This is a genomic window from Acidithiobacillus thiooxidans ATCC 19377, from assembly GCF_009662475.1.
GTDB classification, from domain to species: domain Bacteria; phylum Pseudomonadota; class Gammaproteobacteria; order Acidithiobacillales; family Acidithiobacillaceae; genus Acidithiobacillus; species Acidithiobacillus thiooxidans.
This window is the reverse complement of the sequence record NZ_CP045571.1, coordinates 2,254,895-2,485,580: the sequence shown is the minus strand read 5'-3', so window position 1 is coordinate 2,485,580 and position 230,686 is coordinate 2,254,895. Positions and strand designations below refer to the sequence as shown.

The window sequence follows — 230,686 nt, the reverse complement described above, 5'->3', positions numbered from 1 at the left end:
CGACGGTAGGTCGCAAGCCGATACTGATGGCGGCTATCCAGCTTCCTTGAGGGCTGTGCAGACGCCCGGCAAAAATGCCTTTGACCGGAACGGGGCGTCGATTCAGGGGAATGTTGGCGGTGGGGAAGCCCAGTTCCCGACCCAGATGATCACCGTGAACGATTTTACCACAGAGGGTATAGGGTCTGCCCAACCAGTGCCTGGCCTGGTCCAGGTTACCTGCCAGCAATGCCGCACGAATTCCGGTGCTGCTGACGCGTTGGCCGTCGAGGCTGAAGGCTGGCTGTTCCATGACGGCAAAACCATATTGGCGACCGAAGTGCTGCAGCATCTCCAGATCACCCCGCCGCGCTGCCCCGAAACGAAAGTCATGGCCAACCACCAGAAAGCGACATTGTAATCGCTGCACCAAAATGCGCGTAATGAAATCTTCAGCGGAAAGCCGGGCCAGAGCTTGATCAAAAGGCAGGCAGTAAATTTGATCTACGTCGTAGTGACGCAGCGCGTCGATTTTCTCACGGAGACTGCTCAGCCGGGGTGCGGCCAGGGATGTCTGAAAAAACTCCCGGGGGAGGGGTTCAAAGGTCAAAACCGCCGTCGCTAAATTACTTTGGCGCAGGGACTGCAGCAAGGCCTGATGTCCTCTATGAACACCGTCAAAATTGCCGATACTGACCGCCAGCGCTGAGCTGGCAGGACAATGGCTGCGTCTATGGAAAAAGCCTGGGAAATTCATGCGGGATTATTTGCGATCCGTTTCACGGTAAAATGGCGACATATTAGCCTAAATTCATGGAGAACCCTAGATCATGGGTGTGCAGTCTGCCCACTCGGGTTGCTGTTCCCGGATGACCTCCTGCAAAGGGCGGCGCTGACCGAAGCCCTGCTCATGACCATGGTAGTAATCCAGCACGGGTTCTGGATGGCGCCAGCACAAATAACCATCGCCTGTATCAAAATCCACCAGCCATAATCCCGAAACGACCACCCCCAGACGCTCCATTTTATTGATCCAGCGCTGCACAATTTCTTCGTAGTGGATTTCCTGTTGCTGCAAAAGAAGATGGTTTTCCATATTGGCCCTCATCGACTCCAAAACCGGAGAGAGTTCATCAACAGCCTGGGCGGTAATGTTGCGGACTAAAGGAAAAATTTGCCGGGCTTCCAGCAGTGTGAACACGCGAATCTGACCCGGTCGCTGAATGGCAAATACCGAATCTCCATGTCCATGTAATCCGTCCGTTTCAGGCACGGTCAGTTCTCCTTCGGATAATATCGCGCAACTCGTGGATGCCCAAAGCCCAGGTGCCACCCAGATACAGAACGGCCGCTAAAAGCACCAGACCGAGGATCCGCAGGAGTCTTTCCCACAAGGGTAGGGCCAGCCACAGTGCAGTATCGCCGCGCAAGCTCAATAACACCAAGCCCATGATAATCGCCATGGCAGCGGATTTCAGCAAGAAGGGCGGCCAGCCCGCCTGCATTTGATAAACACCATCTCGATGCAGGCGGCGCCAGAGCAGAATGGCATTCACCAGTGCTGCTGTGCTGGTGGCAATGGCCAAACCCAATTGTTGCAGGGGCCAGGCGAGAATCAGGCTGATGACCATGTTGACTGCCACGCTGATCATGCCGAAACGGACGGGCGTTCGAGTATTTTGATGCGCATAAAAAGCCGGGGCAAGGACGCGTGCAGCAATGATGGGTAATATGCCAATACCATAACCCATCAGACTCAGACTGCTCTGCCAGGCATCTTCAGCGCTATAGGCACCGTAGCGAAACAGGCTGATCAGAAGTGGCTGCGCCAGAACCAGCAGACCGACCGTCGCCGGAAGGCCGATCAGCCAGGTCAGACGCAGCGCCCAGTCCAGGGTTTCTGGAAATTGCGCAGAACCCTCAGCCGCCTGCCGGGATAGCAGAGGTAATACCACGGTTCCCAAGGCGACCCCGAAAACGCCCAGAGGAAATTCCACCAACCGGTCAGAGTAATAAAGATAGGAAACCACATTCGCCCCGACCAGAGAGGCCAGGATGGTATTCAGGAATAAATTGATCTGAGCGACCGATGCGCCGAAAGCTGCTGGTCCCATCAGGCGCAAGACCTTGGCGACGCCCGGATCACGGCGGCGCAGGCGCGGCCAGCGCAAATATCCCAGTTTTTTCAGGGATGGAAACTGAAACAGAAGCTGTACCACGCCACCAATCAACACACCCCAGGCTACGGCGATAACCGGTTGGGCAAGATGCGGTGCCCAGAATAATGCGGTGGCAATAATGCTGAGATTCAGGAAAACCGGCGTAAAAGCAGGCACCGTAAAGTGGCCATGGGTATTGAGCACACCACCAGCCAGCGCCACCAGTGAGATCAGAAATAGATAGGGAAAAGTAATCCGCAGTAATTCCACGGTCAGCTGGAATTTGCCGGGGTTAGCAGCAAACCCCGGAGCTATGGCGTAAACTACCGCGCTGGCAGCGAGAATGCCGATCAGTGTGACCACGGCCAGGGTCAGGGCCAGCCAGCCACTGATATCGGCGACAAACGCCTGAGCTTCCTCCGTCGTACGCTGGGTCCGGTATTCTCCCAGAACCGGAACGAATGATTGCGAGAAGGCGCCTTCCCCAAACAGTCGGCGAAACAGGTTGGGAATCCGGAAGGCCACAAAAAAAGCATCAGCCATTTCCCCGGCCCCGAACAAATGCGCAAGTATAATGTCGCGGGCGAAACCAAGCAGTCGGGAAAGCATGGTATTGCTTCCGACTTTCAATACACTGCGCAGTGGGTGTTTACTCATAAACGCACAAAAGAGGACGGAAGCATCCCAGAATAATGGCACGGCCGTTTGAAACAGCCAAGATCAATAATTACCTTCAAGCAAAAAGTCCATGAACTTTTGCGCTACGGCGGTTAAGCGTTTGTTCTTGCGATACACGGCGTGCCATTGTCTGAGAATGGGGAAACCCACGACATCAAGAATGGCAATATTTCCGGCATTGGCTTCGGCAGCAATGGTGTTGCGGGACAGGACACTCAGCCCCAGTCCCCCGGCGACCAGCTGCTTGACCGCTTCATTACTGCTCATGGTCATTCTGACTTTGAGCTGGACTCCCTGTTCCTGGAAAAAATTCTGGGCTGTCAGCCGGGTTCCGGAACCTTCTTCCCGAAGAATAAAGGCTTCATCTTTTAATCGCTCTGGAGCAATGCGGGATTGTTCAGCTAACGGGTGATCGCCGGGGGCGAGCACAACCAGCGGATTATCCATAAAGGGGCGGGCAACACCGTCAATATCATCAGGAACCTGGCCCATGATGTAAATGTCGTCGAGATTTTGCTTGAGTCGTTCAAGGATGCTGTCGCGATTGGCAATTTCAAGATGGACTTCAATACCTGCGTGTTCCTTGCAGAAGGTACCAATGAGGCGCGGCGCGAAGTACTCTGCCGTCGAAATGATGGACAGGTTAAGCGTCCCTGATTCGAGGTTGCGCTGGGCGTTGAGCTCCTGATTCAGTGCATCCAGACGACGCAGAATGTCGTTTCCGGCCCTGGCAACGGCTTCTCCGGCAGCCGTGAGGTAAAGTTTTTTGCCCATTTGTTCATACAGGGGCTCGCCAGCGGTCTCGGAAAGTTGCTTGATCTGTATGGACAGTGCTGAAGGCGTCTGGTGTAATTCCGTTGCAGCGCGGGTCATGTTAAGGTGTCTCGCAAGCACCGTAAAAATACGTAATTGGTGCAGGGTAGGATGGCGGATTATCAAGGTTTTACTTTTCCAAAAGGTAATATTAATTTCTTTTTACTTTACCTTATGGAAGGCACTTTGTACATTCGTCAAGGGTTACAGCTTTGCAGGTCAAGTTAGACTGATACTTTAGGAGGAATCTTATGGCTGGTAAATATGAAGCCGGCGTCAAGGAGTACCGCCACACATATTGGGCTCCGGACTACGTGCCGCTCGAGTCGGATCTTTTGGCGTGTTTCAAGATTATCCCGCAGCCTGGTGTGGATCGGGAAGAAGCAGCGGCGGCGGTAGCCGCAGAATCATCTACCGGCACCTGGACTACGGTCTGGACTGACCTGCTTACCGACATGGACTACTACAAGGGTCGTGCGTACCGCATTGAAGACGTCCCCGGTGACGACGCGGCTTTTTATGCGTTCATCGCGTATCCGATCGACCTGTTCGAAGAAGGTTCGGTGGTTAATGTATTCACCTCGCTGGTGGGTAACGTATTCGGATTTAAGGCGGTTCGTGCCCTGCGTCTGGAAGACGTGCGCTTCCCGCTGCATTACGTCATGACCTGTAACGGTCCGTCCCATGGTATTCAGGTAGAGCGTGACTTGCTTGACAAGTATGGCCGGCCGATGCTGGGTTGTACCATCAAGCCCAAGCTGGGTCTTTCTGCCAAGAACTACGGTCGTGCCGTATATGAAGCCCTGCGTGGTGGTCTGGATTTCACCAAGGATGACGAAAACGTCAATTCCCAGCCTTTCATGCGCTGGCGTGACCGCTTCCTCTTCGTGGCTGATGCCATCCACAATGCCGAAGCCCAGACGGGTGAGCGCAAGGGTCACTATCTGAACGTGACCGCGCCTTCTCCAGAAGAAATGTACGAGCGCGCCGAGTTTGCCAAAGAACTGGGTATGCCCATAATTATGCATGATTTCCTCACGGGCGGTTTCTGTGCCAATACTGGTCTGGCCCGCTGGTGCCGCAAAAATGGCGTTCTGCTCCATATTCACCGTGCCATGCATGCGGTGATCGACCGAAATCCCAACCATGGTATTCACTTCCGGGTGTTGACCAAGGCCCTGCGTCTGTCCGGTGGTGATCATCTCCATACCGGTACCGTGGTCGGCAAGCTGGAAGGCGATCGCGCTTCTACCCTGGGTTGGATTGACCTGCTTCGCGAATCCTACATTCCTGAAGATCGCAGTCGCGGTATTTTCTTTGATCAGGATTGGGGTTCCATGCCCGGCGCCTTTGCCGTGGCTTCCGGTGGTATTCACGTGTGGCACATGCCGGCACTGGTGAGCATTTTCGGTGATGACTCCGTGCTGCAGTTTGGTGGCGGTACTCTGGGTCACCCATGGGGTAATGCGGCAGGTGCGGCGGCTAACCGCGTGGCTCTGGAAGCATGCGTCGAAGCCCGTAACCGTGGCGTCGAGATCGAGAAGGAAGGCAAGGAAGTGTTGATGAATGCAGCTCGCCATTCGCCAGAACTCAAGATCGCTCTGGAAACCTGGAAAGAAATCAAGTTTGAGTTCGATACGGTCGACAAGCTCGACGTACAGAACCGCTAATTTCTGGTAATTCATCAGCTTATTCAGGAAGGAGGTCATCATGGCCGATGTGCAAGATTATAAGCAAGTCCGCCGGTATGAGACGTTTTCATACCTGCCACCCATGTCTGCTGAACAGATTCGGGCTCAGATTCAGTACATTGTCGCTCAGGGTTGGAACCCTGCAGTAGAGCATGTCGAGCCCAGTCGCTCGTTCACGCATTACTGGTACATGTGGAAGCTTCCGATGTTTGGCGAAAGAAGTGTTGACGCCATTCTGGCCGAGTTGGAAGCCTGCCACCGCGAATACCCGGGTCATCTGGTGAAGTTGATCGGTTACGACAACTACACCCAGAGTCAAGGTCTGGCGTTTGTGGTTTACCGGGGCTCCTGAACAGGGGCAGCAGTGACGAAGCCGCCGTGTTTTTTACGGCGGCTACATCAAGGGAGGCAATATGTCTGAATTATCCGCTTCCGGTCACTTGCGTGGTCGGGCTTTGGCGCAGAAGATGCGGCGCCAGCAGGCCGTGCGCAAGCAAACCGAAAGAACACGGTCAGTGCCAGCAGCTGCTGAGCCAAAGTCTGTACCGAATTCGATGAAGACAGAATCCACAGCAGCAGTGGTTATGTCGCCATCCGTACACATTGATAACATGTCTCAGAAAAACTCCGGAAGAGAAGCCGCATTAGCGCATCGCGCCCAAAGATGTACGGGTGCGCAGTGCTGGTCTGATCCGGAGCAGCGGCGTTTGCGCAGCCGTCGTCGGGTTGCCCCGGCAGAAAGCAGCCAGGCAGTAATGGTTGCTGAAAAGGTTGAGCAGCCGCTGATTCCCGGTGTGGAAGAATCATTTCTGGATTCCGTATGTGAAATGGTTGAATCAAGCCCTTCCGATTTTGCCTGGCGCGAAAATTCAGTGCGCCAGCTCTGCAAGGCACGGCGGCAGACGCTCTCCCAAAAGGGCAAGGTGGCGCTTACGGTGATGCGTGGTCTGAGTTCTGCCGCCGCGCGCTTGCGTTATCTGCAAAATGGTAATGGCCGCGAATTCGCCCGTTTGCATCGTCAGGAACAGGCCGAACATGGTCGGGGTCGCACGCAACCTGCCCGGGCTGCCGGTCAGTTACGTTCCAGAAAGTATCGGGCCCCACAGAAAGTTGAAGTGGATACCACTTTGGCAGGTTCGGAAGTGACCGGAACGCAAGTGACTCGTCAGGCTGCGGTTACCGGTAATGAGGCCGGATCCTGTCGGGGAATTACCGGTACAGAATATGTTGGCACTGATCAGTTCACCAGTTTTTGCAACAGTCGTCCGGCGCCAAATCCTGCCAAGGTAGGGCAGTCCAGTACCACTGCGCGGCAGTCTGTATCTGGTACGCAACTGGGCCGGTCTGCTGATGTGACAGGCGATGAAGCCGGTACGTGTACGGCAGTCACCGGTACCGAATACCTGAGCATGGAAAACTTTGGTGCATTTTGCCAGTCAGATCTGCCAGCCCGACCTCAGAAAGTGGCGATGGGTATTTCGGCGAAACAACGCCTGCCGATCAGTGGCTCAGATGAGGCAAGAGCCGTCGCTGTGACGGGTTCCGAGACGGGCGTTCAGCAGCGGATTACGGGTTCCCAGTATTCTGATGCTGGAGTGGCCCGGATGACCATTAACGGCGCACCACCCAAGGTTTCGCAAACGCACACCCTGGCAGGTGAACAGATTTCCGGAACAGCGGTAGACAGTTCCAGCAAAATTACGGGACTGGACTCGGGTGAATGTCGGCCAGTTACCGGAACGGAGTATCTGAGTCAGGAAACCTTTCAGTCTTTATGCCGTACGGCGGCACCGGAGCCGGTACCAGCCAAGGTCGGAATCAGTAATACCGATAAAGGGCTGCGGATTACCGGCAATCTGGTAGATCGTTCTGAAAAAGTCACCGGAAATGAGCCTGGTAGTTGTCAACGGGTAACCGGTACAGGCTACGCTGTGGCGAACTTGTGTGGCGGTGGTATCGATAAGGTGGGGATGATGTCCAGTCTGTCGGGTACCGCCCTGACAGGGACAGGAGTGAGTTCACACCCAAAAATGTCTGGTGACGAGCGTGGAGAGTGCTTGCCCGTCACCGGTACGGAATATTATGGGGCAGAGCATTATGCTGCATGCGCGAGCACTCCGCATGCTGAAGCTCCCAAAGTGGGTGTAACTCGGACCGCTACTGGACAGTTGGTCAGTGGACCGTTGCTAACACCTTCAGAAAATGTAACAGGTAATGAGGCTGGGGCGTTTTCAGCCGTTTCTGGAACGCCTTACGCGGGCGATGCCCTCAGCAACCTGCCTGAATCAGCTCCTCAGGAGGCCGTGATGCAGTCAGCCATAGCTTCAAGTGCGCCTCAAGAGGAACCGGCATGTTGCAGTAACTGTGCGCTCAAAAAACAGGCAATGGCACAGATGGTGCCGGCCAGCACCCGTTTTGTGGACGCGCCGGTTGCACCGCAATCTCCACAGGCCGTAGTGAGTGCGCCGCAGGACTTCAGTATTGTTCCTCCGTCCCGGCAGATGCCCGGTCGCATTACCGGCAATAGTGCGGATCAGAATGATCGTGTCACTGGCCCGGTCAATCTGGCAAGAGGGCTGGTGACCGGTACGCCGGAGTTCCGGACTCGGGAAATGCCGCAAGGTATTCCGCTTTCCGTGCAGCCAGGCATGTCTGCCAGCCCGGAAGCTGCTTCTTCGGTAATGGCTGTGCCCGAACGTGGTGCCTGGCAGATTACTGGTGACGACTGGAGTCGGAGTAAGCGCGTCACCGGCACAGAAGGACACTGGGCCCAAAAGCGTAATCCTACGCAACGCGGTGATGCGAAAATTTGTGTTATGTCTGCGGGCGTAAACAAAGGGCAGGCTTTGTCGGCAGCGTTGAGTGAATCCAAGTTGACCGGCAGCAGCGGGAGTTCTTCCCGGGGGTCATTGGTTACTTATTCCGGAGGCGCGCGAGGATGATGGATTTTCGGCATCTGTACCGGGATGACTCAGCTTTGCAGGTTGAGGGCTGAAGCTTGGATACACGTAAAATCAGACGCATGCGTGGTATAGGTATGCCAGATTCCATGCCCATGCCTATGGCCAGGCAGTTCTCTCAGGCTGTGCACGTTCAGGTTCCCCAGCAGGCTGACGGTAAGCCAGCTGTGCATCCAGCCTGCGCCAGCCTGCCCGCCCACCAATGCCACCATGCTTTGGTGAATAAAACGGAAAATGATCGTCTTGCCCGTTTCGAATCAAGTATCAAGCGGCGCTTTGATGAAATTGTGCCGGTTCTGAAAGAAGTGGCTGCTTTGGGCGCATCGCGTGACTTTACCGAGCAGGCTAACCGTCTGGCAGAACAGCATTTAGGTCATCCCTTTCCTGAAGGTGTTTTGGAGAGGTCGTGGATTCATGGTGTGGATGTACCGACCTTGTATAGTTCCAGCATCTTTTCAGCATTGGCGGCAGGCGTTGAGCAATTCTCGCAGCGCATCCATCAGGAAGTAGCCGATGCTCAAAGTCTGGATGCCTTGCTGGTCGACTGCGGGTTTCACGCAATTAATGTTTCAGCCTGTGCTGATGGTCGTTTGAAAGGCCTGTTTACCTATATTTTAAGACTGCCTGCTTCGGATTTATTACGATACTCTACTTTTGCTGGAACTTTGTTTGATGTAGAAGACGATATTCTTGACTGGCAGGCTGCGGAATTGCGTCGCTTCCGTGAGGGGTATCCCAGTACTTCTGATAGTGGTACCCGATATCTAAAGGTGGCCGTATATCACCGCAGTTCACTGGATCCTATGCATCAGGGTTGTGCAGCGCATCAGAGCAATGAAAAATTAGCTATGGAAGCTGCTCTGGAACGCTTGCAACAGTTTCGCCATGGTATTGAAAATGCTTTTTGTTGTGGTGCCAGTACCGATATTTTGCTGATTGGCCTCGATACGGATACTGATGCGATTCGCATTCATGTGCCGGACAGTCATGGAGATTTGAGTCTATTCCGCTCTGTGGACAATGCCGAACTCTATAAAAAGACTCTGGGTATGAATGCCGATCAGGCACGCCTTGCAATTTATGAAGCCATCGCCAATGTCAGTGATGTCGGCGGATGGGGGCAGGGTGACGGCAAACCCCATGACGGGATGCGGCGCCTGATTGCCAACCTGCTTATCAATAATCTGAGCCAGATAGAATATGTCATTGAAAACTTCGGGGGCTGGTATCCCGACAGAGGCCATGGCGAACGCTTTATGAGTATTGGTGACGGTTTTCAGGAGTTGCAGGTGCGTAATCTGTCTTATTACGCGCACCTGGATACTGTGGAGGAGGGAGCTGCGGATCTGGATGTGGGGGTCAAGATTTTTCGACATCTGAATGTCGAACAGGGTTTACCCATACCCATGGCGATTAATTACAGATATGACGCCAATGTCCCTGGCCACAGAGAACGCATCATTATCAAATTACAGCGCGTGGCAGCAGCTATTCAAGCACGGTACAGTGATTTACTGTCCGAAGGTATGCTTTATTTACATGGCAGCGTCCAGAATCAGAAACTGGGCAGTCCATTGGAGGAGGTGCCACTCACATGAAGATCATGCGTGTGGAAAAAACTCTGGTATCGACCAACCGTATTGCAGAAATGGGTCATCGTCCTCTACTGGTGGTTCAGGAAAAGGAAGGTGGACCGCGCTCACTGGCGGTGGACGCTGTGGGTTGTATTCCCGGTGATTGGGTGATTTGTGTGGGATCTTCGGCAGCGCGCGAAGCTGCTGGCAGTAAGGATTATCCATCAGATCTGACGATTATTGGCATCATTGATAATTGGGACCCTCTGTAGTCGTGGAGATTATGCAGGTGGTTTCCGAGCTGGTGGTCACCCGTCGGGTTCCTGGACTGAAGCAAAGTTCGCTACGGGTGTTGTCTGATGCAACAGGGAAACTGAATGTAGCGATGGATCCCGTAGGGGTTCCGCCGGGTAAATGGGTGTTTACGGTAGCAGGTTCGGCGGCGCGTTATGCGGCGGGCGATTTTGAGATTCATACTGATTTGACCATTGGTGGAATCATTGACTTTTGGGAACCTTGAAACGTTCTCGATATTGGGTTTTGTTCTCGTAAGGAGGGGTGCAAATGGCAGATGTATCAGGTGTTGCGTTGGGTATGATTGAAACCCGTGGTTTGGTGCCGGCTATTGAAGCGGCTGATGCGATGACCAAGGCCGCTGAAGTGCGTTTGATTGGTCGCCAGTTTGTCGGTGGTGGTTATGTCACCGTGTTGGTGCGTGGCGAAACAGGTGCAGTGAATGCTGCAGTTCGTGCTGGTGCTGATGCCTGCGAACGGGTGGGTGACGGCCTGGTGGCTGCACACATCATTGCGCGTGTGCACTCTGAGGTCGAGCACATCCTGCCGAAGGCTGCCACTGCTTAATCAGCGGCAGCCAGCGGTTCTGATTTTTAGATTGTCTATTGAGGAGTTGATGAAATGGCAGAAGTGACAGGTATTGCGTTGGGTATGATTGAAACCCGTGGTTTGGTGCCAGCTATTGAAGCAGCTGATGCGATGACCAAGGCTGCTGAAGTGCGTTTGATTGGTCGCCAGTTTGTCGGTGGTGGTTATGTCACCGTATTGGTGCGTGGCGAAACAGGTGCGGTGAATGCGGCTGTCCGTGCGGGTGCTGATGCTTGCGAACGGGTCGGTGATGGTCTGGTAGCCGCCCACATTATTGCCCGTGTCCATTCTGAGGTAGAACACATTCTGCCGAAAGCACCATCAGCCTGAACCGGTTTGATTGTCGCTTGAATGAACGCGAGTGAGCGGGCGTAGTTCCTACGCCCTTCCTGGCAGAGGTAATCAATATAAAGGAGACACAGATGGCAGCACTTACGGGTATTGCTCTGGGTATGATTGAAACACGCGGTCTGGTGCCAGCTATTGAAGCAGCGGATGCGATGACCAAAGCGGCAGAAGTCCGTTTGGTTGGCCGTCAGTTTGTGGGTGGCGGTTATGTCACTGTGTTGGTGCGTGGCGAAACGGGTGCGGTGAATGCGGCTGTCCGTGCGGGTGCTGATGCCTGCGAACGGGTCGGTGATGGTCTGGTAGCCGCCCACATTATTGCCCGGGTACACACCGAGGTGGAACATATTTTACCTCAGTCTCCAAGTGCCGATGGTAGTGGCCGGGATGGTGATGTTACCGGCAATCTGAGCTGAAACCCATGAATGGGGTGCGTATTCATCATCCCCGCATCATTGGTTTTTTCACGCGTGCGCTGACTCATGAGTACACGGCGGTGCAGCAGTACCGTACCCAGTCAAGTCTTTGTACGCTCTGGGGCATGGCAGATTGGGCTGAATATTTTCGTCATGAATCGCGGGAAGAACTGGATCATGCCGGTATTCTCAGTCAGCAGCTTTTGCTGATGGGAATAGCCCCGACGGGTGCGCAATTACGGCCACCGCGCCCGGGTAGGGATTTGCGCGAAATGTTGACGCACGATCAGGACCTGGAGTTTTCGGCAGTGCAATTGTATAGCGAAGCCCAGAATTTTTCCGAGCGTATGCGGGATATTCCTTCTGCCGAGGTGTTTGCCCGTCTGCGCGCCGATGAAGAAGGCCATATGCGGTCGCTTGCCGAAATGTTGGAGCGTTTTCACTAAGTTTGGAGGATGTTTGTGAACCAGGATCTCCAGGATATGCAGGCTCCCGAGGGATGGGAAATTCAGCGTCGTCCTTTGGGGTGGAGCAAACGATTTGAGTTTTCCGACTATGCACGAACTCGTCATTTTCTGGATTTGCTGACGGGACTTTCTGAGAAACTCGGCTATTATCCAAACCTGAATTTTGCGAAAACCTACGTGGTCGTCGCAATTCAATTTGAAGAAGATGCCGTGGAGCCTGAGCGGGCAGAATTTGCTGCAGCGGCTGAGCACTGCGCAGTGCAGGCACGGGAGTAACATTGATCATGACCACCGCCAAGCGGATTGCCCTTTTTAATGCCAAAGGTGGTTGTGGTAAAACCACTCTGGCCTGGAACCTGGCGATGGGCTTGTCCAAACGCGGTGCCACCTTACTGCTGGATGCCGACCCTCAGGGAAGCCTGGGCTATTGGGCGGATTGGGCTGCTGAAGCTGATGGTCATGCTTTGTCTGTACAAAGCTGGTCAGAACAAAGCGCGGGGCAATCCGCTGATTTTGCCTACTGGGTGATTGATTGTCCGCCTTCTCTGGAGAGTGCTGAAACCCGGGAGGTACTGGCGATGGCGGACTGGATATTATTACCAGTGCTGCCCTCGCCACTGGATTTATGGGCGAGCCAACGCAGTATAGAAGTGATTTCGGCCCTGCATGCGGGAAAAGCAGCCCGAAATGCAGCATTTGTGCTGAATCAGGTGGAAAGCCACAGTGCTTTGTCTCGTGCTGCAGAATCTGCAGTTCAGGCAATGGGCCTGAAAGTGTTACCTGTGCAGGTCGCCCGCCGGGCCATATACCGGAATGCAGCCATTGAAGGGAAAAGTGTGTATCAGATGGGTAAGCGAGCCACGGCTGCCGTACAGGAATTCGAAGGAATTATTGAGGAGATCTTGAAATGAGCAATTTGGAGAACAAACTCAACGCGAGTATCCAGAGTCCCAGACGGCGTACTCCGGCTGCAGCTACAGCCAGCACACCTGCGGCAGGCACTGAAAAAACAACTACGGGCAATAAACTGGCGACGAGCAGTAAACCTGTTCAGAAAAGCACGCCCAAAGCAACGCCCGCCGTGAGCGATCTGAATGCAGGTGGTGGGCGCGAAATCAATCCCCAGCGTATTTGGCCAGACTAGCACCGTATTCTTCCTGATGAATTTTGACCGGCCTGTGTGTAGTACATGGGTAGAGGGTGCTTTGCGATAAAAATGGGGTGAGCTAGGTATGTCCATTCAGTTGGCGGATTATCCGGAAATATTGGAAGATCTGGGGCCACACGCCGCCGAAGTCCTGGAGGCCAATTGGTATGAAGCCGCCCGGGTTTTTGGTCGACGTGGTCTCGAATCCTATCTGCAGGGTGCCAGCAGCCTTAAGGCGCTGGGACGTGGGACTGATCTGGTTCTTGCTTTTATAGAAAGTGCCCCACAGGTTGCCCGTGAAATTGGCGAGCAGGCTGTTTTCGAAATGCTTTCCATGGCCATTCGTATGTTTTCCAAAACCAGCGCCGAAGTGCTGGCTTTATTTTTCACCAGTGCTCCGATTGTTGCCCGTCGTTTGGGTGAACTGGAATTATTTCGCGGCTATCTGCTGCTACTAGATCAGTTACTCGCCCAGGCACCGCGTGGTGTTCGTCCGATGTTGGGCAAAATTGAAGTGCTCCTCGAAAAAATGACCCTGGGTGGTTTGCGGCGTTGGGCCAGCTGGGGTATTTCCGCCTATCGCAGTGATTTTGCCGCACAGGTAGAGTTTTTCGGTCTGAATACGCCACAATCGCTGGCCGTACTCCAGCAGGAACGACGCGGTGTTCTTTTCATTGACGTACAACGCCGTTTGATCATGTACCTGCGCGCTTTGTGGGGTCGTGATTTTTTTCTGCGTCCCACTTCCGGAGATTATGAAACCAGAGAAGGTTACCAGCCCTACATAGAAAATTACTTCATTCATGTTCCCGACGCCTACGACGATGTGGAAAACGCCCAAGGGGGAAAAACAGCCGCCTTGGAGTTGTATCGTGCTGCAGCGGCACACGCCGCAGCGCATGTGGTTTTTTCCAGATACGATCCCCGTTTTGAGCTTGCCAAACCTTTGCAACGGCTGTGGATTGGAATTCTGGAAGACGCCCGTGTAGAGCATCTGGCCATCCAGAAATTCCCGGGTCTTTTCCCTCTATGGCAACATTTAGGCCGTTTGCCGGCCTGTGTGGAACAGGCAGCAGAACCTGAAACCGTAGCCATCATGGATCGTATCAGCCTCGCACTGCTCGATGCTGACTATGCTGATCCACATCCCTTTGTGGCCAACGCCCGAGAAGCGTTTATCCGGGTGTTGGCAGCCGAAGAAGACGTTTATGATGTGCTGATGGCGGCTGCTGAAAAACTGGCGGAAGAATGTGAAAAATCTTCCTGGAATTACTCTGTGCAGAAAGATCAGTCTGAAAGCCCCTATCGCGATGATAATCGCTATCTATGGACGGCGCCTGCCACAGACTGGAGTGGCGATCCTCTCTCCGGCGGTCAGGCTCAGGTACGCAAATATGTAAGCATCATGGAAATGATCAACGCCGTCGATGTGGAAACAGCGGGAGATGATGCCCAGGAAGTCTGGGTGCTCGCCACAGAGTTCTATGACGACGATGGCCTGACGTTTAACGAAAAAGAGGGCAAGACGCCGGTGTCGCAACCGGTAAATTATTCCGAGTGGGATTATCAGACCCAGCTGGAACGTCCCTTGTGGGTGACCGTGTATGAAAAACATCCCAAAATGGGAGATCCCTCAGAAATTAATACCATGCTCGAACAACAAAAGCCTTTGGTGCAAAGGCTGCGAAAGCTGATTGAAGCGGTGCAGCCCCAGGGCGTGGTGCGGACGCGCAAAGTCGAAGATGGGGATGAAATTGATATTAATGCGGCCATTCTGGCGATGACGGATATCCGCATGGGGCAACAGCCGGATCCGCGTATAGGTATTCGCACCCGTCTGAATATTCGAGATCTTTCCGTCATGTTGCTGGTTGATCTTTCCGAATCGACCAATGACCTGCTGCGTACGCGTTCGGAAGGAGATGTCAGTGTGCTGCATTTGGCCAGGGAAGCCACGGCTTTGCTGGCTGAGGCCCTGGAGCGCATTGGCGACCCCTATATGCTCTGTGGTTTTGATTCCAATGGGCGCCACGACGTAGAGTTTTACAAGTTCAAGGACTTTGATGCGCCGTATGATGACAAAGTGAAAGGTCGTCTGGCAGGAATGACCGGACAGCTTTCGACCCGCATGGGTGCGGCACTGCGCCATGCCGGACATCTGCTGGATCAGCGTGCCAGCCAGAAAAAATTGATTCTGCTCCTCACCGATGGTGAACCCGCAGATAATGATGTGCGCGATCCACAATATTTGCGTTTTGATACCAAAAAAGCCGTAGAAGAACTGAACCGCAAGGGTATCCGGACATTTTGCCTGTCTCTGGACCCTTATGCCGATGAATATGTTTCCAGAATTTTCGGGCAACGTAATTATCTGGTGCTGGATCATGTGGACAAGCTTCCAGAAAAATTACCGCAGCTTTATATATCCATGACCAAATGATTTTAAATTGGAACATAATACAGGGAGTGTCGAATGGGTAATTGGGCAATTGCAATTCCATTCCTGCCAATTTTATCGGCAGTCATTATTTTTGTCTTTGCGCATTCTGCCCGCAAGGTGGCGGCGCGAATCAGCGTAATCATTACCTTGCTGACTTTTATATTGGCGCTCATTGAGCTGACCAGTTATGCCCTGGGCGGCTTTTCGCGCGTGGAGGTTATCGGCACCCTCTGGGGGAGTGTATGGCTTGATCCTCTAACCCTCATCATGTGGAGTTTTGTGAGTGGAATCAGCCTGCTGGTCCATATGTATTCTGTGCGCTACATGGTGGAAGAGGCTAATTACACCCGCTTTTTTGCGCTTCTTGACTTGATGACAGCGACTATTTTATTCATGGTTTCTGCGGCTGATCTGATTACCTTGCTGGTCGCCTGGTTTCTGGTGGGGGTGGTACTTTATTTTTTGTTGGGCCACGATACCAACCGTCCTGCAGCAGGACGTTATGCGTTCTGGACGCAAATTACTTACCGGGCCGGAGATGTGCCACTCTGGTTGGCCGCTTTTGTACTGATCAGAAGTTACCACTCTATTTCCCTTCCAGTGATTTTTTCCCGGCTGCAAATGTATCCGCATCTGGACGCTTTCTGGGGTTTATCGGTTCCGGAGCTGGTAGGTTTTCTCCTGGCTTTTGCCGCTTTTGCGCGCTCTGCCCAGTTTTTGCTTCATGGCTGGTTACCCTACACCATGGATGGTCCGACCCCGGTGTCTGCACTTATGCATGCAGGCATAGTCAACGCGGGCGGATTTTTGTTTAACCGGTTTTTTCCGGTATTCGAACACGCCAGTATTGTTTTGCATTTTGTTTTTATCGTAGGCCTGATTACCGCTGTAGTGGGATCAGCCATGATGTTGATTCAAAATGATGTGAAACGCTCACTGGGCTATTCGACCATGGGGCAGATGGGTTTTATGGTCATGGAATGCGGGGTCGGGGCTTTTGCTCTGGCCATTTTCCATCTGATCGCCCACGGATTTTTCAAGGCATCCCTGTTTTTGGGAGCAGGAAATATCATTGGCGAGGCCCGGGAACATGATGGCGTTCCTGCGGACCCGGTGTACACCTCGATTGTCGAGCGGCGTCCGGCCAAGCCTTCACGGCTGCCCTGGCTGGCGGCGGCAGCCTTGACCATTATCGTACCAGTAGTCGTGCTCAGTGTGTCCCACTTATTTGTTTCATCGCGACTTCTGCACGAACAAGGGGTCATTATCCTGCTCTTTTTCGGCTGGGTGACCGGAGCCCAGGCCTTGTTTGCCACCCATAAAATGACCCATACCAACCCCTGGCGTTTGATGGGTGGTATTCTCGGATCATTTGTTCTGGTGGTCATTGGTTATACCCTGATCAGCCATTACTTCGGACACTTTTTATATCCGCACGACGAGGAATATCAGATATATGGTGCCGCCAGTATCAACAGCGTCTACTTTGACGTGTTGGTGATCATCCTTGCGCTGCTCTTTGTCGGTGCCTGGGCTTTGACTTTTTTTGCGGATTCCAGCGGTTGGTGGGATCGCGCAGACCAGGGCCGCTGGCGTGGTGTTTATCTGGCCCTGTATGCCTTGTTGTCCAGAGAGCTGTATGTCAATGACCTGTATGCCCGCATGACTCAGATTTTGTTGAGTGGGGCGCGGCGTCTCAACGTTATGTTACGGTGGTGCTGAGATGGATATCATCATCTGGATTATCGCAGGTGCTTTGCTTCCCTGGTTCCCGTTCAGCTGGATTTTTAACCGTTTACTGGTCAGTGCACCGGGTGCCTGGGCGCGCGCTCTGACGGTTATTGTCCTGCCACAACTGGGTCTGCTGTTGCTTCTGAAATCAGGGGCCTGGTATGTGCTCGGCCAGGAAATGCCCACAGCCTTGCGGGCGTTGGCATTATTTACGGCGATTTTTTACGCCTATCGCGCTGCAGGAACCCGTGATGTGCAGATTTGGGCGCGTTTTATGGCCACTTCCGGCTTGACCCTGACCTGGCTCCTGGTCGGATTGCTGCCGCAACACTGGGATATGCAACTTTTTGTGCTCGCCTGGTCTATCCCTGCTGCCCTGATGCTGATATGGGCGGGCGTTTTGACGAAAAAAACCGGAGCTTCTTATCTGGGCCTGAGCGGCGGTTTTGCCCGGGTTTTGCCCCGTCTTTCCGTGCTGATCTCTCTGACCGCACTTGCCGCTACCGCCACACCCATCTTTCCCAATTTTTTCGCCTTATTACAGGCTATGGAAAGTTTGCCAATCATCTGGATGCCTTTGTTATTGCTGGTCCTGCTCCTTTGGGGGTGGACCGTAGGGCGGCTTTTGCAGGATTTACTTTTCGGTATATACCATGGCGATGCGGTGCATGACTTGAGTGTGGCTGGCACCTGGTTGGGTGGGCTGACTTTGGGGGTATTTGCTTTGGTCGGAATTTTCTGGGGGGGCATATGGATCATCAACTGACTTTAGGTGATCGTCTGAAAGTACGGACGATGATTTATGTGGCCAGCGAGCCCATTCCACGGTTTTGGCCAATGCGCACCTTCATTCACCATAACCCGCTGTTTGGGCTGGAACACCTTCCTTTTGAAGAGGCGGTGGAAGAAGCGGGCCGATTATTTCACGGACGCGGATATCTTTCCCGCAGTGAATATCAGGAATATTGGCAGGCCGGGAAAGTCGATGAAAATGCACTGCGCAAATATCTCCATGTTTTTCTCGAAAAACACGCCGAGACTCTGCCCGGAATTTCCATGGAGCATTGGCTCTGGTCCTTGCTGACGCGTTGCCAGAACGAGCAGATGGTCCCGAGGACGGATTGGCTCGATGGACGAATTCTGCATGCAGTTCTCCATGGACAAGCGCCAGATCAAGACGACGAAACCCAAAAATACCGCCTGCAAGACATCCTCAGCCATAAAATAGCCCTGGACGGGCCAGTTTATGCCAATGTCGATCGTCTGTTCGGGACAGACATTGGCAGTACCCTGGATGATCTGCTGGTAAAAAGCTGCCTGGACTTTTTTGATGAAGGTCAGTCAGCCTGGCAGTCGCCGGGACGCAAGCAGGGATTTTTTGCTGCATGGAAAGAAGTGGCTCAGCATAATGTGCGCTTTTTCCTGCGTGGATTGCATTTGCGCAATCTTCTGGACTCAGAAGCGACGCCTGAAGGCGTAGTGGCGCATATTCTCCGGGATCTGAAAGTTCCCGAAGCATCCTGGCAAAAATATATTACCCGGCAATTGACGCGTTTGCATGGTTGGGCGGGTTTCATCCGCTACCGGAGTACAGCCAAACACTATTACTGGGCAGAGCAGTATCCGGCGGATCTGACGGACTTTCTGGCCGTACGCATGGTTCTGGGTATGGCGTTGCTTCAGGAGGCGGTCAGGCACCATGCTTGTCCGGCCAATGCCGAAGAAATTCAGGATTTTGTCCATGCGGATCCTTTTTCTGCCTATTTGCGTCTGGAGTTGTACACGGGGTCCATTTTACCCGCCTGGGCACAACAGGTAGAAGATGTATTGGCACGGCGCAAACGCTCTGGTTTTGACAAGATGGCGCAGCAGTACATTACTGCCAAGTCCCGTTGGGAAGCGGAACGTCAGGTTAAAAATCTGCAGCGACTGGCTAAAGCCATGGGTGCAGCAGCGGAAGCGGAGCTGTTGGCGATGACGCCTGATCAGCTCGACAGGTTTTTGGAGATTATGCGGGCCTGGGAAAAGCAGGAAGGCTTTACCTGGTTGCGGTCCATGGAGTCTCACTATATCAAGGATCTGGTCAACCGGATCCATATTCCGCAGGCGCCTGCAGCAGCCGAGGAGAAACGGCCTTTTGCCCAGGCATTGCTTTGTATTGATGTGCGTTCGGAACCCATGCGCCGGCATCTGGAAGCGATTGGTGATTATCAGACTTTTGGAATTGGTGGGTTTTTTGGGGTGCCGATCAGCTTCCTGGAGTATGGTCGCGGCACTGAAGTGCACCTTTGTCCGGCGATTCAGACCCCCAAAAATCTGGTGCTGGAAATCCCCGCCGAACTGGAACTGGAAGAAGAACCGCTTTATGGTGCTCTGGAGCATGTGCTTCATGAACTGAAGAGTTCGGTGTTGTCCCCATTTGTGGCAGTAGAAGCCGTGGGTCTCATTTTCAGTCTGGGCTTGATTGGCAAGACCGTCGCGCCGCTGACTTATCATCATCTCCATCACAAGCTGCATGCTGAAAAGCCGGTAACGCGACTGCTCCTGGACAAGCTCAGTCCGGATCAGGCGGATTCCATTTTGCGGGCTGTGCAGCGGGCGATGATTGTCCGGGCGTTGATCAAGGAATGGAATGTTCCGCGCGATCAGGTGACGGACGACGATGTCAAAGAGTTGCGCGAAATTGCTTTGGAACATATCTCTGGACCCAGTGCACTGGCCCAACGCCGCAATTTGTCTGCTCAGCAGGAGTCTGAATTCATTCAGAAATTGCGTGACATATATCGGGTCGAACGGCATGAAACCAGTTTGCAGATGGAGCGACTGGGCCGCATTGGTTTCAGTCTGGATGAGCAGGTCCGCTACATTTCTCAGGCTCTGCTGCTGATTGGTATGAATCGTAATTTTTCGCGCTTTGTGCTGTTGGTTGGGCATCAAAGCGAAACCGAAAACAATCCCTATGAATCGGCTCTGGATTGTGGGGCCTGTGGAGGTGGCAAGGGGCTACCCAATGCCCGGGTATTTGCGGCTATGGCCAACAAACCCGAGGTACGTCGGCGTTTGCGCGACAAGGGAATCATCATCCCTGACGATACCTGGTTTATGCCGGCCGTGCATAACACCACTTCAGACGTGGTGGAACTGCATGATGTGGACTTGTTGCCAGCAAGACATCTGCTCTATCTGGAGCGTTTGCAGAATGGCTTGTCAGCAGCTACCCGTCGTTCTGCTGCCGAACGCATGCCACTGCTCGGAGGAAATGCCAGGTTGGCCCAGGACCCCTACGCAGCGGCGGCCATGGCTCAGCGCCAAACCCACGACTGGTCGCAGGTCCGTCCGGAGTGGGGCTTGACCCGCAATGCCTATGCTATTGTCGGTCGGCGGGAATTAACCGAGGGCCTGAATCTGGAAAGCCGGGCTTTTCTCCATTCCTACGATTACCGCCTGGATCCCAAGGGCCGTCTTCTGGAAACCATTCTTTCCAGTCCCATGGTGGTGGGTGAATGGATTAATCTGGAACATTATTTTTCCGTTGTGGACACGGAGCACTATGGTAGTGGCAGTAAGGTATATCACAACGTGGCGGGGCGCTTTGCAGTGATGACCGGCAACCAGAGTGATTTGCGTACAGGGCTGCCTACCCAGACCGTCCTCAAGGATGGTAAGCCTTACCATGAGCCGGTGCGCTTGATTGTGCTGGTTGAAGCGCCGGTCGCTTTTGCCCAGAGATCCGTGGGTAACCTGGTTAAGATCAAGGCGCTGCTGGGTGGGGGTTGGGTCCGGGTCATCATCATGGATCCGGAAGATGATTATCGCGCCTATGTCCTCGAAGATGGTGCCTTTCACTTGCAAGAACGAACTGAAACCCCTGACAGACAGACCCTCCTGGAGGAAATCGCATGAACACACTGAATTTGAGCCCTTTGAAAAAGCTGGAAATCATCATGGAGGGCGCGCACAAGGATTTTGCCACGGATCTTCTCGACAGGGCCGGGGTGAAAGGTTATACCATTGTCGGTAATTTGTCTGGGAAAGGCAGTCACGGCATTTATGAAGGACACGTCATGTTCAATGAAGATGACGTGCTGATCATGATTATAGTGGCTGTTCCCGAAGAGTTGGTGTCTCCTATTCTGGAAGGCTTCGCGCCATTTTTTGAGAAACATACCGGGGTTGTGTTTGTTACGGATATCCAGGTCAGTCGGCTGGTGAAATTCAAGAATTAATATCAAGAGGTGATACGGTGAACAGTGATTCAAAAGAACAGTACCTGATTGAGAAAGAGCCGTATTACAAGGAAGTCCACGATGAAATTTCCTTGTATGAAGCGGCTTACGCAGCCCGTCTGCCGATGATGGTCAAGGGCCCGACCGGCTGCGGAAAGTCCCGTTTTGTTGAATATATGGCGTGGCGTCTGAAGCGGCCTCTGATTACTGTGGCTTGCAACGAGGACATGACGGCTTCAGACCTGGTAGGGCGGTTTCTGCTGGACAAGGATGGTACCAAATGGCAGGACGGTCCTCTGACCACCGCTGCGCGTATAGGGGCCATCTGTTATCTGGATGAAATTGTCGAGGCTCGTCAGGATACGACGGTGGTGATTCATCCTCTTACGGATCATCGGCGCACACTTCCCCTGGATAAGAAGGGTGAGCTGATTCAGGCCCATCCTGATTTTCAGCTGGTGATTTCCTTTAACCCCGGCTACCAGTCTTCCATGAAAGATCTGAAACAATCCACCAAGCAGCGTTTTGGGGCTTTGGATTTTTCCTATCCGGAACGGACGATTGAAGTGGAAATTGTGGCTCATGAGTCGGGTGTTTCGGAAGATATGGCGGAAAAGCTGGTTTCCATTGCCGAGCGTTCGCGCAACCTCAAGGGTCACGGTCTGGATGAAGGCTTGTCCACACGTATGCTCATTTATGCCGGTGCGTTGATACAGAAAGGTGTGGCACCCATTGCGGCCTGCAGCATGGCCCTGGTACGCCCGATTACGGATGATCCGGATATGCGTGACGCCCTGGATGCGGCCGTCGGTACTTTTTTCTAACCTGAAACGGCGCGGGCCAGAGTTGCTGCAAAGCCTCCAGGCCCGCGACCATTTTGAGGACTGAAAGCTTCATAAAAAGCTGTGGTGAATTGGGCTTCTCCCATTCGCCACGGCTTTTTAGCTTTGAACCCGGCCGAATCTAGCCCTGGTTTCTGTCCTGACGCAACCACTCCGTACTTTTGATCAGCATTCGATGGATGGAAAGTCCCTTATTGTAGGCGTGTACCTCATGCAGGGGTATCCAACGCAAGGCATGGGACTCACTGTTTCCATCCAGGGGGATACGATCATCTATTTCTACCAGAAATCGAATATCCAGATGCTGATGGGCTGGCTCGCTGCCATGCCGGCGAGTCCGGTGAATATCCACATCAAAGATGCTTGATTGCAGCAAGCGGATATCTGTCTCTGCAACCCCGGTTTCTTCGCTGCACTCCTTGAGCGCCACGGCGAGGACATTTTCATCACCATCCGCATGTCCTCCCGGCTGAAACCATTGCTCCAGTTTCCGGTGGAGCATAAACAGCGTGGCGGTACGGGCAGGGTTGAGAATCCAGGTGGAAGCGGTAATGTGCAGGCCGCTGCCTTCCCGAAAAAAGCAATCCGGATCGCTTTGCAAAAGAACGCAACCCCGACGGGCATAAGCCAGCTCTTCCATATAGTGACTACGATACTGGCAGAGCTGGGTTTGCAGGGTTTGCCGATTCATCTGCATCAAGTCCAGGAAGGGTTTTCCACAGCGTGGATGGCGGCGGCTGCGGCTTCATCCACGTCCGCTTCCTTTCCGGCAATGGTCAGGCGTCCGTAGGCACCCACGGCACGCACATCGACCAGCGTGATATTGGCAGCTTTTTCCGCCTGATTGGCGGCATATATGACGTAACCGGCCGGATCAGTTTCCAGAATGAACATGCTTTGCTCCGGAAGAATCATGGAGCCGCGCCGCCCCTGGCGGTTTATGAGTACGGTGTGATCCGGCATCATTCCACGGATGATTTCTTTCCAGGTGATTTTGCAGGCGGTACGATCCTGCTGACTGGCACCCATGCGCTGCAAAACCACTCGACCAGCCTCCCGTACATCACTCTGGTCACGATGATGAACGACCATCGCTCCAAATTCGCGTTCAATGACCTGCTGGGAAAGATGCACGCGAGTAGCTTTCAGGGCAATGTCCGTGAGACGGTGAATCGCCATGGCAGGGGAAACTTCAATCCACAAGGCCGCATCGCCGGGCACAGGAAGAAAGCCCTGGGAGACCGAGGCCATATATGCAGCGAGTTGCGGTTGTAGGGAGTCTATGTAGACGTAAGTGCGAAGTTGAATCATGAGCCATGGTTCGAATATAGTCGGACGATTATAGCGGGATTTACCGCTACGCTCCAGTCCATTTCATGTTGATCAGATGAGGTTGATAGTATTGGGAAAGCATCGTCTGCGGCGCTGGGCTCTGGATATTGTGCTGATGGTGTTGGTCGTGGCCGGAGTATATGTATGGACACAATGGCGCGGTGCAAGTGATGTTGCTACCCCTGCCACATTACCGGTTTTGACCCTGCAAAAGCTGGATGGGCAGTGGGTACAGTATCATCCCGGAGCAAATCAGGTGACCCTGATCAATTTCTGGTCTACGGGTTGCCCTCCCTGCATTGCCGAAATCCCCGCTCTCAACTGGCTCCAGCAATGGTTTGGGGGTGCTGGATTCACGGTGCTGGGTGTGGCTGTTGCCGGAAACACGCCACAGGCCATCGCAGCGGCACGCGCCAGCTTTGCTATGGATTATCCTCTCTATGCGGATAAAAATGGAGTGGCCGCACAAATTCTGGGTGGCGTCACTCTGACCCCTACCTCCTTGCTGATCAACCCCAAGGGGCAGATCGTAGGCCGTTATGTAGGGGCTATTTCCCTGCCCGTTGTCGTCTGGCGATTACTTTGGATGTCCCATCATTAGCGATGTATGGCTCTTTCCCTGTGGGCGCGTTGCCGGATAGAGAGGTGCCAGAGCTTTCGCCTCTGCTGCTAATGGCTGCTCCAGCGGGCAAGCCGGCCGCCGGTGATATTGGGCATACAAACGCTCCCAATCCCGACGTGTTTCAGCAGGTTTGGCGCAGGCCAGCGCCAGCATCCCAAAACCATCATCATCCCAGCCACAATCACCCAGCACGGCTTCCGGCCAGCGTTGCATGTAGGCGTCGCGCATCAGATTTTTACCTAATTCTGCCAAATCCTCAGCAACGCCCCGGGCCAGCGCCCGCTCTTTCCATTCGTCCCATTCAAATAACATTTCCTGTGTGGCAACCATAGAACACTCTCCCGTTGTGCAATTTCATGAATGCACCCTTATTGGATGGGGTGCTTTTGGGCTACGACCCTTTGGGTATAGTTCAGCTTGGGAGTGCTGTCAATAATTATATTCATATGCTTATATGCTGAAGTTACGCTTCTCGCTGCTTTTCTGTCCTTGTGCTAGGTTAAGCGGGTATTATCCTGAAGATGGCAGCGGGCCTGCAGGCTTTTTGCTCCAACGTCCCTTGTCTGTTGTTCTAAGGCTCATCCTGCTGTCAGGAGAGAACTCGCCCTTTGGGCTCAAACAGCTCTCCTGACGGGCGCAGGATTTCGCCAAGAACAACAACGGCGCGGGCCAAAGTCGCTGCAAAGCCTGCAGGCCCGCTGCCGTCTTTGGGGTTACAGTGGCATCTGGCAACGGAGTGGTACACATGATTCGTAGTATGACGGGGTTTGCCCGCAGTGAAAGGCATGGAGACTGGGGCACGCTGGTCTGGGAGTTGCGTACGGTTAACCACCGTTACCTGGATATCAGTTTACGGTTGCCGGAAGGTTTTTCCGTGTATGAAACGGCGATCCGGGCACGCTTGCAAAAATCCCTGCAGCGCGGAAGAGTTGATGTCTGGCTGCGCTTTCAGGCTGTTGAGGGTGGGGGATTGCGCCTCAATCGTGATCTGGCGGAAGAATTACAGACCATTTACAGTGAATTGCTGCAGTGCTGGAATCTGCGCGAGATGGCTTTGAATCCGCTGGACGCCTTGCGTTGGCCTGGGCTGGTGCAAAGCACCGGCACGGACAGCGCTGTTCTGGAAGAAGAAGTGTTGTCATTGCTGGACAGTACCATTGCAGAATTGCAGGCCACCCGGGAGCGTGAGGGAGCAGCTCTGGCGCAGATGCTATTGAGTCGGGTGGACGCTATTGGCGAACAGACCCGCGCTTTGCGGGCGCATCTTCCGGAACTGGAAGAGGCGGTGCGTAATCGCTTGCAGGCCCGCCTTGCTGACCTGGCCATTCAGGTGGATCCGCAGCGTTGGGAGCAGGAGATTCTGTTTTATCTTCAGCGTCAGGATACGGCAGAAGAGCTGGATCGGCTGGATACGCATCTGCAGGAATTAAGACGGATACTGACCCGCCGCGAAGCGGTTGGACGGCGTCTGGATTTTTTAATGCAGGAGTTGAACCGGGAAGCCAACACCCTGGCCTCCAAGGCCGCAGACAGTCAGGTGACTTTTGCTTCTGTGGAACTGAAGGTGTTGATCGAACAGATGCGCGAGCAGGTGCAGAATGTGGAGTAGAAAATCATGACGAGCAGCGCAGAACGCGGTATCCTGTGGATTATTTCGGCACCGAGCGGGGCGGGGAAAACCAGCTTGTCGCGAGCGCTGGTAGAGGCTGTTCCGCAGTTACGCACTTCGGTTTCCTACACCACAAGGCCGGCGCGGCCCGGAGAGGTGGATGGAACAGACTATCATTTCGTGGAAATGGCGCAATTCAGCGAAATGGCGGAGCGGGGCGAGTTTCTGGAATATGCCCGGGTGCATGGTAATGGTTATGGCACCGGTGAGCCCTGGGTCAAAAGTCAGCTGTTTGCAGGTATGGATGTGTTGCTGGAGATAGACTGGCAGGGCGCGCGTCAGGTCCGTGAACGTTTACCCGGACAGGCGGTCAGTATTTTTATTCTGCCGCCTTCACTGGATACCCTGGAAACCCGTTTGCGGGCGCGCGCCCAGGATTCCGATGAAGTCATTGCGCGGCGCGTGGCGGCAGCCCGTGAAGAGTTGCTGCATTATGACGAATTTGATTATCTGGTCGTGAATGACCAGTTTGAAACAGCACTGGCCGATTTGCGCAGCATTGTCCATGCGGAACATCTGCGTTTGGGCAGCCAACAGCATGCCCAGCATCAGCGTCTAAAAGATCTTTTGGGTATGATTTATTAACTATTGAATAAGGTAAGTAAAAATGGCGAGAGTAACTGTTGAGGATTGTCTGGAAAATGTCACCAATCGTTTTGAACTGACCCTGGTGGCGGCGCGTCGTGCCCGCCAGCTGGCTTCTGGAGCTATAGCCGGAGTGGAAGTAGGACGGGACAAAAACACCGTGGTGGCCCTTCGCGAAGTGGCGGCAGGCCTGGTAACCCGGTCCATTCTGGACGAGCAGATGCCACCCCCAATGCCCAATTTTCCGGGCGCAGCGGGTCGCGATTTAGCGGGAGCAGAGGATGCCTCCGGCGTCTGAATCGGTAGAGGCGGTTTCCGTCCCCGTATTGCCTTTGGCATCCGGGGTTGGTGAAGTATTGCGGTTACCACCGGTAAAGCCGGCACTGGACGATCCCTGTGCGCCTTTGCGGGCGTTATTACAGCAGTACATGACTCCAGAAGAAGTGGCTCGGGTCCGGGAAGCCTATGAACTGGCACTGGCAGCGCATGGCGAGCAAACCCGTCGCAGTGGCGAGCCCTATATTCATCATCCGGTAGCGGTGGCCTGTATTCTGGCAGAACTACAACTGGATATATTTACCGTGCAGGCGGCTTTGCTGCATGATGTCATTGAAGATTGTGGCATTAGCAAGGAAGCACTCGGCGAGCGTTTTGGCCCGGAAGTCGCGGAAATGGTCGATGGGGTCAGCAAGCTCGGTCAGGTCCGTTTCGAAACCCGGGAAGAAGCCCAGGCCGAAAATTTCCGCAAAATGTTTCTGGCCATGTCCCGGGATATTCGGGTAGTGCTGATCAAGCTGGCCGATCGTCTGCACAACATGCGGACGATGGGGGTCATGACTCCGGAAAAAAGACGGCGCATTTCCCGTGAAACCCTCGATATTTATGCGCCTATTGCCCAGCGTCTGGGGATTCATGCCATTCGTATCGAGCTCGAAGAGCTGGCTTTTTCCCATCTTTACCCCAAGCGCTGGCATACCCTCAACGAAGCCGTCAAGGCGGCTCGCGGTCATCGCAAAGAGGCCGTCCAGAAAATCGAGCAAGCTTTGCTGGACCGTCTGCATCAAGAGGGTTTTGAAGCACAGGTCAGCGGCCGCGAGAAGCATGTTTACAGCATTTATAGCAAGATGCAAAAAAAAGGGATGGCCTTCAGTTCCATTCTGGATTTGCACGCCTTTCGGGTGATCGTGGCGGATGTGGATACCTGCTATCGTGTATTGGGCATCATTCACAGCTTATATCGGCCGATTCCCGGGCGTTTCAAAGACTATATTGCGATTCCCAAGTCCAACGGCTATCAGTCTCTGCACACGGTGTTGCTGGGACCTTTTGGGCACCCTGTAGAAGTCCAGATTCGTACGGAAGATATGCACCGGGTGGCGGAAGCCGGTGTGGCTGCCCACTGGCTTTACAAAACCGGGATGAATCATGCCCATGCCGAAACCCAGGCCCGGGCCTGGCTGCAGCGTTTGCTGGAGTTGCAGACCCAGGGCGGCGATTCGCAGGAATTCCTCGAAAGTGTCAAGCTCGATCTTTTCCCTGATGAAGTATATGTGTTTACGCCCAAAGGAAAAATTCTCAGCCTGCCGCGTGGTGCCACGGCCGTTGATTTTGCCTATGCCGTTCATACGGATATCGGGAATCAGGCGGTGGCCGCCCGCGTCAATGATATGTATGTGCCCCTGCGCAGTCCTCTGAATAATGGTGACAAGGTGGATATTGTCACTGCCACTTCGGCGCATCCGCAGCCTGGCTGGCTGGACGTGGTCGTTACTGCCAAGGCCCGCAGCAGTGTCAGGGCCTATCTCAAAACCATTCAACGCGAAGACGCAGAAACCCTCGGTCGTAATCTGCTGGAGAAGGCACTGCAGAGTCTGGGTGGAAATTATCAGCAGTTGGCTGCGGCGGATTGGCAGCGCGTTCTGGGCACTTTCAATGTTCAGGAGGAAGGCCAGTTGCTGGCGGCTGTCGGAATGGGTGAATTATTTCCGCTGGTCGTAGCCCATAAATTGTTGCCGGAAGAAGATGACCGGGGACGTTTGGCGCAAACCGCGCGGCGTCTGGGGCAGGCGGTAAGCCAACTGCTGCCCAGCCGTCTGAATCGCGAGGTGGCGGTGAAAAAACCGTTGCTGATTCGCGGCACTGAAGGTTTGCCGGTGACCCTGGCGCGTTGCTGTCGGCCAATCCCGGGCGATCCCATTTTGGGCTTTATCAGCGCAGGCAAAGGGGTGGTTGTGCATACCCACGATTGTCATAACATTCGCGAATGGCGCAAGCGTCGTGATCGTTGGGTGGATGTGCAGTGGGACCCCGATGCTCATGGCGATTTCCCGGTGACTATCCGGGTGGTGGCAGAAAGTGCCCGGGGCGTTCTGGCCCGTATTGCCACCCTCATCTCCGATGAAGATTCCAACATCGACCATGTGGATATTGAGCCTCAGGATGGACTCTATACCGGAATCACCTTTACCATATTGGCCCATGACCGGGATCATCTGGCGAAAATCATGCGCAGTTTGCGGAGTTTGCCCATGGTTTCACGGGTACAGCGGGTCAAGAACTAATCCAAGGAGAAAACATGCCGACACCAGTACACAGTGATGCAGCACCCCAGGCTATTGGCGCCTACAGTCAGGCGATGACCCATAACGGTCTGCTCTACCTGTCGGGACAAATACCCCTGGATCCCGGCACCGGACAGATGGTGGAAGGGGATTTTTCATTGCAGATACGGCGGGTGCTGGACAACCTCAAGGCGGTTTGTGCGGCTGCTGGCACAGATTTGCAACAGGCCATCAAATTGCAGGTTTTTCTTACGGATCTCAGCAATTTTGCAGCAGTGAACCAGGCTTTGGAGGCGGAGTTTGCGCTGCCCTACCCAGCCCGGGCGGTGGTGCAGGTTACGGCACTGCCCCGGGGTGCCCAGGTGGAAATTGACGGTATTGTCGCCTTGGGGAAATCGGACTGATATGGAGCGCGCCGAACTTCTGGCCCAGCCGATGCGGGTTTTGCTGCAGGAACATCCGGTGCTGGTATCATTGCTGGAAGAGCGGGGAATTCATTGCGGTGAATGCTTTATTGCTGATCGCGAAACTCTGGCCGGGGTGGCGCGGATGCATGGGGTAGATCTTAACGAAATCCTGAACGAGTGGGCCCATCGCGAGGCTCTGCCGCACAGCGACTGAGCAGGTGCCTGCCTCCTCCGCTCCTCTCTACCTGCAAAGTTCGGTTTCGGCGCTGCGGGGCGTTGGTCCGGCCCTGGTTCAGCGCCTGCAGCGCATGGATATCTGGCGGGTCCAGGATGTGCTTTTCCATCTGCCCAGCCGCTACCAGGACCGGCGCCATCTTTTGCCCATCGGGACACTGCTGCCTGAACAGGAAGCTGCGGTGCTTGGCGAGATTACCCAGGTGGAACACTTGCGTGGGCGTCGCGATCAGTGGCTGGTCACCCTCAGTGACGGTACCGGACAACTGTATATCCGCCTTTTTCACATGCTCGCGCCGATGCGTGCCCAATGGCAGGAAGGCAGGCGCTTATGGTGTTTCGGGGAAACCCGTGCGGGTTACCAGGGTCTGGAAATGGTGCATCCTGAGTGGCAGATGGCCGACCAGCCGCAATTTGAGGCGCCGACCCACCTGACCCCTTTTTATCCCAGTACCCAGGGCATTACCCAGGCACAATGGCGGCGCTGGGTTGCCCAGGCACTGACCCTGGTGGATCAGCTCCCCGATTATCTGGCGAAATATTTAGGTCCGGCGTGGCCACCCCTGGGTGAGGGCCTGCGGCTTTTGCACGAAAGTGCAGAAGAAGTGCCGACGCCTGCGCATCCCGCCTGGCAGCGTCTGGCCTTGGAAGAACTGCTCGCCAATCATCTGGCTATTCGCTCTGCCCGTACGGCCGGTGATGAAACGGGTGCTCCGGTAATTAAAGCCAGTGGGAGTCTCTGGACGGCGTTTCTGAAACAACTGCCTTTTGCACTGACTGCCGCACAGCAGCGGGTCATTGCGGAAATTAACCAGAATATGGCTCAGGCCCGGCCCATGCGGCGTTTGCTGCAAGGCGATGTGGGCTCCGGCAAAACGCTGGTAGCCGCAGCGGCAGCATTGACGGCCGTGGAGCAAAATTATCAGGTAGCGCTGATGGCACCGACGGAAATCCTTGCCGAACAATTGTATGACCGTTTTGTGGAATGGTTGACACCCCTTGGTATTCAGGTGGGTTTTCTGGTGGGCGGGCTTGGTCAGAAAGCCCGCCGCGAAGTCCTGGAAAATTTACACAATCAACGCATCCAGATTGTCGTGGGAACCCAGGCACTTTTTCAGGATGAAGTAAAATTTGCCGGACTGGGTCTGGTGATTATTGATGAACAACATCGCTTTGGCGTGGATCAGCGCCGGCAGTTGCTGGAAAAGGGAACCATTCCTCATCTTCTGGTGATGACGGCGACGCCTATCCCCCGGACTCTGGCGATGACGGTCCATGCGGACCTGGATTTGTCGATTATTGACGCACTGCCGCCGGGACGCAGTCCCGTAGAAACCCTGGTTGTTGCCGATACCCGGCGGGCAGAGTTGATGACCCGCATGCAGCACCGATTGGCTGAAGGAGATCAGATTTACTGGGTTTGTCCACTGATTGAAGAATCCGAGATCCTGGCGCTGCAGGCAGCAGAAACCAGTTATGCCGATTTGCAGGCAGCCTTGCCGGAAGTTCCAATCGCGCTGGTACATGGGCGTCTGCCTGCCGCCGAAAAAGCGCGGGTCATGGCAGACTTCAAGGCGGGGAAAACCCGGATTCTGGTGGCGACCACGGTCATTGAGGTCGGTGTGGACGTGCCCAATGCCAGTCTGATGGTGATTGAGCATGCGGAACGGATGGGCCTCGCGCAACTCCATCAGTTGCGCGGCAGGGTAGGGCGTGGTCAACGGCAAAGTAGTTGCATACTCCTTTATCATCCGCCTTTGGGGGGAAAAGCCCGGGCGCGCCTGCAGGTCATGCGTGACAGTCGCGATGGCTTTGTGATTGCCCGCAAGGATCTGGAATTGCGCGGCCCTGGCGAGTATCTGGGCACGCGGCAAACCGGATTGCTGCAGATGCGGGTGGCAGACATGATGCGTGATGAAGCGCTGCTGGCCGAGTTGCCACGTCTCGCCACACAATTGCTGCACGAAAATCCAGAAGCCGTGCAGGCGCTGATTCAGCGCTGGTTGGGTAATCGTCTGGATTACAGCCAGGTGGGTTGAGTAAAACATGCCGATTATCATGGACTTTGATGATCTATCTCGGGTATATTATGAAAGCATTAAAATGAAAAAACCAAGGAAGCAGGTGCATGGGTAATTTAAGAAAATGGTGGTGGCTGCTGGGGTTAATGGTTCTGTGGGGTCTGGATGGGTGTGCCCCCCATATTTCTGCGCCGCCCGTGCATTCTGTGGCCTATTATGCGGCGCAAATCAAGGCGCCAGTCATTACTCCAGTGGCTCCGGTGGTATCGCCGACAGTTTCTGCGTTTGCGCAGCAGCAACCCGTGCGGATAGTCGTCTCAACCACTGCGCATCTGCTGCGGATTTATCGGGGAGATACGCTCCTGGCTACTTACCCTGTGGCCATTGGCTTTAACGGTTCGGCACCGTGTCGTACCCGTGGTGATGATGTCACGCCGGTTGGTCATTATCATATTGGCTGGATTCTCCATGGCACCCAGTATGGCCCTTTCATGGGACTCACCTATCCCAACAAAGAAAATGCCGAGTGGGGATTGCAGGAGGGTATTATTACCCATAGCCAGTATCGCGCGATTGTGGACGCCATTGATGCCGGTCAGACTCCACCTCAAAATACTCCGTTGGGCGGCGAAATAGGCATTCATGGGATGGGTCCGCAGTTTTCTGATGATCCGGAAAGCAAGGTGTTTCCAGGTCGCTGGACGGCGGGCTGCGTAGCCTTGTCCAACTGGAATGCGCAACAAATTGCGGCGCTGGTACAGGTCGGCACCCCGGTGGAAATTGTGGGTGAGGTGAAGGGTTATCGACGTAATTATGACCCGAAAGCAGAATTGGCATGGTCACAGTATCAGCACCGCAAGATGGGCAGTGTTGATAAATCCCACAGCACGGCCAAGCACTTAAGCTCCGTCAAATACGCCCGGAATCCGGGTGCAAAAAAGTCTTCCGCTTCTTCCCCTGAAACAGATATGGACGTGCTTCTGGCCAGGCTGGGAAAAAATCAGTAACGCACGGTAGCCTAAGGAACTCTAGTGTGCGAGCTTCTGGCTGAGTTGTTGGGCGGCTTCCATACAATCACCCAGGGCGACACCGTCACTCCAGTTGGCGCGGAAATACAATCCAGGAATCTGCCGGGTTATTTTGGCGATGCGTTCCAGGCGAGCCAGGTGGCCCAGTTCATATTGGGGGATGGCTTCCGGCCAGTTTTGACAGCGACTGAAGCTGGGTTCTCCTGCTATGCCCAAAATGGGTCGGATTTCGTGTAAAACGGTCTGGAGAAGGTCGCTGTCACTGCGACCCCGCAAAGGATTCTGGCTGCCGCCAATGAATGCCGTCATCAGAACCTGCTCTGGAGCTGCGCGATCTGGAAACAGCGTGGAGGAGAACAGGACGCCCAGGGTTTCCAGACCCATTGTACGGGGAATCAGCATGCCGAAACCATCCAGGGGATGCGCAACGCTGCTGCGCGGGAATCCCAGAGAAAGCGTAGTGACTGCTGGATAGCTGATGGCTTTCAGTTCTGCCGCCAGGGTTGGCTGCAGCGTTGCCAGCAGGGCCGCTGCTTTATGGGCAGGCAGGGACAGAATGATTTTTTCACTCCGCCAGCTTTGCTGTTGACTGAATACTTCCCAGGTTCCGTCCTCGTGTTGTTGCAGTAGATCTACCGGCGTGTTGCACTGCAGGAGTCCCTCCAGCCGTTCCGCCATGCGCAGGGGCAAGGCCTGCAGGCCATTGTGGAAAGAAACCAGACGTGGCTTGGTGGGGTTCTTACGGCCAGCAAGTGCGGCCCTGAATAGCGAACCATGTTCCTGTTCCATTTTGACCAGGCGCGGAAAAGTGGCGGCAACTGCCAGTCGTTCCGGATCCCCGGCAAATACTCCCGAAACAAAAGGATCAACCAGCCAGGTAAGTACTTCAGGACCCAGGCGGCGGCGTACAAATCCGGCGATGCTTTCTTCCGCTGAGGACTTGCCGCGCCCGCGAAAAGCTTCGCTGAGGAGGCGCAGGCGACCCTGCAGAGAGAGTAACTTTCCGCTGGATAGTACTCCCGGTCCGAGTGGGACCAGTTGGCGTTTGCGATTGAGTATGTAGCGCCTTTTGGCCAGAGGGTTGGCTTCGACGATTTCCTGTTGCAGTTGGAGTGAATCCATCAGTGCCGGAACCACCTGACCTTTGAGCATCAGCGAATTGGGTCCGGCATCCCGCAGAAAACCATTTTCTTTGATGCTCAGAAGATTCCCCCCGACTTGGGGGGCTGCTTCCAGCAGGCGGGACTGCACGCCCTGTTGCTGCAAAAAATAGGCACTGGCGAGACCGGAAAGGCCGCCACCAATAATGATGATTTTATCCAAGAGATTTATTCCTTGCCCAGATAGTAAGGGCTTTGCAAATACCAGCTTTGAAAATGCCGTAATAATGCCACTAATACGGCAGTGACGGGGAGGGCGAGCAAGAGGCCGATAAAACCGAACAACTCTCCCCCGGCCATCACGGCAAATATCACGGCCACAGGATGCAGGCCGATGCGGTCTCCTACCAGATATGGGGTAAATACCATGCTTTCCAGAATCTGTCCGATGAAAAATACCAATAATACCCAGGCAACCGAAAGCAGCGAACCGGTTTGCACATACATGGCGAGACTGGCCATGAGGACGCCGCTGATGACACCCAGATAAGGGACAAAACTCAGGATGCCGGCTATCAGACCAATGAGAATGGCGGTTTTAAGGCCGATGATGCTGAGACCAATGGCGTAGCTGCAACCCAGGGCGAGCATGACCAGCAGTTGGCCACGCAGAAAGGCCATCAGCATGGTGTCGGCATCCCGGCTCAAAAGACGTATTAAGGGTGCATGCTTTTGCGGAATCCACTGATCAATCCGGACCAGCAAACGCGGCCAGTCCCGTAATAAATAAAAACCCAGAACCGGCACCAGAATGATGCTTAATGCGCTGGTCAATAGCCCTGACCCGGAGCTCAACGCAACTTGTACGCCATGTCCCAGCCATGTGGCCAGTTTCTGGGCATTACTGGTGGCATAGTGGGAAACAGCGCCGCTATCCAGTTGAATACCCGTTGCTGCGGCAATTTGCGGGATCAAACGGCTTTGCAGTAATCCTCCATATTTTTGCAGATACTCCACAAAAAGCAGGGATTGATGCTTGATGACCGGTAACAGGGCCATGATGCTACCCGCAAAAATCAGCAGGACAATCACAAACACCAACGTGGTGCCCCAACTGCGGCCAATGCGATGACGCTGGAGATAAGTCACCAGAGGGTTACCCAGATAGGCCAAAATGGCTGCCAGTAAAAAGGGGGTAAGAACGGGAGACAGACGAATCGTCAACCACCCCAGCAAAATCAAAATGGCCAGGAAAAAAAAGCGTTGCATGAATTGACGTATGCTCCGTGTGGATCAAGCCGCGAATAAGCAGAGTATATCAGTCGTGTAGGGTTCGGCTATGGGCGTTCTTGTCGATGCCGAGAATATCCATGAAGGTGGAAAGTACGCGGGATCTTTGCAGACTTTTGGGGACGGCAATATAGCTTCTCCAGACCGGGCTGGGGGCGGCTATGCGGATACCATGAAGTCCCCAATCCAGGCGTTTTTCAAAAACCGTTCGGGTGATGAAGCCTACTCCGAGTCCGGCTTGAACCATGGCGCCCACCGATTCCACATCAGCTACTTCCACGAAGCGTTGTGGCTGAATATCTCTGGCGTTAAAAACGCCTTCCATGATTTTGCGCACACCCGAGGAAGGTTCCCGCCAGATGATCGGATAAACCTGAAAATCCTGAATGGGAACTTCCGCGTGAATGGCGAGGGGATGGTCATGGGGCACGATGGCGATGATTTCATCCGCACACCAGGGCAGTTTTTCGTAGTAGGCGGGGAGGTTGGGAATATCCATATCCCCCTCAAAAAAAAGAATGTCAATTTCGGAAAGCTGAATATCCTGCCAGTAGGTCACGCCACTTTTGATATGCAGATTGATATCTGGATGATTGCTCTGAAATTTTTGCAGGTAGGCCGGGAGGATGTGGTTGGCGATCAGGCTGGTCGAGGCAATGCGCAAATCGCCACTTTGCAGGGATTGGCGGCGGATGACCTGACGTTCTATGTCGCTGATTTTGTCACGGAGCTGGCGGATGTCGGGCAACAGAGCTTGACCTGCATCTGTCAGGCGAATGCTGCCTCCCTCCCGGATATAGAGGGGCTCGCCGACTTCTTCCGAGATTTTATGCAGGCGTTCAGAGATCGCGGGTTGTCCGCGATGCAGGCGGGAGGCGACTTCACTGACGCTGCCGGTTTCGGCGAGCAGTAAGAGGGTCAGCCATTGTTCTGCGCTAATATTCATCAATTAATCCGAATCAATATTCAACTAAATCGATTTGTTTGAATTTCAAGGATAGCGTACCGTCAAAATAAAATCATTTCCAAGAGTTGGTAATGCCGGAAAATATCCCAATTGCACCTGAAGTATTGACCCATGTAATCGAAAGAGAAGTAGGCGGATGGCAGGGCAAGCTGCGCCATAACCCTTTATTTCACCTGTTGTTGGCCTTTTTTGTTGGCATCATCGCCGGGTTGGGAGCGGTGGCGTTTCGGCGTCTCATCGGCCTGATGCATAACCTGTTTTTCTTTGGTCAGTGGTCCTTTTCTTTTAATGCGCTGAAACATTCGGATGCCAGTATCTGGGGTGCCGGAATCATTTTGGCCCCCGTTATCGGTGGTCTGATTGTGGTCTGGCTGGTGCGCAACTTTGCGCCCGAGGCCAAAGGTCATGGCGTGCCCGAGGTGATGGATGCCATTTACTACAAGCGCGGGGTGATTCGCCCTGCCGTGGTATTGATCAAGGCGCTGGCTTCGGCCATTACCATTGGGAGTGGTGGCTCAGTGGGCCGGGAAGGGCCCATTATCCAGATGGGCGCAGCCTTTGGGTCCAGTCTGTCGCAATGGTTGCGCTTGCATGAGTGGCAGCGTCTGGGCTTGATTGCTGCCGGTGCCGGTGCCGGAATTGCGGCCACTTTCAATACGCCGGTTGGCGGCATTCTGTTTGCGGTGGAATTGATGCTGGTGGAAGTCAGTGCCCGCACTCTGGTGCCGGTCATGATTGCCACTGGAACGGCCACCTTTGTGTCCCGCCTGTTTCTGGGAAATCATCCTTCTTTTGTGATTCCTGCCAGCATTATTGCCAGTACAGCCCATGAAACGGTTGCCGATTATGTAGCGTATGTGGTTTTTGGATTGCTGGTAGGGGGCGTAGGTTTGCTGTTCACCAATACCCTTTACTGGACTGAAGACTTTCTGGAAAAATGGTTAAAAAATGCCTATCTGCGCACAATTTTGGGAATGGCTGCGGTGGGTCTGACCATGTATTTGGTCCAACGCTGCACCGGACATTATTATGTGGAGGGCGTGGGTTATGCCACGGTCCAGAATGTTCTGGAAAGTACCCTGCTGAATCCCGGCTTTCTGCTGCTGTTGTTGGTATTGAAGGTGTTTTCCTTTGCGGTCACCTTGGGTTCGGGAGGATCCGGCGGGGTTTTTTCTCCTTCCCTGTTCTTGGGAGCCGTGCTGGGGGGCGCTTTCGCTGCCCTGGTAAGTCACTGGATTCCGGACTATCAGATGGGTATGGCGGTGGGAGCAGCACTGGGTATGGCAGGGATGGTCGGGGCATCTACCGGGGCCGCCGTCACTGGCGCCGTCATGATTTTTGAGATGACCAATGACTACCACATCATTATCCCGTTGATCGTGGTATCGGGCTTGGCTTTTGGTGTGCGCAGACTGTTTACCCGCGAGAGCATCTACACGCGCAAGCTGATCCGGCGGGGACATTTTATTCCTGAAGCCCGGCACAGCAATCTTTACCTGATGCGTCCTGCGGCGCAACTCATCGAAACGCCCATGGTGCGCCTGCGCGGAGACCGGACATTGGAGGATTTGCAAAAAATACTCCTGCATCGTCGTGAGCTACCTCATGTGCTGATTATTGAAGGGACCATGCCTTTGGCGGTCATTCCTGCGCATCGGGTGGCAGAAATTCTGCGTCGGGAAATCCGCCATGTGCCCTTGAGTGATCTGGCCAGTACCGACTGGGTAGCGGTGCGTGATGACAGTCAGCTTTATGATCTGGTTGCCCGTCTGCGCGCCTGTGCCTGCGAGACGGCGCTGCTCTGCAAAAAGGATCCCCCCGAACATCATGAGGATGTGGTGGCTGTGGTGACCGTGGAAGATATTCTCAGTTATGCCTCTCTGCCTCAGGTCCTGCTGCGACCGGAGCGCGGTCCGCAATGAGTCGGGATACCGTACGATGAAACAGGCATGGACAAGCCTGTGCCGCACTCTCCATGATCGGCTTTCCCCGGTGGGTGAAGGGCCCGGCTTGATCCTTCTTGGTGCCCTTGTGGGCTTGTTAGCCGGTGGTGGTGCTTTGCTTTTCCATTATCTGGTAGCGCTGCTCCACAACCTGTTTTTTCAGGGAAGCTGGAGTTTTTATTACAACGAGCATTTGCCATCCACACCAGCACGTTGGGGACCGTGGGTGATTCTGGTGCCGGTATTGGGTGCCTTTCTGGTCACCATTCTGGTGCAACGGGTCACCACGGAAGTTGAAGGTGCAGGCGTCAGTCAGGTGATGGAGTCGGTGCACACGGATGGCGGACGCATACGCCCCATTATTGCCGTTTTACGGCCACTGGCGACGGCGCTGACTCTGGGTTCGGGAGGTTCTGCGGGGCGCGAGGGACCCGCCATGCAGTTTGGTGCGGCAATGGGCGCATTAATGGGCCATGTGCTGCCCATGTCCGACAGTCGCCGTATTCATCTGGTGGGTTGCGGAGTCGGTGCGGGCATCGCAGCGGTTTTTAATGCCCCTCTGGGTGGCTGGTTTTTTGCCATGGAAGTCATTGTGCCCGACTGGCGCCCCTGGACGGTGTTATCCACGCTGGTAGCAACGGTTTCCGCGACCTGGATCACGGAAACCGGTCTGGGCAATTTTCATATTCTCGCCTATGTGCCCACACCGACACTTTCCGGGAGCCTGATGCTTCCGGCTTTTGCGCTGCTGGGCATTGTGGCAGGTTTGATGAGCTTTTTGTTCATACAGTTGCTGACCTGGACAGGGCAGACCAGCAAACACTACTTGCCCAATCCTTATTTGCGACACATGAGCGCCATGTTACTGGTGGGGTTGCTCCTGTATGGAATGTTCTGGTTTACCGGCCATTATTACCTGATTGGTGGCAGTTATTTTGCTATTTCGGAAATTTTGACCGGTCACTTACACCTGCTCGGCTTTCTGATTTTACTGTTGATTCTGAAGGGCGTTGCCACCAGCCTGACCATTGGTACGGGCGGTTCTGGCGGGATTTTTTCGCCTTCCCTGTTTATGGGGGCGGCCATGGGTGCAGGCGTTGGTTATCTGGCAGAGGGCTTGCTGGGTTGGCATGGCAGTATTCCACTATTTGCCATGTGCGGAATGGCGGGGATGGTTGGGGCAAGTACCGGAGCCCTGATCAGTGCGCCGGTCATGGTGGTGGAATTGACGAATAATTATCATATTCTGCTCCCGGCCATGGTCACCTCACTGACGGCTTTTGCATTGCGCCGGGTGTTTCTGGAGCAAAGTATTTATACCTACCCGCTCTTCAAAAAGGGTCTGGATATTCTGGAAAATCATTATGTTGTCCAGGAAAAAATCCACCCGGATAAATCGTCCGATAAATAGCCAGCAAGGAGCCGTACATGAAAAACCCTGAAGCCGCACTCAATCAAAAGGAACGCCGCGCCGTATTTTCCCTGGCCGGAATATTTGGCCTGCGATTGTTGGGACTCTTTCTGGTTCTCCCGGTGTTTTCTGTTTATGCCCATGGTTTACGAGGTGCCATGAACCATCCGGTGTTAATAGGTATTGCTCTGGGAGCCTATGGACTGACCCAGGCCTTTTTTCAGATTCCCTTCGGCAAACTTTCTGACAAATGGGGACGCAAGCCGGTCATTGCCATAGGGCTGCTGATTTTTGCCATTGGCAGCGCCATCGCTGCTACGGCGACCAGTATTGAATGGTTGTTGATTGGCCGTATTGTGCAAGGGGCTGGCGCAGTGGCGGCTGCCATTATTGCCCTGACCGCCGACCTGGTCCGGGAAGAACGCTGGACCAAGGCTATGGCGATTATCGGCATTACCATTGGCATCAGTTTCAGTATTTCCCTGATTCTTTCTGCACCGCTTGCAGGCTGGATTGGGGTGAGTGGCATATTCTGGTTCACTGCGGTCTTGTCCCTTGCCGCCATTGGCGTTCTTTACCTGGTGATTCCGGCGGTTCCCACCCGCTTTCATCGCGATGCGGAAATGAGCCCGGCCATGTTGGGCGAGGTGTTGCGCGATCCCAGTTTGTTGCGTCTGGATTTTGGCATTTTTTCCCTGCATACCGGACTCACGGCCATATTCGTGGTGCTGCCGCTGGTGCTGATTGATCCCCGGCATCCCCTGCTCAGCCTGAATGATCAATGGATGCTATATTTGCCGGTCATGCTGCTCTCTTTTGTAGCCATGCTGCCGATGATTATCGTGGGTGAAGCCAAGCGGAAGCTCAAGGAAGTATTCATCATCGCCATTGCGATCTTACTGGTTTCGGTCATTTTGATGGCGCTGTCAGCTCATAATATCTGGCTGATTGCCGTAGCGCTTTTCCTGTTTTTCATGGGCTTCAATGTGCTTGAAGCCAGCCTGCCTTCGTTGGTCGCCAAATTCTGTCATCCCGGTGCCAAAGGTACGGCAACCGGTGTCTACACCACGTCCGAATTTCTGGGTGCTTTTTGTGGAGGCTTGCTGGGTGGTTTGCTGTATATTCCGGGGGCGCGTAATTACAGCCATATTTTCTGGGCGGTAGCCATTATTTATGCCATCTGGCTGGTGGTTGCCCTGACCATGCAAAGGCCCCGTTACCTGGCGACGCGGGTGTTTACCTTGACGGAATCTGCCGAGCGTCAGAGTAATCTGGAGACCCGTTTGCTGGCGCTTCCGGGTATTGCTGAGGTAGCGGTATTCAAGGATGAAGGCGCGGTCTACTGCAAGGTGGACAGCAAAGTGTATGACGAGCAGGCAGTGATGGGCGTGCTGGCGGATACCTGAGCCGGATCCGACAGTTTTTTATAGTCAGAAACGGCCCTTGGCGGGGAGGTTTTTGCTCTAACATTCCTTTTGGGCTTATGAAATTGTTTTAGCTGTTTTCAGGACGAGGCACTTTTTATCAACAGCGCATTGATAGCCTGCAGGTCCGCCATATTGATTTGTCCGGAGGCGGCCTTGAGCTGCACCCGGGCAATTACCTGATTGTAGAAAGCGACGTTGTAGTCCTGCTCGGCCCGCACGTAGTCGGTGGCGGTGTGCAGCAGGTCGATGATGGAGCGGGTGCCCACTTCATAGCCCTTGCGCGTTCCTTCCAGGGATAGTTTGGCAGAGTCCACGGTTTCTTTGGCGGCCTTGAGCTGCGCCACACTGTTTTTCAGATTGAGAAAAGCAGTTTGGGTGTTCAGGGTGACGTCATCGCGCACATTGGCAACATGATCCACACTGGCTACGGTTTGCGCCTGGGCTTTTTGCACGGAGGCGGAAATGTTACCGCCTTCATACAGGGGGACCGACAAGTTCAGGCTGACGCCGGCCTGATTCATGACCAGCCCCGGAAAGGGATTCCCGAGGGCATGCTGGGCTACACCCTGCAGGTTGACCACCGGCCAGCGCGCGCGCTGATGGTATTGGACTTCCTGCTGGGCGGTGTGGAGCTGGGCCTGGGCCTGGTGCATCAGCGGCTGATCCTGAACAGCACTGTGCACCCAGCTCTGCATATCATCAGGCTGCGGACCCAGGGCCCGATAATGGCCTAAAGGTTCCAGCACGCCGATGGGATGATGGGTCAGGCGCTGTAACTGTTTCTCGGCGATCGCCACCCCGTTGCTGGCTTTGATGAGATCGGCTTCGGCGGCATCAACCCGGGCTTGGGCTTCACGCACGGCGATAATGTCTCCCGTGCCTATTTTCAGGGTGGCTTCGGTTTGCTGATAAATGCTTTCCAGCAGCGATTTCTGCTTTTGCGCCACCCGTTCCTGGGCCTGGGCTTCCAGCACCCCGAAATAGGCCTTGGCGACCTGCAGGGCGAGCTGCTGTTCGGTGTAGGTCAGGCCGGCAGCACTGGCCTGTATGCGCGAGTCTGCCTGTTTCAGCGCCGTCCAGGCCTGGCCGTTGAATACGGATTGGGTGATATTGACGCTGTAGCTGTCGGACAAATAGGCGCGATTAATATCGATATTGCCAAAGCCGGTAATGTCGGCGGTATTGAAGCCCACCGCTGCACCAACCCCCACATGGGGCAGCAAGGCTGAACGCGCCAGGGGCTTGTCCTGCATTTGCGCGGCCAGTTCGGCGCGGGCCTGGGCCAGTACCGGATCGGTATGGTAGGCCTGCTGATAGGCGTCAATCAGGTTTTCTGCCCAGGCAGAACTGCTGCTCAACAGCAACGCAGCGGCAAGCAACGACAAAGCAGAACGATGGGCGTGCATGGGCATTTCCTGAGCCTGAAGGAGATTCCAGACAATACCGACCGATCGGTCGGTAGTCAAGAGCTCGTGGGCAAAGGGCTTTTCATCGCTTATGCTACGAAGCTCTATTTGGCGATATTTTTGGCAGGATCATGACGTTGTCTCCCTTGGTTTGCTGTGCTTTGGCCTATCCCGATCGTCTTGAGAAGGTATTTGCAAGTCTTGCCGAAACAGATTGGTCGCAGTGGCTGGATAGTAGTGCCCGGACGCCAGGGCAGGGGAGATACAGCATTATGGTGACGCAACCGCGTCGCCGTATCTGGCAGCATCAAGGACAATTGTGGGTGGCCGATGGCAATCAGCCCGCACAGCTTTCGACATCTTCATTGTGGCAGGTCTTGCGGGAAAGTCTTGCCAATCTGCCTGCAACGCAGTTGCCTCAGGGCGAAGATCTGCCCTTTACCGGCGGGGTTCTGGGTTACCTGGCTTATGATTTTGCTTTGGCGGAGCAGGGGCTTGCAATGTCCGCGACTGCGACCTGGCCCGAAGCAGCCTTTGGCGTTTACGATACGGCCTTCATGGTTGACCATCTGGAGTCTTGTTCCTGGCTGCTTGCCCCGGAAGATCAGATGGCCAGTGTACGTTTACAATGGGAAGCCCGATTGGCAGCTGTCCGGGAGCCTGCCCTATGGCCGGTGTTCCAGACGCACGGAGCGGTGCAAGCACAATGGTCTCCCGCCCAATATCACCAGGCTTTTCGTCAGGTGGAGGCTTATATTCACGCCGGTGATTGTTATCAGATCAATTTGGCACAAAAGTTTTCTGCCGCCTTTAGTGGCTCACCCTGGTATTTATATCAGCAGATGCGATCAATGAATCCGGCAGCTTTTTCGGCTTATCTGTGCTTTCCCTGGGGGAGTGCATTGAGCTTTTCCCCAGAGAGATTGCTGCAGGTCCGCCAGGGACAAATGCAGGTTCGGCCCATCAAAGGGACACGGCCCCGCTCTGCAGATGCTGTGCAGGATATCCGCCTGGCCGAAGACCTGCTGCATAGCCCCAAGGATCGTGCGGAAAATGTGATGATTGTGGATTTGCTGCGCAATGATCTGGGTAAGGTAGCGAAAACAGGTTCCATGCAGGTGACCCAGCTTTGTGGTCTGGAATCCAACGCCCAGGTCCATCATCTGGTCAGTGTGGTGGAAGCCCAATTACAGGATGGATTAGACCCCCTTCACGCATTGGCTGCCTGCTTTCCGGGAGGGTCCATCACGGGTGCGCCCAAGCGTCGTGCCATGGAAATCATCCATGAACTCGAAGCCGCATCGCGCGGCCTTTATTGTGGCAGCATCGGTTATATCGACCGCAGTGGAAGAATGGATATGAATATTGCTATCCGTACCATCACGGCCAGCCAGGGAGAACTGCAGTTCTGGGGAGGTGGAGGCATTGTCTCGGACTCTGTGGCTACTGCGGAGTATCAGGAAAGCCTGGACAAGGTGGCTTTGTTCCATCGGGAACTTGCAGCACTGCGCGGTCTCGCATAGAGTCCGACCCTTGATTCACTTTTGAAAGTCAGGCATGTCCCGAAAAAAACTCCACACCCGATGGCAACTGCTGTTACAAATTGTTTTTACCATTGGCGTTCTGTTCTGGCTTTTGCATAACACCAACTGGCCGTCGCTCAGTCAACGTTTTGCAGAAATGCGGCCCTGGTGGTTTGTCGCGGCCATGGCCTCCTATGCTCTGAATTTATCGGTATCGGTTATTCGCTGGCGCATTATTCTCTTGGCTATGGAGCGCACGGCTCCCATCCTCTGGTTGTTGCGGCTGAATTGGGTTGGGGCCTATTTTAATCAGGTATTGCCCGGGGCGGTTTCCGGTGATGTGATTCGTGCCTGGTACACCCGTCAGCAAACCGGTTCCATGCCGCTGGCGCTTGCAGCGGTTTTTGGTGACCGCTTTATGGGGATGGGCGCTTTGATTGTCATTGCAGCGGTCGCCTTTGCTCTGGGTGGAGCAAGGGTGGGGCTGCTCCCGCAAATGGGCTGGACCATCGGGATTCTGCTATATGCCTATGCACTGATTGTTCTTCTCATTTTAAGCCCGCTACTGAATTTTCTCGAAAAAATTTCCGGAAAACTCGGCGACAAGCTTCATGATATTCGGTTGGGGATGAGCGCACTGCTGCGCCATCGTCTGGCATTGAGCGCGACCATTGTTCTGTCTTTTACGATTCAGTGCATATCAGTTCTGACCTTCTGGCTACTCGCCCATGCTCTTGGCGAGGCCCCGGACGCCGTAGCACTCTGGGTAGTGTGGCCGGTAATCAGTCTGTTTCTGGCCCTGCCCATATCCTTTGCCGGTTGGGGGCTGCGAGAAGGCCTGATGGTTTTCTATCTGGGCTATTTGCACATGGGGCATGATCAGGCTTTGGCGCTTTCCCTGTTGCTCGGCTTCACCATGGTCCTGACCAGTCTGCCGGGTGCCTTGTTGTGGATAGGATTACACCGTCATCATGAAGCACCGCCTGATCTGCAGCATTAGGCCGGTGTCCACTGATAAACAATATTTTTACCGCGAGCATCTTCTTCGACCATGATCAGGTACTGCCCGTTTTTCCGGCGCAGGGCATGAACAGCGTGAATCATGTCCACCCAACCGCTTTGATTGCCCACCGCCGCTCCCGGTGAAATGTTCCCTACCTTTGCCCCATTGTCGAGGCGGAAAATAGTTACTACCGCATCCTTGCCTGCGGTGGGAAATACGGCGATGGTAAACAGATAATCACCGGCAATATCAAATGCTTTTGGTGGTAAGCCATGTCCGTCTTCGGGCATATTGGCCGCCCAGCGAAATTGCGCTTTTCCGCTTTTCCAGTGATCATAGCGCGCGACGACTGCGCCTATCAGCCCCCAGCTTTTTTTGCCTTTATTGGCGGTGTAGCCACCGATATAGAGACTATCGCTGCTGCTGTCATAATGTGCACGAGTCACCCGGGTAAATAATTCGGGCACCGGATATTTTACCGGAGATTTAAAACGGGGAATGCCCGCATCAGACCAAGCAGCAAAGGCATAATGCCAGATGTTTTGATCGGGTGTTTGCCCACGCCAGATACCCCCTTCCGCGTCCACGTTCCAGGCAAATCCATCGCCCTTGAGGCTGGCCACATGATGGGCAATTTGGCTTGGGGCCGGTTCAAAGGCGTATAAGTCGTATCCGCCTCCGGTTTGTCCCATGGTGTACAGCAGTCTTTTCCCCTGCAGATGGCGTAGTTCGGTGGAGCAGGCATCTTTGCCCATAATGCGTGGATCATCAGGGTAGCGCACAGCGTCCAGAGTAATGGCCTCTGCCTGCCAGCCTTTGCCGGGCTCCTGGTCAGGCTCATAGGAAAAAATGGATTCAGGACCATAAACCACTGTGCCATCACTGCGGGGGTCAAAACAGAAAGCGGTCACCCAGGCATATTTTGATAACTCCCAACGCAATTGCTGCTGGGGGTTTAAAGAACGAATAAGCACCGGAGAATTGGAATTGGGTCCAAAACACATGCCGACATAAAGATTACCAGCAGCATCCAGGCCGGCCCCGCGCAGGGCAAAAAACTTGTTGGCAGCCATTTTTCCCGGTGTGCCCGCCCGCAGCCCACCCTGAACCCCATAACGCTGATTGAGTTGTGGTTTAGAAGAGAGGGTATAACTCAGTACCTGTTGATCCGGACCATTATCGCAAATCAGCAGAACATCATTTTTATCGATGGAAATAGCCGTAGCTTTGGCCACATTGCCAATCCGACTGGGCAATATCTGACCATCCAAACCATAATGCAGGATTTGCCCTTTTTGTATCACCCACAAGGAGTTTTTCGAGTCGATGGCGAGGCCGGTGATATCCGATAATGGAAGGGTGTTGCGGACGCTCATATCCTGCGGATTGCGGATCTGAATGCCGCCTCCTTTGAGGGCCAAGGCCAGGGTTTCTGCGCGTCCTGCCATGGCGAGTGCCAATCCGGATTTGCTGTGCGCCTGGTATTTAATGGCCGATTGAATATTGTGTGGATCGCTCCAATAAAATTGTAATAAGTCCCCTGCAGTATTGGTGATAAAAAGCAGATGGCCGATTACGGCTACACTGGTTCCTGCGGTGCCCCAACCCCAGGCCCTTGAACGGACTTCCCCATCGGCCATGAGACATTGGACATTGGTATCATTGTCCCGATATAGGCCGGTACAACGCCCAGCCTCATCCCACAAGGATGCGGTCAGCACGGTACCATCATCCGTGACAGTCATGGCCACAATTTCATCCTGAACCCAGCGACCGGAACCGTTTTGACCCTTTCCGGCAAAGCTGTTGCCAATCCACGAGGTGGAATATTGTCCATGCAGCAGTGACAGCTCTGAACCTGCAAAAGCCCGAGAGATCAGGTTGTGAGAGTAAAAAGCAATACCCGCAACCGGCAGCGCCACTCCACTCAGTCCGGCAAATTTCAGGAAGGTACGACGATTATGCATGTAGAACCGCCTCACTATGATTAAATGCGTCAAATGGCCCGAGAAAGCATGGTCTGGCTTCGAGTGTAACGGATTACTGTGCTCATGGCGGTATGATGCGTTGCCACAGGGCGTGGCATCAAGATATAATTCAGTATCCGAGATGCTGGCGTAGCTCAGTCGGTAGAGCTACTGATTTGTAATCAGTGGGTCAGGGGTTCGATTCCTCTCGCCAGCACCAAATTAAAACAATGACTTATGCTTATGGATAAGTCCTTTTTCTTTGCCAAATTGAATTTTCGCTCAATAAATGCTCAAATGCATCACAAGTATGATTGAGCAGGAGAACGAAAAATGGCATCCATTGGCCCTCGTTATGACCGGGACAAGAACCTAATTGGCTGGCAAGCGCGGGTAATCCGAAAGGGATACCCCACAAGTTCCAAAACCTTCCGACAGAAAAAAGATGCAGAGCAATGGGCACGGTCCATTGAAAACGAAATGGACAAGGGCATCTGGCGGGACCGGAGTGAAGCAGAACATACCACGCTCAAGGATGCGCTTAATCGTTACGCTCAAGAAATCATCCCAACTAAGAAAAGCGGAGATCGAGAAATAGGCTATCTGAGGCAATGGCAAAAACGCCCCATTGCAAAGCGCTTTATGGCATCCATTGAGGGGCAGGATGTGGCAATGTCAATAAAAGAGATGGAAGCCGAAGGGAAGGGGCCAAACACGATCAGGCTTCATCTTGCCCTGCTTTCCAATTTATACAATGTCGCAAAGAAAGAGTGGCGGATGTCCTCTTTAGACAACCCAGTTGAATTGGTCCGCAAACCCAAGTTGCCCCAAGGCAGAGATAGGCGATTAATTGATGACGAAGAAACACGTCTGCTGGCTGCGTGCGACGAAGGGTTGACCGCATGGTTGCGTCCCGCAATTCTATTTGCGATTGAAACCGCCATGCGGGCCGGTGAAATACTGGAAACATGGAGGTATCTGAAAGATGCCGAAGGGAACAAGGTTAAAACGAAAGTCAGCGATGGCTTGCAATGGTCAGACATTGATTTAAAAAAACGCACGGCACACCTGACCAAGACGAAAAATGGCGACGCACGAACAGTTCCTTTATCCAGTCGGGCCATTCAGTTGCTGCAGGAATTGCCCCGGTCACATGACGATGGCCGCGTATTTGGAACAACATACGAGGCGATAAAACAAGCCTTTGCCCGTAACTGCGCCCGTGCTGGCATCGAGGACTTGCATTTTCACGACCTGCGACACGAAGCCACTAGCCGTTTTTTTGAAAAAGGCTTCAACCCAATGGAAGCGTCTGCAATTACCGGCCACAAGACCTTGCAGATGTTGAAGCGGTACACTCACTTAAAAGCTGAAGATCTGGCCAAAAGATTGGACTGAAACCCCATATGACCCAAAAAAGTCCCTTCCGTTGCATTTTTTTGACTATCAAACATATAGTCAAAAAATAAATACAATAAAATTGTTATAAAAGCCTATAAAGTATCTCATTGGGATGCCTCATAGACCGGATAGAAGTCATTCCAGCAATAATGCCAAGTCTAAATTGGACGCCATCCAAGGTGATATATCGTGATTATGATCGGGGTGTAGCAAACCCCCGCAAAAAAGGCCACCGTCAGTTTGAGTTTGTGGGCGGAGAGATATGAATGCAATACATTTTCCCATTATGGATGGCATATTGCCCAATCAAATCATATTGCCGGGCATGTTAAACACGGCGTACCATTGCCCTGAATCCGGGATACTGTTTTCAGGATTTTTTTCGACCTGGGGAGGCATATAAAAGCTCTTTGGCTGGCCAGTGCGAACCGCTATGGCAAAGCCGGGGCCATCCGGAGCCGTATTACCGAAAAATGTAAATACTGCCAGATAACAATGTGTTACATCTCCGCCGGCCGCCCAGTTCTGCAGCAATGAATCCCGCAAGGCGCTGCTGGATTGGACCAGATCAAAGTCCCGCACACCGGAAAACTGCAATTTGTTACCCCATACTTATCGCCAAGCTACCCATCAACACTCTTCCCTGTTGATACCTAGCCAACTACATTGATTATAATAAACATTATGCTACCAGCACGCACCCAAACCGTGCTCTTATTTTAAGTTTATTATTTGCTAATCAATGATATGCCGAGTAGGCGGCTTTGTCACTTGCCATCCGTCCGTCTGTTTTAAATTTTTTATAGAGCATTAAAAATTTTCATGGAAATCTATTCAAAAGCCACCTCAGTATCACAACTGTAATCATAAAATCTCAATAAAAATGCGTTTCTATAAGTTACTTTTAACGAAAAACAGGAAATTCCCTGGCTCTGCCGGGGTGACAGTAGATGTTTGACATATAGTGGCGTCCATCGGAGAACCGACGCTGTGAGCCGCCAAGCACACGACGAAGTAGAAACCGATCGACGAGATATTGGGCCTAAGGCACAGCAGGTGGGAGTGTAAATATCACATAGTATTTATTCCGAAGTGCCGACGTAGGGTGTTGTATGGTCAGTTACGGAATGATCTTGGAGAGGTATTTCGGGCTTTGTCCCGGCATAAGGAAAGCCGGATAGAAGAAGGACATCTGATGGTTGACCATGGGCCTATGCTGATTTCGATACCGCCGAAGTACGCAGTATCCAGTGTGGTGGGTTACATCAAGGGCAAGAGCGCGATCCATTTAGCACGGACTTACGGTGAACGGAAGCGTAAGTCCGTGGGTCAGCATTTTTGGGCGCGCGGATATTTTGTATCGACGGTGGGCAGAGATGAAGCGATGATTCGGTATTATATTCGCTATCAGGAGAAAGAGGATGAACGAGTAGATCAGTTGAACATATGGAGCTGATCCGTGCCACCCAGTGGTGGCGCCAAAACTGAGTGGCCGCGTTAGCGTCCCCGTTTTAAGCCGCTTTGAGCGGCTCATGAACTAAAGCTCCCGGCTTTGCAGGGAGATATTTACTATTCTCTGTAACTCCTAATATCAGAAAGTTATGCGAGTGGAGTAATTTGTTGTTGATTCGTGAGTAAAAAGCCAGCACGGCGTATTCGTAGGCCTCTTCCATGCGATCATAGTCCTTCCAAAAGTTTTCATCTTACTTCTTGGTGGATATATGATCGTATTTTTTAAATCTCGATAATTGATAGACCTTTTTTCCATTTTGTCTCGTTATAATCCATGAATTTATAGCCTATCTTTTGTTTCCGCATCGTCCCATATTGTTGTAATCATTCGAGCGCAATCTCGAAGAAAATCACTCTTATGGTAAATATAATCCGCAAGATCCATCCAACACATGTGGTGGTTCGTGCATATCCAATGAATGTCACCAATTTGGTGTTTAAAAATAGACAAAATGGTGACATTCATTGGCATGACGACAAATGGCACTAATATGGTGACAATATGGTGACAAATAGCAACAAGCACAAACCTGACTGCTATGCCGCACTGCTTAGCAAAAAAAATTGCGCAGGAATCAAAAGCGAGAGGTCCAACAATCCATACCAATAGGTACCTTTTGATGCAGCACAAGACTGAAGCACAACGAGGATGTTCATTGAAATTATGGAAGATAGCCATTTGGCCATGCATTCTGTAGAAACTGATATTTGAAGGATCTCTTAGATATTTTTCCAATGAGCCTAAATGCAGATTACTGTGGCGATTGTGTAAGATGGAAATAGGGATGTTTATCTCCAATAATTGGCATAGCCGAACGCTCTCCAACACGCCCGGAGGAAAAGTCATCAGCAACACGAAAACATCGTTAACCGACTATCTTTTAACAGAGTTTTTTTGTGGTTTTTTCTGTGCTAATAAAATTGCATTCGATAAACCTAGAGGGGGGAGTATTTTAAGAAAAGCAAAATAAGATGTTTATGTATGATATATTTACGCCATTATTTTCGGAACGCAAAAAACAGCTCCTCGACGTGAGCGGTCTACTCTATGAGCCGTTTTTCGCCATTCATGGGTGCTAAAGCTATTATTTTTCACGTGGAGAAAAATACGGGCCCCTGACTGGGTTAATTCAGCATGATGGTTCGGTCGCAGCTATTCCGACACCCACAGGTAAACCCAACCATTGCCGGATATGCTATACACTGAGAGCAGGTCTGGTTCCCGCGCCATTCTCAACCACCATTGGCCTTTGTACTCTGGTTTTCCAGTCTATTTAGACTCCAAAGCCAGAGTCCTTTCGGAACATGTTCAACTTCCAGAGTATGCCCGAAACAAGACCAGCGGTTCACTGCCGCCAATTCTGAAGGCTGGATGGATACTATTGAACCATACAGGTTGTAGCGCGATGCCAGGCCGCCACCACTGGCCCAATACAATGGCCATTGGACTCGAGCTGCACAGCGATTTCCAGATGTTGATCACGCCATATCAGGTAACGATCTGATGATGGGGATGAAACCCAGGCTGGCGGCAATCCACAGCGTGTCGTTGCAGACAATGCCACGATTACGCTCTCCACACCGTTTTCCCTGACGTAGCAGCGCAACCGTCCTTTTTTCCCAAGCTCCAGCAGAGTATCCCCCAGCCAGTTCCGATCCATCCGCACCATGCCGCTAGGGTATTGGCCGAATTGCTCCATAGGGAATATCGGGATATCGACTATATCCGGATGTGCGGCACCGGCGACGTCCAGACGGTGTGCCAAGAGGTTCCAGGCCTGAGCACAAGGAGTCGCAGGGTCCAGTCTGTCTTCGGAGGATTCTGTCACGGGTGGATAAATCTGGTCACTGATATCACTAGTGTCGATGGCCAACTTCTGCCGTGCCCAAGCCATCCATACCGACAAATCCGCTGCATGAGTGTCCCGCATGGGCGCATCTACCAAAGTCAGGGTTTGCGGCTGCTTTGCCCACGCAACCGCCAAACCCGGATTACTGGTATCGGCAAGGATTTGTTTCAGCGGCTTTTGTAAATACATCAGCGCTACTGGGCGACCTATGCCCGGAAGTCGGTCCCGTAGCAAAACAAAAAAGACCGGTCGGAGGGACAGCAAAACCCAACATTGCTCGCCGATATCGGCCTTGAGGTGTATCCAGTCCCGATCCAGTGGCGGAAACTCCAGGACCAGACTCCAGCGTAAGGATTCCGGCAATATCCCTGTGGGGAGGTGCAGAAATGCTTCCATTTGCGTTTCGGAAGCAATTTTCCAGAAATGGATGCCAGAAGTCAGGTGCAGGGTATCCGCCCCTACCAGCCCCACCCATTTCACGAACTGCAGGAGTCTGTCATCGCTGAGCGTGCGATTGCCTCCGAGCAGGCCCATCAGATTGCTGCGGCTGATCCCGAATCTGCGCGCTATTTCGACCAGGCTGAGCGGGGAAAGCGTCAGCACGTTACGGAAATCATCCATGGGGATGGGGTAGGGGCGGATAGGCATGCATTCCTCTAGGACAGGGCTTTTGAACGAACTGCATTATAGGTTATGCAGCCATCGTTCTGCAAAACGGTGACAGACAGCGTTAAAAAAGACATTATGCAAAAAAGGCTAAACGGAATCGTTCACAATAGGTGTCGTTCTGTGCAGTAACGGATCGCATCATGGTTTATGACGGGTAATCACATTTGTTACCTAGTGGCGAAACATTCCTGACTTGCGAAGGCGAATGACGAGATTGCAGCGGAAGCGGTCGTTCAGCGGACAGTCCATCATGCTTTTCGCAACTCGTCACTATGGCCGTAATCCGTGGCAGTCTTTTAAGAACAGTTTTCGAGAATCACAACCATTCGATTTACTGTATCATCGAATCGGTGATGGGATCCGGCAGATCTCCTTGCGCGGGCTGCGACAGGCTCAAGAGAAGTGACATCTAATATCCATGTCTTGGAACATGAAACGCATGGTCATTTTGCGTCTGTATGGCAGAAAGATGCAGATAAACCACAAAAAACGGGGGAATTGGGGGGTAGTCCGAAGTTAAAGCCGAGGGGCTGCTAGTGTAGTGTTGCATTCTGTTTGCTGCTTAAGTGGCTGTTGGCGCGAATGACCTTTTGCAGGATGTCGCGGGCGGTTTTGGTCAAGATGAAGGATTTGGGATGGGTGTTGTGGTGGTCGATGTACCCCTCAATGGCCTGGATGAGTTCAGGCACACTGGTGAACACCCCACGACGTAATCGCTGGGTCGTGATATCCCGAAAGAAACGCTCGACCATGTTGAGCCAGGATGCTGAAGTGGGCGTAAAGTGCATGTGAATACGCGGGTGCTTGTCGAGCCACGCCTGTACTACCGGGTGTTTATGGGTCGCATAGTTGTCGGCGATCAGATGCAGAGCCTTGTCCTTGGGCGTCTGCCGATCAATTTTCTTCAGGAACTTCAGCCATTCCACATGGGTATGTCGCTGTTGACACTGCCCGATGACCTGGCCATCCAGCACGTTGAGTGCGGCAAACAAGGTCGTAGTGCCATTACGTTTGTAGTCGTGGGTCATCGTTTCTGCGCGGCCCTTTTTGAGGGGAAGTCCCGGTTGGGTCCGGTCCAGGGCCTGTACCTGACTTTTTTCATCTCCGGCTTACTCTGCGTGGTCAATTCTACCAGACGGGCCACATCCACATGGAGCTGTTTTATCATCATAAACCTTAAGTTTCACCAAGAGTGCAACACCACACTAGTGTGGCCTGGGCCACGGTTTACTCACAGTAACCCGAAAATCCGGCGAGCGCTGATGATAACGTGCTCATTTATTTACTGGATGCCCAATACACAACAAAACCACCTTATGTGAGTCGCCAGATAACCTTTGGAAATTGTTTGCAAAAATGGGACCAGTGATCAATCTGACTGATTCAATGTTGAGATTTTAGAGCTCTTGACCACTTGCTCAGAACGGCCTAAACTGAAGCTACATTTTTTTTGATAATCTTCAATTTTTGTCGTTGCTTTCAGCAGGTTTAATTATGTTATTTATCATTCGACCTATTCACCGATGGGCAAAGAAGTACGATATAAAGCATCACCATATCTTGCTGGCATGGGCTCTGTTATGTCTACTGATTCCAGCTCTTACCCTATTCATTACATTGGGAGTAAGATTTACCACTGTGGCGCAAGTACTGTCTATTTTTATAATGGGATTATCTATCGGTGTGTATTTCTATATTCTATTGCTTGCGGAAGAGGCTAGAATTTCTGGTGAATTATAGGTTTACTATATTTTATGGTCTTGCCAACCAATAAATTGCAAATAAATCTTAGAGATATAGTTGTCGCCTGGATGTAACGCTCATTATAGCTTCGCGCTGTGGTTCAGTGTGTAGTTGAAAACAAAATCTAATGTAAATTAAGCATTATTTATTTATAAAGAAGATCAACACAGAACCAAAAAAATCAATTGGCAGTCAGCACAAATCCAACTACCCATATAAACATCCTCTAATATTACCTGGTAAATTACTAACCGATACCTTCCTTTTTTTGTTCAATGAGGTGGCTCAATAGAGCGACTTCATGAGCTAAACGGTACTGCTGTTCTGTGACTTCCCATTCTCGGGCTTGTTCAGCATTATAGAACTCTTTGTCGCAAAGCTCTGAAAGCTGTTGACAGTTTATGCTATCGTTCAGAAAACCAATGAGTTCAATAAGCTGTTCATTACCCAGGATAGGTAATGCGGTGTCCAAGGTTAGTCCGTCTTTGCCGCTCAACTGCTCGGCCGCTGCGATTGTAGCAGCGTCCAGAGGATCTATATTTTCTAGTGTCATGGCACGTGATAGTGCAGCCTGCAGGTCAAACGTAGTCATAATACCTCCTGATTGATTGTGTCTAGACAAGCCATCCTTAGCCCCGACAGAGTTTCGAGGCTAACACTCCCAGCTTCTTTTTTGAACATTGTCATACAGTAACAAAAAACCGCGCGTTATACTCTCTTCCTTGATGCGTTGCTCGGAATCCCAGAAGGATACTTCGCATACCAATCGCGCCATATGATCTTGTAAACTGGAATAACGTAAGGAATCCGATTAAGCCCAGGAATCACCGGCGCCAGTACCGCAATCAATAACATTACGAGGAAAATCAAAAAGGCAATAAGATCACCATTTGGTGAATTTCCGATCGCTGGTATCTGATACAAGAATGTATAGGGCCACAACCACCACGCTCCAGGATAAGGCCCGGCTATATGGGACATACCCCACTCTCCACCCTTTTCATCAAAATGACCTGCTACTGTATTCATTATGGGGCCGCCCAAATACAAAAGTGGGCGTGTATAATTGGTCTCATAGGGTGCCATGTTGGGGTTAGTATTGAAAGTAAGCGCGGCTTCCAACAAGCCCGTACGAGCAAATGTAAGCATACCGTTCATCAAAACGGGGACTGGCCCATAATCGCCCGCCGGTAACACTACACGTCCATGCGTAACCTGGGCTTTATTAAGTGCCGAAGTATATGCGTTATTCCATTCTGTCTGTTGCTTAGCGCTTGCATTTTGGTATGTGTTTAGAGCGGTTGCCACATTCGGATCAAGAGCCGCAATTTGCTGCAAAGGCTGCATCACGAAATCAACTTTGGCATTCAGTGGATATATAACCCCTACCCAACAATTCGGACAGAATGGCCCAATGTGTTGGGCATGGTTGTCATTATGGGTGTAAGGAGGTCCATAGGTCTGTAGGCGACTGGTTCCAGAAAAGTAGGAAACAGTGCGCTTCAGGAATGCGACTGGAGCCTTGGTAGCCACTTCCTTAATTGTCAGTGGACCGTAATTCTTTCCCGGAAACCCCCAAACGGCAGCCAATACCAAAATAATGGTCAGCATAACACCAAACACTATCAGCCCTTCGCGCACCATATCGTAGGGCTTCATTGGATAACCCCGAAGATTTTTATCTGAAAGAACGCTCATTTCTCATCTCCTTCACCAAGGGCTCTTGCATTCCCATCGTCGATTTCACCTTTACCACCATTGACTATAGGATGCACCGGACTCTCGCTGCGCACAAAAGCAAGGTGAGTCACCACGAAGAAGAGAATCAGACCGGCGAAAAAGACTACATGCAAGGTCAGTACGGTCGTGTAATTCATCCAGTTCATCCACGAAAGGCCTAACGCATTGAAGGCAGCCTTTCCTTGCTGACTATTCCACTGTGCATCCCAGTTGGCCTGCAGGAGAGTACCACTAATACCAGAAAAGATGGTGATGATGAAAATAATCCATCCATTCACCCATGTACGAAAGCGGTTCCCACGCCAAGCCGCCTTAAAAAACTTAAACGTGAGGTGCATAATGACGGCCAGATAGAAAACCTCAACACTCCAAAAATGCATAGCGTTGAAAAATTGTCCAACGCTATTGAAATGCCACCAATCCGGCCCAAAAAAAGCCAATACCGTACCACTCATGAATACTACTGCCAGTGATGCGAGCGTCATCGTACCAAAGAAGTAACCAAACGAGTTGACGTAGGCGGGCATCTCTGTAGGTAGATCATCTTTCAGTGGCAGGAAAGATTTTAGACCTTTCTGAAGCACCTTATCGATATTCATTCCCCAGCCTCCTCGTCATCCTCTCCATTGCCATATAAAAATGGACCTTGCTGTTGATAGCGACGCCTGGTTTCAGCGTCCATTTCCATGAATTCAGGCATGCGTGCATAGATGCCAACAGCAAAAATGATCAGGCCCACTCCCCAAAAAGCAATATTGGGCCATGCCAAGTTAAATATACCAAATACGACATGCGCTACCGCTGGTTGGTGCATGATAGGCAAAGAACTCATACTCATTATCTAACTCCTTTTTATTGCACTTCAGCCCTTCTTGAATCAAATATAATAACATGCAACTATATGATTCAAAATGAAAAAACGCACCCGTCCTTCAGGTAGATATTTTAATAAGAGAAACTCGACGGAATTATCTTGAACACATTCCTAACTGCCTCAACTTGCCACTCATAGCAGGCCTCCTTCAAGGATCCCGTGGTTGACCATGTTGTGAACTCAATCCTTGTCGTTTTGTCAAAGGGCGGAAGTCACCCAAGTTTAATTCCTGCTATACCTGATCCCCCTGTCCTCATTCAGATAATATCAAATCCAATTAGTCTTGATTGGTAAAACCATTAACCACCTGCAAAAACTTTACGCTCTATTATAGTACATGCTGCTCGTGTTCGTGATTGAGCTCAAGGAATCTTTGCGTAATTACCTCCGAGAGACAGGGAGAGCGAAATTTGGTGCATGAGTACCGGAGTTAACACCCCCGCTGCTGTCGCCAGATTGGCAAACTGGATTAAGGCGGATGCATTGACATCATTCAAATCGTTACGCACCTTAAGTGCGTTTTGTCGATCAATGATCGCATTGTTCTCCGTCACCAGCCCCACTCGCACTCCATCTTCGGCCGCTCTGCTCGCACGTTTCGCCAAGGCTAATGAATAACGATAGATTTTTGCTTGCTGCAACGATCCACTGAGCCCCGAAGAACTGGTGCGAAGAATTTGCTCGATGCTGCGTTCAGTGGTCAACAAGGTAGAGAAACTCTCCCCCTCCTGATACTGGGCCTCCGCTAAGGTTGCTTGTTGGGATCCGCCTGAGAAGATTGCCCAATTCATTTGTATCGTAGCAGAAGTCCCAATGTAATGATGTGGATCAGGAATGCCGCTACCTGAAGTCCCTGCCCCCTCCTGAGCCCCCTGAAAATATAAGGTACCATTTTCGGACATCCATTGATGCGCCAGGACAAGAGTCAAAGTAGGTAAGAATCCCCCTTGGGCCGCTGCAACGCCTTTGCGCGATGCATCCAACTGATATCTAGCTGATGCAAGGGCTGGATTATGAATTAGCGCCAAAGCTTGCCACTGTTTTTCCAAGTGAATCGGCAGATGGATAATTTGAGGCAGCTTAGGGGCCTCCGGGGGCGATTTTTTTCCGGTAAACTGCTCCAGTACAGCACCCGCCCCATGCCACTTGGCGAGAGCTTGTGCAAGCTGTGCCCGAATTCTGGCTAAAGCGACTTTGGCTTCATCTGCACCCAGAATGCCGGTGGTACCGGAACGGTAGCGGGCTTCAGCTGCATAAGCTTGCCGTGCGACCCCCTTCTCAGAGGCTTTTAAGTTTTGCAGGTTCGCATAGGCTAGAAGCCAATTTCCATAGGCAACAATGGCACTACGCTCAAGTTTTTGTACCGATTCTTGATACTGCGCCGCTGCTGCAGCGACTTGATCACCACTGGCCCGATAATTTTGCAGTGCGGACCAATTGAAGAGCGTCTGGCTTATCTGCGCAGACCATCTCTGGATGATATTATGACGGCCCCTCGAAAAAAGCACACTGTTCGGGTCATACTTGTCATAGGGTTTCTGGATACGATGGTTGTCCCATTGTGCACTGGCATGGACACTGATCTGAGGCAGCAGCTTGGCTAAAGCCAAGGGTTGTGACTGAGAAGCGACTTCTAATTGCTGACGGTATAGTTGAACTTGTGGATCATGATCAAGCGTTTCCTGCCAAAAATGCTCCAGAGTTAAAGCCGGTGCATTTAAACTCGCAAGCATCAGAATCACGCCTGCTACCAAGGCCAATTGCATCTGTTTCATGGGCGAATTTTCATGGTTTCATCCCAGTGGGGTGTTCCTGACAAGACAATACGTTCTCCCGCTTTAAGTCCTGAGAGAATTTGGATGCCTGCGGAGGATGCCAACCCGAAATGCACCAACCGACGTGTGGCTTTATGCCCCCCTTGAGATAATACATAGACCTTACCTTCTCTATCTTCCCGAGCACCTTCAGGTGTTGCCACGTAAAGAGCGTGTGCCAATTGACCTGCTCGGATGACTACGGTTACTGGCAGTTGCGGCCTGGCGATTTGGGGAAGTTTTCCGTGAAGCCGGATGGTAACAGGCACTTCACCATGAACCACTTTGGGGGATACTCTTTGAACGGCGCCGTGGAGTATCGGCACTTCGGGAATCGATAGTCGTACTTCTGCTTCCTGACCGCGTGCAATTTCTCCAGCATCTTCAGGCGATACCGAAAGAATCACATTCAACGTGTGGATATTAGCGATGCGGGCGATGGCGCCTCCGGATTTAAGCCTTGCACCTGCTTGTACGGATACTGTTTGTACTTCGCCGCTCATTCCCGCCTTAGGCTGCAAGGCCGCCACATCGGCTCGAGCCGCCAAAAGAGCGGTACGAGCTGACGCAATCATCGATTGCTCACCTTGAAGTTGAGCCCTATAGCTTCTGCGAAAAGCCAATATTCGCCGCTTCATGGAGGCCACAAGTTCTGCACTGTTACGGGCTGTGAGTTGATCCGTTTCATATTGTAGTCGGGAGATCACAGACTCACGAAGCAGGCTCAAGTCCGCTTTCAGTCGCATCTCGGCGCTGTCTGCTTGAGTTTTATAAGTGGCCAACTGTCCCTCCAACGCATATAACTGATCATCCATCGTCGCTTTTTGTACTTTTTGCTGAGCTATTGTTCGAGTAAGGACATATTGTGCCTTTCGGGCTTGTACAAGGACCTTAGGGTTGCTGAGCGACAATAATGGACTATTTACGTTTACTCTGCTGCCTGGATGGACAAACAAACGCTGCACTGTTCCACCAACATTGCTGGTAACCCATCGTTCAATCCGGGGTTCAAGTGTGCCGGGGGACCGGATCAATATAGGAAAGGTCCCCTGCCTGACTGTTCCTAGTGTAGTGTTGCATTCTTGGTGAACCTTAAGGTTAATGATGATAAAATAGCTCCATGTTGAGGGTATGAATGGAGTCGAGCCTTGCGAGTTGCGCCCACAGTCACTTTAACCAGCGAAGAGCGGTCCGAGTTGTCCCGTATAGTCGCCTCCCGATTAAGCAGTGTCCGCTTGTCATTACGGGCACGGATGATATTGCTGGCGGCAGAGGGCTTGCAGAACAAAGAAATTGCGGAGCGCCTGGGGGTGGATCGCCTGCAAGTCGCACGTTGGCGCAAGCGTTATCTGGAACACCGCTTGTCGGGCATTGAACGCGATTTACCGCGCGGCGCCCCTCCGGTGAAAGTGGATGTGGCCCGTCTGGTAGAATTGACCACGCAGAGTAAGCCGGAAGCGATGACGCATTGGAGTACGCGTAGGATGGCGGCAGAACTGGGTGTCAGTGCCGCCAGTGTGTCACGGCATTGGCGCAAGCATGGCCTCAAGCCTCATCTGCTGCGTGGTTTCAAGGTGTCACGTGACCCGCATTTTGTGGAAAAGCTGGAAGATATTGTGGGGTTGTATATGTCTCCCCCGGAGCATGCCTTGGTGCTCTGCGCGGATGAAAAAAGTCAGGTGCAGGCCCTGGACCGGACCCAACCGGGACTTCCCCTCAAAAAGGGCCGCGCAGAAACGATGACCCACGACTACAAACGTAATGGTACCACGACCTTGTTTGCCGCCCTCAACGTGCTGGATGGTCAGGTCATCGGACAGTGTCAACAGCGCCATACCCATGTGGAATGGCTGAAGTTCCTGAAGAAAATTGATCGGCAGACGCCCAAGGACAAGGCTCTGCATTTGATCGCCGACAACTATGCGACCCATAAACACCCGGTAGTACAGGCGTGGCTCGACAAGCACCCGCGTATTCACATGCACTTTACGCCCACTTCGGCATCCTGGCTCAACATGGTCGAGCGTTTCTTTCGGGATATCACGACCCAGCGGTTACGTCGTGGGGTGTTCACCAGTGTGCCTGAACTCATCCAGGCCATTGAGGGGTACATCGACCACCACAACACCCATCCCAAACCTTTCATCTGGACCAAAACCGCCCGCGACATCCTGCAAAAAGTCATTCGCGCCAACAGCCATTTAAGCAGCAAACAGAATGCAACACTACACTAGCTGGAGATTCTTGGCCGAAACTGACCGTCCACTGGTGATATCCCACAGCGTTATCGAATAAGCTGCCAACAGTACGAACTCAATAACCAACACAACAATCAGCCAAGTCCTCATGCGACGTTGCCTGATGGTCTCAAGAGGAAGGGGTACATCTTCAGGTTGGGACATTAGAATATTCTCATCGTATTATTAGACCTATGTAATATATTCAAAGCAACTGCCAAGCAGTTTTCTACCCACGACATACGGGCTTCAATAGTGCTTGAAGAAAGATGACTCTCACGTAATTGCTGAGCTTTTACTACTTAGGCTTAGGGCTTCTCTCGCGCGCTAAAACTCCAAGCATAGACTTTTCTCTTTGAAACAACCTGAAAATCTCTTCTCTCGATGGTACAAACTAAATCATCATAGATCAAATCATCGCCAAGTTGGGGGATGGTAGCATCATTGGGCATTTCAATGATTGTTTGATGCGTCTTACCTTCTTTATCGTAAACGGTGAAACCAACTTCCATACCGCCTCCCTTTTGCCGCCAGCGTTCAGTGACCTAGTAACTAAAGATAAAAAGCTTTTAATCAGTAGAATACACACCATACTTATTTTGATTATTCTTTATCTATCATCTATCGAACTCATTATAGTCGCTTTCGGTTTTCAGGCACGTCCATCAAGAATGATATACTTCTAAAACCTTGCTCAACCCAATCGAGGTGTTGGAAAAATCTTGCATGAGACCACGAACGCCGCACTGAATCTGTTATTAGAGTTTACCGGTATGCTTCATAAATTAAACCGGCTCCACGACATGTCGAGTGGATTCAGCGTTAGAATCAGGCGGATGTGACCCTGAATATAAGGAAGAAGGAGATGGATCAAAATCAGTTATACACCTTGGTCTTGGGTCTGGTACCGCCGTGGATGGTTGATAACGTGGTCTTCAAAGTCGAAGAGAAGCGATTGGATCTGCAGGTCACTTTTCCCAAGGGAAGCCGCTTCTCCTGCCTCGTCTGCGGCGCGGAATGTCCAGAGCATGGGGTGCATCTGGTGCCTGTTTCCTGGGAAAGGGAGGGTTCCAATTTCACCCAGCTGTTTGAGGCATTGATCATGACCCTGGTACGGGCGATGCCCGTGTTGACGGCGGCGCGCCTGGTACGGGAAACCGACAAGCGTCTGTGGCGGATCATTGACCATTATGTCGAAACCGCGCGGACCCGCGTAGATATGACCGGCGTTCATACGGTCGGTGTGGATGAGACCAGTGGCCGACGCGGCCACGACTACATCACGCTCTTCGTCGATCTGGAAGCGCGACAGTTATTGTTTGCCACGCCCGGCAAAGACGCCTCCAGCTTTGCGCGATTCGAGCTATGCTCGAAAGTGGTGTACGGGCGCGTTACAACTGGCTTGAATGAGGTGGCGTACTGTTGCTACAAAGGGTTTCCGACTCAAAGAGCAACATAAGGAGTACGCCGTGGAAAAGAATACCGTAATAGCAGGTGGGATGGGAGAGTTGGGTCTGGGCATTGAAGGGATACTTCGACGCGCGGCACGCTCTCTGATTGAGCAGGCCATAGAGGCAGAGGTGGCGGTATTGCTGGAAGAATTTGCGACGGTGCGGATGGTTGATGGGCGTCAGGCGGTCGTGCGTAATGGGCATCTGCCGGAGCGCGAGATCATGACCGCTCTGGGTCCGGTACCCGTCAAAGTACCCAAGGTGCGGGACCGCTCAGGATCGGGGATCAAATTCAATTCGGTACTGGCGCCTCCGTATGTACGCAAATCACGAACAGTAGCCGCTACAGTACCTTGGCTCTATCTGCATGGGGTGTCTTCCGGCCACATGCAGGAAGCCCTTTCCATTTTGCTGGGTGATGAGGCCAAGGGACTTTCACCTGCGGTGTTGGGACGTCTCAAGGCGGAGTGGGCGCAAGAGTATGCCCATTGGCAACACCGCTCCCTACAGGGAAAGCGCTATGCTTACTGGTGGGTAGACGGTATTTATACGAACCTCCGTGCGGAGGAGGATCCGCGTATCTGCCTGCTGGTGATTATCGGCGTGACGGCAGAGGGCAAGAAAGAGCTGGTCAGTGTCAGTGACGGCCTGCGCGAATCCAAAGCTTCCTGGCTGGAGATTCTGCGTGACCTGCAGGCGCGCGGTCTGGAGGCGGCCCCTTTGCTCGCCATTGGGGATGGTGCCATGGGGTTTTGGGCCGCACTGGATGAAGCCTATCCCGAAACTGGTCAGCAACGCTGCTGGGTGCATAAGACCGCCAACATTCTCAACGAACTTCCCAAAGCCCAACAGAGCAAAGCCAAGGCAGCGTTGCAGGAAATCTGGATGGCCGCCAATCGCCAGGCTGCGGAAAAAGCACTGGACGTGTTTGTGCGCAATTACCAGGCAAAGTATCCCAAGGCCGTGGCTAAACTGGAAAAAGATCGGGCTGAATTGCTCGCTTTCTATGATTTTCCGGCCGAACACTGGCGGCATATCCGGACCACCAATGCCATTGAGTCCACCTTCGCTACGGTACGCCACCGGACTACCCGGACGAAGAACTGTGTATCACGCAGCAGCTTTCTGGGATTGGGTTTCAAGATGCTGCAGCAGGCTGAAAAACGCTGGATTGGGATTTATGCTCCAGAGAAAGTCCTGCAGCTTTTTGCAGGGGTGAAATTTATCGATGGCTTACCGGCTAACCTCACCCTGCCGGATGATCAACAGACCGCCGCCTGATCTATGTCAGAAAATGCTCATACACCAGATTTGACTATAGCTCGCGCGATTCGCCACAGACCTCGGAGCCCACGGGGGTAGTGCGGAAGCGATCACGGACGTCAGCATGGATTTGTCTCCGGCCTTCCAGAAAGGGGCTGATGCGTATCTCCCCAAAGCCCAGGTGACCTTCGATCGATTTCACCTCATGAAACGCGTTAATGAAGCCGTGGACCATGTCCACCGCTCAGAAGCGCTCACCCGGCCAGATCTCAAAAAGACGCGCTGGGTATGGCTCAAGAATGACCGCAACCTGAAAGCGAAACTGCAGGAATCACTCCAGAACCTCAAGACTGAGCAGGCCTACCAGTATCGCCTGGCCTTCCAGGACATCTATACGATCAAGAATCGCCACCAGAGTGCCCCACTTTTGAAAGCCTGGTTGGAAAGCGCCAAGTCCAGCGGCTTGACGCCTATCGTCAAGGTCGCCTACACCATCATGAACCATTGGGATAGCGCACTCCGCTGGTCTGAGAGCCAGATCAATAACGGAATTTTTGAAGGTTTCAACAGTCTCATCCAATCCGCCAAGGCGAAAGCGCGGGGTTACCGTACCCACAAGAACTTTATCAGCATGGCTTATCGATCCTGGGTAAACTGGATCCTAGGCTACCCACTTAAAATGTCGATAAACCAGCTTTCTCCATCCATTAAGGAGTGATTTTGGACACACAGAAACCTGATTTAGTAACCGCCCGTACCAGTACTCCCGCTATTCCCGTCAAAGGGCGTTCCATTGGAGTGGTTATGCTTACGATGATGACGGCCGCATTGTTTTTTACGTTACGGAACATGCCAATGATGGCCGGCACTGGTCTGCAAATGATTTTTTTCAATATCGTGACCGTGTTTGCCTTTCTGATTCCCATTGCCCTGGTCGCAGCTGAACTGGCTACTGCCTGGCCCAAAAATGGCGTATTCCACTGGATTGAAGAGGCCTATGGCACTTCCTGGGGATTTACAGCGATCTGGTTGCAATGGACCCAAAGCATATTCGGCATTGCCTCCATTCTGGCCTACGTTGCTGTCAACTTATGCTATGCATTCGATCCGCAGCTGGCCACCAATCGCTGGTTTATTTTTGGGATCATTCTTGTGGTTTACTGGGGAGCTACGGCCGCTAACATGCGTGGGACGCGAACATCCGGAATGATTTCCACAGTCTGCCTCAGCAGTGGCGTCCTCTTACCCAGTGCAGTACTGATCATCATGGCTGTATTCTATATCATTCAAGGAAACCCCATTTATCTTAAGCTTGCACTCGCTGCAGATAACTGGTTGCCATTGGTGAATCCTGAACATCATCTGCTGCTTTTTCTCAGTTTTATTTTCGGAGTAGCCGGTATTGAGGTATCTGCCGGGCATGCCCGGGAAGTCAGAAATGTACGGCGCAACTATCCCATTGCGGTCTTTTCCGCCGCAATTCTGGGCTTTGTCGTAACATTGTTGGGAGGCCTGGCTATCGCAGTAGTCGTACCAATAGCTCATTTAAACATGGTCTCTGGAACTATCCAGGCTTTACAGGCATTGTTTAGCACCTGGCATTTGAGTTTTTTGCTGCCCCTGGCCGCCTTTCTTGTAGCTTTTGGCGCTGCGGGCCAAGTCAGTACCTGGATTTTAGGACCGATTAAAGGGATGTGGGCCGCCTCACAAAGCGGCATTCTGCCTGCCTCTTTCCAGGAAGCCAACCGGCATGGAGTACCGCGTAATCTCCTTTTGTTGCAAGCCATTTTCATGAGCGTGGTAGCCCTGCTCATTCTGGTCATGCCGGTCAATACAGCCTTTCTGCTACTGACCTCTCTGGCCGTTGTACTCTATTGCTTCATGTATTTGTTACTTTTTACGGCTGCTATCCGATTGCGTTACACGCATCCAGATGTGCCGCGACCCTATCGCGTTCCGGGTGGCCGCAACTGGGGGCTCTGGCTGGTTGCCGGAATTGGCTTTATGACTTCACTCGCCTGTCTGTTTATCGGCCTGATCCCTCCGGGACATATGGCAGAGAACATTTATGCTCCCTCCATGATAGGTGCTTTAATTCTCATGATTCTTATCCCGTTGGGTTGGTATCGCTATCGAAGGCAAATTGTGCCAGCTTAATGGGTTGTAGATCGATATTTAACTCTCTATAAGGAGATTATCCCATGCCATCCTCTCTTTCTTCACAAACCATTTCTTTCTGCACGACCGATAGCGTAAAACTGGAGGCAGATATTTATCCTGCGCAGAATCCCTGGTGTGTGCTGGCCCATGGTAAAGCCTACGATAAAAATGCCTGGAAACCCTTGGCTATGGATATGCAACAGTGGGGATGGACCGTGCTGGCCCCGAATTTCAGAGGATATGGTCTGTCGGAACGGGGAGATAATGCCAGTTATGATCAGGATATCTTGGCCAGCATAACCTATGCACGCAGAGAACGCGCCAATCCAATCGTTCTTTTGGGCGCTTCCATGGGCGGGATCGCCGTTATCGCCGCGCTTGCAGAAACGGAGAAACCCGTGGATGCCGTCATATGGCTATCCCCTGCGGGAGGGGAGGAATATTTGCCACTTCTGGCCAACAAGGCGGCTCATGGCCTGTTGCTTTTCAGTGAAAATGAGGCTTATGCGGCCCCTGCCCGAGAAATCGCGAGTCACCCCCCTTTTCCTATTTCTACGCGTAGCTGGCCCGGCAGCCTGCATGCACACCAACTGTTGAATGATCCCGATTCCGGGCCTGAAGTAAGGACAGTCATTCAGGACTTTTTGGCCAGCCTCTACAATCCAATGCGTCACGCTTAGCGCAACGACTGCTTAATCGACATATTATGGCTGAGACCGCAGGGGCATCGCCGAGATGCGTAAATAAGCTATGAATGGCATGGATACACCAAAGTCGGAAAGCCGTTACTCCAACGAAACGGGGAGCCCACATCTTCTTGCCATTACCATCGCCGTAATGGCTTGCATTATCATGAATGTCCTGGACATCACGATTGTCAACGTGGCATTGCCGCATATGGAGGGATCGCTTCACGCCAACAGCAATCAGATTACCTGGGCACTGACTACCTACATGTTGGCCATGGTTATCGTGACCCCGCTGACCGGATTGCTGGTCGAACGTTTCGGACAACGGCAGCTCATCCTGTGGAGCGTGGCTGGCTTCCTGGTCTGCTCGGTCATGAGCGGACAATCCCACAGCCTCACGGAAATTGTCTTTTGGCGCTTCATGCAAGGGGCTCTGGGGGCATCGCTCGTACCGGTCGGACAGGCGATTTTGGTAGAAGCCTATCCCCGGGAAAAACGAGGAGTAGCCATGGCAACTTTGGGCATGGGGACCATGCTCGGTCCGATTGTTGGCCCCGTGCTCGGTGGTTATCTCACCCAGGACCTTTCCTGGCGCTGGTGTTTTTACGTCAATATTCCTATTGGCCTCATCGCGTTCACCATGCTGTTGCTATACATTCCCAGTTTCGGCAAAAGCGAGCATCCCCGGCCGATTGATTGGCTGGGTTTCATGTGGATGGCTATCGGTCTGGGGGCCTTGCAGATGATGCTCAGCCTCGGAGATCAGGACGGCTGGCTCAGTTCTCGTTTCATCATCATTTTGATGTTACTGGCGGGCATGGGGATTTTGCTGTTTGTACTGCGCTCGCTCAATGTTTCCCATCCACTGGTGAATTTGCGTCTCCTTAAAGATCGCTCCCTGACTCTGGGCAGTGCAGGAATCGGTTTATTCGGTTTGGTGCTTTATCCTAAAAACAGCAGTTACCCCTACTGAAATAAGATTATCCATTTGATAAGATGAGGCTTTTCCTGCACATGGAGGCCACCCTATGGGTGAAGAAGAAAAACACCCGCAAAAGGCCATTCCGGAGGCGGTACAGACCATAATCGTCGACGCGTGACGCCCGGAAGGGATGTATTGACGATCATGCTTTGTTTCTCATGAGTAACACAATCAATATGATCGCTATGAAACTCCAGAAGAGGAACGTGAATGCATCCAGTATCCCTCGCATTGCTGCGTGTTGCGCCAGAGTTTGTCCCAGTACCTGCCAAGCCAGCGTTCCCTGATGTAATCCCGCATCACGCATATAGCGGGGTAGTGCCGCGCTGAACGGATTGATATGTCCACCCATCTGATTCCAGGCCTCCTGGGCTTCTTCCGTCATGATGGTGGAGATGATAGCAATACCCATAGAGCCCCCCAGATTACGCATCAGATTGAATATCCCCGATCCTTCGGGTGTCTGTTCTTTGCTCAGGGTTGCAAAAGCCAGTGTGAATAGAGGAATGGATACCAGGCCCAGGCCGAGACCACGGATAACCCCAGGCCAGATTATCCAGAAAGGGCTCACCTGCAGGTTGTAGGAGAGACTCAACCAAGTGCCCGTGGCCCCCAGACCGATTCCCGCCAGAATCATCCAGCGCGGGTTGGCCCCGCGATTAAGCAGTCTGCCTGCCATCCACATGGAAACCCAGGAGCCTATCCCTTGCGGGGCCATGACCAGCCCTGCGGTCTGCGCTTCATGGCCCATATAATCTTGCAGGTAGATGGGCATATCACCATGGTTCCATAAACCTAGAAAAAGCAGTTACGGTCCGACAAGGGCTGGGAAAGCCCCGGGTGGCACCCATGGTTTTTGGGTAATTTGGGCGACGATGTAGCTGACAAGAAGGTCCCAAGGATTTGCTCCCAGCAACCGTTCCGCAGTCTGCTGGATGGTCTTTAACCCATTGCAAATATTTTCGATTCCGCGTTCGATCTTTTTTTGTGCGGCGTGCATCGGGATCAAATACAGATGGGTCTGTCCCACGTGTTTGGTGCTCCGGCCGATGGCGGACAACAGTATTGGGCGACTGGTGATAGCCTCCTCCCGCATTTCCGGGAAGGCCAGCCGGGTATACCCGCTCCACCAGTTGTAGATCAGCCCCACGGCGCGCGCAGAAAGTCGGCAACGCGCCAGATCCCGGGTGGTGTAGCCACACCCCATCCCCATTGATTCTTGAGTTCGTCAAAGCCGTTCTCAGCATCTGCCCGGTCACGATACAGCTGTGCGACACTCAAAACGCCTTCGGAGAGATCGGTCACCAAGACGGCATATTCATAGACCTTGGTCTGGCGTCGGTCCACAAAGGCAAAGGCCAGTTGACCGCGCTGTTCCCGGGTGGCGATCAGGTTTTCCTTCAGCAAGCGCAGCAGGATGACGACCCGACGACTTTGCGCCCAACCCGCCAATTGGATCGTATCCTCACGGCCTTCCCAGCCTTGTCCCGCATCTATCCAGTCCCGGCGGGTAAAAACGCGCTGTAGCAGGCGCTTCACACGCGAGGACTGGCGCAATTTGAACAGGTACGGTTGCTGCCGGGACTCCATTTCCCGAATCACGGCATCATTGCCAAAGCCGCAGTCGCCACGGACCAGATAGGGACGCTGTTCAGCGCGCAGGGCATCCAGGACGCGATTCAAGCCGGGCTGGGCATGATTGGACGCGGTGGTATTCCCCGCCGTCACTTCTACATCCAGCAGCAAACGCAGGTTGCCTATCCAGTAGGCGTGATAGGCATGGGAGGGACGTCCGGGCTTGTGCGGATTGTAGCCCACTTCCGCGCCTTCCTGATGCCCGAACAGGGGCTTGACGGTCGTATCGATATCCAGAATCCAGGGGGTCTGGCAGGCGGCCACCACGCTTTTGAACAGATGCTTGCGCATCCATTCCGTCCCTTCGGCTTCGGGGATTTTGCCTAACGCCCGGCGTAGGGCATCTTCACTGACGATCTTGTCCATCCCCAGAATATTGGGACTCACGCCATCACTGCGTAATCCCGTAACATGGGCATAGCGGCGGTGACCCGCCAGAATAGAGAGGAACAAGGCCCCCAGCACGTCCTGTTTCTGTGGGGCATTGGGGCTGGTGTAGTGCAAGGGACTCTCTTCCACCCGAGTGTCAAACAGACCCGTGGTCTCCAGATAGGCGGCAAAAAACACCATCTAGCCCATGAGCGTTGCCGCAGATTCCTGGTCCCAGGATACCTGAATACGACCGCCCAGGGTGTCTACTATCATGGTCTGCACCGCCGCCGGAATAGCCTTCTGCGGGTGTTTTTCTGCTTCACCCATCGGGTGAACCTCCATCATCAGGGAAAACCTCATCCTATCAGATGGATAAGGTCATTTCAGCAGGGGAAACTGCTGTTTTTAGGTTGATTTGTTTAACAGAGTCATGCCCCAAGCGTGCAAACAATCTGATCTGCCTCACTCCGGGGATCAGCCGGAGGGTACCAGTACATACTGACTGACTCCAAGACATAAGAATGCAACATTACACTTGATAATCAGTTAGTTACAATTAGAGAAAATTTACCGTGGCTAATGCCTCAGGTTTGGGCAGTATGATGAGAAACATCATAGGGGGCTATTCCTGGAAAGTGCCGGCGTCATGAAGTTAGACGGAGAGGGCAAACTGACAGTCCTCTTTGCCTATAGAAACCGCTACCGCTACCTCATGGAGGCACTCTGATGGCATGAGCAGCAACTTGATCACCAAGTATAGCGACACTGAAATACGCGGGCTCCTTTACCATGCGCGCAAAGGCGATGCGACGGCCTTAGCCACCCTTGAGCGACGGGCGTGCGCTGGGCATGTCAATGCCCAGCGTTACCTGGGGGTCTACTGGTTTCGCACGAAAGAGCCGGAACGGGCAGTTGCCTGCTGGTGTGCCGCCTTTCCTCATGGATGTCGCTGGTCACGCTACTACTATGGCAAGGCCCTGTACCTGGGTCGCGGAATCGCCCAAAACCGCTTTTGGGCGTTGCGTCAGTGGCGGCTTTTGAGTGGTCATCCCAGTTCGGTAGGCCGCCTGGCGCGCCATGCCCTTTACCTATATGCCACGGAAATAACGGACTAAGCGCTAAGCGCCGGTATGGATTTATTGTTACCGCAACGAGTGGAGCACCGCGTCCCCCCTGGTTTTGCAAAAGCCTGTATGACAATTACTGCAGAAACGCAGGATAAGGTGCGGCGGGTTTCGTGGTAAATTCCCCAACCTGTACTATTTATGAAACATTACTCGTGCATGTGAAAGGATGCCGTAGAAAGTGCTTACTCATGATGTCCGCTTCTCCAAGGTGGATTGATACCGATGCTACCCTGGTTATTGCGTGCCTGGCTTTTGTTTGTGGTCATTGTGGTGCTGGCTGGAGAAGGCCTGGCTTATGAAACATGGCAGGATGTTTGTCAGGAATACAGCACCAACTTGCGGGTGCTGGCAGCCGCTGTGGCGGATGGCACGCATTTATTTCTCAAGGGGACCCAGTCTTCATTGGCCATGCTGGGTCAGGACACGGGCACAGGAGCCGATGGCACGCCTCTGGCGATTCACGAAAAATTGCAGGACTACCTGGTCCTCAATCCCGATTTCAACAGTGTCGGTGTGCGTACGGCAGGTGACGGAGTGGTGGCTGCCGGGATGGACAAGGGACTGCTGCGGACCTTGCTTTCACTTCCGGCATCGCCGGATGCCCGATCCCGGATTACGGACCAGCAGCGGCAACTGATCCAGCGTTGTAGACAGGCTTCCGACCTTTGCGTCGGTCCTCCTTTGGCGGTGCGTAATCCGGAACACCCCCAACATCCACACTGGGTGGTACCGCTTTTCCTGGGGGCACAAGGGATCCCCTACCGACATTCCGTAGTGACCAACATGGTGGCCCTGCTGCCCTTGCAGCACGGCCAATTCCCTTTTTGGCACAATCTGCAGCTTCCTGCCTTGAGTTCGGTCTTTCTGCTGCGCCGGGATGGCTTTCTGGAAAGCCTCTATCCGCTGCCCACACAAAGCCCCTTTGGTACACGCCAAAACGGCATTGCCGTCCAGTCCATCCGGGCGCACCCCCAGGCCCGCTCTGCCAGCTTTTATGGCCTGGCTACGGCGTTCAATCAATGGCGTCTCGGGGCCTGGAACCAGGTGCGAGGCTATCCGCTGGTAGCCGGTGTGGGGCTGCCACGTTCCTTTCTGCTGGCCGCCTGGTGGAATCGGATGACCGGACCTTTGGCGGCCATGCTGGCTCTGCTGCTGCTTTCTACCTTCGGCTATTGGACCTTTCGCCGCATCGGCGAAGACCGGCAGCGTGAAAGATCGGCCCATGATCTGAGGTTGTGGGAGGCCAAGGAGCGGGCGGAAGTCACCCTCCATTCCATTGGTGACGGGGTGATAACGACCGACACCCAAGGTCGGGTCACAGATATCAATCCCGTAGCTGAATCCATGCTGGGTTCTGCACGCTCAGACCTTCTGGGGAAACCGCTCGAAACGGTTTTCCACATTGCCCATGAGGGGGATCACCTTCCGGTAGAAAACCCCATCCGCAGAGTCTTGCAGGAAGGCCGGATCGTGGGGCTGGCCAACCATACGGTTCTCCTGCGCGCGGATGGTCAGGAGATCGCCATTGAAGATTCTGCAGCACCGATTCACGGACGGGATGGTCAGGTGTTGGGCGCCGTACTGGTCTTTCATGATGTCACGGAACGGCGTCGTTTGACCGAGCACCTGGCTTATCAGGCGCATCACGATGATTTGACCGGCTTGCCCAACCGCAAGTGGTTTCTGGAGCAGCTCCGCCAGGCCACAGAGACGCAGCCCCTGCCGGGAGACCTCCTCCTGGTTGGCATTCTCGATCTGGATGGATTCAAACAGGTCAATGATCGCTGGGGACACGACCAAGGGGATCAACTGCTTTGTACGGTAGCACAACGGGTCCGTGAAACGCTGCGGCCTGAAGATAGCGTCAGCCGCCTGGGCGGGGATGAGTTCGGGCTGCTGCTGCCCCATATGCACGATCTGGAAGACGCCCAGCATCTCGCCCACCGGCTGATCCAGGCGTTGAACCAGCCTATTGAGATGGACACGCAGGTGGCGAACGTCTCAGCCAGTATCGGATGGACGATTCTCCCCGGGGATACGGGTGATGCCCCGCAGATATTGCGGCATGCGGATCTCGCGCTTTACGCGGCCAAAGCCCGGGGTCGCAATCAGTATTGTTTTTATGAAAAAACCCTGGATGTTGAACAAGAACAGCTGATGGAGATGTTGGCGATGACCCAGGAAGCGCTTGAAGCCCAGAACTTGGTCATGTACTACCAGCCGGTAGTGACCCGGCCTGCCCCTTCTGCGTCACCGGAGCAGGGCGTGATTGGTTTTGAGGCCCTGATCCGCTTGCAGCATCCCCAACGGGGGCTGCTCACGCCCGCTGTGTTCGCCGAAGCGCTGGACCATCCCCGCCTGGCCCGTCGGATTGGCTGCTTTGTATTGGATGCGGTCCTGTCCCAGGGAGAACAGTGGCACCAGGCCGGGCTTCCCTTACGCCTGTCGCTGAATATCAGCGCCCGGCATCTGCTGGATCCCGAGTTTCTGAATGACTTGCAGTGCGCTCTGGCTGCACATCCCGGGATAGCCCCGGCGTATTGCGAAATTGAAGTCACCGAAAGTGCCCCCATGCTGGATTTTCAGAAGGCTCAGGAAACACTCCAGCACTGTAATGCCCTGGGTCTACGCATCGCCCTGGATGATTTCGGAACGGGGAATGCCTCCTTGAGCTATCTGCAGAAACTGCCTGCCCAGACCATCAAGATTGACCAGAGTTTTGTCCTGGACATGCTCAATGATCCTCGTGACTTTGCCATTGTTGCTGGCGTCGTAAAGACCGCCCGCATGCTGGGTCTGGAGGTCATTGCCGAAGGCGTGGAAACCGTCGGGCATTTACAGTTGCTGGAGGCTCTGGACTGCCCGGCCCTGCAGGGCTATCTGTTTGCCAAACCGATGCCCGCAGAGGCCGTGCCAGCCTGGGTAAAGGCGTTTAACATAATAAATTACATCGGTAATTCTGCTGCACCACGCAATCACCTCATGGGTATCACGGATACAGGGCTGTTGGGCGCGCACCAGATACGCGTACAAGAATCCATTCAGTACCTCCAGGGGAAGGGCTGTCTGCCGGAGCGGATCTTGGGTCGTGATGATGCAGAACATTGTCATCTGGCCCTGTGGTTGAACCAGCTGCCCGACCGCGCCGCTTTGCCGGTCGACGTGGATCAGCTCCATCACCGCCTGCACCAACTGCTAAGAGATCATGTCGGTCCACCGGGCAGTCCGCAAGCGCGGCAATTAGCTCAGGAGCTGCTGGAAACCAATGCCCAGCTGATAGATGTGTTACACCGCTTTCTGGGGCATCCCCATGTTCGGTAGGTGGGTGCTCTTTACCGGGCCTCAAAGGAAACGGTCTGCGTGGGACGATCATGGGGGGTATGCCAGATGAAGATTGCTAGAAAAATCCATTCCCTGTCCGGAGAAAGCATCACGCCTTTTCAGAAAAGGGTACTCACCCTATTGATCGGGGATTCTGGCCTGTCGGCGGAACGGATGCTGGATATCCTCCTCATGGAGGCCCTCCTGGGCTATTGCGTTGATCGCAGCACGGGGGTCTCTGGTGCTCCGGATATGTCGGCAGCGAGAACCCATGACATTACCCGTCCACAGGGTCCTGAGATCAGTGACCGTGCTTAATGCAGTGGATAAAAAATAGCGAGGAGAGATAACTGTGGCAGAAGAAAGTCAGGCAGTACGGGCATTACTGGAATATCTGGAGGCCCAATTGGAAGGTGATGGGCCGCGTATTGAGCAGATCCTTGTTGAGCACCCCGACTTTGAAGCCCTCGCGCAACCCATGATTTCCCGAGTATTGGGTTTACAGGAAAAAACCCATCAACTGGTGGAGCACTTGCGGGCGGTTACCGTCAATGTGGATGGGGCGGCGGCGGATATTGAAACAGCCATGCAGGAAGTGCAACAAAGTTCTGGTCAGGTTAAATCGGCCATTACGGATAATGTGTCTTCGGTGCAGTTGCTGCTCAAAAAGATTCAGGAAATTAGTCGGGTCGTGGGTACTATCAAGGATATTTCCTATAAAACCAATCTGCTCGCCTTGAATGCGGCCATTGAGGCAGCGCGGGCAGGAGAACATGGGCGGGGGTTTGCAGTGGTGGCTGATGAAGTACGCAGCTTGGCAGCCCATGTTCAGGAAGCAACCGTCGAAATCCGGGAGAGCATGGAACAGATTGCAGATTCCGGAAAAGCCATGCAACAGAAAAACAGCGCAGTTCAGGAGCAGACGGCTGGCGTCGATTCTGTCGTGCAGCGCTTATTGGACAAGTCGCATCATTTGCGGAAGATGACCACGCGATTACAGTTTGAAGCGACACAGGAGACGCACCAGCATTTCGTCGAGGTGGCCTTGCGCGAATCCGAAAAGGGCACCCAGGCACTGTCTCCAGATCACCTGCCGCTGCCCATGGATTCTCATGCCTGCCGTCTGGGGAAATGGTACGATGGTACCGGCCGGATGCAGTTTGCTTCCCTTCGTGGTTTTCAGGACTTGGCCGTCCCGCATCAGCAGATTCATCAGTTAGCTGTTCAGCTCCTGCAGGCGACGCAAGAAGATTCACCAGATTTGCCGGCCTTGCGCGAAGCACTGCAAAAGCAGCACGAAGCATTCCGAAAGGCGTTATCGACGATGCATTCGGATTTGTCCGCTTGAGGCTCTGCAACTCATTATTTATAAGTGGGTTTATCAAACAGATACTCCGGGGTATGCTGCACGCCCAGGGCATTTAGAATCTCTGCCGTTTGATGGTCCTCAACGCTCTCCGCGACCTCTTGAATCGACGAGGTCATGGGCCATGACCACCATGGTGCGTGCGTGTGTTGGGTCATTTAATATCACGGATCGGCAAGCGTAAGATCCGAACAATCAAAATGCAGCGGCAGGATAAAAAGGTCACTTAAGAAATGGGTGACACGACAACTACCTTGACAGACCCCGGTTTTTTCGTTCCATGCTATGGCAAACTGATCATAGCCAAATATATAGGAGAGAGTATCTCCAGGGATGGAGCTGGTTTTTGTCATCCTCGTTTGACGCTAATCACGACTGAAAACTGATCAATGACAGGCGCGATTTGGCACGATTGAATTTTTTTCGTTGAATTTGGAGATTAAGAAATGTCCGTCGCAAACCTTTTTAAGTTGTTAGCATTTACCAACGACACCATAGTCGTTAAACGGATACACCGGACGGTAGCGGGTAATCCGTCTACATTGATGTGGTGGGCCTTGACGTTCATTGCCCTGAATATGGTTTTGCCGCTACCGTTTGACTACCTAGTTCATCTCGGTGTTAAAGCACCTGCTGTTTCATCGGAGATAATGCTTCACCTCCTTCTGGCGATGACTATCATTGGCATCCTGATAATGGATGTTTTGGTAATACGGAGTATTCGCCGCCGGCAGCGAAAATCATCGGGCGTTCCATTAACGGAGTAGCCGCGTATCCTGCAATTTCGCTCAATGAGCTTGGTGGGCGTGGTCACCTCTTGCGCAATGGCTATTGGCATAGTTCTACCTGGTGAATAGCAATTAAATCTCTTACATACAATGCGTTGCAAAAAAAGCGACGTGCTCAGTGACGACATGGGTCCCGACAAAATGTTTAAAAAACCTGTAGCCAGACTACTAAGGTGGTCTGTTTCTAATCGACTTCGAGTCCTATTGTCTAGTGTATCTGAACTGTTTCAGTCCCAATCGGACCGGCGGATCCTGTGGTGGAGTAACATCTTTTTTGTAGCACTGGGCGTAGCGTTTCTCGCCCTTGCCTTTTGGCAAGCAACCGTGCTGGAGCAAGCTATACAGACAGACTTTTCCAACTCTCCCCATATCGTCCTGCTCACTAATCCGCAAGGCCAGGTAATTTCCTCTTGGAAGAGTGGTTATTGGGCACCGCCGGAGCCCCATTCACACCTCCCCGTCGGCACGGTGGCCATATCTGTACCAGGACACCCAGGGACGTTACATATGCAATGGGCCCCAATGTTGGTCCGTCAGGTATACTGGCGGGCCGAACGGGAACGATTGCCTATTTTATTAGCTGGTCTATTGTTGATTGCCGGCGTCGGCTGGTTTACCAACAACCTGCTCCGCCAATTGATACGTCTGCGTCAATATCAGGTCGTCACCTTGATGGTTCAGCAGGATCTCCTGAGTCAGGACGCCCCCCAGGCCATGTACCAACGGCTGGTGGATAAGGTAGTAGACCAGACAGAAGCAATCGGGGCTTATGTCATTTCCAGAGAGCCGGAAGGCTCGTTTTTGACCATACAGGCGATGGCCGATACGGACGATGATTCAATTTCCGCTAGATCTGCACCCTCACGATATCCCGTGCAAGGAATATGTCCCACCATCGTGGCGGGTGAGGTGGTCCGTACAGGACTTCAACAAGGCCCGCTGAATCCAAATTCATTGGCACTGACGCAAGATGCCAAGGATGACCGGGGTGTATTTGACCGTGTCCGCAGTGTCATGGCCATCCCGGTATTTGTGGGTGGAGGGGAAACCCCTTTCGTTGTGTTGGTGATCGAGAGCGAAGAAATCCGGCATTTCACACGATCATTGCAGGAAACATTGAAACAGTTAGCTACCAGCTTGGGGTTGGGTCTGAGTCGATATTTTGAACAGCGCGAGTTGGAACAGGCAAAAGCAGAAATTGAAACTCTGGCGCGCCATGACATGCTGACACATTTACCAAACCGCCGGTTTCTGGAAGAACAACTGAATCAAGCCTTACCACGTGCAGAGCGGTATGGGAAACTGCTGGCAGTGTGTATGCTGGATCTGGACGGCTTTAAACCCGTTAACGACGCCTATGGCCACGAAGCCGGCGACGAGGTGCTCGTGACCCTGGGGAAACGATTGCCGGAGGCATTGCGCAAATCGGACTTTGTGGCTCGCCTGGGAGGTGATGAGTTCGTGCTCCTGGTGGAAGATCTCTCTGGACCGAATGATCTCACCCCGATCCTTGCCAAGGTAGAAGAAGCCATGAATACCCCTATCCCACTGAGCCATGGCGAGATCGTCCAGATCAGTGGAAGTATGGGGATCGCTCTATATCCCTTCGGAAAAGAAGAAACGGGCGACCAACTGCTGCGCAGCGCCGACCACGCCCTCTATGAGAGCAAGTCCAAAAAGTTGCATAGGGAGCACTTTTGGGTGCTCGATGAAAAAAATGCAGCACGGGAACGGCAGCGTACGCCAGTTCAACGGCTCTTGAGCGAAGGCGCTATGGAGGTCTGGTATCAACCGGTTCTGAGTGGCGATAGCCGCAAAGTGGTGGGTGTGGAAGCGCTGGCACGGTTGCGGGATGAAGATGGCAGAATCCTGTATCCGGCAGAGTTTTTGCGTCAGTTATCGGTCGATGATCTGACCAATCTCAGCAGCATGGTCCTCACTCAGGCGCTGGAAGACCTGAAAAAGCTGGATAATCTGGGGTGGTCATTGTGGGTATCTTTCAACGTCGTCCCGGAGTCATTCTGCGGGAGCTGTGTGCCCTGCCTGCAAGGAGTAATTAGCGCTAGTGGGGTGGCTCCTCAACGGATTACTCTAGAGATTCTGGAGGGCAGCGATTTTCTGGAGCGCAACGTAGCCCTGTCCGTCTTGCAGGGCATCAAAGAAATGGGCATTCGCCTGGCGCTTGATGACGTAGGCAGCGCCTACGCCTCCCTCTTACGTCTAAAAGAACTCCCTATTGACGAGATCAAACTAGATCAAGGCTTTGTTCGGTCTCTTGGGGCAAGACCACAAGACCTGCATTTCGTCCGCACTATTCAGGACCTAGCCTCAGAGCTGCAACTGGACCTGGTAGTGGAAGGTGTGGAAACCGCAGACATCCTTGATGCCATGCTCACGACCGGTGTGCCCCATCTACAGGGATATGCGATATCCAAGCCCTTGCCGCTGACCGATCTGCAGCAGTTTCTCTCTGGTTATGTCATGGATACCGACATACGCCCGGTCAGTCTACTCGGTTTTTATGCTGGCACATTGAAATCGCACACCGCCATAAAAAATATGCTACTAATCAATCCGATACAACTTGACCTGGCATCTCTTGCGGATGGTCACCAGTGTCGCGGTCATAGCGTATTACATCGTTTTGGGTATGGAGACGATAGCCATCTGGTACAATTACACGATGCCTACCACCTTGCCCTTGGTGCCGTTGCAAGAAATATCAGTGACCATGGTTCATGGAGGGTTATGGAGTTTGCCCTGAACGAATTTTTGCAGGCTATTCTGGATGTCCGGGAGTAGATAATGACGGGCTTATACCGGACATTTTTGTGCGCTACTGGGTATGAGTAATATCCACTAGCTCCATTTAAGGGATATACAAATTATTCACGGACTAACCACCTGCTTACTTGTGCGCGTGGAGCTGATAAATATATTTTCTTTATTTTTCAACGTTGTGGACATCTGTATCGCGATTCGGGCATAGCGCAACCGCGTTGGTCACGGTGTCGGAGCCATTATCGGCAAGCTGGCGAACGCGATACAGTTCGAGGAATGCTAGCCCGCGGCGTTAATCCGTGGCTACCCGGGCAGGCTCGTAAAGTGGTCATCCCCGCCCAGTATGTTTTACCACCCAAACCTTGGGTAGGTATTGTTGTAGATATCCCTGCGCGGCGGATTTATTACTTTCCAGCCCATGATCATGTCGTATTTACTTACCCTGTTGGGGTGTTTCTACCCGGCTGGAAAGAAAGCTTGACGACTACTGAAATCATTGCCAAGTACCGGATGCCTGCATGGAATGTTCCGAAGAACATCCATGCCTGGTTCAAGAAGAAATTTCACATGAATATACCATGGTACTGGCCGCCTGGCCCCGAAAATCCTATGGGCGAATTGGCGATGGAAACGGGACTCTCTAGTATTTTCATTCATGGAACATACCATCCATGGGGCGTAGGCATGCGGTCCAGTCAGGGCTGTTTTCAGATGTATCCTGAAAATATCGCGCAATTGTTCCCCATGGTTCCGGTCGGGACCCCGGTTCGCATTATCGACCGGCCCAATTTGGTCGGCATTGATAATGGCCAGCTTTATCTTCAGTCCTATAAGCCCTTGGACGCTTATCATAAAGAGGGATTTTCAGACCTCCAGCGCGCCGTTATGCGCATCAAGCTATTCATGACGAAACATGGAGTTCATGAAAAAATTAACTGGGGCAGGGTGCGTCGCATCGTTGAAGAGCACAATACAGTCGCTTTACCCATAGGCGTTCATTCACCTAGTTATCAAACACTATCTGCAGCACTTCCAGCCAAGCCATATGCTTACGCCCCGTATGGTCCTGCAGCCAATAGTGCGGCCGTCCCTCCGCCCTTGGCTTTAGCGAAACCCAAAAACCAGGAACACCTACATGTACAGGTTATCCTTAAGGGTCAGAAGGATTGACTCTTTGAGAGTATCCTAGTTCAGTTCGTGTAATCTTCAATATCCTTCTCCCCGCCATTCGTATTTCGGAAAAATTTTACGACAAAGCGGCTATACTCGGAGAGATAGGCAATAATTCAAGCCTGTAGGACATTTTTAACCTCCTGATGTGGCTAATGTGATACTGGATTCGCCGTTTCCAGGCGCTGATGTATGCTTCAGACCATCCTGCCTGCATGGTGCCTTAAAACTGCATACCCAAGCCCACATCGCCGCGAAGAATATTGGGCGCGCCTCGCTGTGTAAAATCATCATCATGTAATCCGACGTACAGGGAGACATTGGCCATTAGGGGATAATAGGCGTTCACCCCCATTTGTAGAAGGTCTGAAGTGCGATTGAAAGTGGTTGGTGCGAATCCAGAGAGATGCTGGGTTTCCGAAATACCGCCAAGGTATCCGACATATCCGGTGAAATTGACGCCTGGCAGAGATGCTGCCGCATAAAGACCACCACCCAGACCGTTGGTGCTCAGCGAAGAGTGAGAGTCATAATAGGCATTGGACTGTGCAAAGCGGTTATACTCATAGCCGACATAAGGCCCGACAGCCAGGATATTGCTGGCGTTGAAAAGATAGCCGAGCTTGAGCCCAATGGTGTTGGTATTGCCACCGGTGTAACCCTGGTAAGTAGCCCCGAACTCATGGCGGTATTTCGCCGTGCCGAACAATCCACCATTGTAAAGGCTGGCCCGTAGACCGAGTCCACCGTTGGTGTTCCCATACCGATTGGTGGCCCCTTGTACATTGCCGGAAACACCAACCTGATTCATGACGCCATATACGGACGCTTCTGCGCCCAGGGGTAATGCCAGTGCGAGGGTCAATGCGGTAAGCCATATTTTTTTCTGAATCATCGGAACACTCCTGTTGGTTGAGTCAAAAAACAGCCGGAAAGTGATGGCAGGACTTTCGAAGTCACACCGTTACGATCAAGCCACTCGGGATAGACAAGAAGTAGGCAATCTCCCTGTCGAGTCCAGAGACTAAGACAGCAGAATTTATGCCAAAGGTTCCCGTGGGATAGATTTTTCATGTAATCAGTGGCCTGCGCCGTCTGCTCACGAAATGGTGCGACTAGATGGCCCTTTCTTCAGCAGGTCTGTTGTACTTTAGCGACAATATGACTCTATAGCGTCCCTGTTGTATGCCCTTACCATAAAAACGGATCTCTTCTCTTCTGGAATCGGGCACGGCTCAGTATGTCGCTTCTGTCGCAAGATCCTTCCGCTGTGCTGGAACGCTTATTGCTTTCTCAATATTGGAAAGCGCTACACAAGTCCGAAAAGCGTGACCGCAAAGCGGAAAGGAGGTATGCACATTTTTATACCGTAACCCCTGAGCCATTTGTTCGGGGAAAGATAAAAAACCGATCTTCCTACAGGAGAACCGTATGTTCCATGAAATGGAGTCACTGAAGCGCCGTAAAGTCTGGCAGCCAGCTTTACGTGTAGCGACCTTGTTCGGCACCTTGATGGCGTTGGCGGGATGTTATGCCTATCCCCCTGGACCGCCTCCGGGCCCTGGCGGATATTATGCGCATCCTGCACCGCCCCCACCCCCACCGCCGCCCGGAGGGCCAGCGGGTCCCGGGGCGTATTACCAGCAACCGGGGCCGCCGCCCCCGCCACCCCCTCCGTGAAGGATTTTATGGGCGCGTATGTCTTGTAAAAGTCAGACAATTTTTCTGTAAACAGGTCTAAAAAAAGCCCCATTTTTCTGAAATGGGGCTTTTCCTCCGGTCATGAATCAGGATTTCAGTGCATCAAAGCGCCGGTTGCTGCTCCTGCTGCACCGCCCACTGCGGCCCCTACGGCCGGATTGCCACCCACAACAGCACCCAGCACTGCACCGCCCGCAGCACCGATAGCCCCACCACTCAGTGCGCGTTGTCCTGTGGGGCTCATATTGGCGCAGCCAGTCATGGCGATCAGACAAAAACCCAACGCCAGAACTTTTAACCCGTACCGGTGATGACCGAATTTTAATCGAAGGGGATATTGCATGGGGATTAGGCTCCTTATGGTGTAGTAGTGGAAGGGGATCCGGATAGTTGTTCCACATCCCGGGTTGCCTGAAGAATTTCTTGTCGGGCAATCCGATAGGACGTTCCAGAAAGCGGTTTGGTGCATAACGGCTGTACGACCGCCTGAATTTGGTCAAGGTCGTCGCTTTGACCTTCTGCGTGCGGCCGTTTTGTCAGCTTTTGTTGCAATAGACGCACCTGCGCCTGGTATTGCTGGCAATCGCGCTGTAGTCCTGATGTTCTCTGGATTGGATGCGTGGGCGCCAAGATGGTTGAGGCGGGTGGATAAGGTAAGATCTGTTCAGGCCGATAGTGCGTCGACGCAGGTGTTGGGGGTGGGGCAGCTATCGTTGAGGCGCAGCCGCTCAACAATAAAGTGCCCGCAATCAGCCAATAATACGGCCTTTCTCTTATCCTGTTTTGCAAATACAAGCAACATTCCTACCAGGGAGTAGATACATAACCCACTACAGGCGTGGGAGCCGCGTAATAGCCGGATGGAGGCCCGGGTGGGGGCGGTGGTGGCGGCCCTCCCCAAGGCCCGGGTCCCGGTGGAGGCGGGCCTGGTGGAGGCGGTCCCGGTGGCGGTGGAGGTGGCGGGGGTGGCGGAGCCGCATAATAATACACGGGTTGTGGGGGTGGCACATAAACTACTGGTGGGGATACGGGATAATAGGCCGGTGCTCCGCCTACTGAAACACTCAGCCCCGGAACGGCCAGGCCTAATGAAAGATTATCGGCGAGTGCTGGAGTGATCCCAACGGCCGATGAAAGGACGAGGGTGGTAGCCACCACCCATAGCACCGATTTTCGTCGAGCTGTTGAGGGGGAGGGAATGGATTTCATAATGATGCTCCCATAAAAAAGACCAAAGGCGTACCAGCAAAAAGCATTCCTACAAGATTTCAGCCGGTTTTCATTCGGTCGAGCCCTACTGTACTGTAGTCAGTCCACTACAGTGGAACGCTGACTTATTCCATCTGGTTAATTTTTAAGCATTTGTGTTGTCGCTCTTCAGTCAGGTTGAGAATCTACCCGGAATAATAGCCACTGTCAGGCGATCATTGGCCGCATGTGCCGCACAGCAGGGCAACTGGGAATGGGCGTCAGACAATACGCTCAATCAGCATTTTTATTGGAATGCGGCATGTTATAGTAAACGACACTACCTGCAGCGCTTGCCGCCATTAACGGCAAGCAGCCACTGATCATCATGGCGGTGCCGCAAGCGATTATTATACGCAGGATAAAACCCAGCAGGCTTTGCAGTTTCTCTAACGTCCAGTGACCGTCTGGCCGTGTTTTTTGCGTCATGATTCGATCCTTCGTGGAGGTAGGTTTGGCTGTAAATCTTGGGCACGCATTCTGCATTAGATATTCCACATGGTGGTTGAAAAATCAAACCACAGTACTGGCATCATCAGTTCCAAAGAAAGAACAGTGGAGAACAATACCCGTTCAGGACATTGAAAAATTGGAACAAAAAATGAAATATCAACATATAGCAGTGACCACAGCAGATCGTAATTGACGCCTTATGGCCTGCCAGTCCGCATCCTCTTTGGTCCTTACAGTCAGGATCTACGAGAATCATGGCCAGATGAAAGCCTCAGATGTTGGCTATAATGCAGTATGAGCAAATTTCTACGGACTATTGTCTGATAGAGAAATCCTTGAACAGGAGGTTACGATGTCTGGAACGGATATAAAAACTGCAAATCCTGCCGCTTCGTGGGTCCGGGCAGTCTTACTTTTGACAGCAGTGATGGCATTAGCCGGTTGTGCCAACATGAGCCCAACGGGCCAGCGTGCCCTGAGTGGCGGTGCTATTGGTGCTGCTGGCGGTGCGGTTTTGGGAACAGTCGCTGCGGGCAATCCTGCCGTCGGTGCTGCGGTAGGTGGTGCGGTGGGTGCGGGGGTAGGTGCTGCTCTCCCCCAAATAGAAAACAGCCTGAACGGTAATTAACCCGTTACTGCACTGAGTGTTAGGGCACCCGACTTATTTCCAGGGAGCTTGCATGCGGGTTATCAGTAACAATGTACGCACGGAAGCACATTACCCATCCGGCCCATTAAGATTTTTCGAGAGATATTTATGAATAATCCACAATCCCGCACGATAAAACGCACGACAATTTTTGCTGGCGTCCTTGCAGCAGCGATGTTGAGTTTAACCAGTTCATCGGCCATGGCAGCCGTTTCTTTAGGATTGGCGGTTCCCGGACTGAGCGTACAATTGGGTACGCCTCCCGTCTACTACGCGCCACCGCCGGTGTATTATGCGCCGCCCCCCGTCGCTTATTACACGCCGCCACCAGTGGTCAGATATTATCCCGTGCCACCCCCTGTCGTTGCCTATGGACCCAGACCTTGGCTTCGGCGGGGGCCGCCACCATGGGCAGGGCATGGAAGGCCAGGACCCTGGCAACATGGCAATTGGCACCACGGACCCTGGCACCATGGAAATTGGCATCACTGATAGATCAAGAATATGAGATGCGATTCGCCATAAAACAAAACAAAATTCTGCAAGTGGTCATGGATAATGAATGACCGCTATCAGTCTGGCGCCGCCCTTTGAGTTTGCAAAAAATGGTCTTCTTCTCACAACCATGGAGACCGTGTCATGCAAACAAAACCCAACGGCACCCAGCACCTCAACACCCCTTGGAACAAAGACAAAATCATAGGTCAGAAACGGCCCTTGAAACTACAGGAGGTATGGGCCATTAGAATTCGCCTGCAACTGGCCCAACAGATCCGTGAATTAGCCTTCTTCAACATCGCCATCGATAGCAAATTGGGGGGCTGTGACCTCGTGGGACTGCATGTTTCCGATATCGCCCATGGTCACGCCGTTATGAACCGCGCCATTGTGCTCCAACAAAAAACTCAGAGGCCCGTCCAATTTGAGATCACCGAACACACCCGAGAGGCCCTGACTGCTTGGATCACCCATGCCAAACTCAAGGATGACCAGTTTCTTTTCCCCAGCAGGAAACACGCCTCACCTCATCTTTCCATCCGTCAGTATGCGCGTGTTGTAGAACGTTGGGTTATTTCTATAGGATTGGATCCGTCCGCCTATGGCACGCATACCATGCGCCGAACCAAGGCCACATTGATTTACAAGCGCACCAAGAATCTGCGCGCCGTGCAACTTCTGCTGGGACACACCAAGCTGGAGAGCACCGTCCGTTATCTCGGCATTAAGGTTGACGATGCCCTGGAAATGGCCGAGCAAACCGAAGTGTAACGAAATTGATGTCAACCTTGATAGGGTGCAATGATTTCCCTACTATGAAGCCATGACCAACTACTCCGTAGGGGATGACTGGCATATACGCATCAATGGCCGGGAGCAGCATCCGCTTCCGCACGTCCATGTGCAGTTTCGTGACGGATCCCGTGTGTCGCTGGCCATTGAAACAGGCGCGCTTCTAGTCGGCTATGTCTCGCCCCGAAAGCGATTGGAACCGGTGCGGACCTGGATTCAGGCGCATCGGGATGCCCTATTGACGGAATAACGGAGGTTGAATCCATGAATCAAGCACCCAAAATTGAAACGGCGACGATTACTGGCCTGTTCCAGGTAGAAATCCATTGGTCCACCGGAGAAGTGTTTACCACGGATCTTAAGGATCTTATTGGCCCTTCACGGGCGGAAGATCCCTTTTGTGCACTCCATGATCCGGCTTTCTTCGCTCAGGGGCATACAGATGACTGGGGCGATGGTCTGAGTTGGCCCGGCGGACTGGATCTGGGCGCAGACAGTCTCTATGCCTTGGGGAGGAAACAGGCCGGATTACCAACACGTGAGGATTTCATCCTGTGGATGGAGCGGAACAAGCTCAGCTTAAGCCGTGCGGCGGAAGCCATCGGTATGACTCGGCGCATGATGGCCTACTACAAAAATGGCTCCCGCCCGATACCAAAGACCGTTTGGCTGGCCTGCATCGGTTATGAGGTGATTGAACGCCACGCAGCTTGAATAAGGTGAATAATGGGCGATTTTGCAGCGGAAGCGGTCATTCGGCAGACTGACTGTCATGTTCTCGAGACCGGCCATTGGACTAACGCACACTAATCGGCCTTTGCGGTTAGTCAGCGCCAGACCGATTCGACCCCCGAAATGCAAATGCATCGGTATGCAGTGTGCCTTTAACTCAGTAGGCCTTCCAGTGGTAGCAGTTGAGCTTAATCAATAGGATATTTGCGCGGGTGACTTTGGTTCAGACTCCTGATCGACTGTATAATATCGAACAAATCGATTGTTGCTATATTGAGATTGGCTTTCAGCCTTAAGGCATCCTCGGGTTTGGGCTCCCAGTATAGAGTGCTACATGTTCAGCCAGATCCGCGTTCCTAAAAAGCCCTTCCATGGTCACCACTTTGCGCGGGATAGCTGCCGTTGTCCCAAGTTACTCTAAGAGTATGTGTCCCCGAAATAACCGTGGGACGACCCAGCCATTTTAACCCCAAATAGCTCAGGACTAGGAACCCGATCAGATATCGTTCGGTCAGGACTACAGGCTGTTCTCCGCCATGGGCTTGGTGTAGCTGGCGTGACCGGAGGCAGCATAGGCAGCACCCTCCACTCCGCCCAGCGCCTCCAGCGTTTTACCGCTCAACTTATGAGATGATCTCCATGATTTTATGCAACCCATGGCTCCCCAAACCATGTTGTAGTTCCCACTGCCCATGTTTGTTCCGGTAGAGTAACGTGGGCGTTGCTTCCTCACCCGTACGGATAAGCAGCCGGGTATTATTGCGCACGGCGCGACGTATCAAGGGCGGAGGATTGGGGGCTGGACGGATCCCGCCTTCTTCTGTTTGGGTATTGAAATGCGATTCATCATAGGCCAATGCCTTGGCTGGATTATTCGCCATCAGGATGGATGCGGCCTTGGCAGGACTGGAGGGCTTCAGAAATCCCACCAGAACTACCCGCAACCGCAATTTTTCAGCCCCGATGATGGGCAGAGCTTTCTCATACAATCTATGGCACCAGATACAGTTAGGGTCCATAAATGCCGTTAACTCAGGCCCCTGATGCCCGACCAGAAAAGTGTGTGCGTGGGTTATCGCTGCAGCAATAGCACTTGGAGGAAGCGCCTTGGGATTGGCGTGTTGGGGCTTTGTCATTTCCTGAAAAAGCATGTTCTCCTGGGCAGGTGCAGCCGTGGCCGCCAACGGAAGTGTGATCAGCCATCCAGTCAGCAGCCATCCTGACAACCTTCTTTTCTTCATAGCGCACTCCTCAATAACCCGTAGGTAATGGTCTCTTGGGCGAACAATCTCCGGTGACGCTTCCTGGAAGGGAATGACCCAATAGCCATCAACGTTCCTATAATACTCACCGCAAATGCGGCAGCAGCCCGGAAAGCTGTTTTTCAGAAATCATGCCGGGGATGCGGCCAATATGACCATTTTTGAGACGATACAACATGGCGGGCGTGCCATTGAAACCCAATGCACCCATCATTTCCAGATTATGCTTAAGATCCTGGGTTGTTTTTGCTGTGGGTGTGGCTTTGGGAAGGCTGCGATAGTCACCGCTCTGTAACGCCGGACCAACAATGGATTCAAAATGTTTCAATGTTGTCAGAGGATGGGAAGATTGCAGCCAAGCGGCGGCTTCTGCCGGACTTTGTGGCGTCAGGAAGGCCACGGGGACATAACGGACCGTCAATTTTCCGCCCTTAATCAAGGCGGCCTCATGGTTGTACATCACATGGCAGTAAGGACAATTGGGATCCTGAAAATCATAAATGATGGGACCGTGGTGGCCTTCCTGAATATAAGTGAGGTGATGCGCCAGAATATGCTTCCAAAGAACATTCGCCGTCAGTTTTTTTGGCGGTACCGCTGTAGCCGTTCCCGTTGCTGTCTGAGCTTCAGCGAAAGTCGTGCCAAAAAGTAATAGACTACTGCCAAATAGCCCGATTCCCAGCCATTTCAGCCAGCGGGTTCTCATCCTGTTTTCCATGTCGCGCTATTCTCCTGGTACGCAGATTATTTCAGATTCGGAATGATGGTCAGCAGTTCCCCGCGAGATACCATGCCGGGCATTAATCCTGTTGTGCCATTTTTGCGTTCATACAAAATGGCGGGTACGCCCATCGAGTGGGCACTTTGCAGTACAGTCATGTTCACTTTTAAAGCGTGAAGCGTCTGTGGAAGTGCTTTGGCTTGCGGCAGACCAACAGGCCCCTGGGGTCCCATAGGTGCCGCGAAACTCTTGGCAGCCAATCCCTCAAAATGTTGCAGCGCCTGGACCCGATGCGGGGATTGCAGAATAGCGGCAGCTTCAGGGGTGCTACTGGGCATGAGATAAGCGACCGGCACATAACGTACGGAGAGTTTCCCGGCTTTGATTAGCGGCTGCTCCTCATCGTACATACCGTGGCAATAAGGACAATTCGGATCAAAAAAATCATAAATGACCGGTCCTTTATGCCCTTCCTGGATATAGGTCAGTCGCTGGCCGATGTCCTTCCAATAATTGTTCTGAGCCATTTTGGGTAAAGGCGGAAGTTCTGTGGCTGCCAGGGCAGATCCTATGCCCAAGATGCCGATCAGCATGCCGGTTAAAACGGTCAGTCTTGTGTTGCAGTTCATAGCGATCTCCTCAATATAATTTTTATAACATCAATGATCAGTCATCGTATGGCCCAGCTTCTGCTGCAGGTGCTGCAGGAGCGTTTCGGGTCCTTCATAGCCTTCATATTGGGCAACCAGATGCCCTTGCGCATTGACCAGCAATACTGCCGGTGGCCCAAATAACTGGAAATGATGAAGCAGGTGGCGCGATGCGGCATCACTTGCTGTCACATTCACCCGAATTAGCGTGAGTGGTTGCAAGGCCTTTTCTACATGGGGATTGTCATAGGTTTCGACATCCATACGCTGGCACTCTACACACCAGGTTGCCCAGAAATCCACCAATACCGGGTGCCCTTTTGCTGCGGCCAAAGCCGATTGCAGCTGGGGAAGGCTGCGAACCACGGTAAACTGGAGGGGATGATGCTTTTGAAGTGCATGGTTCTGTAGAGGGGCGACTGAAACCTCTTTTGCCACGAAAGGTGCCAAAGGTTCAAGCACCAGGGAAGCACCCGCCGAGGCACCGACTCCGAGAACCACACCATAGACAACAGCCAGTATGCCGAGTCCCTGGAAGAATCGGGGCCATCCCCCGGAATTGGCTGCAAACGCCCCCAGAAAAATACCTGAGAGGATGGCGAGCGCTGACCATAAGGCCAGCGTAACCGGTCCCGGCACAATTCGTGACAGGAACCAGATGGCCACTCCCAGCAGAACCACGCCAAAGACGGCCTTTACGCCATTCATCCATGCGCCGGATTTGGGCAGAAAATGTCCGGCAGAAGTCCCGATGATCAGCAGGGGGACCCCCATGCCCAACCCCAGAAGGAACAGGGCCACCCCCCCCAGAACTACGTTGCCGGTGTGGGCAATGAACAGCAGAGCCCCCGCTAATGGGGCCGCGACACACGGTCCGACGATCAGGGCGGACAGCACACCCATCACGAAGGCGCTGAGAAAGTGTCCGCCCTTCCCGTAACGGGACAGGCGCGATTGTATGGCATTGGGCATCTGCAATTCGTAGAAACCGAACATGGAGAGCGCCAGTACGACAAACAATGCACTGAATCCACTGAGCACCCAGGGATTTTGAAAAAAGGCCTGCAGATAGGATCCAGTGATCGCTGCAAGAACCCCGGCAACCGTATAGGCCAATGACATACCCAGCACGTAGGCCAGAGAAATCCAGAATGCATGCCTTCTGGACTGTTTCACGGTCAACTGAGTGTTCCCCTGACCGACCACCAGGGAGGACAGAATGGGAATCATGGGGAAAATGCAGGGTGTGAAGGCTAGTCCAAGGCCCGCCAGAAAGAAAAGCAGTAGCGTTAAGAGGACTTGCCCGCCGGCTAATCCCGCTGCGAACTGCCCATATTGACCGGCCACCACAGAAGGTTGAACCGGCTTCTGCAGAGCAGGATGCGTGTCGGCCAAAGCCGGAGCATGCCGTACGGTGCTGGCAATAATTCCCGTCGGGCTTAGCGTATAGCTTTTCGTGATGACTGGGTAGCAGACACCGGCATTGGCACATCCCTGAAAACTGCTGGTGACTCGAAGTTGCTTGGGGGGCGTGCCCGTGAAATGTACGGGCACCCGAATCGTGGTGGTATCGCCCTCATAAACAGCCAGGGTTCCGACCCCCGGTATATCCATCGGTTTGCCCGGTGGCAGGGTATAAGGCGCCAAATGGGCAGAACGAGGGCTTACCTGTAAAGTGATCCGATTGCGGTAGAGGTGATAATGAGGCGCGGCGATCCACTGGAGGACCAGGGTATCGTTTGGTGCCATGCGCGCCTTAAAGAGGAAGGCTTTGGCCGGTGCCAGAAACGGTGAGTGATGCACGCTATTGGTGGACGACATCAATGACGAAGCATTGAGACTCGTTATTGAAACCAATGAACTGGCAAGGGCGGATGGAGAGAGCATCAGCAACAATACGATGAGCGGTGCCCACAGCCCAAAAAAGGCATTTCCCGCTAGTCTGATGAGATGATCTCCTCGTTCCTGAGAGGTGCTGCTCATAACTGGATACTTCATTCGTGTTCGCTACCTCAGTGTTGTTGTTGTAAAACCCCATCACCGACTGCTGTTTCCCCGTACAACATGGGGTCACAGTCCGGTTCAACTGTTCGGGCGGCAGCAGTGGCCTGATCGGGGGTATGTCCTTCCAGTAAGGCCCGATACCAAGCCGCCTCGCCCGGGGACAAGCTGCGCATCAGTACGTCTTCCTGTGGGCGCACAACCAGGACGCTATCACCACCAAGTGCATCCAAATCCAGCGTGCCTTCCTCATTGGGGTGCTGGCACAGTTGCCAGAGCGCCATCAGCGGATAGCTCGACTCCACCAGATGCAGGGAAGCATGCAATCCATTAACGATGAAGTTTTCTGCTGCAGAGTAAGCTTCATGACTGGCCCATTCCAGCCGTGCCATATCGGGTAAATAGGCGAGTTTCCGGGTGAGAGGATGGTGGGCAAGAAAGGCAGGCATGTGCTCGCCATAGGCGTTGCGGTCGCCAGATAATGAGGGAATGGAGCGAGCATAGGAATAAGCGATTTCACGAAAACAATCCTCTCCAATCAGCACGAAGATCGCACCGTAAACATTTTTGAGGCTTTCGCTGAAGCCTTCCAGAATATTGTTGCGATAAATGGCAGTTGCAACAGCCGCAGAAATTGATCCGCTCAGTCCGGGAATAACGCGGCCCTCTTCCGGTGACAGGACGGCAGCTACAAAGGATTTTTGGTAGTCCAGCGCATCATGCATGGATCCCCTCCAAAATATGCTGTGCTTTTTGAGCTTCCTCCAGCAGAATAGCAAGTGGCGGAATGTTCGTATCCCATTCAATAAGTGTGGGGATTGGGCGGCCGATAATCTGCAGGGCCCGTCGATAAAGCGTCCAGACTTCGGGCCAGACTGCCTGGCTGTGCGTATCGATGAACACTTCCTGACCTAAAGCAGTTTCTATCGAAAATCCTGCCAAATGAATCTCATGGATGGCATTGGCTTGGAGATTTACCAAATACTCATCACTATTTATTCCGAGATTCCGGCTGTTGACGTACAGATTGTTGATATCCAGCAATAACCCGCACCCCGTACGTCCTACCAGGGCATTCAAAAAAGCCCATTCTGCCATCTGATTGTCGGCAAAATGCAGATAGGCCGAAACATTCTCGATCAGGATTTGGCGCTGCAGAACATTCTGCACCTGGTCAATCCGATCACTGACATGCTGCAGCATGCCTTCGGTATACGGTATGGGTAATAAATCGTGCAGATAGCGTCCTTCCGATGACACCCAGCAGAGATGTTCGGAAATCAGTCCCGGTTCATAACGGCTGATCACTTGCTGCAGTTGTTGGAGGTGTTCCTTATTCAACGGGTCCGCACTTCCCAGAGACAGACCGACGCCATGCAGACTCACGGGATAATGACTGCGCACCTGGTGCATCACTCTATGAGGCAAGCCACCCGCAGCAAACAGGTTTTCACTATGCGCCTCGACCCAGGCCGTTGGCGGTTTGCCGTTTTGGAAATCGCGATAATGGCAGGCACGTAGGCCAATCCCTGCAGCTACTGGGATCTCCCTGGATAAGGCACCAGTGTGAATTGCTGTAGTGTCCTGGATCATCAGCGTGTTCTCCTGGCTACCAGAATGCTCAAAAAAGGTTTTTTCAGCATTCTAAAAAATATGCCGAGGCCAGTGAGACCTCGGCCCCCCTATTTATTTCTTAGCAGGGGTTTTAGTGGGGGTCTTTCCGGGGGTCAGGCTGCCACCCACGATTTTCAGGCAAACCCCTTTCGGTACGGCCAGCCAGGCATCGGGATTGCCATTGGTTTTTGCGGATCCGGGAGTAATACCGCCTATGGACATACACTGGTTTTGATGCGCACGGGCAATGCCATAACACTTGACATAGCCCGGTGGCATCCCGCCTGCCATCGCTGTGCCAGCAAAACCCACTCCAGCCATAGTGACAGCCCCAGCAAGCAGTGCACGCTGGAAAGTATGTTTACGATTTGTCATTTCCTTACTCATGATTAACTCCTTTTTCATAACGACCACGTGGTTTTCCCCGAAGGGAACGGTGCCTGACACTCAGGACCCCGTCAAACTCCCTGATATCCCCAATTTCGTAGTTGAAGGGTGGGAAGTTCCGGCGTGGCAAAGGCTGCGATTGAGGTAGTCTTGTGGATGACAGCTAGCATTTCCGAGCGCATGCCCATGCACATCCCCATCATCTATTGCATGAAGTGGCCGGTTTCACCCCCCGGCTAGTTTCCCATCTGAGCCATCCTCTTTTTCATCATGCCCATACCCATCACCATCGGATTGGAAGCGCCGCCTGGTTCGTGCTGCGATTCGTCGCTTGTTTTGGTGTTTTGATCTTTGGGTTCCATGTCCAACCTCCTAGTGAATGATTGGGTTGATCCTTCTCGTTCTATGGGTTTTCAGCCCGAACTTTCTTGGCCAGCAGCCTCGCGTTGCTCGCGCCCACGGTCATGGCAACGCTAATCGCCTCATCGATCTCCGCATCACTCGCCTGGAGTTCCCGTAGCACGCCAAGGGCATATTTCGTGCAGAATTCACAGTTTGCCCCCAGCGCTGCCCCGAGACAGATGAGATGACGCGTCTTGCGGTCCAGTGCGCCCACCGGGCCATAGACGGCCGCATGAAAGCGGTTGTAGTGTTCGATGACTTCATCATGATTGTCGGCCATAGTTTTCTCCTGTTCTGAATCAGTTTGCACGGACGAAGACTGCCCCATAATGATAAGGAGGCAACTCGACCAGGGTTTCCAGCGTAAAGCCGGCCGGTTCGACCACCGAGCAGGTTTGTTCCGGGGACATGCGCATTTGGGTACTCGGCCCTCGCGGTTGGTCTAATACAGTCGTCTCTTCGCGCGGCAGGGGATACCAATTGACGATGGCCAAACGACCGTTGGGCTTCAAAGCCGCAGCAACTTCCCGAGCTAACGCCGTCTTGTCCGGGGCGCCGTGGAAGGTGTTCGCAATCAGGACATAGTCGGCTGTTGCGCCCGCCAGGCGGCTCAGTTCCATAGCGTCTCCGAGCAACCATTCACAATTTGTCATTCCCTCGCAAGCCAATTGCGCCTGATCCAGCATCTCCGGGTCAAGGTCGAAACCTATGACATGTCCCGCCCCAACCTGCCGGGCCATGGCGGCAGTGAAATAACCATATCCGCAACCCAGGTCGACTACTGTCATTCCGGGCTTGATACCCAGTGCTTTGATTACACCGTCGGGGTCAGGCCATAAGGCTTGCCACCAGTTTCTGTCGGGCATCCCTGTGGCCGGAAACAAGCGCTCCTGAATCATAATTCAAGTTCCTTTTTCATTCGCTGATATTCCTCTTGGCTAATCTCCCCACGAGCGTAACGCCGGTCGAGAATCGCTTTCGCGCTTTCCTCTCTGTCACGCATCTCTCGCCTTCCGCAGATCGGCCAATCCCTACATCGGAAGAGGAAAATCAACAACACGACCAAGAAGATCAGTGGAAAGATCCACATCAACGGAAACCATTCCCACGACCTATATGACCACATGGACTATCCTCTCTTGGTTCTTGCACCTGCCGAAGGGTGCCTGGTCGGTCGGCTGAGCTGATGGTCCATGCCAGCGACCCGTGCCTGGCGCGTGTCCAACCATTGTTTGAGGTCGTGCAGGATGTGCAGCAATTCGGGGTCTGCGAGGCAGTAATAGATGAACGGTCCGCGCCGCTCGGCGCGAACGAATCCCGCCTCACGCAACACGCGCAAGTGGAAGGAGACGTTACTTTGTCCCATGCCCGTTGCCGTGATGACGTCTGTCACCGGACGGCACTCAAGACCCAGTTCGCACAGGATGCGTAGACGGTTTGCTTCTCCGAGCACCTTGAGTGCCGGAATGACTTGTGGCTGATCAGGTTCGCGGAAAATCATATCAAAATTGACTCATATAAGTGCATATCTATATGTTGGGCCAAATTCAGATCAATATCAAATATGTCTGGTGGAGACGTACCCCCCCCCGGGTGTCAGGCTCTCCGGCGCAAAACTGTCAGGAGAGAGTCTCTCCATCCCCAGCATTAGGTAGGGTGACCACTTTCTGTAAGGTTGTGGGTGCACGCATCAGTTTCTGATAGTCCACGATACGGGCATCACGGACCTGCAGTTGCGTTTCCAGTTCATGAATGCGGAGATCCAGCCGGTAATTGATCCGGGCCAGGGCAGCGACTTCGGCTTGCGCTTCTTCTACCAGTTTCCGGTATTCCTTGAGTTTCGCTTCGGCCTCTGCCAATTCGGAACGCTGGGCCTTGAGTTGTGTACGAGGGGCCGTGTCGTTGATTTTACGAATCTGTACCAGGATCGGTTCATGAAAACGATACAGCGTCGCCCGATCCACGTCTGCTTCTACAGCCACGGCAGTGGCCGTGATTTTGCTCCCTTTTTTCACCCGGCGCGGATTGCCACGCACTAGACGGCTCAGGGCCGCTTCCAGCTTGCGGCGAGTCGCCTTAAGCGAATTTTGACCGTGCTGCGTCAAGGCTGCGAGGCTTTTTTCCGAACCCATAATTATTGGTCCTTTGATGCTTCCAGTCTGCGTAGAACGGTTTCGGCTTTGTCCAGGATCAGTTGCGCCCGGGCGCGACCCGATTCTCCCATATCGTCCAGAGCCAACGCCTCCTTTTGCTGGTCACGAATACCCTCCCAGACGGGCCGATGTTCAGGGCCAATAATGCCATAATGGCAATCCACACACATTTGCGCTTCGAAAATGCACAAGCCGCCACATCCCGTTCCCCGGGCATTCCCTACGCACCAGGAATGACCGGTTCCATTCAGGGTAATGGATCCTGAATACTCCGCAATCAGCTTTTCTTTGTTTTCCGCCGTACGGACTGAGGACCGCCAGGCTTTCAGCCATTCGCCCCCCTTGGCCAAAGGGGCCTCTGAATCCAGCAACCCAGTCATAATCTCGGATTGCCGGGTTTGCTTTTCCTGGGTGACCATGGCCATCAATTCGATGTCCGATTCATACTCATCTGCACCCCCATCCGCATAATAAGTGGTCATATCCAGGCTCCAATGACCGAAATGTTCGCGCAGTGCCAGTAAATCGCCCAATTCCGAGCGGGCGATGAATCGCGCATACGTTCGTCGAAACTGATGAGGATGTAGATGAAATGGGCTCTCAGAGCTACCCGAACTCAATAATTGCTCACAGAAATGCTGTATATTATGATTTATGGTTGAACCATTTATTACGGATATGGATTTACCATATTTCCTATTCAAAGCAATAAATAGCTTATTTTTTTGTTTTTTTATAGTATTAATTCTTTTGTTGTGTTCGATATTTATTATTTCATGGTTTTCAATTGGTTGATCTTTTATATATTTCTCTTCCTCTTCGAATATGTACCGCAATGGCTCCGATAAACGAGTCAAAACATCAATTGCTGTTTCTACAATAGGAGGTACCTGCCATAACTTTTGACGCAGACCAGTTTTATAAATCATCCCTTTTATCCAGATCGTATCTACTAGCCCATCTTTGCTTGGTCTATGAATCACACAATCAGTTTCAAGAGATTTTATTTCAGAATCGCGTATTTCTGAAAACATTGCAATGATGATATAACAAGCAGTGCGCAATAATATTTTTTCTTTATTGAGAATGGTTTTAGTGCTTATAATGTATGGCTCGGATATATTTGCTGTTAATGACTCCAACTGGTCTGACGGACTGATTTTCCCGTAAGGATCAAAGAATTCTTCTATTTTCAATATATAATCGGATTTATTGACAACATAATCAATCGCTTTTTGAGCAATTAGAGTGGCAAAACCGTCGGGAATGAACTCTGTCGAAGGTATTCGGTAGTTTTTTGATGATTGAAGTATACCGGATAAAGAATAAGTCGTTTCCAATGGCCATGGATGAGTTCTTATCGCATCATTCAGTTTATCTCTTTGTTTATATAAATTTTCAACAACACCCAAATACATTAGTAGAGTTCCCGGCTTCAGTGGTTTATTTTTTTTGTGCTTCAGATAATTACAGTATTCAATGGTGCGACCAGTCAACTCTGAGAATGAACGAACATTATTTTTCGTCATCCAGTACAACAAATGTCTTAAATAAGCGTGTTTGTGAATTATTGTAAGCAATGAAGGACGCTTTTCCCCTTCTACCGGTTCAGCATAGAGTGACCATATAAACTCCTTGGAAGCCATTAGTAGTGATGCAAATTCAGCATCAGTCAACCTTTTCCCATCCGGCAAGACTACATCCCATAAAATTCTCTTTACGGATGCACTTAAATTATCTTGTGGAATCAATGGATAAAAATCCCATATATCATCGCCAAAGCGGCTGACTACTACTGAAGTTCCATTTTGCGAGATATCTACTGAAACAGCGGTTTTCGCCTTTTCAATCGGACTCAAAGCGCGAAATTCACGAAACGATAAATTTCCTGCTGTCATCTAAGCGCTCCGCCAGGTAGGGTGTGGATCTTTTTGGGCTTTTTCCTTCGCTAAGGCGACGACAGAACTGGAGAAGTTTGGAAGAATATCTATATCTATGCGTCGAATAATGGGCGCATAGGTTTTGGCCCAATGGTTGGGGTTGATTTTGCTACGTTCAGCTAAAAGCCTATAGTAAAAGCTTAATAGTCGCCAAAGATCATCCTCAAAAACACACATATTGGGGCAACGAAAACAAGTGAGAAACTTCTTGCACACCGATTCGTTTTCGCGAAACGGATTTTGACACCGCGCTATCCCTGTATTGTATCCACCACTCATTAGATTTTTTATATTCTCCAGTGGCACGGAACCATCTGCTGCCAACATGACTTTACCCTCTACCTCCGTCTTTGAGAACTGACTCACCATGCTATTAATTATAAAAGCATAATCTCTTTCTGATTCTAAGGGTTGTGTGACGTAGTATCGAAGCGTGGTATCGGCCTGCGCATGCCCTAGCGCCATCTGCACACGACGTACGTCTCGTGTACGTCGGTATAAATCGGTGGCCATTGTGGGTCGCAGCCGTGATATATTGAGTTTCAGCAATTTTCCTTCGTCGTCCAGAAGTCGGTGTCGCTTTGAAAAAGTTATTACGAATCTCCCTGCGGTTGAATCTTGCAGCTTAACAAGCAAGCCTTTTCTTTCGTCACGTGCTATACGCCAAAGGAATAAATATCCCTGTAATCCTTCTGGAGCATCGCCATAGGTGGATCTGCTCCAATTTCGAAAGAAGTTGAAGTGCTCACTAATATTTGAAGGAATTGTATCCATATTTTTTTGTTCTTTTTTCTCATGCTTTTTACTCAGAGATGTTGCCAATGATGTATAACCTCGACGTTTTTTTGTTATCAGGATGTCACGACCATCCATTGGATGTGATCGTATGCTATTGTCCCGTAAATCTAATAAACAGCTAAGGTTTCTTCCAGTTGCAAGACCTAATATCAGCAAGTGGACGGCTATTATTTGGGAATCTGATATTTTTTTAGCGTCTTCACTATGGATTATTTTTAGATCTGCATTAAGTGCATTGATAATCTGTTTTTGTTCATTTTGTGAATAGGGTTTACGGTGCAATGCACTACGATTAGAATTTGGAAAAGGATTTGCAGGAAATGTTAACTTCTTATTCGCGACATTAAAATTTAATTTCTTGCAGTTAAGTAATATATTTTTAACAAGATAAAATGTTTTTTGTTGGGAATTTATAGGAAAATTATTTCCTTTGTTCTTTCCCTTTGTAGATATTTTATGACCCAACCATACCAAGAAATCATCAACGACCTGGCGATCAATTTGGTTAAAATTTGTAATGTAATTTTGTTCGTAATCATCTAAAAAAAGCCAAAAGCGTCTTAAGCCAATATTTTCATATGTCTGAATGCTTTTTGCAGACAAGGAATGGCGCAACATCCAGAAAACATCCCGTATTTGTTCAGCAAGCTCTTCCCTCCCATTCGTCCGATAACGGTTAAAATCCAGATGGACTTCGCCCATATGGGGACACTGGATTGTGAAAGCCCAACCGGGTGGCAGATCAATCAGCTCGCCGTCCTTTTCTGTCAGGGACACCTTCCGGTCTAATTTTGTCCGCCTAATGGCCATGGCTCAGCGACCTGCAGACATCGGCTATGTAACCGTCAATATCATCTTGCTGAATCAGGTCGGCAGCATGGATGTATTGTTCAGTTGTGGTAATGGAACTGTGCCCCATACGATCCTTGACCCAAAGTAATGCCTGACTTTCTCCCTTGGTTCGGAGCATGCGCAAAAGTTCATAGGTCCCATAGGTATGCCGCAGGAGATGTGGATGACAGGGAATACCTGTTTTCAGGCTGACTTTGGCAAAAGCATTATTGACGCCCTTGATGGAGAGCGGATCCCCTGTTCTTGATAGAAAAAAACGCGTGGTTTCAGTTTTGTATTTTTTTCTATGAAGGGCCAACAGCTTGGGCCATACGAATGTAAAATATTCATGGAGGGCGACTGCGAGATCATAAGGCAACATCACAGTTCGCGTTTTGTTGCCTTTCGTGGGTGTCATGCTCGCATCCAGGACCATCGGGATCTGTTTTCCTGGATCCCGCCCTGCGGGATTGGGGACTACCCGATAGTCCAGGGCGGTGACTTCTTCCCGTCTCATCCCCGTCAACAACATGAGATAGCCCATCAATTGCAGTCGTCGTGGGTGGGTCTCTTCCAGAAAATGGATAGCCTTTTCCAATAATAGAAATTGGGGTCTACGATCGTAGGTCTTGAGGGTTAGCGCGTTCACCTCAAGACGGCCTCCTTTAGCGTCCACATGGGCCAGAAATCCTCGCGGCTTGGCCACCCAAATATCCTGCTTGGAAAAGGGTACTGCAGTGGCCGTTCCCGATTTAACGGACCAGTCATAAAAAGCATGCACACTCCGCAATCTTTGATTGACCGTGCTCCGTGCACACCCCCTCTCCAGCATGGCATCCCGCCATGCGGCAATTTGTCCCTGGCTGACAGCGTTCCAGTCCAGTCCGTTTGCTTCCAGAAAGGCAAAATATTCCAGCAGGTTCGACCCGTAAGTTTGCCAGGTTTTCTCCGACCGCGTTCTGCCTCTGACTGTAGCTATGTAGCGCAGATACTGATTGGGTGGACTCACCAACTCCATCTGGGCATCGCACAGAAAAGGAATATTGGGGCGCTCAACGCCCTCAATGCTACATGTAGAATCGGTAAAGAAAAGTTTCATGTAATGTACCCAACAAAGATAATCTCCTTACCTTGGCTCTCTTTCCAAGGGGGTTCTTCTAACTGGATGCCAACCTACCCCTACACATCATTTGGGCCTTACCCGACTCTCTCTTTGAGAGTTACTATGTCATACTTATAATTCGCTGTAAACATGTTATCTTTATTGTCAACAAACATAGGGTGACATACCATGCAAAATATCTGGCGTCAGGCCATGAAGCTGAGATCGGTAATCCGAATTTTGCCTGGTCTGATTTCCACGATGCCAGAAACTACCTCTACGTCACGAAAAATCCAACCATCGTGCGGGCAGTCAACGCTGTATTTAATGCGGATTGGCAGAATCGGCACGCGCCTGCATGGACACATCGTGATCTGGTGCTATCGCCCGGTACTTCGGTGCATCAGATTATTCAGGTCATCGACCAGCCGGGACCGATTGCTATTGAAGATGAGGAGATCGGACCTTATGCGCCGACGCTTGATGCGATTGCCGAAAAAGGCCGATTGGCGCGGGTAATCATGCCAGCCAATATCAATACCCAAGATCGCCAAGATGCGCTATTTCTGGAAGCACATGGCGTACAGGTCAGGCTACTACCGGTGAAACCGATATATTTGCACGCCAAATTAGTATTAGGAAATTCATTGGCTTATATCGGTAGCGAGAACCTGACCCAGACATCACTGGAGGTCAACCGAGAGGTTGGATTGCTGCTGAACGGTTCTGATATTCCCAAACTTCAGGCGCAGTTCAATCGGGACTGGGCGAGGGCGCGGAATTATGATTAAGCGCGAAACCCGTTCGGTAGCGCCCCAGTTTGGGAATCGCGCCAGGGCTAAAGCAAATCGTTATCCGAAATCACAACAAGACGTGGTCAGTTCGTCGCAGCCTGAACAGGAACGCTGTGAAACCCGGAAATTCTGGTATCCCAAGGATCTTGATCTTCCTGATGGCGGTGCATTGGTGCAGCCCCGGCAGATACAGCCTGAACCGTCGAAGACTATCCCTGTCACGGTTCGGAAGAAGCGGGATTATCGGGCCTGAACGGTTAGATAGAGTTCTTAAAAGGCAGTAAGCAAACCTTTGCACCTCATGGGCTATACCATACCTGATAGTGTTTGGGGTTGATGTAGGTTGTCTGGAAAAGCCAATGGTGGCAAGGGGGCTTTTTGTGAAAAATTGGATGTGTCATTGGTTAGGGATGCATCAACATTCTACTGCTCCTGAAAACAGTGGGCGGGAATTGGATGACCGGGAAACGGATGAACAGGGTTGCTCTAGTATGAATGCTGTTGTCAGCACCCCCTCTGAAGTTCACGATGACGGAGTGGAGGTAGACACGATGGATAATGAATTGGAAGAATTGGAGTCGATGGTGAATGCTTCTGTTCCCCGAAAAGTTTTTTCTCTTTCGCGTCGTGGTGCGCCGGATTTTTTGCCACCAGCACCGGAAACTTTGGATCGTCTGACAAGCTCGGTGGAATTTGATGAAGACAAAGCGGATTTACGGGCTTTGGAAGATTTTATGCGGGATTGCGATCGGACTGAAAAAAAGTTTTCAGACATTCAGGCCCATGCTAATCGGGATGAATGGTCATATCCCGAAAGCATTCAAAAAACGCCGAATATGCCCGATGCGTTTTTCTTGCAACGTCCATCACCATTGAATGATGTGAAGGAATTGATCCGCCTGGTGCGCGGAGATTTGGCGCGGATGCTGGCTGAAGTTCAACTGATTGAATCAACGGGACGATCTTTGGAAGAGGAGGATATTTCCGTCATTCACTCCGTGTTTTTTGCGATACATGACCAAATGACGCCGCTTTCTTCTGAATCGGTTAATCTTAAAATGGCCGCTATGCGACTTGATTTACAGGCAATGGAAGTCCAGGTAGAGAAATTTCGGGATATGGCGCAGCAATGTCGCGATATCGTGGAGACTATGCGCTATGGTTATCACGTTTCCAGGACGGCTTATCGGGTGGCCTTAAAAACAGCGGATGCCCTATTTGATGCTTACCAGCGTGAAATTTGCAAGTCTTACGTTGATCCCCAGGATTTGAGTGCTGCGAATTTACCTGCAGGGATCCGTACAAGGTTGGAAGAACGAGGGTGCCATACCATAAAAGACTTGGCGCTTATGTCAAACGAGCAGATTCTGTCCATTCCTGAGATTGGTCCTGTTCGCCGCGAACGAATTAGGAAATTTTTTCAAAACAACAATCTTCCGGCCTTATGTACGGCGATGTTGCCTATCCACGAGATTGTTGGACTAGATTGGAGATCGGTAGCTGAACGGAATGAAAGCAAGGATCATCAATGGATGGCTCCAAAATGCTACGGAAATATGGTTTTTGAGGCGCGGATGGATGGGCAAAGCACCTTTATTTACACGTCAGAAGTCTTATCCTCTCAATGAGGTTTCACATGTTCTCTTTGCGTAGAGTCGAATGGATATACTGGTCGCTGGTAGGATTCATCGTTCTGGTTGGCGTGGGCATGCTTTTCGGGCACTTTGAAAGGTTGGTGGTTACTGATTCCACTTGCCAGCCGGTTGGGTTTTATCAGTTGCTTGGGACCCCTTTACCACTTCACGATGGGGAACTGGTAGAAGTCGAAATCCCGGGTCCGCAGGATCATCCAGCGGTCGCAGAGGGATTGAAGTATCATTGGTTTCCGAAAGGCGAGCCCTGGATCAAGAATGTGGTGGCTTTGCCCGGCCAGACGGTGGTTCTCAAACGGCAGGGTGTCCGGGTAGATGGCCGGTTATTGCCGAATAGTCATGTCGATAGATGGACACCCGGGCATCATCATCGGATTCTGCACTATCCATTTGGTACTTATCATCTGAAACAGGGACAGGTTTGGCTCTATGCCTCTGGTAATTATGCCTTCGATTCGAGTTATTACGGACCGGTTTCGGAAAACAATATCCTGGAAAAGGTGCGTCCGTGGTGGGTGATTCCTGGAAGCCAATTCTGGCTGAAAAAAGGGGATTAAGGTGGTCAAGGTCAGGTTGTTGGCTGTCATCCTGACGTTGATTGAAGCGGTGGGCATGATTCTCTCGCTCCTTCTGATCTGCGCAATGGTCGTCATGGTGCCCGGTTTTCATTTTCCTTTGCCAAGAATTCAAATAATCAAAGGGATTGTTACCGGCCTTTTGTTCTCACCAGTAGGGGATGTCCTGTTTTTTGTTTTTCTCGAAGCGTTTAGAAGGATCTACATAAAAAATATGATGAAATTTTCAGAATGAAGTCAGAATGCACATCTATCATAAAGGCACGATAACTGCTGAGGTGGGCCTGGGTGTCTGGGGCATCGCTATTGGTCTTGCCAGTTTGCGCGGCCATGGGTATCCGATCACCGAATACTGGATTGCCGCCGGGTTTGCTGTCGGTTTTCTTTGTATTGTCTGGGGTATTGCCTGGGAAATGCGCACAGACAAAGAACAGGTTTCAGAAAGTGCACTGACGACACTGCACTGGTACGCAAGATTCTGTCCGCATGCCAAAGACCTGTTGCAGCGCACAAGCCATCCGACCTGGTCAGAAGCTTTTGCGGTCGAATCGTTGTGTCGAAAGCGATACCGTCATGTCGTCTGAATGTTTTCCGAAAACAGGGTATACCATTACGTCATGTGTTATGCTATACCATAACCAAATTCAGGAAGAGGTTTTGTATGCGAAAAATCATCGTAAAAGGGCAGACGTTTGATGAGATTCCGACGCGTGTGCCCGTTAAAATGCACATGTATGCCAAGGCGTTGGCTTTTGCTCTGAATCAGAACTTGCGACAGAGTTATATCGAAATGACTGAAAAGTTTTTGCGTGAAAAGCCTTGGGAAACGGGTCTGAAGTGGCGCCAGACCAAAGGGCTATCCCAGACACTTACGGAAAGTGCGGGGCGCCAGGCTACCGGATGGATGCAAATCAACATGCGTGTGACTCCCGAGCAAGGGGCCGATCTAACGCGGATTGCACAGAGTGCGGATATCAGCATGTCATCGGTTACCTATACCATCCTGTATTGGTGGACCTGGTATGTTTATCCGCCAGCCTATGAACGTGAAAGGCGTGCAAAGCTGCAGGCCCAGAGAAGTGGGGGATCAAAAGCGTGAAAGCGATTACCGTGATGAATCGGAAGGGCGGGGTGGGGAAAACCACCATTGCCCTACATTTGGCCGCGTGTGCTGCTGAAATGGGACTAAAAACACTCCTAGTGGACATGGATAGTCAATGCAATGCTACGACTATAGTAACCAGAAAAGTACGCAAATCATCTGACCTGGATATTGCGGTGACCGATCTTTGGGATGAAGATTCCGAGATGGAATTCAGGAAATATGACGACTTTAATTTTTTTATTCTGCCGGGTAGTGAACATGCAGTGGCTGTTCCTGGACAGGGAACAGTGAATCCTGAAGGTATGCGGGAAGCCCGCATGGCGATGGATCGGTTGCGTGAGTTCTCATTTGATCTGATTGTTTTCGATGTGCCCCCCGCACCCGGGGTGCTACAACTGGCCCCCATGTTGTTGGGCGGGGTACTGGTCATACCGGTGATACCGGATACCCTGGCGGTTCAGGGGATGGTCGGTGCTATTCGTGATCGTCAAATGGTCCTGAATTCCGGTGTGCCACTGGATATGACCATCTTGATCAATAAATACAAGATGACAAGTGCCAACCAGTCACGCATGATCGAAATGTTACGAAAAACTGTTCATAAAGACAGTGTGTTGCCCGAGGTCTTTACGGATCGGGTGTTGGCACCCGATGCGCTGCGCGAAGGTAAGGCGGTGTGGCAATATGCACCCAGAGACCCTGGCGCGAGTGTTTGGCGCAGAGTTTGTGTCAGAATAGTCGAAAATTTGCTGAATAAGGAGGTTGAAGGTGGCGAAGATCAAGAAGGATGATGTGATGGAGTCTTTGGCATTTGCGCTTCAGGAAGACGCTGAAGGGCAAAATGGATCTGGAACATCTTCTGCCGGAAAGAAAAGCGGAGGACGGAATCTGTCTGAAAACCTGCCTTCTGGCCTGTTTTTGAAGTTGGATGAAATTACGCCCGATCCCAATCAACCCCGTCGTTTATCCGATGAAGCAGACGAAGATTTGGAACTGCTGGCGGAAAGCATTTTGCGTCATGGTGTGATTCAACCCATTACGGTCAGGCGACTGGATGGTGGATTCCAGATTGTGACTGGCGAGAGACGCTGGCGGGCATCCCGGCATGCGCTCTCTACTGGGAAGAAATGCGAACGTCCTGGCTACGATTTGAGCCGTATCCCTGCTGTTCTGGTAGAACCTCAGTCCGATGTAGATCGACTGGAAATGCAGATGGTCGAGAATCTGGCGCGGGCTGATATGAGCCCGCTGGATACCGCTTATGCACTTCAATCATTGATTGAGACCCAAAAGGTCAGCCAGGAAGAGTTGGGTCGCCGTCTGGGACGTTCGCGGACCTGGGTGAACCAGATGTTGAGCAAAGTGCATCCCGATGCCCGGGCATTGATCGAGCACCTGGAAATAGATGTGAATGCCGTTGGTCAGAATGAGCTCGTTCGGCTCATGGGCTGGTGGCGCGATACCGAGGGTAAGCGCGCGATTTTCGTGGATCTGAAAGAGCGCGTCAGCGCAGGCATTGAACTGAAGCGCACGGTCATTGATGAAGCAGAAGAAATCTGGACGCTACGCAATGGTTTAGGTTTGCAGGATCGATCAGATTTGAGCATGGAACAATTGCGCGAAGCGCAGGATTGGGTATCGTCCAATGATGCGGCCAAGCGCCTGGCATTCCAGAATCTGAAGTCGGGCATGTCTTCAGAGCAGGCACTACGGGCTGCTTACCAAGACGAAACAACGGCCCCAGAAGTGTCGAGTCCTCTTGATTCAGAGGGTGAGGAAGTATTGCCTACGCCGGATCCGGATGAGGGTGCGGCAGATCATTATCTGGATGAGGATGAAGAAGAGAGTGAGCCCGAATTTTCCGGCACATTGTCTGCAGTGGCTGCCGATGCGGTCTCTGTCGCACGTCAGCCTTCTGGGCGGGTGCCGAAGCCCACAGCCGGCACCGAAACGCATGGAATGGAATGGGAAGCTGCCAATGCGTCGGGGGTGTCCAGCGCGGCCAGGGCGCTCGCCGAAACAGGGGATGTGATGCCTGAAATGACGGTGAGTCTGTCGCATGGCTTGCTGTCCCGTCTTTTTCAGAAAGCGGGTCGGCATTATCATCCTTTGCAGGATGATGTAGCTGATGTCCTGGAAGTTCTGGAAGTGGTGGCTGAGGAAGGTTAGATTAGAAGCATTCATGATGGAGTCTATGTCTAGCGGTCGATAGCAAATCCTCAGTTGTCAAACAGCGCCAGTGATTGGCCAGTTTTCAGCAGAAATCAGCGTTTGGGTTGTTCATCCTTGAAAACATCAGTTTTTTCTAATATACAAAATATTTCAATGCGCTGATGATTTATATTCCGCGATATGGGGTGGTAAAAACATGATGCTGAAAGTTGGCCAATGAATGACGCTGATTAACAGTTCCACTCGGTGGCGCGCTTTTTGCGCTGGAAGTCCTGCTGGGTTCAGTGGCCTTACCTCTTCTGTTGCCCGCCATTACCACGGCATTGATTGCTACTGCAGTTTCCTGGATCACTCTTCCTGACCAGCCCACGTACACACTTCCAATTTATACGTTTCATATCGGAGAACTGTGCTGGTCGCTCCTATTTGGACCATTAGCCGGCGTTATGTCTGTTTTGTTTGTTCGTCTCATTATATGGGCGGATCTCCATAAGCCTCAGTCGGGATGGTTTATGTGGGCACCCCTGCTTATGTTTACCTTGCTTGGGATATTGTCCATCCCTTATCCACAACTTTTAGGAAATGGAAAGGATGTCACTGAGTTTGCTTTTAATAGCCAACTTCCTTTACTTCTAATGCTTACTCTTGTCGTGTTAAAACCCCTGGTGACGGCAGGGTGTCTTGGAAGTGGTGCTCCGGGAGGTCTTTTCACACCCAGTATTACCTATGGAGCGGTGTTAGGAGGATCAATGGGTGATTTGTGGTCTTTGATCTGGCCTGGAGCGGCTATTGGAAGTTACGCCGTAATTGGCGCGGGTGCTTTACTCGCTGCAACGATGCAAGCGCCTCTGGCCGCCATAGTTTTGCTGCTGGAACTCACGCACAATACTATGGGCATTATGATTCCTGTTCTGTTAGCCATAGTATCCGCTGTTTTCACTGCTCGCCTGTTAGATAAGCGGTCTATTTATTCTGGCCCTGCCGGTATTGAGCCATTCATTGAGCAAGTCTCTACGCACCCAGTACATACTGCATTTGATGACCTGATCACGCCGTCATTTCAGAATATCGTGCCGATCTCTGCCAGCTACAGCCACCTTGTAAAGTTGATGAGTACTGACGATCCCCCGCACAATTTCTATGTGGTGGATCACAGCGGTCAACTCGCCGGTATGATTTTTTCGAAAAACCTAAGAACTGCGGACTTGCTGACGCGTACCTTGAATGTTGCAGCGGCCGACGATTTGAAAACACCAATTACCGCTATTCGATCCGATCAGAGCCGTAAAGAGGTCATCGATCTTCTTGATCAACCTTATTTTTCCGAGATGCCAGTGATTGATTGTGTCAACAAACGATATATAGGTGTTGTCAGGTCATCTTCGATAATCTGTAAATAGCTATTCATCGTAATCCATCTGGCTAGCCGCACCGGGGTGAACGTCAGTCAGTTTGTAGCGCGAGGAGATTCGACCGCTATCATCATCCGCGACTACGTATGCATACACATCCCACCACCTGAGCGCCCCAGCCAGTCAGGTCCAGTCCAGAAGGACGCGGGCGGGCTGAGCGTAAAACGGCTTGCGGCCTGTTTCATGGATCATTCCGAACAGCGCATACACTGCACCCCATACCGTTTGATCCAGGCCTCCAGTGCTTCAATAGCTTCACTACCGGTTTTGACGTTGTCCAGGGCATGTTGGGGATCATCCGGTTTGATGCGGGCAATCCAGGCGTCTTTGTAAGGATCAATATTGATCAGGTGTGGGTCTTCCAACAATTGCTCATTGCGGGCAATGACTTCACCGGCAAAGGGCACGGGTACGCCGCCCGCCCATTTGCCACTTTCCAGCGTAGCCACATGCCGTCCGGCCTCCAGATGTGTTCCGACTTTTTTAATACGGGCTTTTTGCAGGCGGCCCGACATGGTCTGTGCAGGGTCTGTGACGCCAATCGTCAGCGTACCGTCCTCTTCCGGACGCACCCAGACATAATCGAGATCATAAAACAGGTCTTCAGGTAGTTCACAACCATTATGTTCGCTCATGATCTGGCCTCCGCCTCAAAGTCGAGAATACGCTTTCCCGCAGCTTCACCCTGATCCGCCAATGCGGCAGCCAGATAGGGATAAAGTTCAGTTTCCTCCTTGGCATCGTGTTGTTTGAGAATGGTTTGGACGGTACTCAGCAGATCGTCAAAGGTCTCGGCGTCTTGGTCTGCAATGGCCTCCGCCATTTCTTCAAAAAACACCCGCAGATCCTGATGCCCCTTGCGGAGTAGCGCAGTCAGAGGATGATCTTCGCTACCTTCCTGCAGCTCAAAGGCAGGGAATAAGGTGTTTTCTTCCACAACCATATGACCATCGACAATCCCATGGCGGAAGGCTTCCAGTAACTGCGCAGCTTCCTGCCATGCGCCTTGGCGGACAGCCTGGGCACTTTGCTCCAAAAGTTGATCCAGGCGTTCATGGTCCTGTTGCATGATCTGATCTATGGGTGTCATGACATTCTCCAAAAAGGTTGTGGTGTGTTTCTACGGGACATGAACGTGGCCGAAGCTTTGTTCAGGCGCATTCAGGAAGTTGTATTCATTGGACGCCGAGCATTTTCAGCACTTCGCCCAGAGGCTGTGCGCCCACTGTCTTCAGGGCACCGTCCACGACAATGGCCGGGACCGTTTTAATGCGCAGATTGCTGACGATTTCGCGCCCTTCGCGATCCGCCACATCCAGTACCTGCAGTTCCATCGGCACCTTTTCCGCAGCTTGTTTCCATACTGCTTCAGCCTGCGGGCAAACCGGGCACCATTTCGAGACCAGAATTTGTACTTTCATCTTCATCTCCTCCAATCGCGCTAACCGTTGGGTGCAAAAGAATCAAAATGTATGTGCGCATGAGGCACGTCATGAGAACGCAGGAGATCAATGGCCGCTTCTATCATGCCGGGTCCGCCACACAAATACACTTCATGATCCTGCCAGTGGCCGTTGGCTGCCACCGTGGGCAGAAGACGGCGGGCACCTTTCCACTGCGTATCTTCGCCATCGGAAATGGTGGGTGTAAAAGTGAAATGGGCATACTGTCCGGCCCATTGCTGCAGGGTTTCCAGATGATAAAAATCCCGCTGTTTTTTGGCGCCGTAAAAAAGATGAATCGGGCGGGTTTGCCCTGTGTGCATACTTTCCTGAATGATGGCTTCAATGGGTGCCAATCCTGTTCCTGCGGCAATACAAAGCAGGGGCCGCGTATTATCCTGGAGAGCGAAGTCTCCTTGTGGCGGTCCGAGCGTGATTGCGTCGCCGCATTGAGCCTGGTAGAAAAGCCAGCGACTGAACAGACCACCCGGAAGTTCGCGGATATGAAAAACCAACTCGTCCCGGTCCTGTGGAGGGGTGGCCATGGAGTAAGAACGCCATTGATTTTCCTGTCCCGGCACGGCCATCCGTGCATATTGCCCGCTTCGGTATGGATAGGGTTTTTCCGGCCGTAACCGCAGTTCCAGCACATTCCAGGCCAGTTTGCTCAACCCCACAATTTCAGTATTCCAGACGTCCCCGGAAATCACTTCAGCCTGCAGCCGCAGATCACTGCGCGGATAAAGCTTGCACAAAATGGCCATGCCCGCAGCGCGCTCTGTAGGCAATAAAAGCAGGGGCATGAAGGGTCCCTGCTCACTTTCTCCGGACAGGATGGTGCCCTTGCAATCTCCGCAAGAACCGCTGGCGCATCCATGTTTAATGGCCACATGATGGGCTTTTGCTGCTTCGACAATATTCTGGCTTTCATCCGCCTTGAAGCGGACACCGGAGGGCTCTAGACAAATTTCGTATTCCATGGCGTCACCTCATCAGCGTGGCGCAGCGGAAATATTCCTGCGCCACCGGTATGCTTTAATCACACAGCAGGCGGAACGTCGTCGATGGTGACCGGGACAAAACGGGAAGGAGCCATCGCCTCATAGGCGGCCTCAATACAAACCGTGGACGCGAGGTTGTAGGCCTCAATCCAGGATTCTGCCATTTCCTGAGTCCATGCAGCGCCCAGAAAATGTTTCAGGGTATTGAGCAGGCTTTTACCGACGATGGGATAATGTTCCGGACGCGTATCATATTTGATGTGTGAAATGCCCAGTTCTTTCAGATAAGGGACCAACACTTCCAGATTGTCGATAGTGGTCGCAATCAGAATGACCGAATTAAAAAGCCGAATACGTTGTTCGGTCATGTCTCCCGGAAACATTTTCCGGACTTCCGGAAAATGCGTAAACATATAGTCATAAAAGTGCTCGGCTACCGGAACACCCAGGTCTTTCACGGCTGCACCACTGGACTGGATCAGTTGAATATTAATGCTCATTTATTGGTTACTCCTTCTATATGAAACAAATGAAGACAGATGCCTACTTGTGTGCTACGGCCCCAGTGTAACGAACTATCATTGGACATTCCTTGACTTTGGTCAAGTTCGCATTCCTTACCTTGTTGTGTTGATAGAGATGATTTCTCGTTAAACATGGATTATGTGAGTGGCCCGACATGACGTGCTCGCATGGCCGCACCAATTTCGACCAGGGTATCCCTCGACAACAATTGTAGGGCTACGGGAAAGATTTCATTGTTTTCGAGGATAATGTGGGCGCGATTCATAGCGATGAAAGCGGTTGGAGAAAGATGAACTTCTTTCCCGGCCACTATCGCTTCCAGATCTTGAGAAAGTTTTGACCATGCTTTTTCTAGATCACGATGCTGTAGGCTCAGATTGTGTAAGGGGGCGCGTAGGTTTTCTGGAAAATCGGGGTAAGCAGTGAGTAAAGGGAAAAGATTTTGTTCTTCATCGTCATGATGAAGGCGTTCAGCCTGACAGAAATATTTGAGGACACGCCCAGCAGCCTGCCTGGCTTCCTCATCTGGTCCGTGACTGACCAGATGTGCAGGCAACTGTTCCAGTGTTTCGCAATGGCTCAAAATTTTGTTATGACAGGCCAGCAGTAGACCAATAGGATCATCAAAGTCAGGAGCAGTAAAAAAAAGTGACATGATAAAGGTACTCCTTTGCGTCGGGAAAGAAGGAAGACGTCTGTGTTTCTCCCTGCGTCACGATTCTTAATCGTGCTAGCGGCAGGGGGGTGGTGATTACGTAGGTTTTGGGAACATTGCAACCAGGCTCTACATTTTGACTTCGGCCCAACCTTCATTATGACGTTTCATCAGCTCTGCCATGCCTCCAGCCACTACATTCACTCCGGGAGCTAATTGACGCGCCGTAATATGCAGCCGACGCATGGATGTTTGACAGGCTACGAAACGAACTCCACGCATCTGTAAAATGGTAATTTCCATGGCATCCGGAGCATTCTTTAAGAGCATTTGCAGGCCAGGCCCCCAGGCCAACACTTCCAACCGGGCAGGTGGAATGCCGACCTTGTGGACGATGTGAGTGACTGCACCAAGAGTCATCGTCCACGCTGATGGTTTTGCTGAGTCGACTTCAAAGAGCATTCGGTAAGGTCCGTGGCCCCAAGCAGGCTCATTGGCGGCCCACGCCACCCCATAACTGAGCAATAGTGAATAACAAAGCAGAATGGTTATAAGCCATTTCGTAGGCTTTTCTTTTGCAGCTTTGATTGTCGTTGCAGATCTGCTTCTACGTGTGAACGCTTGATTCAATACCTCAAAAGTACAAACTCTGTGCAGGCTGTTTAGTAAGTAATTATTCCATATCATCTTAAGGCTCCATTGTTAATGGGCAGTTTCGGTAAGAGATTAATCAAATACATCAATAGTAAGCGTCGTTTTGGCTCTTCTGTACCAGGAAACCCATGGCTCAACGAGAGAGAAAATTTTCATTTTGTTCTTTAGCGGTAGTGGCGGACAGAATGATAGCAAAGAATACTTAATCACGAAAAATATCAGCGACTGAGATGTGCCGTGAGATTTTCTCTGGTTCTATACAGCAACCAAACCAATAACAAACATAAGATGGATAATAAAATATATATACCGAATCCTAAGGCGTAGCCGTTGATACCCACTAATGCAACGATATCTCCTAGTATCGGAGGAATTGCGAAACCACCAAGACACCCCAATCCTCCGACCCAACCCGCAGTACCACCTACAGCATCTGGTACGTAATGTGGGACCAGTTTAAACACCGCAGCATTATTCACCCCCATACCCGCACCAACCAATATTTCCCCAATGATGGTTAACCATAACAAGCTGGAAAAAGTCATAATTACAGATCCAACTAGCAATACAACCAGCGAAATAACTGCGGTCTTTTCGCCACCCATCTCGTCAGACAATTTTCCACCATAAACGCGAATAAATGCCGCAATTAATGAAAATACCGCAGTAAGCACTACGGAATGAAATGCGCCCACATGGAAATACGTTTGCCAGAAAATAGGCAACCATGCAGTTAACGCAAGAAATCCGCCAAAATTTGTAAAATACAGAATAACTAGAGGCCAGGTCCGCCAATGCTTTGCCGATAAAAGGAGCGTATGCCAGGTCCCGCCAGTAGGAAAAAGCTCTTGACCGTACTTTTTGGCTTCCTCAGTAGCACGAGCAGTATCATGGTTTCGTTTATAGAATTGGTAATATGGTGCATTCAATCCCATGAGGTAATAAATTATTATTCCAACGATAATAATTGCCAAGGAAAACAAATACCCACCCCAAAGGCCGACGGTCATAATAACAGCCGGCAATATCAAGACAACAAATCCCGGTGATGAATCACCGAGTCCACCAAAAACGGCGAGCGCCCATCCTTGTTTCTTTTTTGAGTACCAATACGATACCTGTCCAATACCAACAGAGAATGTGGCAATTCCACACCCTGCTAGTGCACCAAAGGTTAATAGCATCGGATAGTATTTTTCCGTAAGATGATTCGGATATAGCGTCAGAAGCATCCAATAAAGCCCGGCAATACCAATAACGGATGCAATTAGCAATACAAGAAAGGGTAATCGACCACCATTCCTGTCAACAGATGCACCAAAGGGTATGCGCAGCAGGGATCCAGTGAGCATAGGCATAGCTACCAATAGTCCCACTTGTTGGGGAGACAGGTGCATAGCTTTCAGAAAGATGTGTGCGGTTGGCCCAAACAGGGAAACAGACCCTGCACCAATAAAAAATCCTATGGTTGCGCCAATTAATGCGCGGTTGGCCGATCCGGTTACTGTGGGTTGGGTGGCTCCCACGTTACCTCCATTCTATAATAATGATTAATCGAATTTTCCCAAACGATTCCGCTTTAATAGAAGATGTATTCTCTCTATTAAACGACGGAACGAATCTTTGAGCGTACCAACTGATAAGGCCTGACAACATAATTTAATGGTACGGTCCATATATGCACTAGCCTACTGAAGGGAAAAAGGAGAAATACAGTAAATCCACAAAACATGTGTATCTTATAGATCAATGGGATGTTTATAATGAGCTGCGGATTGGCTTGAAACTCGGCAATGCTTCGAACATAATGAATAAGTATTTCCATATTTTGGACATGATCATGAATCACTTCGGGCACACTGATGAATTGGGTGCCCAAACCAAAGCAAAGTGTGATCAATAACCATACTAATATAATAATATCCATAGGGCGACTAGCGTAACGCACTTTTGGATCAAGCACTCTGCGTAATAAAAGCATAACTCCACCAACCATTGCCACCACTCCAGCCGTGATACCTGCGCTAGCAGCAAGCCATTGATGCTCGACAGGATCTAAACCTAGCCATTCCAGGGTGTCGGTCAGAAATCCCGTAAAATGACCGAGAAAAAGCGTCAGTATGCCTATATGCCAGAGATTACTCGCCCACATCATATAGCGTTTCGACGCCAAAATCTGACTGGAATAACTAGTCCAGCCGGCTTGCTCACGTTCATAGCGAATAATTGAACCCAACAAGAATATTGTTCCGGCTATGTAAGGATAGATGCCAAACAAGAAGATATTCCAAGACCAGATCATACAGAAACTCCTGATGAAATAGGTGAAAGAAAATGACTGCGATACAGTACTGGTTCTAATAAACGGGCATAGGGACTCTGTATTTCTGAAAGATTGTTTCGCAATATCTGAATACTTTCGTCTGCGCTGCTCAGAAAGATGTAAGACTCCTCTATCTCTAAGGTTGCCGCGAAATCCAAAACAACAGGTAGGAAGTCTGGCAACGCCCGAGCACCTGGAGCCCATCCATAAGTAGAGTAGTATTCAAGAAGTCGGACGAGAACGTCGCCTCGGCCACGATCATCCTCAGGAAGGATGTGATTACTCAGATGCAGGTCGCAACTGGGATTCCAGTCAAATGTATTCACATATAAAGCTTCTAATTGCAAAGGGGCCAGACTTTGCATCCACTTTATGTGATCGTGCAACATAGCAACTTCTTTTTCATGTGCATTGTCTAGTGATTCTAGTGCGAAGGCGATCTCTGGTAGGTTCTGTAGGAGTTCGTCGTCTGGATAATCCAGTAGCAGTGCCACAATGTGCAAAATGGGTTGATGAAAGATGCTCATACGTTTCCCCGGTGCCGAACGAAATGGAGCGGCTGCACGTTCGCCGCTGGTGTTTCTTTGCGACGCCTTGGGAATAGCTCTCCAGCGCTGATACCCACACTACTTTCGTTACCAAACACAAAGCCATTTTGTCCTTGAAAATCGTATGGATCATCCATCATGGTTTCCTGATGGCTGGTAGGGATCACAAACCGATCTTCATAATTGGCTATGGCCAGATACCGATACATATCCTGAGCGGTGGCCTCGTCCAAATCGGCTCCGTCTAAAACCTCTGTATTAGGCACGCCTTGAACATGTAGACTGCGCTGATAGGCTCGCATTGCAATGAGTTTTTTCAACGATGCGATTACTGGCTTATGGTTCCCCGCCGTAAAAAGACTGGCTAGATAGTCGATTGGTATACGCAATGATTCCAAGCGTGGAATTATGTCCTCTGCCTTACTCGGAATATTTCGTGGTGATATTTCGCGCCCCATGGGCGATAAAGGAGGGATATACCAGACCATGGGGAGGGTTCGGAATTCAGGATGCAAAGGCAGTGCTATTTTCCAGTCCATTGCCATTTTGTAAATAGGTGAGCGCTGTGCTGCATCAATCCAGGAATCTGGAACGTCATCGAGTCGTGCTTGTGCGATTACCTCTGGATCGTGCGGATTGAGAAAAATGTTCATTTGTGCTTCATAAAGATCCTGTTCTTCATTCGTGCCGGCCAGTTCAGCAATGCGATCTGCATCGTACAACATAATGCCATTGTAACGGATACGCCCCACACAGGTGTCTGAGCAGATAGTTGGCAATCCTGATTCAACTCGGGGATAGCAAGCAATACATTTTTCCGATTTACCGGAGTCCCAATTGAAATATACCTTTTTATATGGGCACGCAGAGATACACATACGCCAACCGCGACAGCGATCCTGATCAATGAGAACAATGCCATCCTCTTCTCGTTTATAAATGGCCCCAGAAGGGCACGCAGCAACGCAGGCCGGATTTAAGCAATGGTTACACATGCGTGGTAAATAAAAAAGAAAGGTTTTCTCGAATTCCCCCAAAAGGTCTTTGCCTGGGACATCTCTAAGATTGTAATCGACAGATCGCGTTTGATAAGTACCACCCAATTGATCTTCCCAGTTCGCACTCCATTCAATTTTTTCCATAACCTGACCGCTCACCAGTGAAACTGGGCGTGCGACCGGTGCTGTTTCTGATAATTGTGCATTGAGGAGATGTGCATAGTCGTACGTAAAAGGTTCGTAGTAGTCCAAAATCTCGGGTAAATGTGGATTGGCAAAAATAGTCATCAGCTCCCAGAAACGACCACCTTGTTTTAGGGATAACTTACCATTCTTCAATATCCACCCGCCATGCCATTGGTCCTGATTTTCCCAGTTTTTGGGATAACCTATTCCTGGTTTGGTTTCGACATTATTGAACCAGATATATTCCGTTCCTCGACGGTTGGTCCAGGTATTTTTGCAGGTCACCGAGCATGTATGACAACCGATGCACTTATCTAGATTAAAAACGAGAGCAAATTGTGCACGTACTTTCATTGACTTTCCTCCACTGCTTGACGCAGTTCTGTCTCTAGATCCGAGCCTAACTGATTTTCCATCCACGAGATTTGTGCATCGTTTACCTTGCGAATCAGTACTTCAGCATCGCGCTGACTTCCGACAGGTCCATAATAATTCAGTGTCCAGGCGAGTTGTGCATAGCCACCGATCATATGGGTCGGCTTTACAATTACTCGTGTAGCGCTGTTATTGATGCCACCACGTTTACCTGTGCTTGGCGCACCTGGAACATTCAGTGTTTTTTCCTGTTGGTGATACATGATGGCCACCCCTTCTGGAATGCGTTGGCTCACCACCGCACGTGCCATAAGGGCACCATTTTCATTAACTGCTTCTAACCAGTCGTTGTCAGATATTTTAAGCTGATCGGCATCTTTCTCGCTGAGCCAGATATGGGGACCCCCTCGGGAAAGATGCATCATGCGCAAATCGTCATGATAGGTGCTATGAATTCCCCATTTGTCGTGTGGCGTAAGAAACCGTAATACGATGCCACCCTGTTGGGCGATGGCCTCAGGCAAGCCTGCGACGGCGTGTGTGGTTAAAGGCGGGCGATAGGTACAAAGACCTTCACCAAAATCCAACATCCATTCATGATCCAGATAAAACTGACCACGTCCGGTGAGTGTTCTATAGGGCGTGGCATAGTGCACATTTACATATCCAGCATTGTAACTGACTTCTTCCGACATCAGACCACTCCATGAAGGAGATGAAATCACCTTTCGGGGTTGTACTTGCAAGTCATGAAAGCTAAATTTCTCACCCCGGCGATCGTTGGCAAGTTTGGTTAGAGAAAGTCCAGTTTTGGTGCTCAACGACAGCCATCCTTTATGCGCCACTTCTCCGTTAGTCTCCGGGGAGAGATGAAGAACCATATTGCATGCGTTGATATCACTCTCAAGGGAGGGGCGAGCGTCTTCTTTACCCTTTCTTGAAGAAGGGAATGTTCCGTTAATCGCCAGCAATTCCGAAATTTCTTGCCCGGTCTCCCAATGCTCGCCCTTTGCACCATTGCCGTGAGTGGCCAGCAGCGGTCCAATGCTGCTGTACTGTTCATAAATATGCGGATAATCACGTTCCACAATTTCAAAATTTGGACAAGTACGTCCAGGCTCTGGAATTTTTCCTTCACGTTTCCAATCGCTGACTCCCACAGCTTGTCCTAGCTCATTAGGGGTATCGTGAAGTAGTGAAATAGCAAGCAAATCCTTTCTTTTCCCGAGATGTTTTTCAGCAAGTGTTGAAAAGCTTTTGGCTAAATGCCGAAAAATCTGCCAATCGCTGCGACTTTCCCAACCTGGATCCACTGCAGCACCAAGAGGGTGGATGAAGGGATGCATGTCTGTGGTGTTCAGGTCGTCCTTTTCGTACCATGTAGCCGTTGGCAGGATAATATCCGCATAGGCCCCAGTGCTATTTAACCTAAAGTTGATATCTATCATTAAGTCCAGCTTGCCAACGGGGGCTTTCTCGTGCCACTGGATTTCTTGCGAAGCTCTGCCCGAGCCATCTTCTCCCAGCACGGCATTTTCGGCCCCGAGAAGATGCTTGAGAAAGTATTCATGACCTTTCGCGTTGGTACCGATCAGGTTACTGCGCCAGACGAACAGATTGCGCGGCCAATTCTCTTGGTGGTCAATATCTTCACTGGCAAAAGTGAGGTGTCCATTATGAAGTTCATGAGCAACATAATCCGCAACACCTTTGGAATCCTGACCGGCGGCTTCGGCGATATCTAATGGGTTACTTTGAAAGTGGGGTGCGGCGGGAAGCCATCCCAAACGCTCGGCTACAATATTGTAATCTGCCAATGTATGGCCTTTGTAGCTGGCTTTTGCGGCAGGATGCATGAGGCTATCAGCGGTGACGCGCTCATAGCGCCATTGGTCCGTATGTAAATACCAGTAACTAGTCCCCGCTGCTTGGCGCGAGTGTAGATGCCAGTCGCCAGCAAAAGCCAAAGGTAACCACCCAGCTTGGGGTCGAAGTGCTTCCTGACCAACATAATGTGCCCAGCCTCCACCACTTTGACCAACACATCCACAAAGATGCACAAGATTAATAATTGACCGATAATTCATATCGTTATGGTACCAATGATTGGTTCCGGCACCGACAATCACCATGGACTTCCCTTGTGTAAGCACGGCGTTTTCCGCAAACTCTTGCGCGATTCTTATGCAATTCTCTTGTGGAATACCGGTAATGCCTTGCTGCCAAGCTGGAGTGAAAAGCTGATTGCTATCTGTATAGTTTGCATCGGTCGTGCCTTCGATTTCGGCACGGTTGACGCCATATTGTGCAAGCAACAGATCAAAGACGGAACAAACAAATTGTTCACCATGCGTAGTTTGTAAACGGCGCGCCGGGATCTTGCGTTCAAACAGCTTTGCTTGGCCGTCACTATTGCCATAATCAGGGAAAACCACTTGGAGCACGATATCTTGTAAACCTAAGCAGGATAATTCTGCCTCAATGTATTCGTTCGTTGTCGCATCTTCTTGTAGCAGGTTCCAGTTACCCTCAGTTTGACTCCACCGAAAACCTATGGATCCTTTGGGGCATCGATAACTCTCGCTTTTCGAATCATAAACGATAGTTTTCCATTCGGGATTTTCATTTTGACCCAGCTGATTATCAAAATCAGAGGCCCGTAAAAAGCGATCGCTGGTGTATCGGGTATCATCCAACGGTCTTAATAGTATTTGCATCGGCAGGTCAGTGAATTGTCTTGCATAATCTTGAAAATAGGATGTCCTTTTTTGCAAAAAGAATTCCTGTAATACCACATGACCCATTGCTAAAAATAACGCAGCATCGGTGCCCGCTCGTACAGGTAACCACTCATCGGCAAATTTTACGTATTCCGCATAATCTGGAGCTATCGCGACGACTTTGGTACCTTTATATCTGACTTCAGAATAAAAATGAGCATCAGGGGTACGTGTCGCCGGAATATTGGTTCCAGCTACGATGATATAGGTAGAATTATACCAATCGGCTGATTCTGGTACGTCGGTCTGCTCTCCCCAGACTTGAGGTGAAGATGGTGGGAGGTCGCAATACCAATCATAGAAACTCAGTGGTACGCCCCCAATCAATGAAAGATACCGTGTTCCAGCAGCGTAGCTGATCATCGACATTGCAGGAATGACGGAGAATCCGGCGATACGATCAGGTCCGTAACGTAATATGGTATAAATATTCGCAGCCGCAATGATTTCGTTGATTTCATCCCAGCTACTGCGGACGAAACCGCCCAATCCACGCACCGCGATGTAACTACTGCGTTTTTTTGGGTCTTCCTGAATGGCTCTCCAAGCTTCTACTGGATCTTTCCCCGTGGCTCTTTCATGGCGATATAGCTCCAGCAACCGCCCACGGATCATGGGGTATTTGATACGATGAGGACTATATAAATACCAGGAAAAACTGGCACCTCGTTGACAACCGCGAGGTTCGTGGTTGGGTAGGTCTGGGCGCGTTTTTGGGTAATCATGTGCCTGCATCTCAAAAACAACCAGCCCGTTTTTGACATGGACATTCCAACTGCAACCGCCTGTACAGTTTACACCATGAGTCGTGCGTACTACCTTGTCATACCGCCAGCGATGCCGATATGCGTCTTCCCAGAGCCGATCGTCCTGCAATTTGACACCATGTCCATCCGAGAAGGATTCGTGGTAACGAACTAAATACTTCAGGCGATCCAGCAAATGACTCATAAAGAACTCCTTCGATAATGTTTCAGCCGCCTCAGCCTGTAGGATAGGCTTATAAGCTTAATTCATGCGCACAACATGCTTTCTGACCACGTCTGAGTCTGCTTTGAATATTTTTTATTCTTTTCGGTAGTCGAAACCTGTTCCTTAGATAATTTTCCAATAGAAACCAACTCAGCATGTGGCATTAATTCTCCCTCGCAATAACTCAAATTTACGGAGCACTGGAATGAGTGCACACCTAAAAATGAGCATGTTGGGCATTTGGACTAATGCAGAGACTGAATACACAAAGTCTCCGCTTGGAATGGAGTAGCATCTGGCAAAAGCCTAGTTCAGCATCGCAAACGTAGCATAGTGCTTTCATAGTCATAGATCCCATGTCTTTAGGCAAGAGTTAAAAACTGCTAACAACACCTGAGATTGTAGCATGGTTTTGTAACGTGCGGCGCCGGCGATTGGGTTTATCCGCCACAAAGTTGAAGATTGATATAGGCTGGACCGAATCGGCCCCTTTCTTTGATGCCGACAAAGTTCCTGCCTCGACCATTGAAGCCATCGGCTCGGACATGACGGACCTGACGCCAGAGCAATACCGTCATCGGGTCCCCAAAAAACCTACCATCTAGCCCATCTGCCGGTCGCTATGTGACCATCAAATTTGAGCGTCCGGCTATCAAGGGTTTCGACACTCGGGTCATCCATCGTTCCTCTGCCCCAGTAAGCATCATCCCGCCAAAAAGCGCCTATGATTGTCCAGTTTTTCAGGGATCAGCGTCAGGAATGCCCCTCACAACAGGATATTCTTATAACTATTCAGTTTGTTATGACCATTTTTTGCATTGTCTGGTACAGTAAAATCATGATGCCAGCAGGTGGATAATGGATGATATGAATAGCAGCGCCAACCTACTCATCTTCAAAGTGAAACGTTACTGCACGTCAAGGCATTTGTTAAAGAACCCCAAAAGGACGGTTGCGAAACACCCAAAAATCGTCCAGTCTTGCCCCTGTTTGAGGCTCCAATTTTGGCACTTAGAAATGGCACCACTACGCTGACCTCTAGTGGCGTTATATTGCCGACCCGTGACAGGAGATTCCCGCTATGCTGCTTTACGATGCACACAGTCCAGCGCCACGTTGCCTGCGGATGTTCATTCTGGAAAAACATCTGACGATTCCAAGCATTACTATCGACGTATTCGCGGGTGAGAACCGGGGCGAGCCATTTCTTAGCCTTAATCCCGCTGGACAGACGCCAGCGCTGCAACTTGATGACGGGCGGGTGCTGGCTGAGGCAGTGGCGATCGCCGAGTACCTCGAAGAAGAGAATCCGCAGATCGCGCTGATCGGAACGACTGCAATCGAGCGCACTGAAACGCGGCAATGGTGGCGACGCGTGGAACTGAACATCACAGAGTTCATTCACAACGCCTATCACTATGCAGAAGGCTTGGAGCGATTTAAGGATCGAATCCCGGTGGCACCAGAAGCGGCAGACGGGTTGAAGAGGGTCGCCCGAGACCGTACCGCCTGGCTCGACAGTATATTCGGCAATGGCCCTTATCTGTGCGGACAGCGCTTCACTGCAGCCGATATCTGGCTCTACGTTTGGCTCGATTTCGCTGACAGCGTGGGGCAACCCTTCGACCATGCATTACCCCACCTCGGCCCCTGGTTCAATCTTGTGAGCACCCGTCCGAGCGCCGAACGCAGCCGTCAGCTACTCGCTGACGCCTGAATTTGAGCAGGCACGCATCCGGCGCCAGGCCAATTTTCCGGTGCAGGCATTTCCTATCCCGGTCGATGGCTATGCGAGACGTTGCTGCATGCACTATAATTCCAGCAAGGGTCAGGAGAATTGCACCATGACAATCTGCAAAATCAAATTAAAAAGAAAACAGGAAATCGCTGCTGGAACAATGGCATTTTATTTTGAAAAGCCAGAAGGGTTTACTTACAAAGCAGGCCAATACGCTGACTTCACACTGATCAACCCCGCTGAAACTGACGCCGAGGGCAACACGCGAGGGTTTTCTCTAGCGAGCGCGCCTTATGAAGACTTTCTTATGTTTACGACCCGAATGCGCGATACCGCATTCAAGCGGGTGTTAAAAACAGTGGAGCTTGGTGCGGAGCTCACGTTGAACGGTCCTGGCGGCTCGTTCACACTCCACAACAATGCGCGCATTCCTGCCGTCTTCCTCACAGGAGGCGTCGGAGTTACTCCTGTCAGGAGCATCGTTCTTCAAGCCGCGCACGACAAGCTTCCCCACAAGATTTTCCTGTTCGATTCCAATAACAGACCGGAAGACGCGGCGTTTCTGGAAGAACTGATGGAAGCCCAGAAGGAAAATCCGAATTACTCTTTTATCGGCACGATGACGCAAGTGGAAAAGTCAAGCCGAGCGTGGCATGGAGAGATCGGATTCATCACCCAAGCCATGCTTCTGAAATTCATTGGTGACCTGACGCTCCCCATTTACTACGTCGCCGGTCCACGATCAATGGTGCATGCGATGCGCAACCTACTAAATGAAGCGGGAGTCAATGACGACAACATCCGCACAGAGGAGTTCTCGGGTTACTGACGCCAGGCTAGGAGTACACTATGCACATCAAAAAAGAGTGGTGTATGGAAAACCGGACAAAGAGGACGGTGGAAGCAGCCTCTTGGACGGATTTTGGCTCCCGGTCAGCACAAGGGTTTTACCACCCCATTTCACGGGATGTATATCATTAGTGCATTGAAGTATTTTTTATATTAGTAAAACAACGATGTTTTCAAGAGTGAACAATCCAGACGCTGATTCCTACCGAAAATTGACTAATCACGAGTGCTGTGACGGCGAATGGGGGAAGGGAGCGCGACCCTAGGCCTGAGCCACTTCGGCGCCAGTGCACCCTATCCAGAAAATTTCCGCCATCTGGGTTCATCGTGGAGAATGTGGTTTAGAGGGGCTCGACGGTTACTATAACGCGGGCGAGTCGCGGGACAGATAAAATCTATCTGTTTATCGACATGTTGATCAGTTTTGATGGATTTTCGGAAATGGGGCGAGCGCAATCCCGCAGATCTGGTGTTGAGGGCATTTTCGGGGCATACGTTAAGGGGAATATTCAATGACTCATGTGGTTACAGAAGCCTGTATTCGCTGCAAGTATACCGATTGCGTCACAGTATGCCCGGTGGATTGCTTCCACGAAGGCCCTAACTTTTTGGCCATCGATCCGGACGAATGCATCGATTGCACCCTCTGTGTGCCCGAGTGTCCGGTAGACGCCATCTTCCGCGACGTAGATTTGCCGGACGGCATGGAAAAATATCCGGAACTCAACGCGCGCCTGGCACGCCGCTGGCCCGTCATCATTCAAAAAAAGCCAGCCCTACCCGATGCCGAGCAGTGGCGGCATATGCGGGATAAACGCCAATATCTGGACACCGGGGAAGATGGGGCGGAATTGCCCCTGCCCGAGCCGCCCGTGCCCTTGATGGAATACCAGCGCACACCGGAGTTCACCGATGACGACACCCCCGCCGGGCTGCTCCATGAGCATCGCACCAAAGCCGGGGTCTGGGGGCGCATCGTGCTCCTGGAAGGGAACTTGCGATATTGCCTGGAAGACGGCAGCGCCCGCGCCTGGATCCTGAGTCCGGCACGGCCTGCATGGATACCGCCCGATCTGCCGCACCGAGTGGAGTTCCTGGGCCCAGCACGTTTCTACGTAAGCTTTTGGCGCTGAGGAGGCCTCATGAAGAAATTACTGGTACCACGTTTTGCCCTGGGCGATCACGTAACCTGGAATTCGGAGGTAGGCAGGGTGATAGGACGGATCGTTGGCATCCACGACCAGGATTTTCCGGTCCACGGCTATACCCACCATGCGAGCCCGGAAGACCCGCAATACGCCATTCAAAGCGACAAAAGCTGCCATGTGGCCTACCACAAGGGTGGTATCCTGCGTTCCGCTGAGGAAGGATCGCGGGACTGATCATTCAAATCTTACGGAGAGGGCTGCGATATGGAAAGGAATCGTATGAGACTGCCCCGCCTGGTAGACTCCGCCGCCAAGAACTTGGCTCCTGCCTATTTCGCTTTGGTGATGGCTACAGGTGCTGTCTCCTTGGCAGCTCAGGCGGTGGGCGATTTTTTCCTCGCCCGTTTGCTCTTCTGGCTCAACGGAACATTCTACGTTATTTTATGGCTTCTGACTTTTTGGCGCATGTTGCGCTTCGGTCGGTGGATGGGCGTGGACTTCAAGGATTACCAGCGCGGTCCAGGTTTTTTTTCTGTGGTAGCCGGATCCGCTATTCTCGGCAGCCAGTTTGTCCTCTTGGCGAATGAGGAAAAAAAGGGGATGCTGCTCTGGGGACTTGCCATGGTCCTTTGGTTGATACTGAATTATGGCATCTTCACGACCTTCACCATCCAAAAACGTAAGCCTTCTCTGGAGAGAGGCATCACCGGCATCTGGCTGCTGGCAGTGGTCGCTGCACAGTCCCTCGCCGTGCTCGCTGCCGTTCTGGATGCGCACTGGGACCCAGTGCATCGGCTGGAATTCAACTTCATTGCCCTCTCCCTGTGGCTCTGGGGCGGCATGCTCTACATCTGGATCGTGGTGCTTATCTTTTATCGTTACACTTTCTTCCGTTTTTCGGCTGAGGATCTGGTGCCGCCGTACTGGATCAACATGGGGGCCATGGCCATCTCCACTCTGGCGGGTTCCCTGCTCATCGCCAACGGCGGCAAGGCACCATATCTGCACTCCCTTCTACCATTCCTTAAGGGTTTCACCGTGTTTTACTGGGCCACCGGAAGCTGGTGGATTCCGCTGTTGATTGCCTTGGAGTTCTGGCGCCACGGAGTCAAGAGGCTTCCGATGCGTTACGATCCTCTCTACTGGGGCGTCGTATTCCCCCTCGGCATGTACAGCCTCTGCACGCTCCATATGGCACAAAGCATGGATCTGCCCTTTTTACTCCCTCTCGGACATGTCTTTTTCAATCTGGCTCTGCTCGCTTGGGTGATCACCCTGGCCGGAATGATCCATCATTTGGGGCTGAGTCTACGCGCCGGGACGAAGACCAGAATCCCCCGCCCTTTGCCATGAGGCCAAAAGCGGACGATCCTTGCATCTCAGGGCATCCATATTAATATGACGGGGTTGGCGATGTACCCGCTCCCAGAACATTGGCCTCGGGACAGAAACCAGTGGGATCCAACCGGAAAGTTTCCGTCGCCTGTAAACCTGGAAAACGTCATCATGGAGGGGTAATGGTGCACACGAAACGCCTGCTCAATTTGGAATGGGATGCCATCGCAGGCGTTATCGCGGCGGTCACGGCCATCGTCATGGAACTCCTGCACCTAATTCAGGGTGAGGTATTACTTACCCTGACTGTTGCGCTCATCGCTCTGCTCTTTCTACGCGATATGCGCCGGGAAAGGGCCATGGAGCGTTTGGAGGGCCGACTTGCGGCCGTCCAGGTAAGCCTGCGTGAAATCGAGGTGGGCCTCCTGCCTCCCGATGCCGTACTCATCGGGCCGAACCGGATCCGCAAGGTCAGCACGGAGTTCTTGGCCCACGCCAGCGGCGAAATGATCTGGTTCAATGTCTGCCTTACCATGTACAAGCCCCCGGCATTGTTTGATGCCTTGCTCCGGCCGGCCCTGGAGAATCCACGCATAACGACCATGCGCTTCATTCTGGACAAAGATCAGCGCCGTCTGTGGGAAGAAATCCTGCCCACTATCCGCGCCTGCCCAGGCGCGGATAAAGTTCAGGAACCCACCTGGATCGATAATCAGGAAAGCATCTCCCTGATCGTGGCGGATTCGGCGGCGACGGGGCGGACGGAGGCCCTCCTGAGCTTTTGGGGAGAGCCCTTCATGGCTCGCAGTACGGAACGGAGTGTGCCGCGTTATATCTTCCACATTCAGGGGCATTCGGAGCTGATCAGCCGCTTTCTGGAAATCCTGCGCAATTACCGCCTGTCCGCCTGATCCGCTTGGGACATGGGCAGTTCATCGCTGGGGTTCCACATACGTCCCTCTCCTTCCAGTCGCCGCATCAACAATAGAAAATATACCATGCCGGCGTGGGGCTGCCATGGCCGGAGCCGATGGGCGACCTGGGCATAATCCAAGCTGCTGTTTGTCTCCAGCCAGCGGGCCAGGGCCTTGCGCGCCCCCACGTCGTCACCGGGAAAAACGTCCAGACGCCCCAGGGCGCGCAGCAGGACGTACTCTGCCGACCAGCGGCCGATGCCGCGCAAACGCAGCAGACGCTGTAAGGCTGCGGCGTTGGGCAGGCCCTGCCAGTCTTCACGCTCTAGTCCGCCGGCCGCCGCTTCTTCCGCCAGGGCGCGCAAGGCGGTCACCTTCTGGCGGCTGAAACCTAGATCACGCAGGGCCGTCACCTCCTGTCGCAGCAGAGAGCGGGGATCCGGGAAAGGATACACCCAGTCCATTTCTCCCACCCCCTCCCTGCAGAGCTCCGAGAGGCGATTGAGGAGGGTGATACCCAGATGCAGACTCAGTTGCTGGCAGGCGACGGCATTGACCAGTCCTTCGAAGAGGGAGGGGAAACGAGGTGGCCGGAGACCCCGGTAGCGCGCCGCCAGGGACGCAAGACGAGGATCGGCAGCGGCCACCGCGTAAAAGGGGCCGAGATCCCGATCCAGGCTCAGCATCCAGGTGAGTTGCGCACGGACCCAAGAGACAGTCCGCTCGTCCTGGGGGCCTTCGTAGATTTCTCCTTCCAGAAACGGATCGGGATCGCCCTGCGTCTGCCAGAGCCGGACTTTCAGCCATCCGTCCCCATAGCGCCAGACCCGCCGATAGGTTTCGCTCTCCCAGCCATCCATCCGGTTGTGGGCTTGACGGCGCAGCGCCCAGACCGTGAGGTCCAGGCGAAAGGGCGGTCGCGGGCTGAGGCGGAAGTAGTATCCCATCTATCGGTCCAGATCCGGCCGATAACTGCCGGCGGGGGTGCGGAAGGCAATGGCCAGGCGGTTCCAGGCGTTGATGGCCACGACGGCCAGGGTCAAATCCACCAGTTCCTTCTCCTCGAAATAACGGCGGACGTTTGCATAGAGCGCGTCCGAGACGCCTTCGTCGATGCGGGTGATGGCGTCGGTCCAGGCCAGCACCGCGCATTTGCGCTCGCTGAAAAAGGGCGTTTCCCGCCAAGCGGCGAGGCCATAAAGACGCTGCTCCATCTCGCCCCGAGCGCGGGCTTCCTTACTGTGCATGTCAATGCAAAAGGCGCAGCCGTTGAGGATGGATGCGCGCAGCTTCACCAGTTCCAGCAGCGCTGGTTTCAAGTCGCTTCCATGGAGATAAGTCTCCAGATCCCGCAGGCTGCGGATGCCGTTGGGGGATACCAAGCCATAGTCGAGGCGTATTTCCATCATGGACTCCTGTGGGAACCTTCTTGGAGCGGAAGGGGATCAGGGGCCGGATACCAGATCCCGCCATCGGGACGCCGCCGCGCCCAAGGGCTCAAACAATGCCTCTGGTCATGCCCTGGCGTCAGCAGGTGATCCACGGTAAAACCCTGGGCGGTAAGGACGTCAGCAATGAGAAAGCGATGACAGCGCCACGGGAGGGTCTCGGCGCACAGGAGGACCGTCCTGCGCCTACGCGCCAAGGTCTCCAAGGCCTCCAATCCTTTCTGGAAAGGCGCCGTCTGCATATAATCGGCATAGGCGCGGAAACTCGCATTGCGCCAGGCGCCGTTGGGGGAATCGACACGCCCCCGGCGCAACCCGCCCAGGGCCTCCGCATGGCGATAACCGATCCCCAAGGGCGCAAGGGCCGTCGGCAGGGTGTCGCCATTGAACTGGGGATTGTGTCGGGAGCGCGGCATCTTGCGCACATCCACCAATTCCTGCACGCCGTCGGCCCGGAGCATGTCGATAAATTCTTCCAGGGAACGCGCGCCGTGGCCGATGGTCCAGATTCGCGGCGCCGGCCCTTCAGCCGGAACAGCGCCAACATTGCACATCACGGCCAAATACCCTGGCGACATTGGCCTCCCCAGACTCCCATGACCCCAACCCCTCGAACCGCCCGGTGCGAACTCGCATACTGGGTGGTGTGGCAGGGTGCGGCTTATGCCGTCCCCTATGCTGATCTAAACTGCACCAAGAAACATCAATCGGCATTCATGTTGATGTGCTGATCAATGGCGAGCTCGGGGTTGTAGAGGTATTCCACATTCCCCTGCTCGACCTGTTTGAGGTATTCCTGGAAGTCGGCTTTGGCCTTGTCCCAGCTGATGCCCATTTTTTCCACCAGATCTTCACAGGGCGAAGCATGCCACTGGAGCTGGACGATCTTGAAAGGATCAGCGCCACAGGCCAGGGCAGCCAGTTGCACGTCAGCTATGACGGGTACACTATAGTTCATATCGTGCGCCTTGCCGATCCACTGGTTCTTGTCCATAGTGGTGACACAGCCCGTATCGTGAGTAATCAACACGTCAGCCTTAGCTTCCTCTTTTACTACCTTTATCTTTCGGTTCATAGTAAAACTACGAGTGAATTCACGCTCCGATATGATATGACGGAAGCCGAAACCGCAGCAGTCATACCAGGTGGAATAATCTATCACCTGCGCACCCAAGGCCATGGCTACTGATGTAGTAACAGCGACCCGGTTACCACCAAGAATTTCAGGATCGTAGATTGCATCCTCTGGCACCATCTTATAGACGTGGCAGGCAGGATGTACAGCAACCCGAATGTGCGAAACGTCGATGGTTTGTAATTCGCTGGCAATTCGCTGGCGCATGACGTGCAGCCATTCGCTGTAGTGGACCACCTCCTCAGGGATAACGATCTTACCATCCACCAAGCGTCCCAGCTTGCCGAGAATCTTTTTAACTTTCTCCCGTAGCTCAGCGGACTCAATGAGATATTTGCGGACCTCTTTATAGTTGCCGAAGGAGGTGCCGCAGTGCACTAAGGGATAGAAGTAGCCATTCTCGAAGCCGTGCTGCTTGCCGGAGACGTAGGCCTGATGGAAGTTACGCAGGAAGACAGCAGCCAAAGACTCCACGTTGCCGATACCAGAGCCGTGGTAGTTCCAGGCAGTGCAGGAAGTCTGGTCGGTCTCATCAAGGTAGTCGATGCCCAGCTTGTTCATGAACCACATGAGGCTGGTGGGATAGCCGGGGATGTTGCCACACTGTCCGCAGCTCTTGTGGTGCCAGAGACGATTGGTGGGGATCTTCTTGTCCCAACCATAGAGGGTTTTTACCACTTTCGCTTGGTGTCCGGGATTGATGCGGTGGACGATGATCTCACCTTCCTTCTCCAGTTCCCACATGTGATCACGTATATCATCCATCCGCTCGCCCAGGTCCATGGTGCGCCGGTCAACGTGGCTGCGTACCCATGCCGTGGCCGCTTCCGCCTCGTTGGCCGATAAGTTCGTGTCCTGGAAAAAAGCTCCGTGCCCTGCTAATCCTTGTTGCGTGCTATTGTCGTTCATGTGAAAGCTCCTTGGCCTAGTGGCCGACGATGAGAAAATGCGATCAACCAACAGCCTCTATTATAGTCGGTGATTCAGGTCAACAATTCCTGGGCCTAACCGCACCCCTTTTACGGATCAGCACTTACCCCATCTTACTGAAGCGAATCCGTATCATGTGTGGTGTGCGTTCCAGGTAAACCCAATCGATCCCATCACCGTAACGGCGGTGTAGTTGGTCGAGAAGCGGCAATGGATCGTGATCGTTAATGAAATCCATAGCTTCTCCGCTGTGTAGAGCATCCAAGGCCCCGAAAATGGCGGCATGGCGAAAGCGTTTGGCTACGCCACGCGCGTCAAAGGGATAGGTAGCGTCGACACGAAGATGCATATGAGGCTGGGGTGGGATGTTTGTAGTCATAGCTTCCCTCCGTTGACAATGAATCATAGCGAAACATCTACGGGTTATAGTCGGGCATTTCGATAGGGTATTTCCTTGATCTTGGTCAAGAAACACTAAATTTTTGTCGGCCAGCACGTACCATGTGAATACTATAAGCAGTCCCAGGACAGCTTCCCCAGTGGCAAAAGCAAGAAAGGCGCCATCGACGATGGCATTGAGGGCAGGGGTCGGTAACTTTGTTGGATGATGGTGTGCCAGCGTCGACTAGCCGGGAAGAGATCAAATAAGGTGCGTCGGCTTGGCCGGGTGCCCAGCAACCAAGGCCGTGCCAGCACGATGAATAGACGACCAGCAACGATCCCACCATCCATATAAAAAGGAAGCATAGCAAGACAATCCAAGACCATGGCGATTCCGGTGAAAATCTGCAGGCTGACGGTGATGACGAGTTCCAACGGAACAACCAGAGACTGTGCGTTGGGCAAACCTCATGGATCCACACCCAGTTCGCAGCAAAAAACGGTTCATATCAACCGTAGCGGTTCATATAAACCAGTGGTTGCGGTTTACATGAACCATTTTCTCTAAATCGTAAAAAATCACTAAAGAAAAGCATTTTTAAATCAAAATGTTAATATATTAACCTTCTGAGGTATGATTATTGCCTGTAGCTAACTGGAATCTGCATAGATTCGATGTTAGCAAATCAACTATAACGGAGATTTCATTATGCTACTGGAAAACACATGGCCGGTGCTTTTGAGTCGTTTGGATTTTGCATGGATCACGTCCCTGCATATACTCTACACGCCTCTTACGATCGGAATGGCCTGGATACTCTTCGCTCTTGAGGTAGCGTGGCTACGAACGGGCAACGAGCGTTGGTATCGTCTGGAACGTTTCTTCGAAAAAATCTTTATCATCAATTTCGGTGCCGGCGTCGCTACCGGCGTCACCATGGAAATGGCTTTCGGCATCCTTTACGGTCCTTTCTCCCAAGCCGTCGGTCCATTCTTCGGCAATATCCTGGGTTTTGAAACCATCACAGCCTTTATGTATGAAGCCGGATTCATCGGCCTCATGATCTTTGGCTGGGGCAAGATCGGGAAAGGCATGCATCTCTTTTCCACTTTTAATGTTGGACTTTCATCAACTCTCTCCGCTTTCTGGATTTTGGTAGCCAATTCGTGGATGCAAACTCCAGACGGCATCTTTCTGAAACATGGGCTATTTGAGGTGAAGAATTGGTGGAGTGCCATTTTCAACGAGAACTGCATCTGGGGATTTCCCCATATGTGGGTAGCCACGATTGAGTTGGCATTATTTGTTACTGTAGGCGCTAGCGCCTGGTTCATCCTTAAAAACCGTAATGCCGATCTTTTTACGAGGATTCTCAGGCCTGCTTTATTAGCGCTTTTGATTATTACTCCCGCGCAAATCTGGTTGGGAGACGGATTGGGAAGAACTGTAGCCCAAACACAACCAACTTCTTTGGCAGCTATGGAAGGACATTATCGGACTTACCTGCCTGACGGGAAGGTAGATACTGGATGGCATATCATCGCCTTCCCGAATGCTCAGAATACGGGCAACGTGTTCGCCATTACCATTCCACATGTTTTAAGTATGCTCGAAACCCACACTATGAACGGCGTCGTTCCTGGTATGGACCAGTTTCCAGCCAAGGATCGTCCGGACGTATGGGTTCCGTTCTACTCTTTCCGGATCATGGTAACTATAGGTTTCTTCCTCTTCTTTGTGGCGCTGTGGGGGAACTGGTTACGTTTGACCGGCAAGCTCAATGCAACAGATCTGCGTAAGCGCCCCTGGTTCCTGAGAACGGTTGTGTTTTCCGCGTTTCTACCCTATCTGGCCGTCTGGTGCGGTTGGTGGACGCGTGAAGTGGGACGGCAGCCATGGTTGGTGAACGGTCTCATGCGCACATATCAAGGTGTCAGTCATATGACGGTTGGTCAGGAGGTTTTCTGGTGGGTTGGCTATATCATTTTTGAACTGACCGTTTGGAGCGGCTCTTGGTATTTCTTCAGTCGCGTCATCGCCAAAGGCACCGACGGTATCCCCCATTCAGATACGCTTTTCCATCAAGACACAGGCGGAAAAGACGGTGGAGAAAAAGCTGGCGGAGGTCTTGTTAAACCGACTTTTGCCAAACCTACGTTAGACAAAAACGTATGAGCCCGCTAAAGGAGAAAATCAATGTTTGATCTTGCAAGAATTGCCACCACACTGTCTACCTGGTGGTGGCTGCTCCTCTGTTTGTCTTTCTTGTTTTATATAGGTCTTGATGGTGCAGATCTTGGTGCTGGCGTGTTTGCCTTGTTTGCTAAAGATGAACAGGAAAGGGCCGCAATCATGGCCTCTATGGCGGGTGTTTGGGACGCCAACGAAACCTGGCTGGTGGTAGCCGGTGGCGTGATCTTTGGAGCCTTTCCCCTGGTTTACGGGTCAACGTTCAATTATCTTTTGATTCCCTTGGCTTTCGCCCTATGGGGTATTATATCTCGCGCTATCGCCTTTGAGTTTCATGGGCATGCTATCCGCTCTAAAAAATCCTGGGGTTTGGCATTCGCGTTGGGCAGTCTATTAGCACCTTTTGGGGCAGGTGTCGCATTGGGAGCGACTTTACAAGGCTTTCCCATGCAACATGGTATTGCGCTTGAGGGAGTTGCTGCTGCGCATGCGTCGGCTTTTGATGCCATACCGCACTTTTCCGGAGGCCCTTTCAGTTTTCTCAGCCCATTCAGTATCTGGACAGGCATTGGAGCAGTCATTGCTGGAGGTTTAGCTGGCGGACTCTATCTTTGCGCGCGCTTTGATCATGAGGATCCCATTTATAAACGCGCCGTAAAATGGACCAATCTGTTTTCTTTGCTCGCGTTGGGGGCCATTGTCATCACCTTGATATGGTCATATGCCATCTTCCCTTGGGTAAGTGCCAAGTGGACGGGTCCCTACTGGTGGGTGTGGCTCATCTGGATTTTATTCATCTTGTTCTTCGCTTATAAGTCCATGATGGCGCATTCCAGTCGTCAGGATTTCGCGGCGTTGCTCTGGGGTGAAGGTGTAGTCGCCCTGATGTGGTTTGCCATGTGGGCAACAATGTTCCCCTACATCGTACCGGAAACATGGACGATAGCGCAGGCGGCAAATCCGACCGACTCTATCGCCGTGTTTACTTTGTTCATGACGGGTTTCTTCCCTATCATGGTAGGCTATAACGCATACCAAATCTGGGTGTTCCGTGGTCGTACCACGAAAATGGCTACTTATAGCGGTCATTGATTCAAAATCTGAGGATGCTTTTTAAAAAGCATTCTCAGCTATCCCAGAAAGAGGTCACTGGATAAATGGTCATGGAGGTTCATATGAAATCCAAACAGTTACTATCAGTTAAAGAGGAACCTGTGTTCGACGATCAGACAATTTTGGAGATTCTGAATGTATTGGAATTGCGACACGATCTAGTTAATGAACAATGGCATGCACTGAAAGTCGAGCTTGAGTCGCTCAATGAAGAACGGACACCCAACGATACCGATCAGAAGCGCATGGCTGATCATGGTTTGCTTATGGAGCAGGAGTTGTCACGCTATCAACGCTTTTTTCAGATTCTCCGTCAGAGCCTAAAGCATAGCAAAAATGCAGGCTATGCCACCGTGGCTTGTTGAAGGATAAGCGATCTCTAAGGCCGCTAATCATAAGAAGATCTTGGGATCTATAATCAAGAGAAATACGTCAATAAACAAAAGGACTTTGGATGCAAATAAACCAGAATCACCCCGCGAGTGCGGCGAATCCAACTGATTGCTTACAGCAATGTATTATTGAGTAATTTTGAGATAGAAAGACGGGAGAGTGATTGCAGGCTACATATGCAGCCATATTTACTGTCATTACCAATCTCGAAAAAATGGATAATTTACAATACTCTAGTTTAGACATTCAGCCCGGCTCCGCCGGGTTTTATTTTCTATTTTTGCTACGAAAGTGCTTGACACTGTGATAGTGCCGTGCGGCCGACCCTTTTTTCCAAAGGGTCGGCCAATGAGAAGCGTTTTAGGCTTTTCGGAATCACTGCCATGTCCTTTCAGCGTCTCGTTACCCTCCGCCTTTCAGAGTAGATTACCTACTTTCTCGCGGCCGTGCCGCCCCGCTCGCGGCGCAGCTTCCTCGAACTGCTTTGCGGGTGCCTGATCTCCCCTGATGGCTGGGTCACCCGTGCACTCAGCCATATTTCACTGCGCTGCCATTGGACCACTTATTACAAACTCCTGGAGCGTGAATCCTTGCGGACCCAGGTTCTGGCCATCGCTCAAGTCCGTTGGCTCCTGTCCGCTTTGCCGCCACTGCCGATGGTTGAGTTGATCATCGACGATACGCTGGTCCTGCGACACTCTACCAAGGCCCCAGGCGCGACCATCCACTTCGATCACAGCCATAAGGAAACCGCCTTGCTGTCAGGGTTGGTCATGGTAATACTCCTTTTTAAATGGAATCTCGGAACTATTCTTAGCCTTTGCTGCGAACACAATTTTCATTGTCCTTACCATCACTGTAGTCATCCAGCCGGAGTCTGGTTGTAGCCGTCATCATCGACCGCACCGACGAGATTGAAAGCTCTGGCACCCACGCTCAAATAGGGGACACCGTTGGGCATCAGCGTAACCGCCCAGGTCGAAGGTACCACAGAAAACAAGAGGACCAATCCGAATAACCGTAATCATTGTTGAGTTGAAAATGGGGGGTGGCGCATGAACCTTCTCCTTTTGCCATATATCTGTTATTAACGTTCATTGAAACTTGGTTTTTCTTGAACACCACCAGACAGACGGTAGCCATCGGCGTCTTTGCCTCGCATGCGCCGCCAGATCACCTGCGGGGTGAGGCGGTTGGCGACCACAATAAAAACCTTGCGGAAATGGCCGGGCGGACACTGCACGGCTTTGACGGCGTGCCAGGAATGATCAGTTTGCGCAAAAAGAAAACTGCGATTCCCCAGTACCTGTGAAGCCCCGGCCTCGCGCAAATCGCTGTAGTCCGGCGCCGAATGACGTGACCATTTGTCACCATCATCCAGAACCAGCGTCTGTCCGCCCCAGGCTTCTTCCCAGTCTTCGGGTGTATTGAAATAGAAAATATGCGAACCTATTTTGCGCCGGGCATCCGTATGGGGTGAAATGGAGGCGCCGGATGGCGCATAACGCCAGTGCATGGTCAGAATAACCGGTGTCCTGGATGTTAACCCGAGCATCTCGCGCCAGAAATCCTGATAAGTATCACTCTGTAATTCGTGAATAAAATTCCTCCAGCTGGGCGCCAGGATTTTTTCCAGTGCCGGGCGATACTGTAGCGCGAGACGATCATGGCTTGCTTGCCCATGCGCCCTTTTATAGCCGATTTGCGATTCAAAAAGAGCGGGATCGGGAAGCTCCTTGCAAAGCGCGTCAAACTTTTCTGGATACAGAAAATCCGTAATGCGGATCCATGGGTAAGGTCGGGTATGCTGAAATTCTTGGGCTTGAGCACTCAGCCTGCCCAGGACAGACGCGTCAATGATTTCCTGTTAATCAGCGGCATCTTTTGCCATATGTCAGCATCATGCATTTACCATGCAACTTTGTTAAAAATGAGTATTTAACCACTTGATAGATTGACGTATTCTGCGGAATACGTGTCAGGCCAAGGACAAACCATTTCGACGCTTTTTTCCGCTAAAAACTGTTAAATCTCAGGCGCTGTTTAACATTCAATGTATGCCTCCCCAGACTCGTTTTGACGCAGCCTATTCCGATGGCGACGAAAATCGTCTGGGTCAATGCCCTCGAAAATGCTGCTCAACTCTCGTTCGATGCGGCGATAGGTAGGTAGGTACAGGACTTGGGCCCGAATAGCCTTTTGTATGCGACTAATCGCTTCTTGCAGTTCCTTCTTGGCACCTCGCGGAGGTTCTTCAAAGAACTCCAATTGCCGGAGGAGAACCTCTGTAGGAATGGAATAGCGACCTCCTGCACGCTCAAGCTCAATACCGACCCGTTCAAGGTCACCCTTTTCCAAGAACTCCATGACTCTGCGTCGCAATGAAGGTGGCATTTCTGCTAGGAAGCGACGGTCGACTCCTTTGAATGCTTTGACCAGCTCCTCGTGAGAAACCTTGTATTCGACACCCCCAATCGTCGCCACGATGGATTCGAAGCGAAACTGAACCAGGGAGAGCCAACGGCCTGACAGGAAATGGAAGAGGATGCGAAGAAAGGTTGTTTTTCCTGATCCATTTTCGCCCACAAGTACAAGTGTATTTTCGCTAATAGCAACATCGACGGTCTTCCGTCCATGGATGCCAATAATTCGAAACCGTTCGAGTGTGCTATTCATGTTTCGAGCCTTGTGGTTAAGAGATGAGAGACATAGTGGTTATGGACTGGCGTATCTGGTGCGGAAACCTTACGGCATAACGCCACCGCTCACAGGAAAAATTGCGAGCGATAGCGAGTAATTTTGTCCTTGTGTAGCGGATTGTTATGCATTTACTGCCTCTATTAACTGTTTCGCGTAAGCATCAGCAACGACTTTAACCCAAGCCCTATTTACCACGAACAGAAAAACCACTGCATATACACTAAACAATAACGACACCGCGAATGTTATATCCGTAGTCTGTTTGCCCATAATGATCTCGGCGTTGGTCAATCCAATACCAATTAACGATGAAACCACACAAAACCACCTAATACCAAAGAGATTGCGCCTAAAGCCGTAGCCAATATTTTCTTTGAACAATAAGTTGTATTTCTTCGTGTCACGTGTTTTTCCCCTTAAAAAATCCGACCACGATAAATATATTTCGTCGGCTTGTTTTGGGTTTTGTTTCTCTTCTTCGACTGATGGGGATTTGATCTTTGAAGCCTTTGACAAGATAGCGTGATACTTCATTTTTGCAGGAGACGGAATTGTTGAATCCCTATGCCTAAAGAATCTTACCGAGGGCATTCCGTCCCATTGTTCAAATAATGTTGCTTCTATTGACTTCCCTCGGTCTCGAGCTAAGTTTGCAAGAAACTGCAACATCCCCACAGAAACCGCTAGTGCTACTAAGCCTGAAAGGGCGGTAAATACATCCTTAAATGACACTGCAACTCCTAACATAATTGGAAATATGCATATCAATGCCGGATACAAACGAGCCTTCCTTTCATAAGGTTCTAAATATTTACCCAAATCAATCATCGTCTTCTACTTCATCATAAAAAGGTAGTGGTTCTGCCGTTGACCAACCTCTGTCTGGTGTTCCGCTAGTAAAGTGGTATTTGGTACTTCCTTGCGTTGCGATAACTTTGCCACCTCTTCGTCTAAAAGCATTTGTGACTCGCTTATTCGGATGTTTAGGAGCACCTTCCTTGGCCGCAGAGACGAAGGCCGAGAAGTGCATATCAGAACCAAATAGCTTTGGTGTGCCAACGAGCCTATTTAAGACAGTGGGGCCAATATTTCTTTTACTTCCATGATGGGGAACTTGGACGAAAGAAAACGATTGCAGAGGATGCCCGAGCCGTTCTATGTTTGTTGCCGCCTCATCAAGAGCCTGCACACCAGCATCAGCCGTAAAAATAACTCTTCTTCCTTCAAAATCGAAAAACGCGATAACACTCGAGCTATTCTCGCTTGATGTGGCGTCATCAGCTGGGTCTACCAATTTTTCATCATCCCAGCTTTCCGAGATCCAGTTAAGAGCCTTCTTTGAGGCCTCAAGTAAAGCCTTAAGTAATCCGAATTCATGCTCCTTGTCTTCAGTGATATCAGTTATTGATCGAAAGTTAACAAGCTGACTTAAATAATAACTACCTGACGGGCCAACAATGCTAAGCGCAGGAATTTCGTGATCATTATTATCAGAAAATGGATGGTAAATTGGGATGCCCTTGGCTAATGCCTTCTCATAAATGCTATATGCGTACGGATGCCCATCTATCAATCTCTGTCTTAGGCTTTGTTTTGTAATTCTTCCGTCATTGACCGCATCAAATATGTGGTCAACGTAGTCCCATGGACAGTGTATCAACACCTTCTTTACTGTCATCGTGTCTAATACAACTGATAATCCGGAGGCATGATCTTTATCGGGATGGGTGCATATCAGAAAATCCACGTTGTTTGTCTTGTAATGCTCCCTGATGTGGTTACATAGATTTTCGCCGGATGTCTGTGTTCCACCATCTATTACACCAACATGCCAGGATTCGCCTCCATCATATGAATAGCGAAGACATATTGCATCGCCAGACTTTTCTCCATCACCAACAGGCAAAAAATCTATCTCATATTCCATGACTTCTCCTTATTGGCATAACGTGACTGAGTTGAGCGGCGTTCCGCCAATATGGACTTATCGGTTGGAACTACGTTTGCGCGGAACGTCCGTTCCAACGAACTGTTCGACACGAGAGGTCGACGCCTGTGCAGCGCTAAAAATGAAAATTCAGCTTGCAGTCCAGCATAACTCATGGGGCAGGGCCTCTTCTTGTAATTCATCGCGAAGCGTTTGCTTTCGGCTGTGCGCATCAAGCTCGCTTATGCGACAGCGAAACAACGCTTCGCAGCTTACCATTTTTCCCCGCCCTTCATACAGCCCCGGAATACATGCTAATGGAGTCCTCTTTGAAGGCGGGGAAAACGCGGCGGCCTATCGCGTTGAACGTAAATTCGACTGCATCGGGGTTGCAGCATAACACCTGACATTGCCACATAACATTTTTGGATCTCCTCGGTTACATCCATCCTACAGCTTTGACTCTAAGCTAAGTTACCCAGAATTTGAACGGCCACTATCGCTGCCCTGCCGCCGTTGATCTCTGATGGTGGGCAGTAGACTGAAAGCGGTCATTCAGCAGCGGAAAGCAAATGGCCCAAAGCAGTTATCCAAGTTGAGTATCACCAGTGCCCGGAGCTAGGCCATAAATTGCTTTATCTGGCCGATACATTGCTGGGAAAATTCAATGTGATTCATAAACTGAATCTGGCTGGGGTAAAAAACCCAGGGTCTATTATCCTTTTGAAGCTCAGTTTCAGCAGCAGGTGATAGAAAATCATTTCCTGATGATTTCGGGGAAGTAGATCGATGCCCAGCCATAGATGATCCCCGTGGAGTAGTACTTCAACATCACTACCGACCTCCACGTCAAAGGTGAAACCTGCGGACCAGCGACTCGAGGCCTCTACCCTGAAATGGAGGTCATGCTTGACACCGTACTATGCTACGGCATCTATAGTCCTTAGTAGACAGGTTGAAGAACGCTTCTATCCAGGTGAGTGGAGGTTCAGACGTTATGAATACTAAAGTCAGTAAATCGGATCCACAGGGATCTGGCTGCGCCACCAATAACTCGAATATGCAGAATGTCCGACCAAAGGGGCTATGGGGGTTGTTAGTAGCGGTCGTAGTGGGTTTCCTGGCTTCCGCTTGCTGTGTCTTGCCGCTATTGCTGATTGTGGCTGGTGTAGGTGGCGCATGGATGGCTAACTTGCGGGTGCTTGATCCTTACGCCCCTTACCTGGATGTGGTCGTGTTGCTCTTTTTGGGATACGCCCACGTTCAAAATTATCGCGAAAAAAAGGCGCTGGCCTGTAGTTCGTGTTCGATGGTTGGACGAATGGGCCGTTGGCAATCCCCTCTTTTATGGGCGGGTACCGTTTTGGTTATTGTCTTTCTGGCATTGCCGCATGTGTTGCCCGGCTTGTTGATGTAGTTCTTTTAAATTGCAATGCACTCAAGGAGACTAAAATGCACATAAAGATAAATTCAGGAAAAAATCTGGTGTTAATATCTGCGCTTTCGCTGCTGACGAGCGGTGTGCTCGCTATGCCTTTCGCGTGGGCTGGCACGCCTTCTTCTGCTGCTGTCGTGCAGGCAGCTTCTGTTACGTCGGTATTCAGTGTGCCGTCAATGAGCTGTGGGGATAAGGCCTGTGAAACGGCTATTTATATTGCACTGCATCGCATCCCAGGTGTGCAGCATATCCATATTGATGACATGAAAAGGACGGTGACGGTGACCTATGATGCCAAAAAAGTGAGCCCATCTGTTCTCCTGAAAACCTTTAGGAATATTGGGTATCCGGCTTCTTTGGCGCATGCTTAATTCGCATATTGAATTACGAATACAAGGAGTATCACGATGAAAAAAACCATTCAGTTGAACATACTCGGGATGACATGTACGCACTGCGCTTTGACCGTAGAAAAAGCCCTTAAGGACGTCGCCGGTGTCGACAAAGCAAACGTTTTCTTTCCTGAAGGTTATGCGGAGGTGGAGGTAGCCGACGACGTTGCTGATTCCGTGCTCACTGCGGCTGTCGTCAAGAGCGGTTACGGCGCACAGGTCGCCAAGGTGGACGCAGACCTGCACGACCGAAGCACTCGTGTCGATGCGCCTGCAGCAGAAAAATTACACGTGATTATTCTGGGATCTGGATCGGGAGCCTTCGCTGCGGCGATCCGCTGTGTTGATGGTGGCGCGCGCGTTACGATGATCGAAAAAGGGACGTTGGGGGGAACCTGCGTCAATATTGGCTGCGTTCCGTCCAAAATCATGATCCGCGCGGCGCAAATGGCACATTGGCAGCGCGCACACCCATTCCAGGGACTGGGCCATTGTGAGCCTACGGTGGAACGTGCGGCACTGGTGGCGCAGCAGCAGCAGCGTGTGGACGAACTCCGCAACGAAAAATACGTCAACGTACTCGCTTCTCATCCAGAGATTACCCTGCTCCAGGGAACCGCTCGATTCGCCGATGCCCATACTATTGTCGTGCGCACCGACGATGGAAAAGAGCAGTCCGTTCGGGGAGATCGCATTCTTATTGCTGTTGGTGCGCATCCCCATGTGCCTCGAATACACGGATTGAACCAGACTCCCTACTGGACGTCGACAGAAGCACTTGTCGCCGAAGAAATACCCCGGCATCTGGTGGTATTGGGTGCTTCGGTGGTGGCTGTAGAGTTGGCACAGGCTTTCCGCAGACTGGGTGCAGAGGTCATTATTCTGGCACGCAGTACCTTGTTATCCAGGGAAGATCCAGCACTGGGCGCGGGTTTACAGACTGTCTTTGCAGAAGAAGGTATCCGGGTGCTTCAGCAGACGGTTCCAGAAAGCGTGCACCATAATAATGGGCAGTTCGAGATCCAGATTGATTCGGAGCGGCTCCGTGCAGATCAGTTGCTGGTGGCAACGGGTCGCCAACCCAATACGCAGGATTTGGGATTGGAATCCCTTGGAGTTGCCACCAACGAGTTTGGTGCCATCCTGGTTGATGACCACATGCGTACAAGCGTTTCCCACATTTTTGCGGCAGGAGACTGCACTACGCATCCTCAGTTCGTGTATGTCGCCGCTGCGGGGGGCACACGTGCCGCCGTCAACATGTTAGGAGGCGATGCCGCACTGGATCTAAGTGCCATGCCGTCTGTGGTTTTTACAGATCCGCAAGTGGCCACGGTTGGACTGGATGAAAAGGCGGCTGAAAAGCGGGGGATCAAAACCATCAGCCGCACCCTGAGTCTGGAAAATGTCCCCAGAGCCTTGGCGAATTTTGACACCCGAGGATTTATCAAGCTGGTAGCGGACGAACCCACTGGAAAATTGTTGGGGGCGCAGATTCTGGCTGCTGAGGGTGGTGAAATTGTCCAGTCTGCGGCATTGGCTCTACGGGGTGGATTGCGCTTCCAGGATTTGGCGGATCAACTATTTCCCTATTTGACCATGGTGGAAGGACTGAAACTCTGTGCCCAGACATTTACCAAGGATGTCAAGCAATTGTCCTGTTGTGCCGGCTAACGGATAAGGAAAGCCATCATGCGTCAGGATCACATGGAAAGAGGGCTGCAAAATTTATTGAGAGAATTCCCGCTCCAGTCTCGAGTCATGAACGAACCGGAGCCTGTACAGAAGATCTATGCAGAAATTATACGATTCTGGGTACTGCATGCGCATCCACCATTGGCGCAGAATTTTCCCGAAATCCCATTGCAAAGGTTGAGGATGCTGGATGCAGTCGCAATCAGTCCGGAAGGCTTGATCGGTGCTTATCCCTTCAGCGCGAAGGAAACCCCTATTCGTGTCTCGAATGGGAAACACCAGTCCATATTTGCGATGTGCGCCATTGATGCGCTCGCGATACCGTTCTTGTGGAATGCTCCCATAGAGATTGAGAGCGCATGTCACGATTGTGCTGTGGCTATTAAATGGGGCTTGGATCCAAACGGGGATAGCCCGGACATTATCGGAGCTCCCTGCGTTGCCATGGGGCACCTGGATGGGAAAACCTGCGCGGAACAACCGGCATGTAGCGGGCTGTGTACAGGTATATATTTTCTTTGCACGGCGTGCGCCAGGAATCTGACAATGGCTATTTATCCGTTACAGGAAGCGCAGTACATCAGTCAGATGTTTTTCGGTTTCCAGGTTGCTCTGCTGCAAAAATTTCAGTATCTGCAAGGAGATTTGCCATGACTGAGCCATCTCATCGACAAGGTTATCGTATTGGCGAAGTGGCCAGTGCTGCCGGTGTCCATGTCGAAACGGTACGCTATTACGAACGGGAAGGTCTTATCGTGCAGCCCAAGAAGCCGTATCTTGGCTCTCGACGGTATCCCGAGGAGACTATTGCACGCATTCGGTTTATCAAGCACGCCCAAAAGCTTGGCTTTACCTTAAAAGAAGCGCGTGAACTCCTTCTGTTGCAGTCCGACAAAACTCAAGCCTGTGATGCTGTACTGCATCAGGCAAAAATCAAACAATCTGCGGTGCTTGCGAAAATTCAGGCTTTGCGAAGACTGGAAATCGTATTGGCCCGTTTAATTCAGGATTGCCAACAAGAATATCCTAACCAGCATCATGCGTGTCCGATTTTGGAATGTCTGGAAGCAGATGACGCAAGCATGGATCATTTGCTTGCGGACGCGGGGGAACGATAATGATGACCTTGAGCCAATTCGGCTGGAGAAGATATGAAAATCCTTCAACGAATTTTTAACGCCATATTAATTGCCGCTCTTTTTTGTTCGATACCGGAACAGGGCGCGCTCTAAAATGAAGTGCAACACCTCTGGTCGAAGGCAGACGGAGGTGAGAGATGGCCAGAAAATACAGGCAATTGTTGCCCGATCAGCGAAACCAGATACAGCGTGGATTGAATCAGGGGCTGAGTATTCGTGGCATTGCCAGGCAGTTGGGCCGAAGCCCTAGCACGATCAGTCGGGAGATTCAGCGAGGTCGTGTGGAAGAGACCTATGACGCCGTATGCGCTCGGGAAGAAGCGCAGAGGCGCCGACGCAAGGGAGTCAGGAAGTTGACTGAAGGTTCGCCTTTAACCCTCGCGGTGACACACGCTATTCTGCAAAGGAAGTGGTCACCGGAGCAGATAGCGGGGAGGTTGCGGATGGACTATCCCGAAGACAAACAGTGGCACGTCTCTCATGAGACTATTTACCAGTTTATCTATGCCCACCCGGCTGGTGAACTGCGCAAGGCATTGATTGCAGGGCTGCGCAGAGGGCACAGCAAACGCAAGCCCCGCACACGAGGTAAAGACCGTCGTGGCGGGATCACGAACATGCGCTCAATCCGTGAGCGCCCGGAGGAAGCACAAGCTCGCGAAGTACCCGGTCACTGGGAAGGCGACCTGATCAAGGGGGCATTCAATGCCAGTGCTATTGGCACGTTAGTGGATCGTAGCAGTCGCTTCGTCATCCTCGCGCGAGTGGAGGATGCTACGGCAGAAGCGATCCTGGAAAGCTTTACGCGGCGTTTGCGTACGCTGCCCAAGAGCTTCCGGCAAACGCTCACCTATGATCAGGGCCGCGAAATGGCTCGGCATCAGGAACTGGAGCGAAATACGGGCATATGTGTTTATTTCGCTGACCCACATAGCCCCTGGCAGCGTCCGACCAATGAAAATACGAATGGCCTACTGCGTCAGTATTTCCCCAAGGGCACGGACTTATCCGAATATTCGCAACGGCGTTTGACTCAGGTAGCGGAGGAACTCAATAATCGGCCCAGGAAATCCTTGGGATTCCGAACTCCAGCCGAAGTGATGGCACAGCAAATCAGGCAGTTAAACAGCGGTGTTGCACTTCAAACTTGAAACCGCCCAGTCTTGTGCAAAAGTCGTTGCCAAGACAACTTTTCTTCCGCAGATAGTTTTGACTAATCTTTCCGGAAGGAAAGTGGATTTAAACAATCTCAAAGGCAAGGTCATGGTGGTAAACTTATGGGCCAACTGGTGTCCGTTTTGCCATGAGGAAACACCTGGGTTTGTTCGTCTCCATCAAAATCTGGGCTCCAAGGTGCGCTTCGTGGGTATAGCACTGGATGGCAAAAGATCTGCTGAGAAATTTATAGATAAGGAGCACGTCAAGTATCTAACACTCTTGGCTGGAGCACATCCGAGCAAAGTCCTTTCGGAGATTGGAGATCGAAATGAAATGCTTCCCTATACGCTCATCGTCGACCCCGATGGGCGTATAGTAGAACGTCATCTGGGATTTTTTTCTGCATCCAAACTCGCCATGGCCATTAACCGAGTCATACGTAAATATCCCTAACTGGAGTATGTAGTATCGTGTCTTCCTTTATTCTGCCGGTAGTTGGATGCATTACATTTGCGCGGACGAATAGCCAGTGCGCTACCGCTCAGAAACAAATCCGTGATGCGTACGCAATTACGCTGGCCAAGCTACCCAGATGGCTATCGCATTGACGAACTTGGCCCAGAAAAACCTATGCGGCAGCAGGATTGAAGGTCTACCAAAGGCATGCTCTAGCCTTTTTCAGCTACCAGCCATGATTTTCTAAATTCATGCTCATAAGACTGCCACGTTTTACAGCATTAGTGACGAGTTGCGAGAACATGACGGGCAATCCGCCGAATGACCGCTTCCGCTGCCTACGTGTCATTGGGTGGAGCGCAAGCACAAGGGATGCACGTAGGCCCAAGGCAAATTGAATGATGTTCGTCTGCCCCGTCTTTTTCAGAAAGCGGGTCGGCATTTATCATCCTTTGCAGGATGCTGTCGCTGATGTTCTGGCTGAGGGGGATTGATCATCTGCTGGAAAATGTAGGATCAAACTCGGCGCGTGTAACCGATTGACTGCGGATGTCCCTGTTTACATAGATTTGCAGGCTACTCCATGACTCATGCAGGCTGACACGCTGAATATCAGGGATACTCAGCCCGTCTTCGGCCAGCCGTGAGCAACCTTCATGTCGCAAGTCATGAAAATGCAGATCTTCGATTCCCAGAATTTGCATGTGCCGCGTCCAGTAAGACCCAATGGTTTTTGGATCAAACGGAAACAGTCGGTCATCCTGCATCATTTTTCGGCGTACCACCAGATCAGCGTCCTCTATGGCTGCTTTAATGACGGGCAGAAGGGCATCTGTGATGTGCATCCATTGATCGTTTCCTTGTGATCCGCCGGGGTTTTTCATGTTGCGTACAAGCCAGATTCCACGATCCTGATCGTAGTCCGAAAGTCGCATGGACATGATTTCCGATTGCCGGCGGCATGAATAGATAGCGAACCAGAAAATAAGATACATGGGTGGCGAGGATTTTCGGTGTCCCAGTGATAAAAACCGCTTGCAGATTGTCTCTATTTCTTCCCGTTTGAGCCGTCGCTTTCTCTTCCGTGATCTCGCTACCAGTCGCTCGGCACGGCAAAGCTCTGTCGCATCACCGATGGCTTCCATGGACAGTGGTATGCCCCAGGCGGCGCGTGCATAGCGATAGACTACCCGCAACCAGATCAGATCGTTGAGCACGGTGGATGGCCCTGTTCCGGACACGCGGCGACTACGAATATGGGAGATAAGGCGCGGGGCATCAAGTTCAGATGCCATGCATTCTGCAATGGGCAGTCTCCGCAAGAGGAGCAGGTGCTGTAACTTGGTACGGCCTAACGGCTCGACAGTTTGCTTTTCCTCAATGTAGCGATCAATCATCTTGCCAATGGGCAGCGCCGTCGAAGGACGCATAGCCTCTGCGGGGTTTTCACGAAGGGCATGTTCGCGTTCTAATGCCCAGGCTTTGGCCACCGCTTTTTTATGGAACGTCCGGCTCTCACAATGGAAAACTTCCCCATTGCGCTTGAGACGAATCGTTGCGGTATGACGAAGGGTACCATCCTTCTGTTTTCGTGAGACAATAGTCGCCAAATTGGTGCTCCGGTGCAACATGGACGGGGAAACGATTTCATGTTGCACTCTTGTAACACCGGATACGGTAAAATACAAGCTAATGCGGCAAAATACGGCATAATTCGGACGATGGGAATATGAGTCAACCTTATGAATATAAATAAAAATACACTAGAATCAAGTGTTAAGATATTATCGGTTGCGCCCATGCTCGACTGGACAGACCGTCATTGTCGGCATTTTTTGCGGCTGATTTGTCCTTCCTGCGTGCTCTACACGGAAATGCTGACGACTAATGCGCTTTTGTTGGGTCGCGATCCCCAGCGTTTCCTGGAGTATTCTGCGGCTGAAAACCCTTTGATTTTGCAGGTAGGGGGGGATGATCCGGCCGCGATGCGCCGTGTTTCCAGGCTGGCCAAGGAGTATCAATACGACGGAATCAACCTGAATGTAGGTTGTCCTTCGCCACGTGTACAAAAGGGCAGTTTTGGTGCCTGCCTCATGGCGACTCCGGAATTGGTTGCCGAGCTGATGGCAGGGCTTTCGGACAGTGCCTTACCGGTGAGTGTCAAACATCGTTTGGGATTGGATCGCGAAGAGGATTTTGCGTCTTTGCATCAATTCGTGGAAATTGTGGCGCAGTCGGGATGCCAGCATTTTATTGTGCATGCCCGTAATGCCTGGTTGAAGGGCCTGAATCCCGCAGAAAATCGGGAAATACCGCCATTACGCTGGGATTGGGTACATCGTCTGAAAAGCGATTTCCCCCACTTGCGCATTGAAGTCAATGGGGGCTTCAAGACCACTGAAACGGTACTGGATCAATTCGCTCACGTCGATGGGGTGATGATTGGTCGAGCGGCTTATCATAATCCAATGTTCCTGGCCGAAGTGGAAATGGTCCTGGACAGGCGCGGGCAATTACCTGATCGATCCGTCGTGCTCGAACAATTACTGGCTTATGCCGAAAACTGGGGAGAGGCGTTGCCTGCGCCACGCCTGAGCCGACATCTGCATGGTCTGTATTTTGGGGTTACTGGCGCTGGAGAATGGCGTCGATTTCTGGGTACGGCGACAGTCAACGAAAACGCCGCAGAATTTCTGCGGCGAGCCATGCAACATATTGAAAAAATGGATCAGGCAAGTACTTGATTACTGATTTCCAGCAAGCGTAAGGTGCGTTGATCGCGGATGCGGTAATAAACGCGACTGGCCACCTTTCTGACCAGGACCAGACCGGAGTCCTGAAGCAGGGCAAGATGCTGGGAAGCATTACTGTGACTGGTGTTGATGGCGGTCACCAGATTTTGCATGCTCATTTCACCGCGACCAAGTAGGCAGATGATCTTATAGCGCAATGGATGAGACATGGCCTTGATAATTTCAGAAAGCCGGGTAATTTCCCATTCGGGAATGATCGTGTTTCCTGTGCTTTTCATGGTGTCTCCTTACTTGACTATCATTAGGTAACTGACCTGGATGATTAAGCAGAAACCATGCCAATAACTATATCCACATGAAATATAAAATAAAAAATAATAATTAGTGTATTTCTATGGCGCGTTTATTAGCTTATGCTGTAGACGTTCGACTACGCTTTTTATAGGGATAGTTTATTTGATTGAATCATATAGTATTTTTTTTGTTATCAAGGAGCGACAGTCGAGCTTTCAGGGCTGTCGCTCACGCTCAGCTTAGATTTTGTTGCGCCAATACTGATCTTCTTTGTCCATAATCCGCGCAGCCTCTTCCGGTCCCCAGGAGCCCGCCGGATAGGTGAGGATGTAGTCGGTTTCCCGGCCCCAAGCCTTGATAATCGGGTCTACTACCCGCCAGGCCCATTCCACTTCATCAAAGCGGATAAACAGGGCTTTGTCGCCTTCCATGACATCCAGCAGTAGAGCTTCATACGCATCCAGCTCCTGTTCACCCTCCTTGCGATAGGATGCATTGAGCTGCACCGGACGGACGCGCATTTCCAGGCCGGGTTCCTTGATCTGGATTTCGGTTTTCAGACTTTCGGGTTCCAAAGAAAGCAGGATCCAGTTGGGTTCGATTTTTTCGATACTGGTTTCTCGAAAAAGCTGCTGAGGCGTATGCCGAAAACGCAGGGCAACACTGGAGGTTTTGTTTTCGAGGCGTTTGCCGGTACGCAGATAAAAAGGAACCCCGCGCCAGCGCCAGTTATCAATATAAAATTTCGCGGCCACATAAGTCTCGGTAATGGAGTTGGTTTCAACCCCGGCTTCATCCTGATAGCCCGGTACATGCTTGCCATCTACTACCCCGGGACCGTATTGAGCGCGCATGGCATAGGCCGTGACGGCAGATTTGGGGATGGGTCGAATAGAGCGGAGTACCTTGACCTTTTCATCACGCAGAGCGTCCGCTTCCATGCAAGGGGGGGGCTCCATAGCTACCAGAGTCAGAATTTGCATCAGATGATTCTGCAACATATCCCGCAATGCTCCGGCCTGATCATAATAACCGGCGCGACTTTCGATACCACCACTTTCGGCTACGGTAATTTGCACATGGTCTATATAATTGCGGTTCCAGAGGGCTTCTACGGCCAGATTGGCAAAACGATAAACCATCAGGTTCTGGACGATTTCCTTGCCTAAATAGTGGTCAATGCGATAAATCTGTTCCTCGCGGAAGTGACGATGCAACTGTTCATTGAGACGCATGGCGCTTTCCAGGTCTTCACCGAAAGGCTTTTCAATAACAATACGATAGTCGCCTTCCTGATTGAAGCCGGCACTCGATAGATGCTGAACAACAGGCACAAAATCTGCCGGGCGAATGGCCAGATAAAATATGGTAGCAGCAGGTTTATCCGCACCTTCCTCAGTGAGTGCCGCGCGGAGCTTTTCATAAGACTCCTTTTCATGAATTTCTCCACGCACATACTCAAAGTGTTTGCAGAAATCATCAAAATGTTCGTCATGATAATTTCCTGCGTAGGTTTCCAATTGTTCTCGCAAGAAATCCTGCCAGCCATTATTGTCCCAAGGACGCCGCCCAAAAGCCAAAATACGCATTTCCTTGGGCATCATACCGGCACATTCCAGGTGATACAGGGCCGGGAGCAGTTTTTTACTGGCCAGATCCCCGGTAGCGCCAAAAATGACGAACTGACAAATACATTGGTTATCCACTCAGTCCTCCTTTTGTACGGCATGACCGCCGAACTGATTGCGCATCATGGCCAATAGCTTGGCCGCATAGTCGTCTTTTCCCTGGGAAGCCCAACGCATCTGCAGGGCCAGCGTGATGACCGGAGCAGGAATTTTCATGGCCAAAGCGGCTTGAGCGGTCCAGAGCCCTTCGCCCGAGTCGGCGACCACCGGCGCAATATCCGCGAGGACCTGATCTTTGTGCAGGGTGTCAGCAGTCAGATCCAAAAGCCAGGAGCGGACAACACTGCCATAGCGCCACATTTCGGCGACATTGGCGAGATCCAGATTAAACTCGGTTTTAGCCTGAAGAATGGCGAAACCTTCGGCGAGTGCCTGCATCATTCCATATTCAATACCGTTGTGAACCATTTTCACGAAATGCCCACTACCTACCGGTCCGCAATGCAGCCACCCCTGATTTTCACCGGGAGCGAGGGCTTTCAGGAAAGGCGTAACCTGAGTAACCGCCTCCTGGCTGCCGCCTACCATCAAGGCATAGCCTTCCTTCAATCCCCAAACCCCGCCGGACACACCCGCGTCGACATAATGCAAGCCAGCAGCTTCGACCTTGGCGGCCTGCGCCATGGAGTCTTCGTAGAGTGCATTGGCCCCATTGACCAGGATGTCACCTTTGCCCAACAAGGGAAGCAGTTGATCAATATGCTCCTGAGTGGCTTCACCAGCTGGTAACATTAACCAGATGACTCTGGGGGCTGGCAATTGTCTGACCAGATCTTCCAGAGTGCTGGCAGAGCGCATGCCGGTTTCCTGGGCAAGGTCCTGAGCTTTTTGGGCATGGCGATTGTAAGCAATGACATCCATGCCTTTTAGATGCAGACGTCGCGCCATATTGGCGCCCATGCGACCAAGACCGACCATGCCTATACTGGGTTTACTCATGTCATGCTCCTTTGCGTATGCGTCTGTCGGGAAAATGATACTATGTTGAGTATAGACATATCGGGCTTTAATTGTTTTTTGCTAAAGGAAATGCGCATGAATCTGGGTACTCCGTGTTCTGCTTCTGCGACCCGGCTGATGATGCTGGGCGCCGGTGAATTAGGTAAGGAAGTGTTGATTGCTGCCCAGCGTCTGGGCGTTGAAACCATCGCCGTGGATCGTTACGCAGATGCGCCTGCCATGCAGGTCGCTCACCGCGCCTACGTGATAGATATGACAGACCCTGAAGCAATTCTGGCTCTGGTCAAGCGTGAGCGACCGCATTTCGTGGTCCCGGAAATTGAAGCTATCGCCACCTCCGCCCTGGCAGAAATCGAAAATTCCGGCTCGGCTACGGTGGTCCCTTCGGCGCGGGCCGTGCAATTAACCATGGATCGTGAGGGTATTCGTCGTCTTGCGGCCGAACAATTAGGCTTGCCCACGTCTCCTTACCGCTTCGCCAGCAGCTTGCAGGAACTGGAGGCGGCAGCTGTCGAGCTGGGTTTCCCCTGTGTGATCAAACCGGTCATGTCTTCCAGCGGCAAAGGGCAGTCGGTCGCACGGAGTGCGGCGGAATTGGCGCTGGCCTGGCAGGAAGCGCAGACGGCCGGGCGTGTGGGGGCGCAGAAAGTCATTGTCGAGGGCTTTGTGGACTTTGATTTTGAAATCACCGTGCTGACGGTGCGCTCTGCCTTAGGTACAGTATTTTGCCCGCCCATCGGACATCGTCAGGAAGCCGGAGATTATGTGGAGTCCTGGCAGCCCCAGGCCATGTCCGCGCAGGCGCTTCAGGATGCACAGAGCATGGCGCAAAAAGTGACGGATAATCTCGGCGGACAGGGATTATATGGGGTGGAATTTTTTGTGCAGGGTGAAGCAGTGATTTTCAGTGAGTTGTCGCCCAGACCCCATGACACCGGTCTGGTGACCCTGGCCAGTCAACGCCAGAACGAGTTTGAATTGCATTTGCGGGCTATTCTGGGCTTGCCCGTTGATCCCGGATTCCGCAGAGCTTCCGCTTCTGCGGTTATTCGGGGTAAAAACCTGGGTTGGGGGCCCCGATATGCCGGTCTTGAAACAGCACTGGCCGTACCGGAAAGTGATTTACGTCTGTTTGGCAAGCCGACGGCCAGCAAGTTGCGGCGTCTTGGTGTAGCCGTCGCTGCCGGAGAAAGTGTGGAAGAGGCGCGGGAAAGGGCTGCCAGGGCCGCCGCCGCGATTACGGTCAGCCCCGCCTAACTTTTTACAAATTGTTCGATGCGATCCAGTGCCATTTCCAGATTTTTGTCACTGGTCGCAAAAGAAAGGCGAATATGTCCGGGGCTTCCAAAGGCAGAACCTGGTACCACCGCAACGCCTGCTTCCAGGAGGGCTTCCGCCAGAATCAGGTCATCCTGCAGATTTTTGGCCTGCATCACTTCATGAAAGCCCGGGAAGCTGTAAAAGGTGCCATCTGATGGCAGTACGTTGACGCCCGGAAGACTATGCAGGCGACCATAAACGTAAGCATGACGGCGCCGGAAAGCATGAACCATTTCATGCACCGCACTATCGCCCCCTTCCAGAGCTGCCTGGGCAGCTACCTGGGCGATGGAGGTTGGATTGGAGGTGCTTTGCGACTGCACGGTGTTCATGGCCGTAATCAGTGTTTCGGGCCCTGCACAATAGCCTATGCGCCAGCCGGTCATGGCATAAGCCTTGGAGACGCCATTCATCACCATGCAGCGTTCTTTCAGATCGGGGCAGGCATTGGTAATGTTTACGAAAGGCTGGTCCTGAAAGAGGATTTTTTCATACATGTCATCAGTGGCAATCAAAATCCGGGGATGACGACGTAATACTTCTCCCAGTGCTTCGAGTTCACTGCGGCTATAAGCGACTCCTGAGGGGTTGGAAGGGCTGTTGAGCACTAAAAGCCGGGTGCTTTCGGTGATGGCCGCTTCCAGTTGTTCAGGCAGAATTTTGAAGTGTTGTGCGGCGTCCGTATCAATAATGACCGGACAGGCCTCGGCAAGAATGACCATATCGGGATAGGACACCCAGTAGGGCGCGGGAATGATGACTTCATCTCCTGCATCCAGTAAGGCCTGACAGAGGTTGAAAAAGCTCTGCTTGCCGCCGACGGAGACCAGCACCTCACTGGGGCGGTAATCGAGATGATTGTCCCGGGCAAATTTGGCTATGATGGCGGCTTTCAGCTCCGGCGTGCCACCGACTGCGGTGTACTTGGTGAAGCCTCGATGAATGGCTTGTATGGCCGCATCCTTGATATATTCGGGTGTGTCGAAATCGGGCTCGCCAGCGCCGAGACTGACAATGTCTTTGCCTTCCCGACGGAGTTGCTGTGCCCGGGCGGTAACGGCGAGTGTCGGAGAGGGACGCACCGCAGTAACGCGGCGGGAAAGGCGAATATCCACGATGTTAAACTCCAGATATCATTTTCAGCGGGTGCGGCAAATGCGCACAAGAGGGCAAATGATAAGCATCCGTCACTTAAAATCAACTATTTTGCTGTAGGCGAAAAGATCGCGGTTGCCCATGGTGATGGATTGACATTACATCTGGCTACAAGGATATGCTGCAGATTGTAATTTTCAAATAGCAATGGGCAGCGGGCAGGAAAGGGAGCGTTATGAAAAATCTGGAGATCGGGGTGGCAGGGATGACCTGTGCTTCCTGCAGCAGTCGGGTAGAACGCACGCTGAATCGCTTGCCGGGGGTGCAGGCCAGCGTGAATTTGAGTACTGAGCGGGCAACCGTGGCATTCGATCCGACCCAGACCAGCCTGGAAACGCTGAGGGCTGCGATTGTTGATATAGGCTATCAACCCGTCGTGGCCCAATCTGAGCTGGAGGTTGGCGGGATGACTTGTGCTTCCTGCAGCAGTCGCGTGGAGCGCGCTCTGGGCAAGGTTTCTGGCGTCCTGTCGGCCAGTGTCAATCTGGCCACAGAACGGGCCATGGTGGAATATTTTCCGGATAGCACTAATCAGGATCAATTGATTGCGGCTGTTGTTAATGCCGGTTATGAAGCGCGGGCGGTCCGTGCTGATGCCCGGGGTGAAGATCGTAAAATCTTCCAGCTGCGGCTTATGCGAAAAGATTTGCTGACGGCAGTTGTTCTGGCTGTGCCTATTTTGTGCTTGTCCATGGGTCCCCTGCTTTTTCCGGCGTTGGGACGATGGCTGCAAGAAAATGCACTCTTTGGGCGTTTTTGGGACTGGGTTCAGGCCGTACTGGCAACGCTGGTACTGGCCGGTCCAGGGCGGCGTTTTTTTCGTCCGGGTCTGATTGCCTACCGTCATTTGTCTCCGGATATGAATTCTCTGGTGGCTACCGGTACGGGAGCCGCCTGGCTGTTCAGCATGATCGTGCTGATTTTCCCGGAGCTTTTCAGCCAGGTCGGAGGGCATGTGTATTTTGATTCGGCGGCGGTGGTCATTGCCGCCATTCTGCTCGGCAAGTATCTGGAAGAGCTGGCCAAAGGCCGGGCCTCGCAGGCGATTCGGCATCTGGTTGATCTTCAGGCCAAGGACGCAACACTGCTCAAAGATGGGCAGGAACAGCGGGTGCCACTCAACCGCATCCGCACTGGAGATCATCTCCTGGTCAGACCGGGAGAGCGTCTGCCCGTGGATGGCATCGTCCTGGAAGGAGAATCCTATATAGATGCAGCCATGCTGACCGGAGAAGTGTTACCTGAGCATAAAAAAGCAGGTGACGCCGTCGTCGGCGCGACGATCAATGGTAACGGCAGGCTGATTATCGAAGCGACTGCGGTGGGGCAAAATACAGTCATTGCCCATATTATTCAGATGGTCGAGCAGGCCCAGGCTGGAAAGCTGCCCATCCAGGGTCTTGCTGACCGGGTGGTTCGTGTATTTACGCCTTTGGTTATTGGCATTGCGCTGCTGAGTTTTATGGTGTGGTTATGGTTGGGACCCAGCCCGGCTATTACTGTGGCCCTGTTGTCCGCTGTGGCGGTGCTGGTGGTGGCCTGTCCCTGTGCCATGGGACTTGCCACCCCGGCGGCGGTCATGGTCGGTACCGGCCGGGCTGCAGAGTTAGGTGTGTTTTTTCGCAAAGGACTGGCGTTGGAAACGCTGGCCCAGGTGAAAACGGTCTGTCTGGATAAAACCGGCACGTTGACGCGGGGTACGCCAGCCGTGTGTGAAATTGTCGCAGACGATGTCCGCCAGGTTCTGACCTTGGCTGCGTCGCTGGAAGCGGCTTCTGAGCATCCTTTGGCGCGGACCATTGTTCAGGCTGCGCGTGAACGGGAAATTTCCCTGTCTCCTGTGACGGATTTTCAGGCCGTCCCTGGCCGGGGTGTTGAGGGTGTCGTAGCCGGACAGAAAATTCTGGTCGGTACGGCGGTCTGGTTGCAGGAGAATGGCGTAGAGCAGGACGCTAAATTTTGGACTGAGCCGCAGGTGGCCCAAAGCTGGGTGTATATTGCCGGGAATGGACATTTGCTGGGGAAAATCGCCATTCAGGACAGCGTAAGACCCGAATCCTTAGCGGTCGTCCGGCAACTGCAGTCCATGGGTATGCGGGTGGTCATGATTACGGGTGACAGCCAGAGCGCAGCGCGGCATCTTGCCGAACACCTTGGATTAGAAGAGTTTTATGCAGAGGTGTTGCCTCAGGATAAGGCAAATATCGTCAAGCAGTTACAAAGCCAGGGCGGCAAAGTCGCCTTTGTGGGCGATGGCATCAATGATGCTCCGGCTTTGGCTCAGGCCGATGTGGGCCTGGCCCTGGCTTCAGGCACTGACATTGCCATGGAGACGGCTGATTTGACCTTAACCCATGGGGATCTCAGTGCATTGGTGACGGCAGTGCAGGCAGCGCGAAAAACCATGGCGACCATTCGCGGTAATTTATTCTGGGCGTTTTTTTATAATATCCTGCTGATTCCGGTGGCTGCGGGTGTGCTGATTCCCTGGGGATTTCAGCTGAATCCCATGCTGGCGGGACTGGCCATGGGAATGTCGTCAGTATTTGTGCTCAGTAACAGTTTACGTTTGAAGTGGCTGCGTCCGTGGGTGCCTGATTCAGTCTGAAAGGTGTGGCTGTTGCCGCAGAGGCTTTGCCGCTCCCTTGTCCCTCGCCTGTTGTTCTAGGCTCATCCTGCTGTCAGGAGAGAACTCGCCCTGCGGGCTCAAACAGCTCTCCTGACGGGCGCAGGATTTCTCCAAGAACAACAACGGCGCGGGCCAAAAGTCGCGGCAAAGCCTCTGCGGCAACAGCCACTTTCAAGGGATCAAAGAGGTTCAGCACTGTAACGCACCATCAGCGTGTGCTTCTCACCCGGCTGTAGTTGCAGCACATTTTCGGCGGCGTTGGCGGATTCCACGCAGAGCATCTGCCGCCAGCCATCCGGCGTGTAATCTCCCATGGCAGCGGCTTTCTCGGCCCAGGGCGTCCAGACTACTGTGGAATCGGCATGCTCCTTATGAATACGAATTCGGCGGTACATGCGCGGGTCATGGATAATGCAATCATTTTGGGTGTTGAGATAAACCCGGTCGGTCTCGGCGTTGAAGGTAATGTCACCTTCCTGCTGCTTCCGGGCGAAATCTGCGGTTTTGTCGAGATACGTACAACCATCCAGACCTTCGAGGCGCACCGAATGAATATCGCCCACGTGGAAATACGTATGGAAGGCCTCACCCAGAGTGATTGTGTCGTTTCCTGCGTTATGGGTAGTTAGAGACATTTCCAGAGTTTCTGAAACGACAATTTCAAGGCTGACCGGAGTTTCATGAGGCCACTGTGCCCGGGTTTCGTTCGTGGGCTCCAGGGTCAGGGTAATCCGGGTAATGTCCTTGCTGCTTGATGAATCGCTGACGGTCCACAAGTGGGTGCGGGCAAAGCCATGGGCCGGGAACTGGCTGTTGTCGGGATGCGGACCGAACCAGGGCCAACATACCGGCACGCCGCCGCGAATGGATTTGCCGACGGCAAAGCGCGATTTTTCCGAAAGCCAGATGAGTGGATCGTACTGGGAGCGTGGTTGAAACGCTGTCAGATGAGCCCCCTGCAGGAAAACACTGGCACTGGCACTGCTGTTGCGAATGTCCGCAAAAATCTGCCCCCCCGGACCAAAGCGAAAAAACACATGTTCGGGAATGGCGTAGCGATTCAGTGCATCAAAGGATTGCATAGTTATTCCAGGAAGTGAGGGAATTTGGCACATTCTGCTGCTGAAGGTTGCCAGCGGTCAATTGACGGATCGCGATAATGCAGCCAAAGCCGTCGGGCAGGCGTATGCTGTGTTATTCCTGTAATTCGCTGATAAGGTGACTGAGTGGCGCAAAATCCCTGGCAACGTCCGGTCAACAAAAATCTTTGGGTATTATGGAAACTCAAGCCCTTTTTGCGTTCCCGGCTCGGGCTACTGCTGGCTTATCTGCTGGCCATGCTCTGCAGTGCTGGCGCTTCCTTGGTTTTGCCCCAGGGAGCCCGGTTTATTCTCGACAAGGGGTTCCATAGTTACAAGGCATTACTTTGGATCAGCATTGCGCTGTTCATATTGGGTATGTTTACGGTCGCCATGCGCGGGCTGCGGGATGGTCTGGCAACCTGGTTGGGGCAGGGGGTCGTCGCCGATTTGCGCAGCGCGGTGTTCAGTCATGCGCTGCATCTTCCCGCCATATTTTATGAGACATTCCGGACCGGTGAGGTCATTTCGCGCCTGAGCAGTGATGTCACCATTTTACGTTTTGGTTTGACGGGCGTGCTCGGGCGCAGTCTGCAAAGCGGCATCACCCTGGTCGGCGCGCTGGTGTTGATGCTGGTGACCATGCCCCAGTTACTGCTCCCGGGAGTGTTGGTATTGCCGTTGCTGGTGTTTGTCAATATCCGCTCAGGACGTCTGCAGCGCGGATACAGCCGCAAGGAGCAGGATTATCTGGCTGATCTCAGTGCCCATACCGAAGAGTCTATCAATGGCATTCGGGTTATCCAGGCGCTTACCCTCGAACCTCAGACTGAAACCCGATATCGCCAGGATATTCATCTGTTGCTGGGACAAGTCTGGTCGCGGGTCAAAGTCCAGTCCTGGTCCACCTTTCTGACGGGAAGCCTGGTTTTTCTGGCACTCAGCGCTATGCTCTATCTGGGCGGTCTCGCGGTTCTCGAAAAGCAGGTGGGCATGGGCGTACTGGCGGCATTTCTGCTTTATGCCCTGATGGCGGCAACGTCTTTGGCCTCGTTGGGGGAGTTATGGGGCAGTATGTCGCGACTGGCGGGTGCCACTGAACGCTTGCTGGCGCTGCTGGATGAAAAGCCGGAACACAGTGCCCAGGCTTTGTCAGGCGAAGTCGGCAAAGTTCCAGAATCCTCTGAATTTTCCATCAGAAATCCGGCACGATTGACCCTGGAGCGCGTCGCCTTTCGGTACCCTTCGCGGCCGGATGTGCCCGCTATTGAAAATATTTCCCTGGATATTGAACCAGGAGAAACGGTGGCTTTTGTAGGAGCTTCCGGAGCCGGTAAAAGTACGGTGTTTTCCCTGCTCATGCGCCATTATCAACCCAGCGAAGGGCAAATTTTGCTGGATGGAACGGCCATTGATGCCATGCCCTTGCGTAGTTTGCGCCAGCAACTGGCTGTAGTCCCTCAACATCCTGTCATTTTTTCCATGAGTATTGCGGATAACATTTTGATGGCGCGTCCTGATGCCAATGAGGCAGCTTTACTGGCTGCAGTAAAGGCTGCTCGGGTGGATGAATTTTCTGACCGACTGGAAGATAAACTGAAAACCCATGTTGGAGAAAAAGGCGTAACTTTATCTGGAGGGCAACGCCAACGCATTGCCATTGCCCGGGCGATTCTGAGAAACCCTCGTGTACTGATTCTGGATGAGGCCACCAGCGCCCTGGATGCGGAAAATGAGCGGCTCATTCAGGAGGCACTGGCTAATTTGACCGCACAGCGGACCACCCTGGTGGCAGCGCATCGTTTGGCCACTATTGTTCATGCTGCACGCATTGCCGTGCTTGATCAGGGCCGACTCATTGCTATTGGTAGTCATGAAGCGCTGCTGAAAAGTTGTCCCACTTACCGACAATTTGCTGAATTGCAGCGCCTGCACGAACAATCTCCGGAATTATCCACCCTGGAAAAAATACGCGCCTGAAGAAAAACAGAACTATAGTCTAAGCTGACGGTCTGAACTTGAGTAATTATTTTTTGAAAAACTGAATGTGGCCGATAAATAGGGTGGGAGGCCCTCTATGAGCACAGATTTTGACCAAAGTACCGCCTGGATCAGGCGCGCGCAAGGTGACATGAAGGCTTTTGTAGAAGGATTGGCGGCAAGGCTGGAGGGAGATATGCCCGGCTTGGTTGAAGTAGAAAGAAAAAAAGACGGTTTTTTTGCCAAGACCAGCCATGTCCATGCCATTACTGTTCACACCAACAATAACGATTATTTACTGACTCATGAGGGTGCTCATATCAGCACGGTTCGCGCCAAAACCGTGCGTGGCGTGGTGCTTAAACATGAGGATTTACCACTCGCTACCTGGCTCGAAAGTCTGGTGAAAGACCTCGGTGATTTGTCCGGAGAAATGCAGGGAGCCAGCAATACATTGCACGATTTTCTCATGGGGTAACGGCAAGGAGGTACTATGTCCATTTGGGACAAGATCAAACACGGTATTGAGGAAGTCGCCCAGGACGCGCAGCGAGCGGCCGAAAATCTGGGTCATAACGTGAGCCAGGGCGTCCGTTCACAAACCCCTGAAGAAATGCAGCGTTATTCTGAATGGGAACAGGCCTTGCAGCAACGCCGCCTGCCCAGTTTTGTTCAAAATCGCCTGTTCGCGACCAGTCAGGGGCATCTTCCCTGGATCAGTACGGCCACTGCCGCAGAACTTCTTTTGCAACGCAGTCACGGGGTTCAGCCTATCGGTATGGTAACCGGAAACTGTTGGTATCACTTTGGTTATTCCTGGACCCAGGGACACTACGATGGCTGGCACACGGCGGTAGAGCGAATGCGCCTTGAAGCCATCGCTCTGGGAGCTAATGCGATTGTCGATGTGCGCATGAAAGTGCGGCATGGGGAAGGTGAGGATATGGATTATGGGGTGACCGGCACCGCTATCCGGCTAACCGGAATTCCCCCTGCCACCGCGCCAGTTATCGCTACTGTGTCAGCCCTGGAATTTGTCCGTTTGCTGGAAGATGGCGTGGTTCCTGTAGGTATTGCCATTGGCGCCAATTTTGACTGGTACATGCCCTGGATGGGTACGGTCGCCGATCAGGCTTCTCAGCAGGCACCTTTTGCGGCACGTTACTGGAATATGGAAATTACCGACCTTTCTACTTTTCAGGAAAATGTCCGGCGCCGGGCGCTTTATGATTTGCGCGAAGATGGCCGCAAGATGGCTGCCGGAGTTCTTGGACACACCAGTTATACCCAAATGTTTCGGGTACCTGCCGATCAGGACAACCCCGAACGTTTTCTATGCCGCCACATCAGTATTGGTACCGCCATCAGTTATCTGCCAAAAAACCCACCGCAACATGAACTGCTTGCCATGATATCACTGGCTGATCACCCCCTGACCAGTGCTACTGACTCCAAAAAGGATTTGATATGACCGATAGTACAGAACATCTCGCTCCCCATGCTGTAGAACGTCTGAAAGGACTGCGTTCGCAGGGCAGTCACGAAGGTATATTTACTTCGGATTTGTCCGTCAATGAGTTTGTGATGGTCCGCAAGGCCAATTTTGAGCCCTTGGGTCTGGTGGTCGGTTCGTGTATTTATCACATGGGAATCCAGTATGGAAACTGGAATCAAAACATGGAAATGGATGTGCTTTCTCAGGCCATGTATCAAGCCCGTGAGCTGGCTATCAGTCGCATGGAGCAGGAATCCATTTTACTGCAGGCCGATGGTATTGTGGGTGTGCGACTGGAAGTGAAGCGTATGGAATGGGATCAGGACATTCTCGAATTCATGGCGATTGGCACGGCCATCGCCCACCGCAGTGGCGCGTCAGGCTTCAAGGGGGTGGGCGGCAAGCCCTTTACCAGTGATCTGAGTGGTCAGGACTTCTGGATGTTGTTGCAGGCGGGTTACCGCCCCATGGAAATGGTCATGGGTTCCTGCGTGTATCATGTGGCACATCAAGGGCTGTTGAAATCCATGGGAAATGTGGGTCGCAATACGGAAATGGAACAATTTACCCAAGCCATGTATGACGCCAGGGAGCTTGCCATGGAACGTATGCAACATGAGGCGCAGGAAGCCCAGGCGGACGGCATTACCGGCGTTCAGCTTCATGAAGGCAGCCATAACTGGAAACCCCATATCATCGAATTTTTTGCCGTCGGTACCGCCGTGAAAGCCATGGAAAATGCCGATGCTCTGGTTGATGGCCTGAGCCCGCAACTGGTTATTCCGGTCAACGATTAAAGCGCGAGTCATTCGCAAGGAGAGTATTCAATGTCATTATTTAAGCATGCCTCAGAAATATTGCAGGGTAAGGTCAATCATTTTCTGAATAATGCGGAAGATCCTGCTGAAACCCTGGATTTATCATATGAAAAAATGATCACCAACCTGCAGGAAACCAAACGCCATCTGGCCGATGTGGTTACTGAAAAAGTGTCGCTGGAAAGTCAGATGGCACAAGCGCAAAAAGCCGCTGACAAGGCCGACGCAGATGCCAAGATGGCTCTGGGTGCCAACCGTGAAGACCTGGCCCGCGCCGAGTTGGCCCAAAAGCAGTCTGAATTGCAAAAACTGGCCAGTCTCAAGGAAGCGCATGATGCGGTGTCGGCTCAGTCCCAGAAGCTGCAGGATTATGAGCAGAAACTGCAGGATCATATTGAACAGTTCCGTACCCAGAAAGAAGTGACCAAAAGCGAAATGATGGCTGCCAAGGCTGAGGTCCAGGCTGGAGAATCATTGAGTGGTATCGGCAAGGGTATGGATGACGCCGGTGAGGCCATGCGTCGCGCCCAGGACCGCACCGCCCAAATGGAGTCCAAGGCAACTGCCATGGATGGCCTGATTGAGTCGGGTGCCCTCAGTGACCCCCTCGATACTCGCAGCCAAACCGATAAGGAACTGGATAAAGTACGCGCCAGTAGTGGCGTTGATGATGATCTCGCCCGTCTAAAGGCAGAAATGGCCAAAGAAAAGGCCGGAGGGGCATCCGGAGACAGTTCGGGAAATTCCTGAGCATTCGTGGCTGCTGCTGGCGCAACATATTGACCCCGGCCAGTGCAGTCGCTATATTACGCCCTCGTTGCGCTCGTAGCTCAGCTGGATAGAGCAACTGGCTACGAACCAGTAGGTCGGGAGTTCGACTCTCTCCGAGCGCACCAAATAAAACAGGCACTTAGCGTCATTTGCTAGGTGCCTTTTTTTGGCTAACGCGAGGCTAACATCAGAACGGCCCCAGCCAAAGAAAACCGCCTGCATTCGGAAATCAGCGGGTTACAACATTATCTGATTAACTGAAAATTGCAAGAATCAATGGAACGGGAATCCCTGCGCGATGCCGGGCGCAAATTGGTTCTGATCGCCGCCTAATAAACTGGAACCAAAGCATACCCCTTCTCTTGGTAGGCAATGGTAGAGATGAATCCACTTTCCACAGGCGTTACGCTCGGAATCAGCATGCTCGGAGATACGTCCATACCGTGTAGCGCCACGCCACAAGCCTGAAACTGGATGCCTTTGTGGCTGAGCTTCAGGATTTCTCCCTGAATCCCCGCGATATCCCTTTCTTCTGTGTAAGGTATGCCCCGACGATCTTTGGTCAGAAATGCGACATCTGGACCGATAAAGACCACGATGAAGTGCGGCGTCACCTTTTGTTGCAGAAGTTGCTTGCGGGTCAAACCGATGACTCTGACCAGGTGATCCACAGCCGCCGGGTTACGCATATTCACTAAAAATACGGCCTTTGCATCATGTAAGCCCGATAGGGCCGCAGTGTCATTGAGCTTTTCAGCCTGGGCATTGGTGAACAGGCAGCCAAGTGACAGAAACAGAAAGGCCAGAATAAAACGTTGCATGGGAATATCCTCCTGAATGAGCAGGCTACTGAACGACAGCCTCGGGATGTTTTTGAATCTGTGTCACGTAAGCCGGATTCATTTCCTGCTTGGAGAAAAAAGCCTTCCAAGTGGTGATCGGCAATAATTGTGTTGGCGGCGGAGCAAAAACCAAGTCTTGATGGCGGACCAGTACGTGACAGGCGATACAGCTGCCTACTTTGCCATAAGCCAGGACTTTACCGGTGGGATCATAGGCAGCCATGATCCAGTTGCGGTCTGAAGGATCATATTTAGCCGCCTTCAGCATGGCGGTAACGCCAACTAACTGCTTGTGGGCATTGTAATTCTCTTTGACCACCAGGCTTCCGTTACTATAGCGGGTCACTTTCAGTATCCCACCGGCTTTTTTTATAGTGGATATTGCCAAAGTGTTGGCCAGGTCCACAGTGTAAGGATCAACCGTCCGAGATCCCAGCTGAAAGGGTGTACTTCCGGGCATGATGGCGTGCGTTTTTTGCAAAATTTGCACTTCTTTCCACAGAGCTTCAGGGCTGGGTCCGGCTGTATGCGCCCAAGCCCAGCTGGAAAAAAGGCAGGTGACGGTAAAAAGAACGGCAATTTTCAGTTTTAACATGAGTCTTCTCCTGACCGCACTCCACAGTCCTCACACGGCTATCATGACGGGGGCGGGTTGCATTAAATGTAAGGCTATCTGAAGATTATAGTTGGTATTATTTTGCATGGCTGGAAGTTGAATGCCTATATGCCAGCAGCTTTTTATTAGGCTCGCTCCAGAAAACGCTATATGAGGAATTTGCTATTTACCCTCCTGATCTGACCAAGAACTCTATAACACGCAATGGCTTCCTGGGATTGATTTTCAAGATGCTGCGGCGGAATAACTGGGCGGGACTTGTGCGCCGGAAAAAATTTCAGCAGATTTTGGGAGGGGTGAATTTGCAGATAAACTCAAACCAACCAAAACCTGTCGGAGGATCAACAGTGCGCCACTGATCTATGTCATAAAACGCGCCTAAAACAGATTTGACTATACTTCCGCACGCACATGGCGCAAATTACCCGCCACGCTGGCCCTCTTTTGGTAAGGACACGTTACAGCGACGATGTGCCGGGCTGAACAAGTCCCACAATGCTGCCAACAACATAACAACTAGACCGACATAAAAAAGCTCACGGGCCATCATTATGGGCAGGAAATGTTGAGTCATTCCAAAGGAACCGATTAAAACCAGTATGGGTCCGATGATACCAGCCAAGACCCGAAGCCACTGATGATGAGAAAACCATCCGATTAGATTAGCAGCCAAGGCTATACTGGCAAAAACCGGGATCAAGATATGCACGAAGAGCCCCTCCCACCGACTAAGAAAGCTCAAGCCAATGACCGCCCCGATGCTCGCCGCTGCGGGGAAGCACATGGCGCAACTAAAACTTCCGATAAGGGTGCCGATAACGCCTGTCTTATCGGCAATACGAGTCATCCATTGGGTGTTCATGGTAAAATCTCCTGTTGAACCAGATCACTGAGCATAGCGCACGTGCGTCAATATTCTCGTTTGCTATACTTACTCCTGTACTCAAGTACGGAGTCAACACTATGACAGACGATTTGCGTAATTATACCATTGGCACTCTCGCAAGGACCGCAGGGGTCAATATAGAAACCATACGCTTCTACCAGCGCAAGAAGCTGATGCGCATACCTGAACGGCCTCATGGAGGGATTCGTCACTATGGGCAGCAGGATCTGAAACGATTAAAGTTTGTGAAGTCTGCTCAGCGCCTGGGATTTAATCTTGAAGAGGTCGCTCAACTTCTGCATCTGGATGACGGGGCGCATTGCAAGCAGGCAGCTGCGGTAGCAGAAAGTCACTTATCCGATGTACGAAAGCGCTTGGAACAACTAAAGGCCATGGAAGCTGCATTGGCAGAACTGTTGGAAGAATGTCAGAAGCATTCGGGCGAGGTCGCCTGCCCACTTATTTCCGCATTGCAGTCATAATCCACCAGCACAGGCCGGTAAAACCATACAAATGACTATCATGATTTTAACAAAATTCCCTCGGCATCAATACTCACGCAGGTAAAGCCCAACCTGGTCAAGTAGGCCTAGGGTATGCTTTTTAGTACAGTCTTGGTGTGGCTTTGGCCTTGAATGACAGATTAAGTTTAAGCACTTCTTTTACTGACTGTCTTCAGGATAATACCGAAAACGCGCTTGCTAGTGTAGTGTTGCATTCTTGGTGAACCTTAAGGTTAATGATGATAAAATAGCTCCATGTTGAGGGTATGAATGGAGTCGAGCCTTGCGAGTTGCGCCCACAGTCACTTTAACCAGCGAAGAGCGGTCCGAGTTGTCCCGTATAGTCGCCTCCCGATTAAGCAGTGTCCGCTTGTCATTACGGGCACGGATGATATTGCTGGCGGCAGAGGGCTTGCAGAACAAAGAAATTGCGGAGCGCCTGGGGGTGGATCGCCTGCAAGTCGCACGTTGGCGCAAGCGTTATCTGGAACACCGCTTGTCGGGCATTGAACGCGATTTACCGCGCGGCGCCCCTCCGGTGAAAGTGGATGTGGCCCGTCTGGTAGAATTGACCACGCAGAGTAAGCCGGAAGCGATGACGCATTGGAGTACGCGTAGGATGGCGGCAGAACTGGGTGTCAGTGCCGCCAGTGTGTCACGGCATTGGCGCAAGCATGGCCTCAAGCCTCATCTGCTGCGTGGTTTCAAGGTGTCACGTGACCCGCATTTTGTGGAAAAGCTGGAAGATATTGTGGGGTTGTATATGTCTCCCCCGGAGCATGCCTTGGTGCTCTGCGTGGATGAAAAAAGTCAGGTACAGGCCCTGGACCGGACCCAACCGGGACTCCCCCTCAAAAAGGGCCGCGCAGAAACGATGACCCACGACTACAAACGTAATGGCACTACGACCTTGTTTGCCGCCCTCAACGTGCTGGATGGTCAGGTCATCGGACAGTGTCAACAGCGCCATACCCATGTGGAATGGCTGAAGTTCCTGAAGAAAATTGATCGGCAGACGCCCAGGGACAAGGCTCTGCATCTGATTGCCGACAACTATGCGACCCATAAACACCCGGTAGTACAGGCGTGGCTCGACAAGCACCCGCGTATTCACATGCACTTCACGCCCACTTCGGCATCCTGGCTCAACATGGTCGAGCGTTTCTTTCGGGATATCACGACCCAGCGGTTACGTCGTGGGGTGTTCACCAGTGTGCCTGAACTCATCCAGGCCATTGAGGGGTACATCGACCACCACAACACCCATCCCAAACCTTTCATCTGGACCAAAACCGCCCGCGACATCCTGCAAAAAGTCATTCGCGCCAACAGCCATTTAAGCAGCAAACAGAATGCAACACTACACTAGGAGAGGGGCATGGTAGCCGCTTGTAGGTGGCGGTGGCCAATGTGGGCATGACCTATGCCCTTAACCCCAGAACTTCCTTGATTATGAATCTAGGACTGGGCATGACGAGCAATGCACCGAACTTCCAGCATACCGCGACCATTCCTTATAATTGCTGAAGTTACCGAAGCGCGCAGGAACGACTGAAACCGCCTCAAGAGGTTTCAACCTCACGCCCCCCTTTTAATAGTTAACTTATGGGGCTGGTTGCAGGCTGCTCAGGACCGACTGTAGTTGCGCAAGATTCTGGGCGTTGTTTGTGCCAGGATTAACGCCGAGCGTGAGGGCCATGTGGTTCTGGATATTATTCATATTGGTACCTACTTGAGATATCTGGAAAACACCATTAGAACCAATGCCTTGTCTAATGGTTGTGCCGTCATTAGTCAGCGCCATGGATAGCTGTCCTGGCTGTACGGTCATTGTTACACCGTTGTTGCTTAGAGTACCCACAGTCATGGTGTTGCCTTCGCTGGCAGTGTTAGGAGCACCTTTGATGACATTCAGGGACATGCCATTTTGAACGGAATTGCCATTCCCTCCAATCTGGATGGCCTGGGTAACCCCTTGGATGTTATTCAAACCTTCTCCGCTTACGTTGTTGGTAGCTGAAGATTTCGACTGTGGCAATGTGCCTTGCATTGTATAGGTGATGGTGGGCTTAAAGATGTTTCCCTGACTATTAAGTGCAACATTCATGGTGCTGCTCATCGATGTTTGATTGTTGGGCGCAGTCCAGTTGGTTTGCATTTCTACACCGAAATAGACAATTTTTCCGCCGATGACACCACGACCGACGATTTGAGACAGTGCTTGGTTGGTAATAGGCTTGATCTTGATTGAAAGAACGCTGTTCAGTGGGAATGCAGAGGCTGCTGGACTGCTGACCAGTATCCACGACACTGTCAGACAACAACAACCAGCCATTACAGCGGTTTTACGTAGCAGATATCCGTTCATGATGAGCCTCTCAAGTGTATGGCTATTATTAAAAATAATTGGCTTGGTCAAATCCAAAGTGTGCTGGTGTGAGCATCGGGTTCGGTAAAATGCCATGCAAGAGTTTAAGGGCACTAGGTGGTTCTGGTGGCGTCAGGAGCACCGTGTGAGGTTCAAAACCTTTGCCGAAAACGGCAAAAACAATTTTGTTCCAGTCTTTGATAAATATTTTTATGGGCATAATGCGATTACCTAATGCCGGATCAGCTAGGTAGACATGCTTTTTAGTCGTTTTCTCAAGGACGACAAAATGTTTGTAGCCCCCAAGATCCAAAAGAACAATAACGGGAATATGTATTTTTTCTAGTTCTGAGGGGGTGACGATATAGCCTTCACCTTTCAGCCCGATTTTGTCGACGTATTTTTTGAGATCAAGCATGGAAAAGCCAACTTTTTTGACTTCTGCCGGATTGCTCACGGTGAAAAGGCCCTTGATGACCTCTTCTTCGTCAACATTCTGACCAAATGCATATTTTAGGATGGTGGCCAAGGAAGCAGCCCCACAGGAAAAATCTGTATGTTGACGAACTACATGAATAAAATGCATGGCTATCATATTGGTGACGGGCATATGAATCACTCCAGCCCCAGGAATGATGCCGCCGAAGGCTGCTGCCCTGGCATCGTTACTTAGGGAGAGAGAACAGAAGGTCGCCACAATCAAGCTGGATAAAATTAATGGACGAATAGCGTCAGAACGCAACATAGCATCAGCCTCCTAATGAACTCTTGTAAACGCCACCCCCAGAGGGGGTGGCAAAGTCTTCATCAGTTATTGCGAGCTGGCAATTGCTAACGTATTGGTCTGTTGGTTACCGTTACCTGAAGCAACATTCAGGCTAATATTGCCCGTTGCACCAGTAAGTGTATAGCCGCTCACAGTGCTGTTGTAGTCAGAACAAGCGCTATTCCCACCATTGAAGTCAGCGACCTGTTCCACAGGCGCCGTAGCAGTGCCCATAGCCGCATTGGAAGCTACAGCCATGGCCAGCCCATTCTGCTGTTGGTTTTCTGCTCCAGCCGCGACATTAAGGGCAATGTTACCGCTGGCACCTTGCCCTGCATGACCGTTGATCGTTGCTGAATCCTGAACCCCAGTATCAGTGGGATCAAGATAGGTCATTTGTTGTCCCGCCGCAGCAACAGCTGTGGCCATGCTGCCCCCACCTGAACGGCTGATGGCGGTATTATTTGCCTGTTGATTGATGTCGCCTGATGCGATGTTGACGCCTACATTTCCTGATGCTCCAGTAAGAGCATTACCAGAAATGCTGGCGTTGTTGTCCAGGTCGGTTGAAATAACATATTGTGGATTGCTGGTTTCTGGAGCCGGAGCTGGGGCGCCTGTTAATCCCTGTAGGCTTCCGATTGCTGCATTGGCAGAGCCCTTCTTTACCGATGCAACGCTCAGGTTGTTACTCTGTTGATTACCCATTCCCGAAGCAATATTCGCCCCAACATTACCAGTCGCACCGCTCAGAGCATAACCTGACAGACCGGCATTGTTGGTCATATAGTAGTTTTCTAGGGAATACATTGAGGACATTTGCGAATTGGCCGAAGACGCATCCGCCATTCCATCTTTGCCGGAAACAATTGCCAATCCATTATGTTGCTGATTAAAAACTCCAGAGGCAATGTTGCTATTTATGTTGCCACTGGCTCCGCGCATTGCATTTCCAGAGAGCGAAGCATCATCTGAAGTATCACTAATCTGGGTGTCATAATTAAAATATGTGTCTTGGCTATTCGCTGCTACAGCATGCTGATTTTTCGTTCTCCCATTACTGCTGTCATTAGTAATGGCGGCAGCATTGCTTTGCTGATTCTGGAGGCCGGAAGCAACGTTCAGTGATAGGTTGCCAGAGGCATTTTGTAAAACACTGCCATCAACTGTTGCGGTAGTAGGTGAATCATATTTCATGCGCCCTACATTTAAGTGAGAGTTTTGCAAGCTATTGGCTCTTCGTCAGATCGAGTGGGTAGGGTTTACAATGCAGCGGAGCAGTTGTGTCCCGAATAGGAGTTAGCTGATGGTCCCAGAAGAGCTGTTTTCTCTCGCGTTAGGGTTGGTACCGCCGTGGTTGGTGGACGATGTGACCTTCCAAGTGGAGGAGAAGCGCCTGGATCTGCACATCAACTTTCCCAAGGGCAGTCGCTTTGCTTGCCCCGTCTGTGGTGAGGAGTGTCCGGTACATGACACCCGTGAACATACTTGGCGGCACATGGATTTCTTTCAGCATGAAGCCTATCTCCACGCCCGCGTACCCCGTGTGATGTGCCCGGAACATGGGGTGCATCAGATCCCTGTTCCCTGGGCGCGGGAAGGCTCGCGTTTCACCCTGCTCTTTGAAGCGCTGATCATGACCCTGGTGCGGGAGATGCCGGTATTGACAGTAGCCCGCCTGATCGGCGAGACCGACACGCTCCTGTGGCGGGTGATTGACCACTATGTGCCCGAAGCCCGTACCAGAGTGGATATGGCCCATGTCCATGCCGTCGGCGTCGATGAAACCAGCAGTCGGCGCGGCCATGACTACATCACGCTCTTCGTAGATCTGGAAGCTAGGCGACTGCTGTTTGCCACCCCCGGTAAGGACGTCTCCACTTTTGCGCGATTTGCCACAGACCTTGAAGCCCATGGGGGCAGCGCAGAAGCTGTCACGGACGTCAGCATGGACTTGTCTCCCGCCTTCCAGAAAGGGGCTAAAGAGCATCTTCCCAACGCCCAGGTGACCTTTGATCGTTTCCACCTCATGAAGCTCGTCAACGAGGCCGTGGACGCGGTACGCAGGAGCGAAGCATTTACCCAGCCAGACCTCAAAAAGACCCGCTGGCTCTGGCTCAAGAATGAACGGAAACTCAAGGTGAAGCAGAAAGAAAAGCTGCAGGCATTACTCAAAGACCAGAACCTCAAGACGGCGCAGGCCTACCAATTCCGCCTGACCTTTCAGGACATCTTCACGATCAAGAATCGCCATCAGGGTGCTACCCTCTTGAAAGCCTGGTTGGAAAACGCCAAGACCAGCGATCTGCCGCCTATCGTCAAGGTTGCCTACACCATCATGAATCATTGGGATGGTGTGCTCCACTGGTTTGAGAGCCAGATCACCAATGGAATTCTGGAAGGTTTTAACAGCCTCATTCAATCCGCCAAGGCGAAAGCTCGGGGTTACCGTACCCACAAGAACTTTATCAATATGGCCTACCTGATCTTGGGTAAGCTGGATCTCAGGCTACCCACTTGAAATGACGAGGAACCAAGCTATTGCTTACGGCTGAAGAGCTTGAGTCTGCAAAGGCCAGCGGAGAGAGGCAAAGAGCCGCAACAGCAATGGCAACAGGGCTTAACCTAGTCGAGATTTTCATGATATTCTCCTGAAGTGAAGTAGAACAGTAGTTGTAAGGTCTCTACTTACTAGTGAATCACCCCGGGCGCTATCCCGAGAGTGAAGCTGTTTGCCGAAGCATTGCCTGAACCAGCTACTTGATTGATTTGGGCAATGCCTTCAGCTCCCTTGAACGCTGTGGCACTAATGGACACAGAATTCAAATTCTTTAATTGCGACGTGGCTATTTGGTCGGGTTCAGAAGTTACACTCTGCGCCAGAATGCTGTTGTTAACAGGTTTATTGGCTCCCATTATGATACTAACGCTATTGGCCTGGGCATTAGCCACGCCGGCAGCCTGATTGATGGCAACAACGCCGTTGCTGTTTGCAAATGCACTACCACTAATCACACTGCTTGTCTGATTGTTATTGAAAGTTTGTTCGGGCAGCGCTACAGCGTTCATCGAATAGCTGGTGAGGGTCAGAAGCAATCCAACGAGTAACCCTGGCGTTATTGGTTTCATCCTCTTCACTCCTTGATGCAAAATCCTGTCACCGATTTGCAGTAATGCTGAGTATCTGCTGGTTATTTGCCCCACCCGTTTCAATAGTACTTTTCCCTTCCCCGGAGTGGGTTTCCATTTCGTCCCACAGAACGACGCTGTTATTATCGTGACTAACAGAAGGCAAATTGGCAGGAACACCCTTACCAGAAACCTCTGCTAGCATGTGGTTAGACAATGTGCCCGCGCTCCCGAGGATCCACGCCTGCTTACCGATTTTCAGAGTTGGGCTTTGAATATTGCTTTGTTGGATGAGTGAATACGTTGTTTGCAATCTGCCCGATTTATGCGCGGCACCTTCCGCTTGGGCAATACCTACAAAGAGTGAGCCGCATAACAAGCTAATCAATATTATTGAGCTCTTTGTTCTAAATGCTGTGCTCCAATCGGTTGCGTTCATATCAGCTGCACCAGTAAGAGAAGTTTTACTATCCGTTTAGCATTTATCGTACCTGAGTATAAAGTCTATAGTTATTAGTAGGTTAAATAATATTTCAAGGATGCTACCTAGTGTAGTGTTGCATTCTGTTTGCTGCTTAAATGGCTGTTGGCGCGAATGACTTTTTGCAGGATGTCGCGGGCGGTTTTGGTCCAGATGAAAGGTTTGGGATGGGTGTTGTGGTGGTCGATGTACCCCTCAATGGCCTGGATGAGTTCAGGCACACTGGTGAACACCCCACGACGTAACCGCTGGGTCGTGATATCCCGAAAGAAACGCTCGACCATGTTGAGCCAGGATGCCGAAGTGGGCGTAAAGTGCATGTGAATACGCGGGTGCTTGTCGAGCCACGCCTGTACTACCGGGTGTTTATGGGTCGCATAGTTGTCGGCGATCAAATGCAGAGCCTTGTCCTTGGGCGTCTGCCGATCAATTTTCTTCAGGAACTTCAGCCATTCCACATGGGTATGGCGCTGTTGACACTGTCCGATGACCTGACCATCCAGCACGTTGAGGGCGGCAAACAAGGTCGTGGTACCATTACGTTTGTAGTCGTGGGTCATCGTTTCTGCGCGGCCCTTTTTGAGGGGAAGTCCCGGTTGGGTCCGGTCCAGGGCCTGCACCTGACTTTTTTCATCCGCGCAGAGCACCAAGGCATGCTCCGGGGGAGACATATACAACCCCACAATATCTTCCAGCTTTTCCACAAAATGCGGGTCACGTGACACCTTGAAACCACGCAGCAGATGAGGCTTGAGGCCATGCTTGCGCCAATGCCGTGACACACTGGCGGCACTGACACCCAGTTCTGCCGCCATCCTACGCGTACTCCAATGCGTCATCGCTTCCGGCTTACTCTGCGTGGTCAATTCTACCAGACGGGCCACATCCACTTTCACCGGAGGGGCGCCGCGCGGTAAATCGCGTTCAATGCCCGACAAGCGGTGTTCCAGATAACGCTTGCGCCAACGTGCGACTTGCAGGCGATCCACCCCCAGGCGCTCCGCAATTTCTTTGTTCTGCAAGCCCTCTGCCGCCAGCAATATCATCCGTGCCCGTAATGACAAGCGGACACTGCTTAATCGGGAGGCGACTATACGGGACAACTCGGACCGCTCTTCGCTGGTTAAAGTGACTGTGGGCGCAACTCGCAAGGCTCGACTCCATTCATACCCTCAACATGGAGCTATTTTATCATCATTAACCTTAAGGTTCACCAAGAATGCAACACTACACTAGTGTGTTTGTTATACGTCCGATACATCCTTGTAGGACTATTTGCGGAAAAGGCTCATTTTTTGTAAAAAACATAATGTAAACATGAGAAAAGCTTCATTCATCACGATTGTAATGTTTTTGTTACAGGCAATGCTCATGCGTTAGTGAATTTTGAACACAAAACCCGATTCATGGCGAGGAAGATGACAGGAGTGAATCACTGTAAACATACGGAGCTAACTCGGGCCACCCTATGGTGGCGCAAAACTGAGTAGCCGCGTTGGTGTCCCAGTTTTATGCCGCTTTGAGTGGCGCATGAACTAATGCTCCCGGCTTTACAAGGAGACATTTACTAATCTAATAGAGTGCCGGGGTACCACCACTTCTAGTCTTTATCAGACCTTCATCTGCCATCCTTTCGCCGTTAAACACGTTATGCCATTTTAATTTCTGCATGCAGCTAAAAAAACACCCTTGAGTCTTTCGCTCGAGGGTGTTTACGCATCATCCCACACGGCGCGTCTCCATGGCGGTCAACGCAGGCACATCTTCCGCCTGCTGATCTTCCTGCTGCACCGGAAAGAACTCTTCCACCACATCAATGCCCTCATCTTCCGTTTCTTCAAAGGCCCCGTTGCTGAGTCCCAATTTAGCTGCTGTTTCCAGAGCGTCCATGGATTCCATGGACTGATCCGCTTGTTCCCTGGCCTGCTTCAGCGCCTGTTGGGAGTTTATGCCGTCCCTTGTCGTAATGTCCACGTAGTAGACTGGTGCCCGATGGGACTGGGTGGTACTTTTTGCTCTGAGCTTCAGGGACAGCGGCAGATACCGTGCTCTGCCACCACTGACAGCGTTGAGATACTGTAAACGTGCTGCCAGTGTCCGGATAGAATTGTAGCCGGTAGTGCGGAACATGAAGCTGCCCAGATCATCCTCCTGTCCTTCAATCTGCACATTCAATCGCCCATAGGGTTTGCAGCCCAACTCTGCACCCAGCGCACAATTCTGGGGACCGGGACAGGTGATGGTTTTATATCCTTCCTGGGTGCTGCGTCTGGCCACTTCGCCATTTCCCACACAAAGCGGTCGTCCAGTTTTGCGATCAAACAAGCTGTATTCAGCCCGTAGATTCAGGTCCGGGTCATTGAAAAGCAGGTTAACCGGTATACTTCGGAGCTTCCCGCCTTCCTGTTGAGCCAGTAGTGTGTTGTGCAGGGGGTGCAGTATCCATTCGCCTTTGTGCTGTACCTGCGTAGTGATAGTAAAAGCATCATCCTTCTCGGGAAGACGCTTGCCGTTTTTCTCGACGACTTTGCCGATGGCGATCCGGCCTATGACGGGGGGTGTGATTGCCAATCCCTTAATCATGATTGTGCTCCTTCATATAAAGTGAAGCGCCTTGTACCGGATTTTTCTGTCCAGTATGGCGCGATGAGGTCAGCCTGTTCCTGGGTCAATCTTTTGGTGTCCAGGGTTCGGCTGGGTTTACTGCATTTCCACAGCGCTTTGCCTTGGCTGAAGAGGGCACCTTCGGCATCGCCAATAGCTTCCTTTATCCGCTGTTCCAGTAAGGCTTCCTGCTGCTCTGCCAGCTTGCTGTGCTGTCTGGCTTCAATGAGGGATTTGAATAAGGCGTTCATTTCCGGCTTTTCGCTGTAATCCACCAGTGTGGTGCTGTTCTGGGGATACAGAAGAGACAAAGCACGGTTACTGGAAGCAGAGCCATCTGCATCTGGTGGGGTATTGCGGTCTACGTGGTTCCAGAAGACTGTTTCCAGTTCCAGCAATTGCATAATGCGGGTTTCTTCCCGCTCTATGCGGTAGATTCGGAATTCCTGCCCACCAATCAGGACCGCGACATCAGCCCAACTTTTTCCCGTCACAGCCAGTTGATGCAGAACCTGGATTTGATAGGCCAAGGGAACACCTTCTTCCCATTGTCCCTGACTGCGTAGGCCTGCCGTTTTGATTTCCAGTATTCCGCCACCCTCCACAATCCGATCCAGATTGGCGAGCATGTATGGGTAGTCGGGATGCTGCAGGACGGCATTGACTCTACGTACTTTCTTGCCGGTTCTTTCGGCATAGACCTGCGCGACAATGGGTTCTAATGTGGTGCCCCAGAACACGACATCTTTACTGGATAAATCATCAGGTTCCTTTTTCCCGGTTTTCTCCAGCCATAACTCCAGTGGGGATTTGTAACGGGATACACCTACCGCGACTGGGGCATCACTGCTGCCAATCCCCCGATTACGCCATTGCAGCCATTCCTCACGGCTCATGGCTTTAGTGGATACTAGACGCACAGCGCTCATAACAACCTCCTGATCAAACTTGAAAATGAAAAAGACCCACAAAAATGCCCCTACCGGAGATCCCGGTAGGGGCTATGGATTTTGTAAAAACTGCTGACAGATAACCGCTTGTGGGTGAATCCTGAAAACTCAGGCCACAAGCTTTAACGCCTCCATCCAGGCTTTTTCCTTGATGCTGGCACCCTGACCAAACCAGGCAGAATCCAGTCGGTTATCCCGACTGCGTGCCCGGCGGTGATGATCCACAAATTCCGTGACCGCGTTCACCAATCCCCAGGCCGTACCTTCAGAAGAACTGAGAGTGCTGCCCTTACCCTGACCCGCATACAGATCAATGACCGCTTTCAGCGCTTTTTCGTTGGGCTGCTCCGCTATAGGGGCATGCCGATCTCCCAGGACATTGATGAGGTAGGCTGTCACATCAATGCGGTTGACCTTACGGCTGGATAACGCCTTTGCCTGTTCTTCAAAAGTGTCCCAGGCAGACGCCCCCACACCCAAAGCGTTTTTGACCACATCGGGATCAAACTGCGTGGAGTGGGGCACCTTGATAGCACCAACCCGATCATTAGTTGCCAGCTGCAACGTGTTATTGCAAACGACCCGGACAGAGGTGAACTGCGCCGTAGTAGCTAACGTACCGTCGCAGCTGGTGGCCAGCAGCAAATACCCTTTCACCCGATCCCCGCCTTTGAGCAGGGTTTCTTCACCCGTTCTGGCTAATGCCCAGAGCTTTTTGCCATCCTTCAGTACGCCCGCCGTCTCCAGTTCAAAGCCGCCGAGTGAAACCAGATCCCGATAGAATTCCAGAATCTCTTTGGGCTGCACCACTTTGTAACGGGGAGAAACCACCGATAAGGGAGCCAGCGTATCCGACCGATACAGTACCTTGGCGTCAGGGTTGGGATGGACATTGAAATTGCTGCCGTTCCCCACCCGAAAGAGCACGTCCGTGGTTTTGATTTCCCAATCCATGCCAGCTGCTTCCAGCCAGACTTCCAGGGGCTGCTTATCGGGTAAGCGGTTCCCTAAACCATGCCAAGGGGTTTCCCGTACAAAAGCCATGTTCTCTACTAAATGTGCCATGATGATCTCCTTAAATGCGGTCCAATAAATGTTCCAGCACTTGCAGCGCCAGATTCAACCAGAAGCGCAACGCGCATAAAAAACCCATGATTTAATCCTCAGTAAAATGAGCAGTATTGCTCCATGCTTCTTATAACAAGCAACCGGATATTCTTCTAAAAAGAAGCGGGTAAAGCGTACACACTAAAATTACAGGGAGATGAAAGGAAGGTTGGAATAATCTTCCACGAAGCTCAAAGAGCGCAGGGTGACCATACTAAAATTGCTCTGCAATACCACGAAGCTCACAGTTGAAATCGTGGCCCTTGATTAACCTTTATTGGTATGGAGTTAAATATGACGATTACAGAAACACCCAACGAACTGCATCAATTGGTGCATAAGCTCGGAGGACCCACCTTTGTGGCCCGAGAGCTGAAGATACCAGTATCCACCTTGCATGGCTGGATGAAGCAGGGGCAAGTCCCAAACATGCAGAAGTGGATAGAACTCAAAGAACTGGAAAAACGTATGCAGGAGGTTTTGAAATGAGTTATGAATATGATGATAGCTTGGACTATGAAATTTATCAGCTTTCAGATGTTGACAGGAATGTCTGGAGTGAGATAAACATTTTCTATTCTAAAATGATAGAAAGCGAAGATCGTAATTTCTTGTGTCAAACTAGAGAGTGGTGGGAAGCGTTCTCACCCCATGCTGTAGTTAAAAACAACCAAACCGAAACTTATCACGTTGTTAATTGGCTTGGAGAAACAATGCATGAAGAAGGTTTGATTGGTGATGAATCAGAGACTGGCTGGATAATAACTGGAATAGAATCTTTAGATTTTAAAGTGCCTCCTGATTTTTTCCTTCTCACATTGGATGGCAAGTTTCTGGGGCGTTATGATATCGAAGATCAGTGGTTGCTATACAACGAGGAGGATGCTCCATGGCTTAGCAAGGAATATGCAGAAAGTTATATTAAGCGCTGGAAATTGTTGGTACTGGCCTGGAAGGCTAAGCTTCATAATGAAAAGTGCGCCAAGCTCATTTTTATTCTTGATTGAGCCTAACTGGGATGTAAATTTGGTATTCAATAAGTAGGATGTTGCATCAACTATCACATGGTAGTACTGGGTTGGACTGCAAACGTCTACTATGCGTCTACCAGCAATGAAAAAGGCACTTGGGAAAAATCCTAAGCGCCTGTTTTTATGGTGCCGTTGAGGGGAATCGGAGCTATGCTCGAAAGTGGTGTACGGGCGCGTTACAACTGGCTTGAATGAGGTGGCGTACTGTTGCTACAAAGGGTTTCCGACTCAAAGAGCAACATAAGGAGTACGCCGTGGAAAAGAATACCGTAATAGCAGGTGGGATGGGAGAGTTGGGTCTGGGCATTGAAGGGATACTTCGACGCGCGGCACGCTCTCTGATTGAGCAGGCCATAGAGGCAGAGGTGGCGGTATTGCTGGAAGAATTTGCGACGGTGCGGATGGTTGATGGGCGTCAGGCGGTCGTGCGTAATGGGCATCTGCCGGAGCGCGAGATCATGACCGCTCTGGGTCCGGTACCCGTCAAAGTACCCAAGGTGCGGGACCGCTCAGGATCGGGGATCAAATTCAATTCGGTACTGGCGCCTCCGTATGTACGCAAATCACGAACAGTAGCCGCTACAGTACCTTGGCTCTATCTGCATGGGGTGTCTTCCGGCCACATGCAGGAAGCCCTTTCCATTTTGCTGGGTGATGAGGCCAAGGGACTTTCACCTGCGGTGTTGGGACGTCTCAAGGCGGAGTGGGCGCAAGAGTATGCCCATTGGCAACACCGCTCCCTACAGGGAAAGCGCTATGCTTACTGGTGGGTAGACGGTATTTATACGAACCTCCGTGCGGAGGAGGATCCGCGTATCTGCCTGCTGGTGATTATCGGCGTGACGGCAGAGGGCAAGAAAGAGCTGGTCAGTGTCAGTGACGGCCTGCGCGAATCCAAAGCTTCCTGGCTGGAGATTCTGCGTGACCTGCAGGCGCGCGGTCTGGAGGCGGCCCCTTTGCTCGCCATTGGGGATGGTGCCATGGGGTTTTGGGCCGCACTGGATGAAGCCTATCCCGAAACTGGTCAGCAACGCTGCTGGGTGCATAAGACCGCCAACATTCTCAACGAACTTCCCAAAGCCCAACAGAGCAAAGCCAAGGCAGCGTTGCAGGAAATCTGGATGGCCGCCAATCGCCAGGCTGCGGAAAAAGCACTGGACGTGTTTGTGCGCAATTACCAGGCAAAGTATCCCAAGGCCGTGGCTAAACTGGAAAAAGATCGGGCTGAATTGCTCGCTTTCTATGATTTTCCAGCCGAACACTGGCGGCATATCCGGACCACCAATGCCATTGAGTCCACCTTCGCTACGGTACGCCACCGGACTACCCGGACGAAGAACTGTGTATCACGCAGCAGCTTTCTGGGATTGGGTTTCAAGATGCTGCAGCAGGCTGAAAAACGCTGGATTGGGATTTATGCTCCAGAGAAAGTCCTGCAGCTTTTTGCAGGGGTGAAATTTATCGATGGCTTACCGGCTAACCTCACCCTGCCGGATGATCAACAGACCGCCGCCTGATCTATGTCAGAAAATGCTCATACACCAGATTTGACTATAGCTCGGGGAATCGAACCTCAGACCTACTGATTACGAATCGGATGAAAACATGTTTCATGGGTTATCATAACTATCCATAAACAGTCATAAATATAAATAGGAACATAATGTTAAGTTAGTTATATGCTTCATGTTGTATCATGAGAGATCACCCAATCCCACGTAATAGTTGACCCAATGTTGACCCTGAGTTGACCCAGCGCTAGCCTACAAAACCGCTGATTTGGAGAGACCTGTGCTGACCGATAGAAAGATTCAAACCCTCAAGCCGAAGGACAATCGATATGAGATTGCGGACGAAAATGATCACGGCAGAGGCACCCTGATTCTCAGGGTTTCACCATCAGGCAAGAAAGCCTTTGTATTGCGCTATTCCATTGATCGAAAAGTCCATCGGTTGACGTTGGGTGAGTATGGAACCCGTCCTGATCAGCTAACACTGGCTGCTGCTAGAACAAAAGCTAATGAAATTGGTGAAAGAATTGACGCCGGACTTGACCCCATAGCTCAGGAACGAGAGCGTCAAGTCGCCTATGCGAAAGAACCATCGGTCGGAGACTTAGCAACAGAATATATTGAGAAATGGGCGAAACTCAGAAAACGGTCGTGGCCTGAAGATCAACGGATCTTGGAAAAAGATATCCTGCCTCATTGGGGTACACGTAAGGCTGAAAGCATTACCAGAAAAGAAGTCGTGGCTCTTCTGGATCAAATAGCCTCAAGGGGAGCGCCCATAGCAGCTAATCGGACCCTGGCCGTTCTGAGGAAAATGTACAATTTTGCGATTAGCCGCTCCATGATTGACCAATCTCCATGCCTGGGTGTTCAGTCTCCATCCAAGGAACACCAGAAGGATCGAGTGTTGAATGTTGAAGAGATAGTTGCGTTCTGGAAAGGTCTGGACACTGCCGCCATGTCGCTCACCTCAAAATTAGCATTGCGCTTTATGCTGGTTACCGGTCAGCGTTTGGGGGAGGTTTGCCATTTGACTCGGGAACAGATCGAAGGAAATTGGTGGATAATCCCTGCGGAGATCGCCAAAAATGGAAGAGCCCACCGCGTGCCATTGTCATTATTGGCAATGAACATCCTCGACGCAGCTCAGAGTATGGGGATTGATCGCTATTTGTTTCCCTCAGCAAGGTTGACGGAGGAGGGGAGGGACAGAGAAATGAGCCCTACAGCTTTGTCACACGCACTACGTAGAAATCTATCAGCAATACAAATCACACCCTTTACGCCGCACGATCTCCGACGCACCGCTGCAACACATATTGGCATGCTGGGCCATAACCGCCTGGTAATCTCAAAAATACTCAACCATGTAGAAGGTGGCGTAACCGCCATCTATGATCGTCATACATACGACACAGAAAAGCGTGCTGCGCTGGAAGATTGGTCTTCGAAACTTGAGAAGATAACAACCATTTACTAAAAGGAATTAGCATCTTATCCTTGTGTTCAACGATTAATACTGCAACAGAATGATTACGCTTTAAATATTCTTGGAATTTATCAGTCATATCAGATTTTAGAAGCAACATTACGATGCATAACTTTACAATATTTTAATGCACAACTTGACATATACTGTGTATTATAAAAAGTTACTAGTTTTACTAGTTTGATCTCATTAATTAAACCACTATGCGCCTTTTCTATAGGTTGGTAGGTTTTTCATTACACTCCGAATTTGCAGGATATATATTATTATCTCTGTTAATTATTTACTAGGTACTCATACCCCTCATAGTCTCTCTAAAATAAGACTAACAAAATAATAAAAACATAGTCTTCTAATTATTAATATATATATAAATATTAAGAAAAAAATTATTAGATCAATTTGACGTCAACTTATTTTTATTCGTTTATTTATCTTTAAACATTGTAACAATGATATATTACTATTAAAAAACTTATTTAGGAGATTTTTGTGAAGCTTGCAAAGATGTTAAAATTATTTCAAAAGTTTGATGCTAGTGATGAACGGGTACGCTGTCATTTGTATGAGCAGCTTAACCTGGCTCACCACAAGCTTACCACCAAAGAAGAAAAGTCAGTGATCATCTATGATCACGATTCCAATGTATCGTTTTACAACATCGACAGATTCATGCGTGAAGTGAAACGTACCACTCATCTTCCTTATGTTAAAAACAAGAAAGAATTTTATGTTAGCAATTTTCGATGCAGATTAATCTGCGAGAACTTAAAAAAGATCAGCACTTGGATACAACATAGAAAAGCTGACCTTCGTTATAGTCCGTATGTGGAGTTATTTTATCAGACGGTATTGACGATAGGATATCCTGACGATAATTATTCGTATCCTATCAATGCTCTATGGATGGGATCAATGACAATAGCTGATTTTGGGAATCAGCTAATTACAACTTTAAGGGCTCGTATGAGTAGCGCCGAGTTTAAGAAAAAACTAAGAGATCAATATGAAAACGGATTTCGGCAGTTTAATTCATCTGTCAACTATGTATCGTATCTACTAAGTAAATATTCTAAATTGTTACATATTAGGATTGATCTTGCTTATGATCGTAGCCTGATAGAAAGCGATGAACAGGGGTTATCTTTTCTCATGGACTCCTTTACCCGTTTCCGTAAGTTACTCTCCAGAAAGGATGGATGTTTTAAGGATTTGACTGGGTATATCGCGCATATAGAGTATGGTCGGTTAAAAGGCCATCACATTCATATGTCTCTATTTTACAATGGCCATAAACGTAGACAGGATGAGCATATAGCTCATCAGGTTAGAGAGGCCTGGATGAAGATTACAGCTGGGATAGGATTGTTTCAGTCCACGAATCTCGATAGGCATATTCCTGTTTGTAATGCCATTGGCATGATCAAAAGAGGCGATAAAGATAAATTTAATTGTCTCGTCTATGTCATTTGGTACCAGGTAAAAGAGGATCAGAATCTAACCTTTAAGTATGGTAAAAAACAAAGGCTCTATTTCAGAGGAGAAATAACATAGATTCATTGAGTATGCCGTGATTAAGGATTATCAAGAAATCAATTGAATTTGATTATTATTTTCCACTACATAACATGCTCCTCCACGACTTTTAGCTAAGTACAGCTGCTGGTCAGCCCGCGCCATAGCTAAAGATAGAGGAGTATCTGCGTTTTTTAGGTGAGTGAGGCCAATGCTTAGGGAAATACTGATTTCCGTTTCATCACTCATCGTAATTGTACTTTTCTGTACGGAATCTAAAATGCGGTCTAGCATCATGAGGCATTCTTCGGCACTACAGTTTCGAGCGATGATAGCAAATTCATCACCACCAAGGCGCCCGAATATATCCGTTTCACGTAGTGTTTCCTTAATAACAGCAACAACATTTACTAACACCTTGTCTCCATTGAGATGACCGTACGTGTCATTAATAGGCTTAAATTTATCTAGATCAAAAATTAAAAGATAATTATCTTCATGTTTTCGCTTCAGCTGTTTTACCAGTTGTGTGCCCGCTTCGATGAATGATCTTCGATTGAGGGTTCCAGTGAGCTCATCTGTTTGTGCTAAATGTTCTAGCTGACGTTTAATTGTCATTTGCTCGCTGATATCTCTGAAAACTCCTTCAATGCCTAGAAATTTACCTTCTGGACTATATATAGCCTTACTAGAAATTTCGACATCTACAATGCTTCCATTCTTGTGTTTTAATTGTGTGTGAAAATTTTTAACTGATCCTTCTTTTTCCAATATTTCAACTAAACCCTTTCTCATTTCTGGATTCAGATAAAAATAATCCGCTGGCATCCCTATAACATCTTCAGGTTGATAACCTGCAACATCATGAATAGTGGGTCCGATAAGGGTTATTATCTGATTTCTATCCGTGCGATAAAAAACATCATGCATGTTTTCAAATAGTCTCTGAAAGTTTTTTTCGGTTTCGCTAATCTCATAGCCTATGGCTTCGGTAATTTCTATACCTGTTGCCATGACTAGATCACAGTTTTCGATTTGATACAAGCTACTTGTTGAAATGATTCTCTTTACTTTACCAGATAATGCGTATAATCGTTGTTCGGTGGGAGGATTTCTTGGTGTGTTTTCACTTAGGATTTCTAGTCGTCCGAGGATTCTGCCGTGATCTAACGGATGAATAAAAGTGGTGATATCCTTACGGATAAGTTGCGATGCGTCCGTAGCATCAAAAAGTGATAATGCAGCCTGATTTAAAAATATAAACTTTCGGTTAATTGTTATCGCATGGGGAATGGGATGTGTCTTGATAAATTCAATACCAATAAACTTGGTTAGAATATCTTGAATAAACTGGTCTGATAGTTTGCTTATATCATCTTTATTGTACATTTTTACTCGCCTATATTTTTATTTAAACCCTGATATCTTTCGTTGTTATTATTCCATGCTTGTACAATATGTAAAAAGATCAATTCTAAGCTTGGCGACAGTATATATTTGTATTATATATTGAGAAAATCGTGCCAGCAGAAAGAGAATGCGTTCATCTGTTCATTTGACCTTTGTATCATAAGTGCCCCCTCTCATGGTAAGGTATTTTGCTGAATTTAGGTGGATAAATGGTCCATGGATGATTCAGTCCATTTCAGCTTGCTTTGCATGTCGTCCATTAGGTTTTACTATCATGGCAGAATCATGATTGTGCTGCAATACTTACAGTTGATCCTCACGCTTTTAAGTAAAATTGCATCCTCAGATTTGATTTCCTGTCTCTTTTACCCTGTTAGTCCATTTCAGGGAGGTAACAATAAGCCGGGTACCACGATCTGTAGTGAACCTTGAAAACAGCAATGTCTAGCCCTTGCCGACTAATGTTTTCCGTCTTCAAGAGAAACTCATTATTGTATGCTTATATTGCCGTGTTAACTGTTAATCGATAGGGCCGGGCATACAATGTTGGAAGTGATCATTGGCCTGAACTGATATCTCCTCAGGCGTTATCCAACAAGCGAGGTGTTTGTTAAGGGTGTGATCCGTGAATTTTAGCTATGATTTTCCCGCATGAAAGCACACCATGGCAACGATCGTTTCGCTCATCTGCATGCTTGGTGTTTGCAATCAATGCGTTACTTTCCTGATGCATGAAAGCTCATCAAAGCCTCATGACACAATTTTTTTACATTTAACGATAAGGAACTGATATCAAAAAGCCCATCCATCAAAGATATGTTGAGTTAGGTTGTCTCTCATGCACATGGAAGAAAAGCCTTCAGCTTAATGGGGAAGATGAGGATATTTTCTTAGCTTGTCCAGAATGCGGCTCAAAAGCTATTACGCGGGTCTATAGGACCTCAATGCTTAAATCTCAGCGTTCTGAAGTTACTAAAAATATTAACAATCCATGGTGGAGATTCTGGACGTGATGGTGTACTAGACGGTATCCTCATTGTAAGCCAACACACTGAATCAAAAACAAGTTGATGGTTTCGGATCGAAACTCGACTGAATAATGTTCCACTTTCTTCTTCATGAAATCCTCCGTGATTCATTATATCCAATCGAGGGTTACCATGAGAATTAGGATACCTCTCGCAAAGGACGAGATGCTGTTGCCAGCAATGTCCGATTTGGCAATGTGCTGATCCCACTATGCATACAAGTCATCCTGAAGGGTGTGCGGCTTTTGACCTTTTGCTGGTTGTCCTGCTCGATCCTGTATCATGCAGTCCCCGATAGAATGGATAACACCAATACCCTGCAACAGGTTCCAATGATCGGGTGCATATCTCGAAGACTGATGTCCCAGCCAACCGGCTAGCAGCAAGGCGGGAATCATGAGCCAATTGAAACTTAACGGCCTTGAACCGAGTGACCGCATTGGTTTCTGGGAAGATTTTGCGTGGATAGTGCGCATGAGGAATCCCTCTTGAGTGGTTACTATATATTTATATAGCAATAATTCCGCACGACGCAAGTCCACTTTTCGCCTGGTGAACGGTTGAATGCCCTTATGCCGGTGGTGTTCCATCCCAAGGCAGAATGGCCTCTGGTTCATCAAAACGGGGGCTGTTTACCTTTGGGGTCACGGGAAAGCTTTCCCAAAGCGTCGCTGCGGGTTGTAAACAGGGTTCCAGATGTTTGCGCTGGGCGTGCGGATGCCACCAAAGCGCCCAATGCTGAGGATTCAGAACCAGCGGCATTCGCGGATGCACCGACTGCAGTGTGGGGGTGGCAGGAACGGTGAGAATGGCAAAGGTCTCCTCGGTTTGACCCTCTGTGCCCTTGTGTCGATCCCAGATACCGGCCAGCCCCAGAATGCTCTGATCCCTGGCCCGGATGAGTACGGGCTGTTTTTCAGAGGGATCTTCAGGAATAAAAGGCCACTCAAAATACCAGTCTGCCGGTATCACGGCTCGCCGCAGACGAAAGGCTTCCCGAAACAGCGGTTGCGTCGCGACGGTTTCCACCCGCGCATTGATCGGTCGTATCTGGGTGCGGGTACTCCAGCCCGGCAAGAATCCCCAGCGCATGGGCACCAGTTCGAGACGCAGATCCGGAGCCTGACGCAGGACCGGATGCCTCTGACCTGGTGCACGGTTGTAAGAAGGCGGGAATGCGCCATGCTCCCGAAAAGCTCCCCAGGCCTGCTGAAGATCTTCTGGACTGTGAATGAATCCATAGCGTCCGCACATGCATCCTCCCCAAATTACAGCTTTTGCTGACCATGCTACCATTTTACCAAGGTCAGCGGAGAATCGCTGCGTCATGAGTCTTGCTTCTATGGCTAAATCGGAGCGCCCCCAGCAGGATGTGCCCACAGAACTCCTGGGCGGCCTGATTGAGCGGGTGACCTTTCATAACGATAACAATGGCTTTTGCGTCCTGCGCATCAAGGCCCGTGGTCATCGGGACTTGGTCACCCTGGTGGGCCACGCAGCGGCGGTTACGGCCGGTGAATGGATCACCGCATCCGGTATCTGGGTCACCGATCGCGATCACGGCCTCCAGTTCAAGGCGGCCTTTTTGAAAGTGTCTGCACCCACCAGCAGAGAGGGTATCGAAAAGTATCTGGGCTCCGGCATGATCCGGGGCATTGGTCCGGTTTATGCCAAAAAGCTTGTGAAAGCATTTGGAGAACAGGTATTCACGGTGATCGAAGAAACCCCGGAAAGACTGGCTGAGGTGGACGGAATCGGCCCCATTCGCCGGGAACGGATGGTTGCCGCCTGGGCAGACCAGAAAGTGATCCGGGAGATCATGCTGTTCCTGCATACCCATGGGGTAGGTACTGCCCGCGCTGTACGGATTTTTAAAACCTATGGCATCGATGCTGTCCGGATAATGACAGAAAACCCCTACAGGCTGGCCCGGGATATACATGGGATAGGCTTCAAAACGGCCGATGCCATCGCCATGAAAATGGGTATCGCGCAAAATGCCCCCATACGGGTGCAAGCCGGTATTTCCTATGCGCTGATGGAAGCCCGGGATGACGGTCACTGTGGATTACCCCACGAGGCATTGACCCCTCTGGCAGAGCAATTACTGGAAGTACCAATCGACGCCATCGAAGCAGCCATAGCAGCCGAAATACAGGAGGGGACCCTCATAGCCGACCAGGTGCAGAACACCCCTGGGGTTTTTCTGGCCCCCTTATACCGCAACGAACAAGGCATCGCCCAAATCCTGAAAAAACTCTGTGCGGGCCAGGCGCCGTGGTCGGGCATTGCCGCTGATGCGGCGATGGATTGGGTGCAAAAAAGGTTGGACATTGTCCTGGCCGATAGCCAAAAAGCGGCCATCCGTATGGTGTTGCAGGAAAAAGTGGCTCTGATTACCGGCGGTCCAGGCGTTGGTAAAACCACCCTCGTGAATGCCATTCTCCATATCCTGGATGCCAAAAAGTTGCGCATTGTCTTGGCGGCCCCGACCGGACGAGCCGCTAAACGGATGAGTGAAACAACGGGCAAAGAAGCCAAGACCATCCATCGGCTTTTGGAAATTAATCCGCTGGGCGGTGGTTTCAAGCGCCGGGAAGACTATCCCTTGGAATGTGATCTGCTGGTTCTCGACGAATGCTCCATGATTGATGTCCCGTTGATGCATGCGCTGCTCAAAGCCTTGCCGCCGACTGCAGGGCTGTTGATGGTAGGGGATCCCGATCAGCTCCCTTCTGTTGGACCTGGGCAGGTACTGGCGGATCTGATTGCCGCGCAAACACTCCCCGAAGTGCATCTGACGGAAGTTTTTCGCCAGGCCGCACAAAGCCGGATTATTCGGGCGGCCCACCAGATCCATGCCGGGCACCTCCCTGATCTCCGTCCACCCGAAAAGCTCAGTGATTTCTATTTTATTGACGTAGAGGATCCCGCTGAAGCGGCTGACAAGCTGGTGAAAGTGGTGACGACCCATATCCCCCGACGTTTTCACCTGAACCCCTTGCGCGACATTCAGGTGCTCTGCCCCATGAATCGTAGTGCGTTAGGTGCTCGGGCACTCAACGACGCTCTGCAGACGGCGTTGAATGGTGAAAGCACACCGCTAGTCGAAAAGTTCGGTCGGAGATTCGCGCCCGGTGATAAGGTCATGCAGATTCAGAATGACTACGAAAAAGACGTCTTCAACGGCGACATCGGATTTGTGCAGGCGGTAGATACCGAAGAAAACACCCTGACTGTGGACTTTGAGGATCGTATGGTCAGCTATGGTTTCGGGGAGTTGGATCTGTTGCAACCGGCCTATGCCATCACAGTCCACAAGAGTCAGGGCTCGGAATATCCCGCAGTGGTGATTCCTCTGAGTACGCAACACTATCCCATGCTGCAGCGTAACTTACTATACACAGCGGTAACTCGGGGCAAGACGCTGGTGATACTCATTGGCCAGAAGAAAGCGGTAGCCATGGCGACACGGAACGGTTCCAGTAAAAGACGCTGGACAAAACTATGCGATTGGATGATATGACAATACTAACGCACTCATTCAACAGTTAAGCACTTTAAAAACCATCATCGCTATCTTGCTTCAATAATTTTTTACAGCCTCTTATTAATATTATGAGTATTTGACTCACTTCGTAATGTTAATTGAGGATACTATCATGAGTAAACCACTTAAAGTTTATTATTGTCGTGATTGTGGTACACGGATGCCGCTGTACTACAAGAAAGATCAACCTTATAGAGATGATGATTGGAAGTTTTGTATTACGTGTAAGAGTCGTAATATAATTTATCAGAAAGAAGTCTGGGATTACAAACGGGAACAGGCTGCTAAGAATGCGGATACATTAGCGCAGAAAAGCGCTGTGCAAAGGTCAGCTAAACTCTGGGGTAACGATCAAGAAGGAGTAATTGAGGAATGGTAAGAAACTGATATTTTTTAAATTGCTAAAAGAGCAGCCCGATCAGGCAGGATTATAATATGATCTTACCTGATCTATGGCTTTGTGTGGCATTGCGAGTTGATATCAGCTAGTCTTACTAGAAATGCATCGATCATTAAGGAGTACGAATCATGAAGGTCACAGCTACTTTATCGAGCAAGTTCCAGATTTCCATTCCCAAGGCTCTGCGGGATGAACAGCACTGGAAAGCCGGACAAGAGTTTGTCTTCATCCCCAAAGGTAAGGGTGTCTTGGTGTTACCCGTGCCCGAAAAGGAGCAGTTAGTCGGCATTGCCAAAGGAGCTCGAGCTCACATTGACGATTTTCGTGATCGCCAGGATCGATTCTGATGGATTTAATGCCTTGCGTGGTCGATACCTCAGCATGGATTGAATGGCTTGCTGACACCCCCACCGGTAGGCGTCTGGGAAAACAGTTTCCAGAAAAATCACATTGTATCGTCCCCACCATCGTACAACTGGAGCTTTCGAAGTGGTTAGTGCGTGAGGTTGGTGAGGAGCAGGCCGACCAGGTAATTGCCTATACGCAGAAATGTATTGTTGTGCCGATGGATACGGTCATTGCGCTACTGGCGGCCGATCTGCACCGTGAATATAAACTCGCCACGGCCGATGCCATCGTTTACGCAACAGCGAGACGTAAAGAGGCCACTTTGCTCACCTGTGATGCCCATTTCGAGGCTCTGCCTGACGTATCGCTGTTCTCCAAGAGCATTGAGAAAGATTGACCGAAGCTAAGAATCAGCACATGTGAGGGATGATTGAGCCGAACAAATACTACAGTACAATAGTGCTTAGTACGCAGTAGCTGCGCCCATCGTCCAACACTCATGAACATAATCGTACCGGTTCTGACCGAAAACAGCTTTCCGGTGATAGCGGAACGGCTTAATTTTTTATCTGATCAATCCACTGACACAACTCAGCGCGGAAGACCGCTTTGTGATTGATCAACGGCGTTCAATGAAGAATAGTGAGGATGACCATGGGTAATCAATCAGTTGATAATTGGCATCGGTTTTGAACTCGATGCTTTCCAGTTTTACACTCTGTGCTTGGGGGCAGCCTGAATTTCTGCACCTGTTGCGCGCCGATTTACTGGCACAGGACGTTCTGTTTGCGCCCTTACAAAGTGCTTTAGAGCATGGCAGCTATGCACTACTGGATAATGTCACGCTCATGGAGCTGAATCGCCGCGAAAATAACCAGTTACTCTGCATGGATTTGGGCGTCAGTTATGCCAGCACCATACCCGGTTGCGCCTGTCAGGGTGATCCGGCACCAGAAACTGAATTACCAGAATATACAATGCTCAGGATACAAATTGAACGCGTATCAGCCATTTTTTCATTACAGATACTGATCCAATGACATCCATCAAAAAATCCGTAGCCGTGCAGATTTTTGTGGGTACTATCCAGTTGTTACCCCAATCAGCTCGACCCAGCGGTATATACAAAATCCCGACGAAAATGCCGGTGAAATTGGAAATAAACGGTTTTGAAGGGGATCATCAGGCAGACCTACGGGTTCATGGTGGCCCAGATAAAGCTGTTCAGTTATATCCCGTTAAACATTATGAAGCATTGGCAGAGCGCTTTCCGACACTGCATGAAAAATTGTTTCCAGGTGCTATTGGCGAAAATATTTCATGCCCTGATCTGGATGAACATGATGTGCATATCGGCGATATCTGGCGATTAGGTGAAGGGCTCTTGCAAATATCGCAACCTCGCAGTCCCTGCTGGAAAATTGACGAGAAACTGGATTGCCAAGGTGTGGCAGCCTATATCGCCGAAACCTCCATAACGGGATGGTATTTTCGTGTTCTTAAGGCGGGCATGGTTAAGGAGTACGACAAACTGGAGTTGCTGGAATCCGTGAATGAATGCTATCGCCTGAGCTCATTGCTGCAAGAGATGCGACGCGACGATCCGGAGGCTATGGGTGTGCTGCAAAAATGGATGGAAGCACCTGGCCTTGCCGATAACCTTCGACTGAAAATTGAAAAGCGCATCATCTATCTGAAAGATACACACCGATAAGGCCGTCCTGTCATCCTCTATTAGAATACAGCGCTGCCTACCAGAAAAACACTCAGATCGATTTGATGCAGGATCAAATTCGTCAGTTAGGAAAGCTCGTTGAGCAGGAGTTGGATCATGAATGATCAAGGATTTGTGGAACTCATGGAGAGTGTGCGCTGGATGGGTCGCCAAATGCGCGGTGATGAAGCGGATGGACGGACTATCCAAATTCCGGATCCCAATGTGAAAGCCATCCGTGAAACCACAGGACTTTCTCAGTCGCAGTTCGCTCTGATGATCGGGGTAAAGCTCAAGACACTGCAGAATTGGGAACAAAAACGGGTGCGGCCTGCTGGACCAGCCAGGGCGCTTTTACAGATTGTGGCTGTCGATCCTCATGCGGCCATTCGTGCTCTCAAGGGGCATGCGGCCTGAATCGAGATAACAGTAAAAGCTTATTTACGCCTGCGTCTCAGATTTGTAAGATCACCAGTAAGGAAAGACTTCTGCTGCTTTTGCAGGCTTGATCGTGTTGTCCTGCCCATAGAAAAAAAGGATGCCGCTCATGATGCACTGGATGATGGATAGTCGCGCCGGTTTTCTGTTTTTGCTGATAGCGGCCTTTGTCATCGCTGCACTGGTCTATGCGCTTCCAATTTTTCTGGCCTGGACCATGGGAAGTCCTTACCTAAGTGCCATCACGCTCCTGGACATCTTTCTGGGATGGACGGTACTGGGCTGGATTGCCGCTTTAATCTGGGCCATGGCTTCAGGTAACGGCGGCACCTTTGATGAGGATGGTCCCTCCCGGCACAAACCCTCCTTCTGAACCATTTCTGGTTTCTACATCCCTACAAAAATTGACGAAAGCCCCTGAACCTCGCACCATGGGCGGGAGTGTTTTCAGGAAGCCGCATCCCGCAACATGACCGAACAAGAAATCGAAGAAGCCCTCATCCAGAAACTGGGCGATCTGAAGTACAGCTATCGTCCGGATATTCATGATCGGGCCGCACTGGAAGCTAACTTCCGCCATCATTTTGAATCCCTGAATCACGTTTCCCTCAGTGACAGTGAATTTTCCCGATTGCTGGAGACGATTGTGACTCCCGATGTGTATGCGGCGTCTCGCATCCTCCGGGAACGCAATCATTTCGAGCGTGATGACGGTACGGCGCTGCACTATACCCTGGTCAACATCAAGGACTGGTGCAAAAACACCTTTGAAGTGATCCATCAGCTGCGCATCAATACCGATTACAGCCATCATCGCTATGACGTGATGTTGCTCATCAATGGCGTACCCGTCGTCCAGATCGAGCTCAAAACCCTGCAGATCAGTCCCCGTCGTGCCATTCAGCAAATCGTCGAGTATAAGCATGATCCCGGTAACGGTTATGCCAAGACGCTGCTCTGTTTTCTGCAACTGTTCATCGTCAGTAACCGCAGCGATACCTGGTACTTCGCCAATAACAACAGCCGTCATTTTGCCTTCAATGCCGAGGAACGCTTTTTACCCCTCTACCAGTTCGCACGGGAAGACAACAGCAAGATCACCCATCTGGATGATTTTGCCGACGCCTTTCTGGCGAAATGCACGCTGGGGGAGATGATCAGCCGCTACATGGTACTGGTCGCGAGCGAACAAAAGCTCCTGATGATGCGGCCGTATCAAATCTACGCGGTCAAAGCGATCGTGGACTGCATTCATCAGCATCGCGGCAATGGCTATATCTGGCATACCACCGGCAGTGGCAAGACCCTGACCTCCTTCAAAGCCTCGACCCTCCTCAAAGACAACCCCGATATCGACAAATGCCTGTTTGTGGTGGACCGCAAAGACCTCGACCGCCAGACCCGCGATGAATTCAATCGCTTTCAGGAAAACTGTGTAGAAGCCAATACCCACACCGGTACCTTGGTGAGCCGTCTGCTTTCCGACGACTATGCCGATAAGGTCATCGTCACCACCATCCAGAAACTCGGTTTGGCTCTGGATGGGAATCATCGCAACCATTACAAGGAAAAACTGGAACCCTTACGGCATAAGCACATGGTCTTCATTTTCGATGAATGTCACCGCTCCCAGTTTGGCGAGAACCACCAGGCCATCAAGGCATTCTTCCCCAATGCTCAGCTCTTTGGTTTTACGGGCACCCCGATCTTTGAGCAGAATGCCAATTACCAGCAGATCGAGGGAGAACAAGCCTCCTATCGCACCACCGCCGACATCTTCCAGCAGCAGCTCCACGCCTACACCATCACCCACGCCATTGATGACCTCAATGTCCTGCGCTTTCATATCGACTACTACAAGCCCGATGGGAAACAGGCACCGAAACCGGGAGAAGCCTTGGCCAAACGCGCCATCGTCGAAGCGATTCTCTCCAAACATGATGCCGCGACCGCTGGACGCAAGTTCAATGCCCTGCTGGCCACGGCATCCATTGTCGATGCCATTGAATACCACAGTTTGTTCGAGACCATGCAGGCCGAGAAACAGGCCGAAAACCCCGACTATCATCCCCTGAACATTGCCTGCGTTTTTTCTCCTCCTCCGGAAGGGAATCAGGATGTCCTGCAGATCCAGGAAGACCTGCCCCAGGAGAAAGCCGACAATGCTCAGGATCCGGATCGCAAGAAAGCCGCCCTACAGGCCATTATGGCCACGTACAATCACCGCTATGGTACGAGTCACCGTATCGGGGAATTCGATCTCTACTATCAGGATGTCCAAAAGCGCATCAAGGATCAGCAATACCCCAACACCGATCTACCCCATGCCCAGAAAATCGATATCACCATCGTCGTGGATATGCTCCTCACCGGTTTTGATTCCGCCTATCTCAATACCCTCTATGTAGACAAGAATCTCAAGTACCACGGACTGATTCAGGCGTTCTCCCGCACCAATCGGGTACTCAATGACACCAAGCCTTATGGCAACATTCTCGACTTTCGCCAGCAACAAGCGGCCGTAGACACCGCCATCAGCCTGTTCTCCGGACAATCCGGGGAACAGGCCAAGAAAATCTGGTTGGTGGATAAAGCGCCGGTGGTCATCGACCGCCTGCAAGGTGCTCTGGGGCAATTAGAGACCTTTCTGCAGTCGCAGGGATTACCGGCTGCCCCGGAAGCCGTACCGCAGCTGCAGGGCGATGCAGCGCGCTGTCAGTTCATACAGTGCTTCAAAGAAGTGCAGCGTTGCAAAACCCAATTGGATCAATACACGGATTTAACTCCTGAAGAACGGGAATGCATTGAACAGATGGTTCCGCCAGAAACCTTACAAGGCTTTCGGGGGGTGTATCTGGATACGGCACAGCGGTTACGCGAGCAAAGAGCACAAAACCGCGAACAGACCAGTCCGGAAGTCGAGCAGCTGGATTTTGAGTTTGTCCTTTTTGCTTCCGCCGTGATTGATTACGACTACATCATGACTCTGATCAGTCGTTACACGAACCCTACACCGGGCAAACAAACCATGAATCGGGAAGCACTGGTGGGATTGATTCAGTCCGATGCTCAGTTCCTGGATGATCGGGAAGAGATTACCGCTTATATCGATACCCTGAAAGCGGGTAAGGGATTGGATGAATCGGCTATTCGCGAAGGATTTGAACAGTTCAAGAGTCAGAATCAACAGCAGCGGATACAAGAAGTCGCCCAGGCGCATGGACTGGATACCCAAACCCTTCAGGACTTCATGGCCCAGACCCTGAACCGGATGATTTTTGATGGAGAACAGCTCAGTGAATTACTGGCGCCTCTACAGTTAGGTTGGAAAGCCCGCACCCAGAAGGAAACCGCGCTCATGCAGGATTTGATTCCATTGCTGCATAAACAGGCTCAGGGGCGGGAGATTTCGGGGCTGGAGGCTTATGAACAGTAAACAGTCCAAGAACGCGGCTATCACGCGATTGGAAACAAAGCGTTTGCAGATTGATGAATTAAGCGTGGAATACCCGCTACGGCAGGATGAACTAGGAAAGTACAACGGATGAGTGGAATAACAAATAATGGACGGGTGCCCAGGCTGCGGTTTCCGGAGTTTCGGGGGGCGGAGCCTTGGAAAGTAAACCGCTTTGATGAAGTCCTTTCGCCAGTAGTGCGAGAAAGGCCAAAACCAGCTGAGACATATCTGGGCCTTGGCCTGAGAAGTCATGGGAAGGGCACTTTCTTGAAGCTGCTCGAAGACCCTGCGAAGAACTCAATGGATCAACTATACGAGGTGAAGGCCAACGACCTGATCGTGAACATCACGTTTGCTTGGGAAGGAGCGGTGGCGATTGCTAAAGAGCGTGACGAGGGAGCACTGGTGTCACACCGATTTCCCACCTACACATTTGAGAAAGGCAGAACGACCCCTGGATTCTTCAGATACTTTATCCTCGATAAACAATTTGTTTACAACTTGGGCGTGATTTCTCCCGGCGGAGCGGGAAGAAATCGGGTGATGAGCAAGAATGACTTTATGAAGCTGCAAGTTGCGCTCCCAAGTCCTGCAGAACAACAAAAAATCGCCGAATGCCTTTCCTCCCTCGACGACCTGATCACGCTGGAGGCGCAAAAGCTTGATAGTCTCAAGGCCCATAAAAAAGGGCTGATGCAGCAGCTTTTCCCCCGCGAAGGAGAAACACAACCCCGTCTTCGTTTTCCTGAATTTCAAAATGCTGGGGAGTGGCAAACTTTGCCACTCGCTGCCTTGGCCGACAAGATTATGGTCGGAATAGCAAGCGCTGCCACTCATGCATATCGTGAAACTGGCGTGCCTATGCTGAGGAATCAAAACATCAAAGAGGGAAAAATCGATGATTCCAGCCTTCTATTCATCGATCCCGCTTACGAAGCGGCTCACAAGAACAAACGATTGAGATCGGGAGATGTCATCACGGTTAGAACTGGCTACCCCGGTTTGTCTGCGGTTGTTACCGAGCGTTACCACAACGCGCAGTGTTTTACGTCTCTAATAACTCGGCCAAAGAAGAGTCTTTTGGACGCAAAATACCTTTGTGCATTTATAAATTCTGAAATAGGAAAACGATTTGTTTTGGGCGCAGAAGCGGGAGGGGCACAAAAGAATGTAAATGCTGGTGTCTTAGAGGCACTACCCGTGTATCTCCCAGAACTTGATGAGCAGAAACGCATCGCCTCATGCCTAACCAGCCTCGATGACCTCATCACCGCCCAAACCCAAAAGCTCGAAGCGCTCAAGACCCACAAAAAAGGCTTAATGCAGCAGTTATTCCCGCAGGTCTCTGAGGAATAGGCATGCCCAGCCCCAAAATTATCATCATCGCAGGACCCAATGGCGCCGGTAAAACCACCTTTGCCCGATCCTTTCTGCCCGATGAAGCCCAGTGCCCACGTTTCATCAATGCGGATCTGATCGCAGCCGGTCTATCCCCCTTTGCCCCTGAAGTAGCCAACATGCGGGCAGGACGATTGATGCTCGAAGAAATTGCCGCCTGTGTCCGTCGTCGAGAAAGCCTGGCCTTTGAAACCACTCTTTCTGGTCTCACCTATTTACGCCATATTCAACAATGGCGATCACAGGGATATGACGTGGAACTGTTTTTTCTGGCCTTACCCAATGCCGAAACTGCCATTGCCCGAGTGGCCGAACGGGTGCGTCAGGGCGGTCACGATATCCCTGAGCAGGTCATTCGCCGCCGCTTTGATGCGGGATTACAGCACTTCGAGCAATACTATCGATATCGCGTCAATAGCTGGGCGAAGTATGATAATAGCGGTCCAGAACCTTTACTGTTGGAATGGGGAGAAAATCCATGAATACCGGCAAAGACATCGCCCAGGCCCGTAATCCGGATTTGCGCGCTTCCATGGCGGCCATGCGTCGAGCCGCTCAACTGGCCAGACAGATCGCCATACAAACTAATACCGGCATTGTGATGGTCCGGGATGGGCAATGCGTCCGCATTTCCGCCCAGGAACTGCGCGAAGCCGATGCCGAGGCCCAGAAATCATCCGGAACCGCCGATGTCTGAGCGAAACACTTTTTCCCAAGGGATCCCCTGCCATCATGACTGAAATCGACCAAAAACAACTGGGCAACACCCTCTGGGGCATTGCCGATCAGCTACGCGGTGCCATGAATGCCGATGACTTCCGCGATTACATGCTCTCCTTTCTGTTTCTGCGTTATCTGTCCGATAACTACGAAATGGCCGCAGCCAAGGAACTGGGTCCCGATTATCCGCGTCTGGAAGCCGGTGACCGCCGTACCCCACTGGCCCTCTGGTATGCCCACAATCCCGAGGATATCGACGCTTTTGAAACGCAGATGCGCCGCAAAATCCACTATGTGATTCGTCCTGAATACCTCTGGGGCAGCATCTCGGAACTGGCCCGCACCCAAAACGCAGAATTGCTCCATAAGCTGCAAAAGGGTTTCGATTACATTGAGAACGAATCCTTCGCCAGTACCTTTAACGGCCTCTTTTCGGAGATCAATCTGAACTCCGAAAAATTGGGTAAGGACTACAGTGCCCGCAACCAACAGCTATGCACGGTCATTCAGGCCATCGCTGCGGGATTGTCCCAATTCTCCACCAATCAGGATGTCCTGGGCGATGCTTATGAATATCTAATCGGCCAGTTTGCCGCAGGATCGGGTAAAAAGGCGGGCGAGTTTTACACCCCGCAACAGATTTCCAGCATCCTCTCCGGTATCGTCACCCTCGACAGTCAGGATCCGGCTACCGGCAAGAAAAAACAACTGGACAGCGTTCTGGATTTTGCCTGTGGTTCAGGATCGCTACTGCTGAATGTCCGGCATCGCATGGGATCGCATGGCATCGGCAAAATCTACGGACAGGAAAAGAACATCACTACCTATAACCTGGCGCGCATGAACATGCTGCTTCATGGCGTCAAAGACTCCGAATTTGAAATCTACCATGGCGACACCCTGGCGAATGATTGGGACTATCTCCGCGAAGCCAATCCCGCCAAGGCTCCGCAGTTTGATGCGGTAGTGGCTAATCCGCCGTTCAGCTATCGCTGGGAACCCAATAGTGCGCTGAGTGAAGACATGCGTTTCAAGAACTACGGTCTGGCGCCCAAATCTGCTGCTGACTTCGCCTTTTTGTTACATGGCTTTCATTACCTCAAACCTGAAGGCGTCATGGCCATCATTCTGCCCCATGGTGTGCTGTTTCGCGGGGGTGCGGAAGAACGCATCCGCACCAAACTCCTCAAGGATGGGAACATCGACACCGTTATCGGCCTGCCCGCCAATCTCTTTTTCTCCACCGGCATTCCGGTTTGCATTCTCGTCCTGAAAAAGTGCAAGAAACCCGATGACGTGCTCTTCATCAACGCTGCCGAACACTTTGAGAAAGGCAAACGCCAGAATCGCTTACGCCCTGAAGATATCGACAAGATCATCGACACCTACCAATTTCGCCGGGAAGAAGAGCGTTACGCTCGCAGGGTCCCTATGACCGAGATTGCGGACAATGATTACAACCTCAATATCAGCCGGTATATCAGCACAGCAACACCGGAAGAGGAAATTGATCTGCAAGCCGTCCATCAGCAACTGGCGACACTGGAAGACCAGATCGCCGAGGCTACCCAGCGGCATAATGCCTTTTTGCAGGAATTGGGGTTGCCGCTTCTGGGCAGACATCACTGAATCTATAGGGCAAACCGTTTCCACGGCTCACCAGGTAGTCATTCAGATGGGTTCTTTTTTTATGAATAGAGAGCATGCAATGTTCAACATGGTGACACGTACCGATAATCAAGACGAAAAATCCAACATGATGAAAGTGCTGGATTACGCCTATGAAAAAGCCACAACTGGCGGATTGGGTTTGGAAACAGCCATAGAACTTGCAGAAGATTATCTTCAGAAAAATGACGGAGATCCCGAGAAAGCGGCTGAGAGCCTCATCAGTTGGCAGATAGCCAAAGCGGGCACTGCCGGTTTTTTATCGGGGATGGGTGGATTGATTACGCTGCCCGTGGCCATACCGGCAAATATTGCCGCTGTAGTGTTCATACAAATACGAATGTCAGCGGCCATTGCGCATATGGGCGGCTATAACCTGCAACAGGATCAGGTGAAAACATTTGTATATATGGCTTTGACCGGTAATTCGATCGCCGACATCGCCAAAGATTTTGGCATAAAGTTCGGCGTGAAAGTCGCCGAATCCGCCATTAAAAAAATCCCTGGAACGATTTTGATAAAAATCAACCAAGCGGTAGGGTTTCGGCTGGTCACAAAAGCGGGAAGTACAGGCCTCATCAATATGGGGAAACTTGTGCCCTTCCTTGGTGGAGCAATTAGTGGGGCTTTCGACTCTGTGACGACGCGGATGATCGGCAAAACAGCCAAGAAGATGTTTATTACCGAGGGGGTAACCTACTTCGATGAATAGAGAAAACGACATGAAGAAAAACTGCGTCGCCACTCTTGTCGTGACCACGGCCCTCAATGAGGTTGAAATAGTCACCGAACTGCTGCATCCCCGATGGGAACGGAAGCAGGCCCATTAACGCCCACCCAGAGAGAATGAAACCATGAGCATCTTGCAAGAATTGGAAGCGGCTAAAAAAGCCAAAGAAGCCGCTGATAAACGGGTGGAGGAGCTTCTCAAACAAGCCAAGGACGAAGGATTGGCAGAAATACGCCGGATCGTTGAGGACTTGGGATTGACCGCCAAGGACCTCCTGAAACTGGTTCCTTCTGAACCGCAGAAAACGCGTCGCGTGCGCAAGTCCCCAGCCTTTTGGTATCAGCATCCAACGGATCCCAATCTGGTCTGGAAAGGAGCAGGACCCAAACCTGCCTGGTTCAAGGCGTTGAGTGAAGAAGCCCAACAAGCCTGCAAAAAAGCGGCGGGTTGAATCGATGAAAGCCTCTACCGGCAGTAACGTGGCCTCTCCGCAGGCGCTCGCCATCACCGCACTGGCAACGCGCTATCTGTTGGACAATGAATTTTCTGTGGAACCCCAATTGGGGGAAGCTGTGGACGCATTACTCGTCGAAGAGGATGAAGAAACCCTGCAAACCATCTCCCTGCTGCTGTATGAAAAAGATCCGGAAGCCTCTGAGGATTTCTGGGATTATGCGCGGGAACGGGCAGAAATGTTCCTGACCGAAGAAGGACAGGTCAGCACCCTGTTTGCCGTACCGGTACGCCATCCAGAATCCATTCAGGGTTTTTCGGCAGAACGGGCTGCGGCTTCCTTTTTTACGCACGGACTTGTCTGCGCAAATGCCAAGGTCACCTTTTATCCCGCCCCGGTAGATGGCGGGCAACTGCTGAATATGTCTCCGGTAGAAGTGTTTCGCCTCCATACGGCACTGGGTCAAGACTATCGGGAAGCAGCTACCTTGCTCAGTACACAAACCTATGCCGAAGGCACGCATCCCTATATTTGCTTCATCGGGATTGTCAGCTACTCCGCACAAATGCCAGGGCATTGCGTGGCTTGGGAGTTACCTTCGGATGACTTTGTGCGCCGCATTCAAAACTGGACCGAACAATCAGATCTGGCCGTGTTGGGTCTGAATAGGCAGCAAAACGCGCTGGGATATCCGGGTCGAATGGTGTTCGCGGTTCGCGAAGGGGCACAGGAATATCAGGATATCGTTCTGGAGGAATTCGTGACCCGAGTGGTCGGGGGAAAGTCGGGCAAGATTCTCGCCCGTCTGCAGGATCACCCGATTATGGAAGGGCTCACGCTGGAACTTTATGATGCCACCCAGGAATATGGGGCACTCTATATCCCCTGGAAACAGTTGGATCAGGCTCGTGCGGATGTCATTGAGCGGATATTCGATTTGCTCCGAGAATCGGGGGTCATGGGCCTCATGTTTCAGGACTACGAGGCGGGTGAAATATCCCGAGTGCAGCACTAGTGGAAATGTTCAGTCTGCGGATAAAACTGGAGAATATGAATATGCCGCTTTTGGCGGCATATTCAAGTTCGTGTCAGGCACAAAAAGCCTGAAGGGACTGCATCAGATGTCAGTATGAGGGACCCGGCGTCTGTCAAGGTTGTCGCGTCACCCATTTCTTGAGTATAGGCAACAGCGAATAGAGCGAGGCAGCTCCCCGACGAATCGGTTGTCATGCGGTAACCAATCCGCGCAAATCAGACTGATCAACCGTCGGCATGCCGTCCGTTATGCTACCAACACACTGCATTACATGATGGAGCTATAGTCAAATCTGGTGTATGAGCATTTTCTGACATAGATCAGGCGGCGGTCTGTTGATCATCCGGCAGGGTGAGGTTAGCCGGTAAGCCATCGATAAATTTCACCCCTGCAAAAAGCTGCAGGACTTTCTCTGGAGCATAAATCCCAATCCAGCGTTTTTCAGCCTGCTGCAGCATCTTGAAACCCAATCCCAGAAAGCTGCTGCGTGATACACAGTTCTTCGTCCGGGTAGTCCGGTGGCGTACCGTAGCGAAGGTGGACTCAATGGCATTGGTGGTCCGGATATGCCGCCAGTGTTCGGCCGGAAAATCATAGAAAGCGAGCAATTCAGCCCGATCTTTTTCCAGTTTAGCCACGGCCTTGGGATACTTTGCCTGGTAATTGCGCACAAACACGTCCAGTGCTTTTTCCGCAGCCTGGCGATTGGCGGCCATCCAGATTTCCTGCAACGCTGCCTTGGCTTTGCTCTGTTGGGCTTTGGGAAGTTCGTTGAGAATGTTGGCGGTCTTATGCACCCAGCAGCGTTGCTGACCAGTTTCGGGATAGGCTTCATCCAGTGCGGCCCAAAACCCCATGGCACCATCCCCAATGGCGAGCAAAGGGGCCGTCTCCAGACCGCGCGCCTGCAGGTCACGCAGGATCTCCAGCCAGGAAGCTTTGGATTCGCGCAGGCCGTCACTGACACTGACCAGCTCTTTCTTGCCCTCTGCCGTCACGCCGATAATCACCAGCAGGCAGATACGCGGATCCTCCTCCGCACGGAGGTTCGTATAAATACCGTCTACCCACCAGTAAGCATAGCGCTTTCCCTGTAGGGAGCGGTGTTGCCAATGGGCATACTCTTGCGCCCACTCCGCCTTGAGACGTCCCAACACCGCAGGTGAAAGTCCCTTGGCCTCATCACCCAGCAAAATGGAAAGGGCTTCCTGCATGTGGCCGGAAGACACCCCATGCAGATAGAGCCAAGGTACTGTAGCGGCTACCGTTCGTGATTTGCGTACATACGGAGGCGCCAGTACCGAATTGAATTTGATCCCCGATCCTGAGCGGTCCCGCACCTTGGGTACTTTGACGGGTACCGGACCCAGAGCGGTCAGGATCTCGCGCTCCGGCAGATGCCCATTACGCACGACCGCCTGACGCCCATCAACCATCCGCACCGTCGCAAATTCTTCCAGCAATACCGCCACCTCTGCCTCTATGGCCTGCTCAATCAGAGAGCGTGCCGCGCGTCGAAGTATCCCTTCAATGCCCAGACCCAACTCTCCCATCCCACCTGCTATTACGGTATTCTTTTCCACGGCGTACTCCTTATGTTGCTCTTTGAGTCGGAAACCCTTTGTAGCAACAGTACGCCACCTCATTCAAGCCAGTTGTAACGCGCCCGTACACCACTTTCGAGCATAGCTCTACATGATGATATCAGGAGCACGTTATCGGAAAATTTGACAGGTCAATACATATCAGTCGGTGGAGTATTCACATCGAGTTGATGGGATTGATCTTTAATTACAGCCGAACTTCCCTATGGCACGATTTGCTTGACAGGACGAACCAGAATTTCTTCGACAAGCACATGAGCCGGTTGAGCAAAACTGTATACGAGAGCCTGGGCAACATCATCTGCATGGAGAGCCTCCAGGGACTCTCGTCTTTTGTGCATACTCTCTTCGGAAACATTAAAACCCCATTCTGTCCAGACTGCACCCGGCTCAATGAGTGCCACCCGAATACCTTCCGGCCCGAGCTCCTTACGTAAGGCGTCATGAAAGCCGACCACCGCAAATTTGGTTGCATTATAAACAGACCAACCAGGAAGACCGTAGCGACCACCCACGCTGGAAACCGTCGAAATCATTGCCCCAGGTCTCCCTCTAAGTAAGGGTATAGCTGCATGTGTACAGCGGAGCACTCCGTACAAATTGGCCAATCATTTCTTCCCATTCATGCGGTTTACTATCAGCAAACTCAGCGTGATAACCAAGACCAGCATTATTGAATAGCAAATCAATTCCCTTAAAATGATTTCCAACAGCTTCAAACAAATGAAGCACTTCCTCCGGTTTTCGCAAGTCAGCAGGCATCACCAAGGCGGTATCGCCAATTTCCTGGGCCAGTTTTTCTAAGCGCTCGCGACGACGAGCTACCAAGACTACATGCATACCCTCGGCCGCAAGCAGTCTGGCGCTAGCCTCACCAATTCCACTGGATGCTCCAGTGACAACAGCAACCTTACCTTTTAAATCTTGCATTTTCATGAAATAACCTCTCAACATGGGGAATTTATATACCGTCCAGTTGGTATTAACCGTAGTCAAGGCAAACCGTTTCGTCAAGCTGGGGTGGTTTTTGTGACGCAAAATTTGATCTCGTTGGTCTTGAAAATTAGCGCTGAAAGGCAGAACTAATGTAAGGGCACCTCGAAAAACCTTCCAATTTTAGTTATATATGATAAAATATAACTAATTGAAAGAAATGGGATATGACCAATAAAATCCAGAAAAACCGCGATCAAAACCGACCCGTTTGCCGCAAACCTGCATCATCAGAAACTGGATCAGTTGGACGATCCGCTCCTGCGGATTGGCTCCTGTATCGACTTTACGGCACTGGCAGCACAGGTGGATGGCGCGGCTCCTCGACCGGTGAGTCCACAGGGTGGCCCAACTTACACCAAAAACCTTAGATACTCAGCCAGTTATGAACCTGCAACCCTGGCACCCGAGAAAACTCGGACTCATTGGCGGTGACCAAAACGGCACCCAATGCTAGTGCATGGGCAGCAATTAAGAGGTCATTAGGCCCAATTATTGTGCCTGATTTTGTCAGCTGATTCCGAATTTGTGCGTAAAATTCATCGGCGGGTTCATCGAAAGGTGCAATTTCCAGCGCCGATAAAATGGCCTCGACCTGCGCTGCCAACCGGCTTGATCCTTTCTTCACTACACCATAGCGCAATTCACAGGCTACGATGATGGAGGTAAATACGGCATCTTCGCCAATCTCGGTAATCGCTGTTGCAATAGCACCCTGGGGCTGCTTGACCAAATCTGAGATGATATTGGTATCGAGTAGATAGCGCACTGCTGAGATCACAAATCAATCTCGTCTATAGCTCGAAGGTCCTGATCAAGGTCCGGCATTGTTTCGTCCAGGGCGGATAACGTGGCTAAGGTGGCAAGCAAGCCGCGTCGGCGAATCGGTTCAATCACGATCCGATCATCCTCTCTGCGCATGACCACTTCATTAGCATCAAGTTCGAACTCCCGAGGGATGCGCACGGCCTGATTGCGGCCATTACGGAACAAACGAACATGTCGTTCAGAAAGCATAATTCCCCCGTTTTTATCTCATTTTGCCTATGCTAAATCATAGGCCTTATGACAATTTGAGTCAAAAATCCTTTTACATTTGGCCAACTGTTCATTGTTTCTTGCTTTCCAGGCGGAATGGCCGCCATAATTTGTTTCCGGTGAAGAACCGTGCATGCGTCATTTTGCTTTGGTCACCGTCATAGTTCTTCCATCGCCTTATTCAATGCACGTTGTGCCGAAGCCAGTTCTTTCATCAGAAAGCCATGCGCGCCTACGTGTATTTGGCAATCCTGAATCACTTCCCGATAGGCATCCCGATAGTCGAGCATCATCACCTTGCGCCGGTCCTTCTTGGTCTGGATGAAATTTTCGTCATAGTAAACCAGAAGGTCTTCAGCAAAATAACTGACCACCAGCATAGCGGCATTGGTGGCATATTCTGCCATGAAGTCCGGTCCATAACTGTTTGAAGAAAGAATAAATTCGTCCGTTGGAAGCATTTTATCCAGCTTGCGCATCACCTTGTGCGTGGTTTTGGTCCGTTGAACCAGCCAATCAACAGGTTCCTGATCCGTCAGTTCCGGGTATCTCTGGGCCTGATAGATCAGCACATTGGCCGCTTCCGTCAGAGCATTCATACCCTGAATGGTCTGCAGGAACTGGGCACAGGGGGAAGCCAATTCATCCGCAGTGGGTTCCAGACCGGTTTGTGCAAGGTACAGGCTACCCGCCTGAATAATCGTATTGAGCACATCTACCGGCATATCGTCGAAGTCTTGCAGCAGCAGCGCAGGACCATAGGCATTATCACTACTTTTTGAACGGTGGCTTTTCTTGCGCGAAGGTTTAGCGGGTTTACCGCCAGTGGGGAAGGGAAGAACATTAGTCATTGCGGAAATTTATCACGATGAAGCTTTCCAGAAAAATCTGAGATTCACGACGGACTTTGGAATGCCGTGCTCCTAAGTAACGTACGACACATGATGAAAGTCTTGCAGGCCGGTGGACTTGTGCCGCGCTGGATAGATACTATATAAATATATAGTAAGTGCTGACGAGGAGTATCTAATGCGCGCCATCCACGAAAGTTCTTCCCAGAAATGCTTGAAGATGCTGAGTTCCATACCGGCAATCATTCCTGCCTGGCTGCTGACCGATTGGCTGGGGCATCCATCTGCTGGGTACGATCCCGATCATTGGACCCGATTACTGGGTATCGGTGATGTATATCCTATCGGAGTTTCTCGACTGGTCCATGATCTGGCAGAGCTGCCTGCGAAAGATCAAAAGCCGAGCAGACTACTGGATTGCGTCAATGCCTGATCCGACAAACGTCTTTCCAAGGGAAACGAATCGGGAGTTGAAGGCAACAGCACTGCGAGCCTTGCGTGGATCGTTTCGCCGTACTCTTTTTCCGCTGATGATCTCCAGAATTGCTGCAGGCTTTCCCTCTCCTGCGGATGACTATGTGGAAAAACAGATTGATCTGAATACGCATCTCATCCAGCACAAGGAAGCGACGTTCATTCTCCGCGTATCGGGATGGTCCATGCGGGATGTGGGTATATTTGATGGCGATGAAATTATCGTGGATCGAGCCATTACCCCCAGCGATGGCAAAATCGTGGTGGCGGCCATCAATGGTGAACTCACGGTCAAACGCTTACGTCATGTTGGAGAAAGCGTCCATTTGTTGGCAGAAAACCCCGATTTCCCGGTGATTATTCTCAAAGAAGGCGAAGAACTGTGCATCTGGGGCGTGGTCACCCGTGTGCTGCACAGCGTCTAACAAACCATGCCTATCGCACTGATCGATGCCAATAACTTCTACGTTTCCTGCGAAAGGGTTTTCCGGCCAGATCTGGAAGGTAAACCGGTAGTAGTGCTGTCCAATAACGATGGCTGTGTGGTAGCACGTTCTGCTGAAGTGAAAGCCTTGGGTGTAGCCATGGGAGTACCCTGGTTCCAGATAAAGAAGCTGGCTCAGAAAGAAGGCATCATCGCTCTGTCCAGCAATTACACCCTCTATGCCGATATGAGCCAGCGCATGATGACAATTCTTTCCGACTTCAGCCCTATCCAGGAAGTATATAGCATTGATGAGTGTTTTTTGGATTTGCACGGAGTTGCGCCTGAACAATGCCGCCAAATAGGCCAAACTGCCCGCCAGCGCATCCGGCAATGGTTGGGTTTACCCGTAGGGGTTGGAATAGCCCCAACCAAGACACTCGCCAAGCTGGCCAATCATCTGGCGAAAAAGCAGCCCGAATACGCAGGAGTCTGTGTCTGGGAGGAAATACCCGAACAAAAACAAGCTGAAATATTACAGCAGTTACCCGTAACAGAGGTTTGGGGCATTGGTCGCCAGTGGGGTAAGCGACTTCAGGAAATAGGCATACTGACCGTCTGGGATCTGCAGAATGCAGACCCCAGACCAATGCGTCAGCGTTTTAGTATTCTGATGGAAAGAATGATTCGAGAACTGCGCGGGGAGTCCTGCATCGCTATGGAAGAAGTGGCTCTACCCAAGCAGGAGATTCAATCCTCCCGTTCATTTGGGCGACCCGTCAAAACGATGGAAGAATTGGGTGAGGCCATCAGCATCTACATTGCCAGAGCGACTAGCAAGCTACGGCGTCAGAATTCAGTGGCTGCAGCGCTACGTGTCTATATCCGCACCAATCCCTTTCAAACCAGCCTGCCGCAATATCAAGCAGCCCGAACCGTCGTACTCAGCCAGCCCAGCCAGGATACGCGAATTTTCCTGCATGCTGGCAAATTGGCTCTGACTCAGATGTATCGCGAAGGATTCGCCTACGCCAAGGCAGGGGTTCATCTTCTGGAGATCAGTTCGGCTCAATCCGTCCAGGCGGATTTGTTCGGAGATGCAGAAGCCGAAAGTCGCGCCAATCACCTAATGGCAACGCTGGATCAGATCAATGCGCGATTTGGTAAGAGCATTGTGCAGCCCGGCATAGCGGGATGGCAGGAACCACGTGGATGGGCCATGAAACGGGGGAATAAATCGCCAGCCTACACGACACGATGGGCAGAACTGGCCAGGGTAACGCTGAAATAACCGGAATCAGCCCCTATGGGATCAAAGTCAACGTGCGGGAAGGTGGCGGGTCCGGGAAACGGCGTTTGCACCATGAAAGAGCCTCGGCGTAGACTGGCGCCTTCTCTCTTTCCCTGTTCCCTTCCACAACAGGATATAGGCATGACCCCCTTACGACTTCCTGCACAGCTGATAATGCAACCGGAACGGACTGACGCCCCTCTGTCGTCGGAACAAAAGACTTTTCACCGGCTCAGCCAGCAGATTGCCAAAGTCCGGAAACAGATGAGCGATTGGGAGTTCGCTATGGAGGCGACGCGACTGCGTGTGCTCAAGGACCTACTGCCGTTGCGGGATCAGCATCTGCAATTGCGTATTCAGCTGCTGGTTCAGCTGGACAGCATCAGCCTGACCCAGAAACTCGGTAAAGCGGATAGCGAGACGCTATCCCAGATGATCGCCCAATTGGCCGAGCACCTCATGACGGAATCTTCCGATCCACAGTTGCAGGAAATATATGATCGGCATGGCGGCACTGATACCGAAGAACAGGCCCTGTTCGCCGAGATGAAAGCGTCCATGGAGGATTTTTTCAACCTCAACCCCGAAGCTGCTGGGGCGGGTCCGGGAAATGGGGATTCAGAAAACCCAGAAGCATGGACGGAAAGGGAAGGGCGCCGAACGCAGTCACAGCGGGAACGTCAACGTGCCCAACCTAAAACGGCCCGACAAAAGGCGCAGGAAGCGCGTCAGGCAGAACAGGCAGGGCAGATCCGCGAGTCCTTGCAGAGCATCTATCGGCGCTTGGTCAGTGCCGTTCATCCCGACCGGGAAGCGGATCCGATCCTACGTGCTCAGAAAACGGTGCTGATGCAGCGAATCAATCAGGCCTATGGGGAAAATGATCTCCTGCAACTGCTGGCTCTCCAGCACGAGTTGGGCCTGATGAACGCGCAAGCCATTCATCAACTGGGCGATGCGCATTTAAAAAAGTACAACCAGGCCCTCAAGGAACAACTCGCGACCTTAAAAGGTAAAATGCAGGCACTTCAGCAGCATCTGGCCAGCAATCTCGGGGTATCCCCTTTTGCGGTACACTCACCGCAGGCTCTGTCGCGGGACCTTCAGGAAACCATCCAGGCAACCCGACAAGCCATGAGCGGGTTACAACAGGAGATGAAGCGACTTGCGCAACCCGTCTACCTCAAACGCTGGATAAAGGCGGCTCGACGCGAAATGGCCTTGCAACATTGCATAGATGATGATTTTTTCTGACGCGACGGTCACAGCTACAAAAAATCGTGCCCGTATCGTTGGTTGTATGGACGGTATGCAGCGGAAGCAGTCGTTCACATCCAGACTGGGAGCGGGTAATATCGGACGAATTGAGACGTTCGGGGCGGGCATGCGCATTGCCAATAATCAGGCTTCCTCTAACCAATTTCTTCTCAAGTCTTTCTATGAATTGTCGTATAGACGAGCTGGTTTTTCAATAAATAATTCGGTTACAGTGCGTAGCAGCCATAGCCAACGGCGCCGGATAGCACGCGGCATGATAGGGCGCAGCAAGAGAAAAACGGAGAATAGCGATGGCTGATCAAGATGGAAGTGCCTCGTTGGGAAGCGTGGCGCTAAGCATCTTTAACAAGCTGTGGGGATGGACTGGAACTAGCGAAACCTGGCGTAAACTGGTTGTCAGTGTCGTTCTGGTGGTTGTTCTGCTTTGGGCGCTAACAGTTTTCTTTGGCGCACTTCGAAAAGCCTTTGATAGCGCGTTCAAACTCATCGAGGCATTCAAGTCAAGCGGACTTCCCCGCTTTATGAAGCGGGAAGACAGAATCAAAGTCCGGCGCCGCACTCAATTCTGTGCAGTGCTAGAAGCCGACCTCACCAACATCGCAAAGGCTGAGAGTTGGAACGATCAATATTTCACCGACCTTGAAGCGGAGGTCGAGACTGAAGGTGGCTACTACATCTCTTCGTTGCATCGTCTCTTTGGACGGATATCGACCGGTCTGCGCAAGGAGAAGTCTCTCATTAAGGCTATTTCCTCGAGCAGTGAACGAGCAATTCAACTAACCGGGGAGCCCGGCGCTGGCAAGAGTGTGGCGCTCCGACATCTTGCAAGCCAGCTGGCAGTCCGAGCGAAAACCAGTAAGGCAAAAGATGCTCTTGTGCCTCTCTATATTAACCTCCGCGAAATAGAGGTCTCTGCGAATTTATCAATCACTACCGATACAATACGCGATTTCATCCTCGATAATATTCGGCGGGGAGACAGCGACACTACGGCCTATGTGCGCGAAAACTGGGCCGACTATCGGGAACGCGGCATATGGTTCTTTCTGTTTGACTCCTTCGACGAAATCCCGGCGGTACTGCACGCGGAGAAAGGGAGTCCTGTTACTAAGGAGTATGCTGAAGCTATCCGTAAATTCCTTGAGGGTATGGGGAGTGTCGAGGTATTTTAGCCTCGCGTGAATTCAAAGGGCCCGAGTCTCTGCCATGGAAGAAATTTCGCATACTACGCTTGACTTCAGGTAAGCAGCGAGAATTGGTGGCAAACGCCTTCTTATCTCAAGCACAAGAACGTGAGGTGCTGCATCACCTCGCTACTAGCAAAAGTACTTTGGCGAATACACCGTTATTCCTAACATTGCTGTGCCGTTATGTAAAAGGAGCGAAGACGGCCCCCAAGAACGACTACGAGTTGCTATCGCTGCAGATTGATGGACTTGCTCATCGGGATCCCGCTTACCTCCGGCGAATCTATGGCCTTGACCCGGCAGAGCTTCTGAAAGGTGCCCAACGAATAGCACGCTTATTTGCGGAAGAATCATCATTAGGTTTGGCACCTACCATTGATCAAGTCGAGACCGTTCTGAACAAAGCTGAGGTGCCCGGGGGAGACATTCAGCGGTTCGTTGCAGCAATGGTAGATGCGAAAATTGCCAGAGCCGATGTAGCAAACGCCGCTCTTGGAGACCGCCGCTTTGCTTTCGCGCACCGTCGATATCAGGAAGCGCTCTTCGTTCGTCATCTTGTCGCTCATCCAGGATACCTTTCTGGCTATGATCTCCTCACAGAGCCACGGTGGCGAGAGTACGCGGTGACGTTGCTGCAGACTCAACCCGACGAAGCATTAATTGAGATGTTCGAGGCAGCCGTTCAGATATTGGTCGAAGCTACAGACAGGCAGTATCGGCGAGATGCACTTATTCCGCTTAGCGATTGCTGTGGCTATTTTGAGTGGACAAGCGAATCAACGCAGATGCTGAACCTTCTACAAGAAGGCTTGGCGCGTCGTGTCTCTATAATTCCTGAGATGCTCTCTACCCATGTCGAAAAATTCTTAAAGGTCCGTTGGGAGACCGGGGACTCGTTTGATCGAATGATGGTAGTCCGAGTCGCCACACTCCTGCCACAGGCAACGCTCAGCAAGTACCTAGAGGAAACCTTCTTGGTGGGTAGCGACAAGGCTCAGAGCGAAGGTTTCAACCACACGACCGCTCTTGTTGGAGAGATTCCTAGTGCGGTTAAGCAAGCGGTTCTTGACCGCTTGGCGGACGAAATACTCGGTGCGAAGGACGCATCGGCGCTATTGCGCATGGAGGCTCTCGTCGCACGGCTCCCACGCGACTTAGGAGCAGGGTACGTTTACCGGCGTTGCGTTCTACTTAGGAAGCTAACTAATCTTGTCAGCTTTACTGGATTGCCGACCCGATTGGAGGCGGCGATTGGTGTTGTGACGACGTTGTTCACTGCCCAAGAGAATAAGAGCCACACTGCTACGCAAGACACCAAATTCGCATTGTTGTTGTTAAACAGTATTACGTTATATGTGTTTGCATTGCTATTCATGGTGGTACCCAGTAACCATAGCTCGAATGAAATGCTACGGGCTCTTCAAGAAATGTCCGTTGTAAGTCCGACTAAGCTCTATACGCCGATTCATAGCAGTAACGGGATAATAAATACTTTCTTTGATTTATTGCTCCTCGTCGTGCCCCTTCTCATTACGATATTTCCGATAGTGCTCTTCCGCTTTAGGACCCTTGGGGAGCCGCTGAACGTCGGATTCTTTATTCGCCGGATGCGTCGCCGAATATCTATTTTCGAGACGGCCAAGATGTTCGCTTGGATGTTATTGATAATGGGCATTTTGGGAGCAACAGCTTACGTTTTCGGCATTATTGTTTCCTTTGCGGCAAACCATGCGCTTGGCCTTTTAATTTCAGCGCCGACCATGGTGGTTGGCATCGTCGCTATGGCCTTGTCGATTTGGGGCTTATTGCTGATCTTCGCCTTACTTTCCTTTCGACGAAAGCGCGAAATGCGGCGATGGTTTGACATGCAGTTCGGCAAGTTCCCAGATAATCCTCTTATAGCGCTGCTTTCTTCCCAGACTTGGAAACAATTCCAAGCAGGGCTATCGTACTTAAATGAATCCGTTCATCACGAAGCCACACTACGCCGTGTCGTCGATGACCAAATCCGCTCAATCTCCGCTGCCCTCCAACACATCCAGCGCGGGGGATACTTGCGCGAGTCAAAATTGGCGTTAGCAGACATAAGGCCAAATGCTCTTGACCTGGTAGACTGCATTAATCTCGTTGAGGATATTCGTGACAGCGTCCATGCTAGGCAACCACTTGAAGGAGAGATCAGCGATGTCGTTGGCCAACACGAAGCTTCTGGCGTTTGACGTCTAGGCAAACTCGGCAGCGCTGGCGATAGCGCCATATTGCCGATGGCAAGTTGGCCGAATTGGCGTCTGCTGTGGAGAAAACTGACCAACCGCATCGGGTCGGATGATGATGTCATTTGCTTTTTCCTCTGCTCAATGACCACTGTCACTCTTTACCAGCCCTTCATCCACCATTCTTTCACCGTTAAAAAATGACGCTCCTGTTAAAGTTGCAATCAGCAAAAAAACACTCCCTGAGCATATAGCCCAGGGATAGTCTCATCACCCCACGCGCCGCGTCTCCATCGCGGTCAATACAGGCATATCTTCAGACTGCTGATCTTCCTGTTGCACTGGAAAGAATTCTTCCACTACATCAATGCCTTCCTCTTCGGCATCTTCGAACGCGCCATTACTGAGTCCCAGTTTAGCTGCTGTTTCAAGAGCCTCCATGGATTCCACGGATTGATCCGCTTGTTCCCTGGCCTGCCTCAGCGCCTGTTGGGAGTTTATGCCGTCCCTTGTCGTAATGTCCACATAGTAGACAGGAGCACGATGGGACTGAGTGGTACTTTTGGCTCTGAGCTTTAAGGACAGTGGCAGATAACGTGCCCTGCCTCCACTGACAGCGTTGAGATACTGCAAACGTGCCGCCAGTGTCCGGATGGAATTGTACCCCGTGGTCCGGAACATAAAGCTGCCCAGATCATCTTCCTGTCCCTCGATCTGCACATTCAATCGCCCATAGGGTTTGCAACCCAACTCTGCCCCCAGCGCACAATTCTGGGGGCCGGGACAGATGATGGTTTTATATCCTTCCTGCGTACTACGCCGGGCCACTTCGCCATTCCCTACACAAAGCGGTCTGCCAGTTTTACGATCAAACAGGCTGTATTCAGCCCTGAGATTCAAGTCTGGATCATTGAAGAGCAGGTTGACGGGAATGCTCCTGAGTTTTCCGCCGTCCTGCTGGGCAAGCAACGTATTGTGAAGAGGATGCAGTATCCATTCACCTTTGTGCTGTACCTGCGTAGTGATAGTAAAAGCATCATCCTTCTCGGGAAGGCGCTTGCCGTTCTTTTCTACGACTTTGCCAATGGCTATCCGACCAATGACGGGGGGTGTAATGGCTAGTCCTTTTATCATGATGGTTCTCCTGTTTGTACGGTAAAGCGCCTGGTACCGGGTTTTTCAGTCCAGTAGGGCGCAATGAGATCAGCCTGTTCCTGAGCCAGTCTTTTGGTGTCCAGGGTTCGGCTGGGTTTACTGCATTTCCACAAAGCTTTGCCTTGGCTGAAGAGGGCACCTTCGGCGTTACCTATGGCTTCCTTGACCCGCTGTTCCAGTAACGCTTCCTGCTGCTCTGCCTGTTTGCTGCGTTGTCTGGCTTCAATGAGGGATTTGAACAAGGCATTCATCTCCGACTTTTCACTGTAATCCACCAGCGTGGTGCTGTTCTGGGGATACAAGAGAGATAAGGCACGGTGACTGGAATCAGAACCATCTGCCTCTGGAGGCGTTTGCCTTTCAACGTGCTGCCAGAAGATTTTTTCCAATTTCAGCAATTGCGTAATGCGGGTTTTATCCCGCTCTATGCGGTAAATGCGGAATTCCTGCCCACCGATCAGGACCGCGACATCAGCCCAGCTTTTTCCGGTAACGGCGAGTTGATGCAGCACCTGGATCTGATAGGCCAATGGCACGCCTTCTTCCCATTGTCCCTGACTGCGTAGGCCTGCCGTTTTGATTTCCAATATTCCGCCACCCTCCACAATCCGATCCAAATTGGCGAGCATGAAGGGATAGTCGGGATGCTGCAGGACGGCATTGACTCTGCGTACTTTCTTGCCGGTTCTTTCGGCATAAACCTGGGCCACAATGGGCTCTAGTGTCGTACCCCAAAACGTCGCATCTTTACTGGATAAGTCTTCCGGTTCCTTTTTCCCAGTTTTTTCCAGCCACAATTCCAGGGGTGCTTTGTAACGGGATACCCCAACCGCGACTGGAGCATCACTGCTGCCAATCCCCCGATTACGCCATTGCAGCCATTCCTCACGGTTCATGGCCTTGGTGGATACTAAACGGACTGCGCTCATAACAACCTCCTAATCAAAATTGAAAATGAAAAAGACCCACAAAAAACCCCTGCCGGAATCTCCGGGAGGGGCTATGGGGTTTGTAAGAACTGCTGACAGATAAATGGCTGGCGGGTGAATCCTGAATACTCAGGCCACAAGCTTCAATGCCTCAATCCAGGCTTTTTCCTTGATGCTGGCACCCTGACCAAACCAGGCCGAATCCAGCCGGTTATCCCGACTGCGGGCGCGGCGGTGATGGTCCACATATTCCGTGACGGCATTGACCAATCCCCAGGCCGTGCCTTCTGCAGCACTGAGGGTGCTGCCCTTACCCTGACCCGCATACAAATCAATGACGGCTTTCAAGGCTTTTTCATTGGGCTGTTCCGCTATGGGGGCATGGCGATCTCCAAGGACATTGATGAGATAGGCCGTTACATCAATGCGGTTGACCTTCCGGCTGGATAACGTTTTGGCCTGTTCTGCAAAGGTATCCCAGGCAGACGCACCCATACCCAAAGCGTTTTTAACCACATCGGGATCAAACTGCGTGGAATGCGGGACCTTGATAGCACCGACCCGATCATTGGTAGCCAGCTGCAGCGTGTTATTGCAAACCACCCGGACAGAGGTGAATTGGGCTGTTGTAGCTAACGTGCCGTCGCAGCTGGTGGCTAACAGCAAATAACCCTTCACCCGATCCCCGCCTTTGAGCAGGGTTTCTTCACCCGTTCTGGCTAATGCCCAGAGCTTTTTGCCGTCTTTGAGGACACCTGCCGTTTCCAGTTCAAAGCCGCCCAGTGACACCAGATCGCGGTAGAATTCCAGAATCTCCTTGGGTTGGACTACCTTGTAACGGGGAGAGACTACCGATAAGGGAGCCAGGGTATCCGACCGATACAGTACCTTGGCGTCAGGGTTGGGATGGACATTGAAATTGCTGCCGTTCCCCACCCGAAACAGCACGTCCGTGGTTTTGATCTCCCAATCCATGCCAGCTGCTTCCAGCCAGACTTCCAAGGGCTGCTTATCAGGTAAGCGATTCCCCAAACCGTGCCAGGGGGTTTCTCGAACAAAAGCCATGTTTTCGATTAAATGAGCCATAAAAATTTCTCCTTGATCATAAAGAATGAAAAATCCCCAAGGGCAGAACCCTCGGGGATGGTGAAAATGACAAAACAATAGAAACTACAGAGTGAAGCTGTGGCCGCATTCCTCACAGCTATGCGTATGAAAAACGCGACCATCAAACACCTCGCCGGATTCTTCACCGGCCATACAACCCACTGCTGCACCGGCCAAGCCGCCCAAAAGCGCTCCGGCTACACCGCCAATCGCTATACCAGCAGGCCCAGCCAGTACACCGGCACAGGCCCCGATTTCACCACACGACAAAGCTGCAGAAGCTCCAGATAATGCACCGGCTACCCCGCCCACGGTACAACCCAACCGTTTACCAAATTGCCGGGTGGTTACCCGACCCGAACCACAAAAAGGACAAACCATATCCGCCTCCAATCAGAAGTAAAAACTGCCATCAGCATTGATGGACCATGGAAGTAATATGTGACTGAAAATTTTTGAAAATGAACGGATACCAGTTCGTTAGCGCGTAACAAGGGGAGAGCAAGAATATGATGTTATCCGTCAGCAGTTACCGATGACCGACGGTGAGGACGAACAGAATGAACGAAGATTAGTGACTGTCAGATATTGGAATAACTCTTCTATTAAATATGGTCAACCACGATTTTTGCACCGTGTTGTCAAAAAAGTATGCGAATTTATGCGAATTCGCACGAAATCGCCGGTTTTTTTGCACAGGACACATCGATGGGCACACGAACGTGACTCATTCAAACACGGTACAAGCCTATGGGTACGAACGATCCCGTCTACAGAAAATGGCGCAACCCTGCCATCGCCCCTTGAAAATGAAGAGCATGATCTGGAAGGTCCCGCACAAACTGAAAATCCCTAAAATCGAAACCTGGAGTGACGGTGCAGCCCATCAGAGAAAAAGCACCGAGGCTCCGAGCACACTGCCAGGTTTTGCCGGGAACGATTGCCTGGAGAATCTGCCCTGCGTCGAGCTCATTTCCCAAAATGCATTTCTGCAGAAGAGGAGTGTCTGGCTGGTAGGTTATCAACTCCAACGGTGCTCCTTTGTAAAAATGCCAGAGTTCAGGGGATTGGATCATATGCCAGCGGGACAGATGATTTTCATCCAACAGATAAAAAATACAGGTCAGTGTAGGGCGGTTGCCATGTGGCGTGGACAACATTGCTGGGGACGTAAAGGTACGTCGATACCAACCCCCTTCTGGGTGGGGTTGGAGATCAAGCTGGCGAATGAGTTGCTGAGGATCCACACCTAAATTGTACTCGTTAGTATACACATGTAGAAAGACCGTTTTTGCGTAAAGTATTAGGTTGCAGCCGAGTGAGAACAGGCAACATGTACACAAACATCACGCATTAAATCTTTCTATGGAGTAAATATTTTATTTGGGAATGAACCTTATTGGTATTTGGTGCAACGTTATGAACCCGTATGGAATACATATACAATTCATTATGTTGCATTGATTTTGGCGAAAAAAAGACCTAGGATTCGTTTGGGTGCTGAGTTGCAATGTGTTGGCAGGTATAAACAGCCATATTTCTTAAAACGATCAATTCGAGGTGCGATGTGGAAGATATTATTCATAACTCTATGACCAATTTTGGAACGGGACACATTTTTGATGGGATACCAGATAAATCTCTTCCAGACAAACTGATTCCGTTGAATTTACAAAAGCTCATATATGCCTATCAGCATAAAACAGCGTCACCAACACCAACGATTTTTTTAGCTCTAATGACAGTATTGTCGGCAGTTTATAGTTCGAATATTGATGTGGAAGGCCTGTCAGGAAGAAGAATTCCTTTAAATTTCTACGGGTTAATTATGAGCGGAACAGGCGACGGAAAGTCATCAGCAGTCTCTGCAGTTCTAGCTCCAGTTTTGGAATTTGAAAAAAAAATAAACGAATCATACGTTAGAAATATGATTGATTTCAAGGCAGAAAAAATTATTTTTAATAAACAACAAAAAGTGCTCGAGAAGCGCCTCGAAAAAGCAATTGAAAACGAGTCAAAAGGTCGAATACTATTGAATGAAAAAATTCATGAGCATCTTCAAGAATGTCCCAAAGAACCGATTTCACCTAAAATTTTGCTGACGGACGCATCACTGAGAGGTCTTCGAGATGCACTGGTCGATTCGGGGGGGTCAAATGCTACACTACTGGTAAACCCCGATGCAGCAGGGATGATCAATGATATGCTATTAAAATACGCATCAAATTTTTGCGGTGCATGGTCTGGAGACCCTATAAATATTGTACAAGCGCATGTAAAAATATATGCGCCGCATCCCAGGTTATCAATGCTGCTTATGGTTCAGCCAGAGCTCGTAGAAGATATATTAGATAACGATCATAAATTTATAACTTCAGGTTTGGCAGCTCGGTTTTTCATTTACAATCCAGCTTCACTGATAGGACAGAAACAAAAATTTTATGAACCACTCAACGATGAACAAGTTAAAACAATTGAAGAGTGGGAAAATTACATAACCCACGCTCTGGAAAAAAACAGATTTTACCATATTGCAGTTGGTGATACTTTTCAGAAAGATGTCATTAAATTAGATAATGATTGCATAAAGTTTCTTAAAGATCACAATGTGCGTTTAGACAGCTACATGGCTAGTGAACACAATGAATTTGATGATATAAAATGGTTTGCCGTAAGGATTGTTGAACATTCTTGCAGGATTGCTGCGCACTTTGAGCTTTTTAATAATCCTGATTCTCGAATTATTAGTTTTCGTCACCTGATAATGGCATTCGATTTAACACTATCTTATGCGCGCTCTTTGAGTCACATTTCAAATCCAGATAGGCCTAAATTATCAACCATTATAAAAGCACAGAAAATATTATCATTCTTGCTTACCAAAAAGAAATATTACAGAGAAGTGGTTGCTCAAAATGGTGTTTCGTATAATGTAATAAGAATGGACCAGTTCCAAAGAAATAGTCCGGTCAGAAAAAAATCAGAGTATAACGAAGCACTAAGATTGTTAGAGCAACATAAAATTATCAGTGTTGAAGACGCAAATCTTCCTAATGGAATGCGCTTTGTGAATACCACCGTGATATATATATTGCAGGATTCGCCTTATATATATAAAAATCTAGAATTTAACCCTTCGAATTTTTGACGCCATCTGTCATGCTTCTTTTGCCTTCTTCAGGTAATAAAGTGTCACAGACAAAAAAGCCCCGCACAAGTGCGAGGCCTTTTATGATCTGTGACAGCTTACGGATCATCGTACATCTTTTCGAGAAAATTCAAGAGTAATCTGCGATTAAATTTACGAAGTTTCACGCCAAATCGTTCGGGCTTCGGGAACTCCTTCCAGTAGTATTTGCCGTCTGGTTCTGTCCATCTCCGAATTGTGGAGGGTGACACCCCAAACATCTTTGCCGTCTGCTTAAGATTTAATATTTCGGGAATCTGAGGCAGGCTTTGCCTTTTCTTCCCATTTTTATCGATTTCAGCACCATTAACCGCTGGTTTTTTCTCTGAAATTTGCGCTGATTGCGCTGCATCATCATCAATGAGATCGCCGCTATGATTGCGGTGATCCATCCCGAGTTACCACCCTGAAAACAAGCATAAAACCTCCGATTCTTTGAAGAATGATGAAGCAACATGTATTCACCACTTGTTATGATGATCGCCTTATGCTCGTCATGTCAAGTAATGCCGCCCAGTGACTATTTCCTGAGAAAATATGGATATACCTCCATGTGTATAAGCGAATGCGATGTCTGAAATGTTGAGGGGTGGTTGCTACCTTATATCCGCCGTTTAATGCAGGATAATCTGCATGCGGGGCCTGATGGAATCCGCCGGAAGATCAGCTGTTGATGCGAGTCGAACTAGGAGTGTCGCATGACTAGCATACTGTCGTTAGTCTTTTTTCAGTCGATTGCCGGGGTCATATAGGCCTATACGCGCATTACAGTCGCAGATCTATGATGCCCGAGGATTCAATGCGATGGTGGACGCTGTATGCAGCGAAAATCCTCAACTAACAGTAATCCGTATGACTGCTCCGCATTCTCTTCAACCTGGATAAACAATGCTCTATGCATATTGATGCCGTCTTAATCAGACGGGCATTATTTCAGATTGTTCAGTTGTTAGACCTGTAGGTTAGGCTATGCATGGGCCGGGCGTTGCTGACGAAGCGAATGCGGCTGTGACGATGTTTATGGTTTGCTAGTGTAGTGTTGCATTCTTGGTGAACCTTAAGGTTAATGATGATAAAATAGCTCCATGTTGAGGGTATGAATGGAGTCGAGCCTTGCGAGTTGCGCCCACAGTCACTTTAACCAGCGAAGAGCGGTCCGAGTTGTCCCGTATAGTCGCCTCCCGATTAAGCAGTGTCCGCTTGTCATTACGGGCACGGATGATATTGCTGGCGGCAGAGGGCTTGCAGAACAAAGAAATTGCGGAGCGCCTGGGGGTGGATCGCCTGCAAGTCGCACGTTGGCGCAAGCGTTATCTGGAACACCGCTTGTCGGGCATTGAACGCGATTTACCGCGCGGCGCCCCTCCGGTGAAAGTGGATGTGGCCCGTCTGGTAGAATTGACCACGCAGAGTAAGCCGGAAGCGATGACGCATTGGAGTACGCGTAGGATGGCGGCAGAACTGGGTGTCAGTGCCGCCAGTGTGTCACGGCATTGGCGCAAGCATGGCCTCAAGCCTCATCTGCTGCGTGGTTTCAAGGTGTCACGTGACCCGCATTTTGTGGAAAAGCTGGAAGATATTGTGGGGTTGTATATGTCTCCCCCGGAGCATGCCTTGGTGCTCTGCGCGGATGAAAAAAGTCAGGTGCAGGCCCTGGACCGGACCCAACCGGGACTTCCCCTCAAAAAGGGCCGCGCAGAAACGATGACCCACGACTACAAACGTAATGGTACCACGACCTTGTTTGCCGCCCTCAACGTGCTGGATGGTCAGGTCATCGGACAGTGTCAACAGCGCCATACCCATGTGGAATGGCTGAAGTTCCTGAAGAAAATTGATCGGCAGACGCCCAAGGACAAGGCTCTGCATTTGATCGCCGACAACTATGCGACCCATAAACACCCGGTAGTACAGGCGTGGCTCGACAAGCACCCGCGTATTCACATGCACTTTACGCCCACTTCGGCATCCTGGCTCAACATGGTCGAGCGTTTCTTTCGGGATATCACGACCCAGCGGTTACGTCGTGGGGTGTTCACCAGTGTGCCTGAACTCATCCAGGCCATTGAGGGGTACATCGACCACCACAACACCCATCCCAAACCTTTCATCTGGACCAAAACCGCCCGCGACATCCTGCAAAAAGTCATTCGCGCCAACAGCCATTTAAGCAGCAAACAGAATGCAACACTACACTAGCAGCCTGTCGGATTATTCACGTAACCCACTGATTCTATTGCACCTGCCATTTTCTGGAAATTTTTTAAACGCATATTAATCAATGTGTTACGCTACTTCAAAACCGAAAGTCCGACAGGCTGCTAGCCGTTGAAATCGCGCACACAGATTAGTGGTTTTAGCGCCTCGCACATTCACCCGCTACTAAGTGAAGATTTTCATTGTTCCAAAAGCAATCCAGATGCATCACCAAAAAGTTGACCCAAATGTTGACCCTGGTAATAAAAAAGGCTTGGAGTTTTTCTCCAAGCCTTTGTTTTATTTGGTGCCGTTGAGGGGAATCGAACCTCTGACCTACTGATTACGAATCGAAAACGGCTTTAAGCAAAAACAATACCTTGCAGCTAAAACAATAATTTACAACTCACATGATTTCCTAATATACCCGTTTTTTTCACAAAATTGCACCACTATTTGCACCACTTGCACCACATCCCGTATGCTGTGTCCCTGCGTAAGAAAACACAGGGGGGGAGCATGGCGACCATTTTCCAGCGGGGCAAATTTTGGCGCGCACAGATCCGCCGGAGCGGTTATCCTGCCTTGACAGCCACATTCGACAGCAAGCTGGCCGCTCAGCGCTGGGCTGTCGAAAAGGAATCAGAAATCCAGAAAAACTCCCCGGAGCGCCTGCGGCAGAGAATCGAAATGCGGCAGTTCACCCTGAACGACGCCCTGGACCGCTATGAGCGGGAAGTGCTGCCTGCCAAAAGCGCCAACGCCCGAAAAATCGAGCCCACCTATTGCCGCAACCTGCGGGCAGTCCTGGGGCCTTTCCCGCTGGCCGATCTGGACGGGGCTCACCTGTCTCGGACATTGCGGCAATGGGATCAGGAAAAGTCCTGGAGCCCCAATACCGTGCGTCTGCATCTCGCACTGTTGTCTTTCCTCTTCGGCGTGGCCCGCAAGGAATGGGGTATGCCCGATCTCGTGAACCCGGTTCCTCTGGTCCGCAAGCCGAAGCTGCCCAGAGGGCGGGATAGACGGCTGGTCGGTGATGAAGAATCTCGTTTATTGGCCGCTTGTTCCCTTACGAACCCGGAACTGGCAGACATTGTGATTTTCGCCATTGAAACCGCCATGCGCCAAGGGGAAATCATGGACTTGGAATGGCGACACATCAACTGGCTGGACCATATTGCTTATCTACCCGAAACCAAGAATGGGTCTGCAAGACTGGTGCCTTTGTCCGAACGGGCAGAAGCAGTCTTACAACGGCAACAGGCCAGGACGAAGGATCAGAATGACAGGGTTTGGAAATACACGAATAATGGTATGCGGGCTGTTTATAATCGGGCTGTAAAACGAGCGGGTATTGAAGGGCTGACTTTCCATGACTTACGCCATGAGGCTACCAGCCGCCTTGTGGAAAAAGGTATCCCTATCATGACGGCGCAGGCGATTACGGGGCATAAATCAACACAAATGCTGAAGCGCTACACCCATATCTCCGCGCAGTCACTGGTACAAGCAGTCCGGGGCCAGAACTAGAAATTCTCTGCCTCGATCCCCGCCGCCCCCAGAAGACGTGTCCATGCCCAGCTGCTGTTGTGCTGGATAACCGGAATCCCGGTCTTCCTGGCCCACCATTCATCATTGGTCAGCAGCACCACCTGCGGGCGCTGCCAGGCAGCTTCCAGCCAGACGGCGGGCAATAACTGGTCGTAACAGATGGACGCAAATACCCGTTTGCCAGCCATGATGCGGACAGGTTCCCACCAGGCAGCCCGGAAGCGGGCGCCATGCCGATACAGGTAACTGCGCGGCGCATGCCCCCACCAGGCTACCCAGGGTCGCCACATGCTGACGGGCACCGGAAAGGCAGAATTGAAAAGTATCCGCGCCTTGTCCTGCGTAACGGCCATGATGGAGTCCGTGAGCACGCCCGGTTGCCGGGGAACAGCAGCACCGACGAGCCAGACGCTGCCAGGGCGGACAGCCTGTTCAAACGCATGAAGATTCCCTATCCAGGCGGTGATGAGTGTTTCCGGGAGCAGGACGATACGAGCATCGGGAGCCTGTTTCTGAATCTGCTGGATAATCCGGTCCTGTCGCTCCTGTCCGGCCAGTATGTTCCTTTTCTCCGGTCCGACATGGAGAACCGTGCCTTGCCAGCCTTCCGGTACCGGTTCCGGCTGATATTGCCCGTTCAGGACAATCGCCAGAATGATCAGTATCATTAGAAGAACCCATCGGACTTTCTGCATGAGGACTTTCCACAAACCCCTGTCCAGAAGCGGAAATACGGCAAGGTATGACATGATCCCGACGATCCCCGTACCGGGAAAAAGCATTCCCGCCGCCGACAGGGGAGACATCCAGTCGAACAGGGCCAGAGGCGGCACCAAGGCATCGAAAAGCAGGACCACTACCGCCTTCCATGGGCGGTTGACAAGAATCCAGCCTATGGAAAGCAGGGCGGAAGCGCCCAGCCAGAGAAACATCCCTTCGATCAGGGAGCTATCTGGACCAAAAAAAGCATCCACACCCCGCACCAGCCCGATGGACCCTGCACCATAGTAGGCTATGGCCGTGGTAAAGCGTAGCGCCCTTGTCCCGCCTGCCAGTACCAGCAGGACAAAGACGAGGGAGAGCAGGGGGGCCACCCAGGAAACCGGTAGCATCCATGATGCACCACATGCCAACCCGCCAACCGGCAGAAACCATCGCAAACGCAACTGAAGTCCTCCACAAGGCTTTCCTTCTGTTGCGGTATAGCTGAATCTCGTTTGGCTATACCCTTTCGCTGTACTGCTTTCGACGGGAGAAAAACAGTCGATGTCTGCCAAGACCCACGGCCCCGAACAAAACCTGCTGGACTACCGCAAACAGCGGGCCATTCGCAATGCCCCATTTCTGGGCCTTTTCGCCACCCTCTTTGCCGCCGTGGCCGCAGCCTATTTGGGCGCAAGCCTCAGTGTCCACTTCGAGATCGGCCGGTACGCCCCGAACTTCTTTCCCGGCTACGTCCCGAAGCCCCTCTTCGGGCTGCCCGTCTATTCGCCTGTCGAATTCGGCAAAATGGCCTGGCAGTTCTGGGCCTATCCTCTGATGCAGCAGGCCGTGATGTTTGCCGGGATTGTTACTGCCGTACCAACTCTTGGCGTGGGGATCTGGCAGTTCATTCGTTCCAACCGTCTTTGGAATCAGCAATTTGAAACCGACCTGCACGGCTCGGCACACTGGGCAACGCGAAAGGAAGCCTGCGCCATGTCTCTGTTGCCCGCCAAAGGACAAAAGCCCAGCAACCGGGTGTGCTATGTGGGTGGATTCGTCAACGAGAAGGATCAGACGGAATACCTGCAGCACGCCGGTGCCGAACATATCATCGCCTTCGCGCCGACCCGTTCCGGCAAGGGCGTGGGCCTGGTACTGCCCACCCTGCTCGGCGGCTGGCAGGAGTCCGTCGTGGTGCATGATATCAAGGGCGAAAACTATCTGCTCACGGCAGGATACCGGCAGACCATCGGGCAGGGTATCCTGAAATTCAATCCGGGTTTCGGAATGGCCGGTGATGAAGATCAGGGCAAGGAAGACCAGTGCTGTCACTTCAACCCACTGGAAGAAATCCGCGTCGGTTCCACTTTTGAAGTGAAAGACGTGATGAACATCGCCACCATGATCGTGGACCCGGACGGTAAAGGCTTGAATGACCACTGGCAGAAGACGGGCTTCGCCCTGCTGACTTCGGTGATTCTGCATGTGCTGTATGCCGAAAAGGACAAGACCCTGCGGGGTGTAGCAGCCTATCTCAACAATCCCGCGCTGCAGGAAGTTGATGACGCATTCAAGGTCATGATCAGCACCGAGCATGACCCGTCAGGGCGTTTTCACTGGAAAGACGGGGCGGGACGGGACACCAAGGTCCATCCGGTTATCGCCCAGTCTGCCAAGGAAATGCTGAACAAGGCAGCTAACGAGAAGTCGGGCGTGATTTCGACCATGATGAGTTTCCTGTCCCTGTACCGGGACCCCATTGTTGCCAAATGGACGGAGTATTCGGATTTCCGGATCAAGGACCTGCAGGATGCCGACCAGCCGGTTTCCCTGTATCTGGTGACCAGTCCGGAGGACAAGAACCGCCTGAAGCCGTTGATCCGGCTTGTCCTGAACCAGATTGTCTCGAAGTTTACCAGCGAGGATCGTCTCACTGAAAAAGGCGGGCGCATGGCCTGCATCGGCAAGCACCCGCTGCTCATGCTGCTAGACGAATTCCCGTCCCTGGGGAAGATGGATATCTTCCTGGATTCCATCGCATTCCTTGCGGGTTACAACGTCAAGCTGTACCTGATTACCCAGGACAAGAGTCAACTGGAAGACGAGAACCGGGGTTATGGCAAGTCGGGTGGCGGCGTTATCATCAACAACTGCCATGTCCGGGTGATCTACGCGCCCAACGAAATCAGCACGGCCGAATGGGTCTCCAAACAGCTCGGCAAAAAAACTGTGTCCATGGAGAATGTCACACAAAGCATGGAAGGCGGGTTCATTCCCTCGCCCAAAGGCCAGAGCCGGTCCATACAGTTTCAGGGCCGCGATCTGCTCACGCCGGACGAAGTGCTGCGGCTGCGTGGTCCCGAAAAACGCGGGTCAGACATCGTCAAGGCGGGTGACATGCTGGTGTTGGTGGCAGGTTTCGCGCCCGTCTATGGTCGGCAGATCCTCTATTTCAGGAATCCCACATTTCTTGAACGGGCGCAGATTCCGCCGCCAGCCCATGGGGTAGAGATTGTCGAGCGGATTGATTACGAGAAAATCCTGGGACATAGCGGGGTGATCGCACCTACGGTACAGCCCGGTGCACCAGAGGGCGATCCTTTCGAGGGAATGGATGGGCCGGATGATCAGGTCACACCAGTTACCGCGCCCGTTTCCGTGGAGGGTTTGCAGGCGACGGACACGCCGGCGACAGAGACGGCAGATACGCAGGGAGTGGCAGATAGCGAGGAAACGGGCGGGACAGACAGTGTGGACATCCAGGATGCCATGTTCGCCCTGGACGAAACGGTCCAGTTGATTCAGGAGACCGTGCCCGAGTTCCGGGATATCCTTTTACCGGATGGTAGCGACGAATGGCGGCCCGACAGCACCCGGGTGGAGCGTAAGCAGGACAAGGCCGACCTGCATAGACTGATGGGATCGAACAATATGCAGGGAGAAGATACTGGCTAGGCAGGCTGCAGAGCATGTGCTACTATGTGCATAGAAACCCTACATAACTGTCTGGTTATCACATACATGAAACGCATGGATCTGCTGAATCGCCTGTCCGCTCTGGAACAGAAAAGTCTTGTCGTCTATGCCCGGCGGGATCTGGAAAAGATTTTTCCGCAGGATAGCGAGAAAGCGCTGGAAAAGAGTTTGCAGCGCATGTGCCAGGACAGACTTCTGGTACGCGCCGCTCGCGGTATCTATGTTTTTGGCCCAGCTGTGGCGCGACACAGGGGCTGGCTGATCGAGCATATCGCGCAGGCCCTGCGCCCGGGAGATTTCAGTTACGTTTCCCTGGAAAGCATTCTCTCGGAATATGGGGTGATTTCCCAGATCCCCATCGATCGCCTGACGGTCATGACCACCGGCGCAAGAGGGCTCCACAAGACCCCATTTGGAACGATTGAATTCACGCATACCCGGCGGAGCATTCCGGATCTTCTGGAAAGAACGTTGATCGTCAAGGGACGCCCTTTACGGATTGCCAAGAAGCAGGCCGCCATTCAGGACCTTTATCGTGTGGGACGGAACGTGAACATGATTGATCTAAATGAGGTGGATGATGAATGAAAACGATTTTGCGCGATATGTGAGTTTGGCCATGCAGGGTGATGGACTTGGGTTTCTCCGTCCTGTGGTGGAAAAGGAATTACTGCATTATGAGATTTTTAGCGCGTTGGATGAAGATGGACTATTAAATGGCCTGGTGTTTCAGGGCGGAACCGCTTTGCGCTTATGTTATGGCTCGGAGCGATTTAGCGAAGACCTTGACTTTGCAGGTGGAAAGAATTTTTCGGCCAAGAGTATGGCTGCCCTCAAAGGTTGCATTGCCGGGAAGATTGGCAAGCGCTTTGGTCTGGATATCGCGGTCCGGGAACCCAAGAATGCACCATTTGATGGGGCAGTGCGGGTAGATAAATGGATGATCACGATCCAGACCAGCCCGGATCGTCCGGACCTGCCACGGCAAAAGATCAAACTGGAAATTGCCAATGTGCCGGCATATTCCAGGGACATTCTTCCAGTGCGAATTAACTACTCCGTTCTGGAGGGGCGTAGTCAACCTTTGGTGGCGGTCGAGTCCATGGACGAGATTCTTGCGGATAAACTGATTGCGCTTCCCGCATCCATTTCCAGAATGGTTGACCAAAAGATGGAGTTTACCCCATCGCGGGTCAGACATCGGGATATTTGGGATATTGCCTGGTTGTCCCATCAGGGGGCGCGGATGGACGCCCGTCTGGTCAAAAAGAAGATCACGGATTATGGGTTGGAGGGCTTTCCACAATTTTTGGAGAGGGCGATTGCCGCAGTTCCTGTGATCGCTGGCGGAGATGCTTTTCGCACCCAAATGTCCAGGTTTCTGCCCCAGACACGACTTGACCGGGTGTTTGGCAAGGACGGGTATGAAAAATATTTCGAGAATGCTGTCAACGGATTGCTGTCTGGGCTGAGCAGGGATATTAAGCTGGGTGAATTAAAAAACGGGCCGGAGCTATAGCGGCTCCAGATCGCCGTTCAAAGCGAACTGTTCACACCACGACCACAGCCTTGGCTTAGTCGTGAGAGAGTTCACCATCGCTTTCCAGAAAATGACCAACCGCCGCAAAAGAACCCGTCTTGGCCGCATCTTGCGTATTTCCATTAGTATTGAGCCATTCAACGAATGCTTCATACTCTGGATGCTTTACTCCACTTTCTGCACGATAGTCGTCAACAGCGCGTCCAAGTGCCAACAATGCAGATTTTATCAGCAGACCGTCACGGTCGCTTTTGCTTTTGGCGATTCGCTGAATACCGAGAGAAACTTCCAGAATCTCCAGATCAACCGCATCATCACCCACAATATCCGCACAAACCCGACGGACCGGACCCGATGTGTTTTTCTTAACCATGTTGAACAATCTCCTTTTTGCGTAACCACAATGGTATTTTATCACTGTAATTGACATAGATGCCAACAGTAAGATATATGTAGGAATAAGATTTGTTAGAAATACGCCCTAAAGGGGCCATTATGAGGTTCGTGTAGTGGGAATAATTGCTGTATTATTCCCACTACAGATACAGAGAGAGGAAAAATAGCGGCATGATCGACTGTGATGGCTGGATTCAGCAGTTTGAAAAGTGGCTTGCAGGGCCAAATTTCACCAATCCTTACTCGCAGGTCAGTATTCGCGGTTATTGTGCGCATGCGCGGAGATTCCTTGACGCACTGGATTATGACGGCGTAGAAGACCTGAGCGAAGTCAGTATTGCCATGGTGCGGAAATACATCAGAACCGGGCAACATGGGGAGAAAAGCAAGAGGAGTAGCCAGTACGTTAAAATGGCTACCCTGATGCTATTTTATGAGTTTCTTAGCCTGAATGACGATTCCTTACCTAATCTGGCCTTATCCTATCAGGAAGAACATCGCGCTCAGAGAGAGCGCAGAAGCGGCGGCAGGGGTGGATTCAAGGAAAAGCGGCTGGTTCCCGTATTATCATGGCAAGAGATGGAAAGGCTGCTTACGCACATAGATCGGGGTACTTCCTATGCTGCTATGCGCGACAAGGCGCTGATCCGCTTTATTCTCGATACGGGGCTTAGAGCGTCTGAAGTGGTGGCCATGTCCGTTAAGGATGCTGGTGATTATTTTGAGGGCAGGATCCGCTTGGTCGGGAAAGGCAACAAGGAACGCCTGGTGCGATTCCAGCCGGAAGGCGTTGAAGCGATGCGGAACTGGCTGCAGATCCGTCATCGTTCCCATCCGCAAAGCGATGCACTGTTCGTGACTGACCAGGGAAAAGCAATTCCCGCCAAGGCCTTGCATACGATGGTATCCCGATTGCTCATCCGGTCAGGCATCGAAAAGTCCCAATGCGGCCCGCATTTGCTCCGGCATACGGCAGCCAGTTCATGGCTGGCCAAGGGCATGGATCTACGCCAGGTGCAGGAAAACATGGGACACGCCAACATTGCTACCAGCAGTAGGTATCTGCATTTATTGGAGTGATGAGCGTGGAATTATTAGTTACCGGTTACTGTATACTTATATTGTCTTCAGCACTTTTCAGGGCTTTCAATTTGAATCTCTCTTTGAGTCGCCGCTTTAGGATTTGAAACGCTTATAGTAAAGCCGTTAACGGTAATTGTCCCCTTGCCAACCAAATTTACGTCAAACGAGTGAAGTACTCTTGTTTGATAATATGCGCATGTAGCAACATGAACTGCATCTTTTGGGTGGATATTCGAGTCCCACACAACATCTCGCGCAAGCTCTGCAATTTCTCTAGTCAATGGCTTTTGGCTAATAAAATCTTGCCTGAAAAAGTTACTAACTAATTGACGCTTTGACGGGTCTAGCTTGGGAGTCCCTTTCTTATGAATCACTTCAGCAGTTGTAAGCGTTGAAGTGACAATATGTAGTAATCCCTTCTCACATGTGGCCCAAACATCATTACAATCAGCCAATTCAGCAGGCAACTTATCTTCATTGATGAGAGCAAGAAACGCATCTGAGTCCCAATATACAACATGGGTCATGTGGAAGCCTCTCCTGCAAGCAACGCTCTCATCTGCGCAAGAGTTGGTATTTCAGCTTTATCTGGAAAATTGACAATACGCGACGCCTTTATGCTTACTGGCATTCCATCTTTTCTAAATCTGACAGTGCCGATAACTTCAACTCTCTTTTTAAAATTTCCTAGTGCCTGTTGTAATTGAGATTCAGTAACCTCGCATTTCACAGCGCGCTCATCAATTACATCGTATATGACAAATTGCATTTTTCCATGAGCATCCACGCGCTCAAGGATTCCATCTACAGCCCCCTGCTCTTCATAGGCTGGGGCAAGAAGATTGTCCGCTTCGGTGGCTACTTTGCGAACGACATGAACAGATTCTTCTTGTTTAGACCAAATCCTTACATTTGGCTCAACTTTGGATTTCTTGAATAAGGAAGCAAGAGATTTTGCATACTCAACGGCTTTATCGGAAAACTCTCCCGGCCTTACTCCGTTAGCCAAAGAGCGAATTCCGGAAACCATTATTTCGCGCACCCTGTCAGAATTCAAATTTTGTGCGCTCGGCATCACTCCTACTGCCGCGCTTCCAGAATAAACTTTAACAGACCATTCACCGCTATCTGCCTTATTCCCAGTAACCTGCCTGGACAGCTCTTTAACCAACCCCAAAAAGTTGTCAGTGGCTTTCTGAAAATCTGCCATAGAAATCACTTCCTCATCCAGCTCAAGGGTGATATCAGTAGTGATTTGTTTTACATTAATAGCCATTGCTAATCTTAAAATAACTCTCTGTTATGGTTGCGCAAAAAGTACATCGTCAGTTTTCTGTTAATTTCACCAAGTGTTACACAAATGTTGTTGCGCCTACATGCCGATAGGGTACGATTAGACCATGTTTCAGGCTGCCTGGAAAGCCTGCCTTCTACTCGATCGAGAAAGGCTGTAACCCGGAAGCCTGCATTGATGATCGGTACTTCATGGCCTCAAACGAACTGAACCTGCTGAACGCCTTGTTACTTGGTAAAGGTACAGAATCCGATGAATCAGATTGACCATTTGCCCTACTTGGCGTCAGTCCTTTATCGCCGCGTAGTCGATCTTACCAGCGCAGTGAAAACGGCCCGGTTGTTGTTATCTGTTGGTCGCGGACGACCACGGACTTTGCTGTCCGCCAGGACTTGGCTGCCGGAGAGGTCTTCTGCCATGAGAGCGTAAAAACCAGCGGTTCATGGACCAGGTGGTGATAACGCAAGGCGCCGGTGCCAGACACCCAGACAGGCACACCGGCGGCCGCCAGGATTTTATCCGCATAAACGGGGTCGCCGATCAATTGTCCTGAATTGTACGCTTCAAATGCATGGAACAGGGCCACTTGCCCGAGTCCGTAGGTCGCCACGGCCTGTCTGTAGGCCGCTTCAAGGATTCTGGCACCGACGCGGATATTGGTACAGGCATCGAAAGCATTGTCCGGTGTCAATCCGAACGCAGCAAAGTTGGCCGTGTTCACCTGGGCAATTCCCACGTCTACCGACTGCCCAAGGGCCATGGCGCGCATCAGCAACGCGCTGGCCTGTGCAGGACTGGAGGGCAGCAGACGCTGTCCGGTGCTGTCATTGTCCATGGCCAGCGGATTGCCGCCCGATTCTACCTTGACGATGGCGGCCATGGTCTTTGGGGCCACAAAAGGGGCACATTGCTGGACCAGTGTGGTGACGGGGATCATGGGTCTTCCCTTGCTAAGGCGTTTAGTAACTGCAAAGACCATTTTTGGCATCTATCCAAGGCTGGAGGAAACAAAAACAGGGGTGCTGCAAGGAACACCAGGAAACTGCATAGCCTGCCCCACCAGTCCAGGTCCATCCGTTCTATAAGCGGCGTTAAATGTTCGGCATTTCCAATCCATACCTCGAAAATCAGCATAACGCTGATGCTCAAACTCAAAGCCTGTTTTATGGTCCACATACGGACTGCCGGATCACGAAAATCCAGGCGACGGACAGTGGGCCATTCTGACAGGGCTTTCCAGAGGATCATCAGGCAGGACAGGATAAGCGCAACCAGATAAGGATGTGCCAACATGGTCACCCCTTTGTTTCCGGATGATACCAGTGCTGGCTGCCGGGAATGACCAGCACCGGATGCAGGCGGGCCAAGATATGCGAGAGGGGGACTGGCCCGTAGTAGGCAGACGTGAAGGCGAAGTTACCGGGGGCATAGTCCCAGAAATATCCCTTGGGAATCCGGTATTCGCCATAGGGCAGGTGAATGACCGAAATGCCATCCACCTGATCCACCACCCGGCTGTTTGGCAACAGATCCCCGTTGGCATACACGCCCTGCGGGGTAATGCGGACGAACTGTCCGGCAGTCGCCGCGACGATCTTGGCAAAGGGCATGAGACTGTTGGTGCAGGGACCATGGGGTTCATGGAGCAGCCAAAGGCCACGCACGGCCTGTAACATGGCCGGGTTGTCCTCTGCGGGAACGGCTTTCTGGAAAGCAGGAAACCCCACAAAGGACAGATGCAGCGGG

At 51.4% G+C, this 230,686-nt stretch carries 226 protein-coding genes, 2 tRNA genes and 9 pseudogenes (2 of these 237 cut by a window edge); 131 read left to right on the top strand and 106 right to left on the bottom strand.

All coding sequences use genetic code 11. From position 1 onward, the window contains the following. The 4 genes from GCD22_RS13130 to GCD22_RS13115 form a co-directional block, all read right to left on the bottom strand. On the bottom strand, positions 1–736 hold the 5' portion of the coding sequence (locus GCD22_RS13130; RefSeq protein WP_031570182.1) for a bifunctional riboflavin kinase/FAD synthetase. 191 nt of this gene lie to the left of the window's left edge; the window shows 736 of its 927 coding nt (coding positions 1–736); its start codon is at positions 734–736; its stop codon lies off the left edge, out of view. A gap of 66 nt (positions 737–802) precedes the next feature. Next, positions 803–1,252 carry a DUF2203 family protein gene (locus tag GCD22_RS13125; RefSeq protein ID WP_010637861.1) on the bottom strand — a complete coding sequence of 150 codons (450 nt, stop codon included), beginning with the start codon at positions 1,250–1,252 and terminating at the stop codon, positions 803–805. Next, positions 1,245–2,795, bottom strand: coding sequence for a murein biosynthesis integral membrane protein MurJ (gene murJ / locus GCD22_RS13120; protein WP_081577358.1), 1,551 nt, complete (start codon positions 2,793–2,795; stop codon positions 1,245–1,247). The genes GCD22_RS13125 and murJ overlap by 8 nt, the downstream gene beginning before the upstream one ends. A gap of 63 nt (positions 2,796–2,858) precedes the next feature. Continuing rightward, entirely contained in the window at positions 2,859–3,755 is an 897-nt protein-coding gene (locus GCD22_RS13115) for a LysR family transcriptional regulator (RefSeq protein WP_024893638.1), read from the bottom strand. 125 nt (positions 3,756–3,880) lie between these two features. Between GCD22_RS13115 and GCD22_RS13110 the strand changes: the two genes are divergently transcribed. The 19 genes from GCD22_RS13110 (at position 3,881) to GCD22_RS13020 (ending at position 22,332) form a co-directional block, all read left to right on the top strand. Then, entirely contained in the window at positions 3,881–5,299 is a 1,419-nt protein-coding gene (locus tag GCD22_RS13110) for a form I ribulose bisphosphate carboxylase large subunit (RefSeq protein ID WP_010637867.1), read from the top strand. A gap of 40 nt (positions 5,300–5,339) precedes the next feature. Beyond that, positions 5,340–5,672 (top strand): ribulose bisphosphate carboxylase small subunit, encoded by a 333-nt coding sequence (locus GCD22_RS13105; protein ID WP_010637868.1) that lies wholly within the window; start codon positions 5,340–5,342, stop codon positions 5,670–5,672. Between the two features lie 61 nt (positions 5,673–5,733). Continuing rightward, complete coding sequence (locus GCD22_RS13100) at positions 5,734–8,262, top strand: alpha-carboxysome scaffolding protein CsoS2 (RefSeq protein ID WP_081577359.1); 2,529 nt, start codon at positions 5,734–5,736, stop codon at positions 8,260–8,262. Positions 8,263–8,318: 56 nt separating this feature from the next. Next, positions 8,319–9,878 carry a carboxysome shell carbonic anhydrase gene (locus tag GCD22_RS13095; protein WP_226859371.1) on the top strand — a complete coding sequence of 520 codons (1,560 nt, stop codon included), beginning with the start codon at positions 8,319–8,321 and terminating at the stop codon, positions 9,876–9,878. Beyond that, a complete protein-coding gene (gene csoS4, locus GCD22_RS13090) occupies positions 9,875–10,126 on the top strand; it encodes an alpha-carboxysome shell vertex protein CsoS4 (protein WP_010637873.1) in 252 nt (83 codons plus the stop codon). The genes GCD22_RS13095 and csoS4 overlap by 4 nt, the downstream gene beginning before the upstream one ends. Before the next feature lie 11 nt (positions 10,127–10,137). Next, positions 10,138–10,374: a carboxysome peptide B gene (locus tag GCD22_RS13085; RefSeq protein ID WP_010637875.1), complete on the top strand. Its 237-nt coding sequence runs from the start codon at positions 10,138–10,140 to the stop codon at positions 10,372–10,374. Positions 10,375–10,418: 44 nt separating this feature from the next. After that, positions 10,419–10,715: an alpha-carboxysome major shell protein CsoS1 gene (gene csoS1 / locus GCD22_RS13080; RefSeq protein ID WP_010637879.1), complete on the top strand. Its 297-nt coding sequence runs from the start codon at positions 10,419–10,421 to the stop codon at positions 10,713–10,715. Between the two features lie 54 nt (positions 10,716–10,769). Further along, complete coding sequence (gene csoS1, locus GCD22_RS13075) at positions 10,770–11,066, top strand: alpha-carboxysome major shell protein CsoS1 (RefSeq protein ID WP_010637881.1); 297 nt, start codon at positions 10,770–10,772, stop codon at positions 11,064–11,066. A gap of 92 nt (positions 11,067–11,158) precedes the next feature. Next, positions 11,159–11,497: an alpha-carboxysome major shell protein CsoS1 gene (gene csoS1, locus GCD22_RS13070; protein WP_010637882.1), complete on the top strand. Its 339-nt coding sequence runs from the start codon at positions 11,159–11,161 to the stop codon at positions 11,495–11,497. Between the two features lie 5 nt (positions 11,498–11,502). Continuing rightward, positions 11,503–11,943, top strand: coding sequence for a ferritin-like domain-containing protein (locus tag GCD22_RS13065; protein WP_081577361.1), 441 nt, complete (start codon positions 11,503–11,505; stop codon positions 11,941–11,943). Between the two features lie 9 nt (positions 11,944–11,952). Further along, positions 11,953–12,240: a hypothetical protein gene (locus GCD22_RS13060; protein ID WP_010637884.1), complete on the top strand. Its 288-nt coding sequence runs from the start codon at positions 11,953–11,955 to the stop codon at positions 12,238–12,240. An 8-nt stretch (positions 12,241–12,248) separates the two neighbouring features. Continuing rightward, positions 12,249–12,875 (top strand): AAA family ATPase, encoded by a 627-nt coding sequence (locus GCD22_RS13055; RefSeq protein WP_081577377.1) that lies wholly within the window; start codon positions 12,249–12,251, stop codon positions 12,873–12,875. Then, positions 12,872–13,108, top strand: coding sequence for a hypothetical protein (locus tag GCD22_RS13050; protein ID WP_010637887.1), 237 nt, complete (start codon positions 12,872–12,874; stop codon positions 13,106–13,108). The genes GCD22_RS13055 and GCD22_RS13050 overlap by 4 nt, the downstream gene beginning before the upstream one ends. An 88-nt stretch (positions 13,109–13,196) precedes the next feature. Next, the gene (locus GCD22_RS13045) at positions 13,197–15,551 is read left to right on the top strand and encodes a nitric oxide reductase activation protein NorD (RefSeq protein ID WP_081577362.1); all 2,355 of its coding nucleotides are present in this window, start codon (positions 13,197–13,199) and stop codon (positions 15,549–15,551) included. Positions 15,552–15,584: 33 nt separating this feature from the next. Next, a complete protein-coding gene (locus GCD22_RS13040) occupies positions 15,585–17,273 on the top strand; it encodes an NADH-quinone oxidoreductase subunit 5 family protein (RefSeq protein ID WP_010637891.1) in 1,689 nt (562 codons plus the stop codon). Position 17,274: 1 nt separating this feature from the next. Then, the gene (locus GCD22_RS13035; RefSeq protein WP_081577363.1) at positions 17,275–18,048 is read left to right on the top strand and encodes a hypothetical protein; all 774 of its coding nucleotides are present in this window, start codon (positions 17,275–17,277) and stop codon (positions 18,046–18,048) included. Then, positions 18,033–21,185 carry a DUF2309 domain-containing protein gene (locus tag GCD22_RS13030; protein WP_081577364.1) on the top strand — a complete coding sequence of 1,051 codons (3,153 nt, stop codon included), beginning with the start codon at positions 18,033–18,035 and terminating at the stop codon, positions 21,183–21,185. The genes GCD22_RS13035 and GCD22_RS13030 overlap by 16 nt, the downstream gene beginning before the upstream one ends. Further along, complete coding sequence (locus GCD22_RS13025; protein WP_010637896.1) at positions 21,182–21,508, top strand: P-II family nitrogen regulator; 327 nt, start codon at positions 21,182–21,184, stop codon at positions 21,506–21,508. Before GCD22_RS13030 ends, GCD22_RS13025 begins: the two co-directional genes overlap by 4 nt. A 17-nt stretch (positions 21,509–21,525) precedes the next feature. Then, on the top strand, positions 21,526–22,332 hold the full coding sequence (locus GCD22_RS13020) for a CbbQ/NirQ/NorQ/GpvN family protein (protein WP_010637898.1): 807 nt from the start codon (positions 21,526–21,528) through the stop codon (positions 22,330–22,332). A gap of 139 nt (positions 22,333–22,471) precedes the next feature. On the opposite strand, the gene GCD22_RS13015 is transcribed toward GCD22_RS13020, so the two are convergent. Continuing rightward, positions 22,472–23,041, bottom strand: a complete 570-nt coding sequence (locus GCD22_RS13015; protein WP_024893628.1) for an NUDIX hydrolase — start codon at positions 23,039–23,041, stop codon at positions 22,472–22,474. 5 nt (positions 23,042–23,046) lie between these two features. Then, entirely contained in the window at positions 23,047–23,661 is a 615-nt protein-coding gene (locus tag GCD22_RS13010) for a BMC domain-containing protein (protein WP_024893627.1), read from the bottom strand. Between the two features lie 91 nt (positions 23,662–23,752). On the opposite strand from GCD22_RS13010, the gene GCD22_RS13005 reads away from it, so the two are divergent. Next, complete coding sequence (locus GCD22_RS13005) at positions 23,753–24,283, top strand: TlpA family protein disulfide reductase (RefSeq protein WP_051690475.1); 531 nt, start codon at positions 23,753–23,755, stop codon at positions 24,281–24,283. Here the strand turns inward: GCD22_RS13005 and GCD22_RS13000 are convergent. Further along, on the bottom strand, positions 24,260–24,634 hold the full coding sequence (locus tag GCD22_RS13000; protein WP_024893625.1) for a hypothetical protein: 375 nt from the start codon (positions 24,632–24,634) through the stop codon (positions 24,260–24,262). The two genes, GCD22_RS13005 and GCD22_RS13000, sit on opposite strands and share 24 nt — an antisense overlap. A gap of 415 nt (positions 24,635–25,049) precedes the next feature. On the opposite strand from GCD22_RS13000, the gene GCD22_RS12995 reads away from it, so the two are divergent. The 8 genes from GCD22_RS12995 to GCD22_RS12960 all read left to right on the top strand — a co-directional run bounded on the left by GCD22_RS12995 (position 25,050) and on the right by GCD22_RS12960 (position 32,788). Beyond that, entirely contained in the window at positions 25,050–25,913 is an 864-nt protein-coding gene (locus GCD22_RS12995) for a YicC/YloC family endoribonuclease (protein WP_031570150.1), read from the top strand. A gap of 6 nt (positions 25,914–25,919) precedes the next feature. Then, on the top strand, positions 25,920–26,558 hold the full coding sequence (gene gmk, locus GCD22_RS12990; protein WP_031570147.1) for a guanylate kinase: 639 nt from the start codon (positions 25,920–25,922) through the stop codon (positions 26,556–26,558). A gap of 22 nt (positions 26,559–26,580) precedes the next feature. After that, entirely contained in the window at positions 26,581–26,856 is a 276-nt protein-coding gene (gene rpoZ / locus GCD22_RS12985) for a DNA-directed RNA polymerase subunit omega (RefSeq protein WP_010637920.1), read from the top strand. Next, positions 26,840–29,119, top strand: coding sequence for a RelA/SpoT family protein (locus tag GCD22_RS12980; RefSeq protein WP_010637921.1), 2,280 nt, complete (start codon positions 26,840–26,842; stop codon positions 29,117–29,119). Before rpoZ ends, GCD22_RS12980 begins: the two co-directional genes overlap by 17 nt. A 14-nt stretch (positions 29,120–29,133) precedes the next feature. After that, on the top strand, positions 29,134–29,523 hold the full coding sequence (locus GCD22_RS12975) for a Rid family detoxifying hydrolase (protein ID WP_010637923.1): 390 nt from the start codon (positions 29,134–29,136) through the stop codon (positions 29,521–29,523). Position 29,524: 1 nt separating this feature from the next. Beyond that, a complete protein-coding gene (locus GCD22_RS12970) occupies positions 29,525–29,740 on the top strand; it encodes a DUF1858 domain-containing protein (RefSeq protein ID WP_010637925.1) in 216 nt (71 codons plus the stop codon). A gap of 4 nt (positions 29,741–29,744) precedes the next feature. Continuing rightward, positions 29,745–31,799 carry an ATP-dependent DNA helicase RecG gene (gene recG, locus GCD22_RS12965; protein WP_010637927.1) on the top strand — a complete coding sequence of 685 codons (2,055 nt, stop codon included), beginning with the start codon at positions 29,745–29,747 and terminating at the stop codon, positions 31,797–31,799. A gap of 89 nt (positions 31,800–31,888) precedes the next feature. After that, positions 31,889–32,788 carry a L,D-transpeptidase family protein gene (locus tag GCD22_RS12960; protein ID WP_031570137.1) on the top strand — a complete coding sequence of 300 codons (900 nt, stop codon included), beginning with the start codon at positions 31,889–31,891 and terminating at the stop codon, positions 32,786–32,788. Between the two features lie 21 nt (positions 32,789–32,809). Here GCD22_RS12960 and hemG read toward each other — a convergent pair whose 3' ends face one another. From hemG to GCD22_RS12945, 3 genes are read right to left on the bottom strand one after another with little or no spacing between them, the layout of a single operon-like run. Further along, a complete protein-coding gene (gene hemG / locus GCD22_RS12955) occupies positions 32,810–34,132 on the bottom strand; it encodes a protoporphyrinogen oxidase (protein ID WP_031570134.1) in 1,323 nt (440 codons plus the stop codon). 5 nt (positions 34,133–34,137) lie between these two features. Further along, on the bottom strand, positions 34,138–35,178 hold the full coding sequence (locus tag GCD22_RS12950; protein ID WP_010637933.1) for an AI-2E family transporter: 1,041 nt from the start codon (positions 35,176–35,178) through the stop codon (positions 34,138–34,140). Positions 35,179–35,227: 49 nt separating this feature from the next. Continuing rightward, positions 35,228–36,145: a LysR family transcriptional regulator gene (locus GCD22_RS12945; protein ID WP_031570132.1), complete on the bottom strand. Its 918-nt coding sequence runs from the start codon at positions 36,143–36,145 to the stop codon at positions 35,228–35,230. A 92-nt stretch (positions 36,146–36,237) separates the two neighbouring features. Here GCD22_RS12945 and GCD22_RS12940 point away from each other — a divergent pair, with 92 nt between their 5' ends. From GCD22_RS12940 to GCD22_RS12930, 3 genes are read left to right on the top strand one after another with little or no spacing between them, the layout of a single operon-like run. Further along, on the top strand, positions 36,238–38,088 hold the full coding sequence (locus GCD22_RS12940; protein ID WP_031570129.1) for a chloride channel protein: 1,851 nt from the start codon (positions 36,238–36,240) through the stop codon (positions 38,086–38,088). A 16-nt stretch (positions 38,089–38,104) separates the two neighbouring features. Next, positions 38,105–39,520, top strand: a complete 1,416-nt coding sequence (locus tag GCD22_RS12935; protein ID WP_031570126.1) for a chloride channel protein — start codon at positions 38,105–38,107, stop codon at positions 39,518–39,520. Positions 39,521–39,537: 17 nt separating this feature from the next. Then, positions 39,538–40,926: an MFS transporter gene (locus GCD22_RS12930; protein WP_031570123.1), complete on the top strand. Its 1,389-nt coding sequence runs from the start codon at positions 39,538–39,540 to the stop codon at positions 40,924–40,926. Positions 40,927–41,024: 98 nt separating this feature from the next. On the opposite strand, the gene GCD22_RS12925 is transcribed toward GCD22_RS12930, so the two are convergent. Next, a complete protein-coding gene (locus GCD22_RS12925; RefSeq protein WP_153940930.1) occupies positions 41,025–42,353 on the bottom strand; it encodes a TolC family outer membrane protein in 1,329 nt (442 codons plus the stop codon). Positions 42,354–42,484: 131 nt separating this feature from the next. Between GCD22_RS12925 and pabB the strand changes: the two genes are divergently transcribed. Further along, complete coding sequence (gene pabB, locus GCD22_RS12920) at positions 42,485–43,876, top strand: aminodeoxychorismate synthase component I (RefSeq protein ID WP_031573118.1); 1,392 nt, start codon at positions 42,485–42,487, stop codon at positions 43,874–43,876. 34 nt (positions 43,877–43,910) lie between these two features. Then, the gene (locus GCD22_RS12915) at positions 43,911–44,876 is read left to right on the top strand and encodes a lysylphosphatidylglycerol synthase transmembrane domain-containing protein (RefSeq protein WP_031573120.1); all 966 of its coding nucleotides are present in this window, start codon (positions 43,911–43,913) and stop codon (positions 44,874–44,876) included. Here GCD22_RS12915 and GCD22_RS12910 read toward each other — a convergent pair. Beyond that, entirely contained in the window at positions 44,873–46,846 is a 1,974-nt protein-coding gene (locus GCD22_RS12910; RefSeq protein ID WP_081577365.1) for an NHL repeat-containing protein, read from the bottom strand. The genes GCD22_RS12915 and GCD22_RS12910 overlap by 4 nt on opposite strands. 144 nt (positions 46,847–46,990) lie before the next feature. Here GCD22_RS12910 and GCD22_RS12905 point away from each other — a divergent pair. Both GCD22_RS12905 and GCD22_RS12900 read left to right on the top strand, forming a co-directional pair. Further along, positions 46,991–47,066, top strand: a tRNA-Thr gene (locus GCD22_RS12905). A 113-nt stretch (positions 47,067–47,179) separates the two neighbouring features. Continuing rightward, complete coding sequence (locus tag GCD22_RS12900) at positions 47,180–48,244, top strand: site-specific integrase (RefSeq protein WP_081577366.1); 1,065 nt, start codon at positions 47,180–47,182, stop codon at positions 48,242–48,244. A 309-nt stretch (positions 48,245–48,553) separates the two neighbouring features. Here the strand turns inward: GCD22_RS12900 and GCD22_RS12895 are convergent, their stop codons facing one another. After that, the gene (locus GCD22_RS12895; RefSeq protein ID WP_031573133.1) at positions 48,554–48,844 is read right to left on the bottom strand and encodes a hypothetical protein; all 291 of its coding nucleotides are present in this window, start codon (positions 48,842–48,844) and stop codon (positions 48,554–48,556) included. 427 nt (positions 48,845–49,271) lie between these two features. On the opposite strand from GCD22_RS12895, the gene tnpA reads away from it, so the two are divergent. Beyond that, positions 49,272–49,703: an IS200/IS605 family transposase gene (tnpA, locus tag GCD22_RS12890; RefSeq protein WP_153940817.1), complete on the top strand. Its 432-nt coding sequence runs from the start codon at positions 49,272–49,274 to the stop codon at positions 49,701–49,703. Between the two features lie 1,435 nt (positions 49,704–51,138). Here tnpA and GCD22_RS12885 read toward each other — a convergent pair. The 8 genes and pseudogenes from GCD22_RS12885 to GCD22_RS12850 all read right to left on the bottom strand — a co-directional run bounded on the left by GCD22_RS12885 (position 51,139) and on the right by GCD22_RS12850 (position 59,231). Next, the gene (locus GCD22_RS12885; protein ID WP_081577368.1) at positions 51,139–52,257 is read right to left on the bottom strand and encodes a hypothetical protein; all 1,119 of its coding nucleotides are present in this window, start codon (positions 52,255–52,257) and stop codon (positions 51,139–51,141) included. Positions 52,258–52,811: 554 nt separating this feature from the next. Continuing rightward, positions 52,812–53,381 (bottom strand): annotated as a pseudogene (locus tag GCD22_RS12880) (IS630 family transposase); the annotation flags it as partial. An 887-nt stretch (positions 53,382–54,268) separates the two neighbouring features. After that, positions 54,269–54,613: a hypothetical protein gene (locus GCD22_RS12875; protein ID WP_031576089.1), complete on the bottom strand. Its 345-nt coding sequence runs from the start codon at positions 54,611–54,613 to the stop codon at positions 54,269–54,271. 116 nt (positions 54,614–54,729) lie between these two features. Beyond that, a complete protein-coding gene (locus tag GCD22_RS12870) occupies positions 54,730–55,719 on the bottom strand; it encodes a hypothetical protein (RefSeq protein ID WP_031576091.1) in 990 nt (329 codons plus the stop codon). Then, positions 55,716–56,360 carry a cytochrome b N-terminal domain-containing protein gene (locus tag GCD22_RS12865; protein WP_051690773.1) on the bottom strand — a complete coding sequence of 215 codons (645 nt, stop codon included), beginning with the start codon at positions 56,358–56,360 and terminating at the stop codon, positions 55,716–55,718. Before GCD22_RS12865 ends, GCD22_RS12870 begins: the two co-directional genes overlap by 4 nt. Further along, on the bottom strand, positions 56,357–56,599 hold the full coding sequence (locus GCD22_RS12860; protein ID WP_031576095.1) for a hypothetical protein: 243 nt from the start codon (positions 56,597–56,599) through the stop codon (positions 56,357–56,359). Before GCD22_RS12860 ends, GCD22_RS12865 begins: the two co-directional genes overlap by 4 nt. 398 nt (positions 56,600–56,997) lie before the next feature. Continuing rightward, positions 56,998–58,410: a TolC family protein gene (locus GCD22_RS12855; RefSeq protein WP_031576097.1), complete on the bottom strand. Its 1,413-nt coding sequence runs from the start codon at positions 58,408–58,410 to the stop codon at positions 56,998–57,000. Then, positions 58,407–59,231 (bottom strand): efflux RND transporter periplasmic adaptor subunit, encoded by an 825-nt coding sequence (locus GCD22_RS12850; protein WP_483396365.1) that lies wholly within the window; start codon positions 59,229–59,231, stop codon positions 58,407–58,409. Before GCD22_RS12850 ends, GCD22_RS12855 begins: the two co-directional genes overlap by 4 nt. A 366-nt stretch (positions 59,232–59,597) precedes the next feature. Between GCD22_RS12850 and GCD22_RS12845 the strand changes: the two genes are divergently transcribed. After that, positions 59,598–60,683: an IS630 family transposase gene (locus GCD22_RS12845; RefSeq protein ID WP_153940443.1), complete on the top strand. Its 1,086-nt coding sequence runs from the start codon at positions 59,598–59,600 to the stop codon at positions 60,681–60,683. A gap of 311 nt (positions 60,684–60,994) precedes the next feature. On the opposite strand, the gene GCD22_RS12840 is transcribed toward GCD22_RS12845, so the two are convergent. Next, positions 60,995–61,198 (bottom strand): hypothetical protein, encoded by a 204-nt coding sequence (locus GCD22_RS12840; RefSeq protein ID WP_031576109.1) that lies wholly within the window; start codon positions 61,196–61,198, stop codon positions 60,995–60,997. Between the two features lie 353 nt (positions 61,199–61,551). On the opposite strand from GCD22_RS12840, the pseudogene GCD22_RS12835 reads away from it, so the two are divergent. The 6 genes and pseudogenes from GCD22_RS12835 to GCD22_RS12810 all read left to right on the top strand — a co-directional run. Continuing rightward, a pseudogene (locus GCD22_RS12835) lies at positions 61,552–62,046 on the top strand (helix-turn-helix domain-containing protein); the annotation flags it as partial. A gap of 139 nt (positions 62,047–62,185) precedes the next feature. After that, on the top strand, positions 62,186–63,418 hold the full coding sequence (locus tag GCD22_RS12830; protein WP_306670500.1) for an IS256 family transposase: 1,233 nt from the start codon (positions 62,186–62,188) through the stop codon (positions 63,416–63,418). Between the two features lie 46 nt (positions 63,419–63,464). Further along, positions 63,465–64,078: pseudogene (locus GCD22_RS12825) on the top strand (transposase); the annotation flags it as partial. 42 nt (positions 64,079–64,120) lie between these two features. Next, positions 64,121–65,557, top strand: a complete 1,437-nt coding sequence (locus GCD22_RS12820; RefSeq protein ID WP_202806192.1) for an APC family permease — start codon at positions 64,121–64,123, stop codon at positions 65,555–65,557. A gap of 44 nt (positions 65,558–65,601) precedes the next feature. Then, positions 65,602–66,240: an alpha/beta hydrolase gene (locus tag GCD22_RS12815; RefSeq protein WP_031568562.1), complete on the top strand. Its 639-nt coding sequence runs from the start codon at positions 65,602–65,604 to the stop codon at positions 66,238–66,240. Positions 66,241–66,319: 79 nt separating this feature from the next. Continuing rightward, a pseudogene (locus tag GCD22_RS12810) lies at positions 66,320–67,195 on the top strand (DHA2 family efflux MFS transporter permease subunit); the annotation flags it as partial. A gap of 178 nt (positions 67,196–67,373) precedes the next feature. Here the strand turns inward: GCD22_RS12810 and GCD22_RS12805 are convergent. The 4 genes from GCD22_RS12805 to GCD22_RS18780 all read right to left on the bottom strand — a co-directional run bounded on the left by GCD22_RS12805 (position 67,374) and on the right by GCD22_RS18780 (position 69,565). Then, positions 67,374–68,006 carry an MFS transporter gene (locus tag GCD22_RS12805; RefSeq protein ID WP_226856168.1) on the bottom strand — a complete coding sequence of 211 codons (633 nt, stop codon included), beginning with the start codon at positions 68,004–68,006 and terminating at the stop codon, positions 67,374–67,376. Between the two features lie 33 nt (positions 68,007–68,039). Beyond that, positions 68,040–68,261 carry a hypothetical protein gene (locus GCD22_RS18615; RefSeq protein ID WP_244947532.1) on the bottom strand — a complete coding sequence of 74 codons (222 nt, stop codon included), beginning with the start codon at positions 68,259–68,261 and terminating at the stop codon, positions 68,040–68,042. A 110-nt stretch (positions 68,262–68,371) separates the two neighbouring features. Further along, entirely contained in the window at positions 68,372–69,436 is a 1,065-nt protein-coding gene (locus GCD22_RS12800; protein ID WP_217805767.1) for a transposase, read from the bottom strand. Next, on the bottom strand, positions 69,437–69,565 hold the full coding sequence (locus GCD22_RS18780) for a hypothetical protein (RefSeq protein ID WP_254892709.1): 129 nt from the start codon (positions 69,563–69,565) through the stop codon (positions 69,437–69,439). A 404-nt stretch (positions 69,566–69,969) separates the two neighbouring features. Here GCD22_RS18780 and GCD22_RS12795 point away from each other — a divergent pair, with 404 nt between their 5' ends. The 6 genes from GCD22_RS12795 to GCD22_RS12770 all read left to right on the top strand — a co-directional run bounded on the left by GCD22_RS12795 (position 69,970) and on the right by GCD22_RS12770 (position 79,791). Further along, complete coding sequence (locus GCD22_RS12795) at positions 69,970–70,353, top strand: SEL1-like repeat protein (RefSeq protein ID WP_153940815.1); 384 nt, start codon at positions 69,970–69,972, stop codon at positions 70,351–70,353. A 234-nt stretch (positions 70,354–70,587) separates the two neighbouring features. Further along, complete coding sequence (locus GCD22_RS12790; RefSeq protein WP_153940814.1) at positions 70,588–73,686, top strand: bifunctional diguanylate cyclase/phosphodiesterase; 3,099 nt, start codon at positions 70,588–70,590, stop codon at positions 73,684–73,686. 66 nt (positions 73,687–73,752) lie between these two features. Continuing rightward, on the top strand, positions 73,753–74,004 hold the full coding sequence (locus GCD22_RS12785; RefSeq protein ID WP_031573920.1) for a hypothetical protein: 252 nt from the start codon (positions 73,753–73,755) through the stop codon (positions 74,002–74,004). Positions 74,005–74,038: 34 nt separating this feature from the next. Next, on the top strand, positions 74,039–75,034 hold the full coding sequence (locus GCD22_RS19075; RefSeq protein ID WP_153940781.1) for a methyl-accepting chemotaxis protein: 996 nt from the start codon (positions 74,039–74,041) through the stop codon (positions 75,032–75,034). A gap of 1,313 nt (positions 75,035–76,347) precedes the next feature. Next, entirely contained in the window at positions 76,348–78,642 is a 2,295-nt protein-coding gene (locus GCD22_RS12775; RefSeq protein ID WP_051690537.1) for a putative bifunctional diguanylate cyclase/phosphodiesterase, read from the top strand. 255 nt (positions 78,643–78,897) lie between these two features. Beyond that, the gene (locus GCD22_RS12770; protein WP_153940813.1) at positions 78,898–79,791 is read left to right on the top strand and encodes a L,D-transpeptidase; all 894 of its coding nucleotides are present in this window, start codon (positions 78,898–78,900) and stop codon (positions 79,789–79,791) included. 223 nt (positions 79,792–80,014) lie between these two features. Here the strand turns inward: GCD22_RS12770 and GCD22_RS12765 are convergent, their stop codons facing one another. Next, a complete protein-coding gene (locus GCD22_RS12765; RefSeq protein WP_153940478.1) occupies positions 80,015–80,686 on the bottom strand; it encodes a hypothetical protein in 672 nt (223 codons plus the stop codon). A 536-nt stretch (positions 80,687–81,222) separates the two neighbouring features. Here GCD22_RS12765 and GCD22_RS12760 point away from each other — a divergent pair. Then, positions 81,223–81,471, top strand: coding sequence for a hypothetical protein (locus tag GCD22_RS12760; RefSeq protein ID WP_077218551.1), 249 nt, complete (start codon positions 81,223–81,225; stop codon positions 81,469–81,471). A gap of 115 nt (positions 81,472–81,586) precedes the next feature. On the opposite strand, the gene GCD22_RS12755 is transcribed toward GCD22_RS12760, so the two are convergent. Continuing rightward, entirely contained in the window at positions 81,587–81,835 is a 249-nt protein-coding gene (locus tag GCD22_RS12755; RefSeq protein ID WP_010636705.1) for a YMGG-like glycine zipper-containing protein, read from the bottom strand. Between the two features lie 529 nt (positions 81,836–82,364). On the opposite strand from GCD22_RS12755, the gene GCD22_RS18245 reads away from it, so the two are divergent. Continuing rightward, a complete protein-coding gene (locus tag GCD22_RS18245) occupies positions 82,365–82,610 on the top strand; it encodes a hypothetical protein (protein ID WP_029315939.1) in 246 nt (81 codons plus the stop codon). Between the two features lie 364 nt (positions 82,611–82,974). Here the strand turns inward: GCD22_RS18245 and GCD22_RS12745 are convergent, their stop codons facing one another. Further along, on the bottom strand, positions 82,975–83,169 hold the full coding sequence (locus GCD22_RS12745) for a hypothetical protein (RefSeq protein ID WP_024895462.1): 195 nt from the start codon (positions 83,167–83,169) through the stop codon (positions 82,975–82,977). Positions 83,170–83,194: 25 nt separating this feature from the next. Between GCD22_RS12745 and GCD22_RS12740 the strand changes: the two genes are divergently transcribed. The 6 genes from GCD22_RS12740 to GCD22_RS12715 all read left to right on the top strand — a co-directional run bounded on the left by GCD22_RS12740 (position 83,195) and on the right by GCD22_RS12715 (position 85,846). Further along, positions 83,195–83,386 carry a hypothetical protein gene (locus tag GCD22_RS12740; protein ID WP_139110685.1) on the top strand — a complete coding sequence of 64 codons (192 nt, stop codon included), beginning with the start codon at positions 83,195–83,197 and terminating at the stop codon, positions 83,384–83,386. A 159-nt stretch (positions 83,387–83,545) separates the two neighbouring features. Then, complete coding sequence (locus tag GCD22_RS12735) at positions 83,546–83,821, top strand: YMGG-like glycine zipper-containing protein (RefSeq protein ID WP_051488159.1); 276 nt, start codon at positions 83,546–83,548, stop codon at positions 83,819–83,821. A 129-nt stretch (positions 83,822–83,950) separates the two neighbouring features. Further along, complete coding sequence (locus GCD22_RS18240; protein WP_175438503.1) at positions 83,951–84,334, top strand: hypothetical protein; 384 nt, start codon at positions 83,951–83,953, stop codon at positions 84,332–84,334. Between the two features lie 147 nt (positions 84,335–84,481). Further along, the gene (locus GCD22_RS12725; protein WP_031571354.1) at positions 84,482–85,111 is read left to right on the top strand and encodes a tyrosine-type recombinase/integrase; all 630 of its coding nucleotides are present in this window, start codon (positions 84,482–84,484) and stop codon (positions 85,109–85,111) included. A 52-nt stretch (positions 85,112–85,163) separates the two neighbouring features. After that, positions 85,164–85,382, top strand: a complete 219-nt coding sequence (locus GCD22_RS12720) for a DUF4160 domain-containing protein (protein ID WP_035210192.1) — start codon at positions 85,164–85,166, stop codon at positions 85,380–85,382. Between the two features lie 14 nt (positions 85,383–85,396). Further along, positions 85,397–85,846 carry a DUF2442 domain-containing protein gene (locus tag GCD22_RS12715; protein ID WP_153940812.1) on the top strand — a complete coding sequence of 150 codons (450 nt, stop codon included), beginning with the start codon at positions 85,397–85,399 and terminating at the stop codon, positions 85,844–85,846. A 641-nt stretch (positions 85,847–86,487) separates the two neighbouring features. Here GCD22_RS12715 and GCD22_RS12710 read toward each other — a convergent pair. The 16 genes from GCD22_RS12710 to GCD22_RS12640 all read right to left on the bottom strand — a co-directional run bounded on the left by GCD22_RS12710 (position 86,488) and on the right by GCD22_RS12640 (position 99,722). Further along, entirely contained in the window at positions 86,488–87,105 is a 618-nt protein-coding gene (locus tag GCD22_RS12710; protein ID WP_153940772.1) for a thioredoxin fold domain-containing protein, read from the bottom strand. Positions 87,106–87,211: 106 nt separating this feature from the next. Further along, the gene (locus GCD22_RS12705) at positions 87,212–87,844 is read right to left on the bottom strand and encodes a thioredoxin fold domain-containing protein (protein WP_153940771.1); all 633 of its coding nucleotides are present in this window, start codon (positions 87,842–87,844) and stop codon (positions 87,212–87,214) included. Between the two features lie 26 nt (positions 87,845–87,870). After that, positions 87,871–88,476 carry a thioredoxin fold domain-containing protein gene (locus GCD22_RS12700; RefSeq protein ID WP_244947531.1) on the bottom strand — a complete coding sequence of 202 codons (606 nt, stop codon included), beginning with the start codon at positions 88,474–88,476 and terminating at the stop codon, positions 87,871–87,873. Positions 88,477–88,506: 30 nt separating this feature from the next. Then, a complete protein-coding gene (gene dsbD / locus GCD22_RS12695; RefSeq protein ID WP_244947530.1) occupies positions 88,507–90,480 on the bottom strand; it encodes a protein-disulfide reductase DsbD in 1,974 nt (657 codons plus the stop codon). 29 nt (positions 90,481–90,509) lie between these two features. Next, positions 90,510–91,223, bottom strand: a complete 714-nt coding sequence (locus tag GCD22_RS12690; protein ID WP_081577239.1) for an HvfC/BufC N-terminal domain-containing protein — start codon at positions 91,221–91,223, stop codon at positions 90,510–90,512. Continuing rightward, complete coding sequence (bufB, locus tag GCD22_RS12685) at positions 91,216–92,091, bottom strand: MNIO family bufferin maturase (protein WP_081577240.1); 876 nt, start codon at positions 92,089–92,091, stop codon at positions 91,216–91,218. The genes GCD22_RS12690 and bufB overlap by 8 nt, the downstream gene beginning before the upstream one ends. Before the next feature lie 93 nt (positions 92,092–92,184). After that, on the bottom strand, positions 92,185–92,334 hold the full coding sequence (bufA1, locus tag GCD22_RS19010; protein ID WP_404812730.1) for a BufA1 family periplasmic bufferin-type metallophore: 150 nt from the start codon (positions 92,332–92,334) through the stop codon (positions 92,185–92,187). 401 nt (positions 92,335–92,735) lie between these two features. Then, positions 92,736–92,861: a hypothetical protein gene (locus tag GCD22_RS18770; RefSeq protein WP_254892701.1), complete on the bottom strand. Its 126-nt coding sequence runs from the start codon at positions 92,859–92,861 to the stop codon at positions 92,736–92,738. 41 nt (positions 92,862–92,902) lie between these two features. Then, positions 92,903–93,181 carry a carboxymuconolactone decarboxylase family protein gene (locus tag GCD22_RS12675; RefSeq protein ID WP_051690768.1) on the bottom strand — a complete coding sequence of 93 codons (279 nt, stop codon included), beginning with the start codon at positions 93,179–93,181 and terminating at the stop codon, positions 92,903–92,905. A 19-nt stretch (positions 93,182–93,200) separates the two neighbouring features. After that, positions 93,201–93,800, bottom strand: coding sequence for a class I SAM-dependent methyltransferase (locus GCD22_RS12670; protein ID WP_211371668.1), 600 nt, complete (start codon positions 93,798–93,800; stop codon positions 93,201–93,203). Beyond that, positions 93,797–93,904 carry an SHOCT domain-containing protein gene (locus tag GCD22_RS18600; protein WP_226842641.1) on the bottom strand — a complete coding sequence of 36 codons (108 nt, stop codon included), beginning with the start codon at positions 93,902–93,904 and terminating at the stop codon, positions 93,797–93,799. The genes GCD22_RS12670 and GCD22_RS18600 overlap by 4 nt, the downstream gene beginning before the upstream one ends. 126 nt (positions 93,905–94,030) lie before the next feature. After that, positions 94,031–94,402 carry an ArsR/SmtB family transcription factor gene (locus GCD22_RS12660; protein ID WP_081577243.1) on the bottom strand — a complete coding sequence of 124 codons (372 nt, stop codon included), beginning with the start codon at positions 94,400–94,402 and terminating at the stop codon, positions 94,031–94,033. A gap of 118 nt (positions 94,403–94,520) precedes the next feature. Then, complete coding sequence (locus GCD22_RS12655) at positions 94,521–95,033, bottom strand: hypothetical protein (protein WP_176211985.1); 513 nt, start codon at positions 95,031–95,033, stop codon at positions 94,521–94,523. A gap of 2 nt (positions 95,034–95,035) precedes the next feature. Then, the gene (locus GCD22_RS12650) at positions 95,036–96,952 is read right to left on the bottom strand and encodes a site-specific integrase (RefSeq protein WP_153940811.1); all 1,917 of its coding nucleotides are present in this window, start codon (positions 96,950–96,952) and stop codon (positions 95,036–95,038) included. Beyond that, entirely contained in the window at positions 96,953–98,569 is a 1,617-nt protein-coding gene (locus tag GCD22_RS12645; RefSeq protein ID WP_211371667.1) for a site-specific integrase, read from the bottom strand. 22 nt (positions 98,570–98,591) lie between these two features. Beyond that, a complete protein-coding gene (locus GCD22_RS12640) occupies positions 98,592–99,722 on the bottom strand; it encodes a tyrosine-type recombinase/integrase (RefSeq protein ID WP_153940809.1) in 1,131 nt (376 codons plus the stop codon). A gap of 188 nt (positions 99,723–99,910) precedes the next feature. Between GCD22_RS12640 and GCD22_RS12635 the strand changes: the two are divergent. The 10 genes and pseudogenes from GCD22_RS12635 to GCD22_RS12590 form a co-directional block, all read left to right on the top strand. After that, positions 99,911–100,516 (top strand): annotated as a pseudogene (locus tag GCD22_RS12635) (phospholipase D-like domain-containing protein); the annotation flags it as partial. Further along, on the top strand, positions 100,509–100,772 hold the full coding sequence (locus tag GCD22_RS12630; RefSeq protein WP_024895286.1) for a hypothetical protein: 264 nt from the start codon (positions 100,509–100,511) through the stop codon (positions 100,770–100,772). The pseudogene GCD22_RS12635 and the gene GCD22_RS12630, both read left to right, overlap by 8 nt. Before the next feature lie 127 nt (positions 100,773–100,899). Next, a complete protein-coding gene (locus GCD22_RS12625; protein WP_139110778.1) occupies positions 100,900–102,147 on the top strand; it encodes a helix-hairpin-helix domain-containing protein in 1,248 nt (415 codons plus the stop codon). Positions 102,148–102,155: 8 nt separating this feature from the next. Further along, entirely contained in the window at positions 102,156–102,728 is a 573-nt protein-coding gene (locus GCD22_RS12620; protein WP_244947529.1) for a S26 family signal peptidase, read from the top strand. A gap of 1 nt (position 102,729) precedes the next feature. Continuing rightward, the gene (locus tag GCD22_RS12615; protein WP_024895289.1) at positions 102,730–102,981 is read left to right on the top strand and encodes a hypothetical protein; all 252 of its coding nucleotides are present in this window, start codon (positions 102,730–102,732) and stop codon (positions 102,979–102,981) included. 7 nt (positions 102,982–102,988) lie between these two features. After that, complete coding sequence (locus GCD22_RS12610; RefSeq protein ID WP_024895290.1) at positions 102,989–103,330, top strand: hypothetical protein; 342 nt, start codon at positions 102,989–102,991, stop codon at positions 103,328–103,330. Between the two features lie 77 nt (positions 103,331–103,407). After that, a complete protein-coding gene (locus tag GCD22_RS12605) occupies positions 103,408–103,845 on the top strand; it encodes a hypothetical protein (protein ID WP_024895291.1) in 438 nt (145 codons plus the stop codon). Beyond that, positions 103,842–104,642 carry a ParA family protein gene (locus GCD22_RS12600; protein WP_024895292.1) on the top strand — a complete coding sequence of 267 codons (801 nt, stop codon included), beginning with the start codon at positions 103,842–103,844 and terminating at the stop codon, positions 104,640–104,642. The genes GCD22_RS12605 and GCD22_RS12600 overlap by 4 nt, the downstream gene beginning before the upstream one ends. Next, a complete protein-coding gene (locus GCD22_RS12595) occupies positions 104,620–106,020 on the top strand; it encodes a ParB/RepB/Spo0J family partition protein (RefSeq protein ID WP_024895293.1) in 1,401 nt (466 codons plus the stop codon). Before GCD22_RS12600 ends, GCD22_RS12595 begins: the two co-directional genes overlap by 23 nt. Before the next feature lie 251 nt (positions 106,021–106,271). Further along, a pseudogene (locus GCD22_RS12590) lies at positions 106,272–107,423 on the top strand (chloride channel protein); the annotation flags it as partial. Positions 107,424–107,623: 200 nt separating this feature from the next. Here the strand turns inward: GCD22_RS12590 and GCD22_RS12585 are convergent. From GCD22_RS12585 to GCD22_RS12530, 12 genes are all read right to left on the bottom strand, one after another. After that, positions 107,624–108,070, bottom strand: a complete 447-nt coding sequence (locus GCD22_RS12585) for a biotin/lipoyl attachment domain-containing protein (RefSeq protein ID WP_024895295.1) — start codon at positions 108,068–108,070, stop codon at positions 107,624–107,626. Beyond that, a complete protein-coding gene (locus tag GCD22_RS12580; protein ID WP_065957845.1) occupies positions 108,067–108,525 on the bottom strand; it encodes a hemerythrin domain-containing protein in 459 nt (152 codons plus the stop codon). Before GCD22_RS12580 ends, GCD22_RS12585 begins: the two co-directional genes overlap by 4 nt. Before the next feature lie 85 nt (positions 108,526–108,610). After that, positions 108,611–108,856: a thioredoxin family protein gene (locus tag GCD22_RS12575; protein WP_065957850.1), complete on the bottom strand. Its 246-nt coding sequence runs from the start codon at positions 108,854–108,856 to the stop codon at positions 108,611–108,613. Positions 108,857–108,876: 20 nt separating this feature from the next. Beyond that, positions 108,877–109,857: a 2Fe-2S iron-sulfur cluster-binding protein gene (locus GCD22_RS12570; protein WP_153940808.1), complete on the bottom strand. Its 981-nt coding sequence runs from the start codon at positions 109,855–109,857 to the stop codon at positions 108,877–108,879. Between the two features lie 59 nt (positions 109,858–109,916). Then, positions 109,917–110,378 (bottom strand): globin domain-containing protein, encoded by a 462-nt coding sequence (locus GCD22_RS12565; protein WP_024895366.1) that lies wholly within the window; start codon positions 110,376–110,378, stop codon positions 109,917–109,919. Positions 110,379–110,539: 161 nt separating this feature from the next. Beyond that, positions 110,540–111,058, bottom strand: coding sequence for a hemerythrin domain-containing protein (locus GCD22_RS12560; protein WP_024895365.1), 519 nt, complete (start codon positions 111,056–111,058; stop codon positions 110,540–110,542). A 129-nt stretch (positions 111,059–111,187) separates the two neighbouring features. Beyond that, positions 111,188–111,745, bottom strand: coding sequence for a DsrE family protein (locus tag GCD22_RS12555; RefSeq protein ID WP_077273039.1), 558 nt, complete (start codon positions 111,743–111,745; stop codon positions 111,188–111,190). A 185-nt stretch (positions 111,746–111,930) separates the two neighbouring features. Further along, positions 111,931–113,238 (bottom strand): MFS transporter, encoded by a 1,308-nt coding sequence (locus tag GCD22_RS12550; protein ID WP_081577249.1) that lies wholly within the window; start codon positions 113,236–113,238, stop codon positions 111,931–111,933. 77 nt (positions 113,239–113,315) lie between these two features. Further along, a complete protein-coding gene (gene narI / locus GCD22_RS12545; RefSeq protein WP_081577250.1) occupies positions 113,316–114,014 on the bottom strand; it encodes a respiratory nitrate reductase subunit gamma in 699 nt (232 codons plus the stop codon). Further along, positions 114,011–114,562 (bottom strand): nitrate reductase molybdenum cofactor assembly chaperone, encoded by a 552-nt coding sequence (gene narJ / locus GCD22_RS12540; RefSeq protein ID WP_081577251.1) that lies wholly within the window; start codon positions 114,560–114,562, stop codon positions 114,011–114,013. Before narJ ends, narI begins: the two co-directional genes overlap by 4 nt. Then, positions 114,559–116,121 carry a nitrate reductase subunit beta gene (gene narH / locus GCD22_RS12535; protein WP_065980243.1) on the bottom strand — a complete coding sequence of 521 codons (1,563 nt, stop codon included), beginning with the start codon at positions 116,119–116,121 and terminating at the stop codon, positions 114,559–114,561. Before narH ends, narJ begins: the two co-directional genes overlap by 4 nt. Then, a complete protein-coding gene (locus GCD22_RS12530; RefSeq protein ID WP_153940807.1) occupies positions 116,118–119,873 on the bottom strand; it encodes a nitrate reductase subunit alpha in 3,756 nt (1,251 codons plus the stop codon). Before GCD22_RS12530 ends, narH begins: the two co-directional genes overlap by 4 nt. A 1,102-nt stretch (positions 119,874–120,975) precedes the next feature. Between GCD22_RS12530 and GCD22_RS12525 the strand changes: the two genes are divergently transcribed. From GCD22_RS12525 to GCD22_RS12500, 6 genes are all read left to right on the top strand, one after another. Beyond that, the gene (locus tag GCD22_RS12525) at positions 120,976–121,611 is read left to right on the top strand and encodes a glutathione S-transferase family protein (RefSeq protein WP_024894890.1); all 636 of its coding nucleotides are present in this window, start codon (positions 120,976–120,978) and stop codon (positions 121,609–121,611) included. A gap of 127 nt (positions 121,612–121,738) precedes the next feature. Then, a complete protein-coding gene (locus GCD22_RS12520) occupies positions 121,739–122,461 on the top strand; it encodes an FAD-dependent oxidoreductase (RefSeq protein ID WP_024894891.1) in 723 nt (240 codons plus the stop codon). A gap of 532 nt (positions 122,462–122,993) precedes the next feature. Then, positions 122,994–123,614 carry a ferredoxin FdxA gene (gene fdxA / locus GCD22_RS19005; protein ID WP_024894892.1) on the top strand — a complete coding sequence of 207 codons (621 nt, stop codon included), beginning with the start codon at positions 122,994–122,996 and terminating at the stop codon, positions 123,612–123,614. Positions 123,615–123,623: 9 nt separating this feature from the next. Continuing rightward, positions 123,624–123,863, top strand: coding sequence for a hypervirulence associated TUDOR domain-containing protein (locus tag GCD22_RS12510; RefSeq protein ID WP_024894893.1), 240 nt, complete (start codon positions 123,624–123,626; stop codon positions 123,861–123,863). 45 nt (positions 123,864–123,908) lie between these two features. Further along, positions 123,909–124,982: a tellurite resistance/C4-dicarboxylate transporter family protein gene (locus tag GCD22_RS12505; protein WP_235180106.1), complete on the top strand. Its 1,074-nt coding sequence runs from the start codon at positions 123,909–123,911 to the stop codon at positions 124,980–124,982. 164 nt (positions 124,983–125,146) lie between these two features. Further along, on the top strand, positions 125,147–125,875 hold the full coding sequence (locus tag GCD22_RS12500; RefSeq protein WP_024894895.1) for a hypothetical protein: 729 nt from the start codon (positions 125,147–125,149) through the stop codon (positions 125,873–125,875). Here the strand turns inward: GCD22_RS12500 and GCD22_RS12495 are convergent. From GCD22_RS12495 to GCD22_RS12470, 6 genes are all read right to left on the bottom strand, one after another. Further along, positions 125,857–126,825 (bottom strand): DNA-3-methyladenine glycosylase family protein, encoded by a 969-nt coding sequence (locus GCD22_RS12495; RefSeq protein WP_153940806.1) that lies wholly within the window; start codon positions 126,823–126,825, stop codon positions 125,857–125,859. The genes GCD22_RS12500 and GCD22_RS12495 overlap by 19 nt on opposite strands. Next, positions 126,826–127,287, bottom strand: coding sequence for a carboxymuconolactone decarboxylase family protein (locus GCD22_RS12490; RefSeq protein WP_198926000.1), 462 nt, complete (start codon positions 127,285–127,287; stop codon positions 126,826–126,828). It abuts the gene before it with no gap. Continuing rightward, entirely contained in the window at positions 127,284–127,904 is a 621-nt protein-coding gene (locus GCD22_RS12485; protein WP_198925999.1) for a DUF488 domain-containing protein, read from the bottom strand. Before GCD22_RS12485 ends, GCD22_RS12490 begins: the two co-directional genes overlap by 4 nt. Before the next feature lie 125 nt (positions 127,905–128,029). Continuing rightward, a complete protein-coding gene (locus GCD22_RS12480; protein ID WP_139110701.1) occupies positions 128,030–129,370 on the bottom strand; it encodes a heterodisulfide reductase-related iron-sulfur binding cluster in 1,341 nt (446 codons plus the stop codon). Between the two features lie 124 nt (positions 129,371–129,494). After that, entirely contained in the window at positions 129,495–129,770 is a 276-nt protein-coding gene (locus tag GCD22_RS12475; protein WP_024894899.1) for a DUF2249 domain-containing protein, read from the bottom strand. 131 nt (positions 129,771–129,901) lie between these two features. After that, positions 129,902–130,237 carry a hypothetical protein gene (locus GCD22_RS12470; protein WP_024894900.1) on the bottom strand — a complete coding sequence of 112 codons (336 nt, stop codon included), beginning with the start codon at positions 130,235–130,237 and terminating at the stop codon, positions 129,902–129,904. 244 nt (positions 130,238–130,481) lie between these two features. Here GCD22_RS12470 and GCD22_RS12465 point away from each other — a divergent pair, with 244 nt between their 5' ends. The 4 genes and pseudogenes from GCD22_RS12465 to GCD22_RS19000 form a co-directional block, all read left to right on the top strand. Beyond that, on the top strand, positions 130,482–131,948 hold the full coding sequence (locus GCD22_RS12465) for a cytochrome ubiquinol oxidase subunit I (protein WP_153940805.1): 1,467 nt from the start codon (positions 130,482–130,484) through the stop codon (positions 131,946–131,948). Between the two features lie 21 nt (positions 131,949–131,969). Beyond that, positions 131,970–133,055, top strand: coding sequence for a cytochrome d ubiquinol oxidase subunit II (locus GCD22_RS12460; RefSeq protein ID WP_024894902.1), 1,086 nt, complete (start codon positions 131,970–131,972; stop codon positions 133,053–133,055). An 83-nt stretch (positions 133,056–133,138) separates the two neighbouring features. Next, complete coding sequence (locus tag GCD22_RS12455; RefSeq protein ID WP_024894903.1) at positions 133,139–133,441, top strand: hypothetical protein; 303 nt, start codon at positions 133,139–133,141, stop codon at positions 133,439–133,441. 453 nt (positions 133,442–133,894) lie between these two features. Then, positions 133,895–134,215 (top strand): annotated as a pseudogene (locus GCD22_RS19000) (hypothetical protein); the annotation flags it as partial. A gap of 116 nt (positions 134,216–134,331) precedes the next feature. On the opposite strand, the gene GCD22_RS12445 reads toward GCD22_RS19000, so the two are convergent. The 5 genes from GCD22_RS12445 to GCD22_RS12425 all read right to left on the bottom strand — a co-directional run bounded on the left by GCD22_RS12445 (position 134,332) and on the right by GCD22_RS12425 (position 138,096). Continuing rightward, positions 134,332–134,469: a hypothetical protein gene (locus GCD22_RS12445; protein WP_235180109.1), complete on the bottom strand. Its 138-nt coding sequence runs from the start codon at positions 134,467–134,469 to the stop codon at positions 134,332–134,334. A gap of 87 nt (positions 134,470–134,556) precedes the next feature. Then, positions 134,557–135,024 carry a 2OG-Fe(II) oxygenase gene (locus GCD22_RS18580; protein WP_024894905.1) on the bottom strand — a complete coding sequence of 156 codons (468 nt, stop codon included), beginning with the start codon at positions 135,022–135,024 and terminating at the stop codon, positions 134,557–134,559. A gap of 488 nt (positions 135,025–135,512) precedes the next feature. Next, positions 135,513–136,145, bottom strand: coding sequence for a hypothetical protein (locus tag GCD22_RS12435; protein WP_024894906.1), 633 nt, complete (start codon positions 136,143–136,145; stop codon positions 135,513–135,515). A gap of 144 nt (positions 136,146–136,289) precedes the next feature. Further along, positions 136,290–136,997, bottom strand: a complete 708-nt coding sequence (locus GCD22_RS12430; RefSeq protein ID WP_024894907.1) for a hypothetical protein — start codon at positions 136,995–136,997, stop codon at positions 136,290–136,292. Further along, complete coding sequence (locus GCD22_RS12425; RefSeq protein ID WP_024894908.1) at positions 136,990–138,096, bottom strand: ComEC/Rec2 family competence protein; 1,107 nt, start codon at positions 138,094–138,096, stop codon at positions 136,990–136,992. The genes GCD22_RS12430 and GCD22_RS12425 overlap by 8 nt, the downstream gene beginning before the upstream one ends. A gap of 997 nt (positions 138,097–139,093) precedes the next feature. Here GCD22_RS12425 and GCD22_RS12420 point away from each other — a divergent pair. The 7 genes from GCD22_RS12420 (at position 139,094) to GCD22_RS12390 (ending at position 144,371) form a co-directional block, all read left to right on the top strand. Next, the gene (locus tag GCD22_RS12420; protein ID WP_244947528.1) at positions 139,094–139,513 is read left to right on the top strand and encodes a mercuric transporter MerT family protein; all 420 of its coding nucleotides are present in this window, start codon (positions 139,094–139,096) and stop codon (positions 139,511–139,513) included. A 35-nt stretch (positions 139,514–139,548) separates the two neighbouring features. Beyond that, positions 139,549–139,905 carry a heavy-metal-associated domain-containing protein gene (locus GCD22_RS12415; RefSeq protein WP_010641806.1) on the top strand — a complete coding sequence of 119 codons (357 nt, stop codon included), beginning with the start codon at positions 139,549–139,551 and terminating at the stop codon, positions 139,903–139,905. Positions 139,906–139,935: 30 nt separating this feature from the next. Next, entirely contained in the window at positions 139,936–141,600 is a 1,665-nt protein-coding gene (merA, locus tag GCD22_RS12410; protein ID WP_425321092.1) for a mercury(II) reductase, read from the top strand. 18 nt (positions 141,601–141,618) lie between these two features. After that, entirely contained in the window at positions 141,619–142,275 is a 657-nt protein-coding gene (gene merB / locus GCD22_RS12405) for an organomercurial lyase (RefSeq protein WP_010641808.1), read from the top strand. Then, the gene (locus GCD22_RS12400; RefSeq protein ID WP_010641810.1) at positions 142,272–142,739 is read left to right on the top strand and encodes a MerR family transcriptional regulator; all 468 of its coding nucleotides are present in this window, start codon (positions 142,272–142,274) and stop codon (positions 142,737–142,739) included. The genes merB and GCD22_RS12400 overlap by 4 nt, the downstream gene beginning before the upstream one ends. A gap of 158 nt (positions 142,740–142,897) precedes the next feature. Beyond that, positions 142,898–143,911: an IS30-like element ISCARN114 family transposase gene (locus tag GCD22_RS12395; protein ID WP_040429107.1), complete on the top strand. Its 1,014-nt coding sequence runs from the start codon at positions 142,898–142,900 to the stop codon at positions 143,909–143,911. Continuing rightward, complete coding sequence (locus GCD22_RS12390; RefSeq protein ID WP_153940803.1) at positions 143,892–144,371, top strand: TlpA family protein disulfide reductase; 480 nt, start codon at positions 143,892–143,894, stop codon at positions 144,369–144,371. Before GCD22_RS12395 ends, GCD22_RS12390 begins: the two co-directional genes overlap by 20 nt. A gap of 497 nt (positions 144,372–144,868) precedes the next feature. Here the strand turns inward: GCD22_RS12390 and GCD22_RS12380 are convergent, their stop codons facing one another. Next, positions 144,869–145,984 (bottom strand): tyrosine-type recombinase/integrase, encoded by a 1,116-nt coding sequence (locus GCD22_RS12380; RefSeq protein WP_158006082.1) that lies wholly within the window; start codon positions 145,982–145,984, stop codon positions 144,869–144,871. A gap of 132 nt (positions 145,985–146,116) precedes the next feature. Between GCD22_RS12380 and dusA the strand changes: the two genes are divergently transcribed. Continuing rightward, positions 146,117–147,118 (top strand): tRNA dihydrouridine(20/20a) synthase DusA, encoded by a 1,002-nt coding sequence (gene dusA, locus GCD22_RS12375; RefSeq protein ID WP_081577276.1) that lies wholly within the window; start codon positions 146,117–146,119, stop codon positions 147,116–147,118. On the opposite strand, the gene GCD22_RS12370 is transcribed toward dusA, so the two are convergent. The 3 genes from GCD22_RS12370 to gnd all read right to left on the bottom strand — a co-directional run bounded on the left by GCD22_RS12370 (position 147,103) and on the right by gnd (position 150,084). Then, a complete protein-coding gene (locus GCD22_RS12370) occupies positions 147,103–147,405 on the bottom strand; it encodes an ArsR/SmtB family transcription factor (protein ID WP_010637953.1) in 303 nt (100 codons plus the stop codon). The genes dusA and GCD22_RS12370 overlap by 16 nt on opposite strands. A 255-nt stretch (positions 147,406–147,660) precedes the next feature. Continuing rightward, positions 147,661–149,127, bottom strand: coding sequence for a glucose-6-phosphate dehydrogenase (zwf, locus tag GCD22_RS12365; RefSeq protein WP_010637955.1), 1,467 nt, complete (start codon positions 149,125–149,127; stop codon positions 147,661–147,663). Continuing rightward, positions 149,128–150,084, bottom strand: a complete 957-nt coding sequence (gene gnd / locus GCD22_RS12360; protein ID WP_254892703.1) for a phosphogluconate dehydrogenase (NAD(+)-dependent, decarboxylating) — start codon at positions 150,082–150,084, stop codon at positions 149,128–149,130. It abuts the gene before it with no gap. 60 nt (positions 150,085–150,144) lie between these two features. Between gnd and purT the strand changes: the two genes are divergently transcribed. Continuing rightward, positions 150,145–151,326 carry a formate-dependent phosphoribosylglycinamide formyltransferase gene (purT, locus tag GCD22_RS12355; RefSeq protein ID WP_081577275.1) on the top strand — a complete coding sequence of 394 codons (1,182 nt, stop codon included), beginning with the start codon at positions 150,145–150,147 and terminating at the stop codon, positions 151,324–151,326. Here the strand turns inward: purT and GCD22_RS12350 are convergent. Beyond that, positions 151,323–152,504 (bottom strand): pyridoxal phosphate-dependent aminotransferase, encoded by a 1,182-nt coding sequence (locus tag GCD22_RS12350; protein WP_031575065.1) that lies wholly within the window; start codon positions 152,502–152,504, stop codon positions 151,323–151,325. The genes purT and GCD22_RS12350 overlap by 4 nt on opposite strands. 215 nt (positions 152,505–152,719) lie before the next feature. Between GCD22_RS12350 and GCD22_RS12345 the strand changes: the two genes are divergently transcribed. Next, on the top strand, positions 152,720–155,152 hold the full coding sequence (locus GCD22_RS12345; RefSeq protein ID WP_031575063.1) for a heavy metal translocating P-type ATPase: 2,433 nt from the start codon (positions 152,720–152,722) through the stop codon (positions 155,150–155,152). A 200-nt stretch (positions 155,153–155,352) separates the two neighbouring features. Here the strand turns inward: GCD22_RS12345 and GCD22_RS12340 are convergent, their stop codons facing one another. Continuing rightward, on the bottom strand, positions 155,353–156,255 hold the full coding sequence (locus GCD22_RS12340; protein ID WP_031573820.1) for a D-hexose-6-phosphate mutarotase: 903 nt from the start codon (positions 156,253–156,255) through the stop codon (positions 155,353–155,355). A 144-nt stretch (positions 156,256–156,399) separates the two neighbouring features. Here GCD22_RS12340 and GCD22_RS12335 point away from each other — a divergent pair, with 144 nt between their 5' ends. The 6 genes from GCD22_RS12335 to GCD22_RS12310 all read left to right on the top strand — a co-directional run bounded on the left by GCD22_RS12335 (position 156,400) and on the right by GCD22_RS12310 (position 161,441). Beyond that, complete coding sequence (locus GCD22_RS12335; protein ID WP_031573817.1) at positions 156,400–158,232, top strand: ABC transporter ATP-binding protein; 1,833 nt, start codon at positions 156,400–156,402, stop codon at positions 158,230–158,232. Between the two features lie 97 nt (positions 158,233–158,329). Next, positions 158,330–158,710 carry a hypothetical protein gene (locus GCD22_RS12330; protein ID WP_031573815.1) on the top strand — a complete coding sequence of 127 codons (381 nt, stop codon included), beginning with the start codon at positions 158,330–158,332 and terminating at the stop codon, positions 158,708–158,710. 15 nt (positions 158,711–158,725) lie between these two features. After that, on the top strand, positions 158,726–159,703 hold the full coding sequence (locus GCD22_RS12325; RefSeq protein ID WP_031573812.1) for a heavy metal-binding domain-containing protein: 978 nt from the start codon (positions 158,726–158,728) through the stop codon (positions 159,701–159,703). Continuing rightward, a complete protein-coding gene (locus tag GCD22_RS12320) occupies positions 159,700–160,524 on the top strand; it encodes a heavy metal-binding domain-containing protein (RefSeq protein ID WP_010637973.1) in 825 nt (274 codons plus the stop codon). Before GCD22_RS12325 ends, GCD22_RS12320 begins: the two co-directional genes overlap by 4 nt. A gap of 30 nt (positions 160,525–160,554) precedes the next feature. Next, positions 160,555–161,295 carry a PspA/IM30 family protein gene (locus tag GCD22_RS12315; RefSeq protein WP_024894301.1) on the top strand — a complete coding sequence of 247 codons (741 nt, stop codon included), beginning with the start codon at positions 160,555–160,557 and terminating at the stop codon, positions 161,293–161,295. 69 nt (positions 161,296–161,364) lie between these two features. Next, positions 161,365–161,441 (top strand) — tRNA-Arg (locus GCD22_RS12310). 204 nt (positions 161,442–161,645) lie between these two features. Here GCD22_RS12310 and GCD22_RS12305 read toward each other — a convergent pair. The 3 genes from GCD22_RS12305 to merC all read right to left on the bottom strand — a co-directional run bounded on the left by GCD22_RS12305 (position 161,646) and on the right by merC (position 163,636). Next, positions 161,646–162,137 (bottom strand): DsrE family protein, encoded by a 492-nt coding sequence (locus GCD22_RS12305; RefSeq protein WP_031573803.1) that lies wholly within the window; start codon positions 162,135–162,137, stop codon positions 161,646–161,648. Positions 162,138–162,162: 25 nt separating this feature from the next. Continuing rightward, on the bottom strand, positions 162,163–162,753 hold the full coding sequence (locus GCD22_RS18235; RefSeq protein WP_211371666.1) for a cytochrome P460 family protein: 591 nt from the start codon (positions 162,751–162,753) through the stop codon (positions 162,163–162,165). A 442-nt stretch (positions 162,754–163,195) separates the two neighbouring features. Next, positions 163,196–163,636: an organomercurial transporter MerC gene (gene merC / locus GCD22_RS12295; protein WP_031573792.1), complete on the bottom strand. Its 441-nt coding sequence runs from the start codon at positions 163,634–163,636 to the stop codon at positions 163,196–163,198. A gap of 101 nt (positions 163,637–163,737) precedes the next feature. Here merC and merR point away from each other — a divergent pair, with 101 nt between their 5' ends. Both merR and GCD22_RS12285 read left to right on the top strand, forming a co-directional pair. Continuing rightward, positions 163,738–164,142: a mercury resistance transcriptional regulator MerR gene (merR, locus tag GCD22_RS12290; RefSeq protein WP_031573789.1), complete on the top strand. Its 405-nt coding sequence runs from the start codon at positions 163,738–163,740 to the stop codon at positions 164,140–164,142. 304 nt (positions 164,143–164,446) lie between these two features. Next, complete coding sequence (locus GCD22_RS12285; protein WP_065972780.1) at positions 164,447–165,532, top strand: IS630 family transposase; 1,086 nt, start codon at positions 164,447–164,449, stop codon at positions 165,530–165,532. 234 nt (positions 165,533–165,766) lie between these two features. Here the strand turns inward: GCD22_RS12285 and GCD22_RS12280 are convergent, their stop codons facing one another. The 3 genes from GCD22_RS12280 to GCD22_RS12270 all read right to left on the bottom strand — a co-directional run bounded on the left by GCD22_RS12280 (position 165,767) and on the right by GCD22_RS12270 (position 168,494). Continuing rightward, positions 165,767–166,531, bottom strand: coding sequence for a hypothetical protein (locus tag GCD22_RS12280; RefSeq protein ID WP_031573786.1), 765 nt, complete (start codon positions 166,529–166,531; stop codon positions 165,767–165,769). Between the two features lie 28 nt (positions 166,532–166,559). Continuing rightward, positions 166,560–167,276, bottom strand: coding sequence for a C39 family peptidase (locus GCD22_RS12275; protein WP_051690684.1), 717 nt, complete (start codon positions 167,274–167,276; stop codon positions 166,560–166,562). Positions 167,277–167,342: 66 nt separating this feature from the next. After that, the gene (locus GCD22_RS12270; RefSeq protein ID WP_081577271.1) at positions 167,343–168,494 is read right to left on the bottom strand and encodes a FapB/FapC family functional amyloid domain-containing protein; all 1,152 of its coding nucleotides are present in this window, start codon (positions 168,492–168,494) and stop codon (positions 167,343–167,345) included. Positions 168,495–168,603: 109 nt separating this feature from the next. On the opposite strand from GCD22_RS12270, the gene GCD22_RS12265 reads away from it, so the two are divergent. Continuing rightward, entirely contained in the window at positions 168,604–169,818 is a 1,215-nt protein-coding gene (locus tag GCD22_RS12265; protein WP_065973572.1) for an ISL3 family transposase, read from the top strand. A 170-nt stretch (positions 169,819–169,988) separates the two neighbouring features. On the opposite strand, the gene GCD22_RS12260 is transcribed toward GCD22_RS12265, so the two are convergent. From GCD22_RS12260 to GCD22_RS12235, 6 genes are all read right to left on the bottom strand, one after another. After that, a complete protein-coding gene (locus GCD22_RS12260) occupies positions 169,989–170,426 on the bottom strand; it encodes a FapB/FapC family functional amyloid domain-containing protein (protein WP_051690683.1) in 438 nt (145 codons plus the stop codon). 28 nt (positions 170,427–170,454) lie between these two features. Next, positions 170,455–170,865 carry a hypothetical protein gene (locus GCD22_RS12255; protein WP_081577270.1) on the bottom strand — a complete coding sequence of 137 codons (411 nt, stop codon included), beginning with the start codon at positions 170,863–170,865 and terminating at the stop codon, positions 170,455–170,457. 107 nt (positions 170,866–170,972) lie between these two features. Next, entirely contained in the window at positions 170,973–172,058 is a 1,086-nt protein-coding gene (locus GCD22_RS12250; RefSeq protein WP_153940443.1) for an IS630 family transposase, read from the bottom strand. A gap of 568 nt (positions 172,059–172,626) precedes the next feature. Next, a complete protein-coding gene (locus tag GCD22_RS12245; protein ID WP_031574617.1) occupies positions 172,627–173,490 on the bottom strand; it encodes a recombination directionality factor in 864 nt (287 codons plus the stop codon). Next, on the bottom strand, positions 173,487–174,440 hold the full coding sequence (locus GCD22_RS12240) for a YqaJ viral recombinase family nuclease (RefSeq protein WP_031574614.1): 954 nt from the start codon (positions 174,438–174,440) through the stop codon (positions 173,487–173,489). The genes GCD22_RS12245 and GCD22_RS12240 overlap by 4 nt, the downstream gene beginning before the upstream one ends. A gap of 129 nt (positions 174,441–174,569) precedes the next feature. Next, complete coding sequence (locus GCD22_RS12235) at positions 174,570–175,526, bottom strand: DUF932 domain-containing protein (RefSeq protein WP_031574613.1); 957 nt, start codon at positions 175,524–175,526, stop codon at positions 174,570–174,572. Between the two features lie 336 nt (positions 175,527–175,862). Here GCD22_RS12235 and GCD22_RS12230 point away from each other — a divergent pair, with 336 nt between their 5' ends. From GCD22_RS12230 to GCD22_RS12210, 5 genes are all read left to right on the top strand, one after another. Next, complete coding sequence (locus GCD22_RS12230) at positions 175,863–176,057, top strand: hypothetical protein (RefSeq protein ID WP_031574609.1); 195 nt, start codon at positions 175,863–175,865, stop codon at positions 176,055–176,057. Further along, positions 176,054–176,575 carry a hypothetical protein gene (locus tag GCD22_RS12225; protein ID WP_081577269.1) on the top strand — a complete coding sequence of 174 codons (522 nt, stop codon included), beginning with the start codon at positions 176,054–176,056 and terminating at the stop codon, positions 176,573–176,575. The genes GCD22_RS12230 and GCD22_RS12225 overlap by 4 nt, the downstream gene beginning before the upstream one ends. A 308-nt stretch (positions 176,576–176,883) precedes the next feature. Further along, positions 176,884–178,116 carry an IS256 family transposase gene (locus GCD22_RS12220; protein WP_306670500.1) on the top strand — a complete coding sequence of 411 codons (1,233 nt, stop codon included), beginning with the start codon at positions 176,884–176,886 and terminating at the stop codon, positions 178,114–178,116. A 274-nt stretch (positions 178,117–178,390) separates the two neighbouring features. Continuing rightward, entirely contained in the window at positions 178,391–179,590 is a 1,200-nt protein-coding gene (locus tag GCD22_RS12215) for a tyrosine-type recombinase/integrase (RefSeq protein ID WP_170286746.1), read from the top strand. Between the two features lie 501 nt (positions 179,591–180,091). Next, entirely contained in the window at positions 180,092–181,153 is a 1,062-nt protein-coding gene (locus GCD22_RS12210) for a YagK/YfjJ domain-containing protein (protein WP_031570032.1), read from the top strand. 30 nt (positions 181,154–181,183) lie between these two features. On the opposite strand, the gene GCD22_RS12205 is transcribed toward GCD22_RS12210, so the two are convergent. Both GCD22_RS12205 and GCD22_RS12200 read right to left on the bottom strand, forming a co-directional pair. Next, positions 181,184–182,503, bottom strand: a complete 1,320-nt coding sequence (locus GCD22_RS12205; protein ID WP_081577267.1) for a sensor domain-containing diguanylate cyclase — start codon at positions 182,501–182,503, stop codon at positions 181,184–181,186. Between the two features lie 1,619 nt (positions 182,504–184,122). Further along, positions 184,123–184,806, bottom strand: a complete 684-nt coding sequence (locus GCD22_RS12200; protein WP_031570360.1) for an SOS response-associated peptidase — start codon at positions 184,804–184,806, stop codon at positions 184,123–184,125. Positions 184,807–184,879: 73 nt separating this feature from the next. Here GCD22_RS12200 and recD2 point away from each other — a divergent pair, with 73 nt between their 5' ends. From recD2 to GCD22_RS12120, 16 genes are all read left to right on the top strand, one after another. Continuing rightward, positions 184,880–187,078, top strand: a complete 2,199-nt coding sequence (gene recD2 / locus GCD22_RS12195; protein WP_237747402.1) for an SF1B family DNA helicase RecD2 — start codon at positions 184,880–184,882, stop codon at positions 187,076–187,078. Between the two features lie 136 nt (positions 187,079–187,214). Then, a complete protein-coding gene (locus tag GCD22_RS12190) occupies positions 187,215–187,481 on the top strand; it encodes a hypothetical protein (RefSeq protein ID WP_010638008.1) in 267 nt (88 codons plus the stop codon). 149 nt (positions 187,482–187,630) lie between these two features. Beyond that, on the top strand, positions 187,631–187,849 hold the full coding sequence (locus GCD22_RS12185; RefSeq protein WP_010638010.1) for an AbrB/MazE/SpoVT family DNA-binding domain-containing protein: 219 nt from the start codon (positions 187,631–187,633) through the stop codon (positions 187,847–187,849). Beyond that, positions 187,849–188,247 (top strand): type II toxin-antitoxin system VapC family toxin, encoded by a 399-nt coding sequence (locus GCD22_RS12180; protein ID WP_010638012.1) that lies wholly within the window; start codon positions 187,849–187,851, stop codon positions 188,245–188,247. Before GCD22_RS12185 ends, GCD22_RS12180 begins: the two co-directional genes overlap by 1 nt. Before the next feature lie 301 nt (positions 188,248–188,548). Beyond that, a complete protein-coding gene (locus GCD22_RS12175; RefSeq protein ID WP_031570372.1) occupies positions 188,549–188,890 on the top strand; it encodes a hypothetical protein in 342 nt (113 codons plus the stop codon). After that, a complete protein-coding gene (locus tag GCD22_RS12170) occupies positions 188,887–189,564 on the top strand; it encodes an MOSC domain-containing protein (RefSeq protein ID WP_031570374.1) in 678 nt (225 codons plus the stop codon). The genes GCD22_RS12175 and GCD22_RS12170 overlap by 4 nt, the downstream gene beginning before the upstream one ends. A 117-nt stretch (positions 189,565–189,681) precedes the next feature. Next, on the top strand, positions 189,682–189,981 hold the full coding sequence (locus GCD22_RS12165; RefSeq protein WP_010638017.1) for a helix-turn-helix domain-containing protein: 300 nt from the start codon (positions 189,682–189,684) through the stop codon (positions 189,979–189,981). Between the two features lie 130 nt (positions 189,982–190,111). Beyond that, positions 190,112–190,375, top strand: a complete 264-nt coding sequence (locus GCD22_RS12160) for a superinfection immunity protein (RefSeq protein WP_010638019.1) — start codon at positions 190,112–190,114, stop codon at positions 190,373–190,375. Positions 190,376–190,471: 96 nt separating this feature from the next. Then, positions 190,472–193,438, top strand: coding sequence for a type I restriction endonuclease subunit R (locus GCD22_RS12155; RefSeq protein ID WP_153940802.1), 2,967 nt, complete (start codon positions 190,472–190,474; stop codon positions 193,436–193,438). Between the two features lie 108 nt (positions 193,439–193,546). After that, on the top strand, positions 193,547–194,815 hold the full coding sequence (locus tag GCD22_RS12150; RefSeq protein WP_010638024.1) for a restriction endonuclease subunit S: 1,269 nt from the start codon (positions 193,547–193,549) through the stop codon (positions 194,813–194,815). 2 nt (positions 194,816–194,817) lie between these two features. Beyond that, positions 194,818–195,339 (top strand): ATPase, encoded by a 522-nt coding sequence (locus GCD22_RS12145; RefSeq protein ID WP_010638026.1) that lies wholly within the window; start codon positions 194,818–194,820, stop codon positions 195,337–195,339. Then, positions 195,336–195,554 (top strand): hypothetical protein, encoded by a 219-nt coding sequence (locus tag GCD22_RS12140; protein ID WP_010638027.1) that lies wholly within the window; start codon positions 195,336–195,338, stop codon positions 195,552–195,554. Before GCD22_RS12145 ends, GCD22_RS12140 begins: the two co-directional genes overlap by 4 nt. A gap of 35 nt (positions 195,555–195,589) precedes the next feature. Continuing rightward, the gene (locus GCD22_RS12135) at positions 195,590–197,206 is read left to right on the top strand and encodes a type I restriction-modification system subunit M (protein WP_010638028.1); all 1,617 of its coding nucleotides are present in this window, start codon (positions 195,590–195,592) and stop codon (positions 197,204–197,206) included. Between the two features lie 61 nt (positions 197,207–197,267). Next, positions 197,268–197,957, top strand: a complete 690-nt coding sequence (locus tag GCD22_RS12130) for an EcsC family protein (protein ID WP_342353861.1) — start codon at positions 197,268–197,270, stop codon at positions 197,955–197,957. A gap of 142 nt (positions 197,958–198,099) precedes the next feature. Next, positions 198,100–198,426 carry an H-NS histone family protein gene (locus GCD22_RS12125; protein ID WP_010638032.1) on the top strand — a complete coding sequence of 109 codons (327 nt, stop codon included), beginning with the start codon at positions 198,100–198,102 and terminating at the stop codon, positions 198,424–198,426. A gap of 4 nt (positions 198,427–198,430) precedes the next feature. Further along, positions 198,431–199,444 (top strand): hypothetical protein, encoded by a 1,014-nt coding sequence (locus GCD22_RS12120; protein WP_153940800.1) that lies wholly within the window; start codon positions 198,431–198,433, stop codon positions 199,442–199,444. Positions 199,445–199,785: 341 nt separating this feature from the next. On the opposite strand, the gene GCD22_RS12115 is transcribed toward GCD22_RS12120, so the two are convergent. Both GCD22_RS12115 and GCD22_RS12110 read right to left on the bottom strand, forming a co-directional pair. After that, the gene (locus GCD22_RS12115) at positions 199,786–201,018 is read right to left on the bottom strand and encodes an IS256 family transposase (RefSeq protein WP_425321085.1); all 1,233 of its coding nucleotides are present in this window, start codon (positions 201,016–201,018) and stop codon (positions 199,786–199,788) included. Positions 201,019–201,272: 254 nt separating this feature from the next. Further along, a pseudogene (locus tag GCD22_RS12110) lies at positions 201,273–201,999 on the bottom strand (SDR family oxidoreductase). Between the two features lie 237 nt (positions 202,000–202,236). On the opposite strand from GCD22_RS12110, the pseudogene GCD22_RS12105 reads away from it, so the two are divergent. Then, positions 202,237–202,419 (top strand): annotated as a pseudogene (locus GCD22_RS12105) (IS5/IS1182 family transposase); the annotation flags it as partial. A gap of 10 nt (positions 202,420–202,429) precedes the next feature. On the opposite strand, the gene GCD22_RS12100 reads toward GCD22_RS12105, so the two are convergent. The 3 genes from GCD22_RS12100 to GCD22_RS12090 form a co-directional block, all read right to left on the bottom strand. After that, positions 202,430–202,843, bottom strand: coding sequence for a type II toxin-antitoxin system VapC family toxin (locus tag GCD22_RS12100; protein WP_010638036.1), 414 nt, complete (start codon positions 202,841–202,843; stop codon positions 202,430–202,432). Further along, positions 202,840–203,079 (bottom strand): antitoxin, encoded by a 240-nt coding sequence (locus GCD22_RS12095; protein ID WP_010638039.1) that lies wholly within the window; start codon positions 203,077–203,079, stop codon positions 202,840–202,842. The genes GCD22_RS12100 and GCD22_RS12095 overlap by 4 nt, the downstream gene beginning before the upstream one ends. A gap of 179 nt (positions 203,080–203,258) precedes the next feature. Further along, positions 203,259–203,951 (bottom strand): hypothetical protein, encoded by a 693-nt coding sequence (locus GCD22_RS12090; RefSeq protein ID WP_031575628.1) that lies wholly within the window; start codon positions 203,949–203,951, stop codon positions 203,259–203,261. Positions 203,952–204,129: 178 nt separating this feature from the next. Between GCD22_RS12090 and GCD22_RS12085 the strand changes: the two genes are divergently transcribed. The 6 genes from GCD22_RS12085 (at position 204,130) to GCD22_RS12060 (ending at position 210,824) form a co-directional block, all read left to right on the top strand. Next, positions 204,130–204,384 (top strand): hypothetical protein, encoded by a 255-nt coding sequence (locus GCD22_RS12085; RefSeq protein ID WP_031575630.1) that lies wholly within the window; start codon positions 204,130–204,132, stop codon positions 204,382–204,384. Next, positions 204,377–204,850, top strand: a complete 474-nt coding sequence (locus GCD22_RS12080) for a LexA family protein (RefSeq protein ID WP_031575632.1) — start codon at positions 204,377–204,379, stop codon at positions 204,848–204,850. The genes GCD22_RS12085 and GCD22_RS12080 overlap by 8 nt, the downstream gene beginning before the upstream one ends. A 6-nt stretch (positions 204,851–204,856) precedes the next feature. Further along, positions 204,857–206,140, top strand: a complete 1,284-nt coding sequence (locus tag GCD22_RS12075) for a Y-family DNA polymerase (RefSeq protein WP_031575634.1) — start codon at positions 204,857–204,859, stop codon at positions 206,138–206,140. A 141-nt stretch (positions 206,141–206,281) separates the two neighbouring features. Then, positions 206,282–207,394, top strand: a complete 1,113-nt coding sequence (locus GCD22_RS12070; protein ID WP_031575636.1) for a J domain-containing protein — start codon at positions 206,282–206,284, stop codon at positions 207,392–207,394. Positions 207,395–207,708: 314 nt separating this feature from the next. After that, complete coding sequence (locus GCD22_RS12065; RefSeq protein WP_153940799.1) at positions 207,709–208,590, top strand: NACHT domain-containing protein; 882 nt, start codon at positions 207,709–207,711, stop codon at positions 208,588–208,590. 59 nt (positions 208,591–208,649) lie between these two features. Next, positions 208,650–210,824, top strand: coding sequence for an NACHT domain-containing protein (locus GCD22_RS12060; protein WP_153940798.1), 2,175 nt, complete (start codon positions 208,650–208,652; stop codon positions 210,822–210,824). Positions 210,825–211,088: 264 nt separating this feature from the next. On the opposite strand, the gene GCD22_RS12055 is transcribed toward GCD22_RS12060, so the two are convergent. The 5 genes from GCD22_RS12055 to GCD22_RS12035 all read right to left on the bottom strand — a co-directional run bounded on the left by GCD22_RS12055 (position 211,089) and on the right by GCD22_RS12035 (position 215,256). Beyond that, positions 211,089–211,952, bottom strand: coding sequence for a recombination directionality factor (locus GCD22_RS12055; RefSeq protein ID WP_031576181.1), 864 nt, complete (start codon positions 211,950–211,952; stop codon positions 211,089–211,091). Then, a complete protein-coding gene (locus GCD22_RS12050; RefSeq protein WP_031576183.1) occupies positions 211,949–212,902 on the bottom strand; it encodes a YqaJ viral recombinase family nuclease in 954 nt (317 codons plus the stop codon). Before GCD22_RS12050 ends, GCD22_RS12055 begins: the two co-directional genes overlap by 4 nt. A gap of 129 nt (positions 212,903–213,031) precedes the next feature. Further along, positions 213,032–213,988, bottom strand: coding sequence for a DUF932 domain-containing protein (locus tag GCD22_RS12045; RefSeq protein WP_010638069.1), 957 nt, complete (start codon positions 213,986–213,988; stop codon positions 213,032–213,034). An 84-nt stretch (positions 213,989–214,072) separates the two neighbouring features. Beyond that, positions 214,073–214,390: a hypothetical protein gene (locus GCD22_RS12040; protein WP_010638071.1), complete on the bottom strand. Its 318-nt coding sequence runs from the start codon at positions 214,388–214,390 to the stop codon at positions 214,073–214,075. 389 nt (positions 214,391–214,779) lie between these two features. Further along, on the bottom strand, positions 214,780–215,256 hold the full coding sequence (locus GCD22_RS12035; RefSeq protein WP_202806251.1) for a cupin domain-containing protein: 477 nt from the start codon (positions 215,254–215,256) through the stop codon (positions 214,780–214,782). Positions 215,257–215,576: 320 nt separating this feature from the next. Here GCD22_RS12035 and GCD22_RS12030 point away from each other — a divergent pair, with 320 nt between their 5' ends. Next, positions 215,577–217,157: a DUF3987 domain-containing protein gene (locus GCD22_RS12030; protein ID WP_140391080.1), complete on the top strand. Its 1,581-nt coding sequence runs from the start codon at positions 215,577–215,579 to the stop codon at positions 217,155–217,157. A gap of 98 nt (positions 217,158–217,255) precedes the next feature. Here GCD22_RS12030 and GCD22_RS12025 read toward each other — a convergent pair whose 3' ends face one another. Further along, complete coding sequence (locus tag GCD22_RS12025) at positions 217,256–217,588, bottom strand: helix-turn-helix transcriptional regulator (RefSeq protein WP_010638078.1); 333 nt, start codon at positions 217,586–217,588, stop codon at positions 217,256–217,258. 721 nt (positions 217,589–218,309) lie between these two features. Here GCD22_RS12025 and GCD22_RS12020 point away from each other — a divergent pair. Both GCD22_RS12020 and GCD22_RS12015 read left to right on the top strand, forming a co-directional pair. After that, positions 218,310–219,395: an IS630 family transposase gene (locus GCD22_RS12020; protein ID WP_153940443.1), complete on the top strand. Its 1,086-nt coding sequence runs from the start codon at positions 218,310–218,312 to the stop codon at positions 219,393–219,395. 516 nt (positions 219,396–219,911) lie between these two features. Beyond that, complete coding sequence (locus GCD22_RS12015) at positions 219,912–220,925, top strand: integrase (RefSeq protein WP_031568930.1); 1,014 nt, start codon at positions 219,912–219,914, stop codon at positions 220,923–220,925. Here the strand turns inward: GCD22_RS12015 and GCD22_RS12010 are convergent. Beyond that, positions 220,922–222,112, bottom strand: coding sequence for a carbon-nitrogen hydrolase family protein (locus GCD22_RS12010; RefSeq protein ID WP_244947526.1), 1,191 nt, complete (start codon positions 222,110–222,112; stop codon positions 220,922–220,924). The genes GCD22_RS12015 and GCD22_RS12010 overlap by 4 nt on opposite strands. A gap of 100 nt (positions 222,113–222,212) precedes the next feature. On the opposite strand from GCD22_RS12010, the gene GCD22_RS12005 reads away from it, so the two are divergent. From GCD22_RS12005 to GCD22_RS11995, 3 genes are all read left to right on the top strand, one after another. Then, the gene (locus GCD22_RS12005; protein ID WP_051690425.1) at positions 222,213–224,606 is read left to right on the top strand and encodes a type IV secretory system conjugative DNA transfer family protein; all 2,394 of its coding nucleotides are present in this window, start codon (positions 222,213–222,215) and stop codon (positions 224,604–224,606) included. A gap of 66 nt (positions 224,607–224,672) precedes the next feature. Beyond that, entirely contained in the window at positions 224,673–225,215 is a 543-nt protein-coding gene (gene abiEi / locus GCD22_RS12000) for a type IV toxin-antitoxin system AbiEi family antitoxin (RefSeq protein WP_035209402.1), read from the top strand. Next, the gene (locus GCD22_RS11995) at positions 225,205–226,146 is read left to right on the top strand and encodes a nucleotidyl transferase AbiEii/AbiGii toxin family protein (protein ID WP_077273660.1); all 942 of its coding nucleotides are present in this window, start codon (positions 225,205–225,207) and stop codon (positions 226,144–226,146) included. Before abiEi ends, GCD22_RS11995 begins: the two co-directional genes overlap by 11 nt. 55 nt (positions 226,147–226,201) lie before the next feature. Here the strand turns inward: GCD22_RS11995 and GCD22_RS11990 are convergent, their stop codons facing one another. After that, on the bottom strand, positions 226,202–226,540 hold the full coding sequence (locus tag GCD22_RS11990; RefSeq protein WP_051690428.1) for a hypothetical protein: 339 nt from the start codon (positions 226,538–226,540) through the stop codon (positions 226,202–226,204). Positions 226,541–226,734: 194 nt separating this feature from the next. Here GCD22_RS11990 and GCD22_RS11985 point away from each other — a divergent pair, with 194 nt between their 5' ends. Next, complete coding sequence (locus tag GCD22_RS11985) at positions 226,735–227,643, top strand: tyrosine-type recombinase/integrase (RefSeq protein WP_031568969.1); 909 nt, start codon at positions 226,735–226,737, stop codon at positions 227,641–227,643. A gap of 47 nt (positions 227,644–227,690) precedes the next feature. Here GCD22_RS11985 and GCD22_RS11980 read toward each other — a convergent pair whose 3' ends face one another. The 5 genes from GCD22_RS11980 to GCD22_RS11960 all read right to left on the bottom strand — a co-directional run. Further along, on the bottom strand, positions 227,691–228,173 hold the full coding sequence (locus tag GCD22_RS11980; RefSeq protein WP_051690429.1) for a type II toxin-antitoxin system VapC family toxin: 483 nt from the start codon (positions 228,171–228,173) through the stop codon (positions 227,691–227,693). Continuing rightward, entirely contained in the window at positions 228,170–228,922 is a 753-nt protein-coding gene (locus GCD22_RS11975) for a hypothetical protein (RefSeq protein WP_031568974.1), read from the bottom strand. The genes GCD22_RS11980 and GCD22_RS11975 overlap by 4 nt, the downstream gene beginning before the upstream one ends. 331 nt (positions 228,923–229,253) lie before the next feature. Then, the gene (locus GCD22_RS11970; RefSeq protein WP_051690430.1) at positions 229,254–229,877 is read right to left on the bottom strand and encodes a lytic transglycosylase domain-containing protein; all 624 of its coding nucleotides are present in this window, start codon (positions 229,875–229,877) and stop codon (positions 229,254–229,256) included. Next, on the bottom strand, positions 229,874–230,233 hold the full coding sequence (locus tag GCD22_RS11965; RefSeq protein ID WP_031568977.1) for a hypothetical protein: 360 nt from the start codon (positions 230,231–230,233) through the stop codon (positions 229,874–229,876). The genes GCD22_RS11970 and GCD22_RS11965 overlap by 4 nt, the downstream gene beginning before the upstream one ends. A gap of 2 nt (positions 230,234–230,235) precedes the next feature. Beyond that, on the bottom strand, positions 230,236–230,686 hold the 3' portion of the coding sequence (locus GCD22_RS11960; RefSeq protein ID WP_065974536.1) for a S26 family signal peptidase. Its footprint extends 203 nt past the window's final position; 451 of the gene's 654 nt are visible here — the last part of the coding sequence; its start codon lies beyond the right edge, outside the window; it ends in the stop codon at positions 230,236–230,238.

What these genes read in the sequence shown, in the direction of transcription:
- csoS4 (WP_010637873.1), top strand. Translation starts at nt 9,875, where the DNA reads ATGAAGATCATGCGTGTGGAAAAAACTCTGGTATCGACCAACCGTATT.
- GCD22_RS12200 (WP_031570360.1), bottom strand. Translation starts at nt 184,806, where the DNA reads ATGTGCGGACGCTATGGATTCATTCACAGTCCAGAAGATCTTCAGCAG.
- GCD22_RS12720 (WP_035210192.1), top strand. Translation starts at nt 85,164, where the DNA reads ATGACCAACTACTCCGTAGGGGATGACTGGCATATACGCATCAATGGC.
- GCD22_RS12235 (WP_031574613.1), bottom strand. Translation starts at nt 175,526, where the DNA reads ATGGCACATTTAGTAGAGAACATGGCTTTTGTACGGGAAACCCCTTGG.
- GCD22_RS12785 (WP_031573920.1), top strand. Translation starts at nt 73,753, where the DNA reads ATGAAGATTGCTAGAAAAATCCATTCCCTGTCCGGAGAAAGCATCACG.
- GCD22_RS12870 (WP_031576091.1), bottom strand. Translation starts at nt 55,719, where the DNA reads ATGAGCGTTCTTTCAGATAAAAATCTTCGGGGTTATCCAATGAAGCCC.
- GCD22_RS12025 (WP_010638078.1), bottom strand. Translation starts at nt 217,588, where the DNA reads ATGGATCACCGCAATCATAGCGGCGATCTCATTGATGATGATGCAGCG.
- GCD22_RS12045 (WP_010638069.1), bottom strand. Translation starts at nt 213,988, where the DNA reads ATGGCTCATTTAATCGAAAACATGGCTTTTGTTCGAGAAACCCCCTGG.
- GCD22_RS13100 (WP_081577359.1), top strand. Translation starts at nt 5,734, where the DNA reads ATGTCTGAATTATCCGCTTCCGGTCACTTGCGTGGTCGGGCTTTGGCG.
- dsbD (WP_244947530.1), bottom strand. Translation starts at nt 90,480, where the DNA reads ATGAGCAGCACCTCTCAGGAACGAGGAGATCATCTCATCAGACTAGCG.
- GCD22_RS13055 (WP_081577377.1), top strand. Translation starts at nt 12,249, where the DNA reads ATGACCACCGCCAAGCGGATTGCCCTTTTTAATGCCAAAGGTGGTTGT.
- GCD22_RS12415 (WP_010641806.1), top strand. Translation starts at nt 139,549, where the DNA reads ATGCACATAAAGATAAATTCAGGAAAAAATCTGGTGTTAATATCTGCG.
- GCD22_RS12125 (WP_010638032.1), top strand. Translation starts at nt 198,100, where the DNA reads ATGAGCATCTTGCAAGAATTGGAAGCGGCTAAAAAAGCCAAAGAAGCC.
- GCD22_RS13045 (WP_081577362.1), top strand. Translation starts at nt 13,197, where the DNA reads ATGTCCATTCAGTTGGCGGATTATCCGGAAATATTGGAAGATCTGGGG.
- GCD22_RS12805 (WP_226856168.1), bottom strand. Translation starts at nt 68,006, where the DNA reads ATGCCCATCTACCTGCAAGATTATATGGGCCATGAAGCGCAGACCGCA.
- GCD22_RS12005 (WP_051690425.1), top strand. Translation starts at nt 222,213, where the DNA reads ATGTCTGCCAAGACCCACGGCCCCGAACAAAACCTGCTGGACTACCGC.
- GCD22_RS12910 (WP_081577365.1), bottom strand. Translation starts at nt 46,846, where the DNA reads ATGCATAATCGTCGTACCTTCCTGAAATTTGCCGGACTGAGTGGAGTG.
- GCD22_RS12330 (WP_031573815.1), top strand. Translation starts at nt 158,330, where the DNA reads ATGAGCACAGATTTTGACCAAAGTACCGCCTGGATCAGGCGCGCGCAA.
- GCD22_RS12325 (WP_031573812.1), top strand. Translation starts at nt 158,726, where the DNA reads ATGTCCATTTGGGACAAGATCAAACACGGTATTGAGGAAGTCGCCCAG.
- GCD22_RS12150 (WP_010638024.1), top strand. Translation starts at nt 193,547, where the DNA reads ATGAGTGGAATAACAAATAATGGACGGGTGCCCAGGCTGCGGTTTCCG.
- GCD22_RS13015 (WP_024893628.1), bottom strand. Translation starts at nt 23,041, where the DNA reads ATGAATCGGCAAACCCTGCAAACCCAGCTCTGCCAGTATCGTAGTCAC.
- GCD22_RS12700 (WP_244947531.1), bottom strand. Translation starts at nt 88,476, where the DNA reads ATGAACTGCAACACAAGACTGACCGTTTTAACCGGCATGCTGATCGGC.
- GCD22_RS12980 (WP_010637921.1), top strand. Translation starts at nt 26,840, where the DNA reads ATGCCTCCGGCGTCTGAATCGGTAGAGGCGGTTTCCGTCCCCGTATTG.
- csoS1 (WP_010637879.1), top strand. Translation starts at nt 10,419, where the DNA reads ATGGCAGATGTATCAGGTGTTGCGTTGGGTATGATTGAAACCCGTGGT.
- GCD22_RS12815 (WP_031568562.1), top strand. Translation starts at nt 65,602, where the DNA reads ATGCCATCCTCTCTTTCTTCACAAACCATTTCTTTCTGCACGACCGAT.
- GCD22_RS12960 (WP_031570137.1), top strand. Translation starts at nt 31,889, where the DNA reads ATGGGTAATTTAAGAAAATGGTGGTGGCTGCTGGGGTTAATGGTTCTG.
- GCD22_RS12085 (WP_031575630.1), top strand. Translation starts at nt 204,130, where the DNA reads ATGCGCGCCATCCACGAAAGTTCTTCCCAGAAATGCTTGAAGATGCTG.
- GCD22_RS12640 (WP_153940809.1), bottom strand. Translation starts at nt 99,722, where the DNA reads ATGAAACTTTTCTTTACCGATTCTACATGTAGCATTGAGGGCGTTGAG.
- GCD22_RS12465 (WP_153940805.1), top strand. Translation starts at nt 130,482, where the DNA reads ATGCTACTGGAAAACACATGGCCGGTGCTTTTGAGTCGTTTGGATTTT.
- GCD22_RS12690 (WP_081577239.1), bottom strand. Translation starts at nt 91,223, where the DNA reads ATGCATGATGCGCTGGACTACCAAAAATCCTTTGTAGCTGCCGTCCTG.
- GCD22_RS12675 (WP_051690768.1), bottom strand. Translation starts at nt 93,181, where the DNA reads ATGGCCGACAATCATGATGAAGTCATCGAACACTACAACCGCTTTCAT.
- GCD22_RS13050 (WP_010637887.1), top strand. Translation starts at nt 12,872, where the DNA reads ATGAGCAATTTGGAGAACAAACTCAACGCGAGTATCCAGAGTCCCAGA.
- GCD22_RS18770 (WP_254892701.1), bottom strand. Translation starts at nt 92,861, where the DNA reads ATGGAACCCAAAGATCAAAACACCAAAACAAGCGACGAATCGCAGCAC.
- GCD22_RS12735 (WP_051488159.1), top strand. Translation starts at nt 83,546, where the DNA reads ATGTCTGGAACGGATATAAAAACTGCAAATCCTGCCGCTTCGTGGGTC.
- GCD22_RS12420 (WP_244947528.1), top strand. Translation starts at nt 139,094, where the DNA reads ATGAATACTAAAGTCAGTAAATCGGATCCACAGGGATCTGGCTGCGCC.
- GCD22_RS12140 (WP_010638027.1), top strand. Translation starts at nt 195,336, where the DNA reads ATGAATACCGGCAAAGACATCGCCCAGGCCCGTAATCCGGATTTGCGC.
- GCD22_RS12340 (WP_031573820.1), bottom strand. Translation starts at nt 156,255, where the DNA reads ATGCAATCCTTTGATGCACTGAATCGCTACGCCATTCCCGAACATGTG.
- GCD22_RS12040 (WP_010638071.1), bottom strand. Translation starts at nt 214,390, where the DNA reads ATGGTTTGTCCTTTTTGTGGTTCGGGTCGGGTAACCACCCGGCAATTT.
- GCD22_RS12900 (WP_081577366.1), top strand. Translation starts at nt 47,180, where the DNA reads ATGGCATCCATTGGCCCTCGTTATGACCGGGACAAGAACCTAATTGGC.
- GCD22_RS12425 (WP_024894908.1), bottom strand. Translation starts at nt 138,096, where the DNA reads ATGGAATATGAGATAGATTTTTTGCCTGTTGGTGATGGAGAAAAGTCT.
- GCD22_RS12565 (WP_024895366.1), bottom strand. Translation starts at nt 110,378, where the DNA reads ATGAGCATTAATATTCAACTGATCCAGTCCAGTGGTGCAGCCGTGAAA.
- GCD22_RS12455 (WP_024894903.1), top strand. Translation starts at nt 133,139, where the DNA reads ATGAAATCCAAACAGTTACTATCAGTTAAAGAGGAACCTGTGTTCGAC.
- GCD22_RS12495 (WP_153940806.1), bottom strand. Translation starts at nt 126,825, where the DNA reads ATGGGATACTACTTCCGCCTCAGCCCGCGACCGCCCTTTCGCCTGGAC.
- GCD22_RS12840 (WP_031576109.1), bottom strand. Translation starts at nt 61,198, where the DNA reads ATGGAAGTTGGTTTCACCGTTTACGATAAAGAAGGTAAGACGCATCAA.
- GCD22_RS13000 (WP_024893625.1), bottom strand. Translation starts at nt 24,634, where the DNA reads ATGGTTGCCACACAGGAAATGTTATTTGAATGGGACGAATGGAAAGAG.
- GCD22_RS12510 (WP_024894893.1), top strand. Translation starts at nt 123,624, where the DNA reads ATGAAGAAATTACTGGTACCACGTTTTGCCCTGGGCGATCACGTAACC.
- GCD22_RS12480 (WP_139110701.1), bottom strand. Translation starts at nt 129,370, where the DNA reads ATGAACGACAATAGCACGCAACAAGGATTAGCAGGGCACGGAGCTTTT.
- GCD22_RS18780 (WP_254892709.1), bottom strand. Translation starts at nt 69,565, where the DNA reads ATGGGTGAAGCAGAAAAACACCCGCAGAAGGCTATTCCGGCGGCGGTG.
- murJ (WP_081577358.1), bottom strand. Translation starts at nt 2,795, where the DNA reads ATGAGTAAACACCCACTGCGCAGTGTATTGAAAGTCGGAAGCAATACC.
- GCD22_RS12315 (WP_024894301.1), top strand. Translation starts at nt 160,555, where the DNA reads ATGTCATTATTTAAGCATGCCTCAGAAATATTGCAGGGTAAGGTCAAT.
- GCD22_RS12145 (WP_010638026.1), top strand. Translation starts at nt 194,818, where the DNA reads ATGCCCAGCCCCAAAATTATCATCATCGCAGGACCCAATGGCGCCGGT.
- GCD22_RS12770 (WP_153940813.1), top strand. Translation starts at nt 78,898, where the DNA reads ATGCTAGCCCGCGGCGTTAATCCGTGGCTACCCGGGCAGGCTCGTAAA.
- narI (WP_081577250.1), bottom strand. Translation starts at nt 114,014, where the DNA reads ATGATCTGGTCTTGGAATATCTTCTTGTTTGGCATCTATCCTTACATA.
- GCD22_RS12255 (WP_081577270.1), bottom strand. Translation starts at nt 170,865, where the DNA reads ATGAACGCAACCGATTGGAGCACAGCATTTAGAACAAAGAGCTCAATA.
- GCD22_RS18235 (WP_211371666.1), bottom strand. Translation starts at nt 162,753, where the DNA reads ATGTTAAAACTGAAAATTGCCGTTCTTTTTACCGTCACCTGCCTTTTT.
- GCD22_RS12885 (WP_081577368.1), bottom strand. Translation starts at nt 52,257, where the DNA reads ATGCCTATCCGCCCCTACCCCATCCCCATGGATGATTTCCGTAACGTG.
- GCD22_RS12095 (WP_010638039.1), bottom strand. Translation starts at nt 203,079, where the DNA reads ATGCTTTCTGAACGACATGTTCGTTTGTTCCGTAATGGCCGCAATCAG.
- GCD22_RS11995 (WP_077273660.1), top strand. Translation starts at nt 225,205, where the DNA reads ATGATGAATGAAAACGATTTTGCGCGATATGTGAGTTTGGCCATGCAG.
- GCD22_RS12205 (WP_081577267.1), bottom strand. Translation starts at nt 182,503, where the DNA reads ATGTACAATAAAGATGATATAAGCAAACTATCAGACCAGTTTATTCAA.
- GCD22_RS13040 (WP_010637891.1), top strand. Translation starts at nt 15,585, where the DNA reads ATGGGTAATTGGGCAATTGCAATTCCATTCCTGCCAATTTTATCGGCA.
- purT (WP_081577275.1), top strand. Translation starts at nt 150,145, where the DNA reads ATGAATCTGGGTACTCCGTGTTCTGCTTCTGCGACCCGGCTGATGATG.
- GCD22_RS12460 (WP_024894902.1), top strand. Translation starts at nt 131,970, where the DNA reads ATGTTTGATCTTGCAAGAATTGCCACCACACTGTCTACCTGGTGGTGG.
- GCD22_RS12320 (WP_010637973.1), top strand. Translation starts at nt 159,700, where the DNA reads ATGACCGATAGTACAGAACATCTCGCTCCCCATGCTGTAGAACGTCTG.
- GCD22_RS12860 (WP_031576095.1), bottom strand. Translation starts at nt 56,599, where the DNA reads ATGAGTATGAGTTCTTTGCCTATCATGCACCAACCAGCGGTAGCGCAT.
- GCD22_RS12555 (WP_077273039.1), bottom strand. Translation starts at nt 111,745, where the DNA reads ATGATATGGAATAATTACTTACTAAACAGCCTGCACAGAGTTTGTACT.
- GCD22_RS12775 (WP_051690537.1), top strand. Translation starts at nt 76,348, where the DNA reads ATGCAATGGGCCCCAATGTTGGTCCGTCAGGTATACTGGCGGGCCGAA.
- GCD22_RS12190 (WP_010638008.1), top strand. Translation starts at nt 187,215, where the DNA reads ATGAGTAAACCACTTAAAGTTTATTATTGTCGTGATTGTGGTACACGG.
- GCD22_RS12560 (WP_024895365.1), bottom strand. Translation starts at nt 111,058, where the DNA reads ATGTCACTTTTTTTTACTGCTCCTGACTTTGATGATCCTATTGGTCTA.
- GCD22_RS12830 (WP_306670500.1), top strand. Translation starts at nt 62,186, where the DNA reads ATGGGAGAGTTGGGTCTGGGCATTGAAGGGATACTTCGACGCGCGGCA.
- GCD22_RS12275 (WP_051690684.1), bottom strand. Translation starts at nt 167,276, where the DNA reads ATGTTGCGTTCTGACGCTATTCGTCCATTAATTTTATCCAGCTTGATT.
- GCD22_RS12520 (WP_024894891.1), top strand. Translation starts at nt 121,739, where the DNA reads ATGACAATCTGCAAAATCAAATTAAAAAGAAAACAGGAAATCGCTGCT.
- GCD22_RS12970 (WP_010637925.1), top strand. Translation starts at nt 29,525, where the DNA reads ATGGAGCGCGCCGAACTTCTGGCCCAGCCGATGCGGGTTTTGCTGCAG.
- GCD22_RS12975 (WP_010637923.1), top strand. Translation starts at nt 29,134, where the DNA reads ATGCCGACACCAGTACACAGTGATGCAGCACCCCAGGCTATTGGCGCC.
- GCD22_RS12585 (WP_024895295.1), bottom strand. Translation starts at nt 108,070, where the DNA reads ATGAGCGAACATAATGGTTGTGAACTACCTGAAGACCTGTTTTATGAT.
- bufA1 (WP_404812730.1), bottom strand. Translation starts at nt 92,334, where the DNA reads ATGTCCATAGGCGGTATTACTCCCGGATCCGCAAAAACCAATGGCAAT.
- GCD22_RS12395 (WP_040429107.1), top strand. Translation starts at nt 142,898, where the DNA reads ATGGCCAGAAAATACAGGCAATTGTTGCCCGATCAGCGAAACCAGATA.
- GCD22_RS12180 (WP_010638012.1), top strand. Translation starts at nt 187,849, where the DNA reads ATGGATTTAATGCCTTGCGTGGTCGATACCTCAGCATGGATTGAATGG.
- GCD22_RS13060 (WP_010637884.1), top strand. Translation starts at nt 11,953, where the DNA reads ATGTTTGTGAACCAGGATCTCCAGGATATGCAGGCTCCCGAGGGATGG.
- GCD22_RS12230 (WP_031574609.1), top strand. Translation starts at nt 175,863, where the DNA reads ATGACGATTACAGAAACACCCAACGAACTGCATCAATTGGTGCATAAG.
- GCD22_RS12605 (WP_024895291.1), top strand. Translation starts at nt 103,408, where the DNA reads ATGCGAAAAATCATCGTAAAAGGGCAGACGTTTGATGAGATTCCGACG.
- GCD22_RS12305 (WP_031573803.1), bottom strand. Translation starts at nt 162,137, where the DNA reads ATGCAACGTTTTATTCTGGCCTTTCTGTTTCTGTCACTTGGCTGCCTG.
- GCD22_RS12950 (WP_010637933.1), bottom strand. Translation starts at nt 35,178, where the DNA reads ATGCAACGCTTTTTTTTCCTGGCCATTTTGATTTTGCTGGGGTGGTTG.
- GCD22_RS12655 (WP_176211985.1), bottom strand. Translation starts at nt 95,033, where the DNA reads ATGGGTTCGGAAAAAAGCCTCGCAGCCTTGACGCAGCACGGTCAAAAT.
- GCD22_RS12915 (WP_031573120.1), top strand. Translation starts at nt 43,911, where the DNA reads ATGTCCCGAAAAAAACTCCACACCCGATGGCAACTGCTGTTACAAATT.
- merC (WP_031573792.1), bottom strand. Translation starts at nt 163,636, where the DNA reads ATGAACACCCAATGGATGACTCGTATTGCCGATAAGACAGGCGTTATC.
- GCD22_RS12800 (WP_217805767.1), bottom strand. Translation starts at nt 69,436, where the DNA reads ATGGTGTTTTTTGCCGCCTATCTGGAGACCACGGGTCTGTTTGACACT.
- GCD22_RS12120 (WP_153940800.1), top strand. Translation starts at nt 198,431, where the DNA reads ATGAAAGCCTCTACCGGCAGTAACGTGGCCTCTCCGCAGGCGCTCGCC.
- GCD22_RS12280 (WP_031573786.1), bottom strand. Translation starts at nt 166,531, where the DNA reads ATGAACGGATATCTGCTACGTAAAACCGCTGTAATGGCTGGTTGTTGT.
- GCD22_RS12475 (WP_024894899.1), bottom strand. Translation starts at nt 129,770, where the DNA reads ATGACTACAAACATCCCACCCCAGCCTCATATGCATCTTCGTGTCGAC.
- GCD22_RS12400 (WP_010641810.1), top strand. Translation starts at nt 142,272, where the DNA reads ATGACTGAGCCATCTCATCGACAAGGTTATCGTATTGGCGAAGTGGCC.
- GCD22_RS12370 (WP_010637953.1), bottom strand. Translation starts at nt 147,405, where the DNA reads ATGAAAAGCACAGGAAACACGATCATTCCCGAATGGGAAATTACCCGG.
- GCD22_RS13085 (WP_010637875.1), top strand. Translation starts at nt 10,138, where the DNA reads ATGCAGGTGGTTTCCGAGCTGGTGGTCACCCGTCGGGTTCCTGGACTG.
- GCD22_RS12745 (WP_024895462.1), bottom strand. Translation starts at nt 83,169, where the DNA reads ATGACGCAAAAAACACGGCCAGACGGTCACTGGACGTTAGAGAAACTG.
- GCD22_RS12115 (WP_425321085.1), bottom strand. Translation starts at nt 201,018, where the DNA reads ATGGGAGAGTTGGGTCTGGGCATTGAAGGGATACTTCGACGCGCGGCA.
- GCD22_RS12660 (WP_081577243.1), bottom strand. Translation starts at nt 94,402, where the DNA reads ATGATTTTCCGCGAACCTGATCAGCCACAAGTCATTCCGGCACTCAAG.
- GCD22_RS12015 (WP_031568930.1), top strand. Translation starts at nt 219,912, where the DNA reads ATGGCGACCATTTTCCAGCGGGGCAAATTTTGGCGCGCACAGATCCGC.
- GCD22_RS12610 (WP_024895290.1), top strand. Translation starts at nt 102,989, where the DNA reads ATGCACATCTATCATAAAGGCACGATAACTGCTGAGGTGGGCCTGGGT.
- GCD22_RS12265 (WP_065973572.1), top strand. Translation starts at nt 168,604, where the DNA reads ATGGTCCCAGAAGAGCTGTTTTCTCTCGCGTTAGGGTTGGTACCGCCG.
- GCD22_RS12500 (WP_024894895.1), top strand. Translation starts at nt 125,147, where the DNA reads ATGGTGCACACGAAACGCCTGCTCAATTTGGAATGGGATGCCATCGCA.
- GCD22_RS12530 (WP_153940807.1), bottom strand. Translation starts at nt 119,873, where the DNA reads ATGAGTCATTTGCTGGATCGCCTGAAGTATTTAGTTCGTTACCACGAA.
- bufB (WP_081577240.1), bottom strand. Translation starts at nt 92,091, where the DNA reads ATGATCCAGGACACTACAGCAATTCACACTGGTGCCTTATCCAGGGAG.
- GCD22_RS12855 (WP_031576097.1), bottom strand. Translation starts at nt 58,410, where the DNA reads ATGAAACAGATGCAATTGGCCTTGGTAGCAGGCGTGATTCTGATGCTT.
- GCD22_RS12090 (WP_031575628.1), bottom strand. Translation starts at nt 203,951, where the DNA reads ATGACTAATGTTCTTCCCTTCCCCACTGGCGGTAAACCCGCTAAACCT.
- GCD22_RS11990 (WP_051690428.1), bottom strand. Translation starts at nt 226,540, where the DNA reads ATGGTTAAGAAAAACACATCGGGTCCGGTCCGTCGGGTTTGTGCGGAT.
- GCD22_RS12790 (WP_153940814.1), top strand. Translation starts at nt 70,588, where the DNA reads ATGCTACCCTGGTTATTGCGTGCCTGGCTTTTGTTTGTGGTCATTGTG.
- GCD22_RS12945 (WP_031570132.1), bottom strand. Translation starts at nt 36,145, where the DNA reads ATGAATATTAGCGCAGAACAATGGCTGACCCTCTTACTGCTCGCCGAA.
- GCD22_RS12065 (WP_153940799.1), top strand. Translation starts at nt 207,709, where the DNA reads ATGGCTGATCAAGATGGAAGTGCCTCGTTGGGAAGCGTGGCGCTAAGC.
- GCD22_RS12240 (WP_031574614.1), bottom strand. Translation starts at nt 174,440, where the DNA reads ATGAGCGCTGTGCGTCTAGTATCCACTAAAGCCATGAGCCGTGAGGAA.
- pabB (WP_031573118.1), top strand. Translation starts at nt 42,485, where the DNA reads ATGACGTTGTCTCCCTTGGTTTGCTGTGCTTTGGCCTATCCCGATCGT.
- rpoZ (WP_010637920.1), top strand. Translation starts at nt 26,581, where the DNA reads ATGGCGAGAGTAACTGTTGAGGATTGTCTGGAAAATGTCACCAATCGT.
- GCD22_RS11980 (WP_051690429.1), bottom strand. Translation starts at nt 228,173, where the DNA reads ATGACCCATGTTGTATATTGGGACTCAGATGCGTTTCTTGCTCTCATC.
- GCD22_RS12865 (WP_051690773.1), bottom strand. Translation starts at nt 56,360, where the DNA reads ATGAATATCGATAAGGTGCTTCAGAAAGGTCTAAAATCTTTCCTGCCA.
- GCD22_RS11985 (WP_031568969.1), top strand. Translation starts at nt 226,735, where the DNA reads ATGATCGACTGTGATGGCTGGATTCAGCAGTTTGAAAAGTGGCTTGCA.
- GCD22_RS13030 (WP_081577364.1), top strand. Translation starts at nt 18,033, where the DNA reads ATGGATCATCAACTGACTTTAGGTGATCGTCTGAAAGTACGGACGATG.
- recD2 (WP_237747402.1), top strand. Translation starts at nt 184,880, where the DNA reads ATGAGTCTTGCTTCTATGGCTAAATCGGAGCGCCCCCAGCAGGATGTG.
- dusA (WP_081577276.1), top strand. Translation starts at nt 146,117, where the DNA reads ATGAATATAAATAAAAATACACTAGAATCAAGTGTTAAGATATTATCG.
- fdxA (WP_024894892.1), top strand. Translation starts at nt 122,994, where the DNA reads ATGACTCATGTGGTTACAGAAGCCTGTATTCGCTGCAAGTATACCGAT.
- GCD22_RS12165 (WP_010638017.1), top strand. Translation starts at nt 189,682, where the DNA reads ATGAATGATCAAGGATTTGTGGAACTCATGGAGAGTGTGCGCTGGATG.
- GCD22_RS12765 (WP_153940478.1), bottom strand. Translation starts at nt 80,686, where the DNA reads ATGATTCAGAAAAAAATATGGCTTACCGCATTGACCCTCGCACTGGCA.
- GCD22_RS12710 (WP_153940772.1), bottom strand. Translation starts at nt 87,105, where the DNA reads ATGAAGAAAAGAAGGTTGTCAGGATGGCTGCTGACTGGATGGCTGATC.
- GCD22_RS12435 (WP_024894906.1), bottom strand. Translation starts at nt 136,145, where the DNA reads ATGAATAGCACACTCGAACGGTTTCGAATTATTGGCATCCATGGACGG.
- GCD22_RS12170 (WP_031570374.1), top strand. Translation starts at nt 188,887, where the DNA reads ATGACATCCATCAAAAAATCCGTAGCCGTGCAGATTTTTGTGGGTACT.
- narH (WP_065980243.1), bottom strand. Translation starts at nt 116,121, where the DNA reads ATGAAAGTACGTGCACAATTTGCTCTCGTTTTTAATCTAGATAAGTGC.
- merR (WP_031573789.1), top strand. Translation starts at nt 163,738, where the DNA reads ATGACAGACGATTTGCGTAATTATACCATTGGCACTCTCGCAAGGACC.
- GCD22_RS12935 (WP_031570126.1), top strand. Translation starts at nt 38,105, where the DNA reads ATGAAACAGGCATGGACAAGCCTGTGCCGCACTCTCCATGATCGGCTT.
- GCD22_RS13010 (WP_024893627.1), bottom strand. Translation starts at nt 23,661, where the DNA reads ATGATTCAACTTCGCACTTACGTCTACATAGACTCCCTACAACCGCAA.
- GCD22_RS12650 (WP_153940811.1), bottom strand. Translation starts at nt 96,952, where the DNA reads ATGACAGCAGGAAATTTATCGTTTCGTGAATTTCGCGCTTTGAGTCCG.
- GCD22_RS18240 (WP_175438503.1), top strand. Translation starts at nt 83,951, where the DNA reads ATGAATAATCCACAATCCCGCACGATAAAACGCACGACAATTTTTGCT.
- GCD22_RS12705 (WP_153940771.1), bottom strand. Translation starts at nt 87,844, where the DNA reads ATGGAAAACAGGATGAGAACCCGCTGGCTGAAATGGCTGGGAATCGGG.
- csoS1 (WP_010637881.1), top strand. Translation starts at nt 10,770, where the DNA reads ATGGCAGAAGTGACAGGTATTGCGTTGGGTATGATTGAAACCCGTGGT.
- GCD22_RS12055 (WP_031576181.1), bottom strand. Translation starts at nt 211,952, where the DNA reads ATGATAAAAGGACTAGCCATTACACCCCCCGTCATTGGTCGGATAGCC.
- GCD22_RS12795 (WP_153940815.1), top strand. Translation starts at nt 69,970, where the DNA reads ATGAGCAGCAACTTGATCACCAAGTATAGCGACACTGAAATACGCGGG.
- GCD22_RS12725 (WP_031571354.1), top strand. Translation starts at nt 84,482, where the DNA reads ATGCAAACAAAACCCAACGGCACCCAGCACCTCAACACCCCTTGGAAC.
- GCD22_RS12505 (WP_235180106.1), top strand. Translation starts at nt 123,909, where the DNA reads ATGAGACTGCCCCGCCTGGTAGACTCCGCCGCCAAGAACTTGGCTCCT.
- GCD22_RS12525 (WP_024894890.1), top strand. Translation starts at nt 120,976, where the DNA reads ATGCTGCTTTACGATGCACACAGTCCAGCGCCACGTTGCCTGCGGATG.
- GCD22_RS12130 (WP_342353861.1), top strand. Translation starts at nt 197,268, where the DNA reads ATGAATAGAGAGCATGCAATGTTCAACATGGTGACACGTACCGATAAT.
- GCD22_RS12245 (WP_031574617.1), bottom strand. Translation starts at nt 173,490, where the DNA reads ATGATTAAGGGATTGGCAATCACACCCCCCGTCATAGGCCGGATCGCC.
- GCD22_RS12570 (WP_153940808.1), bottom strand. Translation starts at nt 109,857, where the DNA reads ATGGAATACGAAATTTGTCTAGAGCCCTCCGGTGTCCGCTTCAAGGCG.
- GCD22_RS12715 (WP_153940812.1), top strand. Translation starts at nt 85,397, where the DNA reads ATGAATCAAGCACCCAAAATTGAAACGGCGACGATTACTGGCCTGTTC.
- GCD22_RS11975 (WP_031568974.1), bottom strand. Translation starts at nt 228,922, where the DNA reads ATGGCTATTAATGTAAAACAAATCACTACTGATATCACCCTTGAGCTG.
- GCD22_RS12940 (WP_031570129.1), top strand. Translation starts at nt 36,238, where the DNA reads ATGCCGGAAAATATCCCAATTGCACCTGAAGTATTGACCCATGTAATC.
- GCD22_RS12070 (WP_031575636.1), top strand. Translation starts at nt 206,282, where the DNA reads ATGACCCCCTTACGACTTCCTGCACAGCTGATAATGCAACCGGAACGG.
- GCD22_RS12575 (WP_065957850.1), bottom strand. Translation starts at nt 108,856, where the DNA reads ATGAAAGTACAAATTCTGGTCTCGAAATGGTGCCCGGTTTGCCCGCAG.
- GCD22_RS18600 (WP_226842641.1), bottom strand. Translation starts at nt 93,904, where the DNA reads ATGCGTGACAGAGAGGAAAGCGCGAAAGCGATTCTCGACCGGCGTTAC.
- GCD22_RS12630 (WP_024895286.1), top strand. Translation starts at nt 100,509, where the DNA reads ATGATTAAGCGCGAAACCCGTTCGGTAGCGCCCCAGTTTGGGAATCGC.
- narJ (WP_081577251.1), bottom strand. Translation starts at nt 114,562, where the DNA reads ATGAGCATCTTTCATCAACCCATTTTGCACATTGTGGCACTGCTACTG.
- GCD22_RS13105 (WP_010637868.1), top strand. Translation starts at nt 5,340, where the DNA reads ATGGCCGATGTGCAAGATTATAAGCAAGTCCGCCGGTATGAGACGTTT.
- GCD22_RS12345 (WP_031575063.1), top strand. Translation starts at nt 152,720, where the DNA reads ATGAAAAATCTGGAGATCGGGGTGGCAGGGATGACCTGTGCTTCCTGC.
- csoS1 (WP_010637882.1), top strand. Translation starts at nt 11,159, where the DNA reads ATGGCAGCACTTACGGGTATTGCTCTGGGTATGATTGAAACACGCGGT.
- GCD22_RS12225 (WP_081577269.1), top strand. Translation starts at nt 176,054, where the DNA reads ATGAGTTATGAATATGATGATAGCTTGGACTATGAAATTTATCAGCTT.
- GCD22_RS12670 (WP_211371668.1), bottom strand. Translation starts at nt 93,800, where the DNA reads ATGATTCAGGAGCGCTTGTTTCCGGCCACAGGGATGCCCGACAGAAAC.
- gmk (WP_031570147.1), top strand. Translation starts at nt 25,920, where the DNA reads ATGACGAGCAGCGCAGAACGCGGTATCCTGTGGATTATTTCGGCACCG.
- GCD22_RS12160 (WP_010638019.1), top strand. Translation starts at nt 190,112, where the DNA reads ATGATGCACTGGATGATGGATAGTCGCGCCGGTTTTCTGTTTTTGCTG.
- GCD22_RS12580 (WP_065957845.1), bottom strand. Translation starts at nt 108,525, where the DNA reads ATGACACCCATAGATCAGATCATGCAACAGGACCATGAACGCCTGGAT.
- GCD22_RS12995 (WP_031570150.1), top strand. Translation starts at nt 25,050, where the DNA reads ATGATTCGTAGTATGACGGGGTTTGCCCGCAGTGAAAGGCATGGAGAC.
- GCD22_RS11970 (WP_051690430.1), bottom strand. Translation starts at nt 229,877, where the DNA reads ATGATCCCCGTCACCACACTGGTCCAGCAATGTGCCCCTTTTGTGGCC.
- GCD22_RS12490 (WP_198926000.1), bottom strand. Translation starts at nt 127,287, where the DNA reads ATGATGGAAATACGCCTCGACTATGGCTTGGTATCCCCCAACGGCATC.
- GCD22_RS12075 (WP_031575634.1), top strand. Translation starts at nt 204,857, where the DNA reads ATGCCTATCGCACTGATCGATGCCAATAACTTCTACGTTTCCTGCGAA.
- GCD22_RS13065 (WP_081577361.1), top strand. Translation starts at nt 11,503, where the DNA reads ATGAATGGGGTGCGTATTCATCATCCCCGCATCATTGGTTTTTTCACG.
- GCD22_RS12220 (WP_306670500.1), top strand. Translation starts at nt 176,884, where the DNA reads ATGGGAGAGTTGGGTCTGGGCATTGAAGGGATACTTCGACGCGCGGCA.
- GCD22_RS12875 (WP_031576089.1), bottom strand. Translation starts at nt 54,613, where the DNA reads ATGACTACGTTTGACCTGCAGGCTGCACTATCACGTGCCATGACACTA.
- GCD22_RS12930 (WP_031570123.1), top strand. Translation starts at nt 39,538, where the DNA reads ATGAAAAACCCTGAAGCCGCACTCAATCAAAAGGAACGCCGCGCCGTA.
- GCD22_RS12260 (WP_051690683.1), bottom strand. Translation starts at nt 170,426, where the DNA reads ATGAAACCAATAACGCCAGGGTTACTCGTTGGATTGCTTCTGACCCTC.
- GCD22_RS12620 (WP_244947529.1), top strand. Translation starts at nt 102,156, where the DNA reads ATGTTCTCTTTGCGTAGAGTCGAATGGATATACTGGTCGCTGGTAGGA.
- GCD22_RS13110 (WP_010637867.1), top strand. Translation starts at nt 3,881, where the DNA reads ATGGCTGGTAAATATGAAGCCGGCGTCAAGGAGTACCGCCACACATAT.
- GCD22_RS12135 (WP_010638028.1), top strand. Translation starts at nt 195,590, where the DNA reads ATGACTGAAATCGACCAAAAACAACTGGGCAACACCCTCTGGGGCATT.
- GCD22_RS13025 (WP_010637896.1), top strand. Translation starts at nt 21,182, where the DNA reads ATGAACACACTGAATTTGAGCCCTTTGAAAAAGCTGGAAATCATCATG.
- GCD22_RS12430 (WP_024894907.1), bottom strand. Translation starts at nt 136,997, where the DNA reads ATGATTGATTTGGGTAAATATTTAGAACCTTATGAAAGGAAGGCTCGT.
- GCD22_RS12755 (WP_010636705.1), bottom strand. Translation starts at nt 81,835, where the DNA reads ATGCAATATCCCCTTCGATTAAAATTCGGTCATCACCGGTACGGGTTA.
- GCD22_RS12185 (WP_010638010.1), top strand. Translation starts at nt 187,631, where the DNA reads ATGAAGGTCACAGCTACTTTATCGAGCAAGTTCCAGATTTCCATTCCC.
- GCD22_RS13035 (WP_081577363.1), top strand. Translation starts at nt 17,275, where the DNA reads ATGGATATCATCATCTGGATTATCGCAGGTGCTTTGCTTCCCTGGTTC.
- GCD22_RS12485 (WP_198925999.1), bottom strand. Translation starts at nt 127,904, where the DNA reads ATGTCGCCAGGGTATTTGGCCGTGATGTGCAATGTTGGCGCTGTTCCG.
- GCD22_RS11965 (WP_031568977.1), bottom strand. Translation starts at nt 230,233, where the DNA reads ATGTTGGCACATCCTTATCTGGTTGCGCTTATCCTGTCCTGCCTGATG.
- GCD22_RS12155 (WP_153940802.1), top strand. Translation starts at nt 190,472, where the DNA reads ATGACCGAACAAGAAATCGAAGAAGCCCTCATCCAGAAACTGGGCGAT.
- GCD22_RS12270 (WP_081577271.1), bottom strand. Translation starts at nt 168,494, where the DNA reads ATGAAATATGATTCACCTACTACCGCAACAGTTGATGGCAGTGTTTTA.
- merB (WP_010641808.1), top strand. Translation starts at nt 141,619, where the DNA reads ATGCGTCAGGATCACATGGAAAGAGGGCTGCAAAATTTATTGAGAGAA.
- GCD22_RS12050 (WP_031576183.1), bottom strand. Translation starts at nt 212,902, where the DNA reads ATGAGCGCAGTCCGTTTAGTATCCACCAAGGCCATGAACCGTGAGGAA.
- GCD22_RS18580 (WP_024894905.1), bottom strand. Translation starts at nt 135,024, where the DNA reads ATGCTCGGGTTAACATCCAGGACACCGGTTATTCTGACCATGCACTGG.
- GCD22_RS12080 (WP_031575632.1), top strand. Translation starts at nt 204,377, where the DNA reads ATGCCTGATCCGACAAACGTCTTTCCAAGGGAAACGAATCGGGAGTTG.
- GCD22_RS12760 (WP_077218551.1), top strand. Translation starts at nt 81,223, where the DNA reads ATGTTCCATGAAATGGAGTCACTGAAGCGCCGTAAAGTCTGGCAGCCA.
- GCD22_RS12925 (WP_153940930.1), bottom strand. Translation starts at nt 42,353, where the DNA reads ATGCACGCCCATCGTTCTGCTTTGTCGTTGCTTGCCGCTGCGTTGCTG.
- abiEi (WP_035209402.1), top strand. Translation starts at nt 224,673, where the DNA reads ATGAAACGCATGGATCTGCTGAATCGCCTGTCCGCTCTGGAACAGAAA.
- GCD22_RS12175 (WP_031570372.1), top strand. Translation starts at nt 188,549, where the DNA reads ATGCTTTCCAGTTTTACACTCTGTGCTTGGGGGCAGCCTGAATTTCTG.